Annotated in this window: 183 protein-coding genes, 3 rRNA genes, 1 other RNA gene and 2 pseudogenes (2 of these 189 only partly in view); 73 read left to right on the top strand and 116 right to left on the bottom strand. The window is 72.0% G+C overall.

What is annotated here, in order from left to right; all coding sequences use genetic code 11:
* The 7 genes and pseudogenes from ACR68M_RS22335 to ACR68M_RS22305 all read right to left on the bottom strand — a co-directional run.
* Nucleotides 1–398: the beginning of a S8 family serine peptidase gene (locus tag ACR68M_RS22335; protein WP_441245877.1), read on the bottom strand. It extends 964 nt beyond the left edge of the window; 398 of the gene's 1,362 nt are visible here — the first part of the coding sequence; its start codon is at nucleotides 396–398; its stop codon lies off the left edge, out of view.
* A 172-nt stretch (nucleotides 399–570) separates the two neighbouring features.
* On the bottom strand, nucleotides 571–2,892 hold the full coding sequence (locus ACR68M_RS22330; protein WP_441245876.1) for a xanthine dehydrogenase family protein molybdopterin-binding subunit: 2,322 nt from the start codon (nucleotides 2,890–2,892) through the stop codon (nucleotides 571–573).
* A gap of 446 nt (nucleotides 2,893–3,338) precedes the next feature.
* Nucleotides 3,339–3,899 (bottom strand): annotated as a pseudogene (locus ACR68M_RS22325) ((2Fe-2S)-binding protein); the annotation flags it as partial.
* Nucleotides 3,900–3,979: 80 nt separating this feature from the next.
* A complete protein-coding gene (locus tag ACR68M_RS22320; RefSeq protein WP_441251683.1) occupies nucleotides 3,980–4,843 on the bottom strand; it encodes an FAD binding domain-containing protein in 864 nt (287 codons plus the stop codon).
* Between the two features lie 277 nt (nucleotides 4,844–5,120).
* Entirely contained in the window at nucleotides 5,121–6,734 is a 1,614-nt protein-coding gene (locus tag ACR68M_RS22315; RefSeq protein WP_441245875.1) for a beta-N-acetylhexosaminidase, read from the bottom strand.
* 112 nt (nucleotides 6,735–6,846) lie between these two features.
* Nucleotides 6,847–7,122 carry a DUF3039 domain-containing protein gene (locus ACR68M_RS22310; RefSeq protein WP_441245874.1) on the bottom strand — a complete coding sequence of 92 codons (276 nt, stop codon included), beginning with the start codon at nucleotides 7,120–7,122 and terminating at the stop codon, nucleotides 6,847–6,849.
* A 68-nt stretch (nucleotides 7,123–7,190) separates the two neighbouring features.
* The gene (locus ACR68M_RS22305; protein ID WP_441245873.1) at nucleotides 7,191–7,760 is read right to left on the bottom strand and encodes a YqgE/AlgH family protein; all 570 of its coding nucleotides are present in this window, start codon (nucleotides 7,758–7,760) and stop codon (nucleotides 7,191–7,193) included.
* A 261-nt stretch (nucleotides 7,761–8,021) separates the two neighbouring features.
* Here ACR68M_RS22305 and murA point away from each other — a divergent pair, with 261 nt between their 5' ends.
* Nucleotides 8,022–9,362: a UDP-N-acetylglucosamine 1-carboxyvinyltransferase gene (gene murA, locus ACR68M_RS22300; protein WP_441245872.1), complete on the top strand. Its 1,341-nt coding sequence runs from the start codon at nucleotides 8,022–8,024 to the stop codon at nucleotides 9,360–9,362.
* Nucleotides 9,363–9,471: 109 nt separating this feature from the next.
* Here murA and ACR68M_RS22295 read toward each other — a convergent pair whose 3' ends face one another.
* The 9 genes from ACR68M_RS22295 to ftsE form a co-directional block, all read right to left on the bottom strand.
* On the bottom strand, nucleotides 9,472–9,753 hold the full coding sequence (locus tag ACR68M_RS22295; protein WP_104816345.1) for an HU family DNA-binding protein: 282 nt from the start codon (nucleotides 9,751–9,753) through the stop codon (nucleotides 9,472–9,474).
* Between the two features lie 485 nt (nucleotides 9,754–10,238).
* Nucleotides 10,239–11,714 (bottom strand): NAD-dependent malic enzyme, encoded by a 1,476-nt coding sequence (locus tag ACR68M_RS22290; protein ID WP_441245871.1) that lies wholly within the window; start codon nucleotides 11,712–11,714, stop codon nucleotides 10,239–10,241.
* 360 nt (nucleotides 11,715–12,074) lie between these two features.
* Complete coding sequence (locus ACR68M_RS22285; protein WP_441245870.1) at nucleotides 12,075–14,387, bottom strand: HelD family protein; 2,313 nt, start codon at nucleotides 14,385–14,387, stop codon at nucleotides 12,075–12,077.
* 169 nt (nucleotides 14,388–14,556) lie between these two features.
* Nucleotides 14,557–15,894, bottom strand: coding sequence for a nitrate/nitrite transporter (locus tag ACR68M_RS22280; RefSeq protein ID WP_441245869.1), 1,338 nt, complete (start codon nucleotides 15,892–15,894; stop codon nucleotides 14,557–14,559).
* Between the two features lie 183 nt (nucleotides 15,895–16,077).
* Nucleotides 16,078–16,448, bottom strand: a transfer-messenger RNA (tmRNA) gene (gene ssrA / locus ACR68M_RS22275).
* Between the two features lie 101 nt (nucleotides 16,449–16,549).
* Nucleotides 16,550–17,026 carry an SsrA-binding protein SmpB gene (gene smpB, locus ACR68M_RS22270; RefSeq protein ID WP_441245868.1) on the bottom strand — a complete coding sequence of 159 codons (477 nt, stop codon included), beginning with the start codon at nucleotides 17,024–17,026 and terminating at the stop codon, nucleotides 16,550–16,552.
* Nucleotides 17,027–17,071: 45 nt separating this feature from the next.
* The gene (locus ACR68M_RS22265) at nucleotides 17,072–18,193 is read right to left on the bottom strand and encodes a S41 family peptidase (RefSeq protein ID WP_441245867.1); all 1,122 of its coding nucleotides are present in this window, start codon (nucleotides 18,191–18,193) and stop codon (nucleotides 17,072–17,074) included.
* A gap of 92 nt (nucleotides 18,194–18,285) precedes the next feature.
* Complete coding sequence (gene ftsX, locus ACR68M_RS22260; protein ID WP_441245866.1) at nucleotides 18,286–19,194, bottom strand: permease-like cell division protein FtsX; 909 nt, start codon at nucleotides 19,192–19,194, stop codon at nucleotides 18,286–18,288.
* Nucleotides 19,195–19,259: 65 nt separating this feature from the next.
* Nucleotides 19,260–19,949 carry a cell division ATP-binding protein FtsE gene (ftsE, locus tag ACR68M_RS22255; RefSeq protein ID WP_441245865.1) on the bottom strand — a complete coding sequence of 230 codons (690 nt, stop codon included), beginning with the start codon at nucleotides 19,947–19,949 and terminating at the stop codon, nucleotides 19,260–19,262.
* Between the two features lie 475 nt (nucleotides 19,950–20,424).
* Between ftsE and ACR68M_RS22250 the strand changes: the two genes are divergently transcribed.
* The gene (locus ACR68M_RS22250; protein ID WP_441245864.1) at nucleotides 20,425–20,619 is read left to right on the top strand and encodes a hypothetical protein; all 195 of its coding nucleotides are present in this window, start codon (nucleotides 20,425–20,427) and stop codon (nucleotides 20,617–20,619) included.
* A gap of 66 nt (nucleotides 20,620–20,685) precedes the next feature.
* On the opposite strand, the gene prfB is transcribed toward ACR68M_RS22250, so the two are convergent.
* The 3 genes from prfB to ACR68M_RS22235 form a co-directional block, all read right to left on the bottom strand.
* Entirely contained in the window at nucleotides 20,686–21,789 is a 1,104-nt protein-coding gene (gene prfB / locus ACR68M_RS22245) for a peptide chain release factor 2 (RefSeq protein ID WP_441245863.1), read from the bottom strand.
* A gap of 38 nt (nucleotides 21,790–21,827) precedes the next feature.
* The gene (locus ACR68M_RS22240) at nucleotides 21,828–23,087 is read right to left on the bottom strand and encodes a serine/threonine-protein kinase (protein ID WP_441245862.1); all 1,260 of its coding nucleotides are present in this window, start codon (nucleotides 23,085–23,087) and stop codon (nucleotides 21,828–21,830) included.
* 210 nt (nucleotides 23,088–23,297) lie between these two features.
* Entirely contained in the window at nucleotides 23,298–25,151 is a 1,854-nt protein-coding gene (locus tag ACR68M_RS22235; RefSeq protein ID WP_441245861.1) for a serine/threonine-protein kinase, read from the bottom strand.
* A gap of 276 nt (nucleotides 25,152–25,427) precedes the next feature.
* Between ACR68M_RS22235 and ACR68M_RS22230 the strand changes: the two genes are divergently transcribed.
* Nucleotides 25,428–28,163, top strand: coding sequence for an FHA domain-containing protein (locus tag ACR68M_RS22230; protein WP_441245860.1), 2,736 nt, complete (start codon nucleotides 25,428–25,430; stop codon nucleotides 28,161–28,163).
* Between the two features lie 63 nt (nucleotides 28,164–28,226).
* On the opposite strand, the gene ACR68M_RS22225 is transcribed toward ACR68M_RS22230, so the two are convergent.
* From ACR68M_RS22225 to ACR68M_RS22195, 7 genes are all read right to left on the bottom strand, one after another.
* Nucleotides 28,227–29,135: a CU044_5270 family protein gene (locus ACR68M_RS22225; protein ID WP_441245859.1), complete on the bottom strand. Its 909-nt coding sequence runs from the start codon at nucleotides 29,133–29,135 to the stop codon at nucleotides 28,227–28,229.
* Nucleotides 29,132–29,749, bottom strand: coding sequence for an RNA polymerase sigma factor (locus ACR68M_RS22220; protein ID WP_441245858.1), 618 nt, complete (start codon nucleotides 29,747–29,749; stop codon nucleotides 29,132–29,134). The genes ACR68M_RS22225 and ACR68M_RS22220 overlap by 4 nt, the downstream gene beginning before the upstream one ends.
* 113 nt (nucleotides 29,750–29,862) lie before the next feature.
* On the bottom strand, nucleotides 29,863–34,815 hold the full coding sequence (locus ACR68M_RS22215) for an NAD-glutamate dehydrogenase (protein ID WP_441245857.1): 4,953 nt from the start codon (nucleotides 34,813–34,815) through the stop codon (nucleotides 29,863–29,865).
* 321 nt (nucleotides 34,816–35,136) lie between these two features.
* Nucleotides 35,137–36,762, bottom strand: coding sequence for an L-glutamate gamma-semialdehyde dehydrogenase (pruA, locus tag ACR68M_RS22210; protein ID WP_441251682.1), 1,626 nt, complete (start codon nucleotides 36,760–36,762; stop codon nucleotides 35,137–35,139).
* A 98-nt stretch (nucleotides 36,763–36,860) separates the two neighbouring features.
* The gene (locus tag ACR68M_RS22205) at nucleotides 36,861–37,517 is read right to left on the bottom strand and encodes an HAD family hydrolase (protein WP_441245856.1); all 657 of its coding nucleotides are present in this window, start codon (nucleotides 37,515–37,517) and stop codon (nucleotides 36,861–36,863) included.
* The gene (locus ACR68M_RS22200; RefSeq protein ID WP_441245855.1) at nucleotides 37,517–38,020 is read right to left on the bottom strand and encodes a DUF6912 family protein; all 504 of its coding nucleotides are present in this window, start codon (nucleotides 38,018–38,020) and stop codon (nucleotides 37,517–37,519) included. Before ACR68M_RS22200 ends, ACR68M_RS22205 begins: the two co-directional genes overlap by 1 nt.
* Before the next feature lie 71 nt (nucleotides 38,021–38,091).
* On the bottom strand, nucleotides 38,092–39,174 hold the full coding sequence (locus ACR68M_RS22195) for a patatin-like phospholipase family protein (RefSeq protein WP_441245854.1): 1,083 nt from the start codon (nucleotides 39,172–39,174) through the stop codon (nucleotides 38,092–38,094).
* A gap of 309 nt (nucleotides 39,175–39,483) precedes the next feature.
* Here ACR68M_RS22195 and ACR68M_RS22190 point away from each other — a divergent pair, with 309 nt between their 5' ends.
* A complete protein-coding gene (locus ACR68M_RS22190; RefSeq protein WP_441245853.1) occupies nucleotides 39,484–39,963 on the top strand; it encodes an Rv3235 family protein in 480 nt (159 codons plus the stop codon).
* A gap of 57 nt (nucleotides 39,964–40,020) precedes the next feature.
* Here ACR68M_RS22190 and secA read toward each other — a convergent pair whose 3' ends face one another.
* Nucleotides 40,021–42,774, bottom strand: coding sequence for a preprotein translocase subunit SecA (gene secA, locus ACR68M_RS22185; RefSeq protein WP_441245852.1), 2,754 nt, complete (start codon nucleotides 42,772–42,774; stop codon nucleotides 40,021–40,023).
* Nucleotides 42,775–43,078: 304 nt separating this feature from the next.
* Here secA and ACR68M_RS22180 point away from each other — a divergent pair, with 304 nt between their 5' ends.
* Nucleotides 43,079–44,227 (top strand): winged helix-turn-helix domain-containing protein, encoded by a 1,149-nt coding sequence (locus ACR68M_RS22180; RefSeq protein ID WP_441245851.1) that lies wholly within the window; start codon nucleotides 43,079–43,081, stop codon nucleotides 44,225–44,227.
* Nucleotides 44,228–44,248: 21 nt separating this feature from the next.
* Here the strand turns inward: ACR68M_RS22180 and ACR68M_RS22175 are convergent, their stop codons facing one another.
* Nucleotides 44,249–45,022, bottom strand: coding sequence for a response regulator (locus ACR68M_RS22175; protein ID WP_441245850.1), 774 nt, complete (start codon nucleotides 45,020–45,022; stop codon nucleotides 44,249–44,251).
* A gap of 191 nt (nucleotides 45,023–45,213) precedes the next feature.
* Nucleotides 45,214–45,906 (bottom strand): ribosome hibernation-promoting factor, HPF/YfiA family, encoded by a 693-nt coding sequence (gene hpf / locus ACR68M_RS22170; protein WP_441245849.1) that lies wholly within the window; start codon nucleotides 45,904–45,906, stop codon nucleotides 45,214–45,216.
* 392 nt (nucleotides 45,907–46,298) lie between these two features.
* On the opposite strand from hpf, the gene ACR68M_RS22165 reads away from it, so the two are divergent.
* Nucleotides 46,299–47,051 (top strand): ComF family protein, encoded by a 753-nt coding sequence (locus ACR68M_RS22165; RefSeq protein ID WP_441251681.1) that lies wholly within the window; start codon nucleotides 46,299–46,301, stop codon nucleotides 47,049–47,051.
* Here ACR68M_RS22165 and ACR68M_RS22160 read toward each other — a convergent pair.
* From ACR68M_RS22160 to mtrA, 3 genes are read right to left on the bottom strand one after another with little or no spacing between them, the layout of a single operon-like run.
* Nucleotides 47,039–48,955: an LpqB family beta-propeller domain-containing protein gene (locus ACR68M_RS22160; RefSeq protein ID WP_441245848.1), complete on the bottom strand. Its 1,917-nt coding sequence runs from the start codon at nucleotides 48,953–48,955 to the stop codon at nucleotides 47,039–47,041. The two genes, ACR68M_RS22165 and ACR68M_RS22160, sit on opposite strands and share 13 nt — an antisense overlap.
* Entirely contained in the window at nucleotides 48,927–51,017 is a 2,091-nt protein-coding gene (gene mtrB, locus ACR68M_RS22155; RefSeq protein WP_441245847.1) for an MtrAB system histidine kinase MtrB, read from the bottom strand. The genes ACR68M_RS22160 and mtrB overlap by 29 nt, the downstream gene beginning before the upstream one ends.
* A gap of 58 nt (nucleotides 51,018–51,075) precedes the next feature.
* Nucleotides 51,076–51,753, bottom strand: a complete 678-nt coding sequence (mtrA, locus tag ACR68M_RS22150; protein WP_104816374.1) for an MtrAB system response regulator MtrA — start codon at nucleotides 51,751–51,753, stop codon at nucleotides 51,076–51,078.
* Between the two features lie 216 nt (nucleotides 51,754–51,969).
* Between mtrA and ACR68M_RS22145 the strand changes: the two genes are divergently transcribed.
* Genes ACR68M_RS22145 through ACR68M_RS22125 form a run of 5 tightly spaced genes read left to right on the top strand, consistent with a single transcriptional unit; the run spans nucleotide 51,970 to nucleotide 57,295 of the window.
* Nucleotides 51,970–53,163 carry a hypothetical protein gene (locus ACR68M_RS22145; protein WP_441245846.1) on the top strand — a complete coding sequence of 398 codons (1,194 nt, stop codon included), beginning with the start codon at nucleotides 51,970–51,972 and terminating at the stop codon, nucleotides 53,161–53,163.
* Nucleotides 53,164–53,167: 4 nt separating this feature from the next.
* Nucleotides 53,168–53,824 carry a DUF4129 domain-containing protein gene (locus tag ACR68M_RS22140; RefSeq protein ID WP_441245845.1) on the top strand — a complete coding sequence of 219 codons (657 nt, stop codon included), beginning with the start codon at nucleotides 53,168–53,170 and terminating at the stop codon, nucleotides 53,822–53,824.
* Nucleotides 53,821–54,999 (top strand): DUF4350 domain-containing protein, encoded by a 1,179-nt coding sequence (locus tag ACR68M_RS22135; protein WP_441245844.1) that lies wholly within the window; start codon nucleotides 53,821–53,823, stop codon nucleotides 54,997–54,999. Before ACR68M_RS22140 ends, ACR68M_RS22135 begins: the two co-directional genes overlap by 4 nt.
* Entirely contained in the window at nucleotides 54,996–55,964 is a 969-nt protein-coding gene (locus ACR68M_RS22130) for an AAA family ATPase (RefSeq protein WP_441245843.1), read from the top strand. The genes ACR68M_RS22135 and ACR68M_RS22130 overlap by 4 nt, the downstream gene beginning before the upstream one ends.
* Before the next feature lie 20 nt (nucleotides 55,965–55,984).
* Entirely contained in the window at nucleotides 55,985–57,295 is a 1,311-nt protein-coding gene (locus ACR68M_RS22125; protein ID WP_441245842.1) for a DUF58 domain-containing protein, read from the top strand.
* 106 nt (nucleotides 57,296–57,401) lie between these two features.
* Here the strand turns inward: ACR68M_RS22125 and ACR68M_RS22120 are convergent, their stop codons facing one another.
* The 5 genes from ACR68M_RS22120 to ACR68M_RS22100 all read right to left on the bottom strand — a co-directional run bounded on the left by ACR68M_RS22120 (nucleotide 57,402) and on the right by ACR68M_RS22100 (nucleotide 64,830).
* Nucleotides 57,402–58,052: a transposase gene (locus ACR68M_RS22120; RefSeq protein WP_441245841.1), complete on the bottom strand. Its 651-nt coding sequence runs from the start codon at nucleotides 58,050–58,052 to the stop codon at nucleotides 57,402–57,404.
* Nucleotides 58,053–58,124: 72 nt separating this feature from the next.
* Nucleotides 58,125–58,241 (bottom strand): 5S ribosomal RNA (gene rrf, locus ACR68M_RS22115).
* Nucleotides 58,242–58,324: 83 nt separating this feature from the next.
* Nucleotides 58,325–61,448 (bottom strand): 23S ribosomal RNA (locus tag ACR68M_RS22110).
* Between the two features lie 289 nt (nucleotides 61,449–61,737).
* Nucleotides 61,738–63,257: ribosomal RNA gene (locus ACR68M_RS22105) — 16S ribosomal RNA — on the bottom strand.
* Together the 16S, 23S and 5S rRNA genes form the textbook arrangement of a ribosomal RNA operon.
* A gap of 568 nt (nucleotides 63,258–63,825) precedes the next feature.
* Nucleotides 63,826–64,830: a stage II sporulation protein M gene (locus ACR68M_RS22100; protein WP_441245840.1), complete on the bottom strand. Its 1,005-nt coding sequence runs from the start codon at nucleotides 64,828–64,830 to the stop codon at nucleotides 63,826–63,828.
* Between the two features lie 135 nt (nucleotides 64,831–64,965).
* Here ACR68M_RS22100 and ACR68M_RS22095 point away from each other — a divergent pair, with 135 nt between their 5' ends.
* Nucleotides 64,966–65,829 carry an RDD family protein gene (locus ACR68M_RS22095; RefSeq protein ID WP_441245839.1) on the top strand — a complete coding sequence of 288 codons (864 nt, stop codon included), beginning with the start codon at nucleotides 64,966–64,968 and terminating at the stop codon, nucleotides 65,827–65,829.
* A gap of 3 nt (nucleotides 65,830–65,832) precedes the next feature.
* Here ACR68M_RS22095 and ACR68M_RS22090 read toward each other — a convergent pair whose 3' ends face one another.
* On the bottom strand, nucleotides 65,833–66,468 hold the full coding sequence (locus ACR68M_RS22090) for a hypothetical protein (RefSeq protein WP_441245838.1): 636 nt from the start codon (nucleotides 66,466–66,468) through the stop codon (nucleotides 65,833–65,835).
* Between the two features lie 170 nt (nucleotides 66,469–66,638).
* Between ACR68M_RS22090 and ACR68M_RS22085 the strand changes: the two genes are divergently transcribed.
* Entirely contained in the window at nucleotides 66,639–67,100 is a 462-nt protein-coding gene (locus ACR68M_RS22085) for a SigE family RNA polymerase sigma factor (protein ID WP_441245837.1), read from the top strand.
* A 284-nt stretch (nucleotides 67,101–67,384) separates the two neighbouring features.
* A complete protein-coding gene (locus tag ACR68M_RS22080; RefSeq protein ID WP_441245836.1) occupies nucleotides 67,385–68,266 on the top strand; it encodes a hypothetical protein in 882 nt (293 codons plus the stop codon).
* A gap of 77 nt (nucleotides 68,267–68,343) precedes the next feature.
* On the opposite strand, the gene ahcY is transcribed toward ACR68M_RS22080, so the two are convergent.
* From ahcY to ACR68M_RS22050, 6 genes are all read right to left on the bottom strand, one after another.
* Nucleotides 68,344–69,792 carry an adenosylhomocysteinase gene (gene ahcY, locus ACR68M_RS22075; protein WP_441245835.1) on the bottom strand — a complete coding sequence of 483 codons (1,449 nt, stop codon included), beginning with the start codon at nucleotides 69,790–69,792 and terminating at the stop codon, nucleotides 68,344–68,346.
* 268 nt (nucleotides 69,793–70,060) lie between these two features.
* Entirely contained in the window at nucleotides 70,061–71,029 is a 969-nt protein-coding gene (locus ACR68M_RS22070) for a cation diffusion facilitator family transporter (protein WP_441245834.1), read from the bottom strand.
* A gap of 137 nt (nucleotides 71,030–71,166) precedes the next feature.
* Nucleotides 71,167–72,387, bottom strand: a complete 1,221-nt coding sequence (locus ACR68M_RS22065; protein ID WP_441245833.1) for an SIS domain-containing protein — start codon at nucleotides 72,385–72,387, stop codon at nucleotides 71,167–71,169.
* Between the two features lie 38 nt (nucleotides 72,388–72,425).
* Nucleotides 72,426–72,608, bottom strand: coding sequence for a Trm112 family protein (locus tag ACR68M_RS22060; RefSeq protein WP_441245832.1), 183 nt, complete (start codon nucleotides 72,606–72,608; stop codon nucleotides 72,426–72,428).
* A 90-nt stretch (nucleotides 72,609–72,698) separates the two neighbouring features.
* Complete coding sequence (locus tag ACR68M_RS22055) at nucleotides 72,699–74,084, bottom strand: phosphomannomutase/phosphoglucomutase (RefSeq protein WP_441245831.1); 1,386 nt, start codon at nucleotides 74,082–74,084, stop codon at nucleotides 72,699–72,701.
* 90 nt (nucleotides 74,085–74,174) lie between these two features.
* A complete protein-coding gene (locus ACR68M_RS22050) occupies nucleotides 74,175–74,546 on the bottom strand; it encodes a DUF3499 domain-containing protein (RefSeq protein ID WP_441245830.1) in 372 nt (123 codons plus the stop codon).
* 130 nt (nucleotides 74,547–74,676) lie between these two features.
* Between ACR68M_RS22050 and ACR68M_RS22045 the strand changes: the two genes are divergently transcribed.
* The gene (locus ACR68M_RS22045; RefSeq protein ID WP_441245829.1) at nucleotides 74,677–75,123 is read left to right on the top strand and encodes a metallopeptidase family protein; all 447 of its coding nucleotides are present in this window, start codon (nucleotides 74,677–74,679) and stop codon (nucleotides 75,121–75,123) included.
* 140 nt (nucleotides 75,124–75,263) lie between these two features.
* Here ACR68M_RS22045 and ACR68M_RS22040 read toward each other — a convergent pair whose 3' ends face one another.
* From ACR68M_RS22040 to ACR68M_RS22030, 3 genes are all read right to left on the bottom strand, one after another.
* Complete coding sequence (locus ACR68M_RS22040; protein ID WP_441245828.1) at nucleotides 75,264–76,997, bottom strand: DUF5719 family protein; 1,734 nt, start codon at nucleotides 76,995–76,997, stop codon at nucleotides 75,264–75,266.
* 9 nt (nucleotides 76,998–77,006) lie between these two features.
* Nucleotides 77,007–80,894, bottom strand: coding sequence for a glycosyltransferase (locus ACR68M_RS22035; RefSeq protein ID WP_441245827.1), 3,888 nt, complete (start codon nucleotides 80,892–80,894; stop codon nucleotides 77,007–77,009).
* 226 nt (nucleotides 80,895–81,120) lie between these two features.
* The gene (locus tag ACR68M_RS22030) at nucleotides 81,121–81,393 is read right to left on the bottom strand and encodes a WhiB family transcriptional regulator (RefSeq protein ID WP_104816397.1); all 273 of its coding nucleotides are present in this window, start codon (nucleotides 81,391–81,393) and stop codon (nucleotides 81,121–81,123) included.
* Nucleotides 81,394–82,076: 683 nt separating this feature from the next.
* On the opposite strand from ACR68M_RS22030, the gene ACR68M_RS22025 reads away from it, so the two are divergent.
* From ACR68M_RS22025 to ACR68M_RS22015, 3 genes are read left to right on the top strand one after another with little or no spacing between them, the layout of a single operon-like run.
* Nucleotides 82,077–82,700 carry a cysteine dioxygenase gene (locus tag ACR68M_RS22025; RefSeq protein WP_441245826.1) on the top strand — a complete coding sequence of 208 codons (624 nt, stop codon included), beginning with the start codon at nucleotides 82,077–82,079 and terminating at the stop codon, nucleotides 82,698–82,700.
* A gap of 35 nt (nucleotides 82,701–82,735) precedes the next feature.
* On the top strand, nucleotides 82,736–83,695 hold the full coding sequence (gene cofD, locus ACR68M_RS22020; RefSeq protein WP_441245825.1) for a 2-phospho-L-lactate transferase: 960 nt from the start codon (nucleotides 82,736–82,738) through the stop codon (nucleotides 83,693–83,695).
* Nucleotides 83,692–84,999, top strand: coding sequence for a coenzyme F420-0:L-glutamate ligase (locus ACR68M_RS22015; RefSeq protein ID WP_441245824.1), 1,308 nt, complete (start codon nucleotides 83,692–83,694; stop codon nucleotides 84,997–84,999). Before cofD ends, ACR68M_RS22015 begins: the two co-directional genes overlap by 4 nt.
* 10 nt (nucleotides 85,000–85,009) lie before the next feature.
* On the opposite strand, the gene ACR68M_RS22010 is transcribed toward ACR68M_RS22015, so the two are convergent.
* Both ACR68M_RS22010 and ACR68M_RS22005 read right to left on the bottom strand, forming a co-directional pair.
* Entirely contained in the window at nucleotides 85,010–85,918 is a 909-nt protein-coding gene (locus ACR68M_RS22010) for a DNA-3-methyladenine glycosylase family protein (protein ID WP_441245823.1), read from the bottom strand.
* 66 nt (nucleotides 85,919–85,984) lie between these two features.
* Nucleotides 85,985–87,064, bottom strand: coding sequence for a peptidoglycan recognition protein family protein (locus ACR68M_RS22005; protein WP_441245822.1), 1,080 nt, complete (start codon nucleotides 87,062–87,064; stop codon nucleotides 85,985–85,987).
* Nucleotides 87,065–87,165: 101 nt separating this feature from the next.
* Between ACR68M_RS22005 and ACR68M_RS22000 the strand changes: the two genes are divergently transcribed.
* Nucleotides 87,166–87,957 carry a TIGR03089 family protein gene (locus ACR68M_RS22000; RefSeq protein WP_441245821.1) on the top strand — a complete coding sequence of 264 codons (792 nt, stop codon included), beginning with the start codon at nucleotides 87,166–87,168 and terminating at the stop codon, nucleotides 87,955–87,957.
* Between the two features lie 259 nt (nucleotides 87,958–88,216).
* Nucleotides 88,217–89,872: an LCP family protein gene (locus ACR68M_RS21995; RefSeq protein ID WP_441245820.1), complete on the top strand. Its 1,656-nt coding sequence runs from the start codon at nucleotides 88,217–88,219 to the stop codon at nucleotides 89,870–89,872.
* Here ACR68M_RS21995 and ACR68M_RS21990 read toward each other — a convergent pair.
* On the bottom strand, nucleotides 89,866–90,519 hold the full coding sequence (locus ACR68M_RS21990) for a DapH/DapD/GlmU-related protein (RefSeq protein ID WP_441245819.1): 654 nt from the start codon (nucleotides 90,517–90,519) through the stop codon (nucleotides 89,866–89,868). The two genes, ACR68M_RS21995 and ACR68M_RS21990, sit on opposite strands and share 7 nt — an antisense overlap.
* Before the next feature lie 45 nt (nucleotides 90,520–90,564).
* Complete coding sequence (locus ACR68M_RS21985; protein WP_441245818.1) at nucleotides 90,565–91,608, bottom strand: glycosyltransferase family 2 protein; 1,044 nt, start codon at nucleotides 91,606–91,608, stop codon at nucleotides 90,565–90,567.
* Between the two features lie 163 nt (nucleotides 91,609–91,771).
* On the opposite strand from ACR68M_RS21985, the gene ACR68M_RS21980 reads away from it, so the two are divergent.
* Entirely contained in the window at nucleotides 91,772–93,262 is a 1,491-nt protein-coding gene (locus ACR68M_RS21980) for an LCP family protein (protein ID WP_441245817.1), read from the top strand.
* 76 nt (nucleotides 93,263–93,338) lie between these two features.
* On the opposite strand, the gene ACR68M_RS21975 is transcribed toward ACR68M_RS21980, so the two are convergent.
* Nucleotides 93,339–95,909, bottom strand: a complete 2,571-nt coding sequence (locus ACR68M_RS21975; RefSeq protein ID WP_441245816.1) for an ABC transporter permease — start codon at nucleotides 95,907–95,909, stop codon at nucleotides 93,339–93,341.
* A gap of 17 nt (nucleotides 95,910–95,926) precedes the next feature.
* Entirely contained in the window at nucleotides 95,927–96,715 is a 789-nt protein-coding gene (locus tag ACR68M_RS21970; RefSeq protein ID WP_441245815.1) for an ABC transporter ATP-binding protein, read from the bottom strand.
* Nucleotides 96,716–97,114: 399 nt separating this feature from the next.
* On the opposite strand from ACR68M_RS21970, the gene ACR68M_RS21965 reads away from it, so the two are divergent.
* Nucleotides 97,115–98,419 carry an LCP family protein gene (locus tag ACR68M_RS21965; protein WP_441245814.1) on the top strand — a complete coding sequence of 435 codons (1,305 nt, stop codon included), beginning with the start codon at nucleotides 97,115–97,117 and terminating at the stop codon, nucleotides 98,417–98,419.
* A 231-nt stretch (nucleotides 98,420–98,650) separates the two neighbouring features.
* Nucleotides 98,651–99,118 carry a serine O-acetyltransferase gene (locus ACR68M_RS21960; RefSeq protein WP_441245813.1) on the top strand — a complete coding sequence of 156 codons (468 nt, stop codon included), beginning with the start codon at nucleotides 98,651–98,653 and terminating at the stop codon, nucleotides 99,116–99,118.
* 17 nt (nucleotides 99,119–99,135) lie between these two features.
* Here ACR68M_RS21960 and ACR68M_RS21955 read toward each other — a convergent pair whose 3' ends face one another.
* Nucleotides 99,136–100,299: an acyl-CoA dehydrogenase family protein gene (locus tag ACR68M_RS21955; protein WP_441245812.1), complete on the bottom strand. Its 1,164-nt coding sequence runs from the start codon at nucleotides 100,297–100,299 to the stop codon at nucleotides 99,136–99,138.
* A 107-nt stretch (nucleotides 100,300–100,406) separates the two neighbouring features.
* Entirely contained in the window at nucleotides 100,407–101,528 is a 1,122-nt protein-coding gene (locus ACR68M_RS21950) for an LCP family protein (RefSeq protein ID WP_441245811.1), read from the bottom strand.
* A 147-nt stretch (nucleotides 101,529–101,675) separates the two neighbouring features.
* On the opposite strand from ACR68M_RS21950, the gene ACR68M_RS21945 reads away from it, so the two are divergent.
* Both ACR68M_RS21945 and ACR68M_RS21940 read left to right on the top strand, forming a co-directional pair.
* On the top strand, nucleotides 101,676–103,019 hold the full coding sequence (locus ACR68M_RS21945; protein WP_441245810.1) for a UDP-glucose dehydrogenase family protein: 1,344 nt from the start codon (nucleotides 101,676–101,678) through the stop codon (nucleotides 103,017–103,019).
* A 28-nt stretch (nucleotides 103,020–103,047) separates the two neighbouring features.
* The gene (locus ACR68M_RS21940; protein ID WP_441245809.1) at nucleotides 103,048–103,455 is read left to right on the top strand and encodes a CoA-binding protein; all 408 of its coding nucleotides are present in this window, start codon (nucleotides 103,048–103,050) and stop codon (nucleotides 103,453–103,455) included.
* A 19-nt stretch (nucleotides 103,456–103,474) separates the two neighbouring features.
* On the opposite strand, the gene ACR68M_RS21935 is transcribed toward ACR68M_RS21940, so the two are convergent.
* Genes ACR68M_RS21935 through ACR68M_RS21925 form a run of 3 tightly spaced genes read right to left on the bottom strand, consistent with a single transcriptional unit; the run spans nucleotide 103,475 to nucleotide 106,317 of the window.
* Nucleotides 103,475–104,653, bottom strand: coding sequence for a dipeptidase (locus ACR68M_RS21935; protein ID WP_441245808.1), 1,179 nt, complete (start codon nucleotides 104,651–104,653; stop codon nucleotides 103,475–103,477).
* Nucleotides 104,654–104,677: 24 nt separating this feature from the next.
* Entirely contained in the window at nucleotides 104,678–105,202 is a 525-nt protein-coding gene (gene purE / locus ACR68M_RS21930; protein WP_441245807.1) for a 5-(carboxyamino)imidazole ribonucleotide mutase, read from the bottom strand.
* Nucleotides 105,199–106,317, bottom strand: a complete 1,119-nt coding sequence (locus ACR68M_RS21925) for a 5-(carboxyamino)imidazole ribonucleotide synthase (RefSeq protein WP_441251680.1) — start codon at nucleotides 106,315–106,317, stop codon at nucleotides 105,199–105,201. The genes purE and ACR68M_RS21925 overlap by 4 nt, the downstream gene beginning before the upstream one ends.
* Nucleotides 106,318–106,577: 260 nt before the next feature.
* Between ACR68M_RS21925 and ACR68M_RS21920 the strand changes: the two genes are divergently transcribed.
* Nucleotides 106,578–107,114 (top strand): GtrA family protein, encoded by a 537-nt coding sequence (locus ACR68M_RS21920; RefSeq protein ID WP_441245806.1) that lies wholly within the window; start codon nucleotides 106,578–106,580, stop codon nucleotides 107,112–107,114.
* A 35-nt stretch (nucleotides 107,115–107,149) separates the two neighbouring features.
* Here ACR68M_RS21920 and ACR68M_RS21915 read toward each other — a convergent pair whose 3' ends face one another.
* Together ACR68M_RS21915 and ACR68M_RS21910 are read right to left on the bottom strand one after the other, a co-directional pair.
* Nucleotides 107,150–108,388: an ATP-binding protein gene (locus tag ACR68M_RS21915; protein WP_441245805.1), complete on the bottom strand. Its 1,239-nt coding sequence runs from the start codon at nucleotides 108,386–108,388 to the stop codon at nucleotides 107,150–107,152.
* A 34-nt stretch (nucleotides 108,389–108,422) separates the two neighbouring features.
* Complete coding sequence (locus tag ACR68M_RS21910) at nucleotides 108,423–109,097, bottom strand: response regulator transcription factor (protein ID WP_104816417.1); 675 nt, start codon at nucleotides 109,095–109,097, stop codon at nucleotides 108,423–108,425.
* 354 nt (nucleotides 109,098–109,451) lie between these two features.
* On the opposite strand from ACR68M_RS21910, the gene ACR68M_RS21905 reads away from it, so the two are divergent.
* A complete protein-coding gene (locus tag ACR68M_RS21905; protein ID WP_441245804.1) occupies nucleotides 109,452–110,960 on the top strand; it encodes a peptide MFS transporter in 1,509 nt (502 codons plus the stop codon).
* Nucleotides 110,961–111,051: 91 nt separating this feature from the next.
* Here ACR68M_RS21905 and hutI read toward each other — a convergent pair whose 3' ends face one another.
* From hutI to ACR68M_RS21875, 6 genes are all read right to left on the bottom strand, one after another.
* On the bottom strand, nucleotides 111,052–112,218 hold the full coding sequence (hutI, locus tag ACR68M_RS21900) for an imidazolonepropionase (RefSeq protein WP_441245803.1): 1,167 nt from the start codon (nucleotides 112,216–112,218) through the stop codon (nucleotides 111,052–111,054).
* Nucleotides 112,219–112,322: 104 nt separating this feature from the next.
* Nucleotides 112,323–113,675, bottom strand: a complete 1,353-nt coding sequence (locus ACR68M_RS21895; protein WP_441245802.1) for a formimidoylglutamate deiminase — start codon at nucleotides 113,673–113,675, stop codon at nucleotides 112,323–112,325.
* Nucleotides 113,666–114,850: an allantoate amidohydrolase gene (locus tag ACR68M_RS21890; RefSeq protein WP_441251679.1), complete on the bottom strand. Its 1,185-nt coding sequence runs from the start codon at nucleotides 114,848–114,850 to the stop codon at nucleotides 113,666–113,668. Before ACR68M_RS21890 ends, ACR68M_RS21895 begins: the two co-directional genes overlap by 10 nt.
* An 11-nt stretch (nucleotides 114,851–114,861) precedes the next feature.
* Entirely contained in the window at nucleotides 114,862–116,535 is a 1,674-nt protein-coding gene (gene hutU / locus ACR68M_RS21885; RefSeq protein ID WP_441245801.1) for a urocanate hydratase, read from the bottom strand.
* A gap of 130 nt (nucleotides 116,536–116,665) precedes the next feature.
* A complete protein-coding gene (locus ACR68M_RS21880) occupies nucleotides 116,666–117,013 on the bottom strand; it encodes a hypothetical protein (RefSeq protein ID WP_441245800.1) in 348 nt (115 codons plus the stop codon).
* 94 nt (nucleotides 117,014–117,107) lie between these two features.
* Nucleotides 117,108–117,977, bottom strand: a complete 870-nt coding sequence (locus tag ACR68M_RS21875) for a MurR/RpiR family transcriptional regulator (RefSeq protein ID WP_441245799.1) — start codon at nucleotides 117,975–117,977, stop codon at nucleotides 117,108–117,110.
* 222 nt (nucleotides 117,978–118,199) lie between these two features.
* Between ACR68M_RS21875 and ACR68M_RS21870 the strand changes: the two genes are divergently transcribed.
* Nucleotides 118,200–118,559, top strand: coding sequence for a hypothetical protein (locus ACR68M_RS21870; protein WP_441245798.1), 360 nt, complete (start codon nucleotides 118,200–118,202; stop codon nucleotides 118,557–118,559).
* A 27-nt stretch (nucleotides 118,560–118,586) separates the two neighbouring features.
* Here the strand turns inward: ACR68M_RS21870 and hutH are convergent, their stop codons facing one another.
* The gene (hutH, locus tag ACR68M_RS21865; protein ID WP_441245797.1) at nucleotides 118,587–120,167 is read right to left on the bottom strand and encodes a histidine ammonia-lyase; all 1,581 of its coding nucleotides are present in this window, start codon (nucleotides 120,165–120,167) and stop codon (nucleotides 118,587–118,589) included.
* 170 nt (nucleotides 120,168–120,337) lie between these two features.
* On the opposite strand from hutH, the gene fdhD reads away from it, so the two are divergent.
* The gene (fdhD, locus tag ACR68M_RS21860) at nucleotides 120,338–121,216 is read left to right on the top strand and encodes a formate dehydrogenase accessory sulfurtransferase FdhD (RefSeq protein WP_441245796.1); all 879 of its coding nucleotides are present in this window, start codon (nucleotides 120,338–120,340) and stop codon (nucleotides 121,214–121,216) included.
* On the opposite strand, the gene ACR68M_RS21855 is transcribed toward fdhD, so the two are convergent.
* The 4 genes and pseudogenes from ACR68M_RS21855 to ACR68M_RS21840 form a co-directional block, all read right to left on the bottom strand.
* Nucleotides 121,163–121,525 (bottom strand): hypothetical protein, encoded by a 363-nt coding sequence (locus tag ACR68M_RS21855; protein WP_441245795.1) that lies wholly within the window; start codon nucleotides 121,523–121,525, stop codon nucleotides 121,163–121,165. The two genes, fdhD and ACR68M_RS21855, sit on opposite strands and share 54 nt — an antisense overlap.
* Before the next feature lie 655 nt (nucleotides 121,526–122,180).
* A pseudogene (locus ACR68M_RS21850) lies at nucleotides 122,181–123,407 on the bottom strand (diguanylate cyclase domain-containing protein); the annotation flags it as partial.
* 166 nt (nucleotides 123,408–123,573) lie between these two features.
* Nucleotides 123,574–124,674, bottom strand: coding sequence for an adenylate/guanylate cyclase domain-containing protein (locus tag ACR68M_RS21845; protein ID WP_441245794.1), 1,101 nt, complete (start codon nucleotides 124,672–124,674; stop codon nucleotides 123,574–123,576).
* Nucleotides 124,675–124,884: 210 nt separating this feature from the next.
* Nucleotides 124,885–125,829 carry a biotin--[acetyl-CoA-carboxylase] ligase gene (locus ACR68M_RS21840; protein ID WP_441245793.1) on the bottom strand — a complete coding sequence of 315 codons (945 nt, stop codon included), beginning with the start codon at nucleotides 125,827–125,829 and terminating at the stop codon, nucleotides 124,885–124,887.
* Between the two features lie 291 nt (nucleotides 125,830–126,120).
* On the opposite strand from ACR68M_RS21840, the gene ACR68M_RS21835 reads away from it, so the two are divergent.
* From ACR68M_RS21835 to ACR68M_RS21810, 6 genes are all read left to right on the top strand, one after another.
* Nucleotides 126,121–127,713, top strand: a complete 1,593-nt coding sequence (locus ACR68M_RS21835) for an acyl-CoA carboxylase subunit beta (RefSeq protein WP_441245792.1) — start codon at nucleotides 126,121–126,123, stop codon at nucleotides 127,711–127,713.
* Between the two features lie 51 nt (nucleotides 127,714–127,764).
* Entirely contained in the window at nucleotides 127,765–127,989 is a 225-nt protein-coding gene (locus ACR68M_RS21830) for an acyl-CoA carboxylase subunit epsilon (RefSeq protein ID WP_441245791.1), read from the top strand.
* Nucleotides 127,990–128,066: 77 nt separating this feature from the next.
* On the top strand, nucleotides 128,067–128,198 hold the full coding sequence (gene mmpB / locus ACR68M_RS21825; protein ID WP_441245790.1) for a morphogenic membrane protein MmpB: 132 nt from the start codon (nucleotides 128,067–128,069) through the stop codon (nucleotides 128,196–128,198).
* Between the two features lie 72 nt (nucleotides 128,199–128,270).
* Complete coding sequence (locus ACR68M_RS21820) at nucleotides 128,271–128,867, top strand: Maf family protein (protein WP_441245789.1); 597 nt, start codon at nucleotides 128,271–128,273, stop codon at nucleotides 128,865–128,867.
* A gap of 118 nt (nucleotides 128,868–128,985) precedes the next feature.
* Nucleotides 128,986–129,738: a hypothetical protein gene (locus ACR68M_RS21815; RefSeq protein WP_441245788.1), complete on the top strand. Its 753-nt coding sequence runs from the start codon at nucleotides 128,986–128,988 to the stop codon at nucleotides 129,736–129,738.
* A 226-nt stretch (nucleotides 129,739–129,964) separates the two neighbouring features.
* Nucleotides 129,965–131,740: an acetyl/propionyl/methylcrotonyl-CoA carboxylase subunit alpha gene (locus tag ACR68M_RS21810; RefSeq protein WP_441245787.1), complete on the top strand. Its 1,776-nt coding sequence runs from the start codon at nucleotides 129,965–129,967 to the stop codon at nucleotides 131,738–131,740.
* Between the two features lie 145 nt (nucleotides 131,741–131,885).
* Here ACR68M_RS21810 and ACR68M_RS21805 read toward each other — a convergent pair whose 3' ends face one another.
* A complete protein-coding gene (locus ACR68M_RS21805) occupies nucleotides 131,886–132,776 on the bottom strand; it encodes a DeoR/GlpR family DNA-binding transcription regulator (RefSeq protein ID WP_441251678.1) in 891 nt (296 codons plus the stop codon).
* A gap of 234 nt (nucleotides 132,777–133,010) precedes the next feature.
* Entirely contained in the window at nucleotides 133,011–134,456 is a 1,446-nt protein-coding gene (locus ACR68M_RS21800) for an NAD(P)H-quinone dehydrogenase (RefSeq protein WP_441245786.1), read from the bottom strand.
* Nucleotides 134,457–134,609: 153 nt separating this feature from the next.
* On the opposite strand from ACR68M_RS21800, the gene ACR68M_RS21795 reads away from it, so the two are divergent.
* From ACR68M_RS21795 to ACR68M_RS21785, 3 genes are all read left to right on the top strand, one after another.
* The gene (locus tag ACR68M_RS21795; RefSeq protein ID WP_441245785.1) at nucleotides 134,610–135,047 is read left to right on the top strand and encodes a gamma-glutamylcyclotransferase; all 438 of its coding nucleotides are present in this window, start codon (nucleotides 134,610–134,612) and stop codon (nucleotides 135,045–135,047) included.
* 163 nt (nucleotides 135,048–135,210) lie between these two features.
* A complete protein-coding gene (locus tag ACR68M_RS21790; RefSeq protein ID WP_441245784.1) occupies nucleotides 135,211–136,032 on the top strand; it encodes a purine-nucleoside phosphorylase in 822 nt (273 codons plus the stop codon).
* Nucleotides 136,033–136,199: 167 nt separating this feature from the next.
* A complete protein-coding gene (locus ACR68M_RS21785; RefSeq protein WP_441251677.1) occupies nucleotides 136,200–137,891 on the top strand; it encodes a phospho-sugar mutase in 1,692 nt (563 codons plus the stop codon).
* A gap of 58 nt (nucleotides 137,892–137,949) precedes the next feature.
* Here ACR68M_RS21785 and ACR68M_RS21780 read toward each other — a convergent pair whose 3' ends face one another.
* The gene (locus tag ACR68M_RS21780) at nucleotides 137,950–138,627 is read right to left on the bottom strand and encodes a PH domain-containing protein (protein WP_441245783.1); all 678 of its coding nucleotides are present in this window, start codon (nucleotides 138,625–138,627) and stop codon (nucleotides 137,950–137,952) included.
* 217 nt (nucleotides 138,628–138,844) lie between these two features.
* Here ACR68M_RS21780 and deoC point away from each other — a divergent pair, with 217 nt between their 5' ends.
* The 5 genes from deoC to ACR68M_RS21755 all read left to right on the top strand — a co-directional run bounded on the left by deoC (nucleotide 138,845) and on the right by ACR68M_RS21755 (nucleotide 143,591).
* Nucleotides 138,845–139,831, top strand: a complete 987-nt coding sequence (gene deoC / locus ACR68M_RS21775) for a deoxyribose-phosphate aldolase (RefSeq protein ID WP_441245782.1) — start codon at nucleotides 138,845–138,847, stop codon at nucleotides 139,829–139,831.
* A gap of 5 nt (nucleotides 139,832–139,836) precedes the next feature.
* The gene (locus ACR68M_RS21770) at nucleotides 139,837–141,318 is read left to right on the top strand and encodes an aldehyde dehydrogenase family protein (protein WP_441245781.1); all 1,482 of its coding nucleotides are present in this window, start codon (nucleotides 139,837–139,839) and stop codon (nucleotides 141,316–141,318) included.
* Entirely contained in the window at nucleotides 141,311–142,210 is a 900-nt protein-coding gene (locus ACR68M_RS21765) for an aldehyde dehydrogenase family protein (RefSeq protein WP_441245780.1), read from the top strand. Before ACR68M_RS21770 ends, ACR68M_RS21765 begins: the two co-directional genes overlap by 8 nt.
* Before the next feature lie 238 nt (nucleotides 142,211–142,448).
* A complete protein-coding gene (locus tag ACR68M_RS21760) occupies nucleotides 142,449–142,820 on the top strand; it encodes a hypothetical protein (protein WP_441245779.1) in 372 nt (123 codons plus the stop codon).
* A gap of 111 nt (nucleotides 142,821–142,931) precedes the next feature.
* Nucleotides 142,932–143,591, top strand: coding sequence for an ATP-binding protein (locus ACR68M_RS21755; protein WP_441245778.1), 660 nt, complete (start codon nucleotides 142,932–142,934; stop codon nucleotides 143,589–143,591).
* Nucleotides 143,592–143,677: 86 nt separating this feature from the next.
* Here ACR68M_RS21755 and ACR68M_RS21750 read toward each other — a convergent pair whose 3' ends face one another.
* Together ACR68M_RS21750 and ACR68M_RS21745 are read right to left on the bottom strand one after the other, a co-directional pair.
* Complete coding sequence (locus tag ACR68M_RS21750) at nucleotides 143,678–144,976, bottom strand: nucleotide disphospho-sugar-binding domain-containing protein (RefSeq protein WP_441245777.1); 1,299 nt, start codon at nucleotides 144,974–144,976, stop codon at nucleotides 143,678–143,680.
* 242 nt (nucleotides 144,977–145,218) lie between these two features.
* A complete protein-coding gene (locus ACR68M_RS21745) occupies nucleotides 145,219–146,052 on the bottom strand; it encodes a SigE family RNA polymerase sigma factor (RefSeq protein ID WP_441245776.1) in 834 nt (277 codons plus the stop codon).
* A 273-nt stretch (nucleotides 146,053–146,325) separates the two neighbouring features.
* Between ACR68M_RS21745 and ACR68M_RS21740 the strand changes: the two genes are divergently transcribed.
* From ACR68M_RS21740 to ACR68M_RS21725, 4 genes are all read left to right on the top strand, one after another.
* Nucleotides 146,326–147,009 carry a response regulator gene (locus ACR68M_RS21740; RefSeq protein ID WP_441245775.1) on the top strand — a complete coding sequence of 228 codons (684 nt, stop codon included), beginning with the start codon at nucleotides 146,326–146,328 and terminating at the stop codon, nucleotides 147,007–147,009.
* A gap of 61 nt (nucleotides 147,010–147,070) precedes the next feature.
* Nucleotides 147,071–148,567 carry an ATP-binding protein gene (locus ACR68M_RS21735; protein WP_441251676.1) on the top strand — a complete coding sequence of 499 codons (1,497 nt, stop codon included), beginning with the start codon at nucleotides 147,071–147,073 and terminating at the stop codon, nucleotides 148,565–148,567.
* Nucleotides 148,564–148,848, top strand: coding sequence for a hypothetical protein (locus ACR68M_RS21730; protein WP_441245774.1), 285 nt, complete (start codon nucleotides 148,564–148,566; stop codon nucleotides 148,846–148,848). Before ACR68M_RS21735 ends, ACR68M_RS21730 begins: the two co-directional genes overlap by 4 nt.
* Nucleotides 148,849–148,896: 48 nt before the next feature.
* Nucleotides 148,897–149,517: a VanZ family protein gene (locus ACR68M_RS21725; RefSeq protein WP_441251675.1), complete on the top strand. Its 621-nt coding sequence runs from the start codon at nucleotides 148,897–148,899 to the stop codon at nucleotides 149,515–149,517.
* Here the strand turns inward: ACR68M_RS21725 and ACR68M_RS21720 are convergent.
* Entirely contained in the window at nucleotides 149,454–150,068 is a 615-nt protein-coding gene (locus ACR68M_RS21720) for a DUF4328 domain-containing protein (protein WP_441245773.1), read from the bottom strand. The genes ACR68M_RS21725 and ACR68M_RS21720 overlap by 64 nt on opposite strands.
* A 309-nt stretch (nucleotides 150,069–150,377) precedes the next feature.
* Between ACR68M_RS21720 and ACR68M_RS21715 the strand changes: the two genes are divergently transcribed.
* Nucleotides 150,378–150,560, top strand: a complete 183-nt coding sequence (locus tag ACR68M_RS21715; protein WP_441245772.1) for a PspC domain-containing protein — start codon at nucleotides 150,378–150,380, stop codon at nucleotides 150,558–150,560.
* Nucleotides 150,561–150,658: 98 nt separating this feature from the next.
* On the opposite strand, the gene ACR68M_RS21710 is transcribed toward ACR68M_RS21715, so the two are convergent.
* Together ACR68M_RS21710 and ACR68M_RS21705 are read right to left on the bottom strand one after the other, a co-directional pair.
* Entirely contained in the window at nucleotides 150,659–151,174 is a 516-nt protein-coding gene (locus ACR68M_RS21710) for a hypothetical protein (protein WP_441245771.1), read from the bottom strand.
* Between the two features lie 214 nt (nucleotides 151,175–151,388).
* Nucleotides 151,389–152,531 (bottom strand): adenosine deaminase, encoded by a 1,143-nt coding sequence (locus tag ACR68M_RS21705; RefSeq protein ID WP_441245770.1) that lies wholly within the window; start codon nucleotides 152,529–152,531, stop codon nucleotides 151,389–151,391.
* 126 nt (nucleotides 152,532–152,657) lie between these two features.
* On the opposite strand from ACR68M_RS21705, the gene ACR68M_RS21700 reads away from it, so the two are divergent.
* Nucleotides 152,658–152,978, top strand: coding sequence for a DUF2087 domain-containing protein (locus tag ACR68M_RS21700; protein ID WP_441245769.1), 321 nt, complete (start codon nucleotides 152,658–152,660; stop codon nucleotides 152,976–152,978).
* Here ACR68M_RS21700 and ACR68M_RS21695 read toward each other — a convergent pair.
* Entirely contained in the window at nucleotides 152,949–153,815 is an 867-nt protein-coding gene (locus ACR68M_RS21695; RefSeq protein WP_441245768.1) for an alpha/beta hydrolase, read from the bottom strand. The two genes, ACR68M_RS21700 and ACR68M_RS21695, sit on opposite strands and share 30 nt — an antisense overlap.
* A gap of 209 nt (nucleotides 153,816–154,024) precedes the next feature.
* On the opposite strand from ACR68M_RS21695, the gene ACR68M_RS21690 reads away from it, so the two are divergent.
* Nucleotides 154,025–154,678, top strand: coding sequence for a TetR/AcrR family transcriptional regulator (locus ACR68M_RS21690; protein ID WP_441245767.1), 654 nt, complete (start codon nucleotides 154,025–154,027; stop codon nucleotides 154,676–154,678).
* Nucleotides 154,679–154,730: 52 nt separating this feature from the next.
* Here ACR68M_RS21690 and ACR68M_RS21685 read toward each other — a convergent pair whose 3' ends face one another.
* Nucleotides 154,731–155,690 carry a LysR family transcriptional regulator gene (locus tag ACR68M_RS21685; RefSeq protein WP_441245766.1) on the bottom strand — a complete coding sequence of 320 codons (960 nt, stop codon included), beginning with the start codon at nucleotides 155,688–155,690 and terminating at the stop codon, nucleotides 154,731–154,733.
* 63 nt (nucleotides 155,691–155,753) lie between these two features.
* Between ACR68M_RS21685 and ACR68M_RS21680 the strand changes: the two genes are divergently transcribed.
* From ACR68M_RS21680 to ACR68M_RS21670, 3 genes are read left to right on the top strand one after another with little or no spacing between them, the layout of a single operon-like run.
* A complete protein-coding gene (locus ACR68M_RS21680; protein WP_441245765.1) occupies nucleotides 155,754–157,037 on the top strand; it encodes an MFS transporter in 1,284 nt (427 codons plus the stop codon).
* Nucleotides 157,034–157,387, top strand: a complete 354-nt coding sequence (locus ACR68M_RS21675) for an AbrB/MazE/SpoVT family DNA-binding domain-containing protein (protein WP_441245764.1) — start codon at nucleotides 157,034–157,036, stop codon at nucleotides 157,385–157,387. The genes ACR68M_RS21680 and ACR68M_RS21675 overlap by 4 nt, the downstream gene beginning before the upstream one ends.
* Entirely contained in the window at nucleotides 157,374–157,667 is a 294-nt protein-coding gene (locus ACR68M_RS21670) for a hypothetical protein (RefSeq protein ID WP_441245763.1), read from the top strand. Before ACR68M_RS21675 ends, ACR68M_RS21670 begins: the two co-directional genes overlap by 14 nt.
* A gap of 66 nt (nucleotides 157,668–157,733) precedes the next feature.
* Here the strand turns inward: ACR68M_RS21670 and ACR68M_RS21665 are convergent, their stop codons facing one another.
* From ACR68M_RS21665 to ACR68M_RS21635, 7 genes are all read right to left on the bottom strand, one after another.
* Complete coding sequence (locus ACR68M_RS21665) at nucleotides 157,734–159,011, bottom strand: thymidine phosphorylase (RefSeq protein ID WP_441245762.1); 1,278 nt, start codon at nucleotides 159,009–159,011, stop codon at nucleotides 157,734–157,736.
* Between the two features lie 82 nt (nucleotides 159,012–159,093).
* On the bottom strand, nucleotides 159,094–159,495 hold the full coding sequence (locus tag ACR68M_RS21660; RefSeq protein ID WP_441245761.1) for a cytidine deaminase: 402 nt from the start codon (nucleotides 159,493–159,495) through the stop codon (nucleotides 159,094–159,096).
* On the bottom strand, nucleotides 159,492–160,736 hold the full coding sequence (locus tag ACR68M_RS21655) for an ABC transporter permease (RefSeq protein WP_441251674.1): 1,245 nt from the start codon (nucleotides 160,734–160,736) through the stop codon (nucleotides 159,492–159,494). The genes ACR68M_RS21660 and ACR68M_RS21655 overlap by 4 nt, the downstream gene beginning before the upstream one ends.
* A gap of 35 nt (nucleotides 160,737–160,771) precedes the next feature.
* A complete protein-coding gene (locus ACR68M_RS21650) occupies nucleotides 160,772–161,923 on the bottom strand; it encodes an ABC transporter permease (protein WP_441245760.1) in 1,152 nt (383 codons plus the stop codon).
* A 5-nt stretch (nucleotides 161,924–161,928) separates the two neighbouring features.
* Complete coding sequence (locus tag ACR68M_RS21645) at nucleotides 161,929–163,521, bottom strand: ABC transporter ATP-binding protein (RefSeq protein WP_441251673.1); 1,593 nt, start codon at nucleotides 163,519–163,521, stop codon at nucleotides 161,929–161,931.
* Between the two features lie 373 nt (nucleotides 163,522–163,894).
* A complete protein-coding gene (locus ACR68M_RS21640) occupies nucleotides 163,895–164,962 on the bottom strand; it encodes a BMP family lipoprotein (protein WP_441245759.1) in 1,068 nt (355 codons plus the stop codon).
* Between the two features lie 233 nt (nucleotides 164,963–165,195).
* On the bottom strand, nucleotides 165,196–166,386 hold the full coding sequence (locus ACR68M_RS21635) for an amidohydrolase (RefSeq protein WP_441251672.1): 1,191 nt from the start codon (nucleotides 166,384–166,386) through the stop codon (nucleotides 165,196–165,198).
* Nucleotides 166,387–166,831: 445 nt separating this feature from the next.
* Here ACR68M_RS21635 and ACR68M_RS21630 point away from each other — a divergent pair, with 445 nt between their 5' ends.
* From ACR68M_RS21630 to ACR68M_RS21620, 3 genes are all read left to right on the top strand, one after another.
* Nucleotides 166,832–168,868 (top strand): S53 family peptidase, encoded by a 2,037-nt coding sequence (locus tag ACR68M_RS21630; RefSeq protein WP_441245758.1) that lies wholly within the window; start codon nucleotides 166,832–166,834, stop codon nucleotides 168,866–168,868.
* Nucleotides 168,869–168,969: 101 nt separating this feature from the next.
* Nucleotides 168,970–169,710: an SDR family oxidoreductase gene (locus ACR68M_RS21625; protein ID WP_441245757.1), complete on the top strand. Its 741-nt coding sequence runs from the start codon at nucleotides 168,970–168,972 to the stop codon at nucleotides 169,708–169,710.
* A gap of 321 nt (nucleotides 169,711–170,031) precedes the next feature.
* A complete protein-coding gene (locus ACR68M_RS21620; RefSeq protein ID WP_441245756.1) occupies nucleotides 170,032–170,526 on the top strand; it encodes a 2-oxo-4-hydroxy-4-carboxy-5-ureidoimidazoline decarboxylase in 495 nt (164 codons plus the stop codon).
* A gap of 47 nt (nucleotides 170,527–170,573) precedes the next feature.
* On the opposite strand, the gene ACR68M_RS21615 is transcribed toward ACR68M_RS21620, so the two are convergent.
* The gene (locus ACR68M_RS21615; protein ID WP_441245755.1) at nucleotides 170,574–171,290 is read right to left on the bottom strand and encodes a hypothetical protein; all 717 of its coding nucleotides are present in this window, start codon (nucleotides 171,288–171,290) and stop codon (nucleotides 170,574–170,576) included.
* Between the two features lie 253 nt (nucleotides 171,291–171,543).
* Here ACR68M_RS21615 and sdhC point away from each other — a divergent pair, with 253 nt between their 5' ends.
* The 4 genes from sdhC to ACR68M_RS21595 are packed head-to-tail and all read left to right on the top strand — an operon-like array spanning nucleotide 171,544 to nucleotide 174,978.
* Nucleotides 171,544–171,924 (top strand): succinate dehydrogenase, cytochrome b556 subunit, encoded by a 381-nt coding sequence (sdhC, locus tag ACR68M_RS21610; RefSeq protein ID WP_441245754.1) that lies wholly within the window; start codon nucleotides 171,544–171,546, stop codon nucleotides 171,922–171,924.
* Between the two features lie 6 nt (nucleotides 171,925–171,930).
* Entirely contained in the window at nucleotides 171,931–172,431 is a 501-nt protein-coding gene (locus ACR68M_RS21605; protein ID WP_441245753.1) for a succinate dehydrogenase hydrophobic membrane anchor subunit, read from the top strand.
* 31 nt (nucleotides 172,432–172,462) lie between these two features.
* Nucleotides 172,463–174,205 (top strand): succinate dehydrogenase flavoprotein subunit, encoded by a 1,743-nt coding sequence (gene sdhA / locus ACR68M_RS21600; RefSeq protein ID WP_441245752.1) that lies wholly within the window; start codon nucleotides 172,463–172,465, stop codon nucleotides 174,203–174,205.
* Nucleotides 174,205–174,978 (top strand): succinate dehydrogenase iron-sulfur subunit, encoded by a 774-nt coding sequence (locus ACR68M_RS21595; RefSeq protein WP_441245751.1) that lies wholly within the window; start codon nucleotides 174,205–174,207, stop codon nucleotides 174,976–174,978. The genes sdhA and ACR68M_RS21595 overlap by 1 nt, the downstream gene beginning before the upstream one ends.
* A gap of 72 nt (nucleotides 174,979–175,050) precedes the next feature.
* Here the strand turns inward: ACR68M_RS21595 and ACR68M_RS21590 are convergent, their stop codons facing one another.
* Both ACR68M_RS21590 and ACR68M_RS21585 read right to left on the bottom strand, forming a co-directional pair.
* Nucleotides 175,051–176,670 (bottom strand): hypothetical protein, encoded by a 1,620-nt coding sequence (locus ACR68M_RS21590; protein ID WP_441245750.1) that lies wholly within the window; start codon nucleotides 176,668–176,670, stop codon nucleotides 175,051–175,053.
* A 91-nt stretch (nucleotides 176,671–176,761) separates the two neighbouring features.
* The gene (locus tag ACR68M_RS21585; RefSeq protein ID WP_441245749.1) at nucleotides 176,762–177,010 is read right to left on the bottom strand and encodes an SCO4848 family membrane protein; all 249 of its coding nucleotides are present in this window, start codon (nucleotides 177,008–177,010) and stop codon (nucleotides 176,762–176,764) included.
* Nucleotides 177,011–177,206: 196 nt separating this feature from the next.
* On the opposite strand from ACR68M_RS21585, the gene ACR68M_RS21580 reads away from it, so the two are divergent.
* Nucleotides 177,207–178,403 carry a D-alanyl-D-alanine carboxypeptidase family protein gene (locus ACR68M_RS21580; RefSeq protein ID WP_441245748.1) on the top strand — a complete coding sequence of 399 codons (1,197 nt, stop codon included), beginning with the start codon at nucleotides 177,207–177,209 and terminating at the stop codon, nucleotides 178,401–178,403.
* 18 nt (nucleotides 178,404–178,421) lie between these two features.
* Here the strand turns inward: ACR68M_RS21580 and ACR68M_RS21575 are convergent, their stop codons facing one another.
* The 6 genes from ACR68M_RS21575 to ACR68M_RS21550 form a co-directional block, all read right to left on the bottom strand.
* Complete coding sequence (locus tag ACR68M_RS21575; protein ID WP_441245747.1) at nucleotides 178,422–179,279, bottom strand: class I SAM-dependent methyltransferase; 858 nt, start codon at nucleotides 179,277–179,279, stop codon at nucleotides 178,422–178,424.
* A 54-nt stretch (nucleotides 179,280–179,333) separates the two neighbouring features.
* A complete protein-coding gene (locus ACR68M_RS21570) occupies nucleotides 179,334–180,266 on the bottom strand; it encodes a YihY/virulence factor BrkB family protein (protein WP_441245746.1) in 933 nt (310 codons plus the stop codon).
* 59 nt (nucleotides 180,267–180,325) lie between these two features.
* On the bottom strand, nucleotides 180,326–181,327 hold the full coding sequence (locus ACR68M_RS21565; protein ID WP_441245745.1) for a class I SAM-dependent methyltransferase: 1,002 nt from the start codon (nucleotides 181,325–181,327) through the stop codon (nucleotides 180,326–180,328).
* 137 nt (nucleotides 181,328–181,464) lie between these two features.
* Nucleotides 181,465–183,222 (bottom strand): hypothetical protein, encoded by a 1,758-nt coding sequence (locus ACR68M_RS21560; RefSeq protein ID WP_441245744.1) that lies wholly within the window; start codon nucleotides 183,220–183,222, stop codon nucleotides 181,465–181,467.
* Between the two features lie 201 nt (nucleotides 183,223–183,423).
* Nucleotides 183,424–185,367 carry a hypothetical protein gene (locus tag ACR68M_RS21555; RefSeq protein WP_441245743.1) on the bottom strand — a complete coding sequence of 648 codons (1,944 nt, stop codon included), beginning with the start codon at nucleotides 185,365–185,367 and terminating at the stop codon, nucleotides 183,424–183,426.
* Between the two features lie 10 nt (nucleotides 185,368–185,377).
* Entirely contained in the window at nucleotides 185,378–186,400 is a 1,023-nt protein-coding gene (locus tag ACR68M_RS21550; RefSeq protein ID WP_441245742.1) for a glycosyltransferase family 2 protein, read from the bottom strand.
* 341 nt (nucleotides 186,401–186,741) lie between these two features.
* Between ACR68M_RS21550 and ACR68M_RS21545 the strand changes: the two genes are divergently transcribed.
* The 3 genes from ACR68M_RS21545 (at nucleotide 186,742) to ACR68M_RS21535 (ending at nucleotide 193,698) form a co-directional block, all read left to right on the top strand.
* Nucleotides 186,742–187,377, top strand: a complete 636-nt coding sequence (locus ACR68M_RS21545; protein WP_441245741.1) for a class I SAM-dependent methyltransferase — start codon at nucleotides 186,742–186,744, stop codon at nucleotides 187,375–187,377.
* 132 nt (nucleotides 187,378–187,509) lie between these two features.
* Nucleotides 187,510–191,067: a bifunctional glycosyltransferase/CDP-glycerol:glycerophosphate glycerophosphotransferase gene (locus tag ACR68M_RS21540; protein WP_441245740.1), complete on the top strand. Its 3,558-nt coding sequence runs from the start codon at nucleotides 187,510–187,512 to the stop codon at nucleotides 191,065–191,067.
* Nucleotides 191,068–191,268: 201 nt separating this feature from the next.
* Entirely contained in the window at nucleotides 191,269–193,698 is a 2,430-nt protein-coding gene (locus ACR68M_RS21535) for a CDP-glycerol glycerophosphotransferase family protein (protein ID WP_441245739.1), read from the top strand.
* A gap of 91 nt (nucleotides 193,699–193,789) precedes the next feature.
* Here ACR68M_RS21535 and ACR68M_RS21530 read toward each other — a convergent pair whose 3' ends face one another.
* Nucleotides 193,790–195,535 carry a hypothetical protein gene (locus ACR68M_RS21530; protein ID WP_441245738.1) on the bottom strand — a complete coding sequence of 582 codons (1,746 nt, stop codon included), beginning with the start codon at nucleotides 195,533–195,535 and terminating at the stop codon, nucleotides 193,790–193,792.
* A 159-nt stretch (nucleotides 195,536–195,694) separates the two neighbouring features.
* Between ACR68M_RS21530 and ACR68M_RS21525 the strand changes: the two genes are divergently transcribed.
* Entirely contained in the window at nucleotides 195,695–197,161 is a 1,467-nt protein-coding gene (locus ACR68M_RS21525; RefSeq protein WP_441245737.1) for a hypothetical protein, read from the top strand.
* Here ACR68M_RS21525 and ACR68M_RS21520 read toward each other — a convergent pair.
* From ACR68M_RS21520 to ACR68M_RS21495, 6 genes are all read right to left on the bottom strand, one after another.
* The gene (locus ACR68M_RS21520) at nucleotides 197,140–197,697 is read right to left on the bottom strand and encodes a 2'-5' RNA ligase family protein (RefSeq protein WP_441245736.1); all 558 of its coding nucleotides are present in this window, start codon (nucleotides 197,695–197,697) and stop codon (nucleotides 197,140–197,142) included. The genes ACR68M_RS21525 and ACR68M_RS21520 overlap by 22 nt on opposite strands.
* Nucleotides 197,698–197,705: 8 nt before the next feature.
* Nucleotides 197,706–198,743 (bottom strand): tryptophan--tRNA ligase, encoded by a 1,038-nt coding sequence (trpS, locus tag ACR68M_RS21515; RefSeq protein ID WP_441245735.1) that lies wholly within the window; start codon nucleotides 198,741–198,743, stop codon nucleotides 197,706–197,708.
* Nucleotides 198,744–198,773: 30 nt separating this feature from the next.
* On the bottom strand, nucleotides 198,774–200,087 hold the full coding sequence (locus ACR68M_RS21510; protein WP_441245734.1) for a hemolysin family protein: 1,314 nt from the start codon (nucleotides 200,085–200,087) through the stop codon (nucleotides 198,774–198,776).
* A 64-nt stretch (nucleotides 200,088–200,151) separates the two neighbouring features.
* A complete protein-coding gene (locus tag ACR68M_RS21505) occupies nucleotides 200,152–201,141 on the bottom strand; it encodes a malate dehydrogenase (RefSeq protein WP_441245733.1) in 990 nt (329 codons plus the stop codon).
* Nucleotides 201,142–201,341: 200 nt separating this feature from the next.
* Nucleotides 201,342–201,770, bottom strand: coding sequence for a DUF3017 domain-containing protein (locus tag ACR68M_RS21500; protein ID WP_441245732.1), 429 nt, complete (start codon nucleotides 201,768–201,770; stop codon nucleotides 201,342–201,344).
* A gap of 1 nt (nucleotide 201,771) precedes the next feature.
* Nucleotides 201,772–202,629, bottom strand: coding sequence for a bifunctional methylenetetrahydrofolate dehydrogenase/methenyltetrahydrofolate cyclohydrolase (locus tag ACR68M_RS21495; RefSeq protein ID WP_441245731.1), 858 nt, complete (start codon nucleotides 202,627–202,629; stop codon nucleotides 201,772–201,774).
* Nucleotides 202,630–202,911: 282 nt separating this feature from the next.
* Between ACR68M_RS21495 and ACR68M_RS21490 the strand changes: the two genes are divergently transcribed.
* On the top strand, nucleotides 202,912–203,286 hold the full coding sequence (locus ACR68M_RS21490; RefSeq protein ID WP_441245730.1) for a DUF2752 domain-containing protein: 375 nt from the start codon (nucleotides 202,912–202,914) through the stop codon (nucleotides 203,284–203,286).
* A 164-nt stretch (nucleotides 203,287–203,450) separates the two neighbouring features.
* Nucleotides 203,451–204,218 carry an RDD family protein gene (locus ACR68M_RS21485; RefSeq protein ID WP_441245729.1) on the top strand — a complete coding sequence of 256 codons (768 nt, stop codon included), beginning with the start codon at nucleotides 203,451–203,453 and terminating at the stop codon, nucleotides 204,216–204,218.
* Between the two features lie 81 nt (nucleotides 204,219–204,299).
* Here the strand turns inward: ACR68M_RS21485 and purH are convergent, their stop codons facing one another.
* Both purH and purN read right to left on the bottom strand, forming a co-directional pair.
* Nucleotides 204,300–205,880: a bifunctional phosphoribosylaminoimidazolecarboxamide formyltransferase/IMP cyclohydrolase gene (gene purH, locus ACR68M_RS21480; RefSeq protein ID WP_441245728.1), complete on the bottom strand. Its 1,581-nt coding sequence runs from the start codon at nucleotides 205,878–205,880 to the stop codon at nucleotides 204,300–204,302.
* A complete protein-coding gene (gene purN, locus ACR68M_RS21475; protein WP_441245727.1) occupies nucleotides 205,877–206,545 on the bottom strand; it encodes a phosphoribosylglycinamide formyltransferase in 669 nt (222 codons plus the stop codon). Before purN ends, purH begins: the two co-directional genes overlap by 4 nt.
* A 327-nt stretch (nucleotides 206,546–206,872) precedes the next feature.
* Here purN and ACR68M_RS21470 point away from each other — a divergent pair, with 327 nt between their 5' ends.
* Complete coding sequence (locus ACR68M_RS21470) at nucleotides 206,873–207,472, top strand: hypothetical protein (RefSeq protein WP_441245726.1); 600 nt, start codon at nucleotides 206,873–206,875, stop codon at nucleotides 207,470–207,472.
* Nucleotides 207,473–207,546: 74 nt separating this feature from the next.
* Here ACR68M_RS21470 and ACR68M_RS21465 read toward each other — a convergent pair whose 3' ends face one another.
* Both ACR68M_RS21465 and ACR68M_RS21460 read right to left on the bottom strand, forming a co-directional pair.
* Complete coding sequence (locus tag ACR68M_RS21465; RefSeq protein ID WP_441245725.1) at nucleotides 207,547–210,519, bottom strand: S53 family peptidase; 2,973 nt, start codon at nucleotides 210,517–210,519, stop codon at nucleotides 207,547–207,549.
* A gap of 249 nt (nucleotides 210,520–210,768) precedes the next feature.
* Nucleotides 210,769–212,046: a cell division protein PerM gene (locus tag ACR68M_RS21460; protein WP_441245724.1), complete on the bottom strand. Its 1,278-nt coding sequence runs from the start codon at nucleotides 212,044–212,046 to the stop codon at nucleotides 210,769–210,771.
* 117 nt (nucleotides 212,047–212,163) lie between these two features.
* Between ACR68M_RS21460 and ACR68M_RS21455 the strand changes: the two genes are divergently transcribed.
* A complete protein-coding gene (locus tag ACR68M_RS21455; protein ID WP_441245723.1) occupies nucleotides 212,164–213,240 on the top strand; it encodes a LuxR C-terminal-related transcriptional regulator in 1,077 nt (358 codons plus the stop codon).
* Between the two features lie 157 nt (nucleotides 213,241–213,397).
* On the opposite strand, the gene sucD is transcribed toward ACR68M_RS21455, so the two are convergent.
* The 5 genes from sucD to ACR68M_RS21430 all read right to left on the bottom strand — a co-directional run bounded on the left by sucD (nucleotide 213,398) and on the right by ACR68M_RS21430 (nucleotide 220,444).
* On the bottom strand, nucleotides 213,398–214,282 hold the full coding sequence (gene sucD / locus ACR68M_RS21450; RefSeq protein ID WP_441245722.1) for a succinate--CoA ligase subunit alpha: 885 nt from the start codon (nucleotides 214,280–214,282) through the stop codon (nucleotides 213,398–213,400).
* 17 nt (nucleotides 214,283–214,299) lie between these two features.
* A complete protein-coding gene (gene sucC / locus ACR68M_RS21445; protein ID WP_441245721.1) occupies nucleotides 214,300–215,478 on the bottom strand; it encodes an ADP-forming succinate--CoA ligase subunit beta in 1,179 nt (392 codons plus the stop codon).
* 343 nt (nucleotides 215,479–215,821) lie between these two features.
* Nucleotides 215,822–216,976, bottom strand: a complete 1,155-nt coding sequence (locus ACR68M_RS21440; protein ID WP_441245720.1) for a VWA domain-containing protein — start codon at nucleotides 216,974–216,976, stop codon at nucleotides 215,822–215,824.
* On the bottom strand, nucleotides 216,973–219,291 hold the full coding sequence (locus ACR68M_RS21435) for a DUF5682 family protein (protein ID WP_441245719.1): 2,319 nt from the start codon (nucleotides 219,289–219,291) through the stop codon (nucleotides 216,973–216,975). Before ACR68M_RS21435 ends, ACR68M_RS21440 begins: the two co-directional genes overlap by 4 nt.
* 49 nt (nucleotides 219,292–219,340) lie before the next feature.
* On the bottom strand, nucleotides 219,341–220,444 hold the full coding sequence (locus ACR68M_RS21430; RefSeq protein ID WP_441245718.1) for an ATP-binding protein: 1,104 nt from the start codon (nucleotides 220,442–220,444) through the stop codon (nucleotides 219,341–219,343).
* Between the two features lie 149 nt (nucleotides 220,445–220,593).
* Here ACR68M_RS21430 and ACR68M_RS21425 point away from each other — a divergent pair, with 149 nt between their 5' ends.
* Together ACR68M_RS21425 and ACR68M_RS21420 are read left to right on the top strand one after the other, a co-directional pair.
* Nucleotides 220,594–221,910 (top strand): SWIM zinc finger family protein, encoded by a 1,317-nt coding sequence (locus tag ACR68M_RS21425; protein ID WP_441245717.1) that lies wholly within the window; start codon nucleotides 220,594–220,596, stop codon nucleotides 221,908–221,910.
* A 28-nt stretch (nucleotides 221,911–221,938) separates the two neighbouring features.
* On the top strand, nucleotides 221,939–223,501 hold the full coding sequence (locus ACR68M_RS21420) for a DUF5691 domain-containing protein (RefSeq protein WP_441245716.1): 1,563 nt from the start codon (nucleotides 221,939–221,941) through the stop codon (nucleotides 223,499–223,501).
* On the opposite strand, the gene ACR68M_RS21415 is transcribed toward ACR68M_RS21420, so the two are convergent.
* Together ACR68M_RS21415 and pcrA are read right to left on the bottom strand one after the other, a co-directional pair.
* Nucleotides 223,498–223,896 carry a cobalamin B12-binding domain-containing protein gene (locus tag ACR68M_RS21415; protein ID WP_441245715.1) on the bottom strand — a complete coding sequence of 133 codons (399 nt, stop codon included), beginning with the start codon at nucleotides 223,894–223,896 and terminating at the stop codon, nucleotides 223,498–223,500. The two genes, ACR68M_RS21420 and ACR68M_RS21415, sit on opposite strands and share 4 nt — an antisense overlap.
* A 100-nt stretch (nucleotides 223,897–223,996) precedes the next feature.
* Nucleotides 223,997–226,603 (bottom strand): DNA helicase PcrA, encoded by a 2,607-nt coding sequence (pcrA, locus tag ACR68M_RS21410; protein WP_441245714.1) that lies wholly within the window; start codon nucleotides 226,601–226,603, stop codon nucleotides 223,997–223,999.
* 254 nt (nucleotides 226,604–226,857) lie between these two features.
* Here pcrA and ACR68M_RS21405 point away from each other — a divergent pair, with 254 nt between their 5' ends.
* A complete protein-coding gene (locus ACR68M_RS21405; RefSeq protein ID WP_441245713.1) occupies nucleotides 226,858–227,847 on the top strand; it encodes an NlpC/P60 family protein in 990 nt (329 codons plus the stop codon).
* A 14-nt stretch (nucleotides 227,848–227,861) separates the two neighbouring features.
* On the opposite strand, the gene ACR68M_RS21400 is transcribed toward ACR68M_RS21405, so the two are convergent.
* Nucleotides 227,862–229,175, bottom strand: a complete 1,314-nt coding sequence (locus ACR68M_RS21400) for an acyltransferase family protein (protein ID WP_441245712.1) — start codon at nucleotides 229,173–229,175, stop codon at nucleotides 227,862–227,864.
* A gap of 313 nt (nucleotides 229,176–229,488) precedes the next feature.
* Here ACR68M_RS21400 and ACR68M_RS21395 point away from each other — a divergent pair, with 313 nt between their 5' ends.
* Nucleotides 229,489–230,686: the 5' portion of a glycosyltransferase family 39 protein gene (locus ACR68M_RS21395; RefSeq protein WP_441245711.1), read on the top strand. The gene runs 317 nt beyond the window's last position; only the first 1,198 of its 1,515 coding nucleotides appear in the window; it begins with the start codon at nucleotides 229,489–229,491; its stop codon lies off the right edge, out of view.

The following is a 230,686-nucleotide window of genomic DNA, read 5'->3' as shown; positions in this document are numbered from 1 at the left end:
TTGTGCGCCGTGGTCTTGTAGATCGGGAGGATCTTCACGCCCGGCGCCAGCCCCAGCGCGCCCTCATTGCTGCCATGGCCATGCGCGGCGATGATGCCGGCCATTTTCGTCCCGTGCGGAAGGGTCGGATGAGCGTCAAGCCCCTGGCCGCTCGGGTCATGGCCTGGCAGCACACTGCCTGTCAGATCAGGATGGCTGGCGTCGACACCATCGTCGATAACGGCAACGATCACTCCGTCACCCTTACTGACAGACCAGACCTTCTTTAGGTCAAAGTACTGGTTAGGCCACTGTGCATCCCGCACCTGATCCGCCGAAGCGGCCGGCACCCCTGCCAGCAGCAGGCCCCCGACGAGCGTCGTGGCGCTGATCGCGCGCAAGAACCTGGTCAGCGTCATCCCTACCCCGTTACCCGTCAGAACCCGTCAGATCTGTACCTGGTTCGTCCCGAAACACAGGACGGCCCGGTGCGATCGTATCGCTCGTCCGGCTGGCGTGGGCAGGGGCCCACGCCCCTACACGGGTTCCACACCCGCGAGTTGAGGCTCCCTTGAGCTTGGGGGGGCAGCGTCACCCGACGATGGCGTCCTCAGCCAGGATCGGGAGGCGTCCGACCGGCAGGCCGGTCGCTGCCCGGACGGCGGCCGCGACCGCTGCCGGGGCGACCACGGCCGGGACTGCGCTGACGGCCTTGGCGCCGAACGTCGCGACGACGTCGCGTTCCTCCAGCAGCGCAGCGATCCGCACGTCGGGCGTGTCCAGGGCGGTCGGCAGCCGATAGCCCGTCAGGGAGGGGTTGACCAGGCGGCCGCCCTCCGTCCGGAGGTCTTCCAGCAGGGCCAGGCCGACGCCCTGGGCGACTCCGGCCTCGATCCGCTCCTCGATCTGGCGCGGGTTGAGTGCCCGGCCGACGTCCTGGGCGACCGTCACGTCGACGACCCGCACGGCGCCCAGCTCGATGTCGACATCGACGACCGCCCGCATGGCGCAGAAGGCGACCGACACGAAGGCGTCCCCCTGCCCGGCTTCGTCGAGCGGCTCGGTCGGGTGGGGGCGGCACTGCGCGGTGGCCCACAGCTCCTTGCCCTCCAGGGCTTCCCCCACGGGCATGCCGAGGACGCCGTCGTAGGAGGTGATCTTGCCGTCGGCGATCGAGAGCAGTTCGACCGACATGCCGAAGTTGGCGGCGATCGGCTGGAGCAGCTGGTGGCGGACCATCAGGGCGGCCCGTTCGACCGCGCCGCCGGAGACCCAGGTGTGCCGGCCTCGCGCGGACGGGCCCGCGATCGACTGGTCGCTGTCCACCGGCGCGATGTAGACCTCCGTCACGCCCAGCACGGACTGCACGATCTGCCGGGCGAGTGTCGCGAAACCCTGCCCGGAGTCAACCGCCGCGCAGATGACGGTGGCGTGGTCGCCGCTGACCCGTACGGTCGCGGTGGAGACCTCGTCCTCGCCCTCGGCGCCGAGCATGTGGACCATGCCGACGGCGTACCCGATGCCTCGCCGCACGGCCGACGGGTCACCCGCGCCGCCGGGGCCGCCGGGCAGCAGCCAGTCGCCCTCGGGGTCGTCCATCGGCAACAGCGGCAGCGGGGACGCGGAGACGGCGTCCAGCAGGGCGGCGACCGGTGCGGGGCAGGTGACGGCCTGGCCGGTCGGCAGCGGGTCGCCGGTGGCCATCGCGTTGCGGCGGCGGATCTCCAACGGGTCCACGCCCACCCGGAGAGCCAACTGGTCGAGCTGGGACTCGTGCGCGAAGCAGCTCTGCAGGGCGCCCTCGCCGCGCATCCGCCCGGCGGGCGGGTTGTTGGTGCGGACGGCCCAGGCGTCGACGAAGACGTTGGGGCAGTTGTAGGGGCCGACGGAGAAGGCAGTGGCGGCGGCCAGTGCCTCGGCGGAGACGTCCGCGTAGGCGCCGCCGTCCAGCAGGATCTGCGCCTCGATCTTGACCAGGCGGCCGTCGGCGTCCGCGTGGTGGCGGTAGCGCAGCAGGGCGGGGTGGCGGGAGGTGTGGGTCTGGAAGGACTCCTCCCGGGTGAGGGTCATCTTCACCGGGCGGCCGGTGCGCAGCGCCAGCAGGGCCAGCGTGACCTGGAAGGAGAGGTCCTCGCGGTCGGCGGTGGCGCCGGGGACTCCGGTGACGACGAGGCGGACGCGGTCCGGCTCCAGGCCGAGGCAGGCGGCGGTGCGGTCGCGGTCGCCGTGCGGGTCGGTGGAGGAGAGGTGCAGTTCGACGCCGCCGTCGGGGCGCGGCACGGCGAGCCCGGCCTCGGCTCCGAGGGGGGCCGGGTCCTGGCGGCCGACCTGGTAGAGGCCCTCGACGATGATCTCGCCGACGGCCTCGGGGTCGCCGGTGCGCAGCGGGATGTGCCGGAAGAGGTTGCCGTCGGGGTGCAGCGGCGGGGCGTTGAACGCCTGCTCAGGGTCGGTGACGGGCTCCAGCACCTCGTACTCGACGAGGACGGCGGCGGCGGCGAGGCGGGCGGTGTCGGGGTGGTCGGCGGCGACGGCGGCGACGGGCTCGCCCTGGTGGCGGACGAGGCCGCTGGCGAGGATCGGGCGGTCGGCGGTGATCGGGCCGTCCGGTGCGCCGTCGGGGGTGCCTTCGGGGCCGGGGGGGAGATCGGCCGCGGTGATCACGGCGTGCACGCCGGGGATGGCGAGCGCGGCGGAGGTGTCGACGGAGACGATCCGCGCATGTGGGTGGGGGGCGCGCAGGACGGCGCCCCAGAGCAGGCCCTCGGCCCAGAGGTCGGCGGCGTAGGGGTAGATCCCGAGGGCCTTGGGGAGGGCGTCGCTGCGCAGCGCGGAGCTGCCGAGGCCGTACGGGTCGGCGGCCGGGGCCTCGTCGGCGGTGGGGGCCGGGGCGAGGTCGGTGGGCGAGCTCATGCGTGGTCGTCCTCAGGGGCCGTCGGCTGGGGGAAGTGGGCGGCCGCTTCCTGGTACTCCGTCCCGTGGGCGGGGGTCGGGATGTACGGGGTGCCGTGGGCGGGGGTGCCGTCGTAGCCGCCGCCGTCGTGGACGGTGCCGTGGGCGGGCGTCGCCTCGTACTGGGCGGGCTCGTAGACGGCGTCGAACGAGGCGTCGTAGGGGGTCTCGTACGAGGTCTCGTAGCCGGGCTGGGCCTCGTACCCCGGCGGGGTCGCGGGGTACGGCGGGTATCCGGCGGGCTCGTAGATGCCGGTCTGGTGGGTGGTCGCGGCGGCGCCGTAGTCGATGCCGACGCCGAGGCCCGTCCCGGCGGCGGTGGGCTGCGGCGGGTCGGCCTCGACCCAGAGCTCGGAGTCGGCGTAGAGCGGCAGCTCCCCGGCGAGCGGCAGGTCGGCGGCGGACTGCGCGGGCACAACGGGCGCAGCCACAGCTTCGGCAAGCGGCTCGACGTCGGCGGTCTCGTTCTCCGCCGGCAGCAGCAGTTCCTCCTCCTCGGCGGCGCGCGCCTCGGCGACGGCCTGGACGGCGGCGAGCGCGCCCCGGTAGCCGGTGCAGCGGCAGAGGTTGCCGCAGAGCGCCTGCCGGGCCTCGACCTCGCTGGGCCGGTGGTTGCGCTGGAGCAGGTCGTGGACGGCCATCGCCATGCCGGGGGTGCAGTAGCCGCACTGCACGGCGCCGGAGTCGGCGAGGGCCTGCTGCACGTCACTGGCGGTGCCGGCGGCGGAGAGGCCCTCGACGGTGGCGATCTCGCTGTCGGAGGCGAGCGCGGCGGGCACCAGGCACCCGGCGACCAGCTGCCCGTCGACCTGCACCGAGCAGGCGCCGCACTCGCCCTGCTCGCAACCGTCCTTGGCCCCGGCGAGGCCGAGCCGCTCGCGCAGCACGTAGAGCAGGCTCTCGCCGATCCAGGCGTCGGTGACGGGCCGGTCGACGCCGTTCACGCGCAGGGTGTAGGAGGCGCAGGGGCGGGTGCCGCCGCTGCCCAGGCCGAAGCCGAGCAGATCCTGCCCCAGGTCGACGTGGCCGAAGCCGATCGAGTCCGTCGTCACTTCAGTGCCCTTCCCAGAGCCCGTCGGGCCAGCACCGATACGGTACGCCGCAGCCTGGCGGCGGCCGCAGCCCGCCCCTCGTTACCGCCTTCCGGCGGGTCCGGGATGCAGGCGGCGGCGACGTACTCGCCGAAGGCGGCGGCTGCTGCGGGGTCGATGGTGGTCATGCCCTCCTCGCCGCGGGCGTCCCAGTCGATGCAGCCCGCCACCCAGGCCTCGGCCTCCAGCGGGCGCAGCGGCACGGGGGCGACCGCGCCGACGGCGCAGCGCACGGCGCGGCGGGCGGGGTCGAGGACGAGCGCGACGGAGGCGGTGGCGCGGGAGGGGCCGCTGCGGCCGGTGGCCTTGAGGAAGACCTGCGGGGCGTGCAGCAGCGGGACGCGGACCCAGCTGAGCAGCTCGCCGGGGCGCAGCGGGTCGAGGCCGGTGAGCAGGTGGCTGACGGGGACCTCGCGGGTGGCACCGGCGCGGGCCAGCGTTGCGGTGGCCTCCAGGGCGGCGAGCACGGGGAGGGTGTCGCCGGCGGGGGCGGCGGTGGCGATGTTGCCGCCGAGGGTGCCGACGTTGCGGATCTGCGGGGGGCCTGCGGTGCGGGCGGCGTCCGCGAGGGCGGGGATGAGCGCGGCGAAGTCGGGGCGGTCCATCCGGGCGTGGGTGAGGCCGGCGCCGAGGACGGCGGTGCCGCCGTCCTCGTAGCGCCAGCCGCGAAGTTCGTTGATCCGGCCCAGGCCGATGAGCGCGGCGGGGCGCAGGCGGCCCGCGTTGACGGCTTCCATCAGGTCGGTGGCACCGGCCACCGGTACCGCTCCGGGAGTGGCGGCGAGCGCCTCGACGGCCTCGTCGAGCGAGGCCGGCAGCATGATCGTCCGGTTCACCTGGATTCCACCGTGCTCCACTTAACTCATCGCCTGCCAGCCCCGACCCAGCCGAACGGCCTGGCCCGTAGGGTACGGGCGATCGGTGCGGGTTGGGCAACTCTGGCACACAATGCTCGGCGATCAACTCCGGGGTCACCTGCAAGTGGGAAGAATCCCGGACGAATCCGGGCGCCTTCCGCCCCCACTCGGTCCGAACGGGACCAGATGTTCACCAGTTCTTGACGATCCACCGTGGTACGGGGTTCCCGAGGGCGCGCCCCTACCCGATCGGACGGCCGAGGACGCCGGGGCGGCGCTGCCAGGGGTGCGGGCCGGCGGGGGGCCGGTACTCGACGCCGAGGGCGTCCAGCCGGGCGTAGTGGCTGGTCATCCGCTGCTCGAACCCGGCCCAGTCGCGGGCCGCCGGGTCACGCGGGAGGTCGGACCAGGCGACCTCGGCGAACGCGGCGAGCCGGGGGAAGGCCCGGTAGTCGACGTCCCGCGCGCTGTCCGCGAACTCCGTCCAGAGGTTGGCCTGGGTGCCGATCACGTGGGCGGCGGCCGCCGCGTCCAGCTCCGGCGGCACCGGCTCGAAGCGGTAGACGTCCTCCAACGTGCGGACGTACCCGACGGGGATCGGCTCGTCCGTCCCGGCGGCCTGCCGGTGGTCGAGGTAGACGTGCTGCTCGGGGCACATCACCACGTCGTGCCCGGCCTTCGCGGCGGCCACGCCGCCCTCGTAGCCGCGCCAGGAGGAGACGGCCGCGCCCGGCGCCAGGCCGCCCTCCAGGATCTCGTCCCAGCCGATCATCCGGCGGCCCCGCGCGCTGAGCCAGCCGTCGAAGTGCCGGATGAACCAGCTCTGCAGCTCGTCCTCCCCCGCCAGGCCCAGCTCGGCGATCCGGGCCTGGGCGGCGGGGCTGGCCTTCCACTGCTCCTTGGGGCACTCGTCGCCGCCGATGTGGACGAACTCGGAGGGGAAGATCTCCAGCACCTCCTCCAGCACGCCCTCGTAGAACCGCAGGGTGGCGTCCGAGACGTTCAGCACGTTGGGGTTGACGCCCCAGTCCGTCCAGACGCCGAGCGCGCCGGTGTCCAGCACGTCGGTGTTGCCGAGCTCGGGGTGGGCGGCGATGGCGGCCTGGGCGTGGCCGGGCACGTCGATCTCGGGGACGACGGTGATCTGCCGGTCAGCGGCGTACGCGACGATCTCGCGCAGGTCGTCCTGGGTGTAGTAGCCGCCGTGCGGGCGGTCGTCGCGGCGCTCACCGGCGCGGAAGCCGACCATCGAGCGCTCCCGCCAGCCGCCGACGGAGGTCAGCCGGGGGTAGCGCCGGATCTCGATCCGCCAGCCCTGGTCGTCCGTGAGGTGCAGGTGCAGGACGTTGAGCTTGTGCGCGGCCATCAGGTCGAGGAAGCGCAGCACGTCCGCCTTGGGCAGGAAGTGCCGGGAGACGTCCAGCAGCACGCCGCGCCAGCCGAAGCGCGGGGCGTCCTCGATCTCGCAGCCAGGGAGCACCCAGCCGGTGCGGCGGACGGCCGCGCGGCGCAGGGCCGCCGGGCCGAGCAGCTGCCGCAGGGTCTGAGCACCCCAGAAGACCCCGGCGGCCGTGCCGCCGAGCAGCACGGCCCGCCCGTCGCGGACGGTGATCCGGTACCCCTCCGCCGGCAGCGCGGAGTCGAGCGCCAGCTCGATGCCGGACGCGCCGGATGCCCCGGGCGGGCCGGGCGGGCCGGGCGGCAGTGGGAGGCCGGTCGCGGCGGCGAGGGCGGCGCGCAGCCAGGCGGCGACGGCTTCGGTGCCGGGCCCGGCGGTCAGCGTGGTGGCCGGGCCGAGGGGCAGGGCCCCTTCCTCGGCGTGCTGCGCGCTCAGCGGTGCGGGGAGGATGTCCATGCGGTCATCCTGCCCCGCGCCACCGCGATTGGCATAGACCAATGCGAGTAAGGCCGACCCTGGGCAAGGCCGAACGCGAGAAAGGCCGATCGCGGGCGACTCCGCCTGCGTGCTACTTGTCCTTGTCGCCGTCCTTCGGCTGCTCGATGCCCTCGAAGATCTCCTTGCACATCGGGCAGACCGGGTACTTCTTCGGGTCGCGCCCGGGGACCCAGACCTTGCCGCAGAGCGCGACGACCGGGGTGCCGGAGAGCGCGCTCTCCATGATCTTGTCCTTCTGGACGTAGTGCGCGTAGCGCTCGTGGTCGCCGTCCCCGTGCGACACCTGGGGGACGGGCTCGACCAGGGTGCCGGTGCCGAGGCCGCGCTCGGGCTCAAGAGTGCTCATGGGTGCCAAGTCTATGGGCGCCGCTCCGGACCGAGCCAGCACCGAAACCCCAAGGCCCCCCGAGACTGTCAGTTCAGCGTCGGGTCGTCGGGGTAGGTGGCGAGGATCGCCAGCGGCCCGCGCTGGCGGCGCAGCACCGAGCGCCAGAGCCGCTCGGGCTCGGGGTCGAAGATGTCGCCCGGCTCACAGTCGACGAGGTACCAGGCCCCCTCGGCGACCTCGGTCTCCAGCTGGCCGGGTGACCAGCCGGCGTACCCGGCGAAGACCCGCAGGCCGCCCAGCTCGCCCGCCAGCACCTCCGGTGGCGCCTCCAGGTCGACCAGGCCGATCGCGCCGCGCACCCGTCGCCAGCCGAGCGGCTCGGCCTGGCCGGGCTCGCCGGGGACGACGGCCACCGCGAGCGCCGAGTCCAGCCCGACGGGGCCGCCCTGGAAGACTACGGCCGGGCGCCCGGCGAGGTCGGCCCAGCCGTCCAGCACCCGCTCGACCTCGACCGGTGTCGGCCGGTTCAGCACCACGCCCAGCGCCCCCTGCGGGTCGTGGTCGAGCAGCAGCACCACCGACCGCGCGAAGTTCGGGTCGGTCAGTACGGGCGTCGCGACGAGGAGGCGGCCGGTGTGCGAGAGGGCCGGGGTCATGCCGCTATGATCCCGCAACCCCGGCCCGGAGGCCGCCCCCAACACGAAACCCGCACCCTCGGCCACGAACACCCGTACGGCCCAACCCGGGGGTCCGTGGGCCCCAGGAGAGAGCACCATCACTAATAGGGCGCAAGGGAACCATTCGACCGGCCATTACCATCTACAGGTGGTGGTGGCTCCTTTGATCCCCGGTCCCCCGGGGCCACACCCAGGCCACAGCACGTGCCCTCCCCCCTGGCATCCCGGATTGCGAGAACGATGACCGACGACGTCCTGCTGGTCCACGGCGGAAACCCGCTCGAAGGCGAGATCCGCGTCCGCGGTGCGAAGAACCTGGTCCCCAAGGCCATGGTCGCCGCCCTGCTCGGCACGGGCCCCAGCAGACTGCGCAACGTCCCGGACATCCGTGACGTCAAGGTCGTCCGCGGCCTGCTGCAGCTGCACGGGGTGACCGTCCGCACCGGCGACGAGGAGGGCGAGCTGATCCTCGACCCCTCGCACGTGGAGAGCGCCAACGTCGCCGACATCGACGCGCACGCGGGCTCCTCGCGCATCCCGATCCTGTTCTGCGGCCCGCTGCTGCACCGCCTGGGCCACGCGTTCATCCCGGGCCTCGGCGGCTGCGACATCGGCGGCCGGCCGGTCGACTTCCACTTCGAGGTGCTGCGCCAGTTCGGCGCCACGATCGAGAAGCACCCGCAGGGCACCTATCTGGTGGCCCAGCAGCGGCTGCGCGGCACCCGGATCGAGCTGCCGTACCCGTCGGTCGGCGCGACCGAGCAGGTGCTGCTGACGGCCGTGCTCGCCGAGGGCGTCACCGAGCTGCGCAACGCGGCCATCGAGCCGGAGATCGTCGACCTGATCTGCGTGCTGCAGAAGATGGGCGCGATCATCTCGCTGGGCACCGACCGCACCATCCTGATCACCGGCGTGGACGAGCTGAGCGGCTACAACCACCGCGCGCTGCCGGACCGCCTGGAGGCCGCCTCCTGGGCCTGCGCCGCGCTGGCCACCAAGGGCGACATCTACGTCCGGGGCGCCGACCAGATCCCGATGATGACCTTCCTGAACACCTTCCGGAAGGTCGGGGGTGCCTTCGAGATCGACGACGAGGGCATCCGCTTCTGGCACCCGGGCGGCGAGCTCAAGGCGATCGCCCTGGAGACGGACGTGCACCCCGGCTTCCAGACCGACTGGCAGCAGCCGCTGGTCGTCGCGCTGACGCAGGCGAGCGGGCTCTCCATCGTCCACGAGACGGTGTACGAGTCGCGGCTCGGCTTCACCTCGGCGCTGAACCAGATGGGCGCGCACATCCAGCTCTACAGCGAGTGCCTGGGCTCCACCCCGTGCCGCTTCGGCGCCCGCAACTTCCAGCACTCGGCGGTCGTCTCCGGCCCGTCGAAGCTGATGGGCGCCGAGCTGGTCATCCCGGACCTGCGCGGCGGCTTCTCGTACCTGATCGCGGCGCTGGCCGCCGAGGGCACCTCGAAGGTGCACGGCATCGACCTGATCAACCGCGGTTACGAGAACTTCATGGACAAGCTGCGTGACCTCGGCGCCCAGGTGGAGCTGCCGAGCGAGGAGCTCGTCACCGTCTGAGCCGTCCGAGCTGTCTGATCCACCCGTACGTACGACTGTGGCCGGCCCCCCGGGAGGGGGACCGGCCACAGTCGTACGTACGTCACGCGCGGCTCCGAGGAGCCTGGCGTCACTTGCCCTTGGCGGCTTCCTTGAGCTTCGAGCCCGCGCTGACCTTGGCGCTGTAGCCGGCCGGGATCTGGATCGGGTCGCCGGTCTGCGGGTTGCGGGCCGTGCGGGCGGCGCGGTGGGTGCGCTCGAAGGTCAGGAAACCGGGGATGGTGACCTTCTCGTCGCCCTTGGCGACGACCTCGCCGACGACCTCGGCGAAGGCAGCCAGAACAGCGTCGGCGTCCTTGCGGGTCACCTCGGCGCGCTCGGACAGAGCGGCCACCAGCTCACTGCGGTTCATGTGTACTCCTGTGGTCTGTTCGCGTTGCGGCGTGCGGGGGCCCCATCGGTCGTCCCTCCGGGGGCACCCGGCTGGGCCGCTGGTCCGCACACTGTTGCTCGTTCAGGCGAGGGTTGGTCAGGGGTCGGGCTTGCACCCCGAAGCGCCTCAAACCGCACTGCCTGGGTACGAATCCTGCCCCGACCGGCACTGAGAAAGCCAATCGGGCCCTGGCCCGCAGACCCGAACAGCACCCACCGGGCGGAGTTGTGACACTCCGTCGGCTCCGGCGGACCGGAGAGGGCGACTGTCGGGACGACATGCCGAGGCGCCGAGGGGGACGTTCCGTACTTGTCGGACACGCCCACCCCGTCCAGGGCTACCGTACGCCCTGTCACCGACAAGCCCAAACACGCCCCTTCCCCTTGTGTCGCAAGGGTTCGGGGCGTGTGGTGTCGACAAGGCGACAATCTGTCAGGGATGCGGCTCCCGACCGGCCGCGTCGGTCAGAGCCGGACGGCCGGGAAGGCGGCGGTGTCGAGCGTGCCGACGATGCCCGGGGTGGGGCGCGAGGGGGCCTGCTCGGCGTCGCCACGGGCCGCCAGAGCGGCCTCCCGGACAGCGGCGGCGACGGTCTTGGCGACGTCCGGGTGGAAGACGCTCGGGATGATGTAGTTGGCGTTGAGCTGGTCGTCCGCGACGGTGGTGGCCAGCGCACGGGCGGCGGCGATCATCATCTCGGTGTTGACGGTCTTGCTCTGCGCGTCGAGCAGGCCGCGGAAGACACCCGGGAAGACCAACACGTTGTTGATCTGGTTGGGGAAGTCGCTGCGGCCGGTGGCGACCACGGCGGCGGTCTGCCGCGCGACGGCCGGGTCGATCTCCGGGTCCGGGTTGGCGAGCGCGAAGACGATCGCACCCTCCGCCATGGTGGCGATGTCGTCGCCGTCCAGCACGTTCGGGGCCGACACGCCGATGAAGACGTCGGCGCCCGCCACGGCCTCCTTGAGCGTGCCGGTGCGGCCCGAGCGGTTGGTGTGCTCGGCGATCCAGCGCAGCGAGTCGTTGAGGTCGTCCCGGCCGCTGTGCACGACGCCGCGCACGTCGGCGACGGTGGCGTGCTCGACCCCGGCGGCCATCAGCAGCTTCAGGATGGCCGTCCCGGCGGCGCCGGCGCCGGACATCACCAGCCGGATCTCCGACATCGGCTTGCCGACCACCCGCAGCGCGTTGGTGAGCGCGGCGAGCACGACGATCGCGGTGCCGTGCTGGTCGTCGTGGAAGACCGGGATGTCCAGGGCCTCGCGCAGCCGGGCCTCGATCTCGAAGCAGCGCGGCGCGGAGATGTCCTCCAGGTTGATGCCCGCGAAGCCGGGGGCGATCGCCTTCACGATGGCGACGATCTCGTCGGCGTCCTGGGTGTCCAGGCAGATCGGCCAGGCGTCGATGCCGGCGAAGCGCTTGAACAGGGCGGCCTTGCCCTCCATCACCGGCAGCGCGGCCATCGGGCCGATGTTGCCCAGGCCCAGCACGGCGGAGCCGTCGGTGACGACGGCGACGCTGTTGCGCTTGATGGTGAGGCGGCGGGCGTCCTCGGGGTTCTCGGCGATCGCCATGCAGACCCGGGCGACACCGGGGGTGTAGATCATCGAGAGGTCGTCACGGTTGCGGATCGGGAGCTTGGACGACATCTCGATCTTGCCGCCGAGGTGCATCAGGAAGGTGCGGTCCGAGACCCGGCCGATGGTGACGCCGTCGATCGCGCGGAGCTTCTCGACGATCTCCTCGCCGTGCGCCACGGAGCTGGCGGCGACGGTGACGTCGATCCGCAGTGCCTCCTGGCCGGAGGCGGTGACGTCCAGACCGATGACCGAGCCGCCGGAGGACTCGACCGCGGTGGTGATCGAGCTCACCGCATTGCCCGTGGCCGGGACCTCCAGACGCACCGTGATCGAGTTCGAGACACTGGGCACCGTGGCCATCGACCGTCCTTCTTCCGTCCGCTGTTTCAACAGTCTGTTGAAGCGCTTGCTCAGCGCATGCTAGACCTCGATCGTCGCACCTACCAGTGGGTACTCAGAAATAAAGTTCATTGATTGCACGGTCCCCACAACAAGGACTCCCGCCCCCGGGTCCACTTCGTGAAAATCTGCCGCGCCGGGCTGCCTCACCGGACTGATGCGTTACATTGGACGGGACACCGGCTCGATCCAAGCCCCCGGGCCCAACCTTAGTCGCTTCGAGCGACCACTTGCCGCGAGGCGAGCATGGCGGGTCGGTGTCATCAACGTAAGGCGAAGGCCCCCACCAAGCGGTGGGGGCCTTCGTCATGTGTACGCCCTTCAGCCGCGCAGCAGCGCCGGTACACCGTCCGCGTCCGGCAGGTCGTCCGGGCCGGAGAGGACGGTGAGCCGCTGGGTGGCCCGGGTCAGCGCGACGTACAGGACGCGCAGGCCCGCCTCGGACTCGCCCGCGATGCCGGTCGGGTCGGCGACGACCGTCGCGTCGTACTCCAGGCCCTTGGCCTCCAGGCTGCCCAGCGCTACCACCCGCTCGCCCAGGCCGGCGATCCAGCCCTCGGCCTCGGCGCGGCGGTCCATCGGCACGACCACCGCGACGGTGCCGTCCACCTCGGCCAGCAGGTGGGTCAGCTCCGCCCGGCAGGCCTCGCCGAACGCGGCCGGTTCGGGTGAGACGACCGCCGCGAACCTCGGCTCGATGCCGGTGGAGCGGACGGCCCTCGGCGAGGGGGTGCCGGGTGCGGCCAGCGCCAGCACCTTCGACGCCACCTCGGCGATCTCGGCCGGGTTGCGGTAGTTCACCGTCAGGGTGTGACGGCGCCGGGGCTTGCCGGAGAGCATCTCGTCCAGCGCGGACTGCGCCTCCTGCGGGTACGGCCAGGAGCTCTGGGCCGGGTCGCCGACGATCGTCCAGGTCGCCATCCGGGCCCGGCGGCCGATCATCCGCCACTGCATCGGGGTGAGGTCCTGCGCCTCGTCCACGATCACGTGCGCGTACTCCGTGCGCTCGACGGGCCCGCGCTCGCGCTGACGGGACATCCGGTCCGAGTACGTGGTGACCTCCTCCAGACCGCTCAGCAGGTCGACCGCGTCGACCTCCCGCACCTTCGGCCGGGCCGGCTCGCCCAGCAGCAGCTGGAGCTCGTCGATCAGCGCCACGTCGTGCGCCGACAGGGCGCCCTCGCCCCGGTCGCTCAGGTGCCGCCAGGAGGCCGCCAGCTTCTTGGCCTCCTCGGGGGTGACGGCGCGGCGGGCGACCCGGTTGGTGTGCCGGCTCTGCTTCAGCATCGCCAGCACCTTGCGCGGGGTGAGCGCCGGCCACCAGGCGTCCAGGAAGTCCAGGAAGACGGCCTCGTCCGAGACGTACTCGTCGAAGCTCTCCTTCTCCTCCTGGCGCTGCTCGCGCCCGTAGTGGTCGGTCGGCTTCGGCAGGTGCCGCACCAGCTCCGACCAGAGCGCGTCCAGCAGCAGGCGCCGGGCGCGCGGGCGCAGCAGGTTGAGCGGAGTGCCGCCGCTGCCGATCACGTTGCCCCGCACGGCCTTCAGCCGGGTGGCGTCCAGCCGCAGCGCCTCGCCGCGGGCGAACACCCGCAGCTCCTGCGGCGCGTCCAGCTCCAGGGCGCCCCGGGCGGCCCGGCGCATCAGCTGCACCATCCGGCCGGAGCCCTTGATGTGCGCGGTGTCCGGCGTGTCGTAGCGGCCCGCCTCGATGCCCGCGACGAGGCTGCCGACGGCGCGGATGGCGACCTGGCCCTCCTCGCCGAGCGAGGGCAGCACGCCCTCGGTGTACGAGACGAGCAGGGCCGTCGGGCTGACCACCAGGATGCCGCCCGCGTAGCGGCGGCGGTCCTGGTAGAGCAGGAAGGCGGCCCGGTGCAGCGCGACGGCGGTCTTGCCGGTGCCGGGGCCGCCGGTGACGAGCGTCGCCCCGGCGGCGGGGGCGCGGATGACCTCGTCCTGCTCCTTCTGGATGGAGGAGACGATGTCGCGCATCGAGTGGCTGCGGGCCCGCCCGAGGGAGGCCATCAGCGCACCGTCGCCGACCACGGCCAGCTCGGTGCCGTCCAGGGTCGGGGCGAGGTCGGGGCGCAGCAGGTCGTCCTCGACGCCGATCACCTTGCGGCCCTTGGAGCGGATCACCCGTCGGCGCATCACCCGGCCGGGCTCCAGCGGGGTGGCCCGGTAGAAGGGCGCGGCGGCGGGCGCCCGCCAGTCGATGACCAGCGGGCCGAACTCGGCGTCCAGCACGCCGAGGCGGCCGATGTGCAGGGTCTCGGCGACGGTGGGGTCGGCCGGGTCCAGCGGGGTGTTGGAGGGGATGCCGTGCTCCTCGGGAGCGTCGGCCTGCTGGAGGTCTATCCGCCCGAACAGGAAGTCCTCGAACTCGCTGTTGAGCCGGTGCAGGTGCGCACCGGCGCGGTAGACCTGGGCGTCGCGCTCGGCGAGCGCGCCGGGCGTGCCGACCTGCACCTTCTTGACCGCGTCCTCGAGGATGTACTCCGCCTCGGCGAGCTTCTCCTCCAGGCGGTGGTAGACGACGTCCAGATGACGCTGCTCCCCCGCGATCTCGCGGTCGCGGACGGTGTCGGCGTCCAGGGGGTCGGGCTTGCTGCTGATGGTGTCTGTGCTGTGCATGGCCTCGGTCGTTACGGCGGTGAGGTGCTGGGCTGAGCCGTGCGCGCCCAAAGAGCCCCCTGGGGTGAAAGAGCGGACAGATGATCCTACGCCCCAGGGAACCTCTCCGGGCAACCGGTACCGGGGCGCGGCGGGGCGCCGCGCCCCGGTGCGGAGGCGTCCGGGCCGGTCAGACCCGGGCGGGGACGGCCTCGGCCGTCAGGGTGGCCACCGGGCGCCGCAGGTAGACCGCCCAGGTGAGGGCGGCGCAGAGGGCGTACGCGGCGAGGAAGGAGACGAAGGCCGGGGTGCCGCTGTGGGCGGTGAGGAACGACTCCCGGAAGGCCAGGTTGATCAGCAGCCCGCCGAGCGCCCCGACGGCGCCGATCACGCCGATCGCCGCGCCGGTCATCCGGCGCGACCAGGCGGCGGCCTGCTCGGCAGTGCTGCCGGCCGCGATCCGGTCCTGCGCCTTGGCGTCGAAGATGCCGGGGATCATCTTGTAGGTGGAGCCGTTGCCCAGCCCGGCGAAGACGAAGAGCCCGACGAAGCCGACCAGGAAGACCGGCAGCGAGCGGGTGGACGAGGCGTACGTCACGAGTGCGGCGGCCGCCGCCATCGCCCCGAAGTTCCAGAAGGTGATCCGGGCGCCGCCGAGGCGGTCGGCGAGCCTGCCGCCGACGGGCCGGATCAGCGAGCCGAGCAGCGGGCCGATGAAGGTCAGCTGGGCGGCCTGCAGCGGGGTGCGGCCGAACTGGTTCTGCAGCACCAGCCCGAAGGCGAAGGAGAAGCCGATGAACGAGCCGAAGGTGCCGACGTAGAGCGCGGACATCAGCCAGGTGTGCCGCTCCCGGAGGATCTCCTTGAAGGCCCCGGTGTCGTTCCTGGTCACGGCCAGGTTGTCCATGAAGAGCGCCGCGCAGACCGCCGCGACGACGATCAGCGGCAGGTAGACGGCCAGCACCAGCCGGGGATGCCCGGCCCCGGCCCAGCTGATCACGGCGAGCGCGACGAGCTGGATGACCGGCACCCCGACGTTGCCGCCGCCCGCGTTGAGCCCGAGCGCCCAGCCCTTGCGGCGCATCGGGAAGAAGGCGTTGATGTTGGTCATCGAGGAGGCGAAGTTACCGCCGCCGAGCCCGGTGAGCGCCGCGACCGCCAGGAACGTCCCGTACGAGGTGCCGGGGTGCATCACCACGGCGGCGGCCAGGGTGGGCGCCAGCAGCAGGACGGCGGAGACGACCGTCCAGGTCCGCCCGCCGAAGCGTGCCACGGCGAAGGTGTAGGGGATTCGGACGAACGATCCGACCAGTGTCGGCATCGCGACCAGGAAGAACTTCCCCGCCGGGTCGACGTGGTAGTCCTTGCCCATGAAGAGCACCATCACCGACCAGAGGCTCCAGATGGAGAAGCCGATGTGCTCGGAGAATATCGATAACCACAGATTGCGGTGGGCGGTGGCCTTTCCCGTGCGTTCCCAGAATTCGACGTCCTCCGGGTGCCACTGCTGAATGCTGCCTCTGCGCATTACACTCCCCTGTGTCTTCCGGCCGGCGCCCTTCCGGGCGGCGGTGGGTGGCGAAGGTCCCGGTGCCGCGGCGTTCGGTGGCACGCGCGGTACCGTCCTCTCACCCACGGGGGCTGCGGAGGTGCCGTACACGCACGAGAGCCGCCCTCCTGGTGGAGGGCGGCTCTCGTTGTAAACATGGGGTGGTGGAGATGCCGGGAATCGAACCCGGGTCCAGTGGAGTGGATTCAGGACTTCTCCGAGCGCAGTCCGCTGTGTTTTTCTCGGCCCTGGCAGTCACGCGGACAAGCCGCCAACAGGCCCAGTTGCTGTTTGATTTCCCATCCACCCCCGCAACCCGGGTGGACGGTTGAGTTCCCTAGATTATGCCAGGATCCGGATCGGGAACGCTCCGGGCTGACACCACGCTACTCGCTGCTTAGGCAGCGAGCGCGAAGGAATCGCGCTTGGTGTTGGCGATTATTTTTTTGCGACAGGTGGTTAACGAGATCATTGTCGCCTTCCTCGGCTCGCTTCTCCTGTTTCGACTTCCCCTGTCGAAACCGATCATCCCCATGTTTTTTTGAGAAACATCACCCGGGCTGGTCTCCCGGCCCGGTGTTGCTGACGCCATGGTACGCGCTGCGAGCACCGAGGGTCCACCTCATTTGTCAGGTCAGCTCTGGCGGCGGCGAGCCGCCGCGACCGCGCGGGCCGTCTCCCGGGTGTCCTGCTGCTCGCGCAGCGTCTGGCGCTTGTCGTACAACTTCTTGCCGACGGCGAGAGCCAGCTCCAGTTTGACCTTGCCGTCCTTGAAATAGAGCGAGAGCGGCACCAGCGTGTGGCCCGTCTCCTTGGTCTTCGCCTCCAGCTTCCGGATCTCCAGCTTGTGCAGCAGGAGCTTGCGCTTGCGCCGCGCCGAGTGGTTGGTCCAGGTGCCCTGGGTGTACTCCGGGATGAAGACGTTGTCGATCCAGGCCTCGTGGCCCTGGACGTACGCGTAGCCGTCGACCAGGTTGGCCCGGCCCTCGCGCAGTGACTTCACCTCGGTGCCGGTGAGCACCAGACCGCATTCGTAGGTGTCGAGGATGGTGTACTCGTGTCGCGCCTTCTTGTTCTGCGCGATCAGCTTCTTTCCGGTTTCCTTTGCCATAGCGCCGATCATTCTCGCACCTCGGCACGGCCCTCGGCAGCCCTATTACCCGCGCGGCCCGCCCCGCGTCCCGAGCCCGGCCAGCACCCGCAGCGCCAGCTCCTCGGCCCGCCCCGGGTCCTGGGCCGGGACGTCCGGGGTCAGCCCGGCGCCGTCGGGGGTGCGGCCGGCCGGCGTCCGGTAGCGGCCGACGGTCAGCTCCAGCACCGAGCCGTCGGCGAGCGTGCTCGGCTGCTGGACGGTGCCCTTGCCGAAGGTCCGCGCCCCCACCAGCACCGCACGGCAGCGGTCCTGGAGCGCGCCCGCGAGCAGCTCGGCGGCGCTCATCGTCCCGCCGTCGACCAGCACCACCAGCGGCACGGCGGTGTCGCCGCCCGGGGCCGCCGTCAGCTCGCGGCGCTCGCCCCGGGCCTCGTAGCTGCCGACGGGGCCGCCGTCCAGGAAGACCGAGGCCGTCGCCGCGGCCTCCTCGACCAGGCCGCCCGCGCTGCCGCGCAGGTCGAGCACGACCGCGCGGGCGCCGCGCGCCGCCGCCCGGACCTGTGCGGCGACCCCGTCGGTGAACGCCAGCACGCCGATCCGGACCACCCCCGGCGCCGGGTGGGCCACCGTGACCTCCTGGGCCTCCAGCACCGTCCGCCGCAGCACCACCTCGCGGACGGGGCCGTCGCGGCGCTGCACCGCCAGCGAGACGGTGGAGCCGGCCCGGCCTTCCGTCGGCCCGCCGCGCAGCCGGGCCACCACCTCGGTGACCGGCAGCCGGTCGGCGCGGACACCGTCGATGTGCAGCAGCCGGTCGCCGACCTGGACCCCGGCCACGGCGGCCGGCCCCGCCGGACGGACCTGCGACACGGCCGTGCTGCCGTCCTGCGCCCGCCCGACCGAGAGCCCCACCCCGAGGTACCGGCCGCGCAGGAAGTCGGCGTACTCCTGCGGCGAGTAGTACGCGGCCCACGGGTCACCGCTCTGCCCGACCAACCGCTCGGCCTGCTCGGGCGAGAGATCCGCCCCCGCGAGGTCACGGGCGGGCGCGGCGTCCTGCGAGACGGCCCGCGACACCGCCCGGGGCTCCCCCCACGCCCCCACGGCCGCACCGCTCAGCAGCACCACCCCGAAGACCAGGCTGAGCGTGGCCCCGTGGCGCACCTGGCGCGGCATGGCTGACATGGCAACGGAGTTTATGCGCACCGGGAGAGCCGAAACAGGGGCGTAGGGAAGCTCCCCACGCCCCTGTCAGCCGTACGGCGGCTAGGCCCCGGCTAGACCTTCAGGTACTTCCGCAGCGTGATGAACGCCGCGATCCCGGCCATTCCCATGCCGACCACGACCAGCAGCGGTATCACCGCGAGCACCGACGAGAGGCCGATGAACTGGATGAACTGCACCCGCTGCGCGAGGAAGTTCTGCACGAAGTAGTGGCCGGCCAGCAGCAGCCCGGAGGCCAGCACGGCCCCGAGCAGCGCCGCGAAGGCGGCCTCGGCGATGAACGGCATCTGCACGTAGAAGTTCGACGCGCCGACGAGCCGCATGATCCCGGTCTCCCGCCTTCGGCTGAACGCGGACACCCGGACGGTGTTCACGATCAGCAGCAGGGCGACGAAGAGCATCAGCACCATGATCACGAAAGCGGCCGTCTGGAGGCCGTTGAGCAGGCCGAAGAGGTTCTCCAGGATCTTCCGCTGGTCCTCGACCGACTTCACCCCCGGTTTGCCGGCGAAGGCGCTCTGGATCACGTCGTACTTCGTCGGGTCGTTGAGCTTGACCCGCCAGGACTGCGGCATCGCCTCCGCGCCGACGGCGACCAGCAGCGGGTTGTCCGGGTTGGTGTCCTTCCAGCGCTTGTACGCGTCGGCCGAGCTCTCGAAGGTCGCGCTCTGCACCAGCGGCATGCCGTCGAGCGCCGTCTTGACGCCGTCGATCTGCTGCTGGGTGGCGGCACCGACGCTGCACTGGGCCGACGCCTTCTGGTCGGACTTGGTGCAGAAGTAGATGCTCACCTCGACCTTGTCGTACCAGTAACCCTTCATCGAGTTGACCTGGTCCCGGACGAGGAGGCTGGCGCCGGCGAGGGCGAGCGAGAGCGCCACACTGACCACGACCGCGATGGTCATGGTCAGGTTGCGGCGTAGGCCGACGCCGATCTCCGACAGTACGAATTGGGCGCGCATGCTTTTCTCACTCCAGGGTCAATGCGGGTGGGCAACATAGGCGGGGGTGTCCCCGGCGGCACAGCTCAGTGCTGGTAGCCGTAGACACCACGGGCCTGGTCGCGGACCAGCAGCCCCTTGTCGAGCTCGATGACCCGCTTGCGCATCTGGTCGACGATGGCCTGGTCGTGCGTGGCCATCAGGACGGTCGTGCCGGTGCGGTTGATGCGGTCGAGCAGCTTCATGATGCCGACCGAGTTCTGCGGGTCGAGGTTGCCGGTCGGCTCGTCCGCGATCAGCAGCATCGGGCGGTTCACGAAGGCGCGGGCGATCGCGACGCGCTGCTGCTCACCACCGGAGAGCTCGCCGGGCATCCGGCCTTCCTTGCCGCCGAGGCCGACCAGGTCGAGCACCTCGGGGACGACCTTGTTGATGGCGCTCTTCGGCTTGCCGATGACCTCCAGCGCGAACGCCACGTTCTGCGCGACCGTCTTGTTCGGCAGCAGGCGGAAGTCCTGGAAGACCGTGCCCAGCTGGCGGCGCATGTGCGGCACCTTCCAGTTGGACAGCTTGCCCAGGTCCTTGCCCAGCACGTGCACCTCGCCGGTGCTCGGCCGCTCCTCGCGCAGGCACAGGCGCAGGAAGGTGGACTTGCCCGAGCCGGAGGAGCCGACCAGGAAGACGAACTCGCCCTTCTCGATCTCCAGCGAGACGTTGTCCAGGGCCGGACGGTTCTGCTTGGGATAGGTCTTGGAGACGTTGTCGAATCTGATCACGGCTGCATCACGGAGGCCATCCTAGGCGGAATGGCGGACTGCTCGGCCTGCCCCCCGTGACCCGATCGTGACGTCGAGCCGGACGGACCGGACGGACGGCGCCGTTCCTCGGTCGGTACCGCCCCTGCACCTGGCCCGGAGCGGACGGCGGGAGCGGCCGACTGCCGCTCCTCCAGCCAGGGACCATACGCGAACCACAGCGGGGCTCGCAGGCCGTCCCGCCGCGCATACCAGAGAATTAATGCCTTATGTCCCTGTTTCCACCGAATAATGCGAGCCATTTCACAGCCCCCGGCGAGGTTTCGCCGTCCGCCAGGCGGTCGACCTTCCCGGCCCGGGAGCCGGAACGGCGCGAACCTGGCACAGTGGTAGGGATGAGCGCGACAGTTCGGGGCGGCCGCTACCCCGCACAGGGCAGGGCCCGGAACCACAGGGCCTCCCGGTGCGTTGGCAGTAGCAGCAAGGAGGAGATCGCATGACCTGCGACCATCTGGTGTGCGCCAACTGCAACGGCCGCGTGAGTGACGGCCGCTGTCCGGTGTGCCGCGCCAACCGCGCCCGGCTGCAGGAGCAGCAGGGCCCGTTCGCCGCACTCTCACCCGCCGCGCTGCTCGCGCTGCTGGTGGCACTGCTGGCCGTGGCACTGCTCGCCCGCCAAGTCCTGGCATAAACAGAGCGCCGAAGGGCCCCGGGGTCTCCCGGGGCCCTTCGGCGTATCGCTGCCGTGCCTGTCCTGCTACTTCTCCTGCTGCTTGCGCCACCGGATGCCGGCCTCGATGAAGCCGTCGATGTCGCCGTCGAGCACGCCCTGCGGGTTGCCGACCTCGTAGTCGGTCCGCAGGTCCTTGACCATCTGGTACGGCGCCAGCACGTAGGACCGCATCTGGTTGCCCCAGGAGCTGCCCTCGCCCTTGAGCGAGTCCATCAGGGCCCGCTCCTCCTGGCGGCGCCGCTCCAGCAGCTTGGCCTGGAGGACGTTCATCGCGGACGCCTTGTTCTGGATCTGCGAGCGCTCGTTCTGGCAGGAGACCACGACACCGGTCGGGAGGTGCGTGATGCGCACCGCCGAGTCGGTGGTGTTGACGCCCTGGCCGCCGGGGCCGGAGGCCCGGTAGACGTCGATCCGCAGCTCGGTCTCGTCGATGTCGACGTGGTCGCTGACCTCGACGACGGGGAGCACCTCGACGCCCGCGAACGAGGTCTGGCGGCGGCCCTGGTTGTCGAACGGCGAGATCCGCACCAGGCGGTGGGTGCCCTGCTCGACGGAGAGCGTGCCGTAGGCGTACGGGATCTTCACGGAGAAGGTGGCGGACTTGATGCCGGCCTCTTCCGCGTACGAGGTGTCGAGCACCTCGGTCGGGTAGTTGTGGCGCTCGGCCCAGCGGAGGTACATCCGCATCAGCTGCTCGGCGAAGTCGGCGGCGTCCACGCCACCGGCCTCCGCGCGGATGTTGACCAGTGCCTCGCGGGAGTCGTACTCGCCGGAGAGCAGGGTGCGGACCTCGAGCTCCTCGACCGCCTTCTGCACCGAGGTCAGCTCGGTGAGGGCCTCGGCCAGGGTGTCGGCGTCGTCCTCGTCGGCGGCCAGCTCGAACAGCACGCCGAGGTCGTCGACCCGGCCGCGCAGGCCCGTGACCTTACGGAGTTCACCCTGGAGGAAGGAGAGCCGGCTGGTCACCTTCTGGGCGTTGGCGAGGTCGTCCCACAGGTTCGGGGCGGCTGCCTCCTCTTCCAGGGACGCGATGTCGGCCCGGATCTGGTCCAGGTCGAGGACGGCCTCGATCGACCCCATGGTCGTTTCGAGGGACTTGAGCTCTTCGGAAGGATCGACGGCTGCCACGTCACCAGCGTAACGGGTCGGCCACCAGGCACGCGCCCCTAGGTCCGTGCCTGCCGGGCCGACGGCGTCGGCACCAGCCCCTGGGTGACCGTCCCCCGGTCGGCGGCGAAGGCCGCGTACGCCGCCGCCGCTCCGGCCAGCAGCAGCACCACCGCGAGCAGCACGGCGAGCATCCGGCGCCGCCGGACCAGTGCTCGGCGCCCCTTGCGGTGCCCGGCGGCCGGGGCCGCTCCGCGCTGGGCCTGCGACTCGGCGGCGTACGAGGCGAGCTCCTGGGCGGAGGGGCGGCGCAGGCTGGTGTGGGTGTCGCGGGTGGAGTCCGGCGAGGGCGCGGGCACCAGCGGGACGGCCGGGCCTCGGCGGCGGCGGTGGGTGCCGGGGCCCGCGTCGATCTCGGCGTAGACGGCCTCGCCGGGGGTCAGCGTCTCCTCGGCGGGCGCCGTGTGCTGGGCGGGCACGGCGAGCGGCGGCAGCCCGGCGAGGGCCGGGAGCTGCTCGCGCAGGCGCTCGGCCAGCTCGGCGGCCCGCAGCCGGGAGGCGGGGGCCTTGGCCAGGCACTCGGCGATGATCCGCCAGAGGCCGTCGGGCAGGCCGGGGACGGGCGGGATGGTCTCGGTGACGTGCCGCCGCAGGACGGCGCCGGTGTGGCCGCCGCCGAACGGGGTGAAGCCGGTGAGCAGCTCGTACAGCACGGTGGCGAGGGCGTAGATGTCGACGGCGGCGCGCGGCTCCAGGCCCTCGATGATCTCGGGGGCGAGGTAGTCGGGGGTGCCGATGATGCGGGTCGCCCGGGTGCGGCGGGGGGCGTCGACGAGGCGGGCGATGCCGAAGTCGGTGAGCTTGGCGCGCGGGGCGCCGCCGGGGCCGGGCGGGGAGACCAGGTCGAGCATGACGTTCTCGGGCTTGACGTCGCGGTGCACGATCCCGGCCGCGTGGGCGGCCGCGAGGCCGTCGGCGACGTCGGCGATCACCGAGACGGCGGCCTGCGGGGCGAGCACGCCCTCGCGCTCCAGCCGGGAGCGCAGGTCGGTGCCCTGGACGAGCTCCATCACCAGCGCGAGGTCGTCGCCGTCCACCACCATGTCGCGGACGCCGACCACCCGGGGGTGGTCGAGGCTGGTGAGGGCGGCCCGCTCCTGGACGAAGCGGCCGACGAGCACCTGATCGGATGCCAGATCCTCGCGCAGCAGCTTGACCGCCACTGGCCCGTCCGGTCCGTCACCGAGCCACACGGTGCCGGCCGAACCCCGGCCGATCACCTGGTGGACGGTGTACCGGCTGCCGATCTTGCGTGCCAATGCTGGTGCTCCGTAGGCGGCGGGAGCGCACGGACGGTCAGGTGCGCTCGGTAGGTCGGTGCGTCAGCGACCAACCTACGCGCCCGGAAGCCCTCCAGGGGCCGCCGAAGGGCTTCCGGCAGGCCTGGAAAGGCGGGAAAAATCGTGAAGTGTCGACAAAGCAACAAGATCACTGTCGCGATCACTGTCGGCCGGCACTCCTCCCGCCCACTAGCCGCCGATCTTGTGCACCCAGTCCATGCCGGTGTGGAACCACTCCTGGACCTGCTCCCAGTACTGCGGCAGTGACGTGAAGTTCCACAGCGCGACAGCGGCGACGGCCAGGATCAGCAGCACCATCAGACAGCCCTTGAGGCAGCCGAGGCCGGGGATGTACATCCCGTTGCGGCTGCGGCGGCGCGGCTCGCGGCTCTCCCGCTCACGCGGCGGCGCCTCCGGCTCCCGGCCCTTGGGCTCCCGGTACTGCGGCACCGGCGGCTCGGCCCGGCGCTGCGGCGCCGGCTCCGGACGCCGCACGGGCGCGGCGGCGGCGTACGGCTGCTGGTAGCCGCCCTGCTGGGCCTGCTGCTGCGGCTGGCCGTACGGCGGGCGCTGCTGCTGCTGGTGCTGCGGCGGGGCCTGCGGAGGCCGCTGGCCACCGTACGGCTGGCCCTGCGGCCCGCCCTGCTGGTGGCCCTGCTGATGCCCCTGCTGGCGGCCGTACGGCTGCGGCGCGGGCTGCTGGTACGGCTGCGGCGGCTGGTACTTCGGGGGCCGCTGCTGCTGGTACGGCTGCGGGGCGACCTGCGGGGCGGCGAACGCCTGCGGGTCGAAGATCTCGGTCTGCTGGTTGCGGTCCCGGGCGGCCCGCAGCTGGGTCTGCCACGGGTGCGGCGACTCGGCCGTCGGCGCGGCTGTCGGGGCGGCGGTCGGGGCGGCGGGGATCGGCGGCATCATCCGTGTCCGGTCCGCCTCGGGCAGCGGCGGCGGCTGGGAGCCGAGCAGCTGGGTGCGGTCCTCCCCGGTGCCGGTGCCGGTGCCGGTGCCCGTGCCCATCATCTGGGTCGCCGCGGACGGGTCGTAGGCGGCGGCGCCGGTGGGCAGCACCTGCGTCGGGTCGGACCAGGCCTGCGCGACCGGGGTCGCCGCCGCTGCGGTCGCCGCGGCGGGCCGCGGGTCGGGCAGCAGCAGGGCGCCGACGGCGAGCGCCGCGTCCACCGCCGAGGGCGAGGCGTGCACGCCGATGCCCGCCGCGACCACCCGCAGGCCGTGGGCCAGCGAGACGGCACTCGGGCGCTCGTCCGGGCTCTTGCGCAGGCAGCGCTCGATCACCGTCCAGAGCGGCTCGGGCATGGTGCGCGGGCGCTCCGGCTCCTGCGCGAGGTGGGCGTGCAGCACCGCGATCGGGCTGTCGCCCTGGAACGGCGGGCGGCCGGTGACCAGCTCGTACAGCATGATCCCGGCGCCGTAGACGTCCACGGCGGAGGTCTGCGGGCGGCCGTCGGCGGACTCCGGCGCGACGTACGCCGGGGTGCCGACGAACTCGTGGGTGCGGGTGATGCCCGGGGAGTCGGCGAGGCGGGCGATGCCGAAGTCGGTGAGCATCGGGTGCATCTGCTCGGCGCCGTCCAGCTCGGTGGTGGCGAGCAGCACGTTGGCCGGCTTGAGATCGCGGTGCACGATGCCGTCGGCGTGGCTGGCGGCGAGCGCGTCGGCGATCTGGGCCATCAGCAGGGCACCGGCGATCGGCGAGAGCGGGCCGTTGGAGCGCAGGTAGCGGAAGAGGTCGGGGCCCTCGACGAGGTCCATCACCAGGGCCAGCAGCTCGCCCTCGACCACCAGGTCACGGACCCGGACGATGTTCGGGTGGTTGAGCCGCAGCAGCACCGACCGCTCGCGCAGGAAGCGCATCACGACGTCCGGGTCGGCCGCCAGCTCCTCGCGCAGTATCTTGATCGCCACCGGGCGGCCCGGCTCGATCCCGGGCACGGCGATGTCTGCGCGCACCTGCGCACGCCAGACGGTGCCGGTGGCACCGCGCCCGAGGGTCTCCTCGAGCAGATACTTGCTGCCGACTGGCCGCACCTGTGAACTCCTGTTGCCGTCGGGCTGCCGGGCCCGTGTTTCCGCAACTGTAACCGCGTACGGCGGCGAATCCGAGGTGCGACGGCGAGCACCCGGACAACCCCTCCGGGGTCGCCCCTACGGGTCGGTCTTGACCTGACTGGCCGTCCGCTCCACCATGTCGATCATCGCAAGATCGTCAAATCCGGTACCGGGCGCGGGCGGTCGGTCCCGGGTGGCAGGATGGAGCACCACACCGGCGGGTCAGAGCCTGGTACGAAGAAGGGACCACGGGCGATGCAGATCCGGCTGACCGTCCTCCGACCGCGCAGCGGTCCGGCCGCCGCCGGATCGGCCACCGACGTGCTGGTCACCGCACCCGTCGGCACCACACTCGGCACCGTCGCGGGGGCGCTCGCAGGCGCAGTGGGCGTACGCGGCCCACGCTCCGCCACCCATGTGCACCTGTACGCCGGGGCCCGGCGGCTCGACGAGCAGGCCCTGCTCGGGCACCCCCCGCTGCTCGACGGCGCCGTGCTCTCCCTGAACGAGCCCGACCCGGACACCGACGACACCCCGCTGCCCGCCACCACCGAGCTGCGCGTCGTCGGCGGGCCGGACGCGGGCGGCGTGCACCGGCTGCACGGCGAGCAGATCCGGATCGGCCGCTCCAGCGAGGCCGACGTACCGCTCGACGACCCGGACGTCTCCCGGCTGCACCTCGCCCTGCACCTCGGCACCGACGGCAAGGTCACCGTCCGCGACCTCGGCTCCACCAACGGCACCACCCTCGACGGCCGCCTGCTGCGCACCGAGCCCGCCGAGCTGCCCGACGGCGGGCTGCTGCGCGCCGGCGAGACCACCCTGATGATCGCCCGGCCCGAAACCGGGGACACCTCAGGGGCGCCCCGGGCCGCCGCCCCCGACGGCCACGGCCACCTCCAGCTCGCCCCCGCGCCCCCCGCCCGGCCGCTGCTCACCCTCCCCGCCCCGCCGCCCGAGCCCACGGCCGCACCCGCCGCCGGCCGCACCCGCGGCCTGCTCTCGCTGCGCCGCACCCGCCCCGAGCCCGCCGGGCCCAGCGCCGCCCAGGCGCACGCCGGCGCCCGCACCCGGCAGGCCGTCGCCCGCCGCGAGCGCTGGCCCGACCCGGCCGCCCTGCTGCTCACCGCCCTCGGCCCCGGCCCCCGGCTCTGGGAGCGCGGCCCGGCCCACCCCGACACGCTGACCGTGCGCCTGGGCACCGCCGACCTCCCCGGCGGCGCGGGCACCGCGCCCGGCACGATGCTGCCCGCCGTCCCCGTCACCGTCGGCCTGCGCAGCGCGGGCAGCCTCGGGCTGGCCGGCCCGCGCGAGCGGCTGGCCGGGTTGGCCCGCGCCGCCCTCGCCCAGCTCGCCGCGCTGCACCCGCCGAGCGCCCTCGGCCTCGTCCTGGTCAGCGCCGACGAGAGCCGCGCGGCGGACTGGTCCTGGGCCCTCTGGCTGCCGCACCTGCTCCCCGCGCACGGCCAGGACTGCCGACTGCTGGTCGGCTTCGACCCCGCCCAGGCCGAGGCCCGGCTGACCGAACTCGCCTCGCTGGAGCCCGCCGCCCGCCCGCCCGCCACCGTCGTGCTGGTGGACGGCGACCCGGGCTCACCCGCCGCCCGCCGCGCCCTGGAGCTGCTGCTCCGGCAGGGCCCGGCCCTCGGCGTCCACCCGATCTGTCTCGCCGACCACCCCGAGGAGCTGCCCACCGGGCTCGGCGCGACGGCTCTGATCACCGGCGAGGTCGCCACCCAGCTCACCGTCGACCGACCCACCGCCGAGGGGCGCGAACTGGTCGAGGACGTCGCCCTCGACGCCGTCTCCGCCGCCTGGGCCGAGCGGCTCGCCCGCGTCCTGGCGCCGCTGCGCGAGGCCGCCCCCACCACCCGGGGCCCCCTGCCCGAGGCCCTGCGGCTGCTCGACCTGCTGCACCTCGACAGCGTCACCCCCGCCAAGCTCTCCGCCCGCTGGGCCGCCCTGCCCGTCACCCCCGGCACCGCGACCGCCCTGATCGGCACCACCCGCGACGACCTCTGCACCATCGACCTCGCGGACCCGGACCTCACCACCTCCGGCGAGGCCGGCGGCCCGCACCTGCTGGTCGGCGGCGCCAAGGGCGCGGGCAAGACCGAGCTGCTGCGCACCCTGATCGCCTCGCTCGCCGTCTCCGAACGCCCCGAGCGGCTCGGCATCAGCATCATCGAGGGCCGTGGCTCCGGCAGCCCGGACGACACCTCCGGCCTGCACGGCTGCACCGAACTCCCGCACGTCACCGACCACCTCGACGCGGCGTCCGACCCACGCCGGGCGATAGTCACCGCAGAGGCCCTGCTGGACGAGCTGACGCACCGTGAGGCCCTGCTCGGTGAGCTCGACTTCACGGCCTGGCAGTCCGCCAACGCCCTCCGCAGCCCCGCCCCCTCCCTGGTGGCGGCGGGCGGCGGCAGCACCGCCCCGCGCCTGGCCGGCCCCCGGCGGGCCCCGGAGGCCCGGAGCACCGCGCCCGCCCGCCTGGTCGTCGTGGTCGACGACTACGACGCACTGCTCTCCCCCACCTCCCCGGCCGGGCGCCCGCTGGCCCGCGCCCTGACGGCCATCGCCCAGCGCGGCGGGCGGCTCGGCATGCACCTGGTCGCCACCACCTCGACGCCCGAGGAGACGGCCGGCGGCGAGCTGGACGACGCCGCCCTGCTGCGGATCGCCCTGCGGACGGCCGACCCGGCCGACTCCGACCTGCTGATCCACCTCTCGGACGCCGCCGCAGTGGCCGCCGACACCCCCGGCCGTGGCTACCTCCGCCGCCCCGACGGCGGCGTCACGGCCTTCCAGACCGCCCGGGTCAGCGGCCGCATCCCCCGCACCGCCACCCTCCGCCCCACCGTCGTCGCCGTCGACCGCACCCAACTCGGCGAACCCCCCACCCGCCGCCCCGTCCGCGAGCTGGGCAACGGCCCCACCGACCTCGCCCTCCTGGCCAGCGCCCTCCAACGCGCAGCGGCCCAGTAGCCGGTCGCGTGCAGTCTTGACCGGGTGGGCGCGGCACCCCCGTGGCCGCGCCCACCCGGAGTCTCAGGTGCCTGGCCGGTCGGACAGGCCCCGCCCGAGGACTGCCTGCTCGTCCACGTGCGCCGTGCCGTCCATGGTCAGGGTGGTGCGGACGCCGAGCAGATCGAAGCCGGCCCGGTCGACCACGACGGTCGTCTCCCGGTCGGGGCCCTGCCGGGACAGGCCGAAGCCGTGGCGCCCGGTGAGATCGGCGGCGTCGTCCAGCAGCTCGGTGCCCGGGACGAGGGCTGCCGCCTGGTAGAGCGCGGCGCGGACGGCCGGGGTGAGCTGCTGCCCCTGGAGCAGGTTGACGATGTCCAGGAAGGCCGTGCTGTCGGCGTCAGTACCCCGACCGTTCCGTTGGGCGCGGACGGTCTGCAGCAGTTGCTGCGGATCAGTCGGCAGCGCCGCGAGGTAGCGGTAGCTCGGGCAGAGGAGGTCCGGCGGGCTGTCCGGGGTGGGGCGCCCACAGCTCAGGCCGATGCGGCCGAGCGGGTCGGCGGCCGTGCCGAACTGCTCGGGCGCCTCGATCAGGCCGTCCCGCTTGCCGTCCGCCGCGACCCAGACCGTCCGGTGCCGCCGCTGTCCGTCGATGACCTCGGCGGACCTGACCCACTCGTACTGACTGTCCTTCACCGCCGGGGCGGGCTGGGTCCTCGCCACCTGGGCGGCCGTGTCCGGCCACGGCACCGCGCTGCGGCCGGCGCTGCGGGCGGTGCTGGGCGCCACGGCGGGGGCGGGGGTGCCGTGGTCGCCGGTGCCGGGCACCAGCAGGGCCAGGGCGAGCGCGAGTACGGCGGTCAGCGGCGGGGCGAGCAGCCACCGGTACCGGCGGCGGGGCCTGGCCGCCGTCTCCCGGGCGAGCTCGTCCATCAGGTGCTCCCTCAGCAGCCGGTGGCGGTCGGCGGACAGGGTCGAGGGCGTGTCGTTCATCGGTTCTCCCCCCGTACGGACCGGACCGCACCGATGCGGTCACCCCGTACCTGTCCGCTGCCACCGGCGAGTTCCGTCTCGGCGGCGGCGAGCACCCGCAGCCGGGCCCGTGCACGGGAGAGCCGGGATCGGACGGTGCCGACCGGCACCCCGAGCGCCTCGGCGGCGGCCGCGTAGTCCAGCCCGGCCAGGACGCAGAGCTGGAAGACCGAGCGTTCGCCGCGCCGCAGCCCGGCCATCGCCCGCCGGGCGGCGTCGAGCTGTGCGCCGTCGTCGAGCCGCCCGACGAGTTCCTCGGCGAAGTCGGGTACGGCCTCGCGCAGCGGCAGCCGGGCCATCGCGGCCTGGTGGCGGCGGCCGGCCCGGGTGGTGTTGCGCAGCACGTTGGTGGTGATGCCGAAGAGCCAGGGGCGGACGTCCTCGCCCTCCTCGTGGAGCTTGCCGCGCAGTCGCCAGGCCTCCAGGAAGGTCAGCGAGACGACGTCCTCGGCGGCCGTCCGGTCCCCGAGGGTCCGGGTGGCGTAGCCGTGCAGGGCTGCCGCGTACTCATCGAAGATCTCCCCGAACGCGCTCTGGTCCCCGGCTCTGAGCCTGGCCCGTAGTGACAAGTCCACGCCCCTACCTGTCCGCAGAGCCCCCCGGGTTCCCTGTGACACACACCACATGAAGCACGACAGGGGCGCGAGGAAGTCCTCGCGCCCCTGTCCGGTCCGGCTACTGCGCCGGATCAGCCCTTGCGCAGCAGCGTGCGGATCACCCGCATGGCGACGGAGAGGCTGGACAGCTCGTAGTTGTCCGAACCCCTTATGTCGTCGAGCGTGGTCTTGGCCCGGCTCAGCAGGGTCGAGTTGAGCTCGGACCAGGCGGCGTACCGCTCCTCGGGCGCGGCACCGTCGGTGCCGCAGCTGAGGATGTCGGCCGTCAGCGCCGCGTGGGCGGCGAAGAGGTCCTCGCGGATGGCCGCGCGGGCCATCGAGGACCACCGGTCGGTGCGCGGCAGCTCGATGATCCGGTCCAGCAGGTGGGTGATCTGCAGGCGGTCGGCGAGGTCGTAGTAGAGGTCGGCGACCTCGGTGACGTCGCTGCCGGAGCGGTCGGCGACCTCCGTGATGTCCAGGGTCGGGAAGGCGGAGGAGAGTCCGGCGATCCTGGTGGCCAGGACGTCCGGCACGCCGGCCTCGGCGAGCTCCTGGTAGACCGACTCGAACCAGGTGAGGTCCTCGCCGCGCAGCGGCTTGGGCAGGCTGCCCCAGACCTGGTTGGCGCGGTCGTGGAAGAACTCGATGGTGCCCGCGATGTCGAGCGGCTGGCGCCGGTTGTTGAGCATCCAGCGGGTGGAGCGCTCGACCAGGCGGCGGGAGTGCAGGCGCATCGTGGTCTGGGTCTGCGCGGGGACCTGGTTGTCCAGGTCCCCGACCTCGCCCCAGATCTGCTCCAGGCCGAAGACCGCGCGCGCCGCCGTGTGGGTGCGGGCGATCTCCTCGTACGTCGCGCCGGTCTCCTCGCGGAGGCGGAAGGCGAAGGTGCAGCCACCGCGGTTGATCGTGTCGTTGACGATCAGCGTGGTGATGATCTCCCGGCGCAGCGGGTGCTTGTCGATCGCGTCGGCGAAGCGGCTGCGCAGGGCGGTCGGGAAGTACTCGTGCAGGGTGGTGCGGAAGAACGGGTCGTCGGGCAGCTCGGTGGCGAGCAGCTCCTCGGCCAGCGTGATCTTGGTGTAGGCGAGCAGCACCGACAGCTCGGGCTGGGAGAGCCCGCGCCCGGCCTGCTGGCGCTCGCGGATCAGCTTGTCGGCGGGCAGGAACTCCAGGGCCCGGTCGAGCTGGCCGGCCGCCTCCAGGCGGTTGATCATGCGGGCGTGCACGTCGACCATGCTGGCGGCCTGGGCGACGGCGTTGGCGAGCACGACGTTCTGCGCGTAGTTGTTGCGCAGCACCAGGTGGCCGACCTCGTCGGTCATCTCGGCGAGCAGCGTGTTGCGCTGCTTGACCGTCATGTCGCCGTCGGCGACGACCTGGTTGAGCAGGATCTTGATGTTGACCTCGTGGTCCGAGGTGTCCACGCCGGCCGAGTTGTCGATGGCGTCGGTGTTAATCCAGCCGCCACGGCTCGAACCGTCGGGGGCCTGCGGGCCGCCGAGCGCGGCGTACTCGATCCGGCCGAGCTGGGTGCAGCCGAGGTTGCCGCCCTCGCCGATGACACGGGCGCGGACGTCGGTGCCGTTGACGCGGATCGCGTCGTTGGCCTTGTCGCCGACCTCGGCGTTGGTCTCGGTGGAGGCCTTGACGTAGGTGCCGATGCCGCCGTTCCAGAACAGGTCGACGGGCGCCTGGAGGATGGCCTTCATCAGCTCGGCCGGGGTGAGCCGGGTCTCCTGGATGCCGAGTGCGGCCCGGACCTGCGAGGTCAGCTGGATCGACTTGGCGCTGCGCGGGAAGACTCCGCCACCGGCGGAGATCAGCGACTTGTCGTAGTCGTCCCAGGAGCTGCGCGGCAGGTCGAAGAGGCGGCGGCGCTCGGCGTAGGAGGGAGCCGCGTCCGGGTTCGGGTCGAGGAAGATGTGCCGGTGGTCGAAGGCGGCGACCAGGCGGATGTGCTCGCTGAGCAGCATGCCGTTGCCGAAGACGTCACCGGACATGTCACCGATGCCGACGACCTGGAAGTCCTCGGTCTGGGTGTCGACGCCCAGCTCGCGGAAGTTGCGCTTGACGGACTCCCAGGCGCCGCGGGCGGTGATGCCCATGCCCTTGTGGTCGTAGCCCGCCGAGCCGCCGGAGGCGAACGCGTCGCCGAGCCAGAAGCCGTACGACTCCGCGACGCCGTTGGCGATGTCGGAGAAGGTCGCGGTGCCCTTGTCGGCGGCGACGACGAGGTAGGTGTCGTCCTCGTCGTGGCGGACGACGTCCACGGGGTGCACGACGTCGCCGGCGACCAGGTTGTCGGTGATGTCGAGCAGCGCCGAGATGAAGGTCTTGTACGAGGCGATGCCCTCGGCGAGCCAGGCGTCGCGGTCGACCGACGGGTCCGGCAGCTGCTTGGCGACGAAGCCGCCCTTGGCGCCGACGGGCACGATGACGGTGTTCTTGACCATCTGGGCCTTGACCAGGCCGAGGATCTCGGTGCGGAAGTCCTCGCGGCGGTCGGACCAGCGCAGGCCGCCTCGGGCGACCTTGCCGAAGCGCAGGTGCACGCCCTCGACCTGGGGCGAGTAGACCCAGATCTCGAAGGCCGGGCGCGGCGCGGGCAGGTCCGGGATGGCCTGCGGGTCGAACTTCATCGACACGTAGGAGTGCCAGGCGCCGTTCTCGGCGTGCTGGAAGAAGTTGGTCCGCAGGGTGGCCTTGATGAGGTGCAGGAAGGAGCGCAGGATGCGGTCCTCGTCCAGCGAGACGACCTCGTCGAGGGCGCCGGCCAGCTCCTCCAGGATGCCCTCGGTGAGCTCCTGGGAGCCCTGCTGGTGGCTGGGGCTCAGCCGGGCCTCGAAGAGGTTGACCAGCAGGCGGGTGGTGTGGGCGTTGTTGCGGAGCGCGTCCTCCATGTAGTCCTGGGAGAAGGTGCTCCCGGCCTGGCGGAGGTACTTGGCGTAGGCGCGCAGCACCACGGCCTGACGCCAGTTCAGCCCGGCGGTCAGGACGAGCTCGTTGAAGCCGTCGTTCTCGGCCCGGCCCTGCCAGGTCGCCGCGAAGGTCTCCTGGAAGCGCTCGCGGGCCTCGTCGGTGAGGCCGGTGGCCTCGCGCAGCTTGAGGCCGAAGTCGTAGACCCAGGCGGTGGTGTGGTCGGCGCGGGTGAGCGCGTACGGGTGCTCGTCGAGCACCTCGACGCCCAGGCGCTGGAGGACGGGCAGGACCTCGGTGAGCGAGATCGGGCCGCCGACGCGGTAGATCTTGAAGCGCCGCTCGTCGTCCCCGGCGCCGACCGGCTGGTAGAGGTTCAGGCGGAAGTCGCCCGTGCCGCTCAGCGACTCGATCTGCTTGACGTCGGCGACGGCCGCGCGGGCCGGGAAGTCGGCGCGGTAGCCGTCGGGGAAGGCGTTGGCGTACTTGCGGCCGAGCTCGGCGGCCAGCTCCTCGCCCAGCTCGACGTGCAGCTGGTCGTGGAAGTTGTCCATCCAGAACCGGGCGGCCTCGGCCAGCTTGGCCTCGATCTGCTCGATCTCGGCCTCGGTGAGCTGCGTCAGCTCGCTGCCCTTGGCGACCCGCACGACGAAGTGCAGACGCGTCAGCACCGACTCGGTGGAGTAGATGGTGTAGTCGACGGCGTCGCCGTTGAGCTCGTTCTTGAGGATGTCGGTGAGCCGCTCGCGCACCCGGGTGTTGTACCGGTCGCGGGGCAGGTAGACGAGCGCGGAGAAGTAGCGCCCGTACTCGTCCTGGCGCAGGAAGAGCCGCAGCCGGCGGCGCTCCTGGAGGTAGAGCACGCTGGTCGCGATGGCGAGCAGCTCGTCCGCCGGGGTCTGGAAGATCTCGTCCCGGGGGAAGGTCTCCAGGATCTGGAGCAGGTCGCGGCCGTCGTGGCTCTCGCTGGAGAAGCCCGAGGTGTCCAGCACCTCCTGCACCTTGCGGCGCACGACCGGGATGCGGGAGACCGACTCGGTGTACGCGGCGGAGGAGAACAGGCCGAGGAAGCGGCGCTCGCCGACGACGTTGCCGGCCGCGTCGAACTTCTTCACGCCGACGTAGTCCAGGTACGACGGGCGGTGCACGGTGGCACGGGAGTTGGCCTTCGTCAGGACGAGCAGCTTCTTCTCGTGCGCCTTGGCCCGGACGGGGGCGCTCAGGCGGCCGAAGGCCTCGCTGACGGGGTGGTGGTCGGTGTCGTGGCTGAGCGGGTCGGAGCGCAGCACGCCGAGGCCGGTGCCGGGGACGGCCCGCAGCACCTCCTCGCCCAGGTGCTCGGCGAGGTCGTACTCGCGGTAGCCGAGGAAGGTGAAGTGGTCGTCGGCGAGCCAGCGCATCAGCTCCCAGGCCTCGCCGACCTCCTGCTCGGCCAGGTGCGCGGGGGGTTGCTCGGCCAGCTCGTCGGCCAGACGCAGCGCGGAGTCGCGCATCTTCGTCCAGTCCTCGACGACCTCGCGGACGTCGCCCAGGACACGGCGCAGGCCGGTCTCGATGGCGCGCAGGTCCTCGCGGTCGGTCTCGCGGTCGATCTCGATGTGCATCCAGGACTCGACGACGGCGTCGGCGGGCCACTCGGTGCCGGCGGCCTGGCTGCGCGAGCAGGCGTCGACGTCCATGATCTCCAGCAGCTTGCCGGTGATGTCACGGCGGACGGCCAGCTGGGGGTGGATGACGACGTGGATGCCGCGGTCCTGGCGGGTCAGCTCGTTGGTGACCGAGTCGACCAGGAAGGGCATGTCGTCGGTGACGACCTCGACCACGGTGTGGCCGCAGGACCAGCCGTTCTCCTCGACGGTCGGGGTGTGCACCCGGACCTCGGCGGTGCCCTGGGGGCGCTTGAGGCCCAGCCGGTAGTGGGAGGCCGCCGCGCCGTAGACGTCGACCGGGTCGCGGTCGACCAGGTCCTCGGGCGCGGTGTGGAGGTAGTAGTGGTGCAGGTACGCGGTCAGAGCACCGTTGCTCAGACCCTCCCCCGGCGCCGCTCCCCCCACCTGGCTGTTCTCAGCGGCTGCCGCTGCCTTCGTGAGCAGGTCTGCCTTGGCTGCGTCCAGCTTGGTCTGCATGACTTCTTGGCTCCTGTCGCGCGCCGTTGCGTGACTCGGTGGTGGTGGGTGATCACCGCCGGGTCTGCCGCAATCCTCCCTCACGATCCTGGCGAAAACCGCTCATGGCACGCATGAAACGACTCCCGACCGGGTACATGAAGGCTTTTGCCCTGCGGAGCCAACCCGACGACGCCAGTCAGCCTAACCGGATGAAACGAAGGTGTCAGGGGACAGGGAGGCACAAACCCGCAGGAAGATCCGTTCGCCTTGGACACCTTGTCCAATCCGTTCGAAAAGCTTGTCAGCCTCTGTCAGATCGGGATCACATTTGCCCGACGATCAGTTCATGTGCGGGTAACGGTGGCCGGTCGGCGGCACGAAGGTCTCCTTGATCGAACGCGTCGACACCCAGCGCTGGAGGTTCTGCGCCGCACCCGCCTTGTCGTTCGTCCCGGAGCCGCGCCCGCCGCCGAACGGCTGCTGCCCGACCACCGCACCCGTCGGCTTATCGTTGACGTAGAAGTTGCCCGCCGCGAACCGCAGCCGCTCCACCGCCTGCGCGATCGCGTACCGGTCCTGCGCGAAGACCGCGCCGGTCAGCCCGTACGGCGAGGCCGCGTCCACCCGGTCCAGCGCGTCCTCCCAGCGCGAGTCCTCGTACACGTGGACGCCCAGGATCGGCCCGAAGTACTCGGTCTGGAAGATCTCGTTGCGCTGGTCCGTGGAGACCAGCACCGTCGGGCGGACGAAGTACCCGATCGCGTCGTCGTACTGGCCGCCCGCGACCAGCTCCACCGCCGGGTCCTGCTTGGCCCGCTCGATCGCCGCCCGGTTCTTCTCGAAGGCCCGCCGGTCGATCAGCGCGCCCATGAAGTTGCTCAGGTCGGTGACGTCGCCGACGGTCAGCGCGTCGACCTCGGCGATCAGCTCGTCCTTGATCCGCTGCCAGAGGCTGCGCGGCAGGTACGCCCGCGACAGCGCCGAGCACTTCTGCCCCTGGTACTCGAACGCGCCCCGGATCAGCGCGGTCTTCAGCGTCTCCGGGTCCGCCGAGCGGTGCGCGACCAGGAAGTCCTTGCCGCCCGTCTCCCCGACGATCCTCGGGTACGTCCGGTACGAGCCCAGATTCGCGCCGATGCCCTTCCACAGCTCCTGGAAGACGGCCGTCGAGCCGGTGAAGTGCAGGCCCGCCAGCGCAGGGTCGGCCAGCGCCACCTGGGAGAGCTGCCGCCCGTCACCCGTCACCATGTTGATCACCCCGGGCGGCAGCCCGGCCGCCTCCAGCAGCCGCATCAGGTAGTACGCCGACAGCGTCTGCGTCGGCGCGGGCTTCCACACCACCGTGTTGCCCAGCAGCGCCGGGGCCGTCGGCAGGTTCCCCGCGATCGCGGTGAAGTTGAACGGCGTCACCGCACAGACGAAACCCTCCAGTGGCCGGTGGTCGGAGCGGTTCCACACCCCCGGCGAGGAGTCCGGCTGCTCGGCCAGCAACTGCCGCGCGAAGTGCACGTTGAACCGCCAGAAGTCGACCAGCTCGCACGAGGAGTCGATCTCGGCCTGCTGCACCGTCTTCGACTGCCCGAGCATGGTCGCCGCCGCGACCGTCTCCCGCCACGGCCCGGCCAGCAGCTCCGCCGCCCGCAGGAAGACGGCCGCCCGATCGTCGAAGGAGAGCGCCCGCCACTCGGGCCCCGCCGCCAGCGCCGCGTCCACCGCGAGCCTGGCGTCCTCCCGGGTCGCGTTGCCGAGCACCCCCAGCTTCGCGGCGTGGTGGTGCGGCTGGACGACGTCGACCCGCTCGCCGGCGCCGAACCGCTGCTCCCCGCCGATCGTCATCGGCAGCGGGATCTGCTCCGCCGCCATCTCGTCCAGCCTGCGCTCCAGCCCCGCCCGCTCCGGGCTCCCGGGGGCGTAGCCGCGCACCGGCTCGTTGGCCGGCACAGGCACCTGGGTCACAGCGTCGATGGGCATCAGGCTCTCCGTCCGCACGTGGCTGTCGTCAATCCACATTGACGGTCCCGCAGCCCGTTCGCCCCTGCCGACACGCCCTCAGCCGGTGTGGCTCACGCCACGATCCGCTCCGCCAGCGCCACGGCCTCCGCCAGCGTGTCCACCACCGGCACCCCCAGCGGCTCCAGCTTCGCCCGGGTGTGCGAACCGCCGGTGTACAGCACGGCGTGCGCCCCGGCGTTCAACGCCGCCTCGGCGTCGTCCGCCGCGTCCCCGATCAGCACCGTGCGCCGCACGTCCACCCCCGGGCCCAGCGCCGCCAGGTGCCGCAGCAGCCAGCCGGTCTTGCCCGTCCCGTCCGAGGGCCCGGTACGGCCGTCCACCCGCAGGAAGTGCTCCTCGATGCCGCGCTCCCGCACCTGCGGCAGCAGCCGCTCGTGCTCGTGCATCGACAGCAGCGACTGGCTGCGCCCCGCCGCACCCCACCCCGCCAGCAGCTCGACCACCCCGGAGGTCAGCCCGCACCCGGGGCTCAGCTCCGCGTACCGGTCCTGGAAGGCCTCGTCCAGCACCGCCCACTCCCGCGCGCTCGGCTGACGGCCGAGCAGCAGCTCGTAGAACTTCGGTATCGGGAAGCAGTACAGCTCGCGGTACGTCTCCAGCGTGATCGGCGGGACGCCGATCGTCGCGAACGCCGCGTTGCTGGCCTCGACCACCGCACCCATATCGTGCAGCAGCGTGCCGTTCCAGTCCCAGACTATGTGCGACATCAGGCCAGCAACCCCGGGATCTCCTGGGTCGCGAACCACAGCAGCTCGTGGTCCTCCGCCCCGTCCACGGTGAACTGCGCGTCCGCGTCACCCTTGTCCGCCGCCGTGATCGCACCGGCCGCCGCCGCGACGTCCTCCTCGGCGTCCGCCACGTCGGCGTGCACCGCCGCCGCCTTGGCCAGCGGCAGCGACCCCTTCAGCTGCACCCGCCCCAGCGACGCCTGGTCCTGGTACTCGTCCCCCGCGAACGGCACCACCCCGGAGTCCGCGACGTCCATCGCCACCACCACCCGCCGCCGCGGCGCAGCCGGGTCGGCGGCGAGCAGCCGCAGCGACGCCTCGGCGGCCCGGCCGAGCGCCGCGTACTCCAGCTCCTCCACGTCCTCGCTGACGTACCACTCCCGCAGCGCCGCCGTCACCGCGTACGCGACCCGGTCGTCCAGCACGCCCCCGGGGTGCGCCGCAGCCAGACCGTCCAGGGTGGTGGGCACGTACACGCGCATCTGAGCTGCTCCGGTTCTGCTGACAACCTGTGGGCCCCAAGCCTAATGGGCCGCCGCGGCTCAGCCATGCACTACCCGGGGGCTGCCCGGCCGGCGTCCTGGACGGCACCGAGCAGCTCCGCGCTGGTCCGCAACGCGGTCTCCAGCACCGCCGTCCGCCGGGCCGGATCCATCATGTTCGGCCCCATCACCGCGAGGTCCTCCAGCGTCGGCGCCAGCAGCTGCACCCGCGTGCCCGCCTCCCGCAGCAGGGCCGTCTCCCGCAGCATCTGCCGCGTCACGGCCCGCCGGTACCGGCTGACCAGCTGTGCCAGGACGCCCTTGGGCCGGTCCCGCTCGCGCCACTCCCGCAGGACGGCCGCCGCTCCCTGCGGGCGGCCACCGGCCGGCCAGGTCGGCCGCAGGGCCATCGGCGCGAGCACGTACACCTCGTCCAGCCCCCGCGCCGCCATCAGGTCGACGTTGGTCGCCGACCAGCAGCCGCCGTCGACGTACCGGCCGCCCGCGACCTCGACCGGCGCGAACCAGCCGGGGATCGCGCAGGAGGCCATCACCGCGTCCGCGACCGCCGCCTCGGGCGCGTCCGGGTCGCCGAAGGTGACGCGGCGGCCGGTCCGGTAGTCCACCGCCGCGACCCGCAGGCCCGAGTCCGGCAGCCAGCCGTCGGCCCCGACCAGCCGCCGTACGAGATCACCGACGGGGGCGACCGAGCCGCGACCGGTCGGCACGGCGGCGGACACCATGGTGAGGAAGGGGTACTCCCGGGGGTGCCGGACAGTGGCCCGCAGCAGGCCCGGAGAGCCGATGCCGGGGCGCGGGCGCGGCGGCAGGGCGCCGCCGACGGCCGTGTCGTAGTCGAAGTCCACCCCCGCCAGCGGACCGGCCGCGACGGCACGACCGAGCTGGTGCTCACGCAGGTCCCCGGGGCCCACCCCGGCCGCCAGCATGGTGCCCAGGATCGACCCGGCGGAGGTCCCGAGGATCACCTCGGCACCGCCCGGCCGCCACCCGGTGCTCTCCTCGATCGCGCAGAGCGCGCCGATCGTCCAGGCGGCGCCGAGCATCCCGCCGCCGCCCAGCACCAGCCCGCGCCGGATCCCCTCGCCCCGGACGGCGCCGGCCACCACGCTGCCGTTGACGGCCCTGCTCCCCATGCCTGTCCGCCTCTCCGGATCACCTGCCCCCGATCCTCCGTCCTACCCGCCGGTAGGACGGGAGCTGCCACCGGCCTGCCACGAGAATTTCGCCTGGCGTACGTCCCCCTTCGTGCGCCGCCGCTCCCCCGTCCGCGTCAACCCACCGCACCGACGCGACGCCCCGGACCCCGTCACCCGCAGCCGCCACCACCCGGATAGGTGACACCACCGCGCGGCCCCGACACCGCCGGGGCGGTCGTTGTGACCGCCTCGCCGACCGGGTACCAAGGACCTCGACACCCCGCCCGACCAGCGCCGGAGGTCCAGATGCCCGAACTCGCAGCCGTCCGCGTACGCCCCCTCGTGCACTCCACCGCCCGCCGCCCGGTCCGCACGCCCCACCCCCACCACCCGGCGCCCGTCCCGGCCACCGAACCGCGCCACCCCCGCCACCCGCGCGCCGTCTGCTCCCCGCCGCACGGCAGCCACGGCGACCTCGCCACCCGCTTCGCCCTGCGCCTGGTCGAGGTCCTCACCGGCCAGCGCCCCGTCGGCCAGCTGCAACGCCACACCACCGTCCCCGCGTACCAGCAGCTCACCGCCCTCGTCCGGACCGGCCCGCTGCGCCCGACCGGCCGCCACGCCCAGCACCGCCTCGGCCGGGTCCACGACTCGGCCCCGCTCCCCGGCTCGCTCGAGGTCTGCGTCCGGGTCGAGTACGGCCCCCGCCACCACATGGTCGCCTTCCGCCTCGAACGGCATCGCCGCACCGAGCAGTGGCAGTGCGCCGCCGTCGAAGCCCGCTGAGCGCACGCAGAAGGGCGCCGCCCCCACCAGGGGAGCGGCGCCCTTGCGCACGAAGCATTACGCCTTGCGGCGGCGACCCTTCGCGGACTTCGCGGCCTTGCGGCGCTCGGCCCGGGTCAGACCGTCGCCGTCGCCGTCCTCGAAGTCACCCTCGAAATCGCCCTCGATGACGGTCTCGTCGCCGTCGACCGTCGGCGCGGTGTAGTGCAGCCGCTGCGGCTTCGGGGCCTCCAGCCCCTTCGCCTTGATCTCCGGCCGGACACCCTCGGGAGCCTCGCCCAGGGCGCCCTCGACCACGGGCACCTCCTCGACCTGCTGCTCGACCTGGACCTCCAGGTTGAACAGGTAGCCGACGGACTCCTCCTTGATGCCCTCCATCATGGCGCCGAACATGTCGAAGCCCTCGCGCTGGTACTCGACCAGCGGGTCGCGCTGGGCCATCGCCCGCAGGCCGATGCCCTCCTGGAGGTAGTCCATCTCGTAGAGGTGCTCGCGCCAGCGGCGGTCCAGCACCGAGAGGACGACCCGGCGCTCCAGCTCGCGCATGATCTCGGCGCCGAGCTGGTCCTCGCGGGCGCCGTACTGGCCCTGGATGTCCTCCTGGACGACCTTGGTGAGGAACTCCGGTGTCAGGCCGTCGGAGCCGCCCGCCTCGTCCTCCAGCTTGTCCAGCTCGAGGGTGATCGGGTAGAGCTGCTTGAGCGCCGTCCAGAGCTTGTCCAGGTCCCAGTCGTCCTCGAAGCCCTCGCCGGTCGCGGCGCTGACGTACGCCTCGACGGTGTCGTCCATGAAGTGGCCGACCTGCTCCTGGAGGTCCTCGCCCTCCAGGACGCGGCGGCGCTCGCCGTAGATGACCTCGCGCTGACGGTTCAGCACCTCGTCGTACTTGAGGACGTTCTTGCGGATCTCGAAGTTCTGCTGCTCGACCTGGGTCTGAGCGGAGGCGATCGCGCGGGTCACCATCTTCGACTCGATCGGCACGTCCTCGGGCACGTTGGCCATCGAGAGCACGCGCTCGACCATCCCGGCCTTGAAGAGCCGCATCAGGTCGTCGCCGAGCGACAGGTAGAAGCGGGACTCGCCCGGGTCGCCCTGACGGCCGGAGCGGCCGCGCAGCTGGTTGTCGATCCGGCGGGACTCGTGCCGCTCGGTGCCCAGGACGTACAGGCCGCCGATCTCCTGGACCTCGATCTGCTCCGCCTTGACGGCGACCTTGGCGCGCTCCAGCGCCTCGGGGAAGGCCGCCTCGTACTCCTCCGGGGTGTCCTCCGGGGTGATGTCACGCTGCGCCAGCTCGGCGGCGGCGAGGTGGTCGGGGTTGCCGCCGAGCATGATGTCGGTGCCACGGCCGGCCATGTTGGTGGCGACGGTGACGGCGCCCTTGCGGCCCGCCTGCGCGACGATCTGCGCCTCGCGCTCGTGGTGCTTGGCGTTCAGCACCTCGTGCGGGATGCCGCGCTTGCGCAGCTCCTGCGACAGGTACTCGGACTTCTCGACCGAGACGGTGCCGACCAGGACGGGCTGGCCCTTCTCGTGCTTCTCCGCGATGTCCTCGACCACGGCGGCGAACTTGGCCGGCTCCGACTTGTAGATCAGGTCGGGCTGGTCGATCCGCAGCGGGTCCCGGTTGGTCGGGATCGGCACGACGCCGAGCTTGTAGATCTGGTGGAACTCCGCCGCCTCGGTGGTGGCGGTACCGGTCATGCCGGAGAGCTTGTCGTACAGGCGGAAGAAGTTCTGCAGGGTGATGGTGGCCAGCGTCTGGTTCTCGTTCTGGACCTCCACCCCCTCCTTGGCCTCGATCGCCTGGTGCATGCCCTCGTTGTAGCGGCGGCCGGCCAGGATGCGCCCGGTGTGCTCGTCGACGATCATGACTTCGCCGTTCATGACGACGTAGTCCTTGTCGTTCTTGTAGAGCTCCTTCGCCTTGATGGCGTTGTTCAGGAACCCGACGAGCGGCGTGTTGACCGACTCGTAGAGGTTGTCGATGCCGAGGTAGTCCTCGACCCGGCCGACACCCTCCTCCAGCACGCCGACGGTGCGCTTCTTCTCGTCGACCTCGTAGTCCCGGTCGATCTTGAGGCGCTGCACCAGCTTGGCGAAGTCGGCGTACCACTTGGTCGCCTGGTCGGCCGGGCCGGAGATGATCAGCGGCGTACGGGCCTCGTCGATCAGGATCGAGTCGACCTCGTCGACGACCGCGAAGTTGTGGCCGCGCTGGACGAGCTCGTCCTGCGACCAGGCCATGTTGTCGCGCAGGTAGTCGAAGCCGAACTCGTTGTTCGTGCCGTACGTGATGTCCATCGAGTACTGACGCTTGCGCTCGGCGGGCGACATGCTGCCGAGGATCACGCCGACCTCGAGGCCGAGGAAGCGGTGCACCCGGCCCATCCACTCCGAGTCACGCTCGGCGAGGTAGTCGTTGACCGTGATCAGGTGCACGCCCTTGCCGGTCAGCGCGTTCAGGTACGCGGGCAGGGTGCCGACCAGGGTCTTGCCCTCGCCGGTGCGCATCTCGGCGACGAAGCCGAGGTGAAGAGCGGCGCCACCCATGATCTGGACGTCGTAGTGCCGCTGGCCGAGCACGCGCTTCGCCGCCTCACGGACGGTCGCGAAGGCCTCGGGCAGGATCTCGTCGAGCGTCTGGCCGTCGGCCAGCCGCCCCCTGAACTCGTCGGTCAGCGCGCGCAGCTCGTCGTCCGTGAGGTTGACGAAGTCCTCTTCGATGGAGTTGACCTGGGCGGCAATCCGCTGCAGCTTGCGAAGGATCTTGCCCTCGCCGGCGCGCAGGATCTTGTCGAAGACGGACACTTGGGCGTGCTCCTTGCCTGGGTCGGCTCTGGACGACTGCGAGGCGGGTTACCCCACCGTACGGGTCATCGTATGCGAGGAGGCCAACGCCCCGGGAGGTGCGTCAGCACGGTATTCCCGTGTCACCCGTGAGAGCACATGCGCCGATAGCGCGCTCTGGTGGGGCAAAACGGGCACCGCCCGACTCCTCGCGGAGCCTTGTACGTACAGGACCCCCCATTCGTTCCCCGGCGCGGCTGTCCGTGGCCGCCCGTCCGCGACCGTCCGTGGCCGCCTGTCGGTGCCACCCCGTACGCTCCCCGGCATGACGCCGACGACCATCTCCGCCGACGAGGCCCGCCGGATCGGCCTGCGCGCCCAGGGCCTGCTGGGCGCGCCCGACCGCCGGGCCGGGGTGCCCGGGGTGCTCCGCCGACTGGGCGCCGTCCAGCTCGACACCATCTCGGTGCTGGCCCGCTCGCACGAGCTGATCCCGTACGCGCGTCTGGGCGCGGTGGGCCGCCCGGCGGTGGAGTCGGCGTACTGGGGCGCGGAGACGACCTTCGAGTACTGGTCGCACGCGGCCTGCATCCTGCCGATGTCCGAGTGGCCACTGTTCGCCTTCCGCCGTCGCTCGTACCGGGCCCGCGGCCACCTCTGGCACCACCAGGTCCCCGAGGAGACGTACCGGCAGGTGCTCGACCGGCTGCGCGCCGAGGGCCCGCTCACCTCCACCGAGCTGGGCGGGGCGAAGCGGACGAGCGAGTGGTGGGACTGGTCCGACACCAAGATCGCCGTCGAGAAGGCGCTCGCCTTCGGCGACGTGGTCTGCACCGAGCGGCGCAGCTGGAAGCGCGTCTACGAGCTCGCCGAGCAGGCCGTCCCGGCCGAGCTGTTCGGGGACGGCCTCTCCGACCAGGAGTGCGTACGGCAGTTGGTCGCCCAGTCGGGCGCCGCGCTCGGGGTGGCGACCAGGGCCGACCTGATGGACTACCACCGGCTCAAGGCCGAGCAGTTCGACGCCGCGCTGCCCGAATCGGGTCTCGTCCCGGTCGAGGTCGCGGGCTGGGGCGCCCCGGCCTGGGCCGACCCGGCGGCGCTGGCCACCGAGCCGCGCGGGCGGCACCGGACGACACTGCTCTCGCCCTTCGACTCCCTGGTCTGGGACCGGCCGCGCACCGAGCGGATCTTCGGCATGGCGCACCGGCTGGAGGCGTACACACCGAAGCACAAGCGGGTGCACGGCTACTTCGCGATGCCGCTGCTGGCAGGCGGCCGGCTGGTCGGCCGGGTCGACCCGGCCCGCGAGGGCCGCACCCTGGTGGCCCGTCAGATCTCTCTGGACGCACCGAAGTACGTCGAGCCGCTGGCCCAGGCGCTGCGCGAGGCGGCCTCCTGGGTCGGCTGCGACACCGTCCGGGTCGAGGCCCTCCAGGACGAGCGCCTGCGGCCCGCCCTGGAGAAGCTGCTGTAGGGCCCTCGAAGGGCCCGCGAGTCAGCCTATTTCGAGGATCTTCTCGCGCATCGCGTAGACCACGGCCTCCATCCGGGAGTGCAGTTGCAGCTTCTCCAGGATGTTGCGGACGTGGTTCTTCACCGTGTTCTCGCTGATGAAGAGCTCCTTGGCGATCTCCCGGTTGTTCATCCCGGTGGCGACCAGCTTGAGCACCTCCAGCTCACGGTCCGTCAGCCGGGGCGCGGGCACCAAGTCCCGGTCGTCGGCCCGGCGCTGGATCATCGACTTGAACTCGGTGAGCAGCTTGGAGGCCATCGAGGGGCTGATCTGCGACTGGCCGTCGGCGACCGCGCGGATCGCGGTGGCGACCTCGTCGGTGGAGATCTCCTTGAGCAGGTAGCCGGTGGCCCCGGCCTTGATCGCCTCGTAGAGGTCGGCTTCCTCGTCGCTTATCGTCAGCATGATGATCTTGGCGCTGGGCACCACGTCCTTGATCGCGGTGCAAGCCTCGATCCCGCTCCGGCGAGGCATCCGGACATCCATCAGGATGATGTCGGGCAGCAGGTCGGCGGCCTTGTGCACGGCCTCCGCACCGTCCCCCGCCTCGCCGATGACGCGGATGTCCTCCTCCTCGGCGAGCACGATCTCCAGCCCCCGCCGGAAGAGCGCGTGGTCGTCGACCACCAGGACCCGGATCGGCTCGGCACGGCGGGGCGGGTACTCGGGCGGCTGGTACTCGGGCGGCCGACAGCCCGAGGCCGGATCGCCCGGAACCGCCGATCCGCCTCGCAGACTCCGACTGTTCTCCCCCATCCGCTCCTCCCCCGTCGCCGGTCGCTGTCGGCCCATCATTCCATGGCCGAACCGCCCTGTGATCACCCTCCGCCGTCGGACCGCCCAGCTGGGTGACCCCGGAGGCTCCTGGCCTCCGGGGTCACGTACTCGGTCAGTCTCTTCGGTTCGTCACTGCCATGGCCTCACCACCACGGCCTCACCAGCGGGGATCAGTCCTCGTCCGTCCCGATCGCGCCCCCGGCGCCGCCCGCCTCGTCGGTGACCGATCCGTCGGTCGCGAGGTGAATGACACCGTAGTGGTAGCCGTGCCGGCGGTAGACCACGCTGGGCAGACCGCTGTCCTTCTCGACGAACACGTAGAAGTCGTGGCCGACGAGCTCCATCTCGTACAGAGCCTGGTCGAGCGCCATCGGCCCGGCGTGGTGTGTCTTCTCGCGGACGACGAGCGGGCCGTCGCCCTCCACCTCCAGGGAACCCATCATGGTCTTGCGGGCGGCTCCGTTGACCCCGGCGCCCGGCGGCTCCGCCTCGGGCAGGGCGGCGAGCGCCGCCGTCGCCTCAGCGACACTGATCGGGGTACGGCCTCCGGTGCCACCCTTGTGGACCCGACGCCGGTCGGCGGACTTGCGCAACTGCGCGTCGAGCTTCGCCGAAGCCAGGTCGAGGGCCGCGTACGGGTCCGCGGCGGCCGCCTCGGCCCGGATCACCGGGCCACGGGTACGAAGAGTGATCTCCACCCGCTCGGACCGGTCGGCCTGGCGCGGGTTGTGCTCCTTGGACACCTCGACGTCGAGGCTGATCACCTTGCCGTCGAACTTCTGGACCTTCTCCAGCTTCTCGGCCACGTGCTCGCGGAACCTCTTGGGCACCTCGGTCTTGCGGCCCTTGACGACGATGTCCACGCAGAACTCCGATCCCTCGTGCTGACGCCGACCCGGATCACCGGATCGGGCTGAGACCCAGCCGGACCAGCCCCTCTGCCGCCGAACCCTCGCTTCGCCGGGGGCGGCGAGTGCGACTGGCCCTCACCTCACTTCCTCCCCACCAGGAACGCGTGAAACCCCTTGTGGCCTTATGGAACACCCAGGACGGGGATTTCGCCTCCCCAGTCGAACAACGTAGCGGCCCAGGGCTTGCTGTCCAGCTGTTCCACACTGTTTACCCTCTTGCGAGTGAAATAGCGGTAAAGACCTGGACAACACCCCCCGTACGGCCCACCGTTTGATCACTCTCCGCGCATCCGAGCCCCGTCCGAGCCCCGGGAGGCGTCATCGGAACCGTCCTCGGCACCCCGCTGCTCGCCCTGCTCGACCTCGTCCTCCCCGCCCCCTGCGCAGGCTGCCGCACCGGGCGCACCCAGCTCTGCGCGCGCTGTGCCGCCGTGCTGCGCGCCGCCCGCGCGGGCCCCGCCGGGCCGCAACCGCCACCGCCCGGTCTGCCGCCGCTGCACGCCGCGACCGCGTACGCCGACCCCGTCCGTCAGCTGCTGCTCGCGCACAAGGAGCGCGGCACCGTCCGGCTCGCGGGGCCGCTCGGGCGGGCGCTGGCAACCGCCGTCCGCTCGGCGCTGGGGCCCGATCGCGGTGCCGGAGGTGTTGGAGGTGCCGGTGCCGCCACCGGGCCGGTGCTGCTGGTGCCGATGCCCTCCACCCGACGGGCCGTCCACGAGCGCGGGCACGACGCGACGCTGCGGCTGGCCCGCGCGGCGGCGCGCGAGCTCCGGCGCACCGGCTGCCCGGCCCGGGTGGCACCGGTGCTGCGTCACAACCGTGCGGTGGCCGACCAGTCCGGACTCTCGGCGGCCGAGCGCCGCCGCAATCTCGGGGGCGCCCTCACCGCGTGCACGGGCCGGCTGCCGCCCGGCCGGCTGGTCCTGGTGGACGACCTGGTGACCACCGGCAGCACGCTCGCCGAGGCCGCCCGTGCGCTCCGGGCGGGCGGGCGGCCGCCCTCGGCCGCCGCCACCGTCGCCGCGACCCGCCGCCGACGGCGGTCACAGCCGGCGCCGCACCAGCCGTCACAGCTGCCGTCGCATCAGCCCGGGTAGCTGAACGCCGTCCCGTGCAGCTGCGTGCCGACCTCACGCCACTGGCTCCCGACGAGCCGGTAGATCTGATGGGTCGACGAGACGGCCAGCACCGGCTGGGCCGAGTCGCCGGCCGGGAGGGTCTCGGAGGTGGAGACGGAGACCATCGAGTCGCCGACCTGCTGCGGGGTGTCGGAGCTCTGCGAGCCGTCCGTGCCGACGTAGTGCAGCTGCTGGAGCTTGTTGTCCTCCTTGCCCAGCACCAGGAGCTGGTCGGTGTCGGCCCAGGAGAAGGAGACGATGTCGCTCAGCTGCTGGGACACCCGCCGCAGGCCCGAGATCATCACCTGCGGGCGGCTCTCGGTGCCCGAGTGCACGACCAGGCCCACCATGAGCTGCGGGGTGGCGAGGCCGTTGTGGACGAGCACGGCGATCCGCGTCCCGTCCGAGGAGACCCGCACCTGCTGGGCCTGCTGGCCCTCCAGCCCGTCGACGGGGATGACGTCCTTGTCCCGGACCATCAGCACCCTGGACGCACCGGCGTCCCGGTCGACCACCCAGAGGTTCTGCCGCCCGTCCCAGCTCGGCGAGGCGAGGCCGGGGCTCTGGTCCGCCGTGACCGTCCCGGAAGGCGACACGGTAGCGGTGGAGCTGGTGCCGGTGCCGGTCCCGTGGGCCGTGGAGGTGACGACCGGCTCGCCGTACTTCTCCGCCGACCCCAGCCCGACGACGTACAGCGACCGGTGGTCGCCGCTGACGACGGCCACCCCGCCGCCGTCCCGCCGGACGGCGACGGCCGAGGGCCGGGGCTGCGCGGACGGGATCGGCATGCCGAGCGGGCCCTGCACCGGCTTGCCCTGGCTGTTCATCAGCTGACCGTTGTCCAGCAGGTAGTACTGCTCGGCCCCGGCGGGCCCGGCCAGGCTGCCGGGCGCGTCCGTCCCGGCCTGGCCGGCGTCCACCGAGCAGGAGCCCTTGGCCCCGCTCAGGTTGAGCCGGTCGAGCTGCCGCTTCGGCAGCTGGTCGGCCAGCGTGTAGAAGAACTGACCAGCCATCCGCGAACAGAGCGCCGGCTGGCCGGCGAAGTCGGCGACACTCACCTTCACGGTGGCCACCAGGTTGTCACTGACCGTCACCGGGCCGACGATCTGCACCCCGTGGACGGCCGACTCGACGGACCGCGCGAGCCAGTCCGACGGCCCGGCGGCCAGCGCCTTGGCGGCCGCCGTCAGCGGGTCTATTCGCCGCCGTACGTAGATCGGGTCCGGCACCAGCACCTGCGGGTCGCTCTTCACCGACGGGTCGGCCGAGGAGTAGAAGTACCGGTGCACCGCGCGGTAGCTGTTCTTGAAGCTGGTCAGGTCGGCGATCAGCCCGTCGGGCAGCTGGTCGATCCGCCACTCGCCCTTGTCCTTGCCCTCGGTCTCCTTGACCAGGGTGAAGGTCTGCCGGTAGGCCGGGGCGGCGGCCGAGTCCCGGGGCGGGATGGTGTCGCGGTAGGTGTGCCGGGCGTCCAGGCCCGCGACCTGGGTGCCCGTCACGGCGACCTGGGCGGTGCTGTCGTCGCCCTTGGCCTGCTCCCGGATGCGGGTCCGGAGCACCACGACCCCGGCGTCCGGGTTCCAGCGCTTGCGGGCGTCGGCGGTGAGGTACTTGAGCGCGGTGCCGTAGTCGGCCTCGTCCGCGTTGGAGGCGTCCAGGAAGCCCGACAGCACGTCGCCGGCGTCCGCACCGGGGTGCGGCTCGACGGCGAAGACCCGGACCTGGAGGTTCTCGGCGCCGCCCTGCGACGGGCTCAGCGCCTCCGGCGACCCGTCGGAGGGCATCGCCACGCAGCCCGTGGCGAGCAGCATGCCGGCCCCCGCCCAGGCGGCGAGCAGCAGACCGGTACGCCGCTCAGTCCTGCTGTCGCTCTGCCTCGTCACTGTGTGCCCCCTCCGTCTCGCTGTCCACCACTCGCTCGGGCTCCGCACGGGCGGCGGACGGCCGGGCCCCGGCGCGGTCCACCACGACCTGCGAGCCGGTCGCACCGTACCCCGCCGACGCCGCACGGACGTCCGAGGGGTCCGAGACGGGTGCCGTGGGCGGACGTCCGAGGCCGGGGCCGATGCTCAGCACACCGCCGAGACCGCTGCCGAAGCCGGTCTGCGGGGTGTCCGGCGTCTCCGGGCTGTCCACCGGCTGGGCCGGTCCGGGCTCGCCGGTGACGGTCAGCGCCGTCGCCCCGGCGGGGCGGGCGGTCCGCCGGTACGGGGTGCCGGGCGCGCCGAGGCCCCGGTTGTGCCGGGAGTCCTCGGGCTCCAGCCGGAACGGTGCCCGGCTGATCTCGCCGCCCCTCGTCCGGGGCAGGGTCAGGCGGAAGTGCGAGCCGCCGCCGGGCTCGCCCCAGGCCTGGAGCCAGCCGCCGTGCAGATGGGCGTCCTCGACGGCGATGGAGAGCCCGAGGCCGGTGCCGCCGGTGGTCCGGACCCGGGAGGGGTCGGCCCGCCAGAAGCGGTGGAAGACGCGGGAGGCCTCGCCGGGCTTCAGCCCGATGCCGTAGTCACGGACGCCGACGGCGACGGCGCCGTCGCGCGAGCCGAGCTGGATGACGAGGTCGCGGCCCTCGCCGTGCTCCAGCGCGTTGACCACCAGGTTGCGCAGGATGCGCTCGATCCGGCGGGGGTCGACCTCGGCGACGACGGGCTCGTCGCCGCCCCGGATGACGACGGCGCTGCCCTTGGCCTGCGCCAGCGGGTCGGCCGCCTCGATCACCCGGTGCACGATGTCGCGCAGGTCGACCGGCTCGGCGTCCAGGATCGCGGCACCGGCGTCGAAGCGGCTGATCTCCAGCAGGTCGGCGAGCAGCGACTCGAAGCGGTCCAGCTGGCCCTGCAGCAGCTCCGCCGAGCGGGCCGCCATCGGGTCCAGGTCCTCGCGGCTGTCGTAGATCAGGTCCGCCGCCATCCGGACGGTGGTCAGCGGGGTGCGCAGCTCGTGCGAGACGTCCGAGACGAAGCGCCGCTGCACCCGGGAGAGCTCCTCCAGCTGGCGGATCTGCGCCTGCAGGCCGTTGGCCATCCGGTTGAACGAGTCGCCCAACCGGGCGATGTCGTCGGTGCCGGTGACCTTCATCCGCTCTTCCAGGTGCCCGGCGGCGAGCCGCTCGGAGATCCCGGCGGCCATCCGGACCGGCGTCACGATCTGCCGCACCACCATCCAGGCGATGCCGCCGAGCAGGATCACCACGAACACCCCGGCGGTGGCCAGCGTGCCGGCGATGAGGCCGAGGGTGTCGGTCTCCTGGCCGAAGGAGAACACGTAGTAGAGCTGGTAGGTGCTCTGGTCGGGGCTGGTGAACTGCTTGCCGATGACGAGGCCGGGCTCACTGTGCGCTGGGTGGCCGTTCTCGGGCCCGCGCTGGATCTCGGTGGTCTGCTCGTGCAGCTTGGTGGGCTCGGCGGCGACCTGGGCGCGCAGCTCGGGCGAGATGCTGCTCGGCAGGATGACGCCCGAGGAGAGGGCACCGCGCAGCGCGGCGCTCTGCGAGCTCTCCTCCAGTCCGTCCTGCTGGACGAGGGCGATCACCGTGTAGATGCCGGCGCCGCCGCTGGAGAGGTCGGAGACCTGCTTGATCAGCCAGGTGCTGAGCTCCTCCCGGCTCTGGTCGGTGCCCACACCGGTCTTGGCCTGGAGGTTGCTCGCGTCGTCGATCTTCTGCTGCTCGATCTGGAAGCCGCCACGGGCCTGGCTCTGCGAGGACGTCTTCTTGGTGCCCAGCAGCCCGGCGCGGACCTGGGCGACGACGACCACGCCGAGCACCAGCACCACGGCCAGCGAGAGCAGCAGCGTCGCCGCGACCACCCGGACCTGGATCGAGCGCTGGTAGAGCGCGCGCACCCGGTGCAGCGGCCGCCGCAGCTGACGGGCCACCAGTGCGATCAGCGCGGCCGGGCCACGCCGGGGCGGGTGGCCCTGGGTGGTCGAGCTCAGCACGTCGCCGCGCACAGCGGCCTCCCCGTCGGCAGGTGTGCCCGACGGGGAGTCGTCAGTCCCGTACGTCACGTCAGCTGGGCCCGGCCTTGTAGCCGACGCCACGCACCGTCACCACGATCTCGGGCCGCTCGGGGTCCTTCTCGATCTTGGAGCGGAGACGCTGCACGTGCACGTTGACCAGCCGGGTGTCGGCCGCGTGCCGGTAGCCCCAGACCTGCTCCAGCAGCACCTCGCGGGTGAACACCTGCCAGGGCTTGCGGGCCAGCGCGACGAGCAGGTCGAACTCCAGCGGCGTCAGCGGGATGCCCCGGCCTTCGCGCTTGACGGAGTGGCCGGCCACGTCGATCACCAGATCGCCGATGGTCAGCTGCTCGGGCGTCGGCTCCTCGGCCCGGCGCAGCCGGGCGCGGACCCGCGCGACGAGCTCCTTCGGCTTGAACGGCTTGACGACGTAGTCGTCGGCACCGGACTCCAGGCCGACGACGATGTCGACGGTGTCGGTCTTCGCGGTGAGCATCACGATCGGCACCCCCGACTCCGACCGGATCTGCCGACAGACGTCGATGCCGTCCCTTCCCGGCAGCATCAGGTCGAGGAGGACCAGGTCGGGCTTGGTCTCCCGGAACGCGGCTAGTGCCTTGTCCCCATCGGCGACGAAAAACGGTTCAAAACCTTCTCCACGCAGCACGATGCCCAACATCTCGGCAAGTGCGGTGTCGTCATCAACGACGAGGACGCGTCCCTTCATGGCTCCATCCTCTCATTACGGGATTGTGACCTGGCGCACAGCCGTGCCATTTAGGCGCGAAGGCCTGTCCCGAGTCAGTCATACCGTCGCAAAGTACGCAGCCCAGGGGCCCAGCTGCCAGCGGCCCTCGGACCGCCCCGCCCACCATGGCACGATGGGCGGCACGCGGGGGCCGGGCCCCTGCCTCCTCCCCACAGCCGCACCCCAGGAGCAGTGATGACCGACACCCCGGGCTGGGCCCCGCCCAGCTCGCCCGAGCCACCCCGCGAGGACGCCGGGCCGTCGGCAGCACCCCCCACCAACACCCCCCAGGACGCCCCGCCGCCCTACCTCCCACTGCTCGGTGCCGAGGGCTACGGCATCCCTCAGCCGCACGGCTACGGCCCGCAGGGCTGGCAGCACCCCGGCTGGGGGCCGCCGCCGAGCCCCAAGCCCGGCGTCATCCCGCTGCGCCCGCTCGGCCTCGGCGAGATCCTCGACGGCGCCGTCTCCACCGTCCGCGCCCACTGGCGGACGGCGTTCGGCCTCTCGCTCGGCGTCGCGGTCGTCGAGCAGGCCATCTCCGCACTCGCCCAGCTCTGGCAGTACCAGCGGCCCGACGACGCCCTCCCGGCAGCCGTCGAGTACGCGGCGTACCCGCTCAACATCCTGATCGGCATCATCGCGACCGGCCTGCTCACCATCGTGGTCAGCAAGGCCGTGACCGGCCAACCGGTCACCCTCCGCGAGGCCTGGGCCGCCGCAAAGCCCCGGCTCGGCCGGCTCGCCGGACTGACGCTGCTGATCATGCTGATCGTCGGCGGCATCCTGCTGATCAGCGCCGTGCCGCTGATCGGGGCTCAGATCGGTGGGGCCACCGACCCCGCCGAGCTCCTCGCGCTCGTCCTGCCGATCCTGGCCGCCGTCCCCGTCGCGATCTGGGTCGCCGTCCAACTGGGCTTCGCCGCCCCCGCCCTGATGCTGGAGAAGCAGGGCATCCGCGCCTCGCTGGCCCGCTCCCGGCGGCTGGTCAAGGGCTCCTGGTGGCGGATCTTCGGCATCACCCTGCTCGGGCAGATCCTGCTGGGCGTCGTCAGCATGATCATCCTGATCCCGTTCACCGCCATCGGCTTCGCCCTGGCCATCGCCGGCGGCGACAGCTCGACGCCGTTCGGCACCACCGCCGCACCCGCGCTGATCCTGCTGCTCAGCGTCGGCGGCGTCATCGCCGCCACCCTCACCATCCCGGTGTCCGCCGGCATCAACGTGCTGCTCTACGTCGACCAGCGGATTCGCCGCGAGGCCCTCGACATCGAGCTCGCCCGCGCCGCCGGGATGCCCGAGCAGGGCGCCCAGCCCGGCCCGGCCGTCCCGGGCCCGGCCGTCCCGGGCCAGAGCGGACCGGGCCAGAGCGGACCGCAGGGAGCCTGACCGGATGCCGACCTTGGGGGGATGGGCGCCGCTCGCCGACGGCGCGCCGGTCACCGTCGACCGGGACGCGGCCCGCGACGCCGCCCGGCAGGAGCTGCTCAACCCGGCCTACCACCGGCACGACCCGAGCCTGCTGCAACGCGTCATGAACTGGCTCGGTGACCAGCTCGACCACGCCCTCTCCCAAGTCGGCTCCGCCGCCGGCCACAGCGGGGTGACCGCCCTGGTGCTCTTCCTGGTCGCCGCCGCCGCGATCGCCGCCGCACTCCGGTGGCGGCTCGGCGCACCCCGCCGGGCAGCCCACAGCGCCGCCCTCTTCACCACCACCGGCCCCCGCACCGCCGACCAGCACCGCGCCACCGCCGCCGCCCACGCGGCCGCCGGCGCCTGGGGCGAAGCCGTACGGGAGCAGATGCGCGCCCTCGTCCGAGCCCTGGAGGAGCGCACCCTGCTCGACCCGCGCCCCGGCCGCACCGCCGACGAAGCCGCCGCCGAAGCAGGCCGCGCCCTCCCCCGGCACGCCGAGGCACTCACCGCCGCCGCCCGCAGCTTCGACGCCATCGCGTACGGCGACCGCACCCCCGACCAGGCCGCCTACCAGGGCCTGGTCGAGCTCGACCAGGCCCTCCAGGCCGAAAAACCCCAGGTGAGCGCGGTATGACGACGACCTCCGTCTCCCCCGGCGGCCGCCGGATCTGGCAGCACACCCGCTGGTACCTGCTCGGCGCCGTCCTCGTCCTGCTCGCCGGGCTGCTCATCACCGGCCTCGGCACCGAGCGCGACTACCCGCCGCTCGACCCGCGCTCCACCGACCCCGACGGCACCCACGCCGTCGTCCACCTGCTGGCACAGCACGGCCTCGACACCCGCACCGCCACCACCGCCGACGAGCTCGCCGCCGCCCTCGCGGCCCCCGGCACCACCGTCGTCGTCCCCGAACCCGACCTGCTGCCCAGTACCCTGCTCGACCGCCTCTCCACCCTGCGCCGGGGCAGCGACAGCCGCCTCGTCCTGATCTCCGCCGAGATCACCGCCCTGCGCGCCCTCGCCCCCGGCGTCACCCTCACCAGCGACACCGACGGCCTCGCCTCCGCCGACGTCCCCGGCGGCTGCTCCCTCCCCGAGGCCGAGCGCGCGGGCGACGCCGAACTCGGCGGTCTGCTCTACCAGCCCGGCCCCGGCGACCTCGCCTGCTACCACCGCCCCGGCGGCGCCCCGCTCGTCCGGCACACCGACGCCGGCTCCCGCGAGCTCGTCCTGCTCGGCAGCGGCCGCCTGCTCAGCAACGAGCGGCTCGCCCACAGCGGCAACGCCGCCCTGGCGCTCGGCCTGCTCGGCTCCCGGCAGCACCTGGTCTGGTACCTCCCCGACTACAGCGCGCCCGCGCCGCTCGCCGCCCGCAGGACCATCGGCGACTACATCCCGCAGGGCTGGTACTGGGGCACCGCCCAACTCGCCGTCGCAGCCCTGCTCGCCGCCCTCTGGCGCGCCCGCCGCCTCGGGCCCGTCGTCACCGAGGAACTGCCCGCCGTCGTCCGCGCCTCCGAGACCACCGAGGGCCGCGCCCGCCTCTACCAGCGCGCCCACGCCCGGGGCCGCGCCGCCGACAGCCTGCGCCGCGCCCTCCGCCACCGCCTGGCCGACGCGCTCGGCCTCCCGCTCAGCGCCGGTGAACCCGACCCCACCGCCCTGTGCGCCGCCACCGCCGCACGCCTCGACCGCCCCGCCGCCGGGCTGCACACCCTGCTCTACGGCGACCCGCCCACTGACGACGCCGCCCTGCTGCGTCTCACCGACGACCTCGACGCCCTGGAAAGGCAGGTACGACAGCCGTGAAGGACGCTGCCAGCCCCGAGAACCCCCGCGAGGCCCTGAACGCCCTGCGCACCGAGATCGCCAAGGCCGTGGTCGGCCAGGACGCCGCCGTCACCGGCCTCGTCGTCGCGCTGCTCTGCGGCGGCCACGTCCTGCTCGAAGGCGTCCCCGGCGTGGCAAAGACCCTGCTGGTCCGCGCCCTCTCCACCGCCCTCAGCCTCGGCACCAAGCGCATCCAGTTCACCCCCGACCTGATGCCCGGCGACGTCACCGGCTCCCTCGTCTACGACGCCCGCACCGCCGAGTTCTCCTTCCAACCCGGCCCGGTCTTCACCAACCTGCTGCTCGCCGACGAGATCAACCGCACCCCGCCCAAGACCCAGGCCTCCCTGCTGGAGGCCATGGAGGAACACCAGGTCACCGTCGACGGCGAACCCCGCCCGCTCCCCGAGCCCTTCCTCGTCGCCGCCACCCAGAACCCCGTCGAGTACGAGGGCACCTACCCCCTCCCCGAGGCCCAGCTCGACCGCTTCCTGCTCAAGCTGGTCCTCCCGCTGCCCGACCGCGACCAGGAGTACCAGGTCCTCGCCAGGCACGCCGCCGGCTTCGACCCGCGCGACCTCGCCGCCGCCGGAGTCCGCCCCGTCGCAGGCGCCGCCGACATCGCGGCCGCCCGCGCCGAGATCGCCAAGCTCACCGTCGCCCCCGAGATCCTCGCCTACATCGTCGACCTCTGCCGGGCCACCCGTACCTCCCCCTCACTCGCCATCGGCGTCTCCCCACGCGGCGCCACCGCCCTGCTCGCCACCTCCCGCGCCTGGGCCTGGCTGGCCGGCCGCGACTACGTCACCCCCGACGACGTCAAGGCCCTCGCCCTGCCGACCCTGCGCCACCGCATCCAACTGCGCGCCGAGGCCGAGATGGAGGGCGTCACCACCGACTCCGTCGTCCAGGCCGTCCTCGCCCAGACCCCCGCCCCGCGCTGACCCGCCCGTTAGGAGCACCCATGGCCCTCACCGGCCGCACCGCCCTGCTCGCCGCGATCGGCGCACTCGTCGTGGGTCTCCTGCTGCCCTCCTGGGCCGGAATCGGCACCGTCAGCCTGATCCTCCTGCTCGGCGTCCTCACCGACCTCGCCCTCGCCGCCCCCGTCCGCAGCCTCCGGCTCGCCCGCAGCGGCGACACCGCCGTCCGCCTCGGTGAGCCCGCCGACGTCGAACTCACCCTCACCAACCCCTCCCGCCGCCCGCTCCGCGCCCAGGTACGCGACGCCTGGGCTCCCTCCGCCTGGGCGCCCGGCACCGCGTACGAGGCCTCCCGGCACACCCTCACCGTCCCCGCCGGCGAGCGCCGCCGCCTCACCACCCGGCTGGCCCCCACCCGCCGCGGCGACCACCACGCCCACCGGGTCACCATCCGCTCCACCGGCCCACTCGGCCTCGCCGCCCGCCAGGGCTCCCACCAGGTGCCCTGGACGCTGCGCGCCCTGCCGCCATTCCTCAGCCGCAAGCACCTCCCCTCCCGCCTCGCCCGCCTGCGCGAACTCGACGGCCGCACCTCCGTCCTCGCCCGAGGCCAGGGCACCGAGTTCGACTCCCTGCGCGAGTACCTCCCCGGCGACGACGTCCGCTCCATCGACTGGCGCGCCAGTGCCCGCCGCAACACCGTGGCCGTCCGCACCTGGCGCCCCGAACGCGACCGCCACATCCTGATCGTCCTCGACACCGGCCGCACCTCCGCCGGCCGAGTCGGCGACACCCCCCGCCTCGACACGGCCCTCGACGCCGCCCTGCTACTCACCGCCCTCGCCACCAAGGCGGGCGACCGCGTCGACCTGCTCGCCCACGACCTCCGCGCCCGCGGCAGCATCCTCGGGCGCTCCCCCAGCGAGATCCTCCCCGCCTTCACCAACGCCATGGCCACCCTCCAGCCCGCCCTGCTGGAGACCGACATGCGCGCCCTCACCTCGGCCGTCCTGCGCACCGCCCCGCACCGCTCCCTGATCGTGCTGCTCACCGGCCTCGACGCCCGCCCGGTCGAGGAGGGCCTGCTCCCCCGCCTCCCCCTCCTCACCAAGCGCCACGAAGTCGTCATCGCCGCCGTGGCCGACCCCCGCCTCGAGGAGCTCGCCACCGCCCGGGGCACCGTCGCCGACATCTACGGCGCCGCCGCAGCCGAACAGACCCGGGCCGACCGCCGCCGCACCGCCGAACTCCTCACCCGCCACGGCGTGACCGTCCTCGACGCCCCACCCGCCGCCCTCCCCCCGGCCCTGGCCGACACCTACCTGGCCCTGAAGGCCGCCGGTCGGCTCTGAACCACCTCTGAACCACCTCTGAACCACCTCCGAGCCGCCCCGGAAACGCAAAAGGCCCCGCCATCAGGCGGGGCCTTTGTGCTGCTTGCGGTCTACTGCCGGCCGGCTACCGACCCGGCTTGATCCACACGTGCGCCGACGAGAGCGTCCCGTCCTCGGCCTCCTCCGGCACACCGCTGGTGGCCTCCCACGTCTTGATCCCCGCCGTCAGCGCGACCGCCGACGACTTGTCGCCGTGGAAGCCCTCACGCGCCGCCTGGTAGGCGAACCAGTGCTCGACATGGGCGAGCCAGGCCGCCTCGTCCGGCGCGAAGTGCATGGTGAACCGCGGGTGCGCGGTCAGCCAGTTCTTCACCGTCGGCGACTTGTGGGTGAAGTAGTTGTCGCAGATCAGGTGCACCTCGCCCACCTCGGGCAGCGCCTTCTCCAGCTCGGTGAGGAACCGGCGGAACTCCACCCCACGCCGCCGCCGGTGCAGCGTCCCCTGCACCTTCCCGGTCGTCCCGCCGAGCGTCGTCAGCAACGCCCCGACGGACGACGGCAGCGGCTCGTCCCGGAGGCCCGTCAGAGCATCCCGGAGCTTCGGCCGCAGCAGAGTCTCACCATCGACATGCAGCGCGAGCACCCGCTCCGGCGGCGCCAGGTAAATCCCGGCAACCTCGTGCGAGGTCTCCATCGTGAACGGATCAGTGCTGAGGCTGAACGGCTCGATATGCGGCTGGTCTTCTGTGCTGGCCTTCGGCCGTGGTCTTGCCATGTACGAATCGTATCCTCTCCGGATATGCGAAAGGCCCCCATCCGTTCCCGGATGGGGGCCTTCCTAAAGATTGTTCGGCGGCGTCCTACTCTCCCACAGGGTCCCCCCTGCAGTACCATCGGCGCTTTGAGGCTTAGCTTCCGGGTTCGGAATGTAACCGGGCGTTTCCCTCACGCTATGACCACCGAAACACTATGAAACCAGATGACCGCACCACCCCTGGCCAGGGATGGGGTCGTTGTTTCAGAACAACACAGTGGACGCGAGCAACTGAGGACAAGCCCTCGGCCTATTAGTACCGGTCAGCTCCACCCCTTACAGGGCTTCCACATCCGGCCTATCAACCCAGTCGTCTACTGGGAGCCTTACCCTCTCAAGGAGGTGGGAACATTCATCTCGAAGCAGGCTTCCCGCTTAGATGCTTTCAGCGGTTATCCCTCCCGAACGTAGCCAACCAGCCATGCCCTTGGCAGGACAACTGGCACACCAGAGGTTCGTCCGTCCCGGTCCTCTCGTACTAGGGACAGCCCTTCTCAATATTCCTACGCGCACAGCGGATAGGGACCGAACTGTCTCACGACGTTCTAAACCCAGCTCGCGTACCGCTTTAATGGGCGAACAGCCCAACCCTTGGGACCTACTCCAGCCCCAGGATGCGACGAGCCGACATCGAGGTGCCAAACCATCCCGTCGATATGGACTCTTGGGGAAGATCAGCCTGTTATCCCCGGGGTACCTTTTATCCGTTGAGCGACGGCGCTTCCACAAGCCACCGCCGGATCACTAGTCCCTGCTTTCGCACCTGCTCGACCCGTCGGTCTCACAGTCAAGCTCCCTTGTGCACTTACACTCAACACCTGATTGCCAACCAGGCTGAGGGAACCTTTGGGCGCCTCCGTTACTCTTTAGGAGGCAACCGCCCCAGTTAAACTACCCACCAGACACTGTCCCTGATCCGGATCACGGACCCAGGTTAGACATCCAGCACGACCAGAGTGGTATTTCAACGACGACTCCACAACAACTGGCGTTGCTGCTTCAAAGTCTCCCACCTATCCTACACAAGCCGAACCGAACACCAATATCAAGCTATAGTAAAGGTCCCGGGGTCTTTCCGTCCTGCTGCGCGAAACGAGCATCTTTACTCGTAATGCAATTTCACCGGGCCTATGGTTGAGACAGTCGAGAAGTCGTTACGCCATTCGTGCAGGTCGGAACTTACCCGACAAGGAATTTCGCTACCTTAGGATGGTTATAGTTACCACCGCCGTTTACTGGCGCTTAAGTTCTCAGCTTCGCCACACCGAAATGTGACTAACCGGTCCCCTTAACGTTCCAGCACCGGGCAGGCGTCAGTCCGTATACATCGCCTTACGGCTTCGCACGGACCTGTGTTTTTAGTAAACAGTCGCTTCTCGCTGGTCTCTGCGGCCGGCCCCAGCTCACCGAGTAAATCGGATCACCAGTTCCGGCCCCCCTTCTCCCGAAGTTACGGGGGCATTTTGCCGAGTTCCTTAACCATAGTTCACCCGAACGCCTCGGTATTCTCTACCTGACCACCTGAGTCGGTTTGGGGTACGGGCCGCCATGAAACTCGCTAGAGGCTTTTCTCGACAGCATAGGATCATCCACTTCACCACAATCGGCTCGGCATCAGGTCTCAGCCTTAATGAGTGACGGATTTGCCTATCACTCGGCCTACACCCTTACCCCGGGACAACCACCGCCCGGGTTGGACTACCTTCCTGCGTCACCCCATCGCTCACCTACTACCCTGTTGGGTCAGCGGCTCCACCACGTCCCATTGTCCGAAGACTCCGGGCCGGCTTCACGGCTTTAGCATTCAGAGGTTCGACGTTGGCGCTTCAAAGCGGGTACGGGAATATCAACCCGTTGTCCATCGACTACGCCTGTCGGCCTCGCCTTAGGTCCCGACTTACCCTGGGCAGATCAGCTTGACCCAGGAACCCTTGGTCAATCGGCGCAAGAGTTTCCCACTCTTGTATCGCTACTCATGCCTGCATTCTCACTCGTGAACCGTCCACAACTGGATTCCTCCGCTGCTTCACCCGGCACACGACGCTCCCCTACCCATCACAGCAGGCGTTGGCCCTATATGCTGCAATGACACGACTTCGGTGGTGTGCTTGAGCCCCGCTACATTGTCGGCGCGGAATCACTTGACCAGTGAGCTATTACGCACTCTTTCAAGGATGGCTGCTTCTAAGCCAACCTCCTGGTTGTCTCTGCGACTCCACATCCTTTCCCACTTAGCACACGCTTAGGGACCTTAGTCGGTGTTCTGGGCTGTTTCCCTCTCGACCATGGAGCTTATCCCCCACAGTCTCACTGCCACGCTCTCACTTACCGGCATTCGGAGTTTGGCTAAGGTCAGTAACCCGTTGAGGCCCATCGCCTATCCAGTGCTCTACCTCCGGCAAGAAACACGTGACGCTGCACCTAAATGCATTTCGGGGAGAACCAGCTATCACGGAGTTTGATTGGCCTTTCACCCCTAACCACAGGTCATCCCCCAGGTTTTCAACCCTGGTGGGTTCGGTCCTCCACACGGTCTTACCCGCGCTTCAACCTGCCCATGGCTAGATCACTCCGCTTCGGGTCTTGGGCGTGCAACTCACTCGCCCTATTCGGACTCGCTTTCGCTACGGCTACCCCACACGGGTTAACCTCGCTACACACCGCAAACTCGCAGGCTCATTCTTCAAAAGGCACGCAGTCACGAGACAGATGGGCAAGCCCACTGTCCGACGCTCCCACGGCTTGTAGGCACACGGTTTCAGGTACTATTTCACTCCGCTCCCGCGGTACTTTTCACCATTCCCTCACGGTACTATCCGCTATCGGTCACTAGGGAATATTTAGGCTTAGCGGGTGGTCCCGCCAGATTCACACGGGATTTCTCGGGCCCCGTGCTACTTGGGAGAAGCTCAAGCAAGCCGTACAGATTTCGTCTACGGGGGTCTTACCCTCTACGCCGGACCTTTCGCATGTCCTTCGACTACCCATACGGTTTCTGACTCGCCGACCGGCCGGCAGACCGATCAAGAACTTTCCCACGACCCCGCACTGGCAACCCCTGCCGGGTATCACACCAGAACGGTTTAGCCTCATCCGGTTTCGCTCGCCACTACTCCCGGAATCACGGTTGTTTTCTCTTCCTGAGGGTACTGAGATGTTTCACTTCCCCTCGTTCCCTCCACACACCCTATGTGTTCAGGTGCGGGTGACAGCCCATGACGACTGCCGGGTTCCCCCATTCGGAAACCCCCGGATCAAAGCCTGGTTGACGGCTCCCCGGGGACTATCGCGGCCTCCCACGTCCTTCATCGGTTCCTAGTGCCAAGGCATCCACCGTGCGCCCTTAAAAACTTGGCCACAGATGCTCGCGTCCACTGTGCAGTTCTCAAACAACGACCAGTCACCCACCCTCAAACCCCCGCAAGCGGGAATCCTCAAGTAGGACCGGCATCTCTGAAGCAACAACCACTTTCATGGCCGTTCCCTCAGGACCCAACAACGTGCCCGACACACCCGACCGATAACCCGCCTTCCACGCCCCGAAGGACAGTACTAACGGAACCAACCGTGTGTGCCGAATAGTCAACGTTCCACCCATGAGCAACCGTGCGAGACATTCGCTCGCATCCGGCTATGTGCTCCTTAGAAAGGAGGTGATCCAGCCGCACCTTCCGGTACGGCTACCTTGTTACGACTTCGTCCCAATCGCTGGTCCCACCTTCGACGGCTCCCTCCCAAGGGTTAGGCCACCGGCTTCGGGTGTTACCGACTTTCGTGACGTGACGGGCGGTGTGTACAAGGCCCGGGAACGTATTCACCGCAGCATGCTGATCTGCGATTACTAGCAACTCCAACTTCATGGGGTCGAGTTGCAGACCCCAATCCGAACTGAGGCCGGCTTTTTGGGATTCGCTCCGCCTCGCGGCATCGCAGCCCTTTGTACCGACCATTGTAGCACGTGTGCAGCCCAAGACATAAGGGGCATGATGATTTGACGTCGTCCCCACCTTCCTCCGAGTTGACCCCGGCAGTCTCCTGTGAGTCCCCATCACCCCGAAAGGCATGCTGGCAACACAGAACAAGGGTTGCGCTCGTTGCGGGACTTAACCCAACATCTCACGACACGAGCTGACGACAACCATGCACCACCTGTATACCGACCACAAGGGGGCGACCATCTCTGGCCGTTTCCGGTATATGTCAAGCCTTGGTAAGGTTCTTCGCGTTGCGTCGAATTAAGCCACATGCTCCGCTGCTTGTGCGGGCCCCCGTCAATTCCTTTGAGTTTTAGCCTTGCGGCCGTACTCCCCAGGCGGGGAACTTAATGCGTTAGCTGCGGCACCGACGACGTGGAATGTCGCCAACACCTAGTTCCCACCGTTTACGGCGTGGACTACCAGGGTATCTAATCCTGTTCGCTCCCCACGCTTTCGCTCCTCAGCGTCAGTAATGGCCCAGAGATCCGCCTTCGCCACCGGTGTTCCTCCTGATATCTGCGCATTTCACCGCTACACCAGGAATTCCGATCTCCCCTACCACACTCTAGCCTGCCCGTATCGAATGCAGACCCGAGGTTAAGCCTCGGGCTTTCACATCCGACGTGACAAGCCGCCTACGAGCTCTTTACGCCCAATAATTCCGGACAACGCTCGCACCCTACGTATTACCGCGGCTGCTGGCACGTAGTTAGCCGGTGCTTCTTCTGCAGGTACCGTCACTTGCGCTTCTTCCCTGCTGAAAGAGGTTTACGACCCGAAGGCCTTCATCCCTCACGCGGCGTCGCTGCATCAGGCTTTCGCCCATTGTGCAATATTCCCCACTGCTGCCTCCCGTAGGAGTCTGGGCCGTGTCTCAGTCCCAGTGTGGCCGGTCGCCCTCTCAGGCCGGCTACCCGTCGTCGCCTTGGTAGGCCATTACCCCACCAACAAGCTGATAGGCCGCGGGATCATCCTGCACCGCCGGAGCTTTCCACCAACCCCCATGCGGAGGAAGGTCATATCCGGTATTAGACCTCGTTTCCAAGGCTTGTCCCAGAGTGCAGGGCAGATTTCCCACGTGTTACTCACCCGTTCGCCACTAATCCACCCGAAGGCTTCATCGTTCGACTTGCATGTGTTAAGCACGCCGCCAGCGTTCGTCCTGAGCCAGGATCAAACTCTCCGTGAATGTTTTCCGGATATCCGGTAGCACTCGCGTTGAGCGGCACGACAACCACCGGAATAGGTGGCCCCGTGCACTGCGTCCTCGCTGTGTTTTGTTACTAAAGGAATCTCCAACCCGGAACGCCGAAACGATCCAGGCCGGGGATGTCAACATATCTGGCGTTGACTTTTGGCACGCTGTTGAGTTCTCAAGGAACGGACGCTTCCTTCAAGCCGCTCTCGCAAGCTCTCCGGGCTTCGTTCTTTCGTGTTTCAAGCTTATCAGATGTTTTCCGCTCCGTTTTCCGGAGTTTCGGTTTATCTGAATTCCCCGAGGGGATTTCCTTGACTTCGCTACGAAGCTTATCAAACGCTTCGCTGTGCTCTGTCCCAGGAGGTTTAGCCCGATCAGGCTGGCGTCAGAAGACGCCTGCTGCCTCGACTTGGCTGTGTCGTAGACATTAACGCCTGGTGGCGACTGTGTCCAGTCGTTCCCAACCGTTCAAACCTACTAGCTCGTCCGGACCACGTCAATGGTCTTTCCGCGCTGATGAGAAGAATAGCAGGTCAGAGGCTTGATCCACGCACGCGGCTCAGGCTGCGACCGGCGCCAGCTCGGCTCGGTCCGACTCCGCTACGTCACCGGAGGCGCCCGTTGCGGCTGCGCGGCGGCCCAGGACGAGGGCGTAGAGGAGGAAGAGGAGTTCTGCCACGACGCCGATGGATATCCGGGCCCAGGTGGGGAGGCCGGAGGGGGTGACGAATGCTTCGAGGATGCCGCTCACGAAGAGGACTGTCGCCAGGCCGATGGCCATGCCGATGGTGGCACGGCCTTCTTCCGCAATGGCCGTGCGGCGGAGGCGGGGGCCGGGGGCGACGACCGTCCAGCCGAGGCGCAGGCCCAGGCCGGCGGCGACGAAGACGGCGGTCAGTTCGAGGAGGCCGTGCGGGAGGAGGAGGCCGAGGAAGAGATCCAGGCGGCCGGCGGCGGCCATCAGGCCGATGCCGACACCGAGGTTGAGGACGTTGGTGAGCAGCACCCAGAGGACGGGGAGGCCCAGGAAGACGCCGAAGACCAGGCATTCGGCGGCGACCCAGGCGTTGTTGGTCCACACCTGGGCTGCGAAGGAGCTGGCGGGGCGGTCGGTGTAGTAGGTCTCGTACTGGCCGCCGGGCCTGGTGAGCTCGCGGAGCTGGTCGGGGGTGGCGAGGGTGGTGCGGGCCTCGGGGTGGGCCACCAGCCACCAGGCGATCAGGGCGGAGCCGAGGATGGAGAGGACGGCGATCGGGATCCACCAGCGGCGGGAGCGGTAGAGCGCGGCGGGAAAGCTGACGGCGTAGTAGCGGCCGACGTCCCGCCAGGAGGCCTGCCGACTGCCGGTGACCGCGCTGCGGGCTCGGGCGACCAGGGTGGTGAGGCGGCCTTCGAGGGTGGGGTCGGGGGCTGCGGCCTGGACCTGGGCGAGATGGCTGGTGGCGCGTTGGTAGAGGGTGACGAGTTCGTCGGCCTCCTCGCCGTCGAGGCGGCGGCGACTGCTCAGGACCTCCAGGCGGTGCCACTCCGTCTGGTGGGTGGCGACGAAGACGTCGAGGTCCATGCGGCTCACTCCGGGAGGCGGGTCGGTGACAGCAGGGGCGGGGCGGGGCCAGCTTGCCAGAGACACCGGGCTACCGGGTGGGGGCGGGTCACCGTACTGTGTGGCGCTGGACGGCGGGAGATGGGGGCGGGTGTTGTGAGCGAGCTGGTCACGGGTGAGGCGGTGGCCCTCGGGCTGCGGGCGGCGAAGCTGCCGAGCCGGGCGTTGGCGATCTGCCTGGACCTGGCCGTGGAGTGGATCGGGCTGGTCGGCTCGCTGCTCATCCTGGCGTTCACCACTCCGAGTCTGGACGTCGCCGGGTCGGCGGCGGCTTCGCTCGGGCTGACGGTGTTCTTCCTGGTCGGGGTGCCGGTGCTGGTGGAGACGCTCAGCCAGGGGCGGTCACTGGGCAAGGTGGCGTTCGGGCTGCGGGTGGTGCGCAGCGACGGCGGGCCGGTGCGGTTCCGGCACTCCTTGGTGCGCGGGCTGGTGGGCTTCATCGAGTTGATCATGCTGGTGGGGGTGCCCGCCGTGCTCACCTCGCTGGTGTCGGTGCAGGGGCGGCGGCTCGGTGACGTGTTCGCGGGGACGCTGGTCGTCCGCGAGCGGGTGCCCGGGGCCGGACGTGGGCGGGCGCCGCTGCCGCCGCTGCCGCCGGAGTTGGCGCGGGCGGTGAGCTGGGAGCTCGTCGGCTGCGACCTGTCGGCGGTGCCGGACGGGCTGTGGCTCGCCGTCCGGCAGTACCTCGGGCGGATCGGGCAGCTCGACCCGGCGGTCTCGCTGGGCATGGCGCACCGGTTGGTCGCCGAGCTGACGACGTGCACCGGGCGCGCAGCGCCGTACGGGGTGCACCCGGCGGCGTACCTGGGGGCCGTGCTGGCGGAGCGGCAGCGGCGGGAGTGGGCACGGGAGGGCGAGGCCGCCCCGGTGCAGCACGCGACACAGGTGCCGCAGGTACAGCCCGTGCCGACCACGTCGACCACGTCGACCACGGGCGGCGGTTTCGCGCCGCCTGCGTGAGGGTCAGGCGTAGTACTCGGTGGGCCAGGGGTTGGGCGGGCTTTCGAGCTCCTCCAGCTGGATGCCCGGGGCCGCGAGCAGGACGTCCCCGGCGAGATGGACGATCTGCTGCTCGCCGGTGGCCAGGTCGGCGACCTGGTACTGCTCGACCAGCAGTGGGCCGCTGTCCGTCTCGTGGGTCTCGACCGACTCCAGCAGCCAGCCCTGGTCGAAGGTCCGCGGGGCGAGGACGGGGTCGGTGAACGCGACCAGCCGGACCTTCGTGCTCGCGCCGGGGGCGAGCCGGAGCAGCCGGGCGGTGGCGATCAGGAAGGCCGGGGAGCTGCCGGTGAAGCCGTGCGCCCGGTCGTGCCCCTCGGTGGCGTGCTCGCCGGACGGGTCGGCGGCGTCCGTGCGGACCCAGGCCACGCCGTCGACCGCTCCCCCGCGGACCTGCCAGCCGCCTGCCTTGAGTTCGAGGCGCAGCGGGCGGGCACGGGAGTCGAGGGTGAGGTCGGTGGTGCCGAGCACGCGACCGTCCGGGGCGTACGTCTTGGAGACGTACCGCCAGCCGGCCGGGCCGGGGGCGCAGCTGAAGCGCTCCTCCCCGAGGGGGAGGTGGTCGTGTGTGTCGTGCAGCGAGTAGCGGCCGTTGGGCATGGGCGAAGCCTACGGGCAGCAGGTGATGCAACCTTCCGGGTGGCTGCCTGCATCAGGGATGCGGGACGGCGCGCAGGTGCGCCGCCCAGCGGAAGGGGGACGGAGCCTTGTCGATCGCGAAGAATCGCGACGCGGAGTTCTCCGATTATGTGGCCGCGAGAGCCGGGTGGTTGCGGAAGGTCGCATACCTGCTCTGCTCGGACTGGCACCGGGCGGACGACCTGGTGCAGGAGAGCATCACGAAGCTCTACACCAACTGGCACCGGATGGGCCAGGTGGACAACCGGGACGGCTACGCACGGACGGTGCTGGTCAACACCTTTCTCGCCGAGCAGCGTTCGCCGTGGCGGCGAGCCTGGGGCGGGGGCGCCGGGCCGGCGGCGGAGGCCGATGTGGCATGGGTGCAGCCCGCCGATCTGGAGACCTCGCTGGATCTGCGCAAGGCGCTGGCCGAGCTGCCACCACGTCAGCGGGCGACGGTGGTGCTGCGCTACTACTGCGATCTGACCGTCGACCAGACCGCCGACGCACTCGGCTGCTCCTCCGGCAACGTCAAGAGCCAGACCTCGCGTGGGCTGGACTCACTGCGGCGGAACCTCAACGTCAATCACGCAGGGGGGTTTCAGGCATGAGCGAGGAGATCAACGGATTGGACGCGGTGTTGGGCAAGCTGGCGGACTCCCCAGCGCCGCCGAGCGGGGTGGATGTCGGGGCAGCGATTCTGGTGGGGCGGGCGCGGGTACGGCGGCGCCGACTGGTGGTGGGAGCTGCCGCGGTGGTGGCTGCCGCGGTGGTGGTGGGGAGTTCGGCGGTACTGCTGCCCGGTGGCGGCGGGTCGGCGCCGTCGGTGGGTCCGGCCTCGACGACGGGCCCACCGACAGCCTCGTTCAGTCCGACGGCACCGTTCAGTCCGACGATGACGCACAGCCCGACGATGTCAGGTGTGCCGTCCGGGCTTCCCGGCACCGCCGCGCCGGATATTCCGACGACGGTGCCGTACGACGGGAAGGACCCGCTGAGCGCGGAGGCGGCCTTCGGGTGGCTCCCGGCCGGGGTCACCGAGATCTGGACGGCAGTGGTGTCGGACGGCCACATGATGCAGGCCCGTGGCGCCATCACCGCGGCGGGTGGACCGCACTTCAATCTGCGGGTGTTCCCGGCCGGGGTGTCGCCTGCACTGACGGCCTTCCCGATGGGGCTGACGGCCGTCCGGGTCGCTGCACCGCAGGTCGGTGGTCGGGAGGCGTACTGGACCGTCACCAACGACGCGGGGTACAACGCCAGCCTGTCGCTGCTGCGTTGGAGGACGGCCGACGGGCGCTGGGCCGAGCTCAATGCGTCAGGTCTGGACGGTGCCACGAAGGAACAGGTGACCCTGCAGGTCGCGGACGGGGTCACCGTCAGCCACCGTGTGGTGCCGCTGCCCTTCCACGTGAGTGCTCCGCCGGCCGGGTTCCGGCTCTCAGGGATCACCCTGGTCGAACCGGTCTCCGGGATCTCCGCGGTCTCCGGGGGCTGGAGCCTGACCATGAACTACGCCGCGGGCGGCTCGTACTTCAGCACCACGGTCATGCCGGACCCGACGCCCGGTTCGACCGCCGGCCCGACGGAGAACTCGGGCAGCAAGAGCGGTGACCTGCCGTCCAGCTGCAAGAAGGACCAGGGGCTCCAGGTCTGTGTGCAGGCGGAGCTCAACGCCGACGTCCTGACACCGGTCGGCGGGATGGACGGGTGGCTGAAGATGATCACCCTCCTCGGCACCGACCACAGCAAGTGGACGACCGATGTGATCGGCTGATCCAGGATGTGCGTACGGCCGGTGACACCGAGGTGTCACCGGCCGTACGTGTGTCAGCTAGGGCAGCTGGTCAGCTGTCAGTAGCGGTACTGCTCGGGCTTGTACGGGCCCTCGACCGGGACGCCGATGTAGTCGGCCTGGTCCTTGGACAGGACGGTGAGCTTCACGCCCAGCGCGTCCAGGTGCAGACGGGCCACCTTCTCGTCCAGGTGCTTCGGCAGCACGTAGACGCCGACCGGGTACTGCGAGGTCTTCGTGAACAGCTCGATCTGCGCGATCGTCTGGTTCGCGAAGGAGTTCGACATCACGAACGACGGGTGCCCCGTCGCGTTGCCCAGGTTCAGCAGACGACCCTCGGACAGCATGATGATCGTGTGACCGTCCGCGAAGCGCCACTCGTGGACCTGCGGCTTCACCTCGGTGCGCACGATGCCCGGCAGCTTCGACAGACCCGCGATGTCGATCTCGTTGTCGAAGTGGCCGATGTTGCCGACGATCGCCTGGTGCTTCATCTTCTCCATGTCCGAGGCAAGGATGATGTCCTTGTTGCCCGTCGTGGTGATGAAGATGTCCGCGATCGAGACGACCTCGTCCAGGGTGGTGACCTGGTAGCCGTCCATCGCCGCCTGCAGCGCACAGATCGGGTCGATCTCGGTGATGATCACGCGGGCACCCTGGCCGCGCAGCGACTCCGCGCAGCCCTTGCCCACGTCGCCGTAGCCGAAGACGACGGCGACCTTGCCGCCGATCAGCACGTCCGTGCCACGGTTGATGCCGTCGATCAGCGAGTGACGGCAGCCGTACTTGTTGTCGAACTTCGACTTGGTGACGGCGTCGTTGACGTTGATCGCCGGGAACATCAGCTTGCCGTCACGGTGCATCTCGTACAGACGGTGCACACCCGTCGTGGTCTCCTCCGTCACGCCCTTGATCGTGGCCGCGACCTCGGTCCACTTGCTCGGGGTGTCCTTGAGGCTGCGGTTCAGCAGCTCCAGGACGATCCGGAACTCGTCGTTGTCGGCGGTGGACGGGTCCGGGGCCTCGCCGGCCTTCTCGAACTCGACGCCCTTGTGGATCAGCATCGTGGCGTCGCCGCCGTCGTCCAGGATCATGTTCGGGGTCTGGCCGTTCGGCCAGGTCAGCGCCTGCTCGGTGCACCACCAGTACTCGTCCAGCGTCTCGCCCTTCCAGGCGAAGACCGGGACACCGGCGGGGGCCTCGGGGGTACCCTCCGGGCCGACCGCGATCGCCGCGGCCGCGTGGTCCTGCGTCGAGAAGATGTTGCACGAGCACCAGCGGACCTCGGCGCCCAGGGCGGTGAGGGTCTCGATCAGTACGGCGGTCTGCACCGTCATGTGCAGCGAACCGGTGATCCGGGCACCCGCCAGCGGCTGCGACGCCGCGTACTCCTTGCGGATCGACATCAGACCGGGCATCTCGTGCTCGGCCAGCTGGATCTCCTTGCGACCGAACGACGCCAGGGAGAGATCGGCAACCTTGAAGTCACCGGTGATGTTCGACGACATGTCGTCTTTGCTCCTCGCTGCGGGGTGGATGAGTAGGCCGGTTACGGGTGTGCTTGGCGGCAGAGTGCCCGACGGCTCGGCGCTCTGCTGCGGCACAATCCGTCGGAGGACCTCTCTCCCTCGACCGGGCGCACACAGCAACGGCTGGGCACGACCGATCGACCGCCATCAGCAGCGACGTTTGGCTCTGGGGTCGAATCTACACCGACGGCGTATTCGCACGGGATTCGTACGGGCAATTCGGGGGCGCGAAGTCCGAACCGGGGGCTCAGTGCTGGGACGGCCCGCCGGGGGTGGCCTCGCGGTCGGGGCCTGCGGCGGCCTTCTCGGCGCTGTAGATGTCGGGCTCCAGGTAGATCGCGCGGGCGATCGGGACGGCGCGGCGGACGCGGCTCTCGGCGGCGTCGATCGCCTCGGCGACCTGGACGGCGGTGTCCTCCGCGTTGACGCCGATCTTGGCGGCGACCAGCAGCTCCTCCGGGCCGACGTGCAGGGTCCGCATGTGGATCACGCCGGTGACGGAGTCGTGGTCGACCAGGGCCTCCCGGATGCGGGCGACGACGTCCTTGTCGGCGGACTCGCCGATCAGCAGGGACTTGGTCTCCAGCGCCAGCACGATCGCGATCACGACCAGCAGGACGCCGATGGAGAGCGTGCCGATGCCGTCCCAGACGCCGTTGCCGGTGGCCACGGTGAGGGTGACGCCGAGCAGCGCCAGCACCAGGCCGATCAGTGCGCCGCTGTCCTCCAGCAGGACGACCGGCAGCTCCGGGGCCTTGGCCCGGCGGATGTAGTCGACCCAGCCGAGCTCACCCTTGGCCTTGGTCGCCTCGCGGTACGCCGTGAGGAAGGACCAGCCCTCCATCAGGATCGCGAAGACCAGCACCCCGACCGCCCAGTACCAGCCGTGCAGCTCGTGCGGGTCGTGGATCTTCTCGTACCCCTCGTAGCAGGCGAACAGCCCGCCGACGCTGAACAGCACGATCGCGACCAGGAAGCCGTAGACGTACCGCTCGCGGCCGTAGCCGAACGGGTGCTGGCTGTCCGCCTCGCGGGCCGCGCGCTTGCCGCCGACCAGCAGCAGCACCTGGTTGCCGGAGTCGGCCACCGAGTGGACGCCTTCGGCGAGCATCGAGGAGGAGCCGGTGAAGGCGAAGGCGGTGAACTTGCCGAGCGCGATCGCCAGGTTTGCCGACAGGGCCGCGACCAGGGCCTTCGTGCCGCCTTCGGTACTCATGTCTGCGTCTCTCTCCCTGAGCCGGCCGAGCAGGTCCCCTCGGCCCTGCGAGGGCCGGCCGGTGCTGTGAACGGTCACGGTATCCCGTGACGGGAACTTTGCTGAGCTTTGGTCAGGGCTTGGGACGAGCGGGAGAGTCAGGAGGGCGTGGCCAGACCGAGGTAGACGGCGGCGAAGTCCGTGCGGGCCGTCAGGTCCGCGAGGGCGTGCAGCGGGTCGGGCAGGGTGCTGGTCAGCTCGTTGGTGCGGATCGCGTGGGCGGTGGCGAGGCGGCGGGCGCGGCTCACCGCGTAGCCCGGGTCGGTCAGTTCCTCGTCGGCGTCGGCGGTGGTGCGGCGGAGCAGGACCACCTGGAGGAGCAACGGGTCCGGGTCCTCGACCCGGTCGCGGAAGAAGTCGTCCGGGTCGGCGACGGCACCGAGCTTGGCGACCAGCATGCCCCGGTGGGCGGTGAGCACCTGCGGCAGGACGCCGGAGAGGGCCGGGCGCCCGGCGCGTTCGGCGAGCATCGCGGCGAAGCGCTCGGCGGCGACGGCGGCGATCGGGCCGTCGGCCCAGAGCAGCGGGACGGTGCCGGAGAGCTGGGCGGCGAGGTCCTTGGCCGGGTTGGTGTAGGCGGCGGCGTCCGGGCGGCAGCGGACCGCGGCCTCGTCGAGGTGGTCGGCGACGGCCTCCAGCGAGCCCTGGGGCAGCTGGGTGACGCCGATCTTCTCGGTGAGGGCGAGCAGCGGCGTGAGCACGGCCCAGAGCGCGCCGACGTCCTCGGCGGGCAGGTCCGCCTCGGCGGGGACCTCACCCCGGGCGGCGTCCTCGCCCGGCTGGTCCGCCTCGGGCAGGGCGGCCGGGACGTACGGCAGCGGCAGGCCGCGCACCTGGAGGGCGGCCTCGGCGAGCAGGCTGCCTGCGGGGGCGATGACGGCGATGGCGCAGCCGCGCGCGTACGCCTGCTCGGCGAGGGTGATCAGGCCCTGTTCGCCGCCGTCGGCGGTGGCCAGGACGAGGAGGTCGAGCGGGCCGACCCAGCCGGGCAGCTGCCAGGCGAGCCCGGCGGTGAAGGCGGGGGTGCCGAGGTGGCCGCGGGCGACGTGGGCGACGTCCTGCGGCGGCAGCTGCGCGACCTGACAGCTCGTCACGGCGAGCGCCGCCAGGGCGGACGCTGCCGTGAGGGCGGCGCCGTGCCCGGCGACCAGCACCGTGCGGGGGCGGCCGTCGGGGCGCAGCTGGGAGACCCCGGCGGCCTCGGCGAGCCGCAGCGCCGTACGGACGCGGGCACCCGCTCCGGCCAGGCCGAGCAGGGCGTGCTCGCGGTCGGCGCGCTGGAGGGCGGCCGGGTCGTCGAGCAGGGTGTCGTCGAGCATGCGGCTGGCCTCCAGCAGGGGAAGAAGGCGGAGCAGGATCAGGAAGGGCGGCGGGCCTCGTCGACCAGCAGGACCGGGATGCCGTCGCGGACGGGGTAGACCAGGCCGCAGCTCTCACCGGTGCAGCGCAGCTCGGTCTCGTCGCCCTGGGTGGTCTCGGCGAGGGCCGAGTGGCACTCCGGGCAGACCAGGATGTCGAGCAGGAAGGACGGCAGACTCATGGACGTCAGGCTCCAGGTTCGTACGAGACTTCGGGGGCCGGACGCAGGCCCCGACCGGTATTCACCCTACCGGTCGGGGGGCAGCCTCAGTCAGGTGCGGACGAGGGTGAGGACGGTGTCGCGCAGGGCGGTCATGACTGCGGGGTCCTTGGCTTCGACGTTGAGGCGTAGCAGGGGTTCGGTGTTGGAGGCGCGGAGGTTGAACCACCAGTCGGGGCCGGTGACGGTGAGGCCGTCGAGGGTGTCGAGGGTGGTGTCGGGCCGGTTCTCGTAGGCGGCGCGGACGGCGGCGAGGCGGGCGGCCTGGTCGGTGACGGTGGAGTTGATCTCGCCGGAGGCGGCGTAGCGGTCGTATTCGGCGGTGAGGGCGGAGAGGGTGCCGTCCTGGTGGCCGAGGGCGGCGAGGACGTGGAGGGCGGCGAGCATGCCGGTGTCGGCGCGCCAGAAGTCGCGGAAGTAGTAGTGGGCGGAGTGTTCGCCGCCGAAGACGGCGCCGGTTTCGGCCATTTCCTGCTTGATGAAGGAGTGGCCGACGCGGGTGCGTACGGGGGTGGCGCCGAGTTCGCGGACGACCTCGGGGACGGTCCAGGAGGTGATCAGGTTGTGGATGACCACCGGGTTGGTCTCGCCGCCGGCTTGGGCGCGGGCGATCTCGCGGGCGGCGACCAGGGCGGTGATCGCGGAGGGGGAGACGGGCTCGCCGCGCTCGTCGACGACGAAGCAGCGGTCGGCGTCGCCGTCGAAGGCCAGCCCGATGTCCGCACCAATCTCGCGGACCCTCGCCTGCAGGTCGACGAGGTTCTTCGGATCGAGGGGGTTGGCCTCGTGGTTGGGGAAGGTGCCGTCGAGTTCGAAGTACAGCGCGTCGACGTCCAGCGGCAGCCCCGCCAGCACGGTCGGCACGGTGTGGCCGCCCATCCCGTTGCCCGCATCCACGACGACCTTCAGCGGCCGGATCGCGGTCAGGTCCACCAGCCCCAGCAGGTGGTCGGCGTAGCCGCGCAGCGTGTCCTGCTCCGACAGCGCCCCCGGCGTCACGTCCAGCGGCGGGACGGTGACGGTGCCGTCGGCGCCGGTCCAGGATTCGACGAGTTCGCGGATCTCGTCCAGGCCGGTGTCCTGACCGACGGGCGCGGCACCCGAGCGGCACAGCTTGATGCCGTTGTACTGCGCGGGGTTGTGCGAGGCGGTGAACATCGCCCCCGGCAGATCCAGCGAACCGGACGCGTAGTACAGCTGGTCCGTCGAGCACAGCCCGATCAGCACCACATCCGCACCCGACGCCGCGGCACCCTCGGCGAACGCCCGCGACAGCGACGGCGACGACGGACGCATGTCATGCCCCACCACGACCGACGACGCACCCACCACCCGCACGAACGCCGCACCGAACGCCAGCGACAACCCCTCGTCCCACTGATCCGGCACCACACCCCGGACGTCGTACGCCTTCACCAACTGCTTCAGGTCCCGCACTGTCCAGCTCCATCAGATGTTGGGTACTCCGCCAACGGACGAAGGCAGCGTACCCGGCATCAGGGGCCCGGAGGTGAACCTGTGGTGACCTCAGTTCTCCGGGGAGCGGAGGACTCTGAGGTGGGCTCGGCGGCCGGCCTCGGTCGGGCCGGGCTCCGGGGAGCGGGTCTGACGGGGCGTCGCGTGCTGCGGGCGGGCGGCCTCGCGGACGGCGTTGGCCAGGGCTTCGAGGTCGTCGCTGCTGCGGCGGAGCGGGCCGGTGTCACCCGCGAGGCGGACGACCTCCCAGCCGCGCGGGGCCGTGAGGCGCTCGGCGTGCTCGGCGCACAGGTCGTAGCAGTGCGGCTCGGCGTAGGTCGCGAGCGGGCCGAGGACGGCCGTGGAGTCCGCGTAGACGTACGTCAGCGTCGCGACGGCCGGTCGGCCGCACGCGGTCCGCGAACAACGACGTACAGAGCTCACGAGGGTGGACGGTACAGCACTGGCGACCGGGCCGCGAAGACCCGGCCCCCGGAGAGCTGCCGTGTCGCCGACGCGAGGGCCGTCGAGATGGTCCACTTCCGGGCTCCCAAGGGCTAGGCTCGGTGATGACATGGAGAGCTCCGCACACCGATCACCGGCAGAACCGCAGCGCCGCCGCCACCGCGACCGGCACGGGCGTGGCCTGCGTGGGCCGCTGGCGCCGCCTCAGGTGCCGATCTCGCTGACCCGGTCCGAGCTGTTCGACGACTACGTCCGGGAGTCGGTGGAGCGGCTGGAGCGGCGGTGGCCGCAGCTCGCGGACGTCGAGTTCGCCGTCCAGGAGGTGCCCGCCCCCGAGACCGGGACACCGGACCCGGACGCCGTACCGCTGGGGCGGCTGATCCCGGCGAAGCAGGGCGGCAAGAGCCGGATCGTGGTGTACCGGCGCCCGGTCGAGATCCGCTTCAAGTCGCGGGACGACCGGGCGGCGCTGGTGCACGAGATCCTGATCGAACAGGTCGCGGACCTGCTGGGGCTCTCGCCGGACGCGATCGATCCCCGCTTCGACGAGGACTGACGCAGCGCTTCGCTTGAGGTCGGCCATCTACGGACCCCAAGGGCACGGGGAACTGCGCGAAATCGGAAGTCATCGGTCAGTCACTCCCGATGTCGCGCAGTTCCCCGCGCCCCTAGGGTTACCCCTCCCCGGGAAGGGGGTCAGCGGACCAGGGATGCCGGGTCGGCGCCGGTACGGGGGATGGTGACCGTGCTGTGGTCGTCGCGGAGGGCCTGGACGGTGAACATCGGGACGTCCTTGGAGTTCACCGCGAGCATCCGGGCCGCGACGACCGGGCCGCCGGAGACCGTCTCGACGGTGAGGCCGAAGGTGCCGTTGAGGCCGGTGGGTTCGGGCTCGGCCAGGCTGACGGTGGCTCCGGCCGGGACGGGGATCTCCTTGGTGGCCGGGGTGCCGCCGCTGCTGCCCGCCGAGGCGGTGACGCGGACCACGGCGGCGTCACCGGCCGAGGTGAGGAAGAGGGTGCCGACGCCGCCGCCGCGGTTGTCGGCGATGTTGGCGCGCCGACCGACCGGCGCGGCGCCGGTCAGCCAGGCCGCGTCGGTCTTGCCGTTCTGGCCTCGGTCGACCCGGATCGCGGCGATGACCGGCGTCGGGTGGGCCGGGTCGCTCGGGCTGAGCCGGAGGGCGCCGACCTCGCCACGGGTGACGTTCGGGAGGTCGACGGAGCCGACCATGCCCGCCTTGACGTGGATGCTCTCGTGCCCGGCGGGGGTGAACCAGCCGTTCTTGCCGGAGATCTGGATCTTCAGGTCGGCGTCGTCGTCACCCGGGGCGGCGACCACCAGGTGCACACCGCTCGCGTCGGCGGGGAGACCGGGCAGCACCTGGGTCGGCGCCGGGTCGGTCGAGGCGGGCACCCAGTCGGCGCCCTTGCTGCCGTCGGCCGCGTGCAGCCCGGCGCCGACCCGGCCGCTGCGGGCGACCACGTGCACGGTCAGGTCCTTGACGCCCTTGACGAAGGTCGGCAGCCGCAGCGTCTGCGAGGTGCCCGGGGCGACGGTGATGCCGTTGGCGGCGTCGTTGTCGATCGGGCCCTTGTCGCCGTAGAACTTGAGGTCGACGACGGCCGGGGTGGTGCCGTCGGCGTTGGCCAGGCTGACGTAGTCGAGCCGGTCGCCGTCGGTGCTCGCGCCTGTGAACCAGAAGCTGGTGCCGGCCGGGCCGCAGGTGAGACCGGACAGGCCAGAACCCGACTGCTCGGTGACGGTGGTGGTCTGGCTGACGGTGAAGCCGGGTGCGTAGCCGCCGGTGGCGACCGCCGTCGTACCGGGCGCGTCGCCGTTGCTGCCCGGACCGCTCGCGGGCACGCCCGGCTTGGTCAGGGCGAGGATCGCGTCGCTGGGCGCGGCCGGGGCGCTCGGGTTCGCCGTGGGGGACGCCGGTGCGGCCGGGCTCGCGGGCGCCGCCGGTGCGGCGGCCGGGGGCGCGACGTTGCTGAGATAGCCCGTGCCGCCGGTGGCCTTGGCCCCGAGCGGGCTGTAGAGGGCGTACGTGGTGGTGCCGGTGAGGCTCTGGAAGGGCTGCGGGCAGACCAGTGACGTCCGCTCGACCTGGGCGGTGGTCGCCGCCCCGGCCGGTGCGGCGGCCGCCGAGGTGACCGGCGGCCGCAGCTCGGCGATGCCGAGGACGGCGGCCAGCACCACGGCGGCGGCCAGCAGCGACTGCGTGGTGCGGGTGAGGCTGCCGCCGATGCCGGGGGTGCGGTCCGGGGTATCGCTCGCCATGGTGCCGTCGGGGGCCGGAGCGACGTCGGGGCCGGGGGTGAAGTCGGGGCCCGGGGTGAAGTCGGGGCCCGGGGTGAAGTCGGGGCTCTCGGTGCCGCCGGAGCGGGAGAGCTTGAGCTTGGGGGCCTTGAGGTTGGGCTTCTTCATGACGGTGGGTCAGCTCCCCGTTCCGTGGTGGTGCGGGTGACCGCCGGTGCCGTACGGGTCCTCGGGGTCCTGCGCGGGGTCGTAGTACTGCCCGGGTTGCTGCTGGCCGGGCTGCTGCTGACCGGGCACCCAGGGCTGCTGCTGGGCGTACGGGTCGTTGGCGTACGGGTCGTAGTACTGGCCGGGCTGCTGCGGCATCGGCTGCTGCTGGTGCTGCTCCGGCTGGCCGTACGGGTCGCCGTACTGCTGCTCCGGGTAGTGCTGCTGGGCGTACGGGTCGGCGTACTGCTCCGTGTACTGGTCGGCGTACTGCTGGCCGTACGGGGCGCCGGCCGGCTGCGGGGTCGCGTACGGGTCCCAGCCGCTGTAGGGCTGCTCGGCGTACGGGTCGGCGACGGGCTGGCCCGGGTCGGGGTCGGTGGTGGCCTGCTGCGGGACGGCGCCCGCGTAGACGCCGGGCTCGGGGGTGCCGTCCTCGGCGTCCTCGCCCTCGCCGCGTTCGGCGAGGCGGCGGGCCCGGCGGCTGCCGGGCAGGGGGGCCTGCGCCTGGGCGGCGGCGGCCAGTGCGGCGGCGGCGACCACCTCCTCGGGGAGGTCGTCGTCGTTGTGGTTGCGGCGGCCGGGCAGGGCGAGCACCAGGACGGTGAGGCCGAGCAGCAGCTGGAGGGCGATCCACCCGGTGTGCAGCATGCTGCCGCTGCGGGTGACGTCGAGCTGCCCGCCGGTGGCGGGGAGTTCGAAGCCCTGGGCCCAGCCGTCGACCGGGTCGGTGGCCTTGAGCGGGGTGCCGTCGAGGGTGGCCTGCCAGTCCGGGTCTGCGCTCTCGGCCAGCCGCAGCACCCGGCCGGCCGGGCCCGCCGGGATGGTCGCCCAGATGTCGTGGACACCGGAGGCGACGGACACCGGGGCACCCTTGGGGCTGATGATCACGGCCCGGGTGGCGGGGGCGCCGGTGACCTGCCAGAGGGCGATGCCGTCGTCCTGGGTGAGCTTGGTCAGGCCCGGGGTGGTGTCGAGGACGTCCCGGACCTTGGCGATCATCGGGTCCTTGGCCTCGACGTAGCCGATGCCGTACCCGGCGAGGGTCTTGGCCTCCTCGCCGCCGGAGCCCGCGAGCAGGTTGCCGACCAGCTTGTCCAGGCCGGCCTGCGCCGGGTCGGAGCTGTCGACGGTGCCCTCGGCCTGGCCGAGGGTCAGCCCGGCGCCGCGGACCAGCGCGAAGTGGATGTCGGTGGCGGCGGCGTCGCCGGTCAGGACGAGGGTGCGGGGGCGGCCGTTGGTGCCGGCCTCCTCGGCGATGAACGCCGGGACCTGCGCCTCGGTGCTGCGCCGCAGCGGGCCGTCGGCGCCGCTGACGGCCCACCAGACGGCGGTGCCGAGCGGGGCGAGCACGGCGCTGGCGACGACCAGGGCGGCGACGGGCTGCCGCCAGCCGAAGGCGATCCCGGCGACGCGGGCGTTGGCGCCGTCGGCGCCGATCGCGGCGGCGGCGAGCAGCGAGACACCGGCGAGCAGGCTCGCGGGCCCGGCCCAGGCGGCGACGGCCGGACCGCCGGAGGCGGGGGTGACGCCGGTGCCCGCGACGGCGACGCTGAAGAGCAGCCCGGCGCCTGCGGCGCCCCAGGCGGCGAGCACCGCACGGCGGCGGTCGGCGCGCAGCAGGGCGGCGAGGGCGGCGAGCACGATACCGGCGGAGAGCCAGACCGGCGGGGTGCCGGCGCCGCCCGGGTTGACCAGGACGAGCCCGAGCGGGGTGGCGGCGGAGCCGGTGAGGCCGGGCAGCCCGGCCTCCAGCAGGAGGCGGGAGGGGTGGGCGAGCACGCCCAGTGACCAGGGGGCGAGCACCAGGACGGGCGTGCCGAGGATCACCAGGACGCGCAGGCCGAGCAGTCGCAGCGCCTCGGGGCCGGAGCCGAAGGCGCCGCCGCGCAGCACGGCGTGCAGCAGTGCGGCGAGCGAGAGCGGGACGGCGATGGCCCAGGCCAGCGGCACGAAGGCCATGCTGACGGTGAGCATCAGGACGGTCATCCAGGTGGACCGCCAGCCGGGGCGGCCGCCTCGGGCGGCGGTCTCCTTGCGGATGCCGAGCCCGGCGGTGACGGCGGCGGCGCGGGCCAGCGGCGGGAGCAGCACCGCGAGCACGGCGGTGCCGATCCGGCCCTGGGCGAGGGCTCCGGCTGCGGCGGGCAGCAGCGCGTACGAGGCGCTGGCCCAGGCCCGGACGATCTTGGACTCGATCAGCGGGCGGGAGACCAGGTAGGCGCTGACGGCCGCGAGCGGGACGGAGAGCACCACGAGCAGGGTGATCGCGAGGCCCGCATTGTCGAAGAGCAGCCAGGACAGGATCGACAGCACCGCGAGGTAGGGCGGGCTGGCGGCGGTGCTGCCGGTGCCGACGGGGTGCCAGCCGGAGGCGTACGCCGACCAGAGCCCTGACGCGCCGTCGGAGGCGGGCAGCAGGGCGCCGCCGAAGAGGTCGCCGCTGCCGAGCAGGCCCCAGCAGGCGATCAGGGAGAAGACCAGCAGGGCGGTGAAGAGCAGCGGTGCGGGGCGCCGGGCGAGCTTCTTGAGCAGCGCGAACTGCTCGACGACGAGGTCGTCGGCGTCCTCGTCGCCGGGCCCGGTCTCGGCGGTGCCGTGGCGTCCGGCGCCGGATTCGTCGGTGCCGCCGCCGATGCCGAGCGAGCCGATGGCCTGTTCGACGGCGAGCCGGGCGGTCGCACCGGGGGCCGGGAAGAGGCTGCGGTCGTCGAGGGCGTCGCCGCTGCGGGTGCGGGAGCGGCGGTGGCGGGCGGCCAGGATGCGGGGCAGCCGGACGAGTTCGTGGCCGAGCCCGGCCAGCTCGTCGAAGGCCCGGCGCGGGTCCTTGCCGACCAGGTCGGCGACGACGCGCAGCAGGGTGCCGAGGACGAGCCGGAGCAGGACGTACGGGAAGAGCGCGCCCTTGGAGTTGGCGAGCAGGGTGAAGACGGCGCCGGACTTGTCGACGCGGTGCGGGTGCGCCGCGCCGCAGTCGATGGAGCGGCGTTCGCGGCTGGCGGCCTCGGCGTGCCGCAGGACGGCGTCGGGGGCGATCACCACGCGGTGCCCGGCGGCGTTGACCCGCCAGCAGAAGTCGGTGTCGTCGCGCATCAGCGGCAGTGCCTGGTCGAAGCCGCCGAGCTCCTCGAAGACGTCCCGGCGCACCAGCATGCCCGCGGTGGAGACGGCGAGCACGGGGCGGACCTGGTCGTGCTGGCCCTGGTCCTGCTCACGCCGGTCCAGGCCCGTCCAGCGGCGGCCGGAGCGGGCGATGGTGACGCCGACCTCCAGCAGCTGCCTGCGGTCGTACCAGCTGCGCAGCTTGGGCCCGACGACGGCGGCGCTGGGGGTGGAGTCGGCGACCTGGAGCAGTCGGCGCAGGGCGTCGGTCTGCGGTTCGCAGTCGTCGTGCAGCAGCCAGAGCCACTCGATCGGCCGGGTCTCGCGCGGGCCGCCGCGGCCGAGGTCGTCCTCGGCGCCGAGCGGGTCGCCGAAGTCGTCCCAGCCGCCGGTGACGGGGTCGTAGCCGGAGGGGTCGAGCCCGTACGGGAGGTCCTCGGGGCGCAGCGGGGGGCTGGCCTGGACGGCCTGGGCGACGGCGGTGCCGAAGCCGGCCCGGCGGCCGAGCACCAGCGGGCCGCTCTCGGGGAGCCAGTCGCCGAGGGTCTCCCGGAGCAGCTGGGGGGAGGTGTCGGTGGAGCCGGTGTCGACGGCGACGATGCGCTGCACCTGGCGGTCCTGGCCGAGCAGGCCGGCCAGCGCCTGCGGGAGCCAGCGGGCACCGTCGTGCGAGACGATCACGGCGGTGACGAGGTGGCGCGGGTACGCGGGAGGCCTGGCGGCGGAGAAGCCGCTCTGGTGGCTGTGGACAGTCATCGAGTGCGCAGGCCCCAGTGCTCGGTGGATACAGCGGCCCTGATGCTTGGCATCCGGCTGGCGCACCACACTAACGGCTCCTGGCGAAGGCGACGCCCCCGGAGGGGCGGTAACTGCGCGGGGGACGGGCGGGGAGTGTGAAGGGGGCGGGCGCCCGCCCCTCAGTCATGCGAAAGCGCCCCACCGTGGCGGTGAGGCGCTGGCACATCCCTGCGCGGCGGCCGGGTCAGACCGCGCTCTTCTTGAGGCGGCGGCGCTCCCGCTCGGAGAGGCCTCCCCAGATGCCGAAGCGCTCGTCGTTGGCCAGCGCGTACTCGAGGCACTCGGAGCGGACCTCGCAGGCGAGGCAGACCTTCTTGGCCTCGCGGGTGGAGCCGCCCTTCTCCGGGAAGAAGGACTCCGGGTCGGTCTGGGCGCAGAGTGCGCGCTCCTGCCAACCGAGCTCCTCTTCTTCCTCCTCGATGCCCTCACCGATCAACAGCTCAAAGAGCTCGCTCATTTGGCGCGCCTCCTCTGCCCCTTGTGGCGTCCCCGTGGTGTTGCCGTTGCCTGGAGCGGCGGAACGACACGAGTGAAATTACATGTGCGTCACTCTGGCCCAGTCAAGCCGAGCTCTGGTATTGGGCCAAGGATTCACTCCCCGGAACCAAGGCACTACGATAAGTGTACATATACGGACATTTGGCACCCCAGGCACCTTCGGTCCGAATCGGGCCCAACCGCCCGGAACCACCCACCGGCTGACTTGCAGTCAACACGGATCACCATCAGCCTGACCACCCCCCGAACGGGGGGACGTCGAAGTGCGGTGGCCCGGTTGCCGGGTTCATCCCGCTGCCTTCCCGGCGATCTTCGCATTGAAACCTAGAGGGTGATTTATCACCCCATCCGGTGTTTCAGGGCTGATGTGACCCGAATGTCCGCATCAAGGCTTGACACTGCCGCCCCTCTTGCGGTGTCCTTGCTCTCATGTCAGAGTTCGCCACCCACCGAAGCCGCCAGGTCGTGCTTCGTCGTGCCGCGAGCTCGCTCTGTTGTCGCCTCTGTTCGAGCTGTATCTAGGCGCTCGCGTCCCACCGCGCGCCGCCCCGGCTCGACATCGAGGCCGCCCCGCGCGACAGTCCCCCCTGAACTCCGCGGACCGGCTGATCCCCTCCCTCCAGCCGTTCGAGGACTTCTCCCATGCGACCGACCCGCATCCGCCAGCGCAACCGTGACCGCCACCGGAACCAGCGCGCCCTCCGCACCGCACCCCGCCTCTGGGCGGACGGCCTGAGCGACGTCAGCATCGCCGGTGACCCACTGGCCTTCCCGCACCTGGCCCGCACCGACCTCCCCCGGCACCCGACGACGGTCGCCGGCTACGCGCAGCTCGTCCGCGAGATCGCCGCCGACACCGCGCGCTGGGCGCCGCTGGTCAAGTACGACGCCCTCACCCGCTGGTACGCCCGGCTGGAGACCGGCCCCGGCTACGAGGTCTGGCTGCTCAGCTGGCTGCCCGGCCAGAGCAGCGGCTTCCACGACCACGGCCCCTCCTCGGGCGTCATGACGGTCGTTCAGGGCGAGCTCGTCGAGCGCTCGCTCACCCACGCCGGCGAGGGCTCGCGCACGCTGCGGCCCGGCGGGCAGCGGGTGTTCTCCTCCGGCTACCTGCACGAGGTCGTCAACGCCGCGCTCGAACCGGCCGTCTCCATCCACCTCTACTCGCCCGGCCTGGTCGAGATGAACCAGTACGGCGCCCGGTCGGCCACCCCCGAACACCTCACCGGACAGGGCACCGAGCCCGCCCCGGAGCGGCAGCACTGACCTCCCCCGCCCGGCCCGCCTGGCAGGATGACCACATGCGTATCGTGGCACTGGCAGGCGGGATCGGCGGAGCGCGCTTCCTGCGCGGCCTCAAGGACGTGACGGGCCCCGGGGACGAGATCACCGTCATCGGGAACACCGCCGACGACATCCATCTCTTCGGCCTCAAGGTCTGCCCCGACCTCGACACCCTGATGTACACCCTCGGCGGTGGCATCCACGAGGAACAGGGCTGGGGCCGGGCCGACGAGACCTGGTCGATCAAGAACGAGATGAAGGCGTACGGCGTCGGCCCCGAGTGGTTCGGGCTCGGCGACAAGGACTTCGCCACCCACATCGTGCGGACTCAGATGCTCGCCGCGGGCTACCCGCTGAGCGCCGTCACCGAGGCACTGTGCGAGCGCTGGCAGCCGGGAGTGCGGCTGCTGCCGATGAGCGACGACCGGGTCGAGACGCACGTCCGGATCACCGACGAGGACGGCACCCGGGCCGTGCACTTCCAGGAGTACTGGGTCAAGCTGCACGCCGCCGTCGACGCCGAGGCGATCATCCCCGTCGGCGCCGACACCGCGAAGCCCGCACCCGGCGTGCTGGAGGCCCTCGCGGCGGCCGACGTCATCCTCCTGCCGCCGTCCAACCCCGTCGTCAGCATCGGCACCATCCTCGCCGTGCCCGGCATCCGGCAGGCCGTCAGCTCCTCCTCCGCACCCGTCGTCGGACTCTCCGGGATCGTCGGCGGCGCACCCGTGCGCGGGATGGCCGACCGGGTGCTCGCCGCCGTCGGCGTCGAGGCGACCGCGGCCGCCGTCGCGCTGCACTACAGCTCCGAACTGCTCGACGGCTGGCTGGTCGACACCACCGACGCGGACGCCGTCGGCCCGGTCGAGGCCGCCGGGATCGCCTGCCGGGCGGTGCCGCTGCTGATGGACTCCCCGGCAGCCACGGCCGCGATGGCCCGCGCCGCGCTGGAGCTGGCCGAGCAGGTGCGCGGGTGAGCCTGGAGATCCTCCCGGTCACCGGCCTCCCCGAGATCGACACCGACTCGGACCTCGCCGGGCTGATCGCCAAGGCCGGGGTGCGCGGGGGCGGGGCGTTCGAGGACGGCGACATCCTGGTCGTCACCTCGAAGATCGTCAGCAAGGCCGAGGGCCGGGTGCTGGGCGCCACCGACCGCGAGGCGGCCATCGACGCCGAGACCGTCCGGGTTGTCGCCCGGCGCGGGTCGACCCGGATCGTCGAGAACCGCAACGGCCTGGTGATGGCCGCCGCCGGCGTCGACGCCTCCAACACCGCCCCCGGCACCGTCCTGCTGCTGCCCGAGGACCCTGACGCCTCCGCCCGCGCCCTGCGGGCCCGGCTGCAACAGCTGACGGGCCGACGGCTCGCCGTCGTGGTGTCGGACACCTTCGGGCGCCCCTGGCGCAACGGGCTCACCGACGTCGCGATCGGCGCCGCCGGGCTCCGCGTCCTGGAGGACCACCGGGGCCGCACCGACAGCCACGGCAACGAGCTGGCGATGACCGTCACCGCCACCGCCGACGAACTCGCCGCCGCCGCCGACCTGGTGAAGGGCAAGACCACCGGCACCCCCGTCGCCGTGGTGCGCGGGCCCGCCACCCACGTCACCGTGGAGGACGGCCCCGGCGCCCGCGCCCTGGTGCGGCCGGCCGCCGACGACATGTTCCGGCTCGGCACCTCCGAAGCCGTCCGCGAGGCCGTCACGCTGCGGCGCACCGTACGCAGCTTCACCGCCGAGCCGGTCGACCCGGCCGCCGTGCGGCGGGCCGTCGCCGCCGCCGTCACCGCGCCCGCCCCGCACCACACGACGCCCTGGCGGTTCGTGCTGGTCGAGTCGGCCGGCACCAGGCAGCGGCTGCTCGACGCGATGCTCGACGCCTGGCGGCGCGACCTCGCCGAGCTCGACGGCTGGGACGAGCAGAAGATCGCCCGGCGCACCGCCCGCGGCGAGGTGCTGCGCGGCGCCCCCTACCTGGTCGTCCCCTGCATGGTGACGGACGGCTCGCACGCCTACCCCGACGCCCGGCGGGCCGCCGCCGAACGGGAGATGTTCGTGGTCGCGGCCGGAGCCGGGGTGCAGAACCTGCTCGTCGCGCTCGCCGGGGAGGGCTACGGCTCCGCCTGGGTGTCGTCCACGATGTTCTGCCGTGACGTGGTCCGGCAGGTCCTGGGCCTGCCCGAAGGCTGGGACGCGATGGGCGCCGTCGCGGTCGGCCGCGCGGCGGAGCCGCCGGTGGCTCGGGCCCCGCGCGGGGTGGAGGCGTACGTCCTGGAGCGGTGACCGCTCTGCCTCAGCGGTCGCGGTGGTCGTTCGGGGTCAGGCGGGGGCCGTAGCGGGGGGCGCGGGCGCCGGTCAGGGTGAGGAGGCGGCAGACGCGGTGGCGGTGGCCGGCATACGGGGCCAGTAGGGCGAGCATCTCGGCGTCGTCGCTGCGGGGGCGCCCGGCCAGGGCCCAGCCGACCAGGTTGGGGAGGTGGAAGTCGCCGACCGAGACCGCGTCCGCGTCGCCGTTGCTGCGCTGCAGCGTCTCCGCCGCCGTCCACTCGCCGACTCCCGGCACGGCCGTCAGGCGGGCGAATGCCGCCGCGTGGGCGAAGCCCGAGGCCTCCTCCAGCCGGGGCGCCAGCCGCGCCACCCGGACGACCGTCGCCGACCGCTTCGGGTCGACCCCCGCCCGGTGCCACTCCCAGCTCGGGAGCAGCGCCCACTCCCTCGCCGACAGCGCCACCCGCATCCCCTCCGCCGGGCCCGGCGCCGGGGTGCCGAAATCCCGCAGCAGCGTGCGGTACGCGCGGTACGCCTCGTCGGTGGTGACCTTCTGCTCCAGGATCGCGGGGATCAGCGACTCCAGCACCAGACCGGTCCGGGTGAGCCGGACCCCGGCGTGGGTGCGCTGCGCCTCGCGGAGCGGGCCCGGCGGCAGCAGCAGGCCCGCCGGGTCGTCGTCCGCGCCGAGCAGGGCGGGCACCCGCTCCAGGAGCCAGTCCGCCCCCGGGCCCCACGCCTGGGCCTCGACCTCTCCCCCACGGGCGGCGAGCCGCAGCGTCCCCGGCCCGGCCGGTGTGCGGGACGCCCGCCAGACGGCGCCGTCGCCGGTCGTCCGGTAGGAGGGGTCGGCGGGGCCACGGCGGAGCGGCAGCAGAGTCCGGGCCAGGTCCAGCGGGTAGCCGGGTTGCCAGTGGCGTACCGCTCCTGACACGGGTGGTCCCCTCTCGTACGACGAGGCTCAACCATGCCGCACTCTGCGCCGCCGGGGGGCCGGGCGTCAGCGCAGGTTCGGGAGTTGGGCGTAGAGGGCGTCGCCGGGGCACTGGGTGTTGAAGGCGTCGCGGTGGCCGGAGACGGTGTTGAAGGTGGCGGGTGTGCCCGCCTTGAAGCGGCTGCCGTCGGAGGAGGAGATCAGGGTCGCGGTGCCCTTGGGGTCCTGGCCGGTGAGGCCGAGCTTCCAGGCGGCGACGGCGGCGATGCCCTCGGCCTGGGGGGCGGGGACGGGGGTGGAGACGTAGGTGCCGAGGGCGGCGACGCCTGCGGAGTCGGTGTTGAAGCCGAGGGTGTGGGCGCCGAGGACGGGCTCGGCGACGCCTCCCGCGCGGCCCTCGTAGACGGTGCCGCACTTGTCGACCAGGAAGTTGTAGCCGATGTCCCGCCAGCCGTTGCTCTTCACGTGGTACTGGTAGATCGCGCGGATCACCGTCGGGGCGTCCGAGCAGGCATAGTCGTTGCTGGTGTCGGTGTGGTGGACGAAGACCACCCGGACGGGGCCGGTGTACTTGAAGCCCGGTTCGCGCAGCGACTCGTCGGCGCCCCAGCCGGCCCGGGTGACGATGCCGGGGCGCGGGCCCGCGTCGGCGAGGGTGCGGCGGGCGGGCGACGGGCCCGGGTCGACGAGCTCGGCGCGCAGCCCGGCGGGCAGCGGGTGGCCCGGCGAGCCGGCCCGGACGGCGACGCCGTCGCTGGGGCCGACCCAGAGCGGGGTGGTCGCACCACGGCCGGCGCTCTCGGGTGAGGCGGCGTCGGGTCGGTCGTCCTGGCCGACGGCGAGCGGACGCCAGTCGCTCCAGCGGCCGGTGAGGGTGGAGCGGGTCCGGACCTCGACCTGGCCGGGCGCCTGGGCGGGGTCGTCCCAGCTGACGCCGAGCAGGGAGAAGGCAGCCGTACTACGCGGCGTCAGCTCGCCCACCGGGAGAGCACCGCGACGGCTCTCGGCCAACGGGATGGTGCGGACGGCTGCGGCCCGGGTGGCGGTGGTGGAGCCGGGTTCGGGGGGTACCCCGGCGGAGGCGGGCTGGACGGCGAGAGCCGCGACGGCGATGGCACCGAGAGCGGTGAAGAGAGAGAAGCGCATAAACCGGATAATGCGGTCAAAACGGATCTGACGCCACGCCAGGAACAGCTGCCGCCTCCCCTCCCGGGGGTACCACCGGACGTCGTAGGCTGGACCGCACCATGACTGCGCCTTTCGCTGCCGACGCCCGCACCCCCGCCGAGCTGCTGCACGCATACCTGCGCGCGGGGGCCTCCGACGCGGACCCCTCCCGCCCCCTGGTCACGTTCTACGACGACGCGACCGGCGAGAGAGTGGAGCTCTCCGCCAAGACCTTCGACAACTGGGTCGCCAAGACCGCCAACCTCATCCAGGACGAACTCAACGCAGGCCCCGAGGAGCGCGCCGCACTGCTGCTGCCCGCCCACTGGCAGAGCGCCGTCTGGCTGCTCGCCTGCTGGTCGGTGGGCGTCGTGGCGGTGCCCGGCGGAGACCCTGCCGACACCGATCTGGTGGTCAGCGGCCCGGACGGCCTGGAGGCCGCCCAGGCCTGCACCGGTGAACGCGTCGCGCTCGCGCTGCGCCCGCTGGGCGGCCGCTTCCCGCAGCGCCCCGAGGGGTTCCTCGACTACGCCGCCGAGGTGCCCGGCCAGGGCGACCGCTTCGCGCCGTACTCCCCCGTCGACCCGGCGGCGCCCGCCCTGGAGACCCAGGTCGACGGGCTGCCGCTGAAGCTGACGGGGGAACAGACCGTGCAGCTCGCCCGCGAGGGCGCCCAGCGGCTCGGGCTCGACACCGGCAGCCGGGTGCTCAGCACCCTCTCGTTCGACGACTGGGCCGGCCTGGAGGCCGGGCTGCTCGCGCCGCTGGCCGCCGGGGCCTCGGTCGTGCTCTGCCGGAACTCCGGCAGCCTGACGGACGATCAGTGGGAGAAGCGGGTCGAATCCGAGCGGGTGACCCTGCGCCTGGGCTGACCCTGGCCCCTCAAGGACAACGACGAGAGTGCGCCCCCCGACCTCCCGAGGCGGGGGGCGCCGTCACATCCGTTGAGTATTTTCTGTGAAGAACGCCAGGGGCTAGGGTGTCCGGGTCATCACCTGGTCATCCAAGCTTCAAACCCTGCACCCCAAATAGTTCTGATTATGTAACAAATTCTGGTGCTCGCCGTGATGTCCGGTAGGTTCCCGGGAGGTGGCCGACGGGGGCCCGATCACGAAAGGCGGCGGAACCGAGATGTCCAACAGCGTCGAATCGATATCCGACGACCAGTCCGCGACCGGCTCCCAGCCGCTCCCCGGCGGTCGAGCGGCGGCACGCAACCAGGCGAAACACGGTAACCGTCGCAAACGCAAGAGCGGCTGGCGGCGCTGGATCAAACCCGTCGCGATCGTCCTCGGCCTGACGCTGGTAGCCGGCTGCGGGGCCGCGTACCTCTACTACCAGCACCTGAACGACAACATCCAGGCCGGTTCGAACAACCTGAGCGACGCGCACGGCGCCAAGACCGCGCCGAACGCCGCCGGGCAGACCCCCCTGAACATCCTGCTGATCGGCACCGACAGCCGTGGCTCCGCCGCCAACGTCGCACTGGGCGGCGACTCCGCCGACGCCAACCGCCCCGGCCTCGCCGACGTGCAGATGCTGGTGCACATCTCCGCCGACCGCACCAACGCCTCGATGATCAGCATCCCGCGCGACACCATGGTGCCGATACCCGCCTGCCACAGCGAGGACAACAAGCAGCAGTTCCCCGCCGTGCAGCGCGCCCAGATCAACGAGGCACTCACGCGCGGCGGCCCCGGCTGCGTCGTCGGCACCTGGATCGGGCTCACCGGCCTGGAGATCGACCACTACATGATGGTCGACTTCAACGGCGTGGTCACCATGGCCGACGCCGTCGGCGGCGTGCCGGTCTGCGTCAACATGAACATGTACGACCGGCAGATCCCCGGCATCGGCGGCACCGGTCTGAAGCTGGCCAAGGGCACCCACTCGATCAAGGGCGAGGACGCGCTCCAGTGGCTGCGGATGCGTGACGCCTGGGGCTCCGACCTCGGCCGCACCCAGGCCCAGCACATGTACCTCAGCTCGCTGATGCGCCAGCTGAAGAGCAGCGGCTCGCTCAGCGACCCGGGCAAGCTGATGGCGCTCGCCGAGGCGGCCACCAAGTCGCTGAGCGTGGACACGAAGCTCAAGGACATCAAGAAGCTCTACGACCTCGGCAACGAGATCAAGGCCGTCCCCGCCGAGCGCACCACCACGCTCACCGTGCCCGTGCTGGAGGACCCGAAGAACAAGGACCGGCTGATCCTCCGTCAGCCCGACACCGGCGACATCTGGAAGCTGGTGCTCGCCGACACCCCGCTGGACAAGAAGGGCGGCGCCTCCACCGGCGCCTCGCCGTCCGCGTCCCCGTCCGCCGGTACGACCGCGGCCGCCGCGCCCATCCGCGAGGTGGCCAAGGACGCCGTCGCCGTCACCGTGCAGAACGGCACCACCGCCCCCGGCCGGGCCGCCGAGGTGAAGAACGCCCTGGTCGGCGCGGGCTTCACCAAGGCGGGCACGATGCCCGGGGGCGGCAGCCACACGACCACCACGCTCACCTACGGCAGCGGCGAACTCAGCCAGGCGCAGGCCGTCGCCACCGCGCTCGGCCTGCCGAGCAGCGCGCTCAAGGAGACGGGCACCAGCAAGACGCTGGCCCTGGTGATCGGCGCGGACTGGCCCAGCGGGGCGGCCTTCCCGGCCTCCGGCGGGGGCGGCGCCACCGCCGGAGCGTCCTCGGCCGCGCCCAGCGGAGTGCCGACCACGGCCTCCGACCTGGACACCGCCGACAACGAGAAGAGCTGCATGAAGGTCAACCCGCAGGGCGGCCGCTACACCTACTGATCGGCGCCGGACACCGGAACTGCACCGAGAGCGAGGGCGAGCACGCCCTCGCTCTCGGTGTACTCCTCGCCGGTGCGCGGGCAGCGCCACCGCCCGCCACCGGCGTCCTCCAAGGGCTCGCCGGCCCGGCCGACCCACTTGATCCGCCGGGCCGGGACACCCGCCACCAGCGCGAAGTCGGGCACGTCGCGGTGCACCACGGCGCCGGCCGCGACCAGCGCCCACCGGCCCACCGTCACCCCCGGGACGAGCACCGCCCGCCCGCCGATCGAGCACCCCTCGCGGAGCGTCACCCCCAGCGCGTGCCAGTCGTCGCCGCGCTTGAGCTTGCCGTCCACATCGACCGAGCGCGGGTAGAGGTCGTTGGTCAGCACCGCAGCCGGGCCGATGAAGACGCCGTCCTCGACCACCGCCGGCTCGTACACCAGCGCGTGGTTCTGCAGCTTCACCCGGTCGCCGATCCGCACCCCGGGCCCGACGTACGCACCCCGCCCGATGATGCAGTCGGCGCCGATCACGGCGTCCTCCCGCACCTGGGCGAGGTGCCACACCGTGCTGCCGACGCCGATCACGGCCCGGTCGTCGACGTCCGCCGTCGACTCGACGCGCACGCCCTGCCGTTCTGACCCACCCTCAGAAATCCCCATGGCGCCGAAGATAGCGGCGGCGGGCCGGAGGCGGGGGCGTAACGCCTACTTCGTCGCGGCGGCGGCGGCCTTCGGGGCGGCGCTGGCGATCACCTTGCGGGCCAGCGAACGGGGTGAGGTCAGGAAGCCGAAACCCCAGCTCAGGTGCATGGTGGCGAGCGCCACCGGCAGCTGCACCAAGGCCTTGGCCGACAGACCCCGGCCCTCGACCAGCGAACCGCCGAGGATGCCGACGAAGTACCCGGCGGGCAGCACGTAGAACGCCGGGTGCACGGCCGCGCCCAGCACCAGCCCGGTCACCACGCCGGCCAGCGCCGCCGGGGGCGCGAGGTAGCGCAGGTTGACCGAGCCACGGTGGTAGCGGGTGACGACGCGGCGCCAGCGGCCGTAGTCCTTGTACTGCTTGGCGAGCGCGCGGACGCTGGGCCTCGGCCGGTACGTCACGCGCAGCTGCGGGGTGAACCAGATCAGGCCGCCGTCCTGCCGGATGCGGTAGTTCAGCTCCCAGTCCTGGGCGCGGATGAACTCCTCGTTGTAGCCGCCGAGCTTCTCCAGCACCTCACGGCGGAAGACGCCGAGGTAGACGGTGTCCGCCGGGCCGGCCAGGCCACCGGTGTGGAAGGAGGCGTTGCCGACGCCGATCTTGGAGGTCATGGCCGCCGCGACGGCCTTCTCCCACTCGGTCTCGCCCTCGGCGTGCATGATGCCGCCGACGTTGGCGGCCTCCATCTCGCCGAGCAGCCGGACGGCCGTGGTGATGTAGCCCGGGGTGAGCAGGCCGTGGCCGTCGACGCGGACCACTATCGGGTGGCGGGAGCCCCTGATCGCGGCGTTCAGCCCGGCGGGCGTGCGGCCGGTCGGGTTGGCCACCGTCCGGACCCTGGGGTCCTCGGCGGTCAGCTCGGCGGCGATCGCGTCCGTACGGTCCGAGGACGGACCGAGCGCGATCACCACCTCCATCTCGCCGGCGTAGTCCTGTTCCAGGATGTGCCGGACAGCAGCGCGCAGGTGACGTTCCTCGTTGAGCACCGGCATGATCACGGAGACCGCCGGCAGCTCCTCAGCAGCCTGGGTGTTCATGGTGTTCATCGGGGCCAACCGTACCGGCGCCCACCTCGGGTTGTCAGGTCCGGGTGGGGTGGGACCGGTGGTGCAGGTGGGGGGATCGGGAGGAGGAACGTTTCGGCGCGGCGCGGGCGTGTCACGGCGCGCCCTTGCGGCCGGGCCCGGGGGCACGCCTACCATCCGATAGATGCCTGCCTCGCCTTCGCAACCGCCCACCGCCTCCCGTCACCGACGCCGCTGGGGCCGGTGGCTGGCGGGCGCGGTCTCCGTCGCGGTGCTGGCCACCTCCTGCGGCGGGTGGGTGGTGCTGAACGGGGTCGACACCTCGATCGACCGGGTCGACGCCTTCGGCGGGGGCGGTGACCGGCCCGCCGACGACGGCTCGACCACCTTCCTGGTCGTCGGCACCGACGAACGCGAGGGCATCCCCGAGGACACCCTCAAGAACGTGCTGCACGCCGGCGGCGAGTCCTGCCACTGCACCGACACCATGATGGTGATCCAGCTGGCGAAGGACGGCGGCCGGGCCACCGTCGTCAGCATCCCGCGCGACTCCTACGTCGCCATCCCCGCCCACCAGGACCCCGCCACCCGCAAGGAGGTGCCCGCCGGGAAGGGCAAGATCAACGCGGCGTACGGCATGGGCGGCGCGGCCCTCACCGTGAAGACCGTCGAGCAGAACACCGGCCTGCGGATCGACCACTACCTCCAGGTCAACTTCCTCAGCTTCGTCTCCACCGTGGACGCGCTCGGCGGCGTCGAGGTCTGCACCAACAAGCCGCTCAAGGACGACTACTCCGGGCTCGACCTGCCCGCCGGCACGACCAGGCTGGACGGGGCCGGGGCGCTCAAGTACGTCCGCGCCCGGCACGTGGACGGCAGCTCGGACCTCGGCCGGATGCACCGCCAGCAGAAGTTCCTGGCCCAGCTCCTGCACCAGGCCACCGGGACGGGGACGCTGCTCAACCCCGGCAAGCTCGGGCGGGTCATGGACAGCGTGCTGAAGTCGGTCAAGGCCGACCAGGACCTGACCTCCGCCGATCTGGTGGCGCTGGCCACCCGGCTCAAGGACCTGTCGGCCGCCAACGCGGACTTCACCACCGTGCCGCTGTCGGACGTCGACTACCAGGTGGCCGGGTGGGGCTCCACCGTCCGGTGGGACGAGGCCGGGGCGAAGGCACTGTTCGACGCCCTGCGGGCCGGCCGGGGGCTCTCCGCCCCGGCGGCTCCGGCGGCCCCGGCGGCGGCTCCCGAGTCTTCGGAAGCAAGTGCAGGGGCGGGCTCGGGTGCGGGGGCGGGCGCTGCGGTGCCGGCCGGGCAGATCCGGGTGCAGGTGCTGAACGGCGCCGGGGTGGTCGGGCTCGGCGCCCGGGTGGACGGCGATCTTCGGCGGGCCGGCTTCGCGACCACCGGGGCGCCGTCCAACGCCGGCGGCGGGAACGCGCCCCGGACGGTGATCCGGTACGACCCCCGGTGGGACGAGTCGGTGAAGACGCTGGCCACCGCGCTGCCGAACGCGCAGCTGGCGCAGGTGCCCGGCCTCGGCCCGACCATGCAGGTCGTCGCGGGGAGCGACTACCTCGGGGTCACGGTGGGGAAGGCCGCGCCCTCGACGACGGCCGCCTCCCCCATCGCGCAGGCTTCGACTGCCACCGGGAGTGAGATCAGCTGTCCGTGAGACAGCACAGAGCCCCACACCCCGGGGAGACCGGGGTGTGGGGCTCTGTGTCATGCGCTCTGTGCTGTGACTACCGTCAGTCGGTGGCGATGGCGGCGAGGACGTTCATCCGGCCTGCGCGGAACGCCGGGAGGAGGGCCGCGAAGAGGCCGACCAGGGCGGAGGCGAGCAGGATGACCGTGATCGTGCCGGTCGGGATGGTCAGGGTGTCGAGGCCCTGACCGGCCAGGACGCGCTGAGCGGTGATGCCCCAGGCGAGACCGAGGCCGGTACCGAGGAGGGCGCCGAAGACGGCGATCACCACGGACTCGAGGCGGATCATCCGGCGGAGCTGGCGGCGGGAGAGGCCGATCGCCCGGAGCAGGCCGATCTCGCGGGTGCGCTCGACCACCGAGAGGGCCAGCGTGTTGACCACCCCGAGGACCGCGACGATGATCGCCAGGCCCAGCAGGCCGTAGATCATGTAGAGCAGGGTGTTGACCTGGCTCTGGATGATCTCCTTGTACCCGGCCTGGTCCTTGACCGTGAGCTGCGGGTAAGCCTCCAGCGACTTCTGCAGGGCGGTGAGCGTCTTCGCCTTGTCGGCGCCGTCCGCCGCCTTGCCGAAGACCGCGCCGTCGCCGGGCATCTGGGCCGCCGGGACGGCCTTGCCGACGGTGTCGATGCCGGTGAAGAAGTTGTTGTCGAAGAGCGAGTTGCCCTGGGTGGTGACCAGGCCGATCGGGAGGGTCTGGGTCATGCCGTGGCCGTAGTCGAGGGAGAGCTTGTCGCCGACCGCGAGGTTGTGCTTGACGGCGAAGTCCTCGGAGACCGAGATGCCGCCGGTGGTGACCGACTCGGTGGTGCCCGTCTTGACGGGCAGCCGGAAGTCGGCCGTGAAGGTCGGCGAGACGGCGGAGACGCCCGTCTCGGTGGTCGCGCCGTCCGGGGTGGTGATGACGGCGGGCAGCAACTTCTGCTCGGTGAGGTGGGCCAGACCCTCGGTGCCCTGGGCCGCCTTGACCATGGCCGGGGTGAGCAGCGAGTTGTTGGCAGAGACGATGTAGTCGGCGCCGACGGACTTGTCGATCTGCGCGCTGGTCGAGCTGACCATCGAGGAGGTGAAGACGGACGCGCCGGTGACCAGGGCCAGGCCGATCATCAGGGCGGCGGCGGTGGCGCCGGTGCGGCGCGGGTTGCGCATCGCGTTGCGCTGGGCCAGCCGGCCGGAGGGGCCGAACAGCTTGGGCAGGACGGCGCCGAGCACCCGGACGACCGTGGTCGCCAGCAGCGGGCCGAGCACCACGAAGCCGATCAGGCTCAGCACCACGCCGTAGCCGAGGTACATGCCGCCGGTGGCGGCCTTGTCGGCGCCGGCCGCCGCGGCGAGCAGTGCCCCGCCGCCCACCGTCAGCGTCAGGCCGATGACGGCACGGATGCGGTTGGCCTTGGCCTCGGCGGGGGTGCCGTGGTCGCGCAGGGCGGCCATCGGGGAGATCCGCCCGGCCCGGCGGGCGGGTATCCAGGCGGCCAGCAGGGTGATGATGACGCCGACCGCGTACCCGGCGACCGGGACGGACCAGCCGATGGTCAGGCTGGCGGCCGTCAGGTTCATCCCGACCGCGCTCATCAGCTGGATCAGCAGCTTGGCCAGGCCGAGCCCGGCGCCGAGGCCGAGCGTCGAGCCGATCACGCCGAGGATCAGCGCCTCGACCAGCACCGAGCGGTTGACCTGTCGGCGGCTGCCGCCGATGGCGCGGAGCAGCCCGAGCTCCCGGGTGCGCTGGGCGACCAGCATGGAGAAGGTGTTGATGATCAGGAAGCCGCCGACCAGCAGGCTGATCCCGGCGAAGCCGAGCATCGCGTACTTCATGAAGTCGAGGAAGGAGCCGACGCCCTTGGCGTTCTCGTCCTTCTGCTCCTGGGCGGTCTTGGCCTGGTAGCCGGTGCCGAGGGCGCTCAGGGCGTCGGCCTTGAGCTGGTCGTTGCTGCGGCTGCCGTCGCCGAAGGCCTCGACGGAGGTGTAGGCGGTGGAGCCGAGCAGGATCTTCTGCGCCGTCTCGGTGTCCATGAAGGCGAGGGCCGCGCCGGGGTTGGTGGTCTTGAAGGTGGCGATGCCGGAGATCGAGAAGTCGTAGCTGCCGCTGTCGGTGATGACGCGCAGGCCGCTGCCGAGGTGGAGACCGGCCTTCTTGACGGTGTCCGCGTCGAGCAGGATCTGCCCGCTGCCCTTGGGGACGGCGCCGGAGGTCAGCTCCAGGGAGTTGCGCGGGGTCTCGACCCAGTTGCCCGTGATGGTCGGGGCTCCGCTGGTCGGGCCGACCTGCTTGTTGGTGGCCGGGTCGACCAGGGTCGCGTCGGTGGTGAAGACCTCGCCGACGGCGGTCTTTACGCCGGGCAGGGCGGCGATCTTCTGGGCGGTGGCGATCGGGACGGAGGCGGGCTTGCCGCCACCCCGGTGGTCGCCCTTGGTGACCTTGTCCTCGGCCGGCTGGACGGAGATGTCGGAGGCGGTGGTGGCGAAGAGCTTGTCGAAGGTGCTGGTCGCGGTGTTGGAGAAGACCAGCGTGCCGGAGACGAAGGCGACCGAGAGCACGATCGCCAGCAGGGAGAGCACCATGCGCCCCTTGTGGGCGAAGAAGCTCCGTAGTGAGGTCTTGAGCAGCATCGGTGTGTGACCCCGTCTCAGCTGGTGCGCTTGCCGTCGAAGCGGCGCATGCGCTCGAGGACGGAGTCGGCGGTCGGGGCATGCATCTCGTCGACGATGACGCCATCGGCGAGGAAGAGCACGCGGTCGGCGTACGAGGCGGCGACGGGGTCGTGGGTGACCATGACGATGGTCTGCTGGAGCTCGTCGACCGAGCGGCGCAGGAAGGTGAGCACCTCGGCGCCGGAGCGGGAGTCGAGGTTACCGGTGGGCTCGTCGCCGAAGATGATCTCGGGGCGGGCCGCCAGGGCGCGGGCCACCGCGACGCGCTGCTGCTGGCCGCCGGAGAGCTGCGTCGGGCGGTGCTTGAGGCGGTCGGCGAGGCCGACCGTCTCGACCACCTGGTCGAGCCAGGCGGCGTCCGGCTTACGGCCCGCTATGTCCATCGGCAGGGTGATGTTCTCCAGCGCGTTCAGCGTGGGGAGCAGGTTGAACGCCTGGAAGATGAACCCGATCTTGTCCCGGCGGAGCTTGGTGAGCTGCTTGTCCTTCAGGCTGGTGATCTCGGTGCCGCCGACCCAGATCTGACCGGCCGAGACGGTGTCGAGACCGGCCAGGCAGTGCATCAGCGTCGACTTGCCCGAGCCGGACGGGCCCATGATCGCGGTGAATCGGCCCCGCTCGATGTCCACGTCCACGGAGTCCAGTGCGGTGACCCGAGTCTCCCCCGCGCCATACGCCTTCGTCACCTGCCGTGCGGAGGCGGCCGGGGTCGCCCGGCCGTCGGGAAGCTGCGGGTCCTGCACGGCTGTCGCTGCCGTCGTCACTGGAATCTCCTCATTGCTGTGGTCCACCCGTTGTGCCCCAGCCTGGCGGAGGACACCTGTCCGGCGACATGGTGCTGACTTCCGTCTTCGACCTGGAGCTAGCCCCACCCTGTGGTGCCGCGGCGGCGGTAGATCGCGCTGCCGGGCCCGGGTCAGTGGGATAAGAACCACGTTAAGAGAGCCCGCCGAACAGATCGTCATCCGCCGGGAGGAAGCGAGCCAACGGTAGATGTACGGGATCGGGGTCCGTCCCCCTAGGGGTTCGGCGACGCGGGCTCAGGGGCGGCCGTCCGGAAGTAGCTGCGGAACCGTCCGTCCCGTGCATCAAAACTGCTACAAGGGCACCGGTGAGGCCCCCCGCCGCAGTTCGACCGGCCGGTTTGGGGCATCCTTCCCCACATGAACACGTGGCAGGAGGGCCGCCCGAGCGGCGGCGGCAGCTCGTACCCTGGCGGTCCCCAGTACGGTGGCCAGCCCGGCCCGCAGTACGGCAACGGCGCCGAGCCGCCGCTGCCCCCCGGCCTGAACCCGCGCGGTCCGGGCGCCGGTGGGCCGCGCCGCCCCGCCGGCCCCCCGGCGCAGCAGGCCCAGCCGACCCGGCAGCCACAGCCGCAGCCGGGCGGCCCCGGCCACCCCAACCGTCCGGGAGGCCCCGGCGGCCCCGGCGGCCCCGGTGCGCCGATACGCCCGGCGCGGCCCGCCGGGCGGTCGCGCTGGCCGCGCCGCCGGATCATCAAGGTGTCGGCGCTCGCGCTGGTCTCCGCGCTGCTGGTGACGGCGGTCGGCACGTACTTCTGGGCCGACGGGAAGCTCAACCACGAGAACGTGCTCGCCTCGTACCCGGGCAAGCCCGCGGCCGGGAAGGGCACCAACTGGCTGATCGTCGGCTCGGACAGCCGGGACGGCCTGACCGACGGCGAGAAGGACTCGCTGCACACCGGCTCCGACTCGGGCAAGCGCAGCGACTCGATGATGGTCCTGCACATCGGGGACGGCGGGAACACCCTGATGAGCATCCCGCGTGACTCCTGGGTGCCCATCCCGGCGCACCAGAACACCAACGGCAGCGGGAAGACCGTCCCCGCCACCACCTCGAAGATCAACGCGGCGTTCAACAACGGCGGCGGCAAGCTGCTGGTGCAGACGATCGAGAGCAACACGGGCATCCACATCGACCACTACGCGGAGATCGGCTTCGCCGGCTTCGTCGGCATCGTGGACTCGGTCGGCGGCGTGGACATGTGCATCGACAAGGACATCTCCGACAAGGACTCGGGGCTCAACCTCAAGGCCGGGTGCCAGACGCTGAACGGCGCGCAGTCGCTCGCCTTCGTCCGCGAGCGGCACCAGCAGGCCGACCAGGACCTCGGCCGGATGCGCAACCAGCAGAAGTTCCTGAGCGCCCTCGCCAAGCAGGCGGCCTCCCCCGCCACCGTGCTGAACCCGTTCACCCTCTACCCGCTGATCAGCTCGGGCCTGGGCACCCTGATCGTGGACGACGACGCGGGGCTGACCGACCTGGGCTCGCTCTTCATGGCGATGAAGTCCGTCACCGGCGGCAGTGGCAAGAGCATCACGGTGCCGATCGGCAACGCCGACTTCCGCACCTCGACGGGCGAGTCCGCCGTCAAGTGGGACCAGGCGAAGGCGAAGGCGGTCTTCGACGCGATCAAGAACGACACCCCCGTCCCCGACAGCAAGTGACGACCGCCCCGGGAGAGTGAGGTCGTACGCCCGTCCGGCGCAGCTTGCGCGCCGTCACCGTGCGCCTCCCACGCGTTCGGCACTCCGGGGGCGCACGCTGGTCCAGGAGTGGCAGTGGTTGGCCGGTCGACGGCCCCGGGGCATGAGCCCCGGGGCCGTCGGCGTCCGGACGGCGGGAACAGCGGGTGTCACTGACGCACCGTCAGCGACGGTGCCGCCACAATGTGCTGCATGTCTCTGGTGACGTCCCTGATCTACCGTCGGCGCCATCCGCTGTTCGGGCGGCTGGTGCAGGAGGCCCTGGCGCTGTACGGCATGGAGGTGCCGGCGGCGGTGGAGGTCGGGCCGGGGCTGACGGTGTTCCACCGCGGCTTCGGGACGGTGCTGCACCCGTACACCACGCTCGGGGCCGACGTGACGCTCTACAACGGGGTGACGATCGGCCGGGCCGATCCGTGGGTGCCGCAGCAGCAGAGCCCGATGCGCAGGGTGGTGCTGGAGGACGGGGTGGTGGTGTGCGCGGGCGCGCGGATCATCTGCGGGGCGGGCACGCTGACCGTCGGCGCCGGGACGATCGTCGGGGCCAACGCGGTGCTCAACCGCTCGACCGGGGCCGGGGAGATCTGGGCCGGGGTGCCGGCCCGGCTGGTGGGACAGCGGAGCCCCCTGGCCGAGGTGTCGACCAGGGGGCTCAACTAGCAAGCAGGTGGGGCAGGTTACGGCAGGTTGCGCGACATCACGATGCGCTGGATCTGGTTGGTGCCCTCGTAGATCTGGGTGATCTTGGCGTCCCGCATCATCCGCTCCAGCGGGTAGTCGCGGGTGTAGCCGTAGCCGCCGAGCAGCTGGACGGCGTCGACCGTGATCTCCATCGCGGCGTCCGAGGCGAAGCACTTGGCGGCGGCACCGAAGAAGGTGAGGTCGCTGTCGACGCGCTGGGACTTGGCGGCGGCGGCGTAGGTGAGCTGGCGGGCCGCCTCCAGCTTCATGGCCATGTCGGCGAGCATGAACTGGATGCCCTGGAAGTCGCCGATCGGCTTGCCGAACTGCTTGCGCTCCTGGACGTAGCCCTTGGCGTAGTCCAGCGCGCCCTGGGCGATGCCGATCGCCTGGGCGGCGATGGTGACGCGGGTGTGGTCCAGCGTCTTCATCGCGGTGGCGAAGCCGGTGCCCTCGGCACCGATCATGCGGTCGGCCGGGATGCGGACGTTGTCGAAGTAGACCTCGCGGGTCGGCGAGCCCTTGATGCCGAGCTTCTTCTCCGGCGCACCGAAGGAGACGCCCTCGTCGCTCTTCTCGACCACGAACGCCGAGATGCCCTTGGAGCGCAGCGTCGGGTCCGTCACGGCGAGCACCGTGTAGAACTCCGAGACGCCCGCGTTGGTGATCCAGCGCTTCACGCCGTTGAGCACCCAGAAGTCGCCGTCACGCACCGCGCGGGTCTTCATCCCGGCGGCGTCCGAGCCCGCGTCCGGCTCGGAGAGGCAGTACGAGAACATGCCCTCGCCACGGGCCAGCGCGCCCAGGTACTTCGCCTTCAGCTCCTCGGAGCCGGAGAGCTGCACCGGCAGCGAGCCGAGCTTGTTGACGGCCGGGATCAGCGAGGAGGAGGCGCAGACCCGCGCGATCTCCTCGATCACGATGACGGTCGCCAGCGCGTCGGCCCCGGCGCCGCCGTACTCCTCGGGCACGTGCACCGCGTGCAGGTCGTTGGCCTGCAGCGCGTCCAGTGCCTCCTGCGGGAAGCGACCCTGCTCGTCGACCTCGGCCGCGAACGGGGCGATCTTCGCCTCGGCCAGCGACCGGACGGCCTCGCGGAGCATGTCGTGCTCCTCGGTGAGCCGGAAGAGGTCGAAGTCCGCTCCTGAGGTGCCCGCCATAATTGCTCGCCCCTAATCGCCGTGTAACTCAGTTAATTACCGTTAAGTAGATCCTAATTCTAGGGTTACGCCCTGCCTACCCCGTACGTGACATGCGCGACACCCCATTACCGGACACTGTCGCCCAAGGTGTCCGCCGTCGAGCGGTGCGCAGCGAGGTAGTCGCCCATCCGGTCGTTCCGGATCGCCTCCCAGAGCGGCGCGGCCCCCGCCCGGTCCAGCAGCACCACGTCCTGCCCGCCGATCGAGTCGAAGCCGCCGAACGGCGCGTTCAGGAACGACACGTCGTCCGTGCGCAGCCCGCGCAGGCTCCAGGCCAGGTCGTAGAGGTCGGAGTTGCTGAGCCTGCTGTCCACGCTCACCACGTCGCCGACCGACTGCAGCAGCCCGCCGAGCCGGCTCGGGCTGCCCAGCGTGCCCGAGCTGAGGGTCTGCTTCATCAGGGCCCGCAGGAAGTTCTGCTGACGCTTCGTCCGGTCCAGGTCGCCGTTGGGCAGACCGTGCCGTTCGCGGACGTACAGCAGCGCGTCCGCACCGCCCAGGTGGTACGAGCCGGCGTCCCACTCCCGGGCGCCGCCGACCGCCGGGATGGTCTTCGGGACGGTGATGTCCACACCGCCGACCGCGTCGGTGAGCGCGGTGAAGCCGTTCCAGTCGATCACCGCGACGTGGTCGATCCGGATGCCGGTCAGATCCTGCACGGTCTGCGTCATCAGCGCCGGACCGCCCCAGGAGTACGCGGCGTTGATCTTCGCCTTGCCGTGGCCCGGGATGTCGACCCAGGTGTCCCGGGCGATCGAGACAACCGAGACGCTCTTCCGGTCCGCCGAGAGGTGCATCAGCATCATGGTGTCGCTGCGGGCCGCGCCGTACTGCCAGGCCGGGCCCTTGGCGCTCAGGCCGGTGGTCGGCACGTCCGACCGGGCGTCCAGGCCGACCAGCAGGAAGGTCTGGCCGCTGTGCGGCACCGGCGGGGGCTGCGCCGACTCGGGGACGGACGGGAAGGCGTCCGGGATCCGCGCGACGGAGGACGCGTAGTGGTCGGCCGTCCAGTACACCGCACCGACCGCACCGGCGAACAGCGCCAGCAGCGCCACCAGCGACCAGAGCAGCACCCGGCGGCCACGCCGCCTGCGCCGTAACGCGTCCGCGTCCGCCGCCGCCTCGGCCTCCCCGTCGGCGTCGGGCTCCGCGTCGGGCTCCTCCGTGGTGCCGTCCTTCTCGTCCATCCGGGCATTGTCCCGTCGATCCCCCCGATTGCACCCCCGCCGTCCGGAAACGCCTCGGCTTCGCCCCCCTCGCACCGGCGGATACCATCGGTCCCTGTACCAGGCCGGGGACTGCCCGGCCCGGGTGAACGGACTGAGGGGTAGCACGTGTCCCTGCGTATCACCGTGATCGGCACCGGCTACCTCGGCGCGACCCACGCCGCCTGCATGGCGGAGCTCGGCCACGACGTGCTCGGCGTGGACATCGACCCGGAGAAGATCGCCACGCTGGCGGCCGGGCAGGTGCCGATGTACGAGCCCGGACTCGCCGAGCTGCTGGTCAAGCACACCACCGGGCACGAGGGATCGACCGGCCGGCTGCGCTTCACCTCCTCCTACCAGGAGGCCGCCGAATTCGGCGACGTGCACTTCATCTGCGTCAACACCCCGCAGAAGAAGGGCGAGTTCGCGGCCGACATGTCGTACGTCGACACCGCCCTCGACTCGCTCGCGCCGTACCTGACGCGGGCGACGCTGGTCGTCGGCAAGTCGACCGTCCCGGTCGGCAGTGCGAGCCGGCTCGCCGAGCGGCTCGCCGAGACCGCACCGGCCGGTGCCGCCGCCGAGCTGGCCTGGAACCCGGAGTTCCTCCGCGAGGGCTACGCCGTCGGCGACACCCTGCACCCCGACCGGCTGGTCGTCGGCGTCCGGGGCGGGCGCGCCGAGCAGCTGCTGCGCGAGGTGTACGCGACGCCGATCGCCGAGGGCGTGCCGTTCGTCGTCACCGACTACCCCACCTCCGAGCTGGTCAAGGCCGCCGCCAACTCCTTCCTCGCCACCAAGATCTCGTTCATCAACGCGATGGCCGAGGTCTGCGAGAGCGCGGGCGCGGACGTCAGCCAGCTGAGCGAGGCCCTCGCCTACGACGAGCGGATCGGCGGCAAGTTCCTCCAGGCCGGGCTCGGCTTCGGCGGCGGCTGCCTGCCCAAGGACATCCGGGCCTTCATGGCCCGCGCGGGCGAGCTCGGCGCCGACCAGGCCCTCACCTTCCTGCGCGAGGTCGACTCGATCAACATGCGGCGCCGCTCGCGGATGGTCGAGTTGGCCCGCGAGCAGTGCGGCGGCGGCTTCCTCGGCCGCCGGGTCGCCGTGCTCGGCGCCGCCTTCAAGCCGAACTCCGACGACATCCGGGACTCCCCCGCGCTCAACGTCGCCGCGCAGATCCAGCTCCAGGGCGCCCAGGTCTCGGTCTACGACCCCAAGGCGATGGACAACGCCCGCAAGATGTTCCCCTCGCTCACCTACTCCGCCTCGCCGCTGGAGGCCGCGGAGGGCGCCCACGTGGTGCTGCACCTGACCGAGTGGCAGGAGTTCCGCGAGCTCGACCCGGAGGCGGTCGGCGCCGTCGTCGCCGAGCGGCGGCTGCTGGACGGGCGCAACGTGCTCGACGTCGCCCGCTGGCGGGCCGCCGGGTGGACGTACCGCGCGATGGGGCGCCCCACGGCGGAATGACGCCGTGCGCCGGGCTGTTGTCGTCTCCATGACCTACGGAGACGACGCGACAGTCCGGCGCATCCTCAAGGACACCGGAGACACCTGGGCCGTGGTCGGCCTGTCCACCAACACCGCGCGCGCCGCGTACGGGGTCGCCCGGGTGCTCCAGCGGGCCGGCAAGCGGGTGGTGCCGGTGCACCCCCACGCCGAGACCGTCCTCGGCGAGCAGGGGTACGCCACCCTCGCCGAGATCCCGTTCCAGGTCGACGTCGTGGACGTCTTCGTGAACTCCTCGCTGGCCGGCGCAGTCGCCGACCAGGCGGTCGAGGCCGGGGCGAAGGCCGTCTGGTTCCAGCTCGGCGTGGTCGACGAGCCCGCCTACGCCCGGACGCGGGCGGCGGGGCTGGACATGGTCATGGACAAGTGCCCGGCGATCGAGCTCCCGCTCCTCTGACGGGTCGCCCCCTCGGGCGCTACTTCAGCGTCATCAGGGACGGGCGGCGCGTCTGCCGGAGGTCCGCCGCGACCAGTTCGGCGTCGCGGAGGACCCGGACGGCGTTGTGCCAGGTGAGCTTGGCGAGGTCGGCCTCGGTCCAGCCCCGGTGGAGGAGTTCGGCGAGCAGGTTCGGGTAGCCGGAGACGTCGTCCAGGCCGTCGGGGGTGAAGGCGGTGCCGTCGAAGTCGCCGCCGATGCCGAGGTGGTCGATGCCGGCCAGCTGCCGCATGTGGTCGAGGTGGTCGGCGACGGTGGCGGCGGTGGCGTGCGGGCGGGGGTGGACGGCCTCGAAGGCGCGGTGGCAGGCCATCGCGGCGGGGGTGGTGTCCAGCGGGTGGAAGTCGTGCGCCCGCATGTTGTCGTCGGCCGCCGCCGTCCACTCGACCGCGGCGGGCAGGATGAACTTCGGCACGAAGGTGACCATCGCGACGCCGCCGTTGGCGGGCAGGGCGGCGAGCACGTCGTCGGGGATGTTGCGCGGGTGGTCGCAGACGCCCCGGGCCGAGGAGTGCGAGAAGATCACCGGCGCCTCGGTGACCCGCAGGGCGTCCCGCATGGTGTCGGCCGAGACGTGGGAGAGGTCGACCAGCATGCCGAGCCGGTTCATCTCCCGGACGACCTCCTCGCCGAAGGCGTTCAGCCCGCCCAGCACCGGCTTGTCGGTCGCGGAGTCGGCCCACGGCACGTTGTCGTTGTGGGTGAGCGTCATGTAACGGACGCCCAGCTGGTGCAGCGCCCGCAGGGTGGCCAGCGAGGAGTTGATGCTGTGGCCGCCCTCGGCGCCCATCAGGGAGGCGATCCGGCCCTCGGCGCGGGCGGTCTCCATGTCGTCGGCCGTGAAGGCCAGCCGCAGCTCGTCCGGGTAACGCTCGGTCAGCGCCCGGACGAAGTCGATCTGTTCGAGCGTCGCACTGACGGCCTGGTCGCCCGCGTAGTCGGAGCGGACGAAGACCGACCAGAACTGCGCGCCGACCCCGCCCGCGCGCAGGCGGGCGAGGTCGGTGTGCAGGCTCGCGCTCTGGTCGGCGGCGAGGTCGAGGGCGTCCAGGTCGTAGCCGGCCTGGGCCCGCATCGCCCACGGGAGGTCGTTGTGGCCGTCCACCACAGGGGTGTCGCGGAGGACGGCACGGGCCCGGTCGAGCAGTTCAGGAGTCATGACTCCCGTTCTACCGCCTGCGGGCTACTTCCCGAAGCCGAAGGAGGGAGAGCCCGCGACCTTCGCGCGGAGCTTCTTGCCCTTCTCGGTGGCCTGGTTGTTCAGCTCGGCCTGGAACTCGACCATGCGCTCGGCGAGTTCGGTGTCGAAGGCGGCCAGCATCCGGACGGCCAGCAGGCCGGCGTTGCGGGCCCCGGCGATCGACACGGTGGCGACCGGCACCCCGGCGGGCATCTGGACGATCGACATCAGGCTGTCCATGCCGTCCAGGTAGCGCAGCGGCACCGGCACGCCGATGACCGGCAGCGGCGTCACCGAGGCCAGCATGCCCGGCAGGTGGGCCGCGCCGCCCGCACCCGCGATGATCGCCTTCAGGCCGCGCGCGTGCGCCTGCTCGCCGTACGTGACCATCTCGCGCGCCATCCGGTGCGCGGAGACGACGTCCACCTCGTACGGGATCTCGAACTCGTCGAGCGCCTGGGCGGCGGCCTCCATGACCGGCCAGTCGGAGTCCGAGCCCATGACGATGCCGACAACGGGTGCAGTCATTCGGTGATCGTTCCTCGCAGGTAGGCGGCCGCGTGGCGGGCGCGCTCGCGGACGTCTTCGAGGTCGTCCCCGAAGACGTTGACGTGGCCGACCTTGCGGCCGGGCTTCACGTCCTTCCCGTACATGTGGATGCGCAGGCCCGGGTCACGGGCCATGCAGTGTAGGAAGGCGTGGTACATGTCCGGGTAGTCGCCGCCGAGGACGTTGACCATCACGGTCCACTTCGCGCGCGGGCGCGGGTCGCCGAGCGGGAGGTCGAGGACGGCCCGGAGGTGGTTCTCGAACTGCGAGGTGACAGCGCCGTCCTGCGTCCAGTGGCCGGAGTTGTGCGGGCGCATGGCCAGCTCGTTGACCAGGATGCGGCCGTCCCGGGTCTGGAACAGCTCGACGGCAAGGTGGCCGGTGATGTCCAGCTCGCCCGCGATCCGCAGCGCGAGGGCCTGCGCCTCGGCGCCGAGCGACGGAGCCAGCTCGGGGGCGGGCGCGGTGACCTCGGCGCAGACGCCGTTCTCCTGGACGCTCTCCACCACCGGGTACGCGACGGCCTGGCCGCTGGGCGAGCGGACCACGTTCGCGGCCAGCTCGCGCAGGAAGTCGACCTTCTCCTCGGCCAGCACCTGCACGCCCGCAAGGAAGGGCGCGTGCGCCTCGGACTCGTCGTCGACGACCCAGACGCCCTTGCCGTCGTACCCGCCACGGACGGTCTTCAGGACGACCGGGTAGCCGTCGCCCTCGTTCGCGAACGCCGTCACGTCGGCCGGGTCGGTGACCAGGCGGTGGCGCGGGCAGGGCGCGCCGATCGAGTCCAGCTTGGCCCGCATGACGCCCTTGTCCTGGGCGTTCACCAGCGCGTCCGGCCCGGGGCGGACGGCGATGCCCTCGGCCTGGAGCGCGCGCAGGTGGTCGGTCGGGACGTGCTCGTGGTCGAAGGTGATCACGTCGCAGTCGGCCGCGAAGCGCCGCAGTGTGTCGAGGTCCCGGTAGTCACCGAGCACGACGTCGGAGACGACCTGCGAGGCCGAGTCCTGGGGGGTGTCGGCGAGAAGCTTGAACCGGACGCCCAGCGGGATGCCCGCCTGGTGCGCCATGCGGGCAAGCTGCCCGCCGCCGATCATGCCCACCACTGGAAAATTTGCCTTGCCCGGGAAAGTCACGCTGACCAGGATATCCGGGCCGGTGGGGGCGGTGCGCCGATGGTGCCTGGGCGGCCCGGTGGGCCCCTGCGCGCCTGTGGGCCCCAAGGGAGCGAGTAGCCTGGATGGCCGGAGCCCGAGAAGCACTATCTGATCATGTGCGCACACGAGGGATCCTTCGCACTGCACCATCGCACGAGCAGGCTCGGACCCCGTACGCGAGCATCAGGAGACCGCCCGGTATGACCACTGCCACCGACCCCAGCCCCTCGCTGATCCAGCGACTGCGCGGGCTCTCGACCGAAGTGATCAAGTTCGGCATCATCGGCGTGGTCGGCCTGGTGGTCAACGCCGGAGTGTTCTGGGCCTGCCTCCAGGGCCAGGGCCTGGTCAAGTCGCTCTCCGGGGTGATCGCGACGGCCGTGGCGATCGGCACCAACTACCTCGGCTACCGCTACTGGCTCTACCGGGACCGCGACGCGGCCTCGCGCAAGCGCGAGATCACGCTCTTCCTGATCTTCAGCGGGATAGGGCTGCTCATCGAGAACGGCATCCTCGCCTTCTCGGTCCACGTGCTCGGCTACACCTCGTCGGCCAGCCAGCTGGTCGCCAAGAACGTCGTCGGCCTGATCGCCGGCACGGTCTTCCGCTTCTTCTCGTACCGCACCTGGGTCTTCAAGGCGCTGCCCGAGCTCGCCGACGGCGAGGAGGTCGTCTCCGAGGCCGAGCTGCTGCTCGCGGAGCAGGCCCCGGCCCCCAAGGCCGAGGCAAAAGCCTGAGCCCAGGCCAGGGCCCAGCAGTCAGTCGGTCGGTCTCAGTCGCTGCGGCGGCTCAGGAACAGTGCGAAGACCGGTGGCTGGAGTGCGAGCAGCTCCAGCCGCCCGCCGTCCGCCTCGATCAGGTCGCGGGCGACGGCGAGGCCGATGCCGGTGGAGTTGCGGCCGCTGACGGCACGTTCGAAGACCCGGTTGCCCAACTCCGGCGGGACGCCCGCGCCCTCGTCCTGGACCTCGGCGACGACCGAGCTGCCGAGCGGGCGGACCCGCAGGGTGATCGCGCCGGCGCCGTGCATCAGCGAGTTCTCGATCAGGGTGGCCAGCACCTGGGCGACGGTGCCGGGGGTGCCCGAGACGGAGGCGCCGCGCAGGCCCTCGATCCGCAGCACCCGGCCGGTGTCCCGCAGGGACGGGCCCCACTCCTCGACCTGCTGCTTGATCACGTCGTCCAGCTCGAAGGCGACCACCGTCGGGCTGTGCGAGTCGCGCTGGTTGGTGAGCAGCCGCTGCACCACGTCGGTGAGCCGCTCGACCTGCTGGAGCGCGATCGTCGCCTCCTCCTTGACGGTCTCCGGCTCCTCGGCGAGCGCGGTGATCTCCTCCAGCCGCATGGAGAGCGCGGTGAGCGGGGTGCGCAGCTGGTGGGAGGCGTCGGCAGCGAGCCGCCGTTCGGCGGTGAGCATCCGGGCGATCCGCTCGGCGCTGGTGTCCAGCACCTCGGCGACGCGGTCCAACTCCGGTACGCCGTAGCGGCGGTCGCGCGGGCGCGGGTCTCCGGAGCCGAGCCGTTCGGCGGTCTCGGCGAGGTCGATCAGCGGGCGCGCGAGCCGCTTGGCCTGCCAGACCGCGAGTGCGACGGCGGCCTGCACGGCGAGCAGCGCGACGACACCGAGCAGCACCAGCATGTTGCCGATCTCGTGGTCGAGGTCGGCGCGCGACTGCATGACCGTGACGGTCTCGCCGCTGGCGCCGGTCTCCGAGGCGGTCAGCGCGGGCCCGGTGACGGGGCGCCCGGCGGCGATCAGCGGCTGGCCGGGGATGTCGACGGTGACGAAGGAGCCGTCGGTGACCTGCGCGGCGAACTTCTCCCCGGTGACGGGCTCGTTCGCCGCCAGCCGGCTCTCGACCAGCCCGAGCACCCGGACGGAGGCGGCGTCGACCCGGTCGTTGGCGGCGTTGACGATGCTCTGCTTCTCGACCAGGGCCAGCGGGACGCAGAACACCACGACGACCACCAGGACGACGCCCAGCAGCGAGTTGATCATCCGCCGTTTCACGCTGCTGCTCTTCTCGACTCAGGCTCGGCGGGGGTCAGTTCTTCTCGAAGCGGAAGCCGACGCCGCGCACGGTGGCGATGTAGCGCGGGTTGGCCGCGTCGTCGCCGAGCTTCTTGCGCAGCCAGGAGATGTGCATGTCGAGGGTCTTGGTGGAGGTCCACCAGGTGGTGTCCCAGACCTGTCGCATGATCTCCTCGCGGGTCACCACCCGGCCGGCGTCCCGGACGAGGACCCGGAGCAGCTCGAACTCCTTGGCGGAGAGCGTCAGCTCCTCCTCGCCGAGCCAGGCGCGGTGCGACTCGATGTCGATCTTCACGCCGTGCGCGCCGGTGGTGAGCTGGTCGACGTTGCCGCGCCGCAGCAGGGCCCGGACGCGGGCGAGCAGCTCGGCGAGCCGGAACGGCTTGGTGACGTAGTCGTCCGCCCCGGCGTCGAGGCCGACCACGGTGTCGACCTCGTCGGCCCGTGCGGTGAGCACCAGGACGGGGCAGCTCTTGCCGTCGGCCCGCAGGCGGCGGCACACCTCCAGCCCGTCCATCTCGGGCAGGCCGAGGTCGAGGACGACGAGGTCGACCTCCTCGGTGAGCCCGGCGCCGAGGGCGGAGGGGCCGTCCTCGCGGACGAGCACCTCGTAGCCTTCGCGGCGCAGCGCGCGGGCCAGCGGTTCGGAGATTGCCGGGTCGTCCTCGGCCAGCAGCACACAGGTCATGGGGCTGATGGTAGACCGCCTGAGCCGCGCTGATCAGGCCCCCCGGCCGGTCAGTTCCGCCCGGCCGAGGGGGCTGTGAAGTAGTTCACAGAGAGTGATCGTTACTTTTTGTGATCAGCGCGGCCAACTGGGCCGACTCGCCGCAAGATTGACCGCAAAACCCTTCACTTCGAAGGATTTCCTTCGATCTGACCATGGATCTACACTTCTCGTGGTGGCAAATCTTTACCTGGACAAGAGGTACATCTACGACTTTGTCCCGCCTTGTCATCAGATGGCGCACGTACAGTGGTCCGGTCACCGCCCGCCGCCACCCCCCTATGGCGGGCGCAGCCAGGCAAGGAACCACTACTGATGGCGTCAAGCACCCTGGATGTCGGCCTGACCAGGCCGACCGCTCCCAGCGGGAAGACCTTCTTGGGGCACCCCCGAGGACTCTCCACCCTCTTCATGACGGAGATGTGGGAGCGCTTCAGCTACTACGGCATGCGTGCCCTGCTGGTGCTCTACATGACGGCCGCGACCACCTCCGGTGGCCTCGGGATGAAGATGGCCGTCGCGACCGCGATCTACAGCGTCTACACGGCCATGGTCTACCTGCTCGCCCTGCCCGGCGGCTGGATAGCCGACCGCTTCCTGGGCGCTCGCAAGACCGTCGCGGTCGGTGGCTGCATCATCATGGCCGGGCACTTCATGCTGGCCGTGCCCATGAAGGCCTCGTTCTTCGCCGGTCTGGCCGTGATCGCCATCGGCTCCGGCCTGCTGAAGGCCAACATCTCCACGATGGTCGGCCACCTCTACGACGGGCCCAACGACCCGCGCCGGGACGGCGGCTTCACGATCTTCTACATGGGCATCAACCTCGGTGCCTTCGCCGCACCGCTGGTGATCGGCACCATCGGCCAGAAGGTCAACTGGCACCTGGGCTTCGCGCTCGCCGGTGTCGGCATGGCGCTCGGCCTGCTGCAGTACCTGCTCGGCACCCGCCACCTGAGCAGGACCAGCGAGATCGTCACCTCGCCGATGCCGGCCGAGGAGAAGCGCACGGTCCTGCGCAAGTTCGCGCTCTGGCTGGGCCTGGCCGTGGTCTTCTACGCCTCGCTCGCGCTGACCGGAAACTTCAACATCAACTGGGCGATCTGGCCGCTGTCGCTGGCCGGCATCGCGGTGCCGGTCGTCGTCTTCGCCCGGATCAAGCGGGACAAGGACCTCAGCTCCGAGGACCGCTCCAAGATGAGCGGGTACATCTGGTTCTTCGTGGCCGCCGCCGTGTTCTGGATGATCTACGACCAGTCCGGCTCCACGCTGAGCGTCTTCGCGGACGAGAACACCGCCTCCAAGCTGTTCGGCTTCGGCTTCCCGTCCAGCTGGTTCCAGTCGCTCAACCCGCTCTACATCATGGCGCTGGCCCCGGTCTTCGCCTGGTTCTGGGTCGCCCTCTCCCGGCGCGGCAAGAACCCGAGCACCACGATGAAGTTCGCGATCGGCCTGCTGATGATCGGCGGCTCGTTCCTGGTCATGATGCTGGCGATGGCCGCTGCCTCCGGCGGCGTCAAGGTCACCCCGCTCTGGCTGGCCATGGTCTACCTGATCCAGACCGTCGGCGAGCTGACCCTCTCCCCCGTCGGCCTGTCCGTCACCACCAAGCTGGCCCCCGCCAAGTACGCCAGCCAGATGATGGGCGTCTGGTTCCTCGCCGTCACGGCGGGCGACTGCGTCGCAGCCCTCATCCAGCTCGTCCTCAAGGACCAGACCGGCTCCACCTGGTACTTCGCGATGCAGGGCGTCATGGCGATCATCGCCGGCATCGCCCTCACGATGTACCGCAAGAAGGTCGTCAAGCTCATGGGCGACGTCCACTGACGTGACCCCGTACGCGAATGCCCGGCACGGATCCTTCCGTGCCGGGCATTCGCGTAGGTGCATTCGCATAGGTGCATCCGCGGTACGGGCCTCAGAGCTCGCGCACGCCCGCGCGCCAGACGGCGGCCGTCAGCGGGACGCCCGGCCGGTAGGCGAGGTGCACGTGGGAGGGGGCGTCCAGCAGCAGCAGGTCGGCGCGGGCTCCGACCGTGACGCGGCCGACGTCGGTGCGGCGGAGGGCCTGGGCGCCGCCGACGGTGGCGGAGTGGACGGCCTCGTCCGGGGTCATGCCCATCTCGCGGACGGCGACGGCGATGCAGAAGGCCATCGAGCTGGTGAAGCTGGAGCCCGGGTTGCAGTCGGTGGAGAGCGCGACGGTGGCGCCCGCGTCGAGCAGGCGGCGCGCGTCGGGGTAGGGGGCGCGGGTGGAGAACTCCGCGCCGGGCAGCAGCGTCGCGACGGTGTCGCCGCTCGCCAGCGCCGTCACGTCGGCGTCCGTCAGGTGGGTGCAGTGGTCGGCCGAGGCCGCTCCCAGCTCGACGGCGAGCTGCACGCCCGGCCCGTACGAGAGCTGGTTGGCGTGCACGCGCGGGGTGAGCCCGCGCTTGGCCCCGGCCGTCAGGATCGCGCGGGCCTGGTCGCCGTCGAAGGCGCCGTTCTCGCAGAAGACGTCGACCCAACGGGCGTGCGGCGCGCAGGCGTCCAGCATCTCGCCGGTCACCAGGTCGACGTACGCCGCCGGGTCCTCCTTGAACTCGGGCGCGACGACGTGCGCGCCGAGGTACGTCGTCTCGGGGGTGTGCGCGGCGGCGATCCGCAGTGCGCGGGCCTCGTCGGCGACGGTCAGGCCGTAGCCGGACTTGCACTCGATCGTGGTGGTGCCCTGGCGCAGCGCCTCCCCGATGAGGCGGGTGAGGTTGGCCTCCAGCTCGGCGTCGGTCGCGGCGCGGGTGGCGGCGACGGTCGTCCGGATGCCCCCGGCGCTGTACGCCTGGCCGGACATCCGGGCGTTGAACTCGGCGGTGCGGTCGCCCGCGAACACCAGGTGCGCGTGCGAGTCGACGAAGCCGGGCAGCAGGGCCCGGCCTGCCGCGTCGTACCGCTCGTCGGCCGTCGGCGCGGCGGCGGCCGGGCCGACCCAGGCGATCGTGCCGCCGTCGATCACCACGGCGGCGTCGGTGATCAGGCCGAGCGGGCCCTCGCCGATCGCGGGGTCATTGGTGACGAGACTTCCGACGTTGGTGATCAGAGTGCTCAACGGAAACCTTTCGGGGCCCCGCGCCCCTGGGGGCCGGCCAGTTGCCCACTGAAGAGCAGCGGGCCCGAGAGGATCAGCCCCTCTCGGGCCCGCTGGTAGGGATTCTATGACTGAAGGGCCGCGATGGAGTCCCGCAGTGCGGCCGGGACGTCCGGGACCAGTTGGTGCACGCCGTCGGTGACGATCCGTCGGCCGCCGACCACCACGTGCCGGACGTCCGCCGCCGAGGCCGCGAAGACCGCCGTCTCGGCCCCGAGCTCGGGCCGGGGGCCGGCCGTGCGGACGGAGTCGAGGGCGACGACGGTGAAGTCGGCGAGTGCACCGGCCTCGATCCGGCCCGCCTCGGGCCAGCCGAGGGAGGCGTGGCCGTCCTCGGTGCCCGCCCGGAGCAGGGCGTTGGCCGTCCAGTGGCCCCGGGTGCGGGTGCGCAGCCGCTCGTCGAGCTCCAGCGCGCGGGCCTCCTCGAACGGGTCGATCACCGCGTGGCTGTCGCTGCCCAGGGTGATCGGGCAGCCCGCGCTCGCCAGCCGGCGGGCCGGGCCGATGCCGTCGGCGAGGTCCCGTTCGGTGGTCGGGCACATGCAGATGTTGGTCGAGGAGTCCGACAGCAGCCGGATGTCCTCGTCCGTCAGGTGCGTGGCGTGCACGGCCGACGTCCGGGGCCCGAGCACGCCGTGGTCGGCGAGCAGCCGGGTCGGGGTGACGCCGTGGGCGGTGAGGCAGGCGTCGTTCTCGGCGGTCTGCTCGGAGAGGTGGACGTGCAGGGGGGCCGTGTTCATCGCCGACCAGTGGGCGACGGTGCCGAGCTGGGCGGCGGGCACGGCGCGGACGGAGTGGATGGCCGCGCCGATCCGGGCGTGCTCGGCGGGCTTCAGCTCGGCGGCCCGCTCGGCCCAGGCGTCGGCGTCGCCGTCCGTGAACCGCAGCTGCGGCTTGGTCGGTTCGGCGCCGAAGCCCGAGGAGAGGTAGCAGGTGTCGAGCAGGGTGATCCGGATGCCCGCCCGTGCGGCCGCCTCGATCAGGGCGTTGCCCATCGCGTTCGGGTCGTCGTAGCGGCCGCCGCCGGGGGCATGGTGCAGGTAGTGGAACTCCCCGACGCTGGTGATGCCGGCCAGCGCCATCTCCGCGTACACGGCGGTGGCGAGCGCCAGGTAGCTGTCCGGGTCGAGCGCCCCGGCGAAGCGGTACATGGTGTCCCGCCAGGTCCAGAACGTGCCGGAGCCGACCTGCACGTTGCCGCGCAGGGCGCGGTGGAAGGCGTGCGAGTGGGCGTTGGCCTGGCCCGGCACCAGCAGGCCGTCGAGCCGGGCGGCCCCGGCCGGGCAGGGGCCGCTGTCCGGGGTCACCTTGGCGATCCTGCCGCCCGGGTCGACCGTGATCAGCACGTCCCGCTCGACCACCGGCCCGTTGGCGTGCGGCAGCCAGGCGTACTCCGCCCAGTAGGTGGTCAGCTGCATGCCAGGTCCTCCAGTACGTCGGCGAGCGCGGTGACCCCGGTGAGGCAGTCGGCGAGCTCGGCGTGCTCCGCCGGGGAGTGCGAGACCCCGCTCGGGTTCCGTACGAACAGCATGGCGGTCGGGACGGCGGACGCCAGGATTCCGGCGTCGTGTCCGGCGCCGGTCGGCAGCACCGGCACCCCGCCGAGGCGGGCGGCGAGCCGGTCACGCAGCGGGCCGTCGAAGTCGACGACGGGCGTGTACGACTCGCGGGTCAGCTCGACCTTGACGCCGTCCCGCTCACCCCGCTCGTGCGCGGCGAGCCGGATCTCCTCGACCAGTGCGGTCAGGGTCTGCTCGTCGGCCGCACGGGAGTCGAGCCAGCCACGGATCAGCGAGGCGATCGCGTTGGTGCCGTTCGGCTCCACCGCGACCTTGCCGAAGGTCGCCAGGGCGCCGGCCAGCTTGGCCTTCTTGCGGGCGGCGAGCACCGTGTTGGCGTACGTCAGCATCGGGTCGCGGCGGTCCTCGATGCGGGTGGTGCCCGCATGGTTGGCCTCGCCGTGGAAGTCGAAGCGCCAGCGGCCGTGCGGCCAGATCGCGCTCGCCACCCCGATGGGCTGACGATCCGTCAGATACCGTCCCTGCTCGACGTGCAACTCGACGAAGGCGCCGATCCGGCTCAGCCGGTCGTCGTCCGCGCCGATCGCGGTGGGGTCGTAGCCCGCCTTCTCCATCGCGTCGGGCAGCCGGACGCCGTCGGCGTCGCGCAGCTCGTACGCCTGGGCCGGGGAGAGCACCCCGGCGGCGAGGCGGGAGCCGATGCAGGCCACGCCGAACCGGGCGCCCTCCTCGTCGCCGAAGTTGACGATGGCCAGCGGCTTGCTGAACTCCGCACCCCGGGAGCGGAGTTCGTCCAGCGCCGCAAAGGAGGAGACCACGCCGAGCGGGCCGTCGAAGGCGCCGCCGTCCGGGACGGAGTCCAGGTGCGAGCCGGTGACGACGGCGCCACCGGCCTGCGGGTCACCCAGCCAGGCCCACTGGTTGCCGTTGCGGTCCAGCTCGTAGGCCAGCCCCCTGGAGCGGGCCTGCTGCTCGAACCAGGCACGGCACTCGGCGTCGGCCGAGTTCCAGGCGAAGCGGCGGTACCCGCCGGAGGAGGCGGAGCGGCCCACGGGGAGCAGCTCCGCCCACATCGCTTCGAACGTCACAGCTCACCCATGGGGATGCGCACACCACGCTCGTCCGCGACCTCGACCGCGCGGTCGTAGCCGGCGTCGACGTGGCGGATGACGCCCATGCCGGGGTCGTTGGTGAGCACGCGGCGGATCTTCTCGCCCGCGAGCGCGGTGCCGTCGGCGACCGTGACCTGCCCGGCGTGGATCGAGCGGCCGATGCCGACGCCGCCGCCGTGGTGGATCGAGACCCAGGAGGCGCCGGAGGCGACGTTGACCATGGCGTTGATCAGCGGCCAGTCGGCGATCGCGTCGGAGCCGTCCAGCATGGCCTCGGTCTCGCGGTAGGGGGAGGCCACCGAGCCGCAGTCGAGGTGGTCGCGGCCGATCACGATCGGCGCGGAGAGCTCGCCGCTGGCGACCATGTCGTTGAAGCGCTCGCCGGCCTTGTCGCGCTCGCCGTAGCCGAGCCAGCAGATGCGCGCCGGGAGGCCCTGGAAGTGCACCTTCTCCTGGGCCATCTTGATCCAGCGGTGCAGCGACTCGTTCTCGGGGAAGAGGTCGAGGACGGCCTTGTCGGTCTTGTAGATGTCCTGCGGGTCACCGGAGAGCGCGGCCCAGCGGAAGGGGCCCTTGCCCTCGCAGAACAGCGGCCGGATGTACGCCGGGACGAAGCCGGGGAAGGCGAACGCGCGGTCGTAGCCCGCGAGCTGGGCCTCGCCACGGATCGAGTTGCCGTAGTCGAAGACCTCGGCGCCACGGTCCATGAAGCCGACCATGGCCTCGACGTGCTTGGCCATCGACTCGCGCGAGCGCACGGTGAACTCGGCCGGCTTCGCGGCCGCGTAGTCGGCCATGTCGTCGAAGTCGACGCCGATCGGCAGGTACGCCAGCGGGTCGTGGGCGCTGGTCTGGTCGGTGACGATGTCGATCGGGGCGTCCATCGCGAGCAGCTGCGGGAACAGCTCGGCGGCGTTGCCCAGCAGGCCGATGGAGAGCGGCTGCTTCTTGTCCCGGGCGTCGGTGGCGAGCTCCAGCGCGTGGGCCAGGCTGGTCGCCTCGACGTCCAGGTAGCGGTGCTCGATCCGGCGGGCGATGCGCGACGGGTCGCAGTCGATGCAGATCGCCACGCCGCCGTTCATGGTGACGGCGAGCGGCTGGGCGCCACCCATGCCGCCGAGACCGGCGGTGAGGGTGATGGTGCCCGCGAGGGTGTCGTTGAACTTCTTCGCGGCCACCGCGCCGAAGGTCTCGTACGTGCCCTGGAGGATGCCCTGGGTGCCGATGTAGATCCACGACCCGGCGGTCATCTGGCCGTACATGGTGAGCCCGAGGTTCTCCAGCCGCCGGAACTCCTCCCAGTTGGCCCAGTCGCCGACCAGGTTGGAGTTGGCGATCAGCACGCGCGGCGCCCACTCGTGTGTCTGCATCACGCCGACCGGACGGCCGGACTGGACGAGCATCGTCTCGTCCCGCTTGAGCGTCTCCAGCGTGCGGACCATGGCGTCGAAGGAGCGCCAGTCGCGGGCCGCCTTGCCGGTGCCGCCGTAGACGACCAGCTTGGAGGGGTGCTCGGCAACCTCGGGGTCGAGGTTGTTCATGAGCATCCGGAGAGCGGCCTCCTGCTGCCAACCCTGCGTGGTCAGGTTCGTCCCGCGCGCCGCGCGCACCTCGCGCGGACCACTGCCCACCTGCTGCTGCACCATGCTCCCGGCCTCCTTGCACATAGATTCATTCAGTCCTGACCAGTCTGAATATATCCAAACAATCGGATGGCGCCTAGTGGGCAAACCGATCAGGACTGAATAGTTCCATGCAGAACGGGCGACTGCCCGTTCATGCCGCCGCGTCGCCGTCCCAGTCGATGCCGATCTCCTCGAGCCAGCGGCGGTCGTCGGCGTCGGGCGTCGCGGGAGCTGCGGGGGTGGCGGGCTCGGGGGCGCGGGGCGGGCGGGGGATCTCCTGCACGGGCCCCAGGCCGTACTTCTCCGCCGCTGCTGCGGCCGCCGGGTTCGGCTCGATCAGGCCGACGTGCACCGCGCTCTCGTCGCCGGGCTCCAGGACGGTCAGCTGCGGGTCGGGCGGACGGCGCAGCGCGATCCGCCGCCCGCAGGTCGGACACGACCACTCGTCGGCCCCCGAGGCGAGTCGGCCGGTGAGCTTCATCTCGTGGATCACACGCATCACGGACACCCCCGTCCGGCCCCGCCACCGAGACCCAACCTGGGGATTCCCGCTTCCGGGGAACTTCACGCAGCCGGCGGCCCCCGGCCCGGGGTCACTCCTGGAAGAGCCCCCGCGCGGCGGCCGACTGCTCGATGGCCTCCAGCCGGGCCTCGGCGCCGGGGATCTCGTCGCACATGGTCTGGAGCAGCACCCGGCCGAGCATCATCGGCGCGCAGGCGGTGTCGAAGACCAGGCCGGTGCCGACGGCGGCGGGCAGCAGCAGGTCGGAGAGCTTGGCGACCGGCGCGAAGGCACTGTCGGCGACCGTCAGGATGGTCAGCCCGCAGTCCCGGGCCACCGCCATCGCGTCCATCAGCTCGCGGGGGTAGCGCGGCAGCGCGAAGCAGAGCAGCGCGGTCGCCCCGGCGGCGGCGGCCTGCTCCAGCCGGTCGGCGAGCATGCTGCCGCCCTCGTCGAGCAGCCGGATGTCGGGGTGCACCTTGGCGGCGAAGTACGCGAAGCCCCGGGCCTGGGCGGAGGCGGCTCGCAGGCCGAGCACCGGCAGCGGGCGGGAGGCGGCGAGCAGTCTGGCCGCGCGGACGATCGGCTCCGGGTCGGCGAGCAGCTCGGCGAGGTGCCGCAGGTGGGCGATCTCGGCGAGGACGGCCTGCTGGTGCTCGTTGCGGACGACGTCGGAGGGCGATTCGGGGGCGGTCTGCTCGCCCGCGCCGAGCTCGCGCAGCTGCCGCCGCAGGGCGGGGTAGCCGTCGAAGCCGAGGGCGACGGCGAAGCGGGTGACGGAGGGCTGGCTGACGCCGGCCAGTTCGGCGACCTCGACGGAGGAGAGGAAGGGCGCCTCGGTGGCGTGCCGGACGAGCGAGTGGGCGATCCGCCGCTGGGTGGGCGTGAGCCGGTGCCCCTCGAAGAGCTGCAGCAGCCGGGCGGAGGGGCCGACGGTACCGGTCTCGTCCGTGACAGTCATCGGTCTCTCCTCGGTGCGGTGGATCTCCGGTGCCTGGCGGTGGCTCCCCGGCGCGCGAACGCGTGGTCAGCAGCGTGCAGCAACCCCGGCGGCCGGGCAATGGTGTTCCGTACGGTGAGAACGCGGGAGGACCCCGGAACGGCTCCGGGTGGTCCCTGATTTGTCCCTGAGAAGGCGGCCCGGCGGTGGACCGGCGGTCGCGGGGGTGAGGAACATGGGCCCATGGACACCCGCCAGGACGACCTGCGCCGCGATCTCGACGCCGCAGTGCAGACCCGCAAGGAGCTCGGGAGCGAGTACGAGTCGGCGATCATCGACTCCTTCCTCGCCAGGCTGGAGGCCCGTGCCGCCCAGCCGCCCGCCGCACCCGCTGCCGCACCGGCTGCCAAGGCCGGCTCGCACTTCAAGATCCAGGTGCTGTCGCTGGTGATGGGCATCCCGCTCACCGGTATCGCGGCCGGTGTCGCCGGGCTCTCCGGGCTGGTGGTCTGCTGGGCGGGGATCGTCGGGGTCAACGTCTCCGCCGCGATCGCCGACCGGCGCATCGACCGGCGGACCGCCGCCCGGAGCGAGTGGGCCTGAGCCGCACCCGCCCCGGGCCTGCGGGCGTCAGGCCAGCGGGCCGGTGACCTGCTCGACGGCGCGGACCAGCTCGCCGGAGGCGACCAGCGCGGCGGCGGCCTCCAGATCCGGCGAGAGGAAGCGGTCGCGGCCGGGGCCCTCGACACCGGCCACGCGGGCGGCGGCCACGGCGGCGGCGGTGGCGGGGGCCAGCGGGCCGCTGCCGTTGTCGATGCGGATCTCCAGCGCGCGGGCCGAGGCGGTCAGCTCGACGGCGAGGATGCGGCCCAGGTTCTCCACCGCCTGGCGCAGCTTGCGGGCGGCGGACCAGCCCATCGACACGTGGTCCTCCTGCATCGCGGAGGACGGGATCGAGTCGACCGAGGCCGGGACGGCGAGGCGCTTGTTCTCGCTGACCAGGGCGGCCTGGGTGTACTGCGCGATCATCAGACCGGAGTCGACGCCCGGGTCGTCGGCCAGGAAGGCCGGCAGGCCGTGCGAGCGGGCCTTGTCGAGCAGCCGGTCGGTGCGGCGCTCCGAGATCGAGCCGAGGTCGGCGGCGGCGATCGCGAGGAAGTCCAGCACGTACGCGACCGGGGCGCCGTGGAAGTTGCCGTTCGACTCGACCCGGCCGTCCGGGAGCACGACGGGGTTGTCGACCGAGGCGGCCAGCTCGCGGGAGGCGACCAGCGCGGCGTGCGCGATGGTGTCACGGCCCGCGCCCGCGACCTGCGGGGCGCAGCGGATGGAGTAGGCGTCCTGGACGCGCGGCTTGTCGTCCTGGTGGTGCCCGGTCAGGGCGGAGCCGCTGAGGACGGCCAGCATGTTGGCGGCGGAGAGCGCCTGGCCCGGGTGCGGGCGGATCGCGGAGTGCAGCTCGGGGGCGAGCACCTTGTCGGTGCCGAGCAGGGCCTCCAGCGACATCGCGGCGGTGATGTCGGCGGTGGTGAAGAGGCGGTTGAGGTCGGCGATCGCCATCACCAGCATGCCGAGCATGCCGTCGGTGCCGTTGATGAGGGCCAGGCCCTCCTTCTCCAGCAGCTCGACCGGCGTGATCCCGGCCTCGGCGAGCAGCTCGCCGGCCGGGCGCTCGGTGCCGTCCGGGCCGAAGGCGGTGCCCTCGCCCATCAGGGCGAGTGCGCAGTGCGAGAGCGGCGCGAGGTCGCCGGAGCAGCCGAGCGAGCCGAACTCGCGGACGACGGGGGTGATGCCGGCGTTGAGCACGGCGGCCATCGTCTGGGCGACCAGCGGGCGGACGCCGGTGCGGCCGGAGGCCAGGGTCTTCATCCGCAGGAACATCAGCGCGCGGACGACCTCGCGCTCGACCACCGGGCCCATGCCGGCGGCGTGCGAGCGGACCAGCGAGCGCTGGAGCTGGGCGCGCAGCTCGGGGCTGATGTGGCGGACGGCGAGGGCACCGAAACCGGTGGAGACGCCGTAGACGGGGCGGGGCTCGGCCGCGAGGGCCTCGATCCTGGCGCGGGCGGTCGCCATCTCGGCGAGGGCGTCGGGGCCGATCTCGACCCGGGCGTTGCCACGAGCGACCGCGATGACGTCCTCGGCGCTCACATCGGCCTTGCCGACCTGGACGAGCGGCGCGTCGTGGGCCACAGCACTGTGCATATCCATATACAACATCTCACCAGGTGAATGAAGATATGACAACCGGCCCACCGAAGAAATGGGGCTGCCGGGACCAGCGTGGCGTGTGCCCACCCCTCCCGCAGGGCGGATTACGCGAGGTGGGGGGTGGTGCCGCAGGCTGGGTGACGTACACGGCTGAACCGAAGGAGTGACCGATGGCGCGGGCGACAGCGCGGCGGCGGGTCGTACGGCTGGACGGGCATGCGAGCACGGCACGGCCGGACTCGCTCGCGGCCGAGGAGCCGTTGGAGATCAGGGTCGGCGGCGAACCGCTGACCGTCACCATGCGGACCCCGGGGCACGACTTCGACCTCGTCGCGGGCTTCCTGGTCGGCGAGGGCCTGGTGCACGAGGCCGCCGGGCTGGCCGCCCTGCGCTACTGCGCCGGGACGGACGCCGACGGCGCCAACACCTACAACGTGGTCGACGCGACCCTGCGCGGCTCCGGCGCGCTGCCGCTCTCCGCCCACCGGAACCTGCTCACCACCAGCGCCTGCGGCCTCTGCGGCCGCGACACCGTCGAGGCCGTCCGCACCCACGTCCGCTGGCCCGTCGGCGCGGACCCGCTGCGTGTCACCCCCGAGCTGCTGTACGCGCTGCCCGAGCGGCTCCGGGCCGCCCAGCGCACCTTCGACTCCACCGGCGGCCTGCACGCGGCCGGGCTCTTCTCCCCCACCGGCGAACTCCTCTGCGCCCGCGAGGACGTCGGCCGCCACAACGCCGTCGACAAGGTCGTCGGCTGGGCCCTGCGGGAGGGCCTGCTCCCGCTCACCGGCCACCTGCTCCTGGTCAGCGGCCGGGCCTCCTTCGAGCTGACCCAGAAGGCCGCCCTCGCGGGCATACCCCTGCTGGCCGCCGTCTCCGCGCCGTCCTCGCTCGCGGCCGACCTCGCCGAGGAGCTCGGCCTCACCCTGGTCGGCTTCCTGCGCGGCCGCTCGGCCAACGTCTACACCCGCCCCGACCGGGTGGCCGCCCAGGGGTCAGCGTCGGCGCACCCGGCGGACCACCAGCACCACGACGAGCACGACCAGTAGCAGCAGGAGGACGAGCAGCCCGACGACCCAGCCGACGAACCTGCTGACGACACCCCGGACTCCCCCGGTGCTCGTACTCCCGTGCCGGGTGGTGCTGCTGCTGCCCGTTCCGCTGCTGTGCGACCGGCTCTTGCTCTTGCTCTTCGACTTCTCGACGAAGGCCGCCTCCCGCACCGAATCCCGCACCGGCGCGGCGCTCGGGCCCGCCGCCGTACGGGTCTGCGCGGCGGCCGCGGTGCTCATGGCCGTGGCCGTGCCGCCCACCGCGAGTGCCAAGGCGAGGGCCGCCCCCGCCAGACGTCTGTGCACTGCCGACTCCCGTTCCCGCTCGGACCCCCACGGCCCGCGACGGCGCCACTGTCCCACGCGACGGAACGGGTGAACAGGCCGGCCGGTCTCAGGGCGGGGGCGGCGAGGCCGGGCCGGAGAGGGCTACGGCGACCAGGGCGCGGAGGGCGGAGGCGACCTGGCCGAAGGGGAGGGTCGCATCGTCGGCGAAGAGTTCCAGCAGCCAGCCGCCGGCGGCGTTGCCGCCGCCTGCCGCGACCATGCCGCGGTAGCCGCTGACGACCATCATGGCCTCCTCGGCCGGGTCGTTGCCCGCGGCTCCGGCGCGCAGTGAGAAGGCCCCGCCCCGGACGGCGCGGCGGGTCTGCGGGTAGTGGCCGAGGTCGAAGACGGCGTCGGGGGCCTCGATCTGGGCGCGCTGGGTCTCGGCGCCGGTGCTGCTCGGGCCGCTGGTCATCCGGTAGACGGCGTGCTGGGCGGTGCGCATCAGCTGGGAGCCCGGCGGCACGTAGCTGACCCACCAGCCGACGGCGTCCAGCAGGCGGGCGGCCGACTCGGCGACCGTCACCAGCCGGTCGAGGGTGTCGGCCGGGTGGCTGGACCGGGTGGCGCTGCTGCGGTCCATCGCGGCCAGCACGACGGTGAGCAGCTGGCCCGGGTCGGCGCTGTGGGCGGCGCCCCGGAAGCGGCGGCGGTCGCCGGTGCCCGCCCGGCCGGGGCGGACCCGGGCGTCGGTGCGGTGGTGCGGGTCGGCCGAGTCGGCGAGCAGGACGGTCGGGTCGGGCGCGAAGCCGGGGCCGTGGCTGCGGCCGGCCACCACGGGGTGCGCGGAGCGGGCGGCCTTGGCGCGGTACTGGGCGGCGTCGGCGAGCCGGAACAGCCGGTCCGGGGTGGTGACGGGCCCGATCGCGTCGCCGGTCGAGGCGAGACCGCAGGCGACGCCCTCGCCGTCGGCCAGCGCCAGCGCCCGTGCGCAGAGCTCCTCGGCCACGGCGACCACCTCGTCCGCCTTCTGCCCCTCCGCCAGCAGGCAGAACTCGTCGCCGCCGAGCCGGGCCGCGAGGCTGCCGGGCAGCTTCGCGGCGGCCAGCGAGAGCTGGTGGGCGAACCGCTCCAGCAGCCGGTCGCCGACCTCGTGGCCGAGTTCGTCGTTGACCCGCTTGAGCCCGTTCACGTCGCAGACGACCAGGCTGACGACGGTGTTGTCCCGGTTGTGGGCCGCCAGTGCGCTCTCCAGCCGGGCGTCGACCGAGCGCCGGTTGGCGAGGCCGGTGAGCGGGTCGGTGAAGGCCAACCGCCGCAGGTCGGCGAGCCGCTCGGTCTGGGCCAGCCCGGCGGAGATCTGGGCGGCGAGCAGCGTGGCGTAGTCGGCGTCCGCCTCGGTGAAGACCGGCAGACCGATCGTCCGGGCCAGGTAGAGCTCGCCCCAGGCCTGGCCGTGCAGCACGATCGGCGCGACCAGGCAGCACTCACGCCCGCGTCGGCGCAGCCCGGCGGCGCGCTGCTGGCAGAACGCGCCGGCGCCCGGGTGCGCGTGGGGGGCGTCCGGAGAGCCGTCCTCGGCGGTCTGCACCCAGGCGCGCGGGAGTCGCCGGGTCGTCCAGTGCTCCTCCAGGTACGTCACGATCTCGGGGAAGTCCGCGACGGGGTACGACTCGTCGAGCGGCAGCTCCTCCTCGCCCGCCGCGAGGTCGCCGAAGTTGACGAGCACCCGGAGCCGGCCGGATTCGCGGTCCCAGACCGAGACGGCGGCCATCGTCGCGGAGAGGGCGGAGGTGGCGCGGACGGCGGCGGCGCGGACGGCCTCCAGCGGTGTCACGGCGGCGGCCATGTCCTGGGCCAGTTCGACCACCGCCTGCAGCCGCAGGTCCGTCGCCGACGGCACGTGCACGCTGTCCGTCATGGTCGCCTCACCGCTCACGGGGGTGCCCTCTTCGTCCGTGGGTGGTCGTCCGCGAGTCGGTCCTCCGCAGATCGGCCACCCGTAGGTTGGACTGTCCATCCTGGACCAAGATTATGGCTGTTTGGTGAGGGATTGCCCTATTTGTCAAGTAGGGATTTCGAGGGTGTCATGACACCCTGTGGCCGCTGCGGGAGAGCAGCCACGGCTCGACCAGGCCGAGGCCCCGGACGGGGCGCCGCCACATCGGCTGGAGGTGGAAGCGGTGCTCCGGATCGGCCGGGGCGTCGAGCGCGGGTGCCACGGTGCCGTTCTGCTCGAGCGCGGTGGCGAAGTCCCCGTCGATCAGCACGGCGTCCTTGGGCGCGATCGAGGTGAGCCGGCTGGCGAGGTTCACCGTGGTGCCGAAGACGTCGCCCATCCGCGAGGTGACGGCGCCGAAGGCCATCCCGACCCGCAGCTCGGGGATGGAGTCCTCCTTGGCGAGCGTCTCCACCAGGCTGAGCGCGATCTCGGCGGCGGTCGCCGGGTCCTCCGAGACGAAGAGGATCTCGTCGCCGAGCGTCTTGACGACCCGGCCGCCGTAGCCGGCGATCAGGTCGGAGCAGGTGTTCTCGAAGCTCTCGACCAGCTCGCCGAGCTCCTCCTCCTCCAGCCGCCGGGAGAGCCGGGTGAAGCCGACCAGGTCGGCGAAGCCCACGGCGAGGCGGCCGCTGGTGATCTCGGCGTCCTCGGCCGCCTGCACCACCCGCCCGGTGACGGCGGCCAGCTGGCGGCGCCAGACGTACACCAGGAACTGCTCCAGCTCCGGGAGCAGCAGCTCGACCAGCGGGTACGCCACCTCGGCCCTGGTCAGCCCGGGTTCGACGGACTGCGTGAGGTTGTCGAGGAAGGTGTCCATCTGCCAGCCCGCGAGCCGGGCGGTGGTCTGCCCGGTCGACCGGGCGACCTGGATCGCCATCGACTCGCTGAGCAGCCCCGACTCCACCAGCCCCGCGAGGCGGCGGAGCGCGATCACGTCCCCGTCCGTGAGGGCCCGCGACTGCCCGATGTCCGGGAAGCCCATCGCCCGCCAGAACCGCGTCGCCAGCTCCATCGGCACCCCGGCGGCGCGGGCCGCCTGGTACGGCGTGTACCGGCGGGGCGCGTCGAGGATCAGCCGTTCCAGATCCAGCGCGACCGTCTGGTCCTCCGCCGGCTCCGCCTCACCGTCGTGCCCACCTTCGTCTGCCACCGGCCCATCCCCGTGCGGTCGCCGCACTTGCCTCATGTCCTGCCTGTCCCAGGGCGCCCGACCACCGCTCGGGTAGTGGCGCGCCTCACACCGCTGCCAGGTGGAATGTTCGCACGGAATCGCGCGATCCGGGGCATCCGGACGGAACGGCCGGGGTCAGACCGACCGGCGGATGGGGGGTGGCGTCGCGTGCCGATGGCTCTCGCCCGGACGACTTCTCCTCAGTCGCCCATTTGCCGGTCGACCTCAGGAGCCTTCCGGCCGTACGTGCACGACGTCGCCCGCTGCGACGGGGTGCCGGGTGCCGTCGGGGGTGCGGACGACGAGGCGGCCGTCGCCGTCGACGGCGACGGCCTCGCCGGTCAGTTCACGGTCGCCGGGGAGGAGGACCCTGACCTGGCGGCCGAGGGTGGTGCAGCGGGCGGCGTAGGCGGGCAGCAGGCCGCTCGCGTGCGGGTCACCGGCGGCCGCGACCCACTCGGTGTAGAGCTCGCCGAAGGAGCGCAGCAGGGCGCGCAGGAGGGTGTCACGGTCGGTGACGGCGGCGCCGGCCAGGGCGAGCGAGGTGGCGGTCGGGACGGGCAGCTCGGACTCGCGGAGCGAGACGTTGATGCCGAGGCCCGCGATCACGGCGCCGCCGCTGAGTTCGGTGAGGATGCCGCCGAGCTTGCGTTCGACCCCGTCGGTCTCGGTCTGGAGGTCGTTGGGCCACTTCAGGCCGACCTCCGTCTCGGCGACCCGGCCGAGCGCCGAGGCGGCGGCGACGCCGACCAGGATCGGCAGCCAGCCGTACCGCTCGACCGGCACGCCCTCCCGTCGCCCACCGCCACCCTTCGCCTGACGCGCTTCGCGCGGCCCCTCCCCTGGCCGCAGCAGCAGCGAGAGGAAGAGGCCGGAGCGGGCGGGGGCCTGCCACTGCCGCTCCAGGCGGCCGCGCCCTGCGGTCTGCTCCTCGGCGATCAGCACGGCGCCCTGGGCGGCGCCCGCCTTGGCGCGGGTGGCGAGGTCGGTGTTGGTGGAGCCCGTCTCGGGCACGACCTCGACGGAGGTCCAGAGGCCGCCCGGCACGACCAGGTCGCGGGCCAGCCGGGCCGCGTCCAGCGGGGGCCGGTCGAGGTCGGTCCAGGGGGAGGGCCCGTCATGGCCGAGGCCACGCAGGCCGCTGCGGCGGGGGGAGTTCGGCTCGGTCACCTGGCCAGCGTACCGACGGAGCGTCAGCCCGGCAGATCCACAGTCCAGCAGATCGACAGTCCAGCAGGGCGACAGCCCGGCGGAGGACGGGCCGACGGCGGGGGACGGGCCGGAGATGGTCGCAGGCTGCCCTATAGTGCCGCAGGAACGCTGGTTAACACACTGTGTCGCTGGCCATAACCGCTAGGGCTCCGCGCTGGCTACGCTACTCAGCGGTAGTTCGTAGCGCCGCCCTGCCCTCAAGCAGAGTTCTGAACAGGTCGCGGCCCATGGATCAGGGAGAGCCACCGGATGACCGAGGCGTCGTACGACCCGCACACCACCGCAGGCAAGCTGGCCGACCTCCGGCGCAGGCTCGACGCGGCCGTGCACTCCGGCTCCGCCGCAGCCGTCGAGAAGCAGCACGCCAAGGGCAAGCTGACCGCCCGTGAGCGCGTGGCCGAGCTGCTGGACGATGACTCCTTCGTCGAGTTCGACGAGTTCGCCCGGCACCGCTCGACCAACTTCGGCCAGGCCGCCAACCGGCCGTACGGCGACGGCGTGGTCACCGGCTACGGCACCGTGGACGGCCGTCAGGTCGCCGTCTTCGCGCAGGACTTCACCGTCTTCGGCGGCTCCCTCGGCGAGGTCTTCGGCGAGAAGATCGTCAAGGTGATGGACTTCGCGCTGAAGACGGGCTGCCCCGTCATCGGCATCAACGACTCCGGCGGCGCCCGCATCCAGGAGGGTGTCGTCTCGCTCGGCCTGTACGGCGAGATCTTCCGCCGCAACGTGCACGCCTCCGGCGTCATCCCGCAGATCTCGCTGATCATGGGCCCCTGCGCGGGCGGCGCGGTCTACTCCCCCGCGATCACCGACTTCGTGGTGATGGCCGACCAGACCTCGCACATGTTCATCACCGGCCCGGACGTCATCAAGACCGTCACCGGTGAGGACGTCGGCATGGAGGAGCTGGGCGGCGCCCGCGCCCACAACACCAAGTCGGGCAACGCGCACCACCTCGCGGCAGACGAGAAGGAGGCGATCGAGTACGTCAAGAACCTGCTCTCGTACCTCCCCTCCAACAACCTGAGCGACCCCCCGGCCTACCCCGAGGAGGCCGACCTCGCCGTCACCGACGAGGACCTCGAGCTCGACACCCTGGTGCCCGACTCGGCGAACCAGCCGTACGACATGCACAAGGTCATCGAGCACGTCCTCGACGACGGCGAGTTCCTGGAGACCCAGGCGCTCTACGCGGGCAACATCATCACCGGCTTCGGCCGGGTCGAGGGCCACCCCGTCGGCATCGTCGGCAACCAGCCGATGGACCTGGCCGGCTGCCTGGACATCAACGCCTCCGAGAAGGCCGCGCGGTTCGTCCGCACCTGCGACAGCTTCAACATCCCGGTGATCACCTTCGTCGACGTCCCCGGCTTCCTGCCCGGCGTCGGCCAGGAGCACGAGGGCATCATCCGGCGCGGCGCCAAGCTGATCTACGCCTACGCCGAGGCCACCGTCCCGCTGATCACCGTCATCACCCGGAAGGCCTTCGGCGGCGCGTACGACGTCATGGGCTCCAAGCACCTCGGCGCCGACCTCAACCTCGCCTGGCCGACCGCCCAGATCGCCGTCATGGGCGCCCAGGGCGCCGTCAACATCGTCTACCGCCGGGAGCTCGCTCTGGTTGCCGGGTCCGCCGAGGACACTGCCGCCAAGCGCGCCGAGCTCCTCGCGGAGTACGAGGACACCCTGCTCAACCCCTACCTCGCGGCCGAGCGCGGGTACGTGGACGCCGTCATCGCCCCGAGCGAGACCCGGCGGCACATCGTCCGGGGGCTGCGGGCGCTGCGCGGCAAGCGCGAGGTGCTGCCGCCGAAGAAGCACGGCAACATTCCCCTGTAGGTCCCATGCAGGTCCCTTGTAGGTCCCACCCCTGTCGGAGAGGTACTGCACATGCCCCCCATCCAGGTCCTGCACGGGCAGCCGACCCCCGAGGAGCTGGCCACCGTCCTGGCGGTGGTCTCAGTCCGGGCCGCCGCAGCGGAGGCCGCCGCCCAGGCGGCCGCCCGCGCGGACGGCCCGGCCTCCGCGTGGGACGACCGGGCCCGCAGGCTCGCTCCCACCCCCCAGCCCGGCCCCAGCGCCTGGCGCACCTCCGGCTGGGCCGCCTGGCGCTGACCTCTCGCCGGGGCCCCTGCGGAACTTGAGTACGCGTACTCAAGCGCACCGCACGGGCCCCGGCGGAGGCTGGAGCCGTGCTCTGGTCAGACCCGCCCCCCGACGAACCCTCCCCCGAACTCCGCCGTCTGCGGCGCGCCTCCAGACGCTCGGTGCCGGTGATCGTGGGGCTGGTGCTGCTGATGGCCGTCCTGCTGCTGCTCCGCTGAGCCCGGCGCCCTGCCTGGACTGCCGGGACTGCCCGGTCCGGCCCGGTCCGGGCAGTCGTTAGGCTGACGGCCATGACCAGTCGTGCTGTTGTGCTCGCGTCCGCCTCCCCCGCCCGGCTCGGGCTGCTGCGACAGGCCGGGCTGGCCCCGCAGGTGATCGTGAGCGGTGTGGACGAGGACGCGCTGACCGCCGCGACCCCCGGCGAGCTGGCCCTGGTGCTGGCCGAGGCCAAGGCGCGCGCGGTCGCCGACGGGCTCACCGGCGGCGAGCTGGTGATCGGCTGCGACTCCGTGCTGGAGCTCGACGGGCTGGCCCTCGGGAAGCCCGCCGACGCCGCCGAGGCGCTGGAGCGCTGGCGGTCGATGCGCGGGCGCGACGGCGTGCTGCGGACCGGCCACTGCGTGATCGACACCGCGACCGGCAAGCAGACCTCCGCCACCGCCTCCACCACCGTCCGCTTCGGCACGCCCGACGACGACGAGGTGGCCGCGTACATCGCCTCCGGCGAACCCCTGCACGTGGCAGGGGCGTTCACCCTCGACGGCCGCTCGGCCCCGTTCGTCGACGGCATCGACGGCGACCCGGGCAACGTCATCGGCCTCTCGCTGCCGCTGCTCCGGCGGCTGCTGGCCGACCTCGGCATCCGGATCACCGACCTCTGGGCCTGACCGATTTCCGGTGCGGATCCGGACAGAACCGGGCCGGTACATCTGTCGTACCGATCCACCGCGGACCGGCTGCCGGATCGATAGGCTGGCGCCGCCGTCGACGTGGAGAGGAGCGGGGATGACCGACAGTGTGCTCAATGTGCTGCTCGGGTTGGTCGCGAGTGCGATCAGCGCCGGCCTGGGCTGGCTCGCCCAGACCCTGCGCCGCCGCCGACGGCTCGGCAGGGTGCGGGAGTTCTTCGGGATGCCCGGCGGCACCGAGTGCCTGCTCGTGGTCAACCGGCACGCCAGCGCGGCGAGTTCGATGAGCGTGCAGCGCAACGACGTGTACGCGCTGCTGGAGTTGGCCGCCCTGGTCAAGGAGTGCGACGCGCGCGCCGACATCGTCGCGCACGACGAGGTGCGTCAAGGGCTGGGCCGCAAGGCGGAGTTCTGCCTCGGCGGCCCCACCAGCAACGTCCGGACGGCGGCCCACCTGGCCAGCTGGCTGCCGGGCATATCCTTCACCGCGTCGAGCACCGACCCTGCGGCCGACCTGACCATCACGGCCGGCGACGAGCGCTTCCGCCACGAGCGCGGCAGCCACGCCGCGCCCGGCGGGCAGACGTACGCCCTGCTGGCGCGGCTGCACGCGGGCGGCGGTGACAGCCCGGTCTTCCTGATCGCGGGGCAGACCGCCGTCTCCAACCACGCCGCCGTGCGCTACCTGACGGCCCACCATCGGGAGCTGGCCCGCCGGTACGGCAAGGACGGCACGTTCGCGCTGATCCTGAGCGTCGTCAACCCCGGGGCGTACGGCCCCGATGTGGTGATCGAAGCCTCGGACGTGACCGCGAAGGCGCTCGCGACACCGACCCCGGTGGCCGCATGAGGGCCCCGTGTGGCGAAGGCCACGGCGCGGCGCGGGCGGCTGAAGCCAGGCTCCAGCCGCCGACTGCCGCCACGCGTAGCGTTACTACCAGCGGAGCGTCTCACTCCGTGCTCAGGTGATCACGCATTCGCGTAACGCTCCGTGTGGGCAAGCTCACCACCTGGGGCTACTCGCCGGTAAGACCCCGCAATCCCTAGACTCAACGAGGTTCAAGAAGGGAGCCACAGTGCGCAAGGTGCTCATCGCCAACCGCGGAGAAATCGCCGTCCGCGTCGCCCGAGCCTGCTCGGATGCCGGTATCGCCAGCGTCGCCGTCTACGCCGAGCCGGACCGGGATGCGCTGCACGTCCGCGCGGCCGACGAGGCTTACGCGCTCGGCGGCGACACCCCCGGCACCAGCTACCTGGACATCGCCAAGGTGCTCAAGGCAGCAGCCGACTCGGGAGCAGACGCCGTCCACCCCGGCTACGGCTTCCTGTCGGAGAACGCCGACTTCGCCCAGGCCGTCCTCGACGCGGGTCTGACCTGGATCGGCCCGCCTCCGCAGGCCATCCGTGACCTCGGTGACAAGGTCACCGCGCGGCACGTCGCCCAGCGCGCCGGTGCCCCGCTGGTCGCCGGCACGGCCGAGCCCGTCGCCGGGCCGGACGAGGTGCTCGCGTTCGCCCGGGAGCACGGCCTGCCCGTCGCCATCAAGGCGGCGTTCGGCGGCGGCGGTCGCGGCCTGAAGGTCGCCCGCACGATGGAGGAGATCCCCGAGCTCTTCGAGTCGGCCGTCCGCGAGGCCGTCGCCGCCTTCGGGCGCGGCGAGTGCTTCGTCGAGCAGTACCTGGACAACCCCCGGCACGTCGAGACCCAGTGCCTGGCCGACAGCCACGGCAACGTCGTGGTCGTCTCGACGCGCGACTGCTCGCTGCAGCGCCGCCACCAGAAGCTGGTCGAGGAGGCCCCCGCGCCGTTCCTCACCGACGAGCAGAACGCGGAGCTCTACCGCGCGTCCAAGGCGATCCTCCGCGAGGCGGGCTATGTCGGCGCCGGTACCTGCGAGTTCCTGGTCTCCCAGGACGGGCTGATCTCCTTCCTGGAGGTCAACACCCGCCTCCAGGTCGAGCACCCGGTCTCCGAGGAGGTCACCGGGCTCGACCTCGTCCGCGAGATGTTCCGGATCGCCGACGGCGAGGCCCTGGGGTACGACGACCCCGAGGTGCGCGGTCACTCGATCGAGTTCCGTATCAACGGCGAGGACCCGGGTCGCGGCTTCCTCCCGGCCCCCGGCACGGTGACGCTGTTCGCGCCGCCGTCGGGCCCGGGTGTCCGCCTCGACGCGGGCGTCGAGTCCGGCTCGGTCATCGGCCCGGCCTGGGACTCGCTGCTCGCCAAGCTGATCGTCACCGGCGCCACCCGCAAGCAGGCGCTCCAGCGCGCCGCGCGTGCGCTGGCGGAGTTCAAGGTCGAGGGCATGGCCACGGCCATCCCGTTCCACCAGGCGGTCGTCACGGACCCGGCGTTCGCGCCGGAGCTGACCGGCGGCGAGGGCCCGTTCACGGTCTACACCCGCTGGATCGAGACCGACTTCGACAACACCATCCCCGCCTTCTCGGGCGCGGGCGGCGACGCGGAGGAGGCCGACCAGCGCGAGACCGTCGTCGTCGAGGTCGGTGGCAAGCGGATCGAGGTCTCGCTGCCGTCCTCGCTGGGCGTCGGCACGGCGGCAGCGCCGGGCGCGGCGGCCGGTGCGAAGGCCAAGCGGCGGGTCGGCACCAAGAAGGCCGGTTCGGCCGTCAGCGGTGACACCCTCGCCTCGCCGATGCAGGGCACCATCGTCAAGGTCGCCGTCGAGGAGGGCCAGGTCGTCGCCGAGGGCGAGCTGATCGTCGTCCTGGAGGCGATGAAGATGGAGCAGCCCCTCAACGCCCACAAGGCCGGCACGATCGTCGGCCTCAAGGCCGAGGTCGGCGGCAGCGTGAGCAGCGGCGCGGCGCTCTGCGAGATCAAGGACTGACGTCCTTCAGATCTGAACAAGAGGCACCCCGAAGCCGACTGCGCAGCGGGGTGCCTCTTGCTGTCCGCTACGCCGGACGGCACGCGATCTTCCGTTTTCGCGCGCGCAGTTGATCAAAAAGGGGGCCCCGCGCCCCTGGCGGTGCTTACCGGACTCGTTCGGCGAGGCGGGCCGGGGGGAGTTGGCCGGGGCGGCGCTGGTTGGGGAGGGGGGCGCCGACGGGGCGGCGTGGGGGGACGGCGGAGCTCGGGGGGAGCTGCGGGGGGTGGGCGGCGGGTTCGGCCGCGAGGCCGAGGGAGGCGACGGCGATCTGGACGCCGCAGTCGGCGAGGGCGTCGAGTTCGCGGGCGGTCGGGTCCTCCGAGGCCGCGTGCTCGTCCGTCACCAGGCGGGTGATCGCCTCGGTGGGGACGGTCTGGAACATGGTGTCCGCGCCGAGCTTGGTGTGGTCGGCGAGGACGATGACCTCGGAGGCCGACTGCACCAGTGCTCGGTCCACGCTCGCGGAGAGCATGTTGGTGGTGGAGAGCCCGCGCTCGGCCGTCAGCCCGCTGCCGGAGATGAACGCCTTGGAGACCCGCAGCCCGTGCAGCGACTGCTCCGCACCGCTGCCGACCAGCGCGTAGTTGGACCCGCGCAGGGTGCCGCCCGTCATCACCACCTCCACCCGGTTGGCGTGCGCCAGTGCCTGGGCGACGAGCAGCGAGTTGGTGACGACCGTCAGCCCGGGGATGCGGGCGAGACGGCGGGCCAACTCCTGGGTGGTGGTGCCGGCGCCGACGACCACGGCGTCGCCCTCCTCCACCAGACCGGCGGCGAGATCGGCGATCGCGCTCTTCTCGGCGGCGGCGAGGTGGGTCTTCTGCGGGTAGCCCGGCTCCCGGCTGAAGCCGCCGGGGAGCACCGCGCCGCCGTGCCGGCGGTCGAGCAGCCCTTCGGCCTCCAGGGCCCGGACGTCTCGGCGTACGGTGACTTCGGAGGTCTGGACGACACGGGCCAACTCGCGGAGCGACACTGCTCCGTTGGCGCGCACCATTTCGAGGATCAACTGGCGACGTTCTGCTGCAAACACAGAACCGACGGTAACCTGAATGACCGTCTGCTTTCAGGCGTTTGCAGCTGGTAACGGGAAATGCTCACCTCGGACCAGCGTGCGACCGTACAATACGCGCCGTCAGCAAGCGGGGCCGCGCTCGGCTGCCCGGGTGAGCCCCTCGGGGAACGGCAGAGGCGGCCGCCGTCGGCGACCGCCTCAACTCACCTCAGCAGCTCAGGAGTCGGCATCCTCGCGCTTGCGGATGTGGAGCTGGCGGGCCGCCTCGGCGGTGGAGCCGGAGAGCGACGGGTAGACGGTGAACGCGCTGGCCACCTGTTCGACCGTCAAGTTGTTGTCCACGGCCAGCGAGATCGAATGGATGAGTTCGCTGGCGCGCGGGGCGACCACGACGCCGCCGACGACGATCCCGGTGCCCGGCCGGCAGAACAGCTTCACGAAGCCGTCCCGGATGCCCTGCATCTTGGCGCGCGGGTTGCCGCGCAGCGGGAGCTTCACCTCGACGGCGTCCATCTTCCCGCAGGAGACGTCGGCCGAGGTGTAGCCGACGGTGGCGATCTCGGGGTCGGTGAAGACGTTGGAGGAGACGGTCTTCAGGTTGAGCGGCTGCACCGCGTCGCCGAGCGCGTGGTACATCGCGATCCGGCCCTGCATCGCGGCGACCGAGGCGAGCATGAAGACGCCCGTGCAGTCACCGGCGGCGTACACGCCGGGGGCGCTGGTGCGCGAGACCCGGTCGACCTGGATCTGGCCCCAGTCGTTGAGCTTGACCCCGGCCTCCTCCAGGCCCATGTCGGCGGTGTTCGGGATCGAGCCGACGGCCATCAGGCAGTGCGTGCCCTTGATGACCTGCCCGTCCGCGAGCGTCACCTCGACGTGGTCTCCGACGACCTTGGCGCCCTCGGCGCGCGAGCGGCCCATGACGTTCATGCCGCGGCGGCGGAAGACCTCCTCCAGCACCTCGGCGGCGTCCGGGTCCTCACCGGGCAGCACCCGGTCGCGGCTGGACACCAGCGTCACCTTGGAGCCGAGCGCCTGGTACGCACCGGCGAACTCGGCGCCGGTCACGCCGGAGCCGACCACGATCAGCTCGCGCGGCAGCTCGTCCAGGTCGTAGACCTGCGTCCAGGTGAGGATGCGCTCGCCGTCCGGCTGGGCGTCCGGCACCTCACGGGGGTGGGCGCCGGTGGCGATCAGCACGGCGTCGGCGCGCAGCGACTCGACGGTGCCGTCGGGGGCGTCGACCAGGACCTCGCGGGAGCCGTCCACCGCCTGTCCACCGCCGCCGAGCCGGCCCTTGCCGCGCAGCACGGTGACCCCGGCCCGGGTGACCGACTGGGTGATGTCGTGCGACTGGGCGATCGCCAGGCGCTTGACGCGCCGGTTGACCTTCCCGAGGTCGACACCGACGACCTGGGCGGCATCGCCCTCGCCGTCGTTGACCATGATGCCCAGCTCTTCGTACGAGCCGTCGAAGGTGGTCATCACCTCCGCCGTCGCGATCAGGGTCTTCGACGGCACACAGTCCGTCAGCACCGCCGATCCGCCGAGACCGTCGCGGTCGACAACGGTCACCTCCGCGCCGAGCTGAGCAGCCACCAGGGCTGCCTCATATCCGCCGGGTCCGCCACCGATGATCACGATCCGAGTCACGTGCACCATTGTCCCGTACGCCGGGAGCGCCGCCACGCCGGGGGCGTTGCATTGTGGGGAACTCCGGGCCAACCGTGCGGTGAGCATGCCGGATCGGGGTGAATGTGACGCTGAACACTTCCGTTGACCGCCGCCGCCGCTCTCTCCCGTAGGCTGACGCCCATGCCCCTCTACGCCGCGTACGCCACCAACCTCGACGCCCGGCAGATGAGCCGGCGCGCCCCGCACTCACCACTGCGCGGCACCGGCTGGCTGGACGGCTGGCGGCTCACCTTCGGCGGCGAGCACCTCGGCTGGGAGGGCTCGCTGGCGACGGTCGTCGAGGACGAGAAGGAGCAGGTCTTCGTCTCGCTCTACGACGTCGCGCCGATGGACGAGGACGGGCTGGACCGGTGGGAGGGCGTGCAGCTCGGCATCTACCGGAAGACCAAGCTGCGGGCGCACACCCTGGACGGCGACATCTCGGTCTGGACGTACGTGCTCAACGACTACGAGGGCGGCCTGCCCGCCGCGCGCTACCTGGGGCTGATCGCGGACGCGGCGGAGAGTGCGGGCGCCCCGCACGACTACGTGCTCGACCTGCGCCGACGCCCCTGCTGAGGCCGGTCGCAGGGGGTGGTCGAGGTGTCTACGGAGGAATCTCCGAGCCGCAGGGCCGATATCCGGCCAGAGGCTGTCTTTTCGGGTCAACCGGGTAACGATCCGGCATGGCTTGGGCGGTTTGTTCTACGCGCGTAGGCGATTGCCGTCTATCCTCGGCGATGTGAACGCAACTCCTCAGTCGGTCGTCTCCACCGACCCCTACGCCGCCGCCCAGGCCGCCGCCGCCCGCCTGCGCGAGCTGACCGGCGCCGAGCGCCACGACGTCGCCCTGGTGATGGGCTCCGGCTGGGTGCCGGCCGCCGACGCGCTCGGCCACACCGTCGCAGAATTCCCGGTCACGGACCTCCCCGGCTTCCCGGCACCCGCCGTCGCGGGCCACTCCGGCAAGATCCGGTCCGTCCAGATCGGCGACAAGCGCGCCCTGATCTTCCTCGGCCGCAACCACTACTACGAGGGCCACGGCGTGGCCACCGTGGTGCACGGCGTCCGCACGGCCGCCGCCGCCGGTTGCAAGACCATCGTGCTGACCAACGGCTGCGGTGGCCTGCGCGAGGGCTGGGTGCCCGGCCAGCCGGTCCTGATCAGCGACCACATCAACCTGACGGCGGACTCCCCGATCGTCGGCGCGAACTTCGTCGACCTGACGGACCTGTACTCGCCGCGGCTGCGCCGGCTCTGCCGCGAGGTCGACCCCTCCCTCGACGAGGCCGTCTACGTGCAGTTCCGCGGCCCGCACTACGAGACCCCGGCCGAGGTCCACATGGCCCGGGTGATCGGCGGCGAGCTGGTCGGCATGTCCACCACGCTGGAGGCCATCGCCGCCCGCGAGGCCGGCGCCGAGGTGCTCGGCATCTCCCTGGTCACCAACCTCGCCGCCGGCATGACCGGCGAGCCGCTCAACCACGCCGAGGTGCTGGAGGCCGGCAAGGCCAGCGCCGAGCGGATGGGCGCACTCCTCGCGAAGGTCCTGGAGCGGATCTAGCACTCCCGCACAGCAGACACCTCAGGGGCGCGGGGAACTGCGCGACATCGGAAGACAGCAGAGCAGCAGTCTTCCGCCTCGCGCGGTTCCACGCGCCCCTGAGGTGTCCGAGTACGTACGGTTATTCCGCGACACCGTCCACCATTCCTCAGATGGAGCTGGCACCCATGGCGCAGGCACCCACCACCGACCTCCTCCTCCGGGCCCGGACCTGGCTGGCCGAGGACCCCGACCCGCAGACCCGCGAGGAGCTCGCCGGGCTGCTGGCCGCCGCCGAGGGCCCGGAGGGCCGCACCGAGGACCGGCTCGCCTGGTCCCGGCTCGCCGACCGCTTCGCCGACCGCCTCCAGTTCGGCACCGCCGGCCTGCGCGGCGAGCTGGGCGCCGGCCCGATGCGGATGAACCGCGCCGTGGTGATCCGCGCCGCCGCCGGGCTGGCCGCGTACGTCCGCAAGCAGGGCCTCGGCGACCTCGTGGTGATCGGCTACGACGCCCGCCACAAGTCGTACGACTTCGCCCGCGACACCGCCGCCGTCATGGTCGGCGCCGGGCTGCGCGCCGCCCTGCTGCCGCGCCCGCTGCCCACCCCCGTGCTGGCGTACGCGATCCGCCACCTCGGCGCCGCCGCCGGGGTCACCGTCACCGCGAGCCACAACCCGCCGCAGGACAACGGCTACAAGGTCTACCTCGGCGACGGCTCGCAGATCGTGCCGCCCGCCGACGCCGGGATCGCCGCCGAGATCGACGCGATCGGCTCGCTGGCCGAGGTGCCGCTCGCCGGGAGCGGCTGGGAGGTGCTCGGCGACGACATCGTCGAGGCGTACCTGAACCGCGCCGTCACCGTCGTCGACCCGGCCGGGCCGCGCGACCTCGAGGTCGTCTACACCCCGCTGCACGGCGTCGGCCGGGACGTCCTCGTCGCCGCCTTCGAGCAGGCCGGCTTCCCCGCCCCGACGGTCGTCCCCGAGCAGGCCGAGCCCGACCCGGACTTCCCGACCGTCGCCTTCCCCAACCCGGAGGAGCCGGGCGCGATGGACCTCGCGTTCCGTACCGCCGCGGCCGCCCGGCCCGACATCATCATCGCCAACGACCCGGACGCCGACCGCTGCGCCGTCGCCGTGCCCGACCACGACGGCGGCTGGCGGATGCTGCACGGCGACGACGTCGGTGCGCTGCTCGGCTCGGCCCTGGTCGCCAAGCGGGCCACCGGCACCTTCGCCACCACGATCGTCTCCTCCACCCTGCTCGGCCGGATCGCGGCCGCCGCCGGGGTCGGCTACGCCGAGACGCTCACCGGCTTCAAGTGGATCGCCCGCGCCGACGGCCTGCGCTACGGCTACGAGGAGGCGCTCGGCTACTGCGTCGACCCGGAGGGCGTCCGCGACAAGGACGGCATCACCGCCGCCCTGCTCGTCGCCGAACTCGCCGCCACGCTCAAGCGCAGCGGCCGCACGCTGACCGACCTCCTGGACGACCTCGCCCTGGAGCACGGCCTGCACGCCACCGGCCAGCTCTCCGTCCGGGTCGAGGACCTCTCGCTGATCGCCGACGCGATGCAGCGCCTGCGCGAGCAGCCGCCGACCGTGCTGGCCGGGCTGCGCGTCACCCGCGCCGACGACCTCACGGCCGGCTCCGCCGACCTGCCGCCGACCGACGGCCTCCGCTACTACCTGGCCGGGGACGCCGTCCGCTCGGCCCGGATCGTCGTCCGCCCCTCGGGCACCGAGCCGAAGCTGAAGTGCTACCTGGAGGTCGTCCTCCCCGTCCCCACCGCGGCCGACCTCGCCGGCACCCGTGAGCGGGCCGCCGCTCTGCTGGACGCGATCAAGCGCGACCTCGCGGCGGCTGCGGGCATCTGACACCTGGCCCGCCCGGCAGGGGCTCACCCCCGGCCGGGCGGGTCAGCTGACGACTGGGTCAGCTGACGGCGATGAGGGTGATGAAGGCGACCAGGCCGAGCAGGGTCGGGGCGATGATCCACCAGCACCAGCGCACGGAGACCTCGCCCACGGCCGCCGGGTTGGCCGCGTTGAGCTCAGCGGTCTCCCGGAGGGTGTCGACCACCTGGTCGGACCAGGCGCGGGTCGGGTTCGACTCGCCCGCTCGGACGGGGCGGCGGGTCGGCGTCAGCACACCCGGGGTGGCGGTGGACGGGTCACCGGCGGCCGCAGCCCTGACCTTGACCCGGTTGGCGCGCTTGCGCTGCCGCATCGAGACCGGGACGGCCCAGACCTGGTAGCTCTTCCCACCGGCGAACAGCTCGACCGAGTACCCCGACTTCAGGCCCTCGACCGAGGACCACGGAGCCTTGACGGTGCGCAGCGGGTTGCGGACCAGCAGGCGGCTGCTGTTGGAGTAGACGACCGGCCTGATCGTGTAGGCGACGATCGGCGGGACGAAGACCGGGACGGCGGCGAGCGCGATCCACGGCACCCGGCCGGTGCCGGTCAGGGCGGCATCGATGATCAGCCAACCCGCCACGACCAGCAGCAGCGCACCGGAGATCACACCGGGGACGGAGCGGTACACGCGGTCGGCGTACTTCGGCTCGGAGGCGGCACTGCCGGGGTCGGGCTTGCCGTCGGATTCGGTCATGGGGCCGATTGTGCCTCATGAGGCACGTGACCAGAGTTGACCGTGATCCGGTCGTGTTCACTCCGTACCTGGGCCGTACCCGGGCCGTGCCTGGCCCGTGCCTGGCCCGTACCTGGGCCGTGCCGCCGAAGGGCGTACCGGGAGGTATCGGAACCGCATCGGACGCCGCACCCCACTAGCGCGAGACTACGCGCGTAGATATGCTGGGGTTGTGACCATGTCCACTGTTGCAGCCAATGCCCTCGGCGCTGCGGGCGGCGGCCTTCAGGACGTTGCGGCGTCCGAGGCCTCGCTCCGCCGCTTCCTGCACGGCCTGCCCGGCGTCGACGCCGTCGGCCTGGAAGCCCGCGCCGCCACCCTCGGCACTCGTTCGATCAAGACCACGGCGAAGGCGTACGCCATCGACCTGGCGATCTCGATGATCGACCTGACCACGCTGGAAGGCGCGGACACGGTCGGCAAGGTGCGCGCCCTGTGCACCAAGGGGCGAAACCCCGACCCGACCGACCTGACCGCCCCCCGGGTGGCCGCGATCTGCGTCTACCCGGACATGGTCGCCACCGCCAAGGCGGCCCTGGCCGGGACCGAGATCCAGGTCGCCTCCGTCGCCACCGCCTTCCCGGCGGGCCGCGCGGCCCTGCCGGTCAAGCTCGCCGACACCGCCGACGCCGTCGCGGCCGGGGCGGACGAGATCGACATGGTGATCGACCGGGGGGCCTTCCTCTCCGGCCGCTACATGTCGGTCTTCGACGAGATCACCGCCGTCAAACAGGCGTGCGTGCGCCCCGACGGCACCGCCGCCCACCTCAAGGTCATCTTCGAGACCGGCGAGCTGCAGACGTACGACAACGTGCGCCGCGCCTCCTGGCTGGCGATGCTCGCCGGCGCCGACTTCATCAAGACCTCCACCGGCAAGGTCGCCGTCAACGCGACCCCGCCCGTGACCCTGCTGATGCTCGAAGCCGTCCGTGACTTCAAGCAGCAGACCGGCATCCAGATCGGCGTGAAGCCCGCCGGTGGCATCAAGACCACCAAGGACGCCATGAAGTACCTCGTCATGGTGAACGAGACCCTCGGCGACGACTGGCTCTCCGCGCACTGGTTCCGCTTCGGTGCCTCCAGCCTGCTCAACGACCTGCTGATGCAGCGTCAGAAGCTCACCACCGGCCGGTACTCCGGTCCCGACTACGTGACGGTGGACTGACCCTCATGGCCAAGAACAGCAAGAAGACGACCGACGCGCCCGTCCGCAAGGGCGGCCTCTTCGAGTACGCCCCGGCCCCCGAATCCCCCGCCGCCGCCGGCGACATCGCGACCTCGTACGGCCACTTCATCGGCGGCGAGTTCGTCGACAGCAGCGGCAGCGAGGCCCTGAAGACCGTCAACCCGGCCACCGAGCAGGTGCTCGCCGAGTTCGCCCAGGGCACCGAGGAGGACGTCGACCGCGCGGTCGCCGCCGCCCGCCGGGCCTTCGCCGACTGGTCGGCGCTGCCGGGCAGCGAGCGCGCCAAGTACCTGTTCCGGATCGCCCGGATCATCCAGGAGCGCTCGCGCGAGCTGGCCGTGCTGGAGTCGATCGACAACGGCAAGCCGATCCGCGAGACGCGGGACGTCGACCTCCCGCTGGTCGCCGCACACTTCTTCTACTACGCGGGCTGGGCCGACAAGCTCGACTACGCCGGGTACGGCGCCGCGCCGAAGCCGCTCGGCGTGGCCGGCCAGGTCATCCCGTGGAACTTCCCGCTGCTGATGCTGGCCTGGAAGATCGCCCCGGCGCTCGCCACCGGCAACACCGTGGTGCTCAAGCCCGCCGAGACGACCCCGCTGACCGCGCTGCGGTTCGCCGAGATCTGCCGCCAGGCCGGTCTGCCGAAGGGCGTCGTCAACATCGTCACCGGTGACGGCCGGACGGGCGCGGCGCTGACCGCGCACCCGGACGTCAACAAGGTCGCCTTCACCGGCTCGACCCCCGTCGGCCGGGCGATCGCCAAGCAGCTCGCGGGCACCCGCAAGAAGCTCTCGCTGGAGCTCGGCGGCAAGGCCGCGAACATCGTCTTCGACGACGCGCCGATCGACCAGGCGGTCGAGGGCATCGTGAACGGCATCTTCTTCAACCAGGGCCACGTCTGCTGCGCGGGCTCGCGCCTGCTCGTCCAGGAGTCGATCCAGGACGAGCTGCTCGACGCGCTGAAGCGCCGGATGGGCACCCTGCGGGTCGGCGACCCGCTGGACAAGAACACCGACATCGGCGCCATCAACTCCGCCGCCCAGCTGGCCCGGATCACCGAGCTGACCGCGGCGGGCGAGGCCGAGGGCGCCGAGCGCTGGGCACCCTCCTGCGACCTGCCGGGCGCGGGCTACTGGTTCCGCCCGACGCTGTTCACCGGCGTCAGCCAGGCCCACCGGATCGCCCGCGAGGAGATCTTCGGCCCGGTGCTCTCGGTGCTGACCTTCCGCACGCCCACCGAGGCGGTCGAGAAGGCCAACAACACCCCGTACGGGCTCTCCGCCGGCATCTGGACGGAGAAGGGCTCGCGCATCCTCTGGATGGCGAACCAGCTCAAGGCCGGCGTGGTGTGGGCCAACACCTTCAACAAGTTCGACCCGACCTCGCCGTTCGGCGGCTACAAGGAGTCGGGCTACGGCCGCGAGGGTGGCCGGCACGGTCTGGAGGCCTACCTCGATGTCTGAGTCGCTCCGTCTTGACGTCCTCAAGACCTACAAGTTGTACGTCGGCGGGAAGTTCCCGCGCTCCGAGAGCGGGCGGGTGTACGAGGTGTCGGACAGCAAGGGCCAGTTCGTGGCCAACGCCCCGCTCGGCACCCGCAAGGACACCCGCGATGCGGTGCTCGCCGCCCGCGCGGCGGTCAAGGGCTGGTCCGGGACCACGGCCTACAACCGTGGCCAGGTGCTCTACCGCGTCGCGGAGATGCTCCAGGGCCGTCGCGAGCAGTTCGCCGCCGAGGTGGCCGCCGCCGAGGGCATCGGCGGCAAGAAGGCCGCCGCACTGGTCGAGCAGGCCATCGACCGCTGGGTCTGGTACGCGGGCTGGACGGACAAGGTCGCGCAGATCGTCGGCGGGTCCAACCCCGTCGCGGGGCCGTACTTCAACCTCTCCGTGCCCGAGCCGAGCGGCGTCATCGGCATCGTCGCGCCGCAGACCGGGTACGGGCACTCGCTGCTCGGCCTGGTCTCGGTGATCGCCCCGGCGATCGCCACCGGCAACACCGTGGTCGTCGCCGCGGCGGCCGGTGCCCCGCTGCCCGCGCTCTCGTTCGGCGAGGTGCTCGCCACCTCCGACCTGCCGGGCGGCGTGGTCAACATCATCTCCGGCCGCACGGCGGACATCGCCCCGACGCTGGCCTCGCACCAGGACGTCAACGGTCTCGACCTGGCTGGCGCGATCGACACCGATGGCCCCGGCGCGGCTGCCGCCCTGGAGGCGTCCGCCGCGGATACTCTGAAGCGAGTCATCCGCCCGGCGGTCGACCCGACCGTCCTGGACTGGACCAATGCGCCCGGAACGGACCGGCTACTCTCCTTCCTGGAGACCAAGACGGTCTGGCACCCGATGGGGATCTGACTCCTCGGCAGCCCGCAGGTCACAACTCCAAAGACTGGCCGTCCCCAGTGCCCCTACCCCCCCCAGGGGCCCGGACGTGCCTAGACGGACCCGCACCTCTCCCCCCCTGGTGCGGGTCCGTCGCTCTTGGGGCGGACCCGGCTCCAGCCGATCGGGGGGCGCCCGACGCCTCCCACCTGCGGTACTTCTTGTACCGAACGCTTTTTGGACGCTTTTCAGGCGATGGGGGCACAACACCGTGTGGGAGATCATCGGCGACCTGCTGGGGGTCGGCGTCGACAGCGGACTGCGCGCCGCCCAGGTGCACCGCGCCGAGCGCCGCCTGACGGCGGGCAAGCCCGTACGCGTCCCCTGCTCGGCGCGCGCACCGCAGGAGTCCTCGTTCGCCGACGGCGGCCTGCGGTTCACCGGCGGCGGCAAGGCCGTCTTCGAGGCGCGCGGGCAGCAGTGCCGGACGCTGGCCGTCGGGGGCAGCTTCCGCACCGCCGAGGGCGGGAACACCGAGTGGCCCGTCGCCACGTACCGGCCACCGGGCGGGGCGCCCACGGTGGAGTTCCAGGCGCACCACCGGTACCTGCCGCTGCTGCGGCGGGTGCTTGCGCGGCCGTAGCAGCGGCAGGGTGGGGGCCCGCCCTGCCGCCCTCCGGCCCGTCGTGCGGCCGGAAGATCTCGCTACCGACCGGTTTCGGCTTCGGGGGTGGATGCGTCAGACTGGTGTCTCGTGAGTGACTCCCTGCTGAACCCCGCCCTGACCGCCCGCGCCCTGGTCGTGCTGCTCTCCGGGCCCTCCGGGTCGGGGAAGTCCTCGCTCGCCGCCCGGACCGGGCTGCCGGTGCTCCAGCTCGACGACTTCTACAAGGACGGCGACGACCCCACCCTGCCGGAGTTCGCCGACGGCAGCGGGACGGACTGGGACTCGCCGCTCTCCTGGCACCGCGAACAGGCGCTCGCGGCGATCCGCGAACTCACCAGCACCGGCCGCACCGAGGTGCCGGTGTACTCGATCCCCGACAACGGGCGGGTCGGCACCCAGAGCTTCGACCTGGCCGGTGCCGCCGGTTTCATCGCCGAGGGCATCTTCGCCGCCGAGCTGGTCGGGCAGTGCGCGGCCGAAGGGCTGCTCGGGGACGCGATCTGCCTGCGCAACCAGCCGCTGACCACCGCCTGGCGGCGGTTCCGGCGGGACGTGCGCGAGGGCCGCAAGTCCGTGCCGTACCTGCTGCGGCGCGGCTGGCGGCTGATGCGGGCCGAGCGCGGCATCGTCGGTCGGCAGGTCGAGCTTGGCGCGTACGCGTGTGCGGGGGCCGAGGCCGAGCGCCGGGTCCGCGCGGTGGCGGCGCTGCGGCCGGAGAGCATCGGGTCGCTGACGGTTCTCAGCTGACCGATCTCGGTCGACGGTTCTCAGTCGACCGATGTCAGCTGACAGATATTGAAATCTGTCAGCTGACATCGAGCGGTCGTCATCGGTCAGCCGAGCCCGGCCACCAGCTCCGCGATGGCGTCGAACGGACTGTGCGCCCGCAGCTCGGCACTGAGCGCCTCGGCCCGCTCGCGGTAGTCCGCACCCCGGAGCACCTGGTCGACCGCCGTGCGGAGGTCCGCCTCGGACGGGCGCCCGGTACGCAGGTCCACGCCGACACCGCTCCACCGCACCCGGGCCGCGACCTCAGGCTTGTCCTCCCCGGCCCCCGCGACCACCAGCGGCACCCCGTACCGCAGGGCCGTCTGCACGCCGCCGTACCCGCCGTTGCTGACCAGCACGTCCGCGTGCGGCAGCAGCCGGTCGAACGGTACGTACCCCACCGCCCGGCAGTTGGCGGGGAGCCGGCCGAGCACCGCGGCCAGCTCCTGCGGCCCGTCCGGGCGCGCGGTGGCGGCGACCACCAGCACGTCGCGCCCCGCCAGGGCGCGGACGGCGGGGGCCACCAGCTCGGTCAGGTCGTCGTTCGCCAGGGTGCCCTGGGTCACCACCACCACCGGCCGTCCGTCCTCCAACTCCGGCCACCAGTCCGGGAGTTCATTACCCGCGCCAGCCGGGGTAGACAGTGCGCCGACGAACCGGAAACCGGCCGGGGCATCACTGCGCGGGTACTCGAAGCCGGGCACGGTGAGCTGGAGGTAGTGGTCCGGCACGGTGACCGCCCAGTTGCTGCGGGGCCCCTCGGGCATGGTGACGCCGATGCTCGCGAAGACCTCGGCGGCGTACTGCCGGAGCGGCTCGCCGCGCTGCTCCATCTCGGCGTTCAGCGCCCGGTTGCGGGCCCGGCCCTCCTCGCCGGGCTGGGGCGGCAGCGCGAGACCGAAGGGCGCGGTGTCCACGCTCCGCATCATCGGCGGGGTGATCCCGACGTTGACGACGGCCGGGCGTTCGCCCTTCGGGTGCGCCACCGCGAGGGCCTGCGTACCGAGGAAGAAGCTGTCGCTGATCACGGCCTCGGCCGGGAATCCGGCCAGCAGCTCACGCAGCGCGCGGTACTGCGCCGGGGCCGGGTCGGTGAAGATGTGCTTCGCGTCGAAGACCAGGCGCTGCGGGCCGGGCGGGAGTTCGGACCGTCCGGGGAAGTGGTCGTTGATCCTCCGGTCGTCGAAGTCCGCCTCGGGTGGCAGTGCGACGAACCGGGCCCCCGCCGCCTCGGCCGCCCCCGCGAACCGGGCCCCTCCCAGGAAGACCACCTCGTGCCCCCGGGCCACCAGGTCGGCGGTGACGGCGAGCAGCGGCATGGTGTGCCCGTGCGCGGGCATGGCTGTGGTGATGATTCTGGACACGACGAATACCCCCCGATGAGCCTGTACAGATGGTCCAGACCTTAACCCGACCACCCGGGGAGGCCCGGCAGCGACACGACCAGACACGACGGGCGACACAACGTGGGGCCCGGTGCCTCTCCCCGGCACCGGGCCCCACGTTCGGCTGGGGGCTTCCCCCGTCGGCCGCCGCTCCCCCGAGCAGTCGGTCGAACTCCCTCAGCCGTTCACCCGTCCCCCGACGGGAGTCTCTGTCGGCCGCCTCAGGCGACCAGCTCGCCGAACGCGAACACGGTGTCACCGGTGCGGTTCAGCTGCTCGTCGTCGCGCAGCCGGCGCAGTGCGCGCCAGATGCTGCTCTTCACCGTGCCGACGCTGATGTTGAGCACGTCGGCGATCTCCGGGTCGGTGCGGCCTTCGTAGTAGCGCAGCACCAGCATCGTGCGCTGGTTCTCGGGCAGCTTGGCGAGCGCCTGCCAGAGCACGGCCCGCAGCTCGGTGCCGCCCATCGCGTCCGTGTCGCCGACCGTCTCGGGGAGTTCCTCGGTGGGGTACTCGTTGAGCTTGCGGCGGCGCCAGGCGGAGATGTGCAGGTTGGTCATGGTGCGGCGGAGGTAGCCCCCGACCGCGGCCTTGTCGGTGATCCGGCCCCAGGCCCGGTACGTGCTGAAGAGCGCGCTCTGCAGCAGGTCCTCGGCCTCGAAGCGGTCGCCGGTCAGGTGGTAGGCGGTGGCGTAGAGCGAGGCCCGGCGCTCACGGACGTACGCCGTGAACTCCTGGATGTGCTCGTCCGCGACGACCGGCTGCTCGGCCGGAACGACTGCCGGGACCACTGCCTGCTGGACGGGCTCAACACCCTTTACGGGCTGGACCGGCGCCAGGCGAAGCAGAGTGGTACCGGCCGCCTCGCGACCGGCCGCGCCCCCCGCGCGGCCGACCACGTGCGACGCCCCCGCCCTGCTCCCGGTGCTGTGTGCGCACCCCCGTACGACCACGGCACCGGAGGTCTCGTCCTTCCGTACCTCGAAGTGCGTGCGAGTCGACGAACGCATCGTGCGAATGCCCGCGGTGTTGCGGGACTTGAGCGTGGCGTTCATCGTGCACCCCCATGGTCGGTACGAGCGGATCCTTCTCCGCCGCCTTCGTCGGGGCCGTTCTGGCTGGCCCGTTCTCCGGCGACAGACAGAATCCTGCCGGGCCGTCGTCTTGGCGCTGTCCGCCGACTGTCACAGGGCTGTCACAGCGGAGGGGACTTTGGTCCGTACCTCACGCTCACCGGAGGGGACGCCTCCGGGGCCGGGACGGTTCCAGGGCCGGGCGGGTGCCCCCGGGTGGGTGGACAGTGGCGCTGCGTGGGCCAGAATGAGCGCGTGCCTTTCCTCCTTCTGATCGAGGACGACGACGCCATCCGGACCGGCCTCGAACTCGCCCTCACCCGCCAGGGCCACCGCGTGGCCGCCGCCGCCTCGGGCGAGGACGGCCTGAAGCTCTTCAAGGAGCAACGGCCGGACCTGATCGTGCTGGACGTGATGCTGCCGGGCATCGACGGCTTCGAGGTCTGTCGTCGCATCCGGCGGACCGACCAGCTGCCGATCATCCTGCTGACCGCGCGCTCCGACGACATCGACGTCGTGGTCGGGCTGGAGTCCGGCGCGGACGACTACGTCGTCAAGCCGGTGCAGCCGCGCGTGCTGGACGCCCGCATCCGGGCCGTGCTGCGGCGCGGCGAGCGGGAGAGCTCCGACTCCTCCGTCTACGGCAGCGTGGTGATCGACCGCTCCGCGATGACCGTGACGAAGGACGGCGAGGACCTCCAACTCACGCCCACCGAGCTGCGGTTGCTCCTCGAACTGAGCCGCAGGCCGGGCCAGGCGCTCTCCCGGCAGCAGCTGCTGCGGCTGGTCTGGGAGCACGACTACCTGGGTGACTCGAGACTGGTGGACGCCTGCGTGCAGCGGCTCCGGGCGAAGGTCGAGGACGTGCCCTCGGCGCCGACGCTGATCCGCACCGTACGCGGGGTCGGCTACCGCCTCGACCCGCCGAACCAGGCCTGATCCCCCTCCCAACTCCCCTCCCCTGATCTCCTTGCCCCGACTCGACGATGGTGACGACGCGTTGACCGACCCGCAGACCCCCCGGCTGCCGCGCTCACTGCGCTGGCGGCACCTGCGCTCCCTGCGGGTGCGGCTGATCGCGGTGTTCGCCGCCGTCGCCCTCACCACCGCCGTCTCCGCCTCCGGCATCGCCTACTGGCTGAACCGCGACGCGGTGCTCAAGCGTGCCCAGGACACTGCTCTGCGGGACTTCCGGGGCTCCCTGACCCGCAATGTCTCGGACCTGCCGCTGAACGCGACCTGCGCCGAACTCGCCAACCTGGCAGGCATGGTGGCGACCTCCGGCCTCAACTACCAGGTGGTGGTGACCGACGAGGCGCAGCCCGGCTGCACCGCCTCCTCGGATCCGGGGCACTTCACGCTGGCCCAGGTGCCGCCCGCGCTGCGCAGTGCGGTGAGCACGCCGCGCGAGGTCGGTTCGCACAACTCCTTCGCCTACCACCTCTACTGGCAGCGGGTGAACCTCGAAGGCCATCCGTACCTGGTCGGCGGCAGCAAGGTGGCGCCGACCGGGCCGACGGCGTACATGTTCAAGTCGCTCGACAACGAGCGGGTCGATCTCAACACGCTCGGTTGGTCGTTGGCGATCGCGACGCTGCTGTCCCTGATCGGCTCGGCGCTGCTCGCGCAGGCCGCGTCGTCGACCGTGCTGCGCCCGGTCCGGCGGCTCGGGGAGGCCGCGCGACAGCTCGGCGAGGGGCGCCTCGACACCCGACTGGAGGTCGAGGGCAGTGACGAACTCGCCGATCTGGCACGGACGTTCAACCGGACGGCGGCTTCGCTCGGCGCCCAGGTGGAGGAGCTCAGCGCGCGCGAGGCGCAGAGCCGGCGGTTCGTCGCCGACATGTCGCACGAGCTGCGGACGCCGCTGACGGCGATGACGGCCGTCACCGACATCCTGGAGGACGAGGCCGACACCCTGGACCCGATGATCGCCCCGGCCGTCCAGCTGGTGGTCAGCGAGACGAGGCGGCTCTCCGATCTGGTGGAGAACCTGATGGAGGTCACCCGCTTCGACGCGGGCACCGCCAAGCTCGTCGCGGACGAGGTCGACATCGCGGATCTGATCATGTCCTGCATCGACGGGCGGGCCTGGTACGACGCGGTCGAGCTGGACGCCCCGCGCGGGGTGCTGGCCGTGATCGACCCGCGCCGGCTCGACGTGGTCTTCGCCAATCTGATCGGCAACGCGCTCAAGCACGGCGGCTCACCGGTCCGGGTGAAGGTCCGGCAGACCGAGGAGGAGGTCGTCGTCGAGGTCTCCGACAGCGGCCCCGGCATCCCCGAGGACGTCCTGCCGCACGTCTTCGACCGCTTCTACAAGGCCGACAAGGGCCGTGCCCGCTCCGAGGGCAGCGGCCTCGGTCTCTCCATCGCGATGGCCAACGCCCAGATCCACGGCGGCACCATCACCGCCGCCAACGGGGAGACCGGCGCCGTCTTCACCCTCACCCTCCCCCTTCACCCGCCCGTCGCCGGGCAGGAGAGCACCCCATGACCCACCGCTCCCGCTCCTTGCTCGCCGCACTCGGCCTGGGCGCCGCCCTGGTCGCCCTGAGCGGCTGCGGCATCCGCCCGACCGCCGTCCCGGTCGACGCGGGCGCGCCCGCCAGCCGGACGGCCTGCCCGAGCCCGCTGCACGTACCCGAAGCAGTCGTCACCCCGGCCCCGCAGCGCTCGGCGCCCACCGTGCTCCCCTTCGGCACGGCCCGTCCGAGCCCGTCGAAGAGCCCCGAGAGCGTCTTCAGCGCCAGCCCTTCGCCCTCGCACTGCCCCTGACCGGCCGGGTACGGAACCGTCCGGCCCCCACCCCGCGTCTTGAAGCCCGTGCACGGAGATGGCGCGACCAGAAAGCCCGGGTGCGGGACCGACAACCCGTCCGCACCTGCGGTCTCCCCTCGGCTGCGGGCCGTCGGAGTCGCACTGCTGGCCCTCCACCTCTGCCTGCTGACCTGGCTGAGCCTGCGGCCGCTCGCCGTCGGCTGGACCTACCCGGCCAACCTGACCCCCTTTGCCTCCGTCGGGCAGGCCTTCCGGCTCGGCGGCCTGGCGGGGGCCGAGCAGCTGGCCGCCGGGCTACTGCCGCTAGCGCCGCTAGGTTTGCTGCTGCCGCTAGCGGGGGGACGACTACGCGCGCCGATGCTGCTCTCCTTCCTCCGTACGGTGGGCGGCGCGGCGCTGCTGGCCACCGGGCTGGAGATCTTCGAGGGCTGGACACCGGGCCATGTCCTGAACGTCGACGACATCGTCCTCGGCACACTCGGGGTGGCGCTCTGCCACCTCTCGCTCGTCCCGCTCTCCCGAGCCGTCCTGCTCCGCCGCCTGCCGCCGGAGACCAAGGCGCACACGGCGAGCAACACAGCACATGACCCGCGTGGGAGCGGTCAGCCGGCGACTGTCGGGGCGAACGACAGCCCGGCCAGGTCGCTCCGGACCTTCGCGTCCTGACCCGCCGTGATCTGGCGGACCACCAGGATCGCCAGCACTGCGGCGACGACGCCGACCACCACGTCGTAGGAGGCATAACCGTTCGGGTGCGCCTCGAACCGCGTGGCGATCGCACCGCCGAGGTTCTTGGCGAGCCAGGCGGCCCACCACAGGTTGATCAGCCACACGCCGCCGACCGGGCTGCCCGCACGCCAGATGTCCAACGCCACCCGCCGAGGCAGCCAGAGCCAGACCACGGGGATGAACCACCCACCGACGGCGAACCCTGCCGAATGCCGGTGCGTCCCGGGCGCGAAGTGCTCGGCGTTCCGGCGGCAGCGCCGGAACCAGCAGACGAAGACCACGATGGTGGCAAGAAACAGCAGTACCGAGAGCGGCGTGCTCTGCACGAAGAAGGCGGACCGCGTCCCACCCTTCGCCGCCAGCACGAGCTGCGCCACCGTCTGTGCGGCGATCAACCCCTGCGCCGCCCAGGCCAGCGGTCGCGGGTCGGCAACCAGCCCGCTGTAGGCCAGCGCACGCGGCGCAGCACCATCGAAACCAGAACTCACTACATCCCCCATCGGTCCGTCCACGACGTCGACCACGCCTGGAGACCGCGCATGCAGGCCGCGCATGGCGATCACGCGTGGAGACCGCCGCAGACTACGCACCCCCCGGGCTGACCGTCCACAAGGTTGAGAGGGCGGTTCTCGGGGGCGCCCCTGAGGGCATCCCTGAGACGTGTGTACGCCGTACCGGGGAGAGGTTCAGGGGCGGGATCGGCAGTAGGGGTGACGCTCCTGGCGGGCGTTGAGCGGAGGATTGAGTCATGCCCACCGGAGAGTCCGGCACCGGGCCGAGACTCTCCGGGAGAGATCATGAGCGCCCTTGCCCGTCCTCGTCACAACCGCATCATCGCCGGTGTCTGCGCCGGTCTCGCCGCCCGCTTCGGGCTCTCGCCCTGGACGGTGCGCATCCTGGCCCTGGTCTCGTGCCTGCTGCCCGGCCCGCAGTTCCTGATCTACCTGGCGCTCTGGCTGCTGCTCCCCCAGGAGCCGTGACACCAGGAGCCAGGACGCCAGGAGCCAGGACACCTGGACGTACAACGGCCGAAGGCCGCCCTCGACGGGGCGGCCTTCGGCCGTTCTGCGTGCGGGTGTCAGCCGCCGATGCCCGGGAGGGGCAGGCCGCCGAGGGCGCTGCCGCCCGGGAGGTGGCCGAGCGCGTCGCCGCCGGGGATCGGCAGGGCGCGGTTGCCGACACCGGCGCCCATCGGGGCGGCGGCCGAGTCCTCGGCCAGCGAGGGGTCGGCCTGCTCCGGTGCGACGGGGGCGGCGGCCGGGGCGGCGGCGGGTGCCGCCATCGGGGCGTGCGCGGCGGCGGGCGCCGGGGCGGCCTGAGCGGCGGGGGCCTGCTCGCCGGCCGGCGGGGTGAGCGCGTTGGCGACGCCCGGGTTCAGGTTGCCGACGGCCTGGGTGACGGGCGCGGTCGCCGGGAGGCTGGAGGCCGCGTGGGTGGCCGCACCCGTGAGCGCGCCCGAGTGCTCCAGCGCGCCGGTGGGGAGGCCGAGCCCGCCCGGGGCGACCGGGGCGGCAGCGGCGGAGCCGGCAGCCACGGCTGCCATCGCAACACCGAGCGCAGCAGTCCCGGCAGCCTTCAGAGTGGCCTTGTTCATGAGTTGGTCCTCAAGTCCTCGTCGGTGGCCGGCGTGCGGACGCGCAGTGAGATCGCCAGCCGCTACACCGTGTCAGCATTGACTGGCACACCGTAGTGACAAGGTCGGGCCCGGATCAAAGGCGCGTCACTCTTGTGAGGGAGTTGTCCGACCATCCGACAGACGCACTACGGGGGTGCGGGCAACAGCCCGCACCCCCGCACCGACCCCTGGATCAGGCGCTGAACAGCCACTCCGCCTTGAGCTCGGCGTAGCCCGGCTTGATCACGTCGTTGATCATCGCGAGCCGCTCGTCGAAGGGCAGGAACGCCGACTTCATGGCGTTCACGGTGAACCACTCCATGTCGCCCAGGGTGTAGCCGAAGGCCTCCACCAGGTGGCCGAACTCCTGACTCATGCTGGTGCCGCTCATCAGCCGATTGTCGGTGTTGACGGTGACCCGGAACTTCAGCCGGCTGAGCAGCCCGATCGGGTGCTCGGCGTACGAAGTCGCCGCCGCCGTCTGGAGGTTGGAGGTCGGGCACATCTCCAGCGGGACGCGCTTGTCACGCACGTACGCGGCCAGCCGGCCGAGCTCGACGCTACCGTCCTCGTTGACCGTGATGTCGTCGATGATCCGGACGCCGTGGCCGAGGCGGTCGGCGCCGCAGCACTGCAGGGCCTCCCAGATCGACGGCAGGCCGAACGCCTCACCGGCGTGGATGGTGAAGTGGTTGTTCTCGCCCTTGAGATAGTCGAAGGCGCCCTGGTGCCGGGTCGGCGGGTGCCCCGCCTCGGCGCCCGCGATGTCGAAGCCGACGACGCCGTGGTCGCGGTAGCGGTTGGCCAGCTCGGCGATCTCCTGCGAGCGGGCGGCGTGCCGCATCGCGGTGAGCAGGGTGCCGACGCGGATGCGGTGGCCGTTCGCGCGGGCGTTGGCCTCACCGAGGCGGAAGCCCTCGTTGACGGCCTCGACGACCTGGTCGAGGGTCAGCCCGGCGTCGAGGTGCTGCTCGGGGGCGTAACGCACCTCGGCGTACACGACGCCGTCGGCGGCGAGGTCCTCGGCGCAGTCGGCGGCGACCTTGATCAGCGCGTCCCGGGTCTGCATGACCGCACAGGTGTGCGCGAAGGTCTCCAGGTACCGGACGAGGGAGCCGGAGTCGGCGGCCTCGCGGAACCAGACGCCGAGCTCCTTCGGGTCCGTGGTCGGGAGCCCCTCGTAACCGCAGGCCGCGGCCAGCTCGACGATGGTCTCGGGGCGCAGCCCGCCATCGAGGTGGTCGTGCAGGAGCACCTTCGGGGCACGGGCGATCTGGTTGGGCGTGGGGATGCGGGGGCCGGTGGTGCCCGCGGCGGCGGGGATCTGCTTCTCCATTGCGGGAGTGTAGCCCTACGCGCGTAGATTTACTATGCCGATCACCGCGCGTCCGCCCCGACACCCCCCGTACGGCGTACCGAAAACCGCTTGGCCGCCCGCGAGTCGGCGTGCGAGGCTCCCCGGGTGAGCAACCTCCCACAGCCGACCGACGCCCCTCGGGCCACCGGCCTCCCTCAGGTCGCCGACCTCTTCCGCGACGGCCGGATCGTGGCCGTCCCGCGCAAGGCCGCCCGGCGGGAGCAGCTGCTCGACCACCTGGCCGACACGCTGTTCGAGCCGGGCCTCGCCTACCGCGAGAGTGAGGTCAACGACGCCCTGCGCACTGTGCACGACGACTTCCCGGCGCTGCGCCGCTACCTGATCGAGGGCGGCTGGCTGAGCCGCACCAAGGACGGCAGCAGCTACCGGCGCGGCTCACGCGGCGCCGACCTCCAGGCCGGCTGACAGGAAGCCGATCGCGTTGTCGACCACGGTCGGCTCGGTGACGATCCTGCGATGGCCGAGACCACGGGTGACCAGCAGGTCCAGGCGGTCGCCGTACGCCTCCTTCAGCCGCCGGGCGTGTCCGAGGCCCACGACTTCGTCGCCCTCGTCGTGCACCACCAGGATCGGCAGGGTGATCTCCTCCGGCCGATGGGCGGCGTCGAAGCGCTGCCACGGGGCCTCGACCCCCGTGAACAGCTCGTGCTCGATCCGGTGCCGCAAGTCCCGCTCGATCTTCGGGTCGAGTCCGAGGCCGGCGCAGAACGCCCCTGGCAGGTAAGCGAATTCGCTCACCCCCGCGATGGCCGCCAGCCGCCCGGCCCGCACCCCCGAGCGCAGCGCCAGGAAGGCCGCTGCCACGCCGAGCGAGTGCGCCACGATCGCCTCGAACTCGCCGTAGCGGCCCTGCAGTTGCTCGGCGATCGCCTGGTACTCGAGCACCGTGGTGGCCCGGCCGCCGGAGTCGCCGTGACCGGGCGCATCGAAGGCGATCGGGCTCAGGCCGAGCGCGCGCAGCCGGGGCACGTACGGGACGAAGCGGGAGGCGCGGGAGCGCCAGCCGTGCATCAGCAGGACGGGACGGGCACCGGGGCCCCAGCGGTAGACCGCCACGGGCTTGCCGTTCACTTCGATCCGCTCGACAGCGGCCCGGTGGTGGATCTCGCGCTCCTGCGGGCGGACGGCGCTGCGCCGCAGGGGGCGCTGGAAAAGTTCGAAGGCGGCGCGCCCGGCCAGGCGGGGCGCGAGGTGCGAGGTGGCGTTGAGGGCGGTGCTGACCAGCGCCTTGGCCGGGTCCATACGGTCTCCCTGTCGGTGCGGACGGGTGTTCCGGGGCGTGCGGGGCGCGCTCACGGCTGTGCTCACGGCTGTGCTCACGGCTGTGCCCGGCAGGGATATTAGCACGATCGTTCGTTCAGTTTTCTGGGCCCGTCAGGCCCGGGGACCGGGCTACCCTGACGGCACAGGCCGCGCCGGTGGTGCGGCTCACCAGGAGGAGAGGTGACACAGTGGCCGGGTCGACCACGGACGGACGGGTGCTGCGCGGGGAGGAGACCCGCCGGGCGGTGCTGCGCCGCGCCGTCGAGATCGCCTCCGTCGAGGGCCTGGACGCGCTCTCCATCGGGCGGCTCGCCACCGACCTCGGGCTGAGCAAGAGCGGCGTGTTCGCCGGGTTCGGCTCCAAGGAGGAGCTGCAGCTCGCCACCGTCCGAGCCGCCCGCCGGATCTTCGCCGACGCCGTGCTCACCCCGGTCGCCGACGTCGCCCCCGGACTCACCCGGGCCCGCGCCCTCTGCGAGAGCTGGCTCGCCTACTCCGAGGCCCGGGTCTTCCCCGGCGGCTGCTTCTTCTACGAGGTCGGCGCCGAGTTCGACGCCCGCCCCGGCGCCGTCCGCGACGCCCTCGCCGCCATCGCCCGCGAGTGGCACGACGTCCTGCACAACACCCTTGCCGAGGCCCGCGCCACCGGCGGTCTGCGCCCCGACACCGACCTCGCCGACCTCACCTTCGCCCTGATCGCCGTCCTGGAGACCGCCAACGCCCAGGCCGTCCTGCTCGACGACCCAACCCCGTACGTCCGGGCCGGCCGCCTGCTGCTCCGCCTCCTGCGCGCCGACGCGACCGACCCAGCCGACCCGCTGCTCAGCCCGGCCCAGGGCTGAACCCCGCCCCCGGACCGCGGTCTGCCGAATCCCCCTCGGCGCGCGCCCGGCCTCAGTCGTGGTCGAGCAGGCGGCCCCGGCGGGAGAGGACGAAGTCGCGGAAGGCCGCGACGGGTGGGGTGAGGGGGCGGCCGGTGACCCAGGCGAGGCCGATCAGGCGGCGGGTGCGCGGGGCCGTGACCTCCAGCTCGACCACTCCCGGGCGCGGTACGAGGGCGGGCGGCAGCAGCGCCACACCGAGCCCGGCGGCGACCAGGCCCCGGAGGGTCTCGGCCTCCTCGCCCTCGAAGGCGATCCGGGCCGCGAAGCCGGCCTCGGCGCAGAAGCCGTCGGTGATCGCCCGCAGCCCGTACCCCTCCTCGACGGCGACGAACGGCTCGTCCGCGACCTCCGCGAGCCTGATCCGCCGCCGCCCGGCGAGCCGGTGGTCGGCGGGGACGGCCAGGTGCAGCCGCTGCTCGTCCAACGGGCGGGCCGTCAGGTCGGGGGCGTCCGGCAGCGGGGAGACCAGGCAGAGGTCCAACTCCCCCGTGCGCAGGCGCTCCAGCATCGCCCCGACGTAGTCCTGCGCCAGCTGGAAGCGGACCTTCGGGTGCCCGGCCGCCCGGAAGCCCCGGAGCAGCGCGGGCACCGCGTCCGTCCCCAGGGTGTGGAGGAAGCCGAAGGCCACCCGACCCGCCGCCGGGTCGGCCTCCGCACGGGCCGCCTCGGCGCCGCGCTGCAGCTCCGCGAGCGCCCGCTCCGCACTGCCGAGCAGCAGCCGCCCGGCCCGCGTCAGCCGTACGGCCCGGCCCTCCCGGGAGAGCAGCTGCACGCCGAGCTCCGCCTCCAGCCGGGCCACCGCCCGGGAGAGGGTGGGCTGCGGCATGCCGAGCAGCTGGGCCGCCTGCGTCACGTGCTCCAGCCGGGCGACGGCCGTGAACTGGGCGACCAGCGGGGCGAGCTGGGCCGCGGCGGTCTCCGGGCCCAGCTCGGCGAGGGAGCGCGGCTGCGAGCTTTCGTCATACGTCACAGCATCGATTATCGGCGATCCATGCATTGGACGCATCAGGCGCACCCGTCCTACGGTCGTCCCATGCCACCTGCCAGAGCAGCCACGACGTCCCGCCCCCACTCGGACACCGACCTGCGGCACCGGCCCGGCAGCCGGGCCTTCCGGCGCTCCAACCTCGCGCTCTTCGCCGCCGGGGTGGCCACCTTCGTCCTGCTCTACTCCACCCAGGGCCTGCTGCCCGTCCTCTCCGCGAGCCTCGACCTCACGCCGGGGCAGGCGAGTTGGACGGCCTCGGCGGCCACCCTCGGTCTCGCCCTCGGGCTGCTCCCGGCCAGCGCCCTCTCCGACCGGTACGGGCGGACGGCGGTGATGACGGCCTCGATGATCGCCGCCTCCGCGCTCGCCCTGGCCCTGCCGCTCGCCCCCGGGCTCGGCAGCCTGGTCGCGCTGCGGGTGTTGCAGGGCGCGGCGCTCGCCGGGCTGCCCGCGACGGCGATGGCCTACCTCGCGGAGGAGATCCACCCCAGCGCGCTGGCCTCAGCGATGGGGCTCTACGTCGCGGGGAACAGCATCGGCGGCATGGGCGGGCGGCTCGTCTCCGGCTGGGCGGCCGCCGCCTGGGGCTGGCGCTGGGGCCTGGCCGCCTCGGCGGTGATGGCGCTGCTGGCCGCACTCGCCTTCCGGCTGCTGATCCCCGCCGCCCGGCACTTCCGCCCGGCCCCCGTGGACGCCCGCGCCCTGGCCCGGACGGTCTCGGGGCACCTGCGGAACCCGCTGCTGCTGCGGCTCTACGCGCTCGGCGCGCTCTTCATGGCTGTCTTCGGCGCGGTCTACAACACCGTCGGCTACCGGCTGATCGCCGCGCCCTTCCACCTCCCGGAGTCCGTCGCGGCCTCCATCTTCGTGGTCTACCTGGTCGGCACCGCCTCCTCCGCGAGCGCCGGACGCCTCACCGCCCGGCTCGGCCGCCGGGGCACCCTGTACGTCGCGATCGCGGTCACCACCGCCGGCCTGCTGGTCTCACTTGCCGACTCGCTGGCCTGCGCGCTGCTCGGCCTGGTCCTGATCACCGCCGGCTTCTTCGCGGGCCACGCCACCGCGTCCTCCTCGGTGGGGCGCACCGCGACCGAGGGGCGCGCGCAGGCCTCCGCGCTCTATCTGATCGCCTACTACCTCGGCAACAGCCTCGGCGGCACCCTCGGCGCCGACGCCTACCACGCCACCGGCTGGGACGGCGCAGCCGCCGTCGGCCTCGCCGCGATGGCCCTGGCGGGCGGCGTCACGCTGTACGCGACCCGGCAGGCCGTGATCGCTCGACAGAAATACGGCAAGGCAGACTTTCCGCCAAGTAGACTTACAGCATGACAGACCTGAGACGCCGCCGACGTCCGCACCTGGTGTCCACGCCCGTGCGCAAGAAGGGCGTGGTCACCATCCCGCAGGAGATAAGGGAACAGCTCGATCTCCAGGAGGGCGATCAGCTCGTCGTGGCCGTGGAAGACGGACGCATCATCCTGACACCCGCCTCGGTGATCCCGGATGACCAGGCATGGTTCTGGACTCCGGCCTGGCAGGCGAAGGAGCAGGAGGTCGACGAGGCCATCGCGGACGGCGAGCGTGGCGAGGTATTCGAGGACGGCGAGGACTTCCTGCGCTCGCTCGCCGACGACGCCGGGCTGGACCTCGGGGAGATCAAGAACCGTGCCGACGTATGAGTCACTCGCCCATTTCCTCCGCGACTGGAAGGGCCTCAACGCCGCCCAGAAGGCGGCCTTCCTGGTAGCGGTGGCCCAATTCGTCGCCGACCTGCGAGCCGGTCAGGGCTTCCGTCGGGGGCTGCGTGTGAAGAAGATGCAGGGCCACCCAGATGTCTGGGAGCTGACCTGGGCGCCGGACGGACGGGCGACCTTCAGCTACGGCGACGCCGTCCAAGGCGGCGGACCGCACATCGTCTGGCGACGGATCGGCACACACGACATCTTCAACCGACCGTAGAGCGGCGGTGGCCGGACGGACCCACCGTCCGGCCACCGCCGCTCCTGGCTGCTCAGGCCGTACACATCACGCGATGCGGTCCAGCAGGAGCGGGGTCGGCTTGAAGTCGGTGCCGGCCGGGGCGATGGTGACGGCGCCTTCGAGGGCCTCGATGGCGTAGTCGTAGCGCTCGGGGGTGTCGGTGTGGAGGGTCAGCAGGGGCTGGCCGGCCACGACGGTGTCGCCGGGCTTGGCGTGCATCTCGACGCCGGCGCCGGCCTGGACGGGGTCCTCCTTGCGGGCGCGGCCCGCGCCGAGGCGCCAGGCGCAGACGCCCACGCCGTACGCGTCGAGGCCGGTGAGGACGCCCGAGGCGGTGGCGGTGATGACGTGCTGCTCGCGGGCGACAGGGAGGGGGGCGTCGACGTCGCCGCCCTGGGCGGCGATCATGCGGCGCCAGTGGTCCATCGCGGAGCCGTCCCGCAGGGCGTCGGCCGGGTCCTTGCCGTGCACGCCGGCCGCCGCGAGCATCTCGCGGGCCAGCGCCAGCGTCAGCTCGACGACGTCGGCGGGGCCGCCGCCGGCCAGCACCTCGACGGACTCCCGGACCTCCAGCGCGTTGCCCGCCGTGAGGCCGAGCGGGGTGGACATGTCGGTGAGCAGCGCGACGGTGTTGACGCCCGCCGCCTTGCCGAGGCCGACCATGGTGCGGGCCAGCTCCTGGGCGTCGGCGAGGTTCTTCATGAAGGCGCCGGAGCCGACCTTCACGTCGAGGACGAGCGCGCCGGTGCCCTCGGCGATCTTCTTGGACATGATCGAGGAGGCGATCAGCGGGATCGCTTCGACGGTGCCGGTGACGTCACGCAGGGCGTAGAGCTTCTTGTCGGCGGGGGCCAGGCCGTCGCCCGCCGCGCAGATCACGGCGCCGGTGCCGTGCAGCACCGACATCATCTCCTCGTTGGAGAGCAGCGCCCGCCAGCCGGGGATGGACTCCAGCTTGTCGAGGGTGCCGCCGGTGTGGCCGAGGCCGCGGCCGGAGAGCTGCGGTACGGCTGCGCCGCAGGCGGCGACCAGCGGGGCGAGCGGCAGGGTGATCTTGTCGCCAACACCGCCGGTGGAGTGCTTGTCGGAGGTGGGCACGCCGAGCTCGGAGAAGTCCATCCGGACGCCGGAGCGGATCATCGCCTCCGTCCAGCGGCTGATCTCACGGAGGTTCATGCCGTTGAGCAGGATGGCCATGGCCAGCGCGGACATCTGCTCGTCGGCGACCTCGCCGCGGGTGTAGGCGTCGATCACCCAGTCGATCTGAGCGTCGGTCAGCTCTCCCCGGTCGCGCTTGGTGCGGATGACGGAGATGACGTCCATAACTAACTCCAGGGAGAAATGCGAAGAGTGTCGTGAGATGCACTGATCTCGCGACACTCTACGCGCGTAACTGAGCTGTTTGCTAGAGCCGCTCGGGCCCGAAGGCGTCGGGGAGGACTTCGGACATCGTCTTCACACCCGAGGCCATGTCGACCAGCAGCTCCGGCCCGCCGTGCTCGTACAGCAGCTGACGGCAGCGGCCGCAGGGCATCAGCAGTTCGCCGGAGCCGTCCACGCAGGTGAAGGCGACCAACCGGCCGCCGCCGCCGGCGTGCAGGGCCGAGACGAGCCCGCACTCGGCGCAGAGCGCCAGCCCGTACGAGGCGTTCTCGACGTTGCAGCCGGTGACGGTGCGGCCGTCGTCCACCAGGGCCGCGGCACCGACCGGGAACTTGCTGTACGGCGCGTAGGCCCGCGCCATGGCGCTGCGGGCGGCGGTCCGCAGCGCCTCCCAGTCGACGTCCGAGGCCTGGCGAGCCGTCACTTGCCCTGGCCCTTGCGGTAGATCTGGCCGTCGGCCTTCGGCGGCCGCAGGCGCTGGGAGGCCAGCGCGAGCACCACGAGGGTGATCACGTACGGGGTGGCGACGATCAGCGGGCGCGGCACCGAGTCGGTCGTCGCGTACCAGGCGGCCAGGCCGCCCGCCACCACGAAGGAGATGGCCGCACCGGTGAACTTGCGGCGGTAGAGCTGCCAGAGCGCGCCCGCCGCCATCGCGATCGCGACCACGATCAGCAGCACGTGCACCGAGTCGGCGTCGCGCAGCTGGAGGCTGTCGGTGAAGCCGAACAGCCCGGCGCCGGCGGCCAGGCCGCCCGGCATCCAGTTGCCGAAGATCATCGCGGCGAGGCCGATGAAGCCTCGGCCCTGGGTCTGGCCGTCCTTGTAGAAGTGCGCGGCGACCAGCGAGAGGTACGAGCCCGCGAGGCCGGCGAAGGCGCCCGAGGCGATGACCGCGAGGTACTTGTACTTGTAGACGTTGACGCCGAGCGACTCGGCGGCCGTCGGGTTCTCACCGCAGGAGCGCAGCCGCAGGCCGAAGACCGTGCGCCAGAGCACGAAGTAGCTGCCGACGATCAGCACGGCGGCCAGCACGGTGACCACGGAGAGGTTGGTGACGAGGCCACCGACCACACCGGCGAGGTCGGACACCAGGAACCAGTGGTGCGCCTCGATCGTGTCCAGCCAGCTGGAGAGGCCGGGGATGGTGATCAGCGGCAGCGGGTCGGCCGGCGGGGACTGGTTGGCGCCCGCGCCGAAGGCCACGTAGTCCTTGTAGTAGATCTTGTTGACGTACGCGCAGATGCCGGGGATCAACAGGTTGATGCCGACGCCGGAGACGATGTGGTCGACGCCGAAGGTCACGGTCACCAGCGCGTGCAGCAGGCCGCCGAGGGCACCACCGATCATGCCCGCGACCAGGCCGAACCACGGGCTGACCAGGTAGCCGCCCCAGGCGCCGCAGAAGGTGCCGGCGACCATCATGCCTTCGAGGCCGATGTTGACCACACCGGCCCGCTCGGCCCAGAGGCCGCCGAGACCGGCGAGCGCGATCGGCACGGCCGAGCCGAGCGCGGCGGCGATCTGGCCGGAGGAGGTCAGGCCGTGGTTGCCGGTCACTATCCCGACGGCCGAGAAGAGCAGCAGGGCCCCGGCCACGAGCAGCAGCACGACCGGCCCGGAGAGCTTGGGGATGCTCTTGCGAGCACCCAGCGGCTTCTCCATCTGCTTGTTCCACTTTTTGGTCAGGTTGTCCTGGCTCACGCCGCGACCTCCTTGTTGGCAGCCGAGGCGGCCTGCGCGGCGAGTTCGGCGCCGACCTTCTGCTGCTGGCGCTTGAGGCCGTAACGGCGCACCAGCTCGTAGGCGACGACGACGCAGATGACGATGGTTCCCTCCATGACCTGGACGATCTCCTGGGGGAAGTCGCCCTTCAGCGGCAGCTGGATGCCGGAGGTGTCGAGGAAGGCGAAGAGCAGCGCCGAGAAGGCCACCCCGATCGGGGTGTTGCGACCGAGCAGCGCCACCGAGATGCCGATGAAGCCGAGGCCCGGCTGGATGCTCTGGCCGAAGTAGTACGAGCTCTGGGTCAGCTCGGGCAGGCCGATCAGACCGGCGATGGCGCCGGAGACGGCCATGCTGGTCAGCACCATGCGCTTGACGTTGACGCCGGAGGCCGTGGCGGCCGTCTCGGAGCGGCCGGTGGCGCGCAGGTCGAAGCCGAAGCGGGTGCGGGCCAGCACGAACTGGAAGGCGACGCCGACCAGGATCGCGACGACGACGAAGCCCCAGAGGGTGCCGCCGGCCGTGTCGAAGGAGAAGAAGTGGCTGGACTGCGAGATCGGCGCCGTCTGCACGCTGTTGCTGGTGGTGCCGACCTTCGGGGCGAAGACGCCCGGCACCAGCAGCAGGCCGACCACCGCGGTCGAGATGGCGTTCAGCATGATGGTCGAGATGACCTCGCTGACGCCCCGGTAGACCTTGAGCAGGCCCGCGACGGAGGCCCAGATCGCGCCGGTGAGCATGGCGACGATCAGCAGCAGCGGGATCTGCAGGAAGGACGGCAGGTCGACCTGGCTGCCGACGTACGCGGCGAACAGCACGCCGAGCTTGTACTGGCCGTCGACCCCGATGTTGAAGAGGTTCATCCGGAAGCCGAAGGCGGCGGCGGCACCGGCCAGGAAGTAGACGGTGGCCCGGTTGAGGGTGGCCACCTGGCCGTCCGAGGCGGTGCCGTAGTCGAACATCACCTGGAAGGCCTTGATCGGGTCACGGCCCGAGCTCAGCAGCAGGATCGAGCAGATCAGCACCGAGAGCAGCACCGCCAGCACCGGAGCGGCGAGGCCGAGCGTGATCCGCTCGGCGTCGAACCGCTGGGCCAGCGTGCGCTTGGCAGGGTTGGGACTGGTCATGTGGATTACTCCCCCGCCTGCGACTGGCCGTCGGCGGCGTCGGTGGGCTCGGTGGCCTCGGTGGGCGCGGCGGCGGTCTCAGTGTCGGCGTCGGTCTCAGCGTCGGCGGTCTCGGACGAGGTCTCGGCGACGGTGCCCTCGGCCGCGACGGCGGCGGCCTCGGCCAGCGCCTCGGCGTCCGATTCGATGTGGCCCTTGGCCGCACCGGTCATCGCGGTGCCCAGGTCCTCGGCGGTGACGGTGGCCGGGTCGGCGTCCGCGACGAGGCGGCCGCGGTAGATGACCCGGATGGTGTCGGAGAGCCCGATCAGTTCGTCCAGGTCGGCGGAGATCAGCAGCACCGCCAGGCCCTCGCGCTGGGCGGAGCGGATCTGCTCCCAGATCTGGGCCTGCGCGCCGACGTCCACGCCGCGGGTCGGGTGGGCCGCGATCAGCAGCTTGGGGTGGTGGCTCATCTCGCGGCCGATGATCAGCTTCTGCTGGTTGCCGCCGGAGAGGGAGGCCGCGGTGACCTCGATGCCGGGGGTGCGGACGTCGTACTCCTCGACGATCCGCAGGGTGTCCTTGCGGGCCCCGGCCAGGTCGAGCAGGAAGCCCTTGGAGTTGGGGTCCTCGGTGACGTGCCCGAGGATGCGGTTCTCCCAGAGCGGGGCCTCCAGCAGCAGGCCGTGCCGGTGGCGGTCCTCGGGGATGTAGCCGATGCCGGCCTCGCGACGGGCCCGGGTCTGCTGGTCGGAGAGGTCGGTGCCGTCCAGGGCGACGGTGCCGGCGTCCAGCGGCAGCATGCCCATGATGGCCTCGACCAGCTCGGCCTGGCCGTTGCCCTCGACCCCGGCGATGCCGAGGATCTCGCCCTTGTGGATGGTGAGCGAGATGTCGTCCAGGACGACGCGCTCGATGCCCTCGGCGTCGGCCTTGGCGATCCGCAGGCCCTCGACCTTGAGCATCTCGGTCTCGGTGACGGTCGACTCGCGGCTCTCCGGGGAGGGCAGCTCGGATCCGACCATCATCTCGGCCAGCTCGCGGGCCGTGACGGTCGCCGGATCGGCGTCGCCGACGGTGGTGCCGCGCCGGATGACGCTGATCGCGTCGGCGACGGAGAGCACCTCGTGCAGCTTGTGCGAGATGAAGATGACGGTGACGCCCTCGGACTTGAGCTCGCGCAGGTTGCCGAAGAGCGCGTCCACCTCGTGCGGCACCAGGACGGCCGTGGGCTCGTCCAGGATCAGGATGCGGGCGCCGCGGTAGAGGACCTTGAGGATCTCCACGCGCTGGCGCTCGGCCACGCCGAGGTCCTCGACCAGGGCGTCCGGGCGCACGCCCAGGCCGTACTGGTCGGAGATCTCCTTGATCTTGGCCTTGGCCTTGGCTCCTATTCCGTGCAGCTTCTCGCCGCCCAGGACGACGTTCTCCCAGACGGTGAGGTTGTCGGCCAGCATGAAGTGTTGGTGCACCATGCCGATGCCGCGCGCGATGGCGTCGCCGGGAGTGCTGAACTCGACCAGCTCGCCCTCGATGGCGATGGTGCCCTCGTCGGGGCGCTGCATCCCGTAGAGGATCTTCATCAGGGTCGACTTGCCGGCGCCGTTCTCACCCATCAGGGCGTGCACGGTGCCGCGGTTGACGGTGATGTCGATGTCGTGGTTGGCCACGACGCCGGGGAAGCGCTTGGTGATGCCGCGCAGTTCGACGGCCGGTGTCGCCGTCCCCGCGCTGGGGGTGCCGCCCTTGCTGAGGGCGGGGTCGGAAGCGGTGATGGCGATCTCCTGGAGGTCTGGAGGCGCGTCGTTGCGCTGGAGGGCCAAGATCAGTGGGGCAGGATCAGTGGGCCACGATCGGGTGCGGCCGGCCCGGCCGGGGGGTCACCGGGCGGAGAAAGGGCGGAGCCCGGTGGGTGCACGTCGTGCGCACCCTGCCGGGCCCCTCCCTGTACTGCTTCGGATCAGACTCGCTGCGGGCTCGGGGCCACGACTACGGAGCGGTCGGAACCTTGGTCGCGCCCGAGGTGATGGCGGTCGCCGCGGCGTCGAGCTTGCTCTTGATGTCGTCGATGTGGTTGCCCGTGGTGGCCAGCGAGACACCGTTCGCCTTGAGGTCGAAGTTGACGGTGCCGGTCAGCGGCGTGCCGTTCTTCGCGGCCTCGATGTACTTGTAGACGGCGGTGTCGACGTTCTTCACCATCGAGGTGAGGATCGAGCCCGCGTACTTCTTCAGGGCCGGCTGGTTGGCCTGGTCCGAGTCGACGCCGATGGCCCACGCCTTGAAGGCGGAGTTGTTGGCGACGGCCTCGATCGCGCCCGAGCCCGAGGAACCGGCGGCGGTGTAGATGACGTCCGCGCCCTTGTCCAGCTGGCCCTGCGCGGCCTCCTTGCCCTTGCCCGGGTCGTTGAAGCCGCTGAAGTCCGGCGGGGTGGTGAGGTAGGTGGTCTCGACCGGCATGTCGGCGACCGACTTCACACCGGCCTTGAAACCGGCCTCGAACTTCTTGATCAGCTCGGACTGCACGCCACCGATGAAGCCGACGTGCTTCTTGGTGGTCTTCAGGGCGGCGGCGACACCGGCCAGGTACGAGCCCTCCTGCTCCGAGAAGGTCAGCGAGGTGACGTTGCTCGGCTGGGTGGTGGAGGAGGAGTCGATGATCGCGAACTTGACGTTCGGGTTCTCCTTGGCGATCTTCTCGACGGCCGTCTGGTAGACGAAGCCGACGGCGATGACCGGGTTGTAGCCGGCCTGCACCAGGCTGGAGAGGCGGCTCTCCTTGTCGGCCTCGGCCTCGCCGGTCTTGGCCTCGGCCTCGTTGACCGCGACACCGAGCTTGGCCTTGGCGTCGTCCAGGCCATGGGCGGCGGAGTCGTTGAACGACTGGTCGCCACGGCCACCGATGTCGTACGCCATACCGACCTTGAGGCTGGAGCCACCGGCGCCGGCGCTGCTGGAGGACGAGGTGTTGTCGGTGCTCTTTGCGCCGCAAGCGGCGAGCGAGGCAATGCCCAGGGAACCCGAGAGCACGACCGCGGCGAGCTTCATTGAACGGCGCAAGGGAGTATCTCCTTCTCACACACCCGTATGGCGTGGTCGAGCGCCACCGTAACGCGCGTAGAACACGGTTGGGTTACGGCCTGCGAGGGCATTCGGGTTGTTATCAAAATGTGGTGCTACGTCCGGACGAAACCGGACAAAGCCCCACAGTCGATCATCGCCTGACCAACCCGAACGTCACTACCGAGTGGTAGTGAGTGAACACCCTACGCGGCCCCCACTTCAAGACATGGTCAGACGCGCCCGTGTTCCAGGGCCAGCGAGGAGAAGAGTTCGACGCCGATCGCGATGGCCCGCTCGTCCACGTCGAAGCGGCCCTGGTGCAGGTCGCGGGCGGTGGTGTCGTGCGGCGCGCGCACCCCGAGCCGGGCCAGCGCGCCGGGCGCCTGCTCCAGGTACCAGGAGAAGTCCTCGCCGCCGAGGCTCTGCTCGGTGCTCTCCACCACCGGGCCGCCGCCGGCCGCGAAGCGGGCGGTCATCGCCGCCTCCAGCTGCTCGACGGTGACCTGCTCGTTGACCACCGGCGGCACACCCCGGTGGTAGTCGAGCGTCCACTTCGCCCGGTGCGTCTCGGCGATCCGGCCGATCAGCTCGTCCAGCGCCTCGGGGGCCTCCCGCCAGCCGTCCAGCTCCAGGCAGCGGACGGTGCCCTCCAGCTCGGCGTGCTGCGGGATGACGTTGGAGGCCGAGCCGGAGGCGATCCGACCCCAGACCAGGCTGACGCCCCAGCGCGGGTCCATCCGGCGGGCCAGCGCGGCGGGCAGGTCGGCGGCCAGCTTGGCGATCGCGCTGACCAGGTCGGTGGTCAGGTGCGGGCGGGCGGTGTGGCCGCCGGGGCCGTCCAGGCTGATCACCAGCTGGTCGCAGGCGGAGGTGATCGCCCCGGTCTTCAACCCGATCCGGCCGACGGCGACCTTCGGGTCGCAGTGCACCGCGAAGATCCGGCCGACCCCGTCCATCCCGCCCGCCGCGATGACGTCCAGCGCGCCGCCGGGCATCATCTCCTCGGCGGGCTGGAAGATCAGCCGCACCGGCTGCTTCAGCTCCTTCGCCTGCGCGGCCTGGGCGAGCACCAGGGCGGTGCCGAGCACGATCGAGGTGTGCACGTCGTGGCCGCAGGCGTGAGCCCGGCCCGGCAGGGTGGAGCGGTACGGGGAGTCGGTCTTGGCGTCGTCGATCGGCAGTGCGTCGATGTCGGCCCGGAAGGCGAGCAGGGGGGTGCCCGGCTTCAGACCGGCGGGCACGATGTCGACCGTCATCCCGGTACCGCCGGGCAGCACCCGGGGGGTCAGACCGGCCGCCAGCATGCGCTCGCGCAGTAGCCGAGTGGTGCGGAACTCCTGGCGGCCCAGCTCGGGGTGCCGGTGCAGGTCACGGCGGAAGGCGATCAGCTCGGCCTCGTAGCTGCGTACCCGGGCTCGCAGCTCGGAGCTCGGACGGGTGAGGCTGCGGGGCGCCTGCTCGGCGCGCTGATGCTCGTTCACCTCAACAAGACTAGGCCGGTGGGCGGCTTTTGGCGTGACTTCTTGAAGAGAGGTCCCCGGATGGGTGCATACCGGCCCGGCAACTGGGTATGACTTCACGTTTCGGCCCGCCTTCCCGATGATCATCGACCTGTGCAACGACGTGGCGGCCCGGCGGGACACGCAGCCGGACCCACTACGCGCGTCCGCGTGACCGGTGGGGGCGATTCCGGTCATGTACTGGCAAAGCTTTGGTCCGTGCTCTTGAGCTTCGACCAGATGTCCGAATAAACAACTACCGCACAGTCAACTTCCGAGTCATGGCCGGATCTCGGCCGTGACCGGCCCCGCCCTGCCCTCACGAAGGCGCGCGGCGGGGCAATCGAACGAGAAGTGGGGAACCCACGTGCCAGCAGCACGCAGCAGGCTCTCCCGGATAGCCGTCGCGGCCCCCGCCGCCACCGCGCTGATCCTGGGTACGCTCGCGGTCGCCAACCCTTCCTTCGCCGCCACGCCGGTCGGTGAGCAGACCGCCAAGCAGCTCTCGGGCAGCCACCCCGCATGGGCCACCGCGCAGGCCGACGCCGGTGTCGTCGCCGACGCCGCCCCCGCCAGCGCCCGGATCTACCTCGCAGGCCAGGACCAGGCCGGTCTGTCCGCCCTGGCCAAGGCCGTCTCGGACGTCAACTCGGCGTCCTACGGCAAGTTCATCTCGGCCGACGAGGCCAAGGCCCGCTTCGGCGCGACCAAGGCCCAGGTCAAGGCCGTCACCGACTGGGTGACCGGCGCCGGCCTCAAGGTCACCGAGACCACCGCGCACTACGTCGAGGTCTCGGGCAGCACCGCCGCCCTCTCCAAGGCCCTCGGCACCCCCTTCCACGCGTACCGCACCGCCCAGGGCACCCAGAGCGCCCCGGTGCAGGACGCCGTGGTGCCCGCCTCCGTGGCGAGCTCGGTGCTGGCCATCGGCAACCTGGCCACCGCCCTGCACAAGAACGTCTCCTTCGCCACCTCGGTGAAGAGCGCCGAGGCGAAGGCCGCCCCGCAGTCCAAGGGCCCGTCGCTGCCGACCACCCCGACCTGCTCGGAGAACGGCTACGGCACCAAGCCCGCCAACGGCGCCCCGGCCGGCTACGAGAAGAACGAGCCCTTCGCTCCCTGCTCGTACATCCCGTCGCAGCTGCGCAAGGCGTACAGCGTCGACACCGCCGGTGTGAGTGGCAAGGGCGCGCGCGTCGCGATCATCGACGCGTACGGCCTGTCCACCATGGAGCAGGACGCCAACCACTTCTCGACGCTGCACGGTGACAAGCCGTTCGCCGCCGGGCAGTACAACGAGGTCGTCACCCCGGACAAGTGGGTCCACGAGGCCGACTGCGGCGGCGCGGCCGGCTGGGCCGGCGAGGAGGCGCTCGACGTCGAGATGGTGCACGCCTTCGCGCCCGACGCGAACGTCACCTACGTCGGTGCCAACTCCTGCTACGACGACGACCTGAACGCCGCCATGGCGAACGTGGTCGACAACCACCTCGCCGACATCGTCTCCAACTCGTGGGGCGAGATCATGCACGGCAAGAGCGGGGACATCGACCCGGCGGTCGTCAAGGCCGACGAGCAGATCTTCCAGCTCGGTGCGGCCGAGGGCATCGGCTTCACCTTCTCCGCCGGTGACTGCGGCGACAGCTCCCCGGCGGCCGCGGCCACCGGTGCGAACTGCCAGACCGACACCAGCCAGCCGCAGACCGACTGGCCGTCGTCCTCCGCGTGGGTCACCTCCGTCGGTGGCACCACCCTGGAGCTGGGCAACAAGGCCGGCCAGTACGGGCACGAGGTCTCCATGGGTGACCAGCGCTCGGTGCTCTCGGCCGACCAGAAGTCCTGGACCCCGATGCCCGGCTTCTTCTACTTCGGTGGTGGCGGCGGCGTCTCCAAGGACTTCGAGCAGCCCTGGTACCAGAAGGGTGTCGTCTCGGACAGCATCTCGATGACCGCGGCCGACGGCTCCAAGGCCGCCACCCCGCGCCGGGCCACCCCGGACATCGCGATGAGCGGTGACCTCGTCGCCGCCACGCTGGTCGGCTTCACCGACAACGGCACCTACAGCGAGGGCGGCTACGGCGGCACCTCCGTCTCCGCCCCGGAGACGGCCGGTCTGCTGGCCGACGCCATCCAGGCCCGTGGCGGCCGTCCGATCGGCTTCGCCAACCCGGCGCTGTACGACCGGGCCGGCTCGAAGGCGTACCACGACGTCAACGACTCCGCCGTGCACAACAAGTTCGGCAACGTCGTCGACCTCGGCACCGTCAACAACGTCCTCAAGGTCCGCCTGTACAAGGTCGCGTCCGACTTCGGCCTGAGCGCCGGCCAGGGCTACGACACCGCGACCGGCGTGGGCTCGCCCGACGGCCGCTACTTCTTCAAGTCCTTCGCCTACAAGCACTGATCCCAGGTGATGGAGAAGCGGCCCGGAGCTCCTGGAGCTCCGGGCCGCTTCGGCTTTGTTGAGATGATCGGTTCACCGACATCGACCCCCCGGGAGAGACAATGACCGAGCAGAAGGTGGCCGTCGTCACCGGCGCCAGCAGCGGGATCGGCGCGGCGACCGCCCGCCGGCTGGCCGCCGACGGCTTCGACGTGGTGCTGACCGCCCGCCGCACCGAGCGCATCGAGCAGCTGGCCAAGGAGATCGGCGGGCGCGCCTACACCCTGGACGTCACCGACCGGGCCGCCGTGGACGCCTTCGCGGCCGAGCTCGGCCGCGTCGACGTCCTCGTCAACAACGCGGGCGGGGCCTTCGGCGCCGAGTCCGTGGAGACCGGCGACCCCGCCGACTGGCTGGCCATGTACGAGGTCAACGTGCTCGGGGTGCTGCACGTGACGCAGGCGCTGCTGCCGGCGCTGCGGGCGACGGGGGACGGCACCGTGCTGATCCTCTCCTCCACGGCCGCGCTGGCCGCGTACGAGGGCGGCGGCGGCTACATCGCGGCCAAGATGGCGGCGCACGGCATCGCCGGGACGCTCCGGCTGGAGCTGTGCGGCGAGCCGATCCGGGTGATCGAGATCGCCCCCGGGATGGTGAAGTCCGACGGCTTCGCCGTCACCCGCTTCCGGGGTGACGAGGCCAAGGCCGCCGCCGTCTACCAGGGTGTCGCCGAGCCGCTGACCTCGGAGGACGTCGCGGACACCATCTCCTGGGCGGTGACGCGCCCCTCGCACGTCAACATCGACCTGCTGGTGGTGCGGCCGCGCGCCCAGGCCGCCAACCACAAGGTGCACCGGGTCTGACCTGAGCCTGAGCGGGGGGAGGGAGCTGACCGGAAGGTGTCAACGTCACAACTTGATACCTCGATCGAGTGAATTCGGTCTGCCCCCTCCCCAACTGATTACCCCTCAACTACTTTGGTGCCGCTGCCCGGCCGGGCCGCGTTCAGCTCCGTCCCGGCCCCCGCTTCCCAGCACGTCGCGCAACCGCACAGCCGCCCGTCGGTACTCCATGCTTGTCGAGACACTCGTCGAGTTACCGAGACCCCGACACCCCCTTCCCGCCCTCACGAGGAGGACCCGCTGGCCAGCGACATCCCGCCACAGCGTCTCGATCCGCTGCTGGTGCCGTCCCTGCTCGGGCTTCACCGTTTCAACGAGGCCGACCCCGGCGCCGCCGAGGAGGCCCTGCTGGCCTGCTGCGGCAGCCACCGCTGGGCGCTGCGACTCGCCGCCCACCGCCCCTACCCCGACATAGAGTCCCTGCTCGCCGCCGCGAGCGAGGCCTCGTACGACCTCCGCCCGGCGGATCTCGCCGAGGCGCTGGCCGACGAGAGCTGGATGCCGCAGCCCCTGCTCGGGATGCGCGCGCCCGGCAGCCAGGCCGCGCACACCGCGCTGCGGGCGGCCCACGCGGCCTACGAGGCCCGCTTCGGGCACGTCTTCGTCGTCTGCCTGGAGGGCATCGCCCCCGAGGAGATGCTCGACACCGTGCTCAGCTCCATCCGCACCCGGCTGACCAACGACCCGGACGAGGAGCGGCTCGTCGCCTCCGACGAACTCCGGCGGATCGCCCTGACCAGGCTCGAACACCTGGTGGCGACGCACTGCTCGGCCTGACCGGTTGACCCAGGGGCTCCTGCCCCTGGGTCAACCCGCTGTCCGGGTCAACCCGCTGTCTGGGCCTGTCGGAGCTTCCCGACCTGGGTGGTGACGATGTGGGTGTCCGGGGCCGGGGCCGGCTCCTTGCCGGTGCCGACGGTGCTGAAGACCGCCAGAGCGGTGCCGGTGCGGGCCAGCACCGCGTGCTGGGAGAGCACGGTCGCGCCCGATTCATTCGTCAGGGTGAAGGCCGTCACGCCGTCGGCTCCCTCCACCGTGGGCGTGTCGGCCCGGGTCAGCCGGTGCCTGCTGTGGCCGCCCTTGCGGGCCGCCGAGGTGAAGACGGTGCACTGGCCGAGGACCTTCTCCAGCGCGGCCTGGACGGCCGCCGCCCGCCCCGGCGCGAAGGCCAGCAGGCCGGTGTAGAGGCCACCGCCCGGCTGGGCCGCCCGCGCGACGCTCAGGTCGGTCTCGGCGGCGGGCCCGTTCGCCGGGTTGGCCGGAGCGACGGCGTCCAGCACGGGCTGGCAGGCGGGCACGTCCGCGGTCTCCCGGTCGGCCCCCTCCCCCGGGTTGGCCGGGCCCGGCGTCATCAGGGTGACGGTGTATCCGGCGCCGAGCTCGGCGTCGGTGACGGCCGCCGAGCGGAGCTGTGCGGCCGTCAGCTCGCGCGGCGCGGCCGCCCGGTCGGCCGAGGCCGTCACCGTGGTGCAGCCGGTGGCGAGGACGACGGGCAGCAGGGCGGGCAGTAAGAGCGCGGGCAGGGAACGGCGCAGCGGCACGGGCGTACTCCATCGGCGTCGACGGCGGGTCGGCCGTCACCGTAGCGCACGGGGTGGATACGCTCAGTGACCAAAGGTGTGGCAGTTCCCGCTCGGGTTAGCCCGTGCGTGCCTGATTGATCACACCTGACACCCCCGGAGGCGGTTGGCCGCACGGCGTCGATAGGATGCTCGCGGCCGGAGGACCGTACCCGGCCGGGCTGACCGACACCGAAGCCGGCCGAGCCCCCAATCCGCTTCCGGAGGGTTTTCCGTGCCGGCTGGAACGCTGTACCGCGGCCGGGAAGGCATGTGGAGTTGGGTGGCTCATCGAGTCACCGGCGTCCTCATTTTCTTCTTCCTGTTCGCCCATGTCCTCGACACCGCACTCGTGCGGGTGTCGCCCCAGGCTTATGACTCCGTCATCCAGACGTACAAGACGCCGCTCGTGAACCTGATGGAGTACGGCCTGACCGCCGCCATCCTGTTCCACGCGCTGAACGGCCTCCGGGTCGTGGCCGTCGACTTCTGGTCCAAGGGCCCGAAGTACCAGAAGCAGATGCTCTGGTCGGTGGTGGGTGTCTGGGTCGTCCTGCTGGCCGGCGCCTTCTACCCCATCCTGCAGCACACGCTTCGCACCTGGTTCGGGGGCTGATCCGCGATGTCGTCCACGGACTACAAGTACTCAGACGCGATTGAGGTGCCCTCCGCCCAGGCCCACACGGGCCAGGGTCTCGGCACCGGCAACCCGGCGGACGCCTTCGTGGTGGAGCCGCCCCGCGCCCGCTCCAAGAAGACCCCGCGCCGCACGCGGACCAACTTCGAGATGCTCGCCTGGCTCTTCATGCGCCTGTCGGGTGTCGTGCTGGTCTTCCTGATCCTCGGCCACCTGCTGATCATGCTGGTGCTCGACGGCGGCGTCTCCAAGATCGGCTTCGCCTTCGTGGCCGGCCGCTGGGCCTCGCCGTTCTGGCAGGGCTGGGACCTCCTGATGCTCTGGCTCGCCATGCTCCACGGCGCCAACGGCATGCGGACGGTCATCAACGACTACGCCGAGAAGGACTCGACCCGTCTCTGGCTGAAGACCCTGATGGGTGCCGCGACCGTGTTCACGGTCCTGCTGGGCACCCTGGTGATCTTCACCTTCGACCCGAACATCTAATCGGCGTAGAACCCAGAGGCGACTGACACACATGCAGATTCACAAGTACGACACCGTCATCGTCGGCGCCGGCGGCGCCGGCATGCGCGCGGCCATCGAGTCGACCCAGCGCAGCCGTACCGCCGTGCTGACCAAGCTCTACCCCACCCGGTCCCACACCGGCGCGGCCCAGGGCGGCATGTGCGCCGCCCTCGCCAACGTCGAGGAGGACAACTGGGAGTGGCACACCTTCGACACGGTCAAGGGTGGTGACTACCTGGTCGACCAGGACGCCGCCGAGATCATGTGCAAGGAGGCCATCGACGCCGTCCTCGACCTGGAGAAGATGGGCCTCCCCTTCTCCCGCACCGAGCAGGGCCGGATCGACCAGCGCCGCTTCGGCGGTCACTCCCGCAACCACGGTGAGGCGCCCGTGCGCCGCTCCTGCTACGCGGCGGACCGCACCGGCCACATGATCCTCCAGACGCTGTTCCAGAACTGCGTCAAGCACGGCGTCGAGTTCTTCAACGAGTTCTACGTCCTGGACCTGCTGATCAACGACGGCAAGACCGCCGGCGTGGTCGCGTACGAGCTCGCCACCGGCGAGATCCACGTCTTCCAGGCCAAGTCGGTCGTGTTCGCCTCCGGCGGCACCGGCAAGTTCTTCAAGGTCTCCTCCAACGCCCACACCCTCACCGGTGACGGCCAGGCCCTGGTCTACCGCCGTGGCCTGCCGCTGGAGGACATGGAGTTCTTCCAGTTCCACCCGACGGGCATCTGGCGCATGGGCATCCTCCTCACCGAGGGTGCGCGTGGCGAGGGTGGCATCCTGCGCAACAAGGACGGCGAGCGCTTCATGGAGCGCTACGCCCCCGTCATGAAGGACCTCGCGTCCCGCGACGTCTGCTCGCGCGCCATCTACACCGAGATCCGCGAGGGTCGCGGCTGCGGCCCGGACGGCGACCACGTGTACCTGGACCTCACCCACCTGCCGCCGGAGCAGCTGGACGCCAAGCTCCCGGACATCACGGAGTTCGCGCGCACCTACCTCGGCATCGAGCCCTACACGGACCCGATCCCGATCCAGCCCACCGCGCACTACGCGATGGGCGGCATCCCGACCAACGTCCAGGGTGAGGTGCTGCGCAACAACACCGACGTCGTCCCGGGCCTGTACGCGGCCGGCGAGGTCGCCTGCGTCTCCGTGCACGGCGCCAACCGCCTCGGCACCAACTCGCTGCTCGACATCAACGTGTTCGGCAAGCGGGCCGGCGTCGCCGCCGCCGACTACGCGAACGCCAACGAGTACGTCGAGCTGCCCGAGAACCCGGCCGAGAAGGTCGTCGCGCTCGTCGAGGGCCTGCGCGAGTCGACCGGCACCGAGTCCGTCGCGCAGATCCGCAAGGAGCTGCAGGAGACCATGGACACCAACGCCATGGTCTACCGCACCGGCGACACCCTGAAGGCGGCCGTCACCGACATCGCCGCGCTGCGCGAGCGGTACAAGAACGTCGCGATCCAGGACAAGGGCCAGCGCTACAACACGGACCTCCTGGAGGCCGTGGAGCTGGGCAACCTGCTCGACCTGGCCGAGGTGCTGGCCGTGTCCGCACTGGCTCGTGAGGAGTCGCGCGGCGGTCACTACCGCGAGGACTTCCCGACGCGTGACGACGTGAAGTTCATGCAGCACACCATGGCGTACCAGGAGGTCGCGGCCGACGGCAGCACCTCCATCCGCCTCGACTACAAGCCGGTCGTCACGACCCGCTACCAGCCGATGGAGCGTAAGTACTGATGAGCACTCCGACTGTGGAGAAGCACTCGGCCGCTCTGGACGCGGCCGAGCTGGGCGGCGTCAAGCTGATCACCGTCACCCTCCGGATCCGCCGGTTCAACCCGGAGGAGCACCCGGACCCGGTGTGGGTCGACTACCAGCTGGAGATGGACCCGAAGGAGCGCGTCCTGGACGCGCTCAACAAGGTCAAGTGGGAGCAGGACGGCACCCTGACGTACCGCCGTTCCTGCGCGCACGGGATCTGCGGCTCGGACGCGATGCGGATCAACGGCCGCAACCGTCTGGCCTGCAAGACCCTGATCAAGGACGTGGACCCGGAGAAGCCGATCACGATCGAGGCCATCAAGGGCCTGACGGTCCTCAAGGACCTGATCGTGGACATGGACCCGTTCTTCCAGGCGTACAAGGACGTCATGCCGTTCCTGATCACCAACGGGAACGAGCCGACCCGCGAGCGCCTGCAGTCCGCCGAGGACCGCGAGCGGTTCGACGACACCACCAAGTGCATCCTGTGCGCCGCGTGCACGTCGTCCTGCCCGGTCTTCTGGAACGACGGCCAGTACTTCGGCCCCGCCGCGATCGTCAACGCGCACCGCTTCATCTTCGACTCGCGCGACGAGGGCGGCGAGCAGCGCCTGGAGATCCTGAACGACCGTGAGGGTGTCTGGCGCTGCCGCACCACCTTCAACTGCTCCGAGGCCTGCCCCCGTGGCATCGAGGTCACCAAGGCGATCCAGGAAGTGAAGCGCGCGCTCGTCACGCGTCGCTTCTAGTCCCCGCCTGCACGTACCGAGGGCCCGTCCGGAACTTCTCCGGACGGGCCCTCGGCGTCTCCGCTGCTTCCGCTACTTCAGCAGACCGAGGTCCTTCGGGGCCGTGACGCCGTCGAAGGTCAGCAGGTGCCGCGCCGCCGTGACGGCGTACAGGTCGGGCTTTCCGTCGCCGTTCCCGTCACCCGAGCTGCCGAGCGTCGGGTAGTCGGCGACAGGGAAGCTCCCGATCACCGTGCCGCCCGCCGGGTCGGCGAGGGCGGCGAAGTCGTACGTGCCGTCGGCGTTCTTGCCGATCGGGTAGCTGCGGAGCTCGCCGGTCGCCTTCTCCCGCGACCAGAGGGCCAGCGAGCCGTCGGCCGCCTTGCCGGGGGCGATCACGTCGTAGCCGGACCAGGTGCCGGTGGTGCTGAGCTGCCGGACCGTCCGGTAGGCGAGCGGGCTGTCGAACAGCCAGAGGTTTCCGCCCTCGACGGTGAGCAGCGCACTCGACGACGAGTCGTCGAGCGGGCCGAGCTCCGCCAACTGCTCGACGTTCGACCAGTCGGCCGGGAAGTCGGCCGGAAGGTCCGGGATGTCCCAGGAGTCGGGGCGGTCGAGCAGCATTGCCCCCCGGCCGAAGACGCCGTAGTCGAAGTTGCGGTAGTCGTAGAGCGCCGTGCCGCCCGGCCGGTACGCCAGCAGGTCGTCCATGGGGGCGTGCGACCCGTCCGACCCCCGGTGGACGAGCTGCGAGCCGGCCCAGCTGCCCCAGGGGCCCAGGACTGCGGGGACCGTCGAGCTGGGGGTGGTGCCGGTGGCGTCGGCGCTGATCACCTGGAGGTTTCCGGCGGCGTCCGGCAGCAGGATGTCCGGGACACCGTCACCGTTGACGTCGCCGGGGGTGTTCGGCGGGTTCGGGTTCGACCGCGCGTAGAAGGTGTAGCTCAGCGGCCCCGCGACGTTCCCCGCGTTGTCCATCGCCTGCACCTGGAGGACGTTGGTGCCCCAGTCGGCGGGCCTGAGCCTGACCGTGGCGCTGCCGTCGGCCGCCGCGGGCACCATGTTCGCGCCGTGGCAGTCCTGGTGGACGCCCAGGGTGCCCTGGAGGACCACCTGGTAGCAGGCGACACCCGAGGCGGCGCCGGTGGCCGGGGCCTTGTCGGTGCCGGTGATGGTGAAGGTGCCGTACTGGCCCGCGTACTTGGCGGGGGTGCCGGTCGCGGGGAAGTCGGTGGAGGTGACGGCGAGGGTGCTGGGCGGGGTCGTGTCGACCCGGAAGCTGCACCAGGGGGTCGGCCGGCCGGTCGCGTGGGCGGTGAGGGCCTGGGCCTGCCAGGCGAAGGTGCGGCCGTCGACCAGGTTGCCCGGCTTGACGGCGGCGGTGCCGCCGGTCACCGGCGCGGTGGTCTTGACGGCCTGGCCGGTGCGCTCGTCCCGGACGGAGAAGCGGGCGGTGCTGGCGGCCCCGTCCGGGGACTGCACCGAGACGCCGAGCGTGACGTCCCCGAGGCCCACCCAGCCCGGGGTCTCGCCGGGCTCGCAGCCCTGCGTCCGTACGCCGGTCGCGGCGAAGCCCGGTGCGGGCGTGGCCTGCGGGTTGGTGGTGACCGGCGCGGGCGCGGCGGCGTTCGCCGCAGGTGCGCCGAGGGCACCTGCGGCCAGCGCGACCACGGCGGCCGGGGCGAGCAGGCCGGAACGAATGGAGGACAGCACGGAGATTCCCACCCCTGAGATCCGAAGGTGCGCGGACGGAGTGTCGCGCGGGGTGGATCGTGCCAGGGCCGTCCGGCGGCGGGCAACCGGATTAGCCCTCGGTACGGCCCGCCTTCAGACCCCGGATGCCGACGACGCCGACCAGGGCGCCGAGGACGAACGAGGTGACGGCGAGCGTCAGGTGGACCCAGAAGAAGGCGGTCGGCTGGGAGTGGTCGCCGTTGGTGAAGGCCTGGCCGGCGGAGTCCTTCCAGAGATTCTTCACAAAGGTGGTCCAGATCATGAGGGACCACACGCCGAAGGCGGTGAGGAACCAGGAGGTGCGGCGGCTGAGCTTCATGGGTATGTCCTCGGGAGGCACGGGCACGGTCGGCTCCCAGTATGTCTCGCAGTATGAGGAGTGGGCCGGACGGCCCAGCGACCGGCACTCGTCAGGAGGACGCTCCCGGCGCGGCGGGCCGGGTGGCCGGGCTGTTGGGTACCTGTCCCGGGTGCAGAAAGTCCGTGATCTCGCTCTTCGCTGCGGCGTCGTCGCCGTGGCCGTCTCACTCTGTGCCGCCGCTGCCCCGTACGACGGCCCCCCGCCCGGCGTGGTCGGCGGCCAGCGCCTCGGCCAGGCCGGGGTGCAGGTCGCTCCGCTTGCCGGGGCACCCGCGCTGCCCGGTGAACTGACCGGCCAGTCCTGGCTGGTGGCGGACGCCGGGACGGGCGAGGTGCTCGCCGCGTACAACGCGCACCTGCGGCTGCCGCCCGCGAGCACGCTGAAGATGCTGTTCGCCGACACCGTGCTGCCGAAGCTCGACAAGTCGACGGTGCACCACGTCGCCCCCGCCGAGCTGTTCGGGCTCGGGGAGGGCAGCAGTCTGGTGGGCGTCAAGGAGGACCTCGACTACCGGGTCGAGGACCTCTGGCGCGGCGTCTTCCTCGCCTCCGGCAACGACGCCGTGCACGTGCTCGCCCACATGAACGGCGGCGTCGACCGGACCGTCCAGCAGATGCAGGCCCGCGCCAACCTGATGCAGGCGCGGGACACCCACGTGGTCTCCCCCGACGGCTACGACACCGACGGGCAGCTCTCCTCGGCCTACGACCTGACGCTGTTCGCCCGCGCCGGGCTGAAGTACCCGGACTTCCGGACGTACTGCGGCACCCGCGACGCGCAGTTCCCCGGCGCGGTGGACAAGGCCACCGGCCAGCGGGCCAGCTTCGGCATCGCCAACACCGACCGCCTGCTCGGCAGCTACCCCGGCCTGATCGGCGTCAAGAACGGCTACACGACGAATGCCGGGGCGACCTTCACCGGAGCCGCCGTCCGTGGCGGGCGGACGGTGCTGGTGACGGTCATGCACCCCGCCTCCTACATGAAGGTGTACGAGGAGACGGCGGCCCTGCTCGACTGGGGCTTCGCCGCCGCCGGGAAGGTCACCCCCGTCGGGGCCCTGGCCGAGGACACCGCCGCCGCACTGCCGTCACCGGCCGCCAAGCCCACCGCCCAGGCGCCTGCGGCCGCAGCAGCCGTTGCCGCCGCCGCGCGGCCCGCGGCGGCGCGGGCCTCGGTCGACGGTGGGATCGGGCCGGTCGGGTGGCTGGCCACCGGCACCTGCGCGGCCGCAGCGGCGGCGGCGCTGCTACGGCTCCGGGCCCGCCGCATCCGCCGCCGCCGACGGGCTCTTCCGCCGGGGGCGCCCACCACGATGCCGGCGCCCGTGGGGGCCACCGCCATCGGCCGCTGACCCCCCACTGCTGAGCGGTCAGACGCGGGCCCTGCGGATGGCACGGGTGACCACCGGGGGGAGGAGGTCGAGGGCCAGGCGCCGGGCCCTCGAGCGCTGCGGGCGGCGGGGGGTGGTGGTGGCGCCGGCGGCCGGGGCGGGGGCCGCCGGGGTGCCGTCGTAGGCGAGGCGGTGGACGGTGTGGCCCGCGATGACGTCCTTCTCCATCCGGAAGCCCTCGCCGGGCCAGTCGCGGGCGAGCAGGTCGGCCTTGGCCGCGTCCGCGTCGCCCCAGGTGCCGTAGAACTTCTCGGGGGTGAGGCAGATGGGCTTCAGGCCGAGGCCGGCGACGGCCTCCCAGGTCGCGGCGGCGACGCCGGGGGTGTGCGGGGAGCGGTAGTCGTCGAGGACGACCAGGCCATCCTTGGCGAGGGCGTCGCGGGCGACCAGGATGTCGCCGGCGACGTGCTCGTACAGGTGCGAGGCGTCGATGTGGACGAAGCGGCAGCTGCCCTCGGGGATGCGGCCGTCGGCGAGGACGGAGGTGGGGGCCTGGACGACCTCGGGGAGGCGGTCGTGGAAGGCGAGGTAGTTGGTCTCGAACGCCTGGCGGGTGAGGGTCTTGCGGTACGACATATCCATCTCGGCGGAGTTCTCGGCGTCCGGGGCCTCGGAGTCGAAGAGGTCGCAGACGGTGAAGGTCTCGCCGTCCCGGAGGTGCCGGCCGAGCAGGACGGCGCTGCGGCCGAGGTACGTGCCGAGTTCGAGGATGTCGCCCTTGGTACCGGTGTCGCTCTGCCGGTCGAGGAACCAGCTGAACACCTCCTGGTCGACCTTCCAGAACCATCCGGGAACGTCATCGGGGGTGCGAGGTACTGCGGAAGCGGGGGTGGCCACAGTGAACTCCAGGGGAGGCGCGCCATGGGTCGGGCGCTGATTGCGTGATCCTAGTCACTCCGATGGTCGAGCGGGAGGGGCCGCGTGCTCCTTCTCCAGAACCGCCTCGGCCTGTTCGACAGCTCGCCGCCGGGCGGCGGCAGGGTCGGCCAGGGCGGTCCAGGAGACGCAGTACATCAGCAGCCGGCTGACGAAGTTGATCCACAGCAACAGTGCGACCGGCACGCCGAACGCGCCGTAGACGCTCTTGCCCGCCACCGAGCCGAGGTAGGAGGAGAGCGCGAGCTTGAGCACCTCGAACCCGATCGCACCGATCAGGGCGGCCTGCAGCACGTCCTTGCGACGCTGGCCGGTGATCCGGGGGAAGGGCCCGAGCAGGTACGCGAAGAGGACCATGTCGGCGAGCACGCCGATCAGGAATCCGGCCGCGCCGAGCAGGTAGCGCCCGGCGGAGCCGCCGATGCCCAGCCAGTCGGCGAGCCGCTGGGCGAGCTGGGTGGCGACGCCGGACGCGCCGAGCGAGACGGCGGAGACCAGGCCGAGGCCGAGCAGGACGACGCAGTCCCAGCCCTTGCGCAGGATCGGGTTGCCGCCCTCCTCGGGGAGCTGCCAGACGTCCCGGATCGAGCCGCGCATGGTGTCGACCCAGCCGAGCCCGGAGATCACCAGCAGGACGCCGCTGACCAGCCCGATCGTCCCCGCGTTGGCGACCAGACCGGGCAGGTTGAGGGAGTCGGAGAGGCCCGGCAGCTGCTCGGAGATCTTGTCCTGGAGCTGCTTCACCCGGTGGTCGCTGAGGGCCGCGACCGCGACCGCCAGAGCGACGGTGAGCAGCGGGAAGAGCGCGAGGAACCCGAAGAAGGTGACGGCCCCGGCGAGGCGGTTGCCCTTGGCGGCGGTGAAGTGCGCGTACGTCAGGTAGGCGCGGCTGCGGAGCAGTCGGGCGATCAGGGGGCCGATCAGCGGCAGCTTGGCCAGTTTCTCCACGGCTTCACGCTACTGGCCGCCCGCCGGGGATCGGGTGACCTCACGCCACCGGCGAGCCTTCAGCGGCCGCGCCGCGCCCGGCGGACGGCGGCGGAGAGGAGCGGCGGGACGAGGTCGGCGGCTGCGCGGCGGGCCACGGCGGCGGGGCGGCGGGCCGCTGCGGCGAGGGCGCGGCGGGCGGCGAGCTCCTCGGCGGCCTGCTCGGCGGCCCGGCGCCGGGCCTCCTGGGCGATGCGGTCGTGGTGGCGGGAGACCGGGAAGTCGGTGATCGGGTCCGGCTGGCCGCCGAGCCGCAGGACGCGGTGCCCGGCGATGGTGTCGGTGCCCACGCGGCAGCCGGGGGCGCCGCCGGAGGTGCGGAGCAGTTCGTCCTGGAAGGGCTCCGGGTCTCCCCAGGTGGCGTAGAACTTGCACTCGGTGAGGCAGATCGGGCGGAGGTCGAAGTTGAGCACGGCCTCCCAGGTCGCGGCGGCGACGCCGGGGGTGTGGGCCGAGCGGTAGTCGTCCATCACCAGGACGCCCTGCGGGCCGAGTGCGGCGCGGGCGACCTGGACGTCACCGGCGACGTGCTCGTACAGGTGCGAGGCGTCGACGTGGACGAAGCGGCAGCTGCCCTCGGGGATGCGGCCGTCGGCGAGCACCGAGGTGGGGGCCTGGATGATGGTGGGCAGTTCCTCGTGGAAGGCCAGGTAGTTGGCCTCGAACGCCTGCCGGGTGAGGGTCTTGCGGTAGGACATCACCATCTCGGCGGAGTTCTCGGCGTCCGGGGCCTCGGAGTCGAAGAGGTCGCAGACGGTGAAGGTCTCGTCCTCGCCGAGGTGACGGCCCATCACGATGGCGCTGCGGCCGAGGTAGGCGCCGAGCTCCAGCAGGTCGCCGGTCTCCCCCGTGCGCTGCTGACGGTCGAGGAACCACTCGAAGGCGTGCCGGTCCAGATCCCAGAACCAGCCGGGTACGTCGGTGAGGACGCCGGGTTCGGCCGGGACGGCGGTCTCAGCGGCGGTCTCAGCGGCGGTCTCTACAGCGGTCTCGGCAGCGGTCTCGGTGGAGAGAGCGGTCATGGGGGGGCACTCCTTCGGTGGCACGGCGGGCCGTGAGGGAACGGCCCGCCGTGCTGAACGACCGGCGTCGCCGCTGGTAGTGCCGCCTCAGGGCGACCGCCGCGACGCCGGGTTGACCGGGCTCACCCGGTCGTGGCTCACCCGGTCGGGGCGCGGCCGCCGCAGTAGACCGTCCAGTTGACGTACGCGACGTTGCCGCACCAGAGCTTGGAGTCGACGCTGTCGTGCGGCCGCCAGAGTTCGTGCGGTGCGGTGCAGGTGTGGCCGGGGGCGTAGAGCGGGCAACTGCCGTCGCCGCGCTGGAGGGTGTGCGAACGCCAGGCGTCCAGGCCCATGTTGCGCTGCTCCGGGTCGCTCGGCATGTAGCGGTTGGCGGACCAGGAGGCGGCCATCGCGCCGAAGAGGGCCAGACCGCAGAGCGATCCGGCGGCGAGCCGTCGGCCGATCGAGCCCGAGGGGCGCAGCTTCTGACTGGCCGTCAGCCGTCGCCAGGCCTTCGCGGCGCTGCCGGAGATCAGCATCGCGGCGAGCACGGTGAGGGTGATGAAGCAGTAGAGGATCAGCCAGGTGGTGCGGGGGTAGAGCATGACGGCCTGGTCGCGCTGCATGTGCCCGGCGAACCAGAAGCGCAGCACCCAGGCCCCGCCGAGGCAGCCGAGCGCGGCGACCACCGGGGGCCGCCGCAGCCCGAGGGCCAGCGCCAGCGCGAACCCGACGATCACCAGCAGGGAGAAGGTGGTCTGCCCGGCCAGCTCGCCGGGCGGCGGCCAGGCCCAGGAGGCGGGCCAGCCGGAGCGGTCGGAGCGCCAGCCCATCACGTACGCCGGGTCGATGTAGACGTCGAAGTAGGCGTAGCGGTCGACGGTGGAGGCGCCGTGGGCGAGGAACTTGAGCAGCAGCGGGGCGCCGACCAGCCCGGCGGTGACGGCGGTGGCGCCGAGCAGGGCGGCCGCGCGGGCCAGCGCCGCACGGCCCTTGCGCCAGGGGACGAGTGCGGCGATCGCCACCAGGGTGCCGGGGGCGGACCAGACGAACCAGCCGGAGTACCCGAGGAAGAGCAGCCCGAGCACGGCGCCGATCACCGCACCGCGCAGCAGCGCCGAGCGGAAGGACCGACCCGGCACGCGGGTGAGTTCGGTGAGCAGGCGGCCGAGGACGGGCACCAGGCAGACCATCACCAGGTGGCTGTAGGGCCGGATCGGGTCGAGGAAGAGGATCGAGGCGGGCAGTGCGACGGCCAGCGCCCAGGCCGGGCGGAGCAGGCTGCGCCAGGCCAGGTAGGCGAACGGGCCGAAGACGGCGCTGAGCAGGAGCTGGACGTCCTTGAGGGCGAAGCCGACGTGGCCGGGCCGCAGGTACTTCGTCCACTCGGCGAGCAGCACGATGAAGCCGGGCGGGTAGAGGTCGGGCAGCCCCTCCCCCTTCAGGAAGGACTCGGCGTAGCTCTGCAGGGTGCCCGGGTCGCCGTCCTGGCCGCCGAGGCCCCAGGGGGTGCCGCGCAGCGCGACGGCGATGCCGCCCGCGACGATGCCGGTGCCGAGGCCCGCGACGACGGCGCAGCCGAGGCGGAGCAGCAGGCGGTACCGCTTGGGGGCCGCCCGGTGCGCCGCGTACAGCACCACGGCGAAGACCGGCAGGGCCAGCATGGCGGCCCTGAACTGGAGTTTGGCCAGGCCGCTGACCTGGCCGACCCGGATCAGCGGGTCGACGTGGATGTTGCGGGCCCAGACCATGAAGCCGACGCCGACGGCCAGCGCGACGGCGGCCTCCGCCGAGCCGGCGAGCAGCTTGCGGAGGTGGTGGCCGCCCTTGGCTGCGGGCGGTACTGGTTCGGCAGGGAGGGCCCTGGGTGGTTCGAGGGTGGCCACGCTCGGCATGGTGTTCGCTTCCGTCACGTCGGGAGTCGGCCGGGGGCAGACCTCCGGCACTGCAATCGGCGTAACGACGGGCGGCCGAACGGGTCACCGCGGCAGCGGCGGCTCCGCCCGAACGGATGACTTCACGCAACTGGCCGGCCCCAGGGGCGCGGGGAACTGCGCGCCCGGCCGGGTGCGGCGCCGTCTCTCCCGTTTCGCGCAGTTCCCCGCGCCCCTGGGTCAACGCCCCAGTACGACCGGTCGGTCGTGGGTGTCGTAGCCGATCAGGGCGACGTCGAGGCGGTCGGGGTCGGCGAGGCGGCGGGTCTCGGCGGCCAGCGCCGGGTCGTCCAGGTAGACCCGCAGCGGGACGGGGTAGGCCGCCGCGTAGTCGGCGATCTCCTGGGCGCTGTGCCGCCAGCGGCCCCAGATCCAGGCCCGCCAGGAGAGTCCGTTGTCGCGGGCGAGCACGCCGAGCCAGAGGCTGCCCTCGCGGAAGCGCGGGTCCTCCCCCGCGTGCGGCTCGACCAGCAGGACGGCGGCCCGGGGGTCGGGCACCGGGCGGGTGGCGTCGATCGCCGTGACGAGGGCGGCGCTGGCGGGGGCGGCGCGGTCGCCGTGCAGGTACGCGGCGCCGGAGCTGCCGGCCCAGCCGGTCTGCGTACCGGGGTGGTCCGGCTGGGAGTTGAGCACGAGGGCGCCGAGAACCACGGCGGTGACCGCCACCGCCCAGGGCGGGCCGCCGCGGCGGCGGCCGACGGCGGGCACCAGGGCCGCGCCGAGGGCGAGCACCACGACGACGACCAACGGGTGCAGCAGCTTCTCGTAGTAGTACGAGACGTGCCCGGCCGTGGCGAGCTGGTAGCGCATCAGCGCGAAGGCGACGGCGCCCGTCACGGCGAGCGCGCCGAGCGCGGCCCGGCGGGGGGCGTTGCGGCGGGCGGCGCGGGTGAGCAGGCCGAGGGCGGCGAGCGCGAGCAGCGGCAGCAGCAGGTGGCGGCTGACGGCCATGACGCCGCCCGCCATCACCAGGACGTCGGCGGAGCCGGCCTGCTTCCAGTTGGCCAGCACCGGCAGGGCGGCCGCGGCGGCGGTGCCGACGACGGCGAGCAGCAGCCAGGGCCAGCGGGGCAGCCGGCGGCGGTGCGCGAGGGCCCAGACCAGCAGCAGCGGGAGCGCGGCGGCGAGCAGCAGGTAGTAGGCGAAGGAGATGCCGGTGGTCAGCGCGCCGAGCAGCACCGCCTGCTCGCCCGGCCGGCCGAGCGGGCGGACCACCAAGGCGGCCAGCAGGGCGAACAGCGCCAGCCCGAAGAGCTCGCTCTCGAAGCCGGTCAGCAGCAGCGGCGTCGCCTCGACCAGCACCAGGTATCCGGCGGCGGCGGCCGTCAGCGGCAGCACCGCCCACCGGCCGAGCGCGGGCCCGGCCGTCCACCGGGCGGCCCAGGCGACCGCGCCGACGCAGGCCGTCAGCACCCCCGCCGCGAGCAGCACGAAGCGGCTGAGCGCGGCGGGGGCGCCTGATGGCACGTCACCGCCGAAGGCGAACTCGGTGAGTACGGCGAGCGTCAGGTGGCTGCCCTGCGGGTAGCTCTGGAAGCCGTCCTGGAGGGTGATGTCGGCCTCGGCCCGGTGGAAGGTCAGGTAACCGCCGAAGCGGAGCACGCTGTCGTAGAGGGCGAAGTGCCTGGCCAGGTCCTCGCCGTGGTAGATCGCGGCGAGCCGGCCGGTGAAACCTTCGCGCAGCAGCGGGCCGAGGTAGAACCAGGCGGTGGCGGCGACGGGGAGCAGCAGCAGCGCGTCCCGGGTGGTCGGCCGGGGGAGGGTGGGGCGGCGGGTCGCGGCGAGGGCGGCGAGCGGCACGGCGGTGGCCTCGGCGATCGCGAGCGGGTGCAGCCCCCAGGGCCAGCGGGAGGCCGCCACGCCCAGCAGGCAGAGCCAGCCGGTGAGGCCGCCGGCGGCGAGCACCAGCCGGTCGAGCAGGCCGAGGCGGGAGCGGAACAGCGACGCGGCGGCGGCCAGGAGCAGCGCGAGGGTGAGCAGGTCGAGGCGCAGCAGGTGGAGCAGCGGCGGGGCCGCGAGAAGCCCGAGGGCCCACCGTGCACGGTTCAGGAACTTCGCGAAGCGGGAGATGCGGCGCTGTCGCCTACCGATTTGCGCAGTTCCCCGCGCCCCTAGAGCGTGCATGCTTGAGACTTTAGGTACGGAGAGCCACGTGGGCCGCCTTCGCCGCGACCTGGCGCGTCCGGGCCAGGGCGCGTACGCCCTGGTAGGTCAGGTAGCGGCCCTGACTGAGGAGTTCGGTGCGCAGACCGCTGACGCCGGGGACGGGGCGGTAGCCGTCGGGGCGGAGGCGGGCGCAGTGTTCGGCGGCGCGGCGGAAGTACTCGCGGCGGTCGCCGGGCGGGATGCGGCCGGGCTTGCTGACGACGGTGTTGAGGTGGTGGACCATCCGGCCGTAGACGATGCCGCGCCAGCGGGCCAGGTCGGGGCGGCGGTCCAGGAAGTCGAAGACCAGGTCGTACTGGGCGAAGACGTCGAAGTGCTTGCGGCTGGCGGTGGCCAGTATGTTGCCGCCCTCCTCGCGCTGGCGGTAGTGCACGCCCACGCTGTCGAGCATGGTGATCCGGGAGGCGGAGAGCAGCGCCGGGAAGGTCCACGGGGTGTCCTCGTAGTACCCGGCGGGGAAGGTCAGGCCCTGGGCGTCGATGTAGTCGCGGCGGTAGGCCTTGTTCCACACGACCATCAGCAGGTCGAGCAGGTCGGGTCGTTGGTCGAGAGTGAAGACGTCCGGGCCGGGGCGGCTGAAGAGCGGCGCCGAGTTGCTGCGGACGACCCGGCCGTCGCCGTAGGTGCGGGCGTAGTCGTAGACCAGGATCTCGGGGTCGTCGCCGTGCCGCAGCCGGGCCTCGACGGCGGTGAGCAGCCCGGGGGTGAAGGTGTCGTCGCTGTCCAGGAAGATCACGTAGTCGCCGGTGGCGACCTCCAGCCCGGCGTTGCGGGCGCGCCCCAGCCCGACGTTGGCGGGGAGGTGGACGACGCGTACCCGGTCGTCGCGCGCGGCGGCCTCGTCGAGGATGGCTCCGCAGCCGTCGGGCGAGTGGTCGTCGACGGCGATCAGCTCGAAGTCCGGGCAGGACTGGGTGAGCACCGAGTCGAGGCACTCGGCCAGGTACTCCTGTACCTGATAGACCGGGACGATCACGCTGAAGCGGGGCATTTGCGACTCATTCTAGGGGGACGCTCAGTCGCCGGAGATCACCGGGAGGCGGGGGGCTGCGTTCCGGTACTGCCTGGGCGGGCCAGCGGCAGACTAGCCCGCAGGGGGCCCGCTGCGCACCCCCTCCCCGGCCCCGACCCGGGCCGCCGAGCGACCTTAAGGTCCAGTCCACCTGCGGCACCGGTGATGGTCAACGAGCCACCCTGGTACTGGTCACCGCCGTCGTACCATCGGGTGACCCTGGCAGCGGCGCGGCCCTCGGCGGCTCTACGCTCGCTTCTCAGCTACACCAGATCTCCACCAGCAGCTCCCCCCGTACCGCAGCCTGGAGAGGCCCAGCCATGCCCGAAGCTTCCGACCCGCAGTCGTCCGGCTCGCCGACCGGTGGGGCCACCGCCGACGCTTCCTACACGGAACGCCTGGTGACGCTGGAGCAGTCCGGCATCAAGCGGCTGCTGCCGACGCAGGCGCCGTACCGGTGGAACCTCAAGCGGCTCCAGCTCGGGCGGGTGCTGGACGTCGGCTGCGGGGTCGGCCGGAACCTGCAGAACTGCGACCCGGGCAGTGTCGGCGTCGACCACAACGAGACCTCGGTGGCCACCGCGCGTGCGCGCGGCCTGATCGCCTACACCGCCGCCGACTTCGAGGCCGACCCGGAGCTGAGCCGCCCCGGCGCGTTCGACTCGATGCTGGTCGCGCACGTGCTGGAGCACCTGGATCTGGAGACCTGCGAGCAGCTGCTCAAGAGCTACCTGCCGAGCATCCGCTCCGGCGGCAAGGTCGTGCTGATCACGCCGCAGCTGGCGGGCTACCGCTCGGACCCGACGCACGTCCGCTTCGTCGACTTCGAGGGGCTGCGCGAGTACGCGGAGCGGGCCGGGTTGAAGGTCGACCGCAGCTATTCATTCCCGCTTCCCGAAGCCGCGGGCAAGGTGTTCAAGTACAACGAGTACATCCTGGTGGGGATCGTCCCCTGAGCCTGCGGCCTTCGTGGTGCGGCCGGTCGCGGCGGGTACTATCGCCGTGCTGCGCCCGGTTCGTCCCGTAGACCCGGCCGTGGACCGGCCGCAGACCGGCCGCACGCCCCTGATGAAAGGCCCGCGCACCCGATGGCCCCCCGCCTCTCCGTCGTCGTCCCGATCTACAACGTCGAGCGTTACCTGGAGGAGTGCCTGGACTCCATCGCCGCCCAGACCTTCGACGACCTCGAATGCGTCATGGTCGACGACGGCTCCAAGGACGGCAGCGCGGCCATCGCCGAGGCCTACGCCGCGAAGGACTCCCGCTTCCGGCTGGTCAAGCAGGTGAACCAGGGCCTCGGCGCGGCCCGGAACACCGGCTACCGGCACATCGACGCGGGCGCCGAGTTCCTGGCCTTCGTCGACAGCGACGACACCCTGCCGCCCAGCGCGTACGAGCTGATGATCGGCACGCTCGACGAGACCGGCTCGGACTTCTGCACCGGCAACGTGCTGCGCTTCCGCGCGATCGGGTACTACCCGTCGGGCGGCCACCGCAAGCCGTTCAAGGAGACCCGGCTCAAGACCCACGTCACCGAGATCCCGGCGCTGATCACCGACCGGACGGCGTGGAACAAGGTCTACCGCCGCTCCTTCTTCGACGCCGCCGGCATCCTCTACCCCGAGGGCATCCTCTACGAGGACGCCCCGGTGAGCGTGCCGCACCACTTCATGGCCGCCAGCGTCGACGTGCTCTCCGAGCCGATCTACCACTGGCGTGAGCGCGAGGTCGGCGAGATGTCGATCACCCAGATGAAGACCAACCCCAAGACGGTGGTCGACCGGGTCAAGTCGATGGAGCTCGTCCGGGCCTGGCTGCAGGCGCAGGACGACCCGAAGTACCGGGGGCACCTGGACTTCTACGACGAGAACAACCTCGTCGAGGAGATCCCGATGTTCTTCTGGCCGATCATCGAGGACGACGCGGCCTACAACAGCGCCTACCAGGAGTCCGTCAGCCGCCTGCTGCGCGCCATCGGCCCCGGGCAGATCCGCAAGCTCCGCGCCCCGCTGCGGCTCAAGTACCACCTGACCCTCGCGAACCGGATGGACGAGTTCGTCGAGCAGATGCGCTTCGAGAAGGACAGCAACGGCGCGGCCCCCGCGCGCGGCCTGCTCCGCCCGTACGCCGACTACCCCTTCCTGCGCGGCGGCCGCAAGAGCGTGCCCGCCGACGTGCTGCGGCTGGAGAACGCGCTCGTGATGCGCAGCCGCCTGTACGACTCCGCCTGGGTCGACGGCAAGCTGCAGCTCACCGGGCACGCCTTCCCCGAGCACCTGGGCGCCGAGAACCGGCACGACATGGTCAAGGTGCTGGTGCTGCGCGAGGCCAAGGGCCGCCGGGTGCTGGCCGTGCCGACCAAGGCGATGTACAGCCCCGAGGCGACCGCCAGCTCCCCGCACGACCTGTACAGCTGCGACTGGGCGGGCTTCAGCACGACCATCGACCCGAAGCGGCTCAAGCACCGCGGCCAGTGGAAGGACGGCTCCTGGCGGGTGCTCATCGCGGGCATCGGCAAGGGCGGCGTCTACAAGGGCCGGATCTCCGGCGGCTGGAGCGACACCGCCGAGAGCCTGCCGGTGCACTGGGTCGAGGACGACGTCCGGATCGTGCCCCGGCTCAAGGACAACCACGTCTACCTGCGGGTCGAGCGGGTCCGCGTCCGGGCGCTCGCGGTGAGCTTCACCGACGGCCGGGTACGGGTGAGCGGCACCGCCGCCTCCGGCGCCGACCTGGCCGGCGCGCAGCTACGGCTCAAGCACGTCGAGTCCGACCGCGACCTGACCTTCCCGCTGGAGCTCGGCACGCCCACCGGGCGGGTCGTGCCCTTCACCGCGAGCTTCCCGGTCGGCGAGCTGACGGCCGTCCGCGAGGCCTGGGACGCCCTCGACCCGGCCTCCGAGGAGCGGCTGCGCGACCGCTGGGACACCGAGCTGCTGCTCAGCAACGGCATCACCTCCCCCGTGGTGATAGACGACCGCTCGGCGCCCGAGCAGCTCGACCTGCCGATCAACGACGACACCCGGGCGCTGTTCTCCAAGCCCTCCCCCAGCGGGTACCTGCAGTTCATCGACCAGGTGCTGCAGCCGGTGGTGGAGGAGGTCACGGCCGCCAAGGGCGCCGACGGCTTCCTGCTCAGCGGCAGCTTCCCGCTGCCCGGCACCCACCGGTACGAGCTCGTCATCCGCCACAACTGGCGCGAGGAGGAGCACAGTTACCCCGTCGAGATCACCGACGGCCGGTTCCGTGCCGCGCTGCCCGCCGTGCCCACGGCCTCCTTCGCCGGCCAGGTGCCGCTGCACAAGGGCACCTGGGAGGTCTTCTTCCGCCCGGCCGACGCCCAGCCCGGCACCCTCTGGCCGCAGGTGCTGCTCGCCGCCTCCTGCCACCGCGCCCTCCCACTGGAGGTCGAGGCCCGCGGCAAGCGGATCGCCCTGGAGCGCCGGCTGTTCGACACCCTCTCGCTGGAGGCGCACTCCGCGCTGCTGCCGGAGGAGCGCAGCGGCCACCGCCAGCGTCAACTGCGCAACGAGTTCGCCACCCTCCAGCGCCGCCCGCTGACCGACAGCGTCGTCTACAACGCCGCGCTCGGCACCCAGTACGCCGGTTCGCCCCGCGCGGTGCACCAGGAGCTGGTGCAGCGGGGCCTGCCGCTGCGGCACCTCTGGACCACCGACGACCTCCAGGCCGACCTGCCGCAGAGCGCCGAGAGCCTCCGCCAGTGGAGCCCGGAGTGGTTCGAGGCGCTGGCCACCGCCAAGTACGTGGTGACCAGCACCCACCTGCCGGAGTTCTTCGAGCGCCGCCCCGGCCAGATCGTGCTCCAGACCTGGCACGGCACCCCGCTGAAGCGGATCGGACACGACTTCGAGAAGGTCTGGTTCACCGACAGCGAGTACCTCAAGCACCTGGACCGCGAGGTGCCGCACTGGAGCCTGCTGGTCTCCGGCAACCGCTGGTCCACCCCGGTGCTGCGCCGGGCCTTCGGCTACCAGGGCGAGATCCTGGAAGCCGGCTACCCGCGCAACGACGTGCTGCTCGCCGCCGACCGGGAGAAGACGGCCGAGCAGGTCCGCGAGCGCCTCGGCCTGCCCGAGGGCAAGAAGATCGTGCTCTACGCGCCGACCTTCCGCGAGGACCGGCGCCGCCCGCACGGTGGCTACCAGCTCGACCTGCGGCTCGACCTGGAGGCCGCCAAGGCGGCCCTCGGCGAGGACCAGGTGCTGCTGGTGCGCGCCCACGAGGTGATGTGCGGTCAGATCCCCGGCGCCGGCAACGGCTACGTCTGGGACGTCGGCACCTACCCCGACATGGCCGACCTGCTGCTCGTCGCGGACGTGCTCGTCACCGACTACTCCTCGGCGATGTTCGACTTCGCGAACACCGGCCGCCCGATCCTCTTCTTCACGTACGACCTGGAGCACTACCGGGACAACCTGCGCGGCTTCACCTTCGACTTCGAGGCGCAGGCCCCCGGCCCGCTGCTCGGCACCTCGGAGGAGCTGATCGCCGCCCTCGGCACCGTCGACGAGACGTCCGCCGAGCACGCCGACCGCTACACGGCCTTCCGCCAGGCGTACTGCGACCTGGACGACGGCGCGGCCTCGGCCCGGGTCGTGGACGCTCTGCTCGCGGCCCAGGGCTGACGCCTCGAAGGATGAAGGGGGGTCGGCTGCCCGCAGCCGACCCCCTCGCGCCCCAACAGGCCCCGTGCACCCAGCAAACTCTCAGTTGACCTGGGGTGGAGCGCAGGTGTGAGATGGCACCCACTGCCAGGGAGGTCGCTTCACATGCCTGCTTCCGCCACCGCTCCCGCGGTCCCGTCCTCACGAGTGCCGGAGCAGGTCATGCCCGCCGCGCCAGTCGCACCCCCGGCCGAGCCGACCTTTGCCGTCCGCGCCCTGCGCTGGACGGAGCGCGGCCTGGAGCTCACCGGCTCCGCCCACCCCGGCGACCGCGACACCACCTGGCTGAGCAGTGCCTTCACCACCGTGACAGCGCTCCCGCCGGGCTCGCACCAGCACAAGGCCGTCCGGCTCCGCACCCGGCACGAGCAGAACGCCGAAGTCACCGAGGCCAGCGGCCAGACCGAGCACAACCACGACTGGGCCGCCTTCACCGCCCTGCTCGCCCCGGCGAAGCTGCGCCGGGGCGGCCGATGGACCGAGGGCGACTGGCGGTTCGAGGCCGCCGTCCGCTCCGGCCGGCACCGCGAGCACGGGCCGCTCCGCCAGCACTGGTGCGGCTCCGGCGAATACCCGCCGGTGCGCTGGCTCGACCGGGACACCCGGGCCGTCCCCTTCTTCGAGGACGGCACCCTGCGGCTGCGGATCGAGACCACCCGCAGCCGGCTGACCCGCTCCGTCCGCACCGGCGGCGCCCTCGACCTCACCCTCGAGGCAGCCGACTGCCCCGAGGGCAGCGTGCTGAGACTGCGGCACCGCCAGTCCGACACCGAGCTGACCGTCCCGCTGCAGCACACCGAGGGCCGCACCCACACCGCGCGGCTGCCGCTGGCCCCCTTCGCCATCGCCGGTGACGGCCCGCACGAGATGGAGCACTGGGACGTCGAGCTGCTCCGCCCCGACGGCTCCAGCACCCGCCCCGCCGCCGACCACCGCGAGCAGCCGCTGGCCGCCCAGCACCCGCTGGCAGCCCCCGACCAGGTCCTCTACCTCAAGGAACTCGCCGACGGCTACCCGCAGTTCTGCGTCCAGAGCGGCACCGCCCTGCTGACCTCCGTCACCGCGGACGGCGACGCCTTCCACCTCACCGGCACCGCCCCGCTGCCCGGCGACGGCCCGCTGGAGCTCGTCCTGCGGCACAGCAACGGCACCGGCGAGATCCGGCACGTCCTCCCGCGCGCCGAGCGCCTCGACTTCCGGTTGCCCGCCGTCAGCACCGCCTCCGACGGCTCCACCCGGCCGCTGCTCAAGGGCATCTGGGAGTTCCGGCTGCGCCCGCTCGGCCGCCCCGACGCCGAGCAGTCCCTGATCCTCGCCCCCGAGGCCCTGGACACCCTGCCGGTCGGCGTCGAGGCGGGCAGCGCCGCCACCGGCACCAAGCGGATCCTGCTGGAACGCCGCTGGCACGACACCCTGATCCTCGACTCCACCCCCGACCTCACCGCCGCCGAGCGCAGCCCCTACGCCCAGGAGCGGCTGCGCACCGTGGCGTACCCCGCGGCCCGGCAGCGGCCGCTGCGCGAGGCGGTGCTGTACGACGTCTTCAACGGGCGCGGCTACGCCGACTCCCCCCGCGCGGTGCACGCCGAACTCGTCCGGCGCGGCGCCCCGTTGGAGCACCTCTGGGTGGTCGACGACGCCCAGAGCGCGGTGCCGGAGGGCGTCCGGCCGGTGCGCAGCCACAGCCCCGAGTGGTACGAGGCGCTGGCCACCTCGCGCTACCTCGTCGGCAACACGCACTTCCCCGACTTCATCGAACGCCGGGACGGGCAGGTGATCGTGCAGACCTGGCACGGCTCACTGCTCAAGCGGATCGCCCACGACGTCGAGAGCGGCTGGCTGGCCGACGCCGGTTACCTGACGGCGCTCGACCGCGAATCCCCGCACTGGAGCCTGCTGGTCTCCCCCAGCGCCTTCGCCACGCCGATCCTGCGGCGGGCCTTCCGCTACCAGGGCGAGATCCTCGAATCCGGCTACCCCCGCAACGACGTGCTGGCCCTGGGCGAGGGCGTGGACGCCGTCCGCCGACGCCTCGGGGTGCCCGACGGCAAGCGGATCGTGCTCTACGCCCCGACCTGGCGCGAGGACCAGCAGCGCGAGAACGGCGACGGCTACCAGCTGGGCCTGCGGATCGACGTGGCCGCCGCCAGGGCGGCCCTCGGCCGGGACCACGTCCTGCTGGTCCGCTCGCACTCGCACGTCCGCGAGCCGCTGGCGGGCGCGGGCGACGGCTTCCTGTACGACGTCAGCGACTACCCGGACGTGCAGGAGCTGCTGCTCGCCGCCGACGTGCTGGTGACGGACTACTCCTCGATCATGTTCGACTTCGCCATCACCGGGCGGCCGATCCTCTTCTTCACCTATGACCTGGACCACTACCGCGACGACCTGCGCGGCTTCTACTTCGACCTGGAGGCCGAGGCCCCGGGGCCCCTGCTCGGCACCTCCGACGAGCTGATCGCCGCCCTGCGCGACGTGGACGGTCTGACGGACCGCCACGCGGAGGCGTACGCACGCTTCCGCAGTACGCACTGTGCGCTGGACGACGGCGGAGCAGCCGCCCGCGTGGTCGACGCGATGCTGAAGGGGTAACCCCAGGGGCGCGAGGAACTGCGCGATGCGGAAGGTGCGGCGCCGTCACTCCCGATTTCGCGCAGTTCCCCGCACCCCTGGGTAGTGCAACTCAGGGTTTCATGAGAGCCAGCAGCGCGTTCTGCTGGTGCCACGGGTACTCGCAGACCAGGCTGGTCTGGGCGAAGTCGGCCTGGTTGACGCCGATGGTCTTGGGGAAGTCGCGGCAGAGGCCGCCGTTGGCGTACTTGGGGCACTGGCCGTCGGGCTTGCGGATCTGGTGGGAGTTCCAGGCCAGTGAGCCGGCCAGCTGGTCGGCGGGCGGGGTGGGGAGGTACTGGTTGGTGAAGAAGGAGCCGATCATGCCGCCTGCCAGGACCATCGCGAGGAGCGTGCCGGCGGCGGTGAAGCGCCGGGCGCGGGCCAGGCCCTCGACGGCCTCGGGGGCGCTGCTGCGGACGGCGGTGAAGAGCCGGCCGAGGTGTTCGGCGGCGAGGACGCAGGCCAGTACGGCGAGGGCGGTCAGGGCGACCTGGATCTCCAGGATCGTCCGGGGGAAGAGCTGGACCTCCTGGTTGGCCTCCATGTGCCCGGCTATCCAGAAGCGGATGAACCAGGCGCTGGCGAAGCAGGCCAGCGGCGCGATCACGACGGCCTTGCGCAGCCCGAGCGCGACGGCGACGCCGAGGCCGACGAGCACCACGACGGTGTAGGTCGGGAGCCCGGCGAACTCTCCCATGCCGGGCCACTCGCCGGGCTCGTCCCAGGCGCGGTTGGTCAGCGGCGTGGTGCCCATGTACCCCGGCTCGGTCATCGTCAGCCCGGAGCACCAGAGGTCCCGGGTGGCAGTGGCCCCCAGCAGCACCTTCAGGTAGACCCCGGCGACGGCCAGGAAGCCCGCGAGCGAGCCGCCGAGCAGCAGCAGCCCGCGCACCGGCCCGCGCCGGTAGGGGAAGAGCAGCAGGACGGCGACGACCACGCCCGGCAGCGACCAGAGGTGCCAGCCGGAGTAGACCAGGAACAGCCCGCCGAAGAGCAGCCCCAGGAAGGCGCCGCGCACGAGCGCCCCGCGCGCGCTGAAGGCGGGGGAGGCGCGCAGCCAGAGCAGCAGCTTGGCGATCAGCGGCACCAGCACGACGAGCACCAGCGGGCTGTACGGCTTGTGCGGCAGGGTCTGCTGGAGGGCGGGGAGGAGGCCGACGGCGAGCGCGGGCAGCGGGCGCAGGCAGAGCCGCCAGGCGAGGTAGGCGGCGGGGCCGGTGAGGGCGACGAGGGCGATGAAGAGCCACTTCAGGCCGAAGGCGGGCTCGCCGCCGAGGAAGCCGGCCTTGGCGGCGTACCCGAGGGCGTAGGGGATGCCCGGCGGGTAGAAGGTGTCGATCTTGCCGGTGTGGACGACCTCGCCGGCCCAGGCGAGCAGCCGGTTGTTGTCGCCGTACTCGGCGTTGAGCGGCCAGGGCGTGCCACGCAGGGCGAAGACCTGCCCGGCGCCGAGGTAGCCCGTCGCGAGCCCGGCGACGGCGGCGGCCGAGAGCCGGGCGGTGAGCCTGCGGACCTGCTCGCCGCAGCGCAGGGTCGTCCAGACCACGACCGCGATGATCACCAGGGCGACGGCGGCCAGCCGGAACTGGAGGGTGGAGAGACCGCTGATCTGGCCGACTCGGCTGACCGGGTTGTTGTCGACCGACAGGCCCCAGTACGTGAAGCCGAGCGCGGTGAGGACGGCGAGCAGGATCTCCCCCGCCGCCGGGCTCCAACGCAGGGCCCAGGACGGACGCCGCTGGACCCGGTGCGAGGCGGGCCCGAGGGCCGAGGCGTCGTCAGGTATGACCGGATCGGCAGGCGTGACGGTCTGCACGGGCGCTCCATTCAGGGGGTCTCCGGCCGCGGATGGTGACCGTCGCGGCGACGGAGCCGATGGTAGCCGAGCCGGTGCGGCCGGACAGTCCGGGGCCTTCATGGAGCACCTGTAGGGTGGGGCAGCTCCCCGCCCCGCTCTTCGCGACCCGAGGCCGCCATGACCGCACTTCTCGACAACCCCACCGCCGAGGGCTCGGGCCAGGCCAGGCACGCCAGGCGGGTGCCGGACCGCTGGCGGCTGCCGCTCGGGGTCGGGGTCGGGGTCGAGCTGGTGCTGCTGCTCTGGTGGGCGGCCTTCTACCCGGGGCTGACGAGCTACGACTCCGCCGCTTACGTCTCGCAGGTCACCAGCGGGGTCTGGACCTCCGAGCACTCGGTGCTCTACAACGTGCTGGTCTGGCTGGCCGTGCACGTGCCCGGCAAGCTCGCCGTGCTGACGCTCGGCCAGACGGTGCTGACCTCCGTCACGCTGGCGTACGTGTGCGTGGCGCTGCGCTCGCTGGGTGCGCGCGGCCGGTGGACGGCCCCGATCGCGCTGCTGGTGGCGGTCGCGCCGCCGACGGGTGCGTTCGTGGTCTACATCTGGAAGGACGTGCCGTTCACGCTCTGCTCGGTGCTGGCCTTCGCCGCCTCGGTGCGGCTGGTCGCCCGGCGGGCGACCCGGCTGGACTGGTGGGTGCTCGGCCTGTCGATGGTCGGCATGGGGCTGTTCCGCAACAACGGCCTGGGTGTCGCGCTGATCGCCGGGGTGGCGCTGGTCGTCGTGGTGAAGGGCCGCCGGGTGCGCCTGGCCGTGCTGACGCTCTTCGCGGTCGGCCTGTCGCTGGTCTGCCAGCTCGTGCTCTACCCGGCGATGGGCATCAAGCAGCCCGCCGCCAGCTCGGTGTACTCGCTGAACTACCACGACGTCGCGGTGGCGTACGCGGCGCAGCCGGATCTCTTCACCGATGCCGACAAGGCCGTGCTGACGCAGGTCACGCCGCTGGCGGACTGGGCCCGCGGCGGCAGCAACTGTTACGTCTCCGACCAGCTGGTGCTGGCCTGGAACTTCGACCGGAACGCGGCGGAGCGGGTCAACCCGCAGCTGATGGACATGTGGACGCGGGTGCTCAAGGAGCGCCCCGACCTGATCCTGGACGCCCGGATCTGCCGGGGCCACATCGCCTGGTCTCCCTTCCCCGGCCCGGCCGACCAGCACGCCTTCACCTGGATCGCCTCCCCCGCGCCCACCCCGGAGGAGCTGTACGGCGTCGCCGCCCCCGGCACGCCGATGGCGTCCAACCCGTACCGCTTCGCGCTGTACAGCCACCCGCTCTCGTACAAGCTCCGGAGCGCGGCGCAGTTCTGGTACAACGTCGCGAAGACGCCGCAGCTGGACTGGCTGATGTTCCGTGGCGCGACCTGGTGCTACCTGGGCTACTTCGCGCTGGCCCTCTACGCGGGGCGCCGCCGGATGCGGGCGGTGTACGCGCTGGGCGGGGTGCTGCTGGGCTTCCAGCTGACGGTGCTGGCGGCGAACCCGGCGCCGCTCTACCGGTACATGGTCGGGCCGCTGTTCGTCGCGCCGTTCCTGCTGGCGCTGATCCCGGCGTCCCGGAGGGGTCAGGCCGCGCCGAAGGGGTAGCTGCGACAGGGGCGCCAGACTCCGTCCGCGCCGAACCGGGAGAGACTGAAGCCCGGGACGGCGAAGGCGGCGTGGAAGGCGCGCGAGCCCCGGTACGCCCGGTCGAGGGCCTCCTCCGGGAGCGCGTGCGCGACGGTGACGTGCGGGTGGTACGGGAAGGCCAGCTCCCGGGCCAGCGGGCCGGAGCGGATCGCCGCTTCGAGGGCGCGGCACTCCTGGGCGCCCTCCTCGACCCGGACGAAGACCACCGGCGAGACGGGCCGGAAGGTGCCGCTGCCCTGGAGCAGCATCCGGAAGGCCGGGTGCGCGGCGGCGACGTCCTTGAGGTGCGCCTCGATCTCGGGCAGCCGGGCCGCCTCGATCTCGGTCGGCGGCAGCAGGGTGACGTGGGTGGGTATCGAGCGGGCGAGCGGGTCGCCGTAGCCGGCGCGGGCGTCCTGGATGGCCCTGCCGAAGGGCTCCGGGACGGTTATGGACACGCCGATGGTGACGGCCTCGGGGAGGCCGCCACCGTCGGGGGCGTTCACCGCTGGCATGGGGCCGGTCAGCGCTTCGGCGGGAGGAAGCCGATGCGGTCGTAGACCGTCGCCAGGGTCTCGGCGGCGACCTCGCGGGCCTTGTCGGCGCCGAGGCCGAGCACCCGGTCGAGCTCGGCCGGGTCGTCGAGGTAGGTGCGGGTGCGCTCCTGGAAGGGGCCGACCCACTCGCTGAAGAGCTCGGCCAGCTCGGTCTTGAGCGCGCCGTACATCTTGCCCTCGAAGTGCTCGACCAACTGGTCGACGGACTGCCCGCTGAGCGCCGAGTGGATGCGCAGCAGGTTGGAGACGCCGGCCTTGTTCTCCTCGTCGTAGGAGACGACCGTGCCGGTGTCCGTGACGGCGCTCTTGAACTTCTTGGCGCTGACCTTGGCCTCGTCCAGCAGGTTGACCAGGCCCTTGGGCGAGGAGGCGGACTTGCTCATCTTCGCCGTCGGGTCCTGGAGATCCAGGATCTTGGCCGTCTCCTTGAGGATGTACGGCTTCGGGACGGTGAAGGTGGGGGCGTAGCGGGTGTTGAAGCGGTCCGCCAGGTCCCGGGTGAGCTCCAGGTGCTGGCGCTGGTCCTCGCCGACGGGGACGGCGTCGGCCTGGTAGAGCAGGATGTCGGCGATCTGGAGGATCGGGTAGGTGAACAGGCCGACGGAGGTGCGGTCGCTGCCCTGCTTGGCGGACTTGTCCTTGAACTGCGTCATCCGGGCGGCCTCGCCGAAGCCGGTCAGGCAGTTCATCACCCAGCCGAGCTGGGTGTGCTCGGGCACGTGCGACTGGACGAAGAGCGTGCAGCGCTCGGGGTCGAGCCCGGCGCCGAGCAGCTGGGCCGCCGAGATCCGGGTGTTCTCGCGCAGCGTCGCCGGCTCCTGGTCGACGGTGATCGCGTGCAGGTCGACGACCATGTAGAAGGCGTCGCTCGTCTCCTGGAGGTCGACCCACTGGCGCACCGCACCGAGGTAGTTGCCCAGGTGGAACGAGCCCGAGGTGGGCTGGATGCCGGAGAGCACCCGTGGACGGTCCTTTGCCGGACCACTGACCGCTGCGTTGACCATGGGCGCCATTGTTCCAGCTTCGGCGACCGCTCAGGAAACGTCTTCGCTCGTAGGTTCCGCCAGTGTGACGGCACTCACCCTGATGCGTTCGATGCGGCGACCGTCCAACCGGGCGACGGTGAGCCGCACGCCGTCCTCGGTGGTGACGTGGTCGCCCGGCTCCGGCAGCCGCCCGAGGGCGCTGACGACGTACCCGGCGACGGTCTCGTACGGGCCCTCGGGCAGGGCGGTGCCGGTCTCCTCGGTGAAGTCGGAGAGGTTGAGCAGCCCGTCCAGCTCCATGCCGCCGCCGGCCAGCCGGCGGGTGGCGGTGGTGTCCTGGGCGTCGTACTCGTCGCGGATCTCGCCGATCACCTCCTCGACCAGGTCCTCCAGGGTGACGATCCCGGCGGTGCCGCCGTACTCGTCGACGATCATCGCGAGGTGGTGCCCCTCCCGGCGCATCTCCCCCATCGCCTCCAGCACCCGTTTGGTGGCGGGCAGCAGCTTGACCGGCCGGGCCAGCTCGCGGACCCGGACGGCCTGCTCGCCACGGGCGCCGTACAGGTCGCGGACGTGCACGAAGCCGACCACGGCGTCGTAGCTGCCCTCGACCACCGGGTAACGGGAGTGCGGGGAGGAGCTGGTCTCCGCGCGGACGGCGGTGAGCAGCTGGTCGGCGTCCAGGAAGGTGACCTCGGTGCGCGGCACCATCACCTCGCGCAGCTGGCGCTCCCCGGCGGCGAAGACGTCGGCGATCAGCGCCCGCTCGTCGCTGCCGAGCTCGGTGTTGGCGGCGACCAGGCCGCGCAGCTCCTCGGAGCTCATGGTGCCGCGCCCGGCGGTCGGGTCGCCGCCGAAGAGCCGCACCATCAGGTTGGTGGAGTGACCGAGCAGCCAGATCGCCGGGCGCAGCGCCACCGACATCACGTCGACGACGGGCGCGGCGAGCACCGCGATGGAGTCGGCCCGCTGGAGGCCGATCCGCTTGGGGGTCAGCTCGCCGAGCACCAGCGAGACGTAGCTGATGACGAGGGTGAGCCCGACCAGGGCGACGGCGTCGGCGACGCCGGGCGAGAGCCCGAGGTCGACGAAGACCGGGGCGAGCTTGCCGGCCAGGGTGTCGGCGCCGAACGCGGCCGACAGGAAGCCCATGCACGTCACGCCGACCTGCACGGCGGCGAGGAAGCGGTTCGGGTCGGCGGCGAGGTGGGCGGCGCGGGCCGCCCCCCGGGTGCCCTTGGCCTCCAACGCCCGGATCTGTCCCTCGCGCAGGGAGATCAGCGAGATCTCGGCGATGTTGAACAGCCCGCCCAGCAGGATGAAGACGAGGACCAGCGCGGCGTCCCGGAGGGTTTCGTTCACGGTGGGCCAGTGTACGGCTGTGGCCGGGGGCGCAGAGCGCCCCCGGCCACAGTGTTCAACCGGCTCAGATCAGGCCGAGCTCGGCCACCGCGTCGCGCTCCTCGACCAGCTCGGCGACGGAGGCGTCGATCCGGGCGCGGGAGAAGTCGGAGATCTCCAGGCCCTGGACGATCTCGAACTTGCCGTCCTTGGTGGTGACGGGGAAGGACGAGATGATGCCGGCCGGCACGCCGTAGGAGCCGTCGGAGACGATGCCCATCGAGGTCCAGTCGCCCTCGGCGGTGCCGGTGACCCAGGTGTGGACGTGGTCGATGGCGGCGTTGGCGGCCGAGGCGGCCGAGGAGGCGCCACGGGCCTCGATGATCGCGGCGCCGCGCTTGGCGACGGTCGGGATGAAGTCGTTCTCCAGCCAGGCCTGGTCGGCGATCAGCTCGGCGGCGTTCTTGCCGCCGACCTCGGCGTGGAAGATGTCCGGGTACTGGGTGGCCGAGTGGTTGCCCCAGATGGTGAGCTTCTTGACGTCGTTCACGGTGACGCCGGCCTTCTTGGCCAGCTGCGCGACGGCGCGGTTGTGGTCCAGGCGGGTCATCGCGGTGAAGCGCTCGGCCGGCACGTCCGGGGCGTTGCGCTGGGCGATCAGGGCGTTGGTGTTGGCCGGGTTGCCGACGACGAGGACCTTGATGTCGTCCGCGGCGTTGTCGTTGATGGCCTTGCCCTGCGGGCCGAAGATGCCACCGTTCGCGGAGAGCAGGTCACCGCGCTCCATGCCCGCGGTGCGCGGACGGGCGCCGACCAGCAGCGCGACGTTGGCGCCGTCGAAGGCCTTGTCGCGGTCGTCGGTGATGGTGATGTTGCGCAGCAGCGGGAAGGCGCAGTCGTCGAGCTCCATCGCGGTGCCCTCGGCGGCCTTGAGGCCCTGCGGGATCTCCAGCAGACGGAGGTTCACCGGCACGTCCGCACCGAGCAGGTGGCCCGAGGCGATACGGAAGAGCAGCGCGTAGCCGATCTGGCCGGCCGCTCCGGTGACGGTGACGTTGACGGGGGTGCGAGTCATTTTTACCTACTCCAGCGTTCGCCAGGTGCCACGCTCCAGGCACGCTCGACGAGCCGGAGCCGAGGACGGTCTCTCGACGTCGAGAGACCCGGCTCAGGCTATCGCAAGCGGCGGCACCAAGGCGCCCGCACCGGTGGCTGATATGTCACAACGAGGGCCGCGCACCGCCCGGGGGTACCCCTGGGCGGTGCGACCGGGGCCTACTGGCGACGGCGGCCCATCAGCTGGCCGACGTTGTCGAGCAGCGACAGCCGCAGCCACGGGTCGGGCTGGGCCACCAGCGTCAGCAGGACGATCACCCCGCCCAGGACCGCCAGCACGCTGACGTCCGTGAAGCGGCTCCGCACCGCCAGCAGCCCGACGTCCGGCAGGACGAGTCGGAGCACGGCGGCGAGCAGCAGCGAGCAGCCGACCGTCAGCAGGCCGTACTTGAAGCCGTTCTTCAGGTCGGAGCCGAACCAGGTGATCGCCAGGCCGATGCCGGCCACGGCCAGCACCAGCGTTATCGGCCACTGCCGGGCGGCCAGCGTGTGGCCCCGGCCGAGCGCCGCCGCCGAACCCTCCGGCGGCAGCGTGCCCGTGGTCTTCACGGGCCGTCGGCGGGTGCGGCCGACGCGGACGGCGCTCACGTTACTGAGCGGCGCGGCGCTCGGCCGCCTCGACGATGTTGTTGAGCAGCATCGCGCGGGTCATCGGGCCGACGCCGCCGGGGTTCGGCGACATCCAGCCCGCGACCTCGGCGACGGCCGGGTCGACGTCGCCCATGATCTTGCCCTCGGCGTTGCGGCTGACGCCGACGTCGAGCACGGCCGCGCCGGGCTTGACGTCCTCGACCTTGACCAGGTGCGGGACACCGGCGGCGGCGACGATGATGTCGGCCTTGCGCAGGTGGTAGGCGAGGTCCTTGGTGCCGGTGTGGCAGAGGGTGACGGTGGCGTTCTCGCTCTTGCGGGTGAGCAGCAGGCCGATCGAGCGGCCGACGGTGATGCCGCGGCCGAGCACGACCACCTCGGCGCCGTCGATCTCGACCTTGTGGCGGCGCAGCAGCTCGACGATGCCGAGCGGGGTGCAGGGCAGCGGGCCCTCGATGCCGAGCGCGAGGCGGCCGAGCGAGGTCGGGTGCAGGCCGTCGGCGTCCTTGTCCGGGTCCATCAGCTCCAGGACGGTGTTCTGGTCCAGGCCCTTGGGCAGCGGCAGCTGGACGATGTAGCCGGTGCAGGTCGGGTCCGCGTTCAGCTCGCGGACGACGTTCTCCACGTCCTCCTGCGAGGCGGTGGCGGGCAGTTCGCGCTGGATGGAGGCGATGCCGACCTCGGCGCAGTCCTTGTGCTTGCCGTTGACGTACCAACGGCTGCCGGGGTCGTCGCCGACCAGAACGGTGCCGAGACCGGGGTGGATGCCCCGCTCCCTGAGGGCCGCCACGCGGACGGCGAGTTCGGCTTTGATCGCGGCCGCGGTGGCCTTGCCATCGAGAATCTGGGCAGTCATGGACCCATTCTCCTGGATCGGCGGCGGTGCCCGTGCGCACCCTCCCCCGCTGGCGCGGCCCGGTTGCGGTTCCGCCACAAGTTCCGCTCGCGGTGTGCACACCGCTGGACACGGGGGGTGTGTTTGGCGACGATGTGGCGGGCACTATCGCCGCTGCCCGGTACCTGGTGACAGGCAGTCCGGGGCGGCGGCACGGGGACACCACGGGGGAACGACAGTGAACGATCCGCAGCACGCACCGCCGCGCCGTCGGCGTACCGGCCTGCCCGAGCCCCGGTAGCCGTGGCCGCCACAGCGGTCCGCAGGCCGCCTCCCCACGCCGTACTGGACGTACTGGCGCGGCTCGGCGTGGGCGCGGCCGCCGCCCTCGCGGTGGCCCGGCTGCACGACGTGCACGACCCCGGGGTGCTGTGCCCGCTGCGGCTGCTCACCGGTGTCCCGTGCCCCTTCTGCGGCAGCACCACCGTCTTCATCGAGGCCGGTCACGGCCACCCGCTGGCGGCACTGGCGGCGAACCCGGTGACGGTGGCCGCGCTGGCGGCCCTCGCGCTGGCCCCGCTGGCACCCCGGCTGCGGGTGAGACGCCCGCTCGTGCTGCTGGGCGCGGCGTTAGCGCTCGCCTGGGCCTGGCAGCTGCACCGGCTGGGCGTCTCCTGAACCGCCGGTATTGAACCGTCCGTTCGAGTACCCACCCTGGTCCGGGCCCACTGTTGACGGCCCGTTCCGCTAGTCTCCCACCCGGTCGGCGCTTCCAACTGCCCGTCCGTCCCAGGAATTTCCTGTACCCGTCCCATCATGTCCCACCTTGCCCGGAGGCACCGATGAGTTACCCGCCCGATCCGAACAACCCGTACGGCAAGCCCCCCGCCCCGGGAGCTCCGCAGCAGCCCGGCTACGGCTACCCGCAGCAGACCCCGCCGCCCGCCCCGGGCTACGGCTACCCGCAGCAGCCGCCGGCCCAGGGCTACGGCGTCCCGCCGCAGCCGGGTTACGGCTACCCGCAGCAGCAGCCGCCGGCCGGCACCATCCAGGCGAACAACGGCTTCATCAACATCGCCAACATGGGCCCGGTGAAGATCGCGACCATGGGTCAGCGCTTCCTGGCCCGCCTGATCGACAGCGTCATCGTCGGTGTCGTCGTGACCCTGGCGATGGTGCTCGGCATGGCCGGTGCGCTCGGCATGGCGAAGAACACCAGCGACTGCATGCAGTACAGCTACGGCACCTCCGCCTACAGCAGCTGCATCAGCGACCAGCAGGCGGCCGCGGGCGGCATCCTCACCGCCATGCTCGGCACGCTGGCCGTCGTCGCCGCCTTCAACCTGCTCTACGAGTGGCTGATGGTCGGTCTGGCCGGTGCGACCTTCGGCAAGATGGCCATGGGCCTGCGCGTGGTGAAGGAGGCCGACGGCCAGCTGCCCGGCCTCGGCGGCGGTTTCATCCGCTTCATCATCCCGATCGTCGGCGCCATCCTGTGCTACATCGGCGCCATCCTGGTCTACCTCTCCCCGTTCTTCGACAACTCCGGCAAGCTCCAGGGCTGGCACGACCGTGCCGCCGGGACGCTGGTGATCAAGAAGCAGGGCTGACCCGAGCAGTAAGCAGCAGGGCCCGCCGCAGTCGTCTGCGGCGGGCCCTGCTGTTGTCGCTACCGGGGTCAGCTACCGGGGTCAGTGGAAGAAGTGCCGCGTCCCCGTGAAGTACATCGTCACGCCCGCTGCGGCGGCCGCCGCGACGACCTCCTCGTCACGGATCGACCCGCCGGGCTGGACGACGGCCTTGACGCCGCCGTCGAGCAGGATCTGCAGGCCGTCGGCGAACGGGAAGAAGGCGTCCGAGGCCGCGTACGAGCCCTGGGCGCGCTCGCCCGCCCGCTCGACCGCGAGCTTCGCGGAGTCGACCCGGTTGACCTGGCCCATGCCGACGCCGACCGAGGCACCGCCCTTGGCCAGCAGGATCGCGTTGGACTTGACGGCCCGGCAGGCCCGCCAGGCGAAGGACAGCTCGGCCAGCTCGTCGGCGAGAAGCGCCTCGCCGGTGGCCAGCGTCCAGGTCGACGGGTCGTCACCGGCGGCGTCGATCCGGTCGACCTGCTGGAGCAGCAGGCCGCCGCTGATCCGGCGGGCCTCCAGCCGCTCGCAGGGCGCGTCGGGGGCACGCAGCACCCGCAGGTTCTTCCTCTTGGTCAGCACCTCGAGGGCGCCGTCCTCGTAGCCGGGGGCGACGACGACCTCGGTGAAGATCGGGGCGATCTGCTGGGCCAGCTCGACGGTGACCGGGCGGTTGACGGCGATCACGCCGCCGTACGCGGAGACCGGGTCGCACTCGTGCGCCTTGCGGTGCGCCTCGGCGACGTCCGCGCCGGTCGCGATGCCGCACGGGTTGGCGTGCTTGATGATCGCGACGGTGGGACCGTCGTGGTCGTAGGCGGCGCGGCGGGCGGCGTCGGTGTCCATGTAGTTGTTGTAGGACATCTCCTTGCCGAACAGCTGCTCGGCGCCCGCGAGGCCACCGGTGCCGTCGGTGTAGAGAGCGGCCTGCTGGTGCGGGTTCTCGCCGTAGCGGAGCACGTTCTCGCGCTCCCAGGTGGCGCCGAGGAAGGCCGGGAACGGCTCGTCGGTCTCGGTGTAGCCGGAGGTCTCGAACCACTGCGCCACGGCGACGTCGTACGCGGCGGTGTGCGCGAAGGCGGTGGCGGCCAGGCGCTTGCGGGTCAGCAGGTCGAAGCCGCCCTCCTTGACCGCGCCGAGCACGTCCGTGTACCGGGCCGGGTCGACGACCACGGCGACGGAGGGGTGGTTCTTGGCGGCGGCGCGGACCATCGACGGGCCGCCGATGTCGATCTGCTCGACGCACTCGTCCGGCGTGGCGCCGGAGGCGACCGTCGCCGTGAACGGGTAGAGGTTCACCACGACCAGGTCGAACGGCTCGACGCCGAGGTCGGCCAGCTGGGTGCGGTGCGACTCCAGGCGCAGGTCGGCGAGCACACCGGCGTGCACGCGGGGGTGCAGCGTCTTCACGCGCCCGTCCAGGCACTCGGGGAAGCCGGTCAGCTCGGAGACCTCGGTGACGGGGACGCCGGCGGCGGCGATCCGGCCCGCCGTCGAGCCGGTGGAGACGATGGAGACCCCGGCGGCGTGCAGGCCCTGGGCCAGCTCCTCCAGACCGGTCTTGTCGTACACGCTGATCAGCGCACGGCGGATCGGGCGGACATTCTCGGAGACGGGGGCAGTGGTGGGGGCGGCGCTCATGCCGGGGTCCATACCTTTCGGTCTTCGATGCGGTGGCCTTCGCGGGCCAACCGGCCCACGACCTCTACGAGCAACTGGCGCTCGACAGTCTTGATGCGCTCGTGCAGCGCTTCGCCGCCATCGGCGTGGTCGGCGTCGGCGATCTCCACGACGCCCTGCGCGATGATCGGCCCGGTGTCCACCCCGGCGTCGACCAGGTGGACGGTGCAGCCGGTGACCTTCACCCCGTACGCCAGCGCGTCCGCGACGCCGTGCGCCCCGGGGAAGGCGGGCAGCAGGGCGGGGTGGGTGTTGACGATCCGTCCGGCGAAGGCGGCGACGAACTCCGGCCCGAGGATCTTCATGAACCCGGCGGTGACCACCAGGTCGGGCTGCTGCTCTGCGACGGCCGCCGTCAGCGCCACGTCCCAGGCCTTGCGGTCCGGGTGGTCCTTGATCCGGTGGACGAAGCTCGGGATGCCCGCCCGCTCGGCCCGCTCCAGGCCGGCGATGCCGTCCCGGTCGGCGCCGACGGCCGTGATCACCGCGCCGTAGGCGGGGTCGGCGACGGCGTCGATCAGGGCCTGGAGATTGGTGCCGGAGCCGGAGACCAGGACGACCAGCCGGGCCGGGCCGGGCGTGCGGGGCGGGAAGCTCTGGGCGGGGGCGGGCTCGGCGGGTGCCACTGCTCGGTTCTCCGTAAGTCTTTGCGCCCGCTGGTACGTCCACCGTCGGTGGGGCCACTACGGGCGGCGGCAAGTCCAGCGGGTTGGGACACGCAGCTGCTGACCGTCACCACGATAACGGCTGGTCGGAGACGTCCCGTACCGTACGACTGGCGCTACGCGCGTAGTTGAGACCGGAATCTCCCCTGGTCACGACCCGGGCCGCACCCCGGGCCGCGACTCGGACCGCAGGGTGCCGCAGCGCCCGGACAGACCTGCGGGATCATTGTGGTGCGGGCCCGCGGCACCGGCCCGCACCACGCGTCGACGACAAGGATTGGCTGACCGATGAGCAGCGGCGACAACACCGGCGAGCGCAACCCCTTCGCTCCGCCGCCGGAGGACGCTCCCGATCAGCCGTGGCAGCCGCGCACCCCGCCACCGCCGTCGGGCGACGACTCCTCCGGCACCGACGAGGACGGCCGACCGCTCGTCCCCCCGCCGCACCCCTGGAGCCCCGGCCACCAGAGCGGCTGGCAGCCCCAGCCGCCCGCCCCGCAGCCCAAGTTCGACCCGAACGACCCCGTCCAGCGGCGGGCCCGCTACGCCCTCAGCTCCGGTATGGCCGGCCTCTTCTGCCTGGTCACCGGCATCGCGTACGTCTCGCTGCTGTTCGGCGCGCTGGCCCTCTACTGGGGTGTCAGCGCCCTCCGCAGCCCGGCCGCCCCAGCGGCCGGCGGCCAGCCCGTCCGCCCGCAGACCCCGGCGGCGATCGGCGGCCTCGTCACGGGCGGCGTCGCGGTCATGTGCGTGCTGGGCTTCCTCGGCATCAACGCCTACTACAGCGACTACGTGACGTGCGTCAGCGACGCCCTGACCGCCGAGGCCCAGCAGGGGTGCAGCGACCTCGGGCCGAAGTTCCTCGTGGATCTCTACAACCAGAACTAGCGACCGAGTCCGAGCAAGATGGCGCCCTCCCGCACGGCTGTGCGGGAGGGCGCCGTCGTTCACTGCCTGGGGGTTCAGTTGCTGTAGTAGCCGAAGAGGTCGACGACCACGTCGGTGGTGCCCGGCCCGAAGGCCGCCAGGTCGATCGCGCCGTTGTGCACGGGCACGGTGACCTGGTTGGCGACCGTGGTGCCCCGCACCCAGTTCAGGTTGGAGGCCAGCGGGCGGGCCGCGCCGTGCGACCAGACGGTCAGGTAGCCGGGCGCGGTGGTGTTGGTGACGGTGACGTTGAGGACGGCTGAGGTCGCCTCCCACGGGACGCGGGCGTTGGCGGCCTCCAGGGCGACCGGCAGAGTCTGGGCGTTGGCGAGTGCGCCGTGTCCCTGGCGGGTGTCGGTCTGCCGGGTCGGGTTCACGGCGTGGAACCTGCCGCCCGAGGCCGTGGGCGAGAAGTAGCCCGCGATGTCCACCACGATGTCCATCGCGCCGCCGCTGCCGTTGTACAGGGCGATCCTGCCGTCGGCGCCGATCGGGACGATCACCGCGTTCGGCACGGTCTGGCCCGGCACCCAGTTCAGGTTGGAGGCCAGCGGGCGGTCGACGCCGCTCGGGTAGGCGGTCAGCCAGCCACCGGCGGCGGTGTCCACGGCGGTCACGTTGAGCACGGCGGCCGTGGCGCCGGAGGCCGGGACACCACCCTTGCCCGCGATCTGCAGGGAGACGGCCGACCTGCCGGCGACGGTGCCCCGGCCCGAGTGGTCACGGGTGTCCAGCAGCCGGGTCGGCGCGAGCGGGGCGAGCTGCGATCCGGCTCCGGCAGTGGTGTAGTAACCGGCGATGTCGGCGACGAAGTCCGCCGCGCCCCAGCTGCCGTTGAACAGCGCCACGGTGCCGTCGGCGCTGACCGGGACGGTCACCAGGTTCGGCACGACCGCCCCCGGGGCCCAGTTCAGGTTGGACGACAGCGGGCGCGGCGTAGCGGCCGGGTAGGCGGTCAGGTAGCCGGCCCCGGCGGTGTCGGTGACGGTGGCGTTGAGGACGACGGCGGTGACGCCACTGCCCGGCACACCGGCCCGGCCGCCGACCCTCAGGTCGATCGAGGTCTGCGCCGCGACCCGGCCCCGGCCGCTGCCGTCACGGGTGTCCAGGATGCGCTGCGGGGAGACCGGCACGTAGGTCGCGGCGGGCGGGCACAGCGCGTCCACCAGCTGCGCGCCCTTCGGGGTGCCGAGGCCGGTCGCCATGTCGTACGAGGCGGCGGCGGCGAACCGGCCGCCCTGGAAGCCGATGTCGTTGTTGCCGGAGGTGATGTCCGTCAGCGGGCTCCGGCCGGACCGGGCCGCCTGGTAGAGCGGCTGGTTCACGTTGCCGACGCGGCCGGAGCACTTGTGCGAGGCGTTCACGTGCGCGGTCAGCGCTGCCCACAGCGGAGCCGCGCCGCTCGTGCCCCCGATCGTCATCCAGTACTCGGCACCGGTCGCCATCACGTAGCCGGTGTCCGGGTCGGCCACGGCCGCGACGTCCGGGTCCTGACGGCAGGTCGCACCGGCCGCCGCACCGCAGACGGTGTTGCTGAAGCCGGGGCCGGTGAACCCGGCCTGGTAGTTCACCGCGTTGCCGACGGCGTTGCGGGAGACCCCGCCGCCGGAGGCGCCGCCGTCGTGGTTCCAGACCTTCTCGGAGGGGCTGCCCAGGCCCGACAGCGTGGTGCCGCCGACGCCGGTGACGTACGGCTGGCCCGACGGATCGTCGGTGCTCTGCGTCCGGCGCACGCTGTCCGGCTTGGAGCTCTGGTTGTAGCAGCTGCTCGAACCGTGGTCGCCCGAGGCGGCGTACACCGACTGCCCCTGCAGCGCGGCCTGGAGGAAGATGGTGGCCTCCGCGGCCCGGACGGACGACGGGATGGTCGCCTCGCACTCGCCCCAGCTGGAGGAGACGACGTCGGCCCGGTTGTCGGTGACGATCCGCCGGTAGGTGTCCAGCAGATCGCCGTACGTGAAGCCGTCGGAGGACGCGTCCCGGCCCTGGTAGAAGAGCACCTTGGCCTTGGGCGCCAGGCCGACGACGGTGTCGATGTCCAGCGCCGCTTCGAGGCCCACCTCGTCGTCGTTCGCCGGAGCCCGGTCACCGCTGCCGACCAGGATCTGCTCCACCGGCGAGCTGATGCCGTAGCAGTCCTGGAAGGCCTGGTAGCCGTCGGACGAGTACGACTCCAGCGACATGATCGCGACCGTCGACCCGGCGCCGCCGTCGGTGAGACCGCCCATGCCGTAGACCTGGGCCAGCGAGGACGGGCTGTAGTAGTCCCGGCCGTCGAGCGCACCCACGTACTCGAACTCATCCCGGATCGAGGCGCAGAGCTGCGGGTACGCCGCGGCGGCCGCCGCCGTGCCGGGGCCGCCCTTCGTCGGCGGGGTGGTCCGTACGCCGTGGGCGCCCTGGTGGTGGGCCTGCGGGGCGGCCAGCGTGTCCAGGCCCGTCACCGCGACCACGGCCGAGGCCGCGTCGGTGCGCAGCGCCGGGGCGGCGGTGTTGCGGAAGGCGGTCGAGCCGTCGGCCAGCCGGTAGCCCGCGATGCCGATGCCGAAGCCCTTCTCGGCGGCCGCGACGGTGGTGTGCACCGGGATGGTCAGGCCGTCGGCGGCCAACGAGCCGGGGGCGAGGCCCGCGGCCCGGAGCGCCCGGGTGATCTCGGCGACGGTCGCCGGGTCGGCGCCGAAGCGCTGCGCGAACACGCCGGTGGCCAGGTAGTGGTGGTACTCGGCCGAGGTGGGGTCGGTGACCGCCGCGGCGAGCGCCTGCGCCCCCACCGCGTCGCGCGGCGCGAGGCTGACGGAGAGGTCGAGGGGCGTGTCGCCGGCCGGGTCGGCGGCCCGGACCGCACCGCTGGGCAGCGGCTGCGGTGCTTCGCCGACCCGCTGCGGGGTGATGGCACCGGCCGTCGCCGCCGTCGCGGCCGGCAGGCCGGCTCCGGCGGCCAGGGCGGCGGTGACGACGGCGAGGGTGGTCGCGCGTCGGAGTAACCCTCGTATGTGTGGAACGGGCATCCGCGGTCTCCTTGAGATAACCGTGACAGGAACATGCGGAATTCCGGACAGTCATCTGCAAGGCGCCGCCAGAATCCCCCCTGCGGGATTTCTAGCAGCTCAGATGGATGGATTTTAAGATTTGCCGATTTTAGGCATGTTGGCCCAGTTCAGCCGGGGTGTCGGTGAAATCGGAGAGGCGGGTTCCGTAATTGAACCCTCCAGTACAACCTGATACTCGGGAGAGATCCGGAAATGCGCCGGTCGGTCCTAGGCGGGCCAGCTCACCACGCGGTGAAAGGCCCGGCGGGCAGCCAGCCCGGCCGGGCGCAGGCGGGGCAGAAAAGCACCGGGGAGCGTCACGACGGCCGTCCAGGCGGCGGCGGCCAGCGCCGTCCGCCAGGGGGTCGGGCCCAGCTGGGACATCCGGCCGGCCGCCAGGGCGCCGTCGGCGAGCAGGGCGACCAGGGCGGCGGCGAGGCCGACCAGCAGGGCGGTCGCCAGGGCGGCGACGGCGGTGGCCGGTGCCCGCCAGGGCTCCGCGCCGTCCGGGCCTGCCGCGCCACGACCGCCGACGGCCCGGCGTCCGAGCACCAGGGCCGGCACGACTCCCGCCAGCAGCGGCAGCCCGCAGACGGCCAGCCGCCAGCCGCCGGACGGGCCCTCCGGCAGCAGCGCGAACAGCGGGAAGTCCGGCACCGCCCCGAGCCGGGCCCCCGTCGGCGCCACCACCGTGCTCGTCCCGACCGCGAACCCCGGCCCCAGCGCGTACGCGGCGCCCCAGACCACCGCGTCCGGCAGCAGCAGGGCGCAGCTGAGCAGCAGCGCGGCGAAGCCCGCCACCCCGCCGCCGAGCCCGACGGCCGACCGCCCGGCATCACCGGCCTTGAGCACCAGCGCGCCGGTCAGCACCAACCCGCCCGCCGCGACCAGCCCGCACCCGGCGGCGGCGGCCGCCCGGCCGACCACCGGGCCCGCACCCGAGGGCCAGAGCCAGCCCGGCAGCCGGAGCCGGCACAGGGCAGGAAGCCGGCTCGCTCCGTCGGCCCCCAGGAAGCCCGCCGTGACGGCGGCAGCCGTGAGTGCGGCGACGGCGAGCAGGTCGGGCAGCGGGCGGGAGCGCAGGGCGCCGTCCGTCGCGCACTGGGTGACGGCCGCCACGGCGGCCACCAGGTACCCGGCGCACACCGCGACCGGGGCGCGCCAGTCGGAGCGTTCGCGCCGCCGCAGGCGGGCGCCCGCCCGGTGGAGCAGGACGGCGCTGAACGCGGTGAGCAGCAGCGGGGTGACGGTCAGCGGGGCGGCCGCCTCCCCCCTGGTCAGCGGGGCTCCGTGCCCGAGCAGCCAGAGGGCGCAGGTGAGCCGCCCGGCACCGGCGGCGGTGTCGTCGGAGTACGGCGCGAGCACCCACAGCCCGTACACGGGGGCCGCGACGACCGCGAGCGTGAGCAGTGCCGCGCGGGCTCCGGCCAGCAGGTCGGCGAGGACGGAGCGGGCCCCCAGCTCGCCCGGCAGGCCCATGATCGGACGGCCCATCAGCTGAGTCATGGGCCTCATGCTCCCAAGGTCACCCGTTGTGCCCCGTGAAGAGGCGAATCACCGCCGTGTCCCGGATTATTCGTTTATGTGCCTATCGCAAGCCAGCTGCGGCGGACAGGTGGCCCGATGACCACCTCCACGGCGGAGCGTACGCACCGGCGGCAGCTGGTCCGGCTGCTGACGCCCCGTGAGGCGCAGGCCCTCGACCTGCTCGTGGCGGGGCACGACACCCCGTCGATCGCCCGCTCCCTCGGGCTCGCCCCGGACGCCGCCCGCGTCCTGCTGCACCGGGCGCTGCGCAAGCTCGGCGTCCGCACCCGGGCCGGGGCCGCAGCCGTCCTCGCGCCGCCGGTGGCCGTGCCTGAGGCCGTGCCTGTCGGCGATCTGCTGGAGCGGCTGCTCGACAGCGCCCACGACCGGCTGGTGCAGCAGACCTTCCTGCTGACCGCCTGCCGCCACCGCGCCGTGCACTGCGTCCACCTGGCGCTCGGCGCAGCCGCCCGGCGGCGGCACGAGGTCGCGGCGCTGCCGGACCCGGAGGCGTGGGTACGGGCGCACGCCTTCGAGGCCGCCCTCTCGCCCTGGCACCGGGGCGGCCCCCGGCGGGCGCACCGGCTGCACCTGCCGCACCGCCGGATCAGGGTCCGCCCGGCACCGCAGGAAGAGCCCGACCGGGAGCGGCTGACGGCCCGTGACCGGGCGCTGCTGAAAGCCCTGCGGCGACTGCCCCGGCCACAGCGCCGTGCGCTCGTCCTGCACGACGGTCTCGGGCTGCCCGCAACCGTCGTGGCGGCCGAGGTCGAGTCCAGCACTCCCGCCGCCGAGGGGCGCGTACGGGCAGCGCGCACGGCGCTCGCCCGCGCCGTCCCGGACCTGGTCGGCCCCGACCCGCTGGCCCCCGGCTTCGGCGACCGGCTCAGCGAACTCCTGCACCGCGCGGCCGTCCACGGCTGCCCCCGCCCCCGACGGCCCACCCCCCTACGGCTCCGGGCCACCGGCCACGTACGCGGCGGCCTCACCACAGCCGCAGCGGCCCTGCTGTCGCTCGCCATGGGCACCGCCGTGGTCGCCACCCTCGCGGGCAACGGCCCCTCGGCGTACTTCCGGCCCACGACGGTGGCGACGCAGCCGTGCACGACACCCTTCGGCCCCGCAGCGCCCGGCGGGCAGCCGGGCATCCGCAGCTTCTGGTGCAGCCGCTAGCCGCGAGGCTGGAAGGTGCGGCGCCGTTGCTCCCGATTTCGCGCACGCAGTGAATCAAGCAGAGCCCCGCGCCCCTGGGGGCATCGCCCCAGTACGAACGCGACTGCGGCGCCACTGCCCCGGAGGGTGGTGGCGCCGCAGGCGGTGGGGCGGGGTGTTACTTGCTGATCAGCTCGCGGGCCAGGCGGGCGGTCTCGGACGGCGTCTTGCCGACCTTGACACCGGCGGCCTCGAGGGCCTCCTTCTTCGCCTGGGCGGTGCCCGAGGAGCCGGAGACGATGGCGCCGGCGTGGCCCATGGTCTTGCCCTCGGGGGCGGTGAAGCCCGCGACGTAGCCGACGACCGGCTTGGTGACGTGCTCGGCGATGTAGGCCGCCGCACGCTCCTCGGCGTCGCCGCCGATCTCGCCGATCATGACGATGATCTTGGTCTCCGGGTCCGCCTCGAACGCCGCGAGGGCGTCGATGTGCGTGGTGCCGATGACCGGGTCGCCGCCGATGCCCACGGCCGACGAGAAGCCGAGGTCACGCAGCTCGTACATGAGCTGGTAGGTCAGCGTGCCGGACTTCGAGACCAGGCCGATCGGACCGGTGGTGGTGATGTCCGCCGGGATGATGCCCGCGTTGGACTGTCCGGGGGAGATCAGGCCGGGGCAGTTCGGGCCGATGATGCGGGTCTTGTTGCCCTTGGCACCGGCGTACGCCCAGAAGGAGGCCGAGTCGTGGACCGGGACACCCTCGGTGATGACGACCGCGAGCGGGATCTCGGCGTCGATCGCCTCGACGACGGCGCTCTTGGTGAAGGCCGGCGGCACGAAGATGACCGAGACGTCGGCGCCGGTCTCCTTCATGGCCTCGGCGACCGAGCCGAAGACGGGCACCTCGGTGCCGTCGACGTCAACGGTGGTGCCGGCCTTGCGCGGGTTCACGCCGCCGACGATCTGGGTGCCGGAGGCGAGCATGCGGCGGGTGTGCTTCATGCCCTCGGAGCCGGTCATGCCCTGGACGATGACCTTGCTGTCCTTGGTAAGGAAGATAGCCATGGTGTGAGTCCCCTTCCTTACTTCGCGGCGTTCGCGAGCTCGGCGGCGCGCTCGGCGGCACCGTCCATGGTGTCCACGCGCTGGACCAGCGGGTGGTTGGCGTCGTCCAGGATCTTGCGACCCAGCTCCGCGTTGTTGCCGTCCAGGCGGACGACGAGCGGCTTGGTGACGGCCTCGCCCTTGCTCTCGAGCAGCGCGAGCGCCTGCACGATGCCGTTGGCGACCGCGTCGCACGCGGTGATGCCACCGAAGACGTTGACGAAGACCGACTTGACGTCGGGGTCGCCCAGGATGATCTCCAGGCCGTTCGCCATCACCTCGGCGGAGGCACCGCCACCGATGTCGAGGAAGTTGGCGGGCTTGACGCCACCGTGGTTCTCGCCGGCGTAGGCGACGACGTCGAGGGTGCTCATGACGAGACCCGCGCCGTTGCCGATGATGCCGACCTCGCCCTCGAGCTTGACGTAGTTGAGGCCCTTGGCCTTCGCCGCCGCCTCGAGCGGGTTGGCGGCGGCCTTGTCCTCGAGCTCGGCGTGGTGCGCCTGGCGGAACTCGGCGTTCTCGTCCAGGGAGACCTTGCCGTCGAGCGCGATGATCTTGCCCTCGCCGGACTTGATCAGCGGGTTGACCTCGACGAGGAGCGCGTCCTCGGCGATGAAGACCTTCCAGAGCTTCACCAGCACGTCGGCGACCTGGTCGGCCACCTCGGCCGGGAACTTCGCCGCGGCGACGATCTCGGCGGCCTTCTCCGGGGTGCAGCCCTCGTTGGCGTCAACGGCGATCTTGGCCAGCGCGTCGGGGTTCTCCTCGGCGACGACCTCGATCTCCACGCCGCCCTCGACGCTGGCCATCGCCAGGAAGGTGCGGTTGGTGCGGTCCAGCAGGAACGAGACGTAGTACTCGTCCTTGATGTCCGCCGTCTGGGCCAGCATCACCTTGTGAACGGTGTGGCCCTTGATGTCCATGCCGAGGATGGCGGCGGACTTGGCGACAGCGTCCTCAGGGTCCGAGGCGAGCTTCACGCCACCGGCCTTGCCTCGCCCACCGACCTTCACCTGAGCCTTGACGACGGCACGGCCGCCGAAGCGCTCGGCGATCGCGCGCGCAGCTTCGGGGGTCTCGATGACATCGCCGTCAAGCACGGGTACACCGTGCTTGGCGAAGAGGTCCCTCGCCTGGTACTCGAACAGGTCCACGTGTGTTCGTCCTTGTTCGTGGTCGCGGATTGTGTCTCTACGAGCGTGCCACGGCAGGATCTTCGCTGCGGGTCGTCGAGGCGGTGCGGGTACGCAGAAACATGAGCCTTACGGCCCGCACAGCCACGGGCGCACACGTCAATCAACACGCGCGTCACGTCCGTCTGGCAGGTTATCCCCGCCGGGCGGGCGTGTTTCGCCCGCAGCCCGGTCCGGTTTGGTGAGAACCGTCACAACGGCCGCACCCGAGCGTGTCGCGCGCCCAGCTCACGGGGGGTGCGCGGACAGTACGGGCCGTCGACGGGATTCGCACGCACGGGTGTACGGGCCGACTGTCACTCCGTCATTTACCGGCGTCCGGGATCGGCAACGGCCGCTTCTCGATCGCGGCGGCCATGATGTCGGGGAAGACGTCCGGCGTGCAGGCGAAGGCGGGTGCGCCGAGCGCCGCGAGCGCGGCGGCGTGCGCGTGGTCGTAGGAGGGGGCGCCCTCGTCGGAGAGCGCGAGCAGGGCGATGAACTGGACGCCCGCCGCCTTCATCGCCGCGACCCGCTTGAGCATCTCGTTGCGGATGCCGCCCTCGTAGAGGTCGCTGATCAGGACGACGATCGTCTCGGCCGGGCGGGTGATCTTCGACTGGCAGTACGCCAGCGCCCGGTTGATGTCGGTGCCGCCGCCGAGCTGCGTCGCGAAGAGCACGTCCACCGGGTCGGTCAGCTGCTCGGTGAGGTCGACCACGGAGGTGTCGAAGACGACCAGCCGCGTCGCCAGGCTCTTCATCGAGGCGAGCACCGCGCCGAAGACCGCCGAGTGCACGACGGAGGCGGCCATCGAGCCGGACTGGTCGATGCAGAGGATGACGTCCTTCTTGACCGCCCGCTGGGCACGGGCGTAGCCGACCAGCCGCTCGGGGACGACCGTCCGGTACTCCGGCAGGTAGTTCTTCAGGTTGGCCCGGACGGTGGCGCCCCAGTCGATGTCCTGGTGGCGCGGCCGGCTGACCTTGGCGCTGCGGTCCAGCGCACCACCGAGGGTGGCCCGGGTGCGGTCGGCCAGCCGGCGCTCCAGCTCCGCCACCACCTTGCCGACCACCGCACGGGCCGTCTCCCGGGTGGTCTCGGGCAGTGCGTGCTTGAGCGAGAGCAGGGTGCCGACGAGGTGCACGTCCGGCTCGACGGCCTCCAGCATCTCCGGCTCCAGCAGCAGCCGGTCGAGGCCGAGCCGGGAGATCGCGTCCTGCTGCATCAACTGCACCACCGTGGTCGGGAAGTACTCCCGGATGTCGCCCAGCCAGCGGGCCACCTTCGGCGCCGAACCGCCCAACCCGGCGGAGCGGGCCGCGCCCTGCCCCGCCTCGCCGCCGCTGCGGTAGAGCGCGGCGAGCGCGCCGTCCATCGCGGCGTCCCGACCGGTGAGGCGGCAGCCGGTGCCGTCCGCCTCGCCGCCGAGCACGAGCCGCCAGCGGCGCAGCCGCTCGTCCTTGAGATCGGCGGTCACTTGGCACTCCTTCGGTCGGGCTGACGGGGGATCCGGGCCAGGCCCGGGGTGTGACAGGGCGTCGGGAGGCCGAGCAGCAGGGCGAGCACCGGCAGCACGGCATCGGCCCGCCCCTCGTCGAGCTCCGTCGCCTCGGCGGCCGGTACGGGCGGCGCGCCGAGCGGACCGGCGGCGACGCGCTCGCCGACGGTGCGGCGCACCCCAGACTCCAGGGCCGAGAACGTCCGCCGCAGCAGCGGCAGGACGTCGGTGAAGACCTCCCCCGGTACGCCGCTCAGCCACTCGTCCAGCAGCCCGAGCAGCCGGGGGTCGTGCAGCAGCAGCGCCCCGCCGCCGGAGAGGAAGCCCTCGACCCACCCGGCCGCATCCGCCGGAGCCGTCGCCACCGAGAGCACCAGCCCCATCCGCCGCCCGGCCTCCGCCGAGTCGAGCCGCCCGTCGTCCAGCAGCAGCCGGACGGCCCGCCCCCGCAGCAGCCCCGGCACCCCCGTCGCCGGACCGGCCGTCGGCTCCCGCCGCGAGAGCGAGTGCAGCGTCGCCGCCCAGCGGTCGGCCAAGCCGGTCACAGACCCGGGGCCTGCCTGGCCGGCGGAGTCTCCGAGCAGCGCGACAGCGGAATGCACCGCGTCCAGGTGCTGCCGCATGGCCGCCGCACCCTCCGCGTCCAGGCCGGTGCAGGCGGGCGGGAGGCCGATGCAGATCCTCTCGGCCAGCCCGCGTGCCACGCCGTCGAGGGCGCCCGCGTCGGTGCCGCGTACGTCGCCGTAGCGCAGGGCGCGGACCAGCGCGGGGAGGGCTCCGGCGAGTTCGGCGACGTCGGTGTCGAGGGCCGCGCGGTCGGCGAGCACCTGCATCACCGGCGGCAGGGCGCCGGGCAGCCCGGCGAGCAGGCAGCGCTCGGCGAGGGCGGTCAGGGCGGGCAGCTCCTGGGTGGTGAGCGCGGTCTCGACGGCCTTGGCGGTGGCCGCGTCCTCGACGGTGGTGCCCCACTGGGCCGCCTCGACCACCCGGACGGCGAACTCGGGCTCCCAGTGCAGCCGCCAGCTCTCCCGGAAGGTGCCGGTGGAGCCGGTGGCGGAGCGGGTCGGGGTGCCCCAGTCGAGGCCGAGCAGCCGCAGGCGGTGCAGCAGCAGGGAGCGGGCGGTGTCCAGCTCCTTCCGCAGGTCGAGGTCCAGCTCGCGGTCGACGGCCTCCGGCTTGAGCCGCAGGCTGCGCTGGAGCCGGGCGAGATCCCGCTGGAGCGGCACCGTCGGCGCCGACTCGGGCACCTCGCCGAGGGCGTCACCGACCACCAGCCGGTCGTGCACCAGGGCCAGCGCGAGGTCGGAGCCGTCGCACATGACGGACCGTACGGCGTCGAGCGTCTCCGTCAGCCCGGCGAGCGGCCGCTCGCGCATCACCGCGAGGGTGCCCGCCAGCCGGACGGCCTCGATCACGTGGGCGGAGGAGACCGGGTGGTCCTCGCCGCGGAGCAGCTCGGCGGCGCGGGTGAGCCAGCGGGGCAGCGGGTCGGCGTCGGGGGTGGTGAAGAGGTGGTGGTACCAGCCAGGTGAGTCGATGCCCGCGCCGTAGCCGGTGTGCTGGGAGAGCCTGCGGTGCGTCCAGGGCACCCAGGTGATCTCGGTCCTCACCTTCTTCGGCAGGGTGGCGAGCAGCGCCCGGTCGTGGGTGACGCTCGGCATGACCGCCAGCGCCGGGACGTGCCAGGCGCCGCAGACCACGGCGATCGTGCTGTGCCCGGCCCGGTGGGCGGCGCGGATCTGCTGGCGCATGTACGCCTCACGCAGCTCGTCCCGCCGCCCGACAGGGGTCTGCTCGCGCAGGGCCGTCATGGCCTCGGCGACGGCGGCGAACGGGGCGAGGGCGTCGGCGCCGGGGCTGCGGTGCTCGACGACGTCCTCCCACCAGCGCTCGGCGTCGTCGTGCCCGGCGGCGCGGGCGAGTTCACCGAGCGGGTCGGTGGGCGCGTCGTCCTCGCGTGCCGGTGCGTCGGGGGCCAGGGTGTGGGCGGCCGGGAGGTCGACGAAGCGGACGGGGAGGTCGCGCTCGACGGCGTACCGGACGGCGACCCACTCCGGTGAGAAGACCGCGAACGGCCAGAACGCGGCCCGCGCCGGGTCGTCCACCGCGTGCGCGAGCAGCGCGACGGGCGGCACCATACTCTTCTCCCCCGCCAGCGCCACGATCCCGTCCGCCTCCGGCGGGCCCTCGATCAGCACTACGTCGGGTGCCAGCTGCTCCAACGCGGCGGCCACGGCACGGGCCGAGCCGGGCCCGTGGTGCCGCACGCCCAGCAGGGTCACATCGGCGGTCATCGGCGTGCTCTCCTTTCGACTTCGGTGTGACGTGCTGTGACGTGCCGGGCTACTGCCTCGCTGCGCGGTAGAAGTCCTTCCAGCCCTCGCGCTCGCGGACGACGCCCTCGACGTACTCGCGCCAGACGGCCCGGTCGGCGACCGGGTCGCGCAGGACGGCGCCGGCTATGCCGGTGGTGACGTCGGCGGCGCGGAGCACGCCGTCGCCGAAGTGGGCGGCGAGGGCGAGGCCGTTGGTGACGACGGAGATCGCCTCGGCGGTGGAGAGGGTGCCGCTCGGGGTCTTGACCTTGGTGCGGCCGTCGGTGGTGATGCCGTCCCGCAGCTCGCGGAAGACCGTGACGACCCGGCGGATCTCCTCGGCTCCGCCCGGGAGTTCGGGCAGGTCGAGCGAGCGGCCGAGCTGGTTGACCCGGCGGGTGACGATGTCGACCTCCTCGTCCAGCGAGCCGGGCAGCGGGAGGACGACGGTGTTGAACCGGCGGCGCAGCGCGCTGGAGAGCTCGTTGACGCCCCGGTCGCGGTCGTTGGCGGTGGCGATCAGGTTGAAGCCGCGCACGGCCTGCGTCTCGTCGCCCAGCTCGGGGATCGGCAGGGTCTTCTCGGAGAGGATGGTGATCAGGCCGTCCTGCACGTCGGCCGGGATGCGGGTCAGCTCCTCGACCCGGGCGATCTTGCCGTCGGCCATCGCCCGCATCACCGGGGAGGGCACCAGCGCCGCCCGGCTGGGCCCGTGCGCGAGCAGCTGGGCGTAGTTCCAGCCGTAGCGGACGGCCTCCTCCGGCGTCCCGGCGGTGCCCTGGACGAGCAGCGTGGAGTCACCGGAGATCGCCGCCGCGAGGTGCTCGGAGACCCAGGTCTTGGCAGTGCCGGGCACCCCGAGCAGCAGCAGCGCCCGGTCGGTGGCCAGCGTGGTGACGGCGACCTCGACGATCCGGCGCGGGCCGACGTACTTGGGGCTGATCACCGTGCCGTCCGGCAGCTCGCCGCCGAGCAGGTACGTGGCGACGGCCCAGGGCGAGAGCCGCCAGCGCTCGGGGCGGGGGCGGTCGTCCTGCGCGGCGAGAGCGGCGAGCTCGGCGGCGTACGCGTCCTCGGCGTGCTCCCGGAGCACCTCGGCCTGGGCGGCGTTCTCACTCGTACGAGCAGTCATCTGAAGCTCCTTCAGGGCATACCTGTGGCAGGGCGGAAGGACGGGGAAGTGGGTGTCGGCGGAGGCTCTGCCTGCGAGAACAACGATGCCGCAGCCCACTGACAGCGCCCGCCGACCGACTGTCAGTGGGCGCTTCTAGCGTCTGCGGCATGGAGGAACGTTGGAGCACCGAACACGTCCTGTCCCTCGCGCCTGACCAGGCGTCGTGCAAGGCGGCGGGCAAGCTCTCCGCCGCCGCTCCCTGGTCCGGGACGGGCTGGGGGCACACCGCACTGTGGGGGCTCTGCAAGGGCAGCGGCAGCACGCCGTACCGGACGGTGATCGACCTGGCCGCGCCTGCGTACAAGTGCAGTTGCCCGAGCCGGAAGTTCCCGTGCAAGCACGCACTGGGCCTGCTGCTGCTGTGGAGCGGCAGCCCGGAGGCCGTCGCCTCGGGCGCCGAGCCGCCCGAGTGGGCGGCGGAGTGGCTGGCCGGGCGGCAGGAGGTGGAGAAGCCCGCCGTGGCGGCCGTCACCGACCCGGTCGCCGCGCAGCGCCGGGCCGAGCAGCGTGCGGCCCGCGTCGCTGCGGGGGCACAGGAGCTGCGGCTGCGGCTCGCCGACCGCGTCCGGCACGGCCTGGCCGACCGGGCGCCCGTCGCGGGCGGCTGGGGGGAGGTCGCGGCCCGGATGGTCGACGCCCAGGCCCCCGGGCTGGCCTCGCGGGTACGGCAGTTGGAGGAGACACCGGAGGACGAGCTGCTCTCCGGGTACGCGCTGCTCGACCTGCTCGCCGGGGCCTACGGCCGGGTCGGCGAGCTGCCGGAGCCGCTGGCGGCGACCGTCCGCACCCGGGTCGGTTTCACCAGCGACACCGCCGAGCTGCTCGCCGGGCCGACGGTCCGCGACCGCTGGCAGGTGCTCGGCGCCCGCACCACCGGCGCCGAGGGCTCCGCCGACGGGCGGCTCACCACCCGGCGGATCTGGCTGCGCGGCGCCAAGACCGGCCGCCCGGCCCTGCTGCTCTCCTTCGGACGCCCCGGCAAGGCTCCCGAACTCGCCCTGCCCACCGGTCTGTTGCTGGAGGCCGAGCTGGCCTTCCACCCGGGCGCCCGCCCGCTTCGGGCCGTCCTCGGCACCCGGCACGGCACGCCCGAGCCGGCCCCGGCCGAGCCGCCCGCCGGGCTCTCCCCCGAGGAGGCCGCCGCAGCGTACGGCGAGGCCGTCGCGGACGATCCCTGGCTCGAGCACTGGCCGACCGTGCTGGACGGCGTGGTGCCGGTCCTGCGGCCCGGCGGCTGGCAGCTGACGGACGGTCGGCACAGCGTCGCCGTCCGGCCGGGCAGCATCCCCGAGACCGCGCTCTGGCGGCTCGCGGCCGTCTCGGCCGGGCACCCGGTGACGCTCTTCGGCGAGTACGGGCACGCGGGCTTCGCCCCCGTCACCGCCTGGACGCGCGACGGCCGCCCGACCGCCCTCGCCCGATGACCCGCCCTACCGACCAAGGAGCCGCACAGTGACCTGGGAAGACCTCCGGACCGCCGCCCTGCTCGGCACCGACCGCCGACCGCTACCGCCCGCCGGCAGCACGCTCACCGCCGCCGTGGACCGCTCCGACCCGGCCCGCGCCCTGCTGGAGCTGGCCGCCCTGGAGACCGTACGGCGCCGGGCCGGGGCCCGGCCCGGCCCGGCCGTCGAGCTGCCGGAGCCCCCCGCGCCCGACCCCCGGCCCGAGGTGCCGGAGGCCGCCGCCCGACGGCTCGCCCTGCTGATCGGCGAGCGGCAGGGCGCCGGGCACGTCGCCAATCTCGGCGAGCTGCTGCCGCAGTGGCTCGCCACGGCCCGCGAACACGGCTACCGGGCGCCCGCCGCCCAGCTGCCCGAGCTGCTGGACGCGGCCCGCGCCCGCACCGAACTGCGCAGCGACACCGTCACCCTGGCCGGTCCGCTCGGTCACTGGCTCGCCGCGCAGAACCCGGACTGGCGCTTCGTCAGCCGTACGGTCGCGCAGGCCGCACCCGCCGAGCCGACCGACCGGCTCTGGCAGGAGGGCCTGTTCGCCGAGCGGGTCACCCACCTGACCAGACTGCGCCGCAGCGACCCGGCGGCCGCCCTCGGCCTGCTGCGCTCGACCTGGGCGGCGGAGCGCGCGGAGGACCGGCTGCTCTTCCTCGACACCCTCCAGGAGGGGTTGTCGCCCGCCGACGAGGAGTTCCTGGAGGCCACCCTCACCGACCGCAGCAAGAACGTCCGGGCGATGGCCGCCGAGCTGCTCTCCACCCTCCCCGGCTCCGCGCTGGCGGGGCGGATGGCCGAACGGGCCCGCGCCGCCGTGCGGTTCGAGGGAGGCAGGCTGTCCAGCGGCGGCAGGCTGGTGGTCGACCCGCCCGCCGAGTGCGACGCCGCGATGCAGCGGGACGGCGTGCCGCCCAAGTCCCCCACCGGGCGCGGCGAACGGGCCTGGTGGTTCGGCGAGGTCGTCGCCGCCACTCCGCTCGGGGTCTGGACGGGCGACACCGGGCTCGACCCGGCGCAGCTGCTCGCCCTGCCGGTGGTCGAGCAGGAGTGGACGGAGGACCTGCGGGAGGGCTGGGCCCGCGCCGCCGTCCGGCAGCAGGACGCCGTCTGGGCCCGCGCCCTGCTCGGGCCGGCGCCGACGGTCCGGCCCGCCAGGCGCGGCCGCCCGGACCGGACGGCCGGCGCCTCCGCCAAGCTGCTCGCCGTCCTGCCCCCCGCCGAGCGGGCGGCCTGGACGGCCTCCTACATAGCCGCCCACGGGCTGGGCGAGGCGTTCCAGGCACTCGGCGCCTGCGCCACGCCCTGGACCCCGCCGCTGAGCACCGCCGTCGTCGCCGCGCTCCGACGGGCGGCCGACTCCGGCGCGTACCCGTGGAGCCACAGCGGCGTGCTCGGCATGACCGAGCGGGCGCTCGCCCCCGAGACCGCCCCGGAGGTCGAGTCGCTGGCGGCCGTGACCACCCCGGACAGCTCCTGGGCGGAGACCTTCACCCGGCTGGCGGGGACGCTGCGCTTCCGCGCCGCGATGCTCTCCGAGCTGGACCCGCAGACCGGTCCCTAGCGGAGGTTGGACTTGACCCAGTCGATGATCTCGGTGGTCGGGGTGCCCGGGGTGAAGATGCCGATGACGCCGAGCGCCTTGAGCTCGGCCATGTCGTCGTCCGGGATGATGCCGCCGCAGAAGACCTTGATGTCGGCGGCGTCGCGCTCCTTCAGCAGCTCGACCACCTTGGCGCACAGTGTCATGTGGGCGCCGGAGAGGACGGACAGGCCGATGCCGTCCGCGTCCTCCTGGATCGCCGTGTCGACGATCTGCTCGGGGGTCTGGTGCAGGCCGGTGTAGATGACCTCCATACCGGCGTCGCGCAGCGCCCGCGCGATCACCTTGGCGCCCCGGTCATGCCCGTCGAGCCCCGGCTTGGCTACGACCACACGGATCGGGCCTGACACACCCATCACTGCCTCCTGGACCACGTTGTCCCAACACGCGGCCGACCCGGTCGGCCTCCCGTAGTTAACCATCGATAACCGGCTCATGGGGAGGCCGACCAGGGAGTTACAACTTCTCGACCGGCGCGTAGCGCAGCAGCAGCTGCTTGCGCCCGGAGGCACCGAAGTCGATCGTCGCCTGGGCCTTGTCGCCGACGCCCGAGGTCGCCGCCACCGTGCCCAGGCCGAAGGTGTCGTGGGTCACGCGGTCGCCGACGGCCAGCGCGACGATCTCGCGCTCGGTGACCTTGCGGACGGACTTGCCCCAGCCGGCCTTCGGCGCCGCGCCGCCCCGCGCGGAGGAGCCGTAGGAGGACGACGAGGACGAGGAGGAGGAGGAGGAGGACAGGCTCCGGGAGGGCGGCGCCGAGGCCGCGCCCGTCCGCTTCCAGTGCACCAGCGAATCCGGGATCTCCTCCAGGAAGCGCGAGGCCGGGTTGTAGGAGGGCTGGCCCCAGGCGCTGCGCAACACCGAGCGGGTCAGGTAGAGCCGCTGCCGGGCGCGGGTAAGGCCGACGTACGCGAGGCGGCGCTCCTCCTCCAGCTCCTTGACCTGGTTGAGGGCCCGCATGTGCGGGAAGATCCCGTCCTCCATGCCGGTCAGGAAGACCACCGGGAACTCGAGGCCCTTGGCCGTGTGCAGCGTCATCATCGTGATGACGCCCGAGCCGTCCTCGTCATCGGGGATCTGGTCGGAGTCCGCGACCAGCGCGACCCGCTCCAGGAAGTCGGCGAGCGAGCCGACCGGCGGGGTGCCCTCGCCGTCGCCGTCCGGGCGCTCGCCCGGGTCCTTCTCGTACTCCAGGGCGACGGCGGCGAGCTCCTGGAGGTTCTCCACCCGGGTCTCGTCCTGCGGGTCGGTGGAGTGCTGGAGTTCGGCGAGGTAACCGGTCTCCTCCAGCACCGCCTCCAGCACGGCGGCCGGGCCCGCGCCGGATTCGACGATCTGCCGCAGCCCGGCCATCAGGTCGTTGAACTTCCGTACGGCGTTGGCCGAGCGCGCGGCCATCCCGTACGCCTCGTCGACCCGCTGCAGCGCCTGGGCGAAGCTGATCCGCTCGCGCGAGGAGAGCGCGTCGATCATCGCCTCGGCGCGGTCGCCGATGCCGCGCTTGGGCACGTTGAGGATGCGCCGCAGCGGCACGGTGTCCTCGGGGTTGGAGAGCACCCGCAGGTACGCGAGGACGTCGCGGACCTCCTTGCGCTCGTAGAAGCGCACCCCGCCGACGACCTTGTAGGGCAGGCCGACCCGGATGAAGACCTCTTCGAAGACGCGGGACTGCGCGTTCGTCCGGTAGAAGATCGCGACGTCGCCGGGCCGGGCCTCGCCCTTGTCGGTCAGCCGGTCGATCTCGTCGGCGATGAACTGCGCCTCGCCGTGCTCGTCGTCCGCGACGTACCCGACGACCTTCTCGCCGTGCTCGCCCGCCGTCCAGAGCTTCTTCTCGCGGCGGCTGGTGTTGCGCTCGATGACGGCGTTGGCGGCGCTCAGGATGGTCTGGGTGGAGCGGTAGTTCTGCTCCAGCAGGATCGTCGTCGCGTCCGGGTAGTCCTCCTCGAACTGGAGGATGTTGCGGATCGTCGCGCCTCGGAAGGCGTAGATCGACTGGTCGGCGTCACCCACCACGCACAGCTCGGCAGGCGGCACCTCGGCGAGCTGCGCGGCTGCCGGGTTGACGAAGTCGCCGTCCACGGTGCGCTTCAGGGCCTGGGCGGTGCCGCCGCTGAGCTCGCGGACCAGCATGTACTGGGCGTGGTTGGTGTCCTGGTACTCGTCGACCAGGATGTGCCGGAAGCGCCGGCGGTAGTGCTCTGCGACGGCAGGGAAGGCCTGGAGCAGGTTGACCGTCGTCATGATGATGTCGTCGAAGTCCAGCGCGTTGGCCTCGCGCAGGCGGCGCTGGTAGAGGAAGTACGCCTCGGCGAGCTTCTTCTCCATCGGGTTGGCGGCCTGCGCGGCGTACGTCTCCTCGTCGATCAGCTCGTTCTTGAGGTTGCTGATCTTCGCGGTGAAGGACTTCGGCGGGAACTGCTTCGGGTCCAGGTCGAGATCGCGGCAGCACAGCGCCATCAGCCGCTGCGAATCCGCCGAGTCGTAGATCGAGAAGCTGGACGTGAAGCCGAGGACCTTGCTCTCCCGGCGCAGGATGCGCACGCACGCGCTGTGGAAGGTCGACACCCACATCGCGCGGGCGCGCGGCCCGACCAGGCTCTCGACGCGCTCGCGCATCTCCCCGGCGGCCTTGTTGGTGAAGGTGATCGCCAGGATCTCGCCCGGCTGCACGTGCCGGGCGCCGAGCAGGTACGCGATCCGGTGCGTCAGCACCCGGGTCTTGCCGGAGCCGGCCCCGGCGACGATCAGCAGCGGCGAGCCGGCGTGCAGCACGGCCTCGCGCTGCGGGTCGTTCATCCCCTCCAGCAGCTGCACCGGGTCCACCACGGTGCGGGCAGCGCCGTTGCGGTGCCAGGCGTCGCGCTCGACGGCGGCCGCGTGGTCGGTCTGGAACAGGCCCTCGGGGATGGCCTCCTCGTACGTGCTCTCGTACATGTCGTGCGGAGCGTCGTACGGAGGCTCCTCGTACGGGGGCTCGTCGACGGGCTTCGGCTGCTGCTGCGACTCGGCCGAGGGGTCCTCGAAGCCGGGGAGCGGGAGGTCGTCAAAGAGGCTAGTCATGGCCCTTCGAGTCTATGGCCCGCCACCGACAGCCCGACCCGGCCGGTGAATCTGCCAGATCCGTGCTGATCAGCGCGGCAGAACGACGGATCCGGACAGCGGAATGATCAGTTCCGCAGGCTTCCGGTCAGGGCCGTGACTTGCGGCGCGGCGCGGCGCGGCGGCCCGCTAACGTCCCCGTCCTACACCGGACCGGCACACCCTGCCGCCCGCACAGCACCAGCTCACACCCAGGACCAGGAGCCCCACCCGCCATGGCCTCGCACCGAAAACCCCGGACCGCCCCACGGCGCTCCCGCACGGTCGCCACCTTCGCGGGGGCGGCAGCCGTCTCCGTCGGCGGCCTCGCCGCACCGAGCCACGCCGAACCGGCGCCCGGTGCGGCGCAGGTCCGGGCCCAGGTGGACGAGCTCTTCCAGGAGGCCGAGCAGGCCACCCAGCGCTACGACGGCGCGGGCGAGCAGGCGGCGGCCCTCCAGCGGCAGGTCGGCCGGCTCCAGGACGAGCTGGCCCGCAAGATCGCCGCCGTCGAGACCACCCGGGCCCGGCTCGGCGCCCTCGCCGCCGACCAGTACCGCAGCGGCGGCCTCTCCCGGACGCTCCAACTGGCCCTCGCCGACGACCCGCAGCAGTTCCTGGAGCGCGCGGGCATGCTCGACCAGGCGGGGGCGATCGAGCAGCAGACCCTCCAGCAGTACGGCCGCCAGCGCACCGCGTTGGACACCCAGACCGCCGAGGCGCAGGACCGCCTGGCCGAGCTGAGCCGCCGCCAGCAGGAGCTGGCCGCCGACCGGGCCGCCGTCCAGCGCAAGCTCGCCCAGGCGCAGAGCCTGCTGGCCCGCCTCACCCCGGCCGGGCCGGGCGACGAGTTCACGGACGCCCCCGCACCGGCCACCGGCCGCGCCGCCCAGGCCGTCGCGTTCGCCGTCGCCCAGCTCGGCAAGCCCTACGTCTGGGGCGCCACCGGGCCCGGCTCCTACGACTGCTCCGGCCTCGTCCAGGCCGCCTGGGCCGCCGCCGGGGTGAGCCTCCCCCGCACCACCTACGCCCAGATCGACGCCGCCCCCCGGGTCTCCCGGGGCGAACTCCGCCCCGGCGACCTGGTCTTCTTCTTCTCCGCCGTCAGCCACGTCGGCCTCTACACCGGCTACGGCCGCATGATCCACGCCCCGCACCCGGGCGCACCCGTCCGCTACGAGTCGGTCGACGTCATGCCCTTCGCCGGAGCCGTCCGGCCCGCCTGACCTCGTCGTACAGGTCAGACCTTCGCCTCGACGGGCTCGGAGCGCTGCTGCATGCGCTTCAGCAGGCGGCGGCCCAGGTTCTGGCCGGGCAGCTCGACGAAGCGGTAGGTCAGGTAGCTGATCCCGATCACGGCGGCGAGGAAGATCCCCGCCTGGCTGAACTTGCCGATCCCGTGCGCCGGGAAGTCCGTGGCGGGGACCAGCCAGCGGACGGCCATCAGGACGGGGATGTGCACCACGTACACCGAGTAGCTGATCGCGCCGAGGAAGGTCAGCACCCGGGGGAAGCGCTTGTGCCGGGCCAGCATCGCGAGGCCGAAGGTGATCCAGGCCGCGAGGTACGGGAAGGAGAAGCCCTGCCAGGTCTCGACCCAGGACTTCCAGATGGCGGGGATGCCCCGGTTGTACATGTACCCGGCGGCGAAGCCGGCGACGATGACGAAGCCGCAGCCGAGCCAGGTCAGCACCTTGTCGGCCTGGCCCTTCTCGGCGCGGTAGATCGCGGTGCCCGCGAACATCGTGCCGAGGATGATCATGCTCTCGAAGAACATCGCGCGGGAGTTGCCGAAGATCAGCACCGCACCGAGCCCGCCGAGCAGCACCGCACCGAACTTGGTCGCCGCCGGACGGCCGGTCATGATGCAGACCAGGCCCATCCCCATGATCAGCGCGGCGGACATCACGGCGTGCAGCGTGGAGCCCTTGTCGTGGGTGATCATCTGGCTCGGGACGGCCGCCCCGAGCAGCAGGCAGAGGGCGCCGAAGCCGATCGAGATCTCGCTGCTCTTCCGGTGCCAGCCCGCCACGAAGAGGGCGGAGACGAAGAAGTAGAAGACCATCTCGTACGAGAGCGTCCAGAGCACCCCGAGCCCGTTCGGGATGTTGAGCAGGTCCTGCAGCAGCGTCAGGTTGGCGACCGTCGCGCGGACCGGCTGCTCGATGTCGCCCTGGACGGGCACGGCGGAGAACTTCTGCGGCAGGACGAGCAGCGCGATCGTGACCACGACCAGCAGCAGCGGGTAGATCCGGAAGAACCGGCCGACCCAGAAGCCCCGCACGTCGCCCCGGCGTTCCAGCGAGGCCGGGATGATGTACCCGCTGACCAGGAAGAAGACCATGACGGCGTAGATGCCGAGGTCGAAGTGCTTCCCGAAGTACGCGCCGCCGGGTATCAGCGCCAGCAACCCGAAGTGGTGGACCGCGACGAGCAGCGCCGCCACACCCCGGATGGCGTCGAGCCATCCCATCCGGCCGGCGGACCTGGCGACGACTGGCTTCTGCGCTGTGCCGCCGGAGGTCTCGGTCGGCTGCTGTTCTATTACGGTCACAGGGAGGGAGGCTAGCCGAACAAGCCGCCGGGGCGGTATTGCCGCTGCCCTGCGCCCCTGACTGTTCGGGCACGTCCGGCGGATGGTGCAACCGAACGCGGCCCGGGTGCGTGAGTAGCTACGGGCGGCCCGATCGGCACCCCGGCCATTCATGTGGCGCTGGTACCGTTCTTCGGGGGGTTCCGGGCCGAACGAACGGCCTGCCGGCACGGTGCTGTGCCGGTCTCGTGCCACTGCGGCCGACCGCCCCTCCCTCACCTGTCGCGTCCCGTACCGCTCCGCCGCGACCGAACCGAACGGAAGGTCCGCCGCGATGCGTACCAGTACGGCGAGAGCCGTCGAGTCGGCTGCTGACGCGCCGATACCCGACGCCCTGGGGAGGGCTCGCCGCCTGTCCGCCGTCGTCACACGCCTCTACTGGCTGTGGCCGGCCCTGCTGATGCTGGGCCTCGGCGGCTACCACATCGGCCGCGTCGCCCTCTGGCGGGACGAGCTCGCCACCTGGGGTGCGATCAACCGCAGCCCCGGCGATCTCGTCACGATGCTGCACAACATCGACGCCTCCACCGGCCTCTACTACCTCATCGAGCAGTTCTGGGTGTCCCTGTTCGGGCACTCCCTGCTCGCCCTCCGTCTCCCGTCGGTGCTGGCGATGGTCGGGGCCACCGTCTTCGTCGCACTGGCCGGCCGGAAGCTCTTCGGCCGCACCACCGGCCTGGTCGCCGGTGTGGTCTTCGCGACCATCCCGGCCGTCTCCCGCTATGCGCAGGAGGCCCGCGGGTACGCCTTCGCGATCCTCGGCGTGGCCGCGGCGACCTGGCTGCTGCTGCGCGCGCTGGAGCGGCCGACCGCGCTGCGCTGGACCGCGTACGGCTGCTGCATCCCGCTGACCGGCTACTTCCACCTGGTGGCGCTGACCTACCTGAGCGCCCACGCCGTCATCGTCGGCATGCGCTGGTGGCACCGGCGGGAACGCGCGCTGCCGGTCGGCTTCGTGCTCGCCGCCGTGGTCGGCGTGCTGCCGGTGCTGCCGGTCATGCAGCTCGGCCAGAAGCAGGCGGGTGTCCAACTGGGCTGGCTGGACTCGCCGAGCGTGCAGTACATCGGGGAGGTCTTCTGGCGCGGGCTGTTCGGCTCGTCCTGGGTCAGCTACGCCTTCCTCGCGCTCGCCGTGCTGCCGCTGGCCTGGCCGAGCCGCCGCCGGGTCGCCTTCGAGGTCGGGGTGATGGCGATCCTGCCGATCGCCCTGGTGTGGCTCATCTCGCAGAGCTCCTCGCACTACTTCTTCGACCGCTACCTGCTGTTCACGCTGCCCGCCTGGGCCCTGCTCGCCGCCAACGTCCTGACCTCGCTGCGGCCCAAGGCGCTCGGCGCGGTGAGCCTGGCCGTTCTGATCCTGCTCGGCGCACCCGAGCAGCGGCAGATGCGCCATGCGCTGTCCCGCGAGAACTGGGACGCCAAGGGCGTCGCCGCCGTCATCGCGCAGGGCTACCGGCCGGGCGACGGCCTGC

This window comes from Kitasatospora sp. McL0602, assembly GCF_052076145.1.
GTDB lineage: Bacteria > Actinomycetota > Actinomycetes > Streptomycetales > Streptomycetaceae > Kitasatospora.
The sequence above is the reverse complement of the archived record's forward strand: the minus strand, read 5'-3'. Positions and strand labels throughout refer to the sequence as shown.

Coding starts and splice junctions, on each gene's coding strand:
- ACR68M_RS21405 (WP_441245713.1), top strand. CDS start 226,858: ATGGCCTCGCACCGAAAACCCCGGACCGCCCCACGGCGCTCCCGCACG.
- ACR68M_RS21870 (WP_441245798.1), top strand. CDS start 118,200: ATGGACACCCGCCAGGACGACCTGCGCCGCGATCTCGACGCCGCAGTG.
- ACR68M_RS21845 (WP_441245794.1), bottom strand. CDS start 124,674: ATGAGGCAAGTGCGGCGACCGCACGGGGATGGGCCGGTGGCAGACGAA.
- ACR68M_RS21710 (WP_441245771.1), bottom strand. CDS start 151,174: ATGAACAAGGCCACTCTGAAGGCTGCCGGGACTGCTGCGCTCGGTGTT.
- ACR68M_RS21975 (WP_441245816.1), bottom strand. CDS start 95,909: ATGCTGCTCAAGACCTCACTACGGAGCTTCTTCGCCCACAAGGGGCGC.
- ACR68M_RS21525 (WP_441245737.1), top strand. CDS start 195,695: ATGACCGCACTTCTCGACAACCCCACCGCCGAGGGCTCGGGCCAGGCC.
- ACR68M_RS21675 (WP_441245764.1), top strand. CDS start 157,034: ATGACAGACCTGAGACGCCGCCGACGTCCGCACCTGGTGTCCACGCCC.
- ACR68M_RS21935 (WP_441245808.1), bottom strand. CDS start 104,653: ATGACTCCTGAACTGCTCGACCGGGCCCGTGCCGTCCTCCGCGACACC.
- ACR68M_RS21535 (WP_441245739.1), top strand. CDS start 191,269: ATGCCCGCCGCGCCAGTCGCACCCCCGGCCGAGCCGACCTTTGCCGTC.
- fdhD (WP_441245796.1), top strand. CDS start 120,338: ATGGCGCGGGCGACAGCGCGGCGGCGGGTCGTACGGCTGGACGGGCAT.
- ACR68M_RS21960 (WP_441245813.1), top strand. CDS start 98,651: ATGTCTCTGGTGACGTCCCTGATCTACCGTCGGCGCCATCCGCTGTTC.
- ACR68M_RS22000 (WP_441245821.1), top strand. CDS start 87,166: ATGACTGCGCCTTTCGCTGCCGACGCCCGCACCCCCGCCGAGCTGCTG.
- ACR68M_RS22120 (WP_441245841.1), bottom strand. CDS start 58,052: ATGGCAAGACCACGGCCGAAGGCCAGCACAGAAGACCAGCCGCATATC.
- ACR68M_RS22175 (WP_441245850.1), bottom strand. CDS start 45,022: ATGGGGGAGAACAGTCGGAGTCTGCGAGGCGGATCGGCGGTTCCGGGC.
- ACR68M_RS22205 (WP_441245856.1), bottom strand. CDS start 37,517: ATGTCGCACATAGTCTGGGACTGGAACGGCACGCTGCTGCACGATATG.
- ACR68M_RS21505 (WP_441245733.1), bottom strand. CDS start 201,141: ATGACTCGCACCCCCGTCAACGTCACCGTCACCGGAGCGGCCGGCCAG.
- ACR68M_RS21460 (WP_441245724.1), bottom strand. CDS start 212,046: ATGACTCAGCTGATGGGCCGTCCGATCATGGGCCTGCCGGGCGAGCTG.
- ACR68M_RS22320 (WP_441251683.1), bottom strand. CDS start 4,843: ATGCTGCCGGCCTCGCTCGACGAGGCCGTCGAGGCGCTCGCCGCCACT.
- mtrA (WP_104816374.1), bottom strand. CDS start 51,753: ATGAAGGGACGCGTCCTCGTCGTTGATGACGACACCGCACTTGCCGAG.
- purE (WP_441245807.1), bottom strand. CDS start 105,202: ATGACTGCACCCGTTGTCGGCATCGTCATGGGCTCGGACTCCGACTGG.
- ACR68M_RS21715 (WP_441245772.1), top strand. CDS start 150,378: ATGAGCGCCCTTGCCCGTCCTCGTCACAACCGCATCATCGCCGGTGTC.
- ACR68M_RS22310 (WP_441245874.1), bottom strand. CDS start 7,122: ATGAGCACTCTTGAGCCCGAGCGCGGCCTCGGCACCGGCACCCTGGTC.
- ACR68M_RS21655 (WP_441251674.1), bottom strand. CDS start 160,736: ATGGAGAAGCCGCTGGGTGCTCGCAAGAGCATCCCCAAGCTCTCCGGG.
- ACR68M_RS22090 (WP_441245838.1), bottom strand. CDS start 66,468: ATGCCCAACGGCCGCTACTCGCTGCACGACACACACGACCACCTCCCC.
- ACR68M_RS22265 (WP_441245867.1), bottom strand. CDS start 18,193: ATGTCAGCCATGCCGCGCCAGGTGCGCCACGGGGCCACGCTCAGCCTG.
- ACR68M_RS22030 (WP_104816397.1), bottom strand. CDS start 81,393: ATGAGCGAGCTCTTTGAGCTGTTGATCGGTGAGGGCATCGAGGAGGAA.
- ACR68M_RS21705 (WP_441245770.1), bottom strand. CDS start 152,531: ATGGAGAAGCAGATCCCCGCCGCCGCGGGCACCACCGGCCCCCGCATC.
- ACR68M_RS21435 (WP_441245719.1), bottom strand. CDS start 219,291: ATGACCGCCGATGTGACCCTGCTGGGCGTGCGGCACCACGGGCCCGGC.
- ACR68M_RS21830 (WP_441245791.1), top strand. CDS start 127,765: ATGCCCCCCATCCAGGTCCTGCACGGGCAGCCGACCCCCGAGGAGCTG.
- ACR68M_RS21805 (WP_441251678.1), bottom strand. CDS start 132,776: ATGGTGCGCGCCAACGGAGCAGTGTCGCTCCGCGAGTTGGCCCGTGTC.
- ACR68M_RS21455 (WP_441245723.1), top strand. CDS start 212,164: ATGACCACCTCCACGGCGGAGCGTACGCACCGGCGGCAGCTGGTCCGG.
- ACR68M_RS21880 (WP_441245800.1), bottom strand. CDS start 117,013: ATGCGTGTGATCCACGAGATGAAGCTCACCGGCCGACTCGCCTCGGGG.
- sdhA (WP_441245752.1), top strand. CDS start 172,463: ATGCAGATTCACAAGTACGACACCGTCATCGTCGGCGCCGGCGGCGCC.
- ACR68M_RS22195 (WP_441245854.1), bottom strand. CDS start 39,174: ATGGGGAGCAGGGCCGTCAACGGCAGCGTGGTGGCCGGCGCCGTCCGG.
- ACR68M_RS21605 (WP_441245753.1), top strand. CDS start 171,931: ATGTCGTCCACGGACTACAAGTACTCAGACGCGATTGAGGTGCCCTCC.
- ACR68M_RS22215 (WP_441245857.1), bottom strand. CDS start 34,815: ATGCAGACCAAGCTGGACGCAGCCAAGGCAGACCTGCTCACGAAGGCA.
- ACR68M_RS21820 (WP_441245789.1), top strand. CDS start 128,271: ATGACCAGTCGTGCTGTTGTGCTCGCGTCCGCCTCCCCCGCCCGGCTC.
- deoC (WP_441245782.1), top strand. CDS start 138,845: ATGTCCACTGTTGCAGCCAATGCCCTCGGCGCTGCGGGCGGCGGCCTT.
- ACR68M_RS21730 (WP_441245774.1), top strand. CDS start 148,564: ATGACCCACCGCTCCCGCTCCTTGCTCGCCGCACTCGGCCTGGGCGCC.
- ACR68M_RS22180 (WP_441245851.1), top strand. CDS start 43,079: ATGACGCCGACGACCATCTCCGCCGACGAGGCCCGCCGGATCGGCCTG.
- ACR68M_RS21815 (WP_441245788.1), top strand. CDS start 128,986: ATGACCGACAGTGTGCTCAATGTGCTGCTCGGGTTGGTCGCGAGTGCG.
- ACR68M_RS21905 (WP_441245804.1), top strand. CDS start 109,452: ATGGCGTCAAGCACCCTGGATGTCGGCCTGACCAGGCCGACCGCTCCC.
- ACR68M_RS21765 (WP_441245780.1), top strand. CDS start 141,311: ATGTCTGAGTCGCTCCGTCTTGACGTCCTCAAGACCTACAAGTTGTAC.
- ACR68M_RS21745 (WP_441245776.1), bottom strand. CDS start 146,052: ATGAACGCCACGCTCAAGTCCCGCAACACCGCGGGCATTCGCACGATG.
- ACR68M_RS21585 (WP_441245749.1), bottom strand. CDS start 177,010: ATGAAGCTCAGCCGCCGCACCTCCTGGTTCCTCACCGCCTTCGGCGTG.
- ACR68M_RS22045 (WP_441245829.1), top strand. CDS start 74,677: ATGGAGAGCTCCGCACACCGATCACCGGCAGAACCGCAGCGCCGCCGC.
- purH (WP_441245728.1), bottom strand. CDS start 205,880: ATGAGCGCCGCCCCCACCACTGCCCCCGTCTCCGAGAATGTCCGCCCG.
- ACR68M_RS21665 (WP_441245762.1), bottom strand. CDS start 159,011: ATGGACGTCATCTCCGTCATCCGCACCAAGCGCGACCGGGGAGAGCTG.
- ACR68M_RS21955 (WP_441245812.1), bottom strand. CDS start 100,299: ATGGCGGGCACCTCAGGAGCGGACTTCGACCTCTTCCGGCTCACCGAG.
- ACR68M_RS22065 (WP_441245833.1), bottom strand. CDS start 72,387: ATGCTCGACGACACCCTGCTCGACGACCCGGCCGCCCTCCAGCGCGCC.
- ACR68M_RS21595 (WP_441245751.1), top strand. CDS start 174,205: ATGAGCACTCCGACTGTGGAGAAGCACTCGGCCGCTCTGGACGCGGCC.
- ACR68M_RS21950 (WP_441245811.1), bottom strand. CDS start 101,528: ATGGACGAGAAGGACGGCACCACGGAGGAGCCCGACGCGGAGCCCGAC.
- ACR68M_RS21910 (WP_104816417.1), bottom strand. CDS start 109,097: ATGACCTGTGTGCTGCTGGCCGAGGACGACCCGGCAATCTCCGAACCG.
- ACR68M_RS21770 (WP_441245781.1), top strand. CDS start 139,837: ATGGCCAAGAACAGCAAGAAGACGACCGACGCGCCCGTCCGCAAGGGC.
- ACR68M_RS21995 (WP_441245820.1), top strand. CDS start 88,217: ATGTCCAACAGCGTCGAATCGATATCCGACGACCAGTCCGCGACCGGC.
- ACR68M_RS21800 (WP_441245786.1), bottom strand. CDS start 134,456: ATGGTGCACGTGACTCGGATCGTGATCATCGGTGGCGGACCCGGCGGA.
- pcrA (WP_441245714.1), bottom strand. CDS start 226,603: ATGACTAGCCTCTTTGACGACCTCCCGCTCCCCGGCTTCGAGGACCCC.
- ACR68M_RS21540 (WP_441245740.1), top strand. CDS start 187,510: ATGGCCCCCCGCCTCTCCGTCGTCGTCCCGATCTACAACGTCGAGCGT.
- ACR68M_RS21795 (WP_441245785.1), top strand. CDS start 134,610: ATGCCCCTCTACGCCGCGTACGCCACCAACCTCGACGCCCGGCAGATG.
- ACR68M_RS21485 (WP_441245729.1), top strand. CDS start 203,451: ATGAGTTACCCGCCCGATCCGAACAACCCGTACGGCAAGCCCCCCGCC.
- smpB (WP_441245868.1), bottom strand. CDS start 17,026: ATGGCAAAGGAAACCGGAAAGAAGCTGATCGCGCAGAACAAGAAGGCG.
- ACR68M_RS21695 (WP_441245768.1), bottom strand. CDS start 153,815: ATGGACCCGGCCAAGGCGCTGGTCAGCACCGCCCTCAACGCCACCTCG.
- cofD (WP_441245825.1), top strand. CDS start 82,736: ATGCGTATCGTGGCACTGGCAGGCGGGATCGGCGGAGCGCGCTTCCTG.
- ACR68M_RS22230 (WP_441245860.1), top strand. CDS start 25,428: ATGCAGATCCGGCTGACCGTCCTCCGACCGCGCAGCGGTCCGGCCGCC.
- trpS (WP_441245735.1), bottom strand. CDS start 198,743: ATGGTCAACGCAGCGGTCAGTGGTCCGGCAAAGGACCGTCCACGGGTG.
- ACR68M_RS22295 (WP_104816345.1), bottom strand. CDS start 9,753: ATGAACCGCAGTGAGCTGGTGGCCGCTCTGTCCGAGCGCGCCGAGGTG.
- ACR68M_RS22080 (WP_441245836.1), top strand. CDS start 67,385: ATGACGCACAGCCCGACGATGTCAGGTGTGCCGTCCGGGCTTCCCGGC.
- ACR68M_RS21965 (WP_441245814.1), top strand. CDS start 97,115: ATGAACACGTGGCAGGAGGGCCGCCCGAGCGGCGGCGGCAGCTCGTAC.
- ACR68M_RS21545 (WP_441245741.1), top strand. CDS start 186,742: ATGCCCGAAGCTTCCGACCCGCAGTCGTCCGGCTCGCCGACCGGTGGG.
- ACR68M_RS22125 (WP_441245842.1), top strand. CDS start 55,985: ATGGCCCTCACCGGCCGCACCGCCCTGCTCGCCGCGATCGGCGCACTC.
- ACR68M_RS21465 (WP_441245725.1), bottom strand. CDS start 210,519: ATGCCCGTTCCACACATACGAGGGTTACTCCGACGCGCGACCACCCTC.
- ftsX (WP_441245866.1), bottom strand. CDS start 19,194: ATGCGCGCCCAATTCGTACTGTCGGAGATCGGCGTCGGCCTACGCCGC.
- ACR68M_RS22305 (WP_441245873.1), bottom strand. CDS start 7,760: ATGACCCCGGCCCTCTCGCACACCGGCCGCCTCCTCGTCGCGACGCCC.
- ACR68M_RS22060 (WP_441245832.1), bottom strand. CDS start 72,608: ATGAGTCTGCCGTCCTTCCTGCTCGACATCCTGGTCTGCCCGGAGTGC.
- ACR68M_RS21495 (WP_441245731.1), bottom strand. CDS start 202,629: ATGACTGCCCAGATTCTCGATGGCAAGGCCACCGCGGCCGCGATCAAA.
- ACR68M_RS22070 (WP_441245834.1), bottom strand. CDS start 71,029: ATGAGTACCGAAGGCGGCACGAAGGCCCTGGTCGCGGCCCTGTCGGCA.
- ACR68M_RS21650 (WP_441245760.1), bottom strand. CDS start 161,923: ATGACCAGTCCCAACCCTGCCAAGCGCACGCTGGCCCAGCGGTTCGAC.
- ACR68M_RS22190 (WP_441245853.1), top strand. CDS start 39,484: ATGCCCGAACTCGCAGCCGTCCGCGTACGCCCCCTCGTGCACTCCACC.
- ACR68M_RS21430 (WP_441245718.1), bottom strand. CDS start 220,444: ATGACTGCTCGTACGAGTGAGAACGCCGCCCAGGCCGAGGTGCTCCGG.
- ACR68M_RS22225 (WP_441245859.1), bottom strand. CDS start 29,135: ATGAACGACACGCCCTCGACCCTGTCCGCCGACCGCCACCGGCTGCTG.
- ACR68M_RS22035 (WP_441245827.1), bottom strand. CDS start 80,894: ATGACTGTCCACAGCCACCAGAGCGGCTTCTCCGCCGCCAGGCCTCCC.
- ACR68M_RS22315 (WP_441245875.1), bottom strand. CDS start 6,734: ATGGACATCCTCCCCGCACCGCTGAGCGCGCAGCACGCCGAGGAAGGG.
- ACR68M_RS21920 (WP_441245806.1), top strand. CDS start 106,578: ATGACCACTGCCACCGACCCCAGCCCCTCGCTGATCCAGCGACTGCGC.
- ACR68M_RS22145 (WP_441245846.1), top strand. CDS start 51,970: ATGACCGACACCCCGGGCTGGGCCCCGCCCAGCTCGCCCGAGCCACCC.
- ACR68M_RS22140 (WP_441245845.1), top strand. CDS start 53,168: ATGCCGACCTTGGGGGGATGGGCGCCGCTCGCCGACGGCGCGCCGGTC.
- ACR68M_RS21645 (WP_441251673.1), bottom strand. CDS start 163,521: ATGGGTGAGAACGGCGCCGGCAAGTCGACCCTGATGAAGATCCTCTAC.
- hutU (WP_441245801.1), bottom strand. CDS start 116,535: ATGGTGCAGCAGCAGGTGGGCAGTGGTCCGCGCGAGGTGCGCGCGGCG.
- ACR68M_RS22250 (WP_441245864.1), top strand. CDS start 20,425: ATGACCTGCGACCATCTGGTGTGCGCCAACTGCAACGGCCGCGTGAGT.
- ACR68M_RS21550 (WP_441245742.1), bottom strand. CDS start 186,400: ATGCCCCGCTTCAGCGTGATCGTCCCGGTCTATCAGGTACAGGAGTAC.
- ACR68M_RS21985 (WP_441245818.1), bottom strand. CDS start 91,608: ATGAACACCATGAACACCCAGGCTGCTGAGGAGCTGCCGGCGGTCTCC.
- ACR68M_RS21785 (WP_441251677.1), top strand. CDS start 136,200: ATGGCGCAGGCACCCACCACCGACCTCCTCCTCCGGGCCCGGACCTGG.
- ACR68M_RS22330 (WP_441245876.1), bottom strand. CDS start 2,892: ATGAGCTCGCCCACCGACCTCGCCCCGGCCCCCACCGCCGACGAGGCC.
- ACR68M_RS21780 (WP_441245783.1), bottom strand. CDS start 138,627: ATGACCGAATCCGACGGCAAGCCCGACCCCGGCAGTGCCGCCTCCGAG.
- ACR68M_RS21890 (WP_441251679.1), bottom strand. CDS start 114,850: ATGTGGGCGGAGCTGCTCCCCGTGGGCCGCTCCGCCTCCTCCGGCGGG.
- ACR68M_RS22135 (WP_441245844.1), top strand. CDS start 53,821: ATGACGACGACCTCCGTCTCCCCCGGCGGCCGCCGGATCTGGCAGCAC.
- ACR68M_RS21895 (WP_441245802.1), bottom strand. CDS start 113,675: ATGCAGCTGACCACCTACTGGGCGGAGTACGCCTGGCTGCCGCACGCC.
- ACR68M_RS21625 (WP_441245757.1), top strand. CDS start 168,970: ATGACCGAGCAGAAGGTGGCCGTCGTCACCGGCGCCAGCAGCGGGATC.
- ACR68M_RS22290 (WP_441245871.1), bottom strand. CDS start 11,714: ATGGCCACGGTGCCCAGTGTCTCGAACTCGATCACGGTGCGTCTGGAG.
- ACR68M_RS21415 (WP_441245715.1), bottom strand. CDS start 223,896: ATGGGTGTGTCAGGCCCGATCCGTGTGGTCGTAGCCAAGCCGGGGCTC.
- ACR68M_RS21925 (WP_441251680.1), bottom strand. CDS start 106,317: ATGATCGGCGGCGGGCAGCTTGCCCGCATGGCGCACCAGGCGGGCATC.
- hutH (WP_441245797.1), bottom strand. CDS start 120,167: ATGGATATGCACAGTGCTGTGGCCCACGACGCGCCGCTCGTCCAGGTC.
- ACR68M_RS21565 (WP_441245745.1), bottom strand. CDS start 181,327: ATGACCGCTCTCTCCACCGAGACCGCTGCCGAGACCGCTGTAGAGACC.
- sucD (WP_441245722.1), bottom strand. CDS start 214,282: ATGGCTATCTTCCTTACCAAGGACAGCAAGGTCATCGTCCAGGGCATG.
- ACR68M_RS21875 (WP_441245799.1), bottom strand. CDS start 117,977: ATGACTGTCACGGACGAGACCGGTACCGTCGGCCCCTCCGCCCGGCTG.
- ACR68M_RS22040 (WP_441245828.1), bottom strand. CDS start 76,997: ATGAAGAAGCCCAACCTCAAGGCCCCCAAGCTCAAGCTCTCCCGCTCC.
- ACR68M_RS21680 (WP_441245765.1), top strand. CDS start 155,754: ATGCCACCTGCCAGAGCAGCCACGACGTCCCGCCCCCACTCGGACACC.
- ACR68M_RS21940 (WP_441245809.1), top strand. CDS start 103,048: ATGACCTACGGAGACGACGCGACAGTCCGGCGCATCCTCAAGGACACC.
- murA (WP_441245872.1), top strand. CDS start 8,022: ATGACCGACGACGTCCTGCTGGTCCACGGCGGAAACCCGCTCGAAGGC.
- ACR68M_RS21425 (WP_441245717.1), top strand. CDS start 220,594: ATGGAGGAACGTTGGAGCACCGAACACGTCCTGTCCCTCGCGCCTGAC.
- ACR68M_RS22285 (WP_441245870.1), bottom strand. CDS start 14,387: ATGCACAGCACAGACACCATCAGCAGCAAGCCCGACCCCCTGGACGCC.
- ACR68M_RS21990 (WP_441245819.1), bottom strand. CDS start 90,519: ATGGGGATTTCTGAGGGTGGGTCAGAACGGCAGGGCGTGCGCGTCGAG.
- ACR68M_RS21980 (WP_441245817.1), top strand. CDS start 91,772: ATGCCTGCCTCGCCTTCGCAACCGCCCACCGCCTCCCGTCACCGACGC.
- ACR68M_RS21470 (WP_441245726.1), top strand. CDS start 206,873: ATGAGCAGCGGCGACAACACCGGCGAGCGCAACCCCTTCGCTCCGCCG.
- ACR68M_RS21835 (WP_441245792.1), top strand. CDS start 126,121: ATGACCGAGGCGTCGTACGACCCGCACACCACCGCAGGCAAGCTGGCC.
- ACR68M_RS22200 (WP_441245855.1), bottom strand. CDS start 38,020: ATGCGCGTGTACGTGCCCACCACCCTGGACGGTCTGGCTGCGGCGCAC.
- ACR68M_RS22280 (WP_441245869.1), bottom strand. CDS start 15,894: ATGCGCAGAGGCAGCATTCAGCAGTGGCACCCGGAGGACGTCGAATTC.
- ahcY (WP_441245835.1), bottom strand. CDS start 69,792: ATGTCGTCGAACATCACCGGTGACTTCAAGGTTGCCGATCTCTCCCTG.
- ACR68M_RS22025 (WP_441245826.1), top strand. CDS start 82,077: ATGCGACCGACCCGCATCCGCCAGCGCAACCGTGACCGCCACCGGAAC.
- ACR68M_RS22005 (WP_441245822.1), bottom strand. CDS start 87,064: ATGCGCTTCTCTCTCTTCACCGCTCTCGGTGCCATCGCCGTCGCGGCT.
- ACR68M_RS21520 (WP_441245736.1), bottom strand. CDS start 197,697: ATGCCAGCGGTGAACGCCCCCGACGGTGGCGGCCTCCCCGAGGCCGTC.
- ACR68M_RS22100 (WP_441245840.1), bottom strand. CDS start 64,830: ATGGACCTCGACGTCTTCGTCGCCACCCACCAGACGGAGTGGCACCGC.
- ACR68M_RS21555 (WP_441245743.1), bottom strand. CDS start 185,367: ATGCACGCTCTAGGGGCGCGGGGAACTGCGCAAATCGGTAGGCGACAG.